The sequence below is a fragment of the Aeromonas sp. 600282 genome, assembly GCF_049175755.1.
GTDB classification, from domain to species: Bacteria; Pseudomonadota; Gammaproteobacteria; order Enterobacterales; family Aeromonadaceae; genus Aeromonas; species Aeromonas veronii_A.
Map to the genome: position 1 here is coordinate 1 of NZ_JAAKVR010000007.1, position 173461 is coordinate 173461.

162 protein-coding genes, 8 tRNA genes, 1 pseudogene and 1 riboswitch are annotated in these 173461 nt (G+C 59.1%); of the genes and pseudogenes, 76 read left to right on the plus strand and 95 right to left on the minus strand.

Features of this window, described 5'->3' with window-relative positions; all coding sequences use genetic code 11:
* Positions 1-86 precede the first annotated feature (86 nt).
* The 15 genes from G5137_RS08490 to ruvA all read right to left on the minus strand — a co-directional run bounded on the left by G5137_RS08490 (position 87) and on the right by ruvA (position 11875).
* Positions 87-162 (minus strand) — tRNA-Val (locus tag G5137_RS08490).
* 31 nt (positions 163-193) lie between these two features.
* Positions 194-269: transfer RNA gene (locus tag G5137_RS08495), tRNA-Lys, on the minus strand.
* A gap of 174 nt (positions 270-443) precedes the next feature.
* A complete protein-coding gene (ybgF, locus tag G5137_RS08500) occupies positions 444-1244 on the minus strand; it encodes a tol-pal system protein YbgF (protein ID WP_421255228.1) in 801 nt (266 codons plus the stop codon).
* A gap of 158 nt (positions 1245-1402) precedes the next feature.
* Positions 1403-1927 carry a peptidoglycan-associated lipoprotein Pal gene (gene pal, locus G5137_RS08505; RefSeq protein WP_005304908.1) on the minus strand — a complete coding sequence of 175 codons (525 nt, stop codon included), beginning with the start codon at positions 1925-1927 and terminating at the stop codon, positions 1403-1405.
* A gap of 49 nt (positions 1928-1976) precedes the next feature.
* Positions 1977-3302, minus strand: coding sequence for a Tol-Pal system beta propeller repeat protein TolB (gene tolB / locus G5137_RS08510; RefSeq protein ID WP_005335728.1), 1326 nt, complete (start codon positions 3300-3302; stop codon positions 1977-1979).
* A gap of 95 nt (positions 3303-3397) precedes the next feature.
* On the minus strand, positions 3398-4528 hold the full coding sequence (gene tolA / locus G5137_RS08515; RefSeq protein ID WP_216979490.1) for a cell envelope integrity protein TolA: 1131 nt from the start codon (positions 4526-4528) through the stop codon (positions 3398-3400).
* A 5-nt stretch (positions 4529-4533) separates the two neighbouring features.
* The gene (tolR, locus tag G5137_RS08520; RefSeq protein ID WP_005335733.1) at positions 4534-4980 is read right to left on the minus strand and encodes a protein TolR; all 447 of its coding nucleotides are present in this window, start codon (positions 4978-4980) and stop codon (positions 4534-4536) included.
* Positions 4980-5657 carry a protein TolQ gene (gene tolQ / locus G5137_RS08525; RefSeq protein WP_216954450.1) on the minus strand — a complete coding sequence of 226 codons (678 nt, stop codon included), beginning with the start codon at positions 5655-5657 and terminating at the stop codon, positions 4980-4982. The genes tolR and tolQ overlap by 1 nt, the downstream gene beginning before the upstream one ends.
* 1 nt (position 5658) lies before the next feature.
* Complete coding sequence (ybgC, locus tag G5137_RS08530; protein ID WP_005343212.1) at positions 5659-6066, minus strand: tol-pal system-associated acyl-CoA thioesterase; 408 nt, start codon at positions 6064-6066, stop codon at positions 5659-5661.
* Positions 6067-6171: 105 nt separating this feature from the next.
* Positions 6172-6483, minus strand: a complete 312-nt coding sequence (locus G5137_RS08535) for a cyd operon YbgE family protein (RefSeq protein WP_041202810.1) — start codon at positions 6481-6483, stop codon at positions 6172-6174.
* Entirely contained in the window at positions 6470-6586 is a 117-nt protein-coding gene (gene cydX / locus G5137_RS08540; protein ID WP_005304933.1) for a cytochrome bd-I oxidase subunit CydX, read from the minus strand. The genes G5137_RS08535 and cydX overlap by 14 nt, the downstream gene beginning before the upstream one ends.
* A gap of 14 nt (positions 6587-6600) precedes the next feature.
* Positions 6601-7737: a cytochrome d ubiquinol oxidase subunit II gene (cydB, locus tag G5137_RS08545; RefSeq protein ID WP_005335741.1), complete on the minus strand. Its 1137-nt coding sequence runs from the start codon at positions 7735-7737 to the stop codon at positions 6601-6603.
* An 11-nt stretch (positions 7738-7748) separates the two neighbouring features.
* Positions 7749-9305 (minus strand): cytochrome ubiquinol oxidase subunit I, encoded by a 1557-nt coding sequence (locus G5137_RS08550; RefSeq protein WP_005335743.1) that lies wholly within the window; start codon positions 9303-9305, stop codon positions 7749-7751.
* A gap of 936 nt (positions 9306-10241) precedes the next feature.
* The gene (gene ruvB / locus G5137_RS08555) at positions 10242-11252 is read right to left on the minus strand and encodes a Holliday junction branch migration DNA helicase RuvB (RefSeq protein ID WP_005335744.1); all 1011 of its coding nucleotides are present in this window, start codon (positions 11250-11252) and stop codon (positions 10242-10244) included.
* 8 nt (positions 11253-11260) lie between these two features.
* Entirely contained in the window at positions 11261-11875 is a 615-nt protein-coding gene (ruvA, locus tag G5137_RS08560) for a Holliday junction branch migration protein RuvA (RefSeq protein ID WP_216952061.1), read from the minus strand.
* 261 nt (positions 11876-12136) lie between these two features.
* Between ruvA and G5137_RS08565 the strand changes: the two genes are divergently transcribed.
* Positions 12137-14146, plus strand: a complete 2010-nt coding sequence (locus G5137_RS08565; protein ID WP_421255229.1) for a methyl-accepting chemotaxis protein — start codon at positions 12137-12139, stop codon at positions 14144-14146.
* A gap of 82 nt (positions 14147-14228) precedes the next feature.
* On the opposite strand, the gene lysE is transcribed toward G5137_RS08565, so the two are convergent.
* Together lysE and G5137_RS08575 are read right to left on the minus strand one after the other, a co-directional pair.
* The gene (gene lysE / locus G5137_RS08570; RefSeq protein ID WP_421255230.1) at positions 14229-14840 is read right to left on the minus strand and encodes an L-lysine exporter; all 612 of its coding nucleotides are present in this window, start codon (positions 14838-14840) and stop codon (positions 14229-14231) included.
* A 194-nt stretch (positions 14841-15034) separates the two neighbouring features.
* Positions 15035-15817, minus strand: coding sequence for a LuxR family transcriptional regulator (locus G5137_RS08575; RefSeq protein ID WP_216952064.1), 783 nt, complete (start codon positions 15815-15817; stop codon positions 15035-15037).
* A 62-nt stretch (positions 15818-15879) separates the two neighbouring features.
* On the opposite strand from G5137_RS08575, the gene G5137_RS08580 reads away from it, so the two are divergent.
* From G5137_RS08580 to G5137_RS08605, 6 genes are all read left to right on the plus strand, one after another.
* The gene (locus G5137_RS08580) at positions 15880-16530 is read left to right on the plus strand and encodes an acyl-homoserine-lactone synthase (protein WP_266135413.1); all 651 of its coding nucleotides are present in this window, start codon (positions 15880-15882) and stop codon (positions 16528-16530) included.
* 199 nt (positions 16531-16729) lie between these two features.
* Positions 16730-17629 (plus strand): LysR family transcriptional regulator ArgP, encoded by a 900-nt coding sequence (locus G5137_RS08585; RefSeq protein ID WP_421255231.1) that lies wholly within the window; start codon positions 16730-16732, stop codon positions 17627-17629.
* 86 nt (positions 17630-17715) lie between these two features.
* Entirely contained in the window at positions 17716-19731 is a 2016-nt protein-coding gene (locus G5137_RS08590; RefSeq protein WP_421255232.1) for an exoribonuclease II, read from the plus strand.
* 253 nt (positions 19732-19984) lie between these two features.
* Entirely contained in the window at positions 19985-21625 is a 1641-nt protein-coding gene (locus tag G5137_RS08595; protein ID WP_421255233.1) for a diguanylate cyclase domain-containing protein, read from the plus strand.
* A gap of 4 nt (positions 21626-21629) precedes the next feature.
* Entirely contained in the window at positions 21630-22733 is a 1104-nt protein-coding gene (locus G5137_RS08600) for an EAL and HDOD domain-containing protein (RefSeq protein WP_216952069.1), read from the plus strand.
* Positions 22734-22799: 66 nt separating this feature from the next.
* On the plus strand, positions 22800-23390 hold the full coding sequence (locus G5137_RS08605) for an HAD family hydrolase (protein ID WP_201998107.1): 591 nt from the start codon (positions 22800-22802) through the stop codon (positions 23388-23390).
* Positions 23391-23522: 132 nt separating this feature from the next.
* Here the strand turns inward: G5137_RS08605 and hfq are convergent, their stop codons facing one another.
* Positions 23523-23882: an RNA chaperone Hfq gene (gene hfq, locus G5137_RS08610; RefSeq protein ID WP_005335772.1), complete on the minus strand. Its 360-nt coding sequence runs from the start codon at positions 23880-23882 to the stop codon at positions 23523-23525.
* Positions 23883-24058: 176 nt separating this feature from the next.
* Between hfq and G5137_RS08615 the strand changes: the two genes are divergently transcribed.
* Genes G5137_RS08615 through G5137_RS08625 form a run of 3 tightly spaced genes read left to right on the plus strand, consistent with a single transcriptional unit; the run spans position 24059 to position 27538 of the window.
* Complete coding sequence (locus G5137_RS08615; protein ID WP_042081548.1) at positions 24059-25330, plus strand: paraquat-inducible protein A; 1272 nt, start codon at positions 24059-24061, stop codon at positions 25328-25330.
* A complete protein-coding gene (pqiB, locus tag G5137_RS08620; RefSeq protein WP_005335774.1) occupies positions 25323-26972 on the plus strand; it encodes an intermembrane transport protein PqiB in 1650 nt (549 codons plus the stop codon). The genes G5137_RS08615 and pqiB overlap by 8 nt, the downstream gene beginning before the upstream one ends.
* Positions 26969-27538: a PqiC family protein gene (locus G5137_RS08625; RefSeq protein ID WP_213389298.1), complete on the plus strand. Its 570-nt coding sequence runs from the start codon at positions 26969-26971 to the stop codon at positions 27536-27538. The genes pqiB and G5137_RS08625 overlap by 4 nt, the downstream gene beginning before the upstream one ends.
* 79 nt (positions 27539-27617) lie before the next feature.
* Here the strand turns inward: G5137_RS08625 and rlmD are convergent, their stop codons facing one another.
* Entirely contained in the window at positions 27618-28970 is a 1353-nt protein-coding gene (gene rlmD, locus G5137_RS08630; RefSeq protein WP_021231744.1) for a 23S rRNA (uracil(1939)-C(5))-methyltransferase RlmD, read from the minus strand.
* 276 nt (positions 28971-29246) lie between these two features.
* On the opposite strand from rlmD, the gene G5137_RS08635 reads away from it, so the two are divergent.
* Complete coding sequence (locus tag G5137_RS08635) at positions 29247-30971, plus strand: proline--tRNA ligase (RefSeq protein WP_216960816.1); 1725 nt, start codon at positions 29247-29249, stop codon at positions 30969-30971.
* A gap of 92 nt (positions 30972-31063) precedes the next feature.
* Here G5137_RS08635 and G5137_RS08640 read toward each other — a convergent pair whose 3' ends face one another.
* The 3 genes from G5137_RS08640 to G5137_RS08650 all read right to left on the minus strand — a co-directional run bounded on the left by G5137_RS08640 (position 31064) and on the right by G5137_RS08650 (position 32953).
* Positions 31064-31744: an SDR family oxidoreductase gene (locus G5137_RS08640; protein ID WP_216960813.1), complete on the minus strand. Its 681-nt coding sequence runs from the start codon at positions 31742-31744 to the stop codon at positions 31064-31066.
* Between the two features lie 31 nt (positions 31745-31775).
* Positions 31776-32408, minus strand: a complete 633-nt coding sequence (locus tag G5137_RS08645) for a TIGR04219 family outer membrane beta-barrel protein (RefSeq protein WP_421255234.1) — start codon at positions 32406-32408, stop codon at positions 31776-31778.
* Positions 32409-32503: 95 nt separating this feature from the next.
* A complete protein-coding gene (locus tag G5137_RS08650) occupies positions 32504-32953 on the minus strand; it encodes a copper chaperone PCu(A)C (RefSeq protein ID WP_216960811.1) in 450 nt (149 codons plus the stop codon).
* Between the two features lie 90 nt (positions 32954-33043).
* On the opposite strand from G5137_RS08650, the gene G5137_RS08655 reads away from it, so the two are divergent.
* Positions 33044-33793 (plus strand): enoyl-CoA hydratase-related protein, encoded by a 750-nt coding sequence (locus tag G5137_RS08655; protein WP_216960808.1) that lies wholly within the window; start codon positions 33044-33046, stop codon positions 33791-33793.
* 18 nt (positions 33794-33811) lie between these two features.
* Here the strand turns inward: G5137_RS08655 and G5137_RS08660 are convergent, their stop codons facing one another.
* Together G5137_RS08660 and G5137_RS08665 are read right to left on the minus strand one after the other, a co-directional pair.
* Positions 33812-34240 (minus strand): DUF2753 family protein, encoded by a 429-nt coding sequence (locus tag G5137_RS08660; protein ID WP_005335785.1) that lies wholly within the window; start codon positions 34238-34240, stop codon positions 33812-33814.
* 210 nt (positions 34241-34450) lie between these two features.
* Entirely contained in the window at positions 34451-35158 is a 708-nt protein-coding gene (locus G5137_RS08665; RefSeq protein WP_421172380.1) for a ParB-like protein, read from the minus strand.
* A gap of 184 nt (positions 35159-35342) precedes the next feature.
* Here G5137_RS08665 and G5137_RS08670 point away from each other — a divergent pair, with 184 nt between their 5' ends.
* Together G5137_RS08670 and G5137_RS08675 are read left to right on the plus strand one after the other, a co-directional pair.
* Positions 35343-36947, plus strand: coding sequence for a peptide ABC transporter substrate-binding protein (locus G5137_RS08670; protein WP_266135401.1), 1605 nt, complete (start codon positions 35343-35345; stop codon positions 36945-36947).
* A 118-nt stretch (positions 36948-37065) separates the two neighbouring features.
* Positions 37066-37380, plus strand: a complete 315-nt coding sequence (locus G5137_RS08675) for a hypothetical protein (RefSeq protein WP_227341416.1) — start codon at positions 37066-37068, stop codon at positions 37378-37380.
* 69 nt (positions 37381-37449) lie between these two features.
* On the opposite strand, the gene dusA is transcribed toward G5137_RS08675, so the two are convergent.
* Positions 37450-38436 (minus strand): tRNA dihydrouridine(20/20a) synthase DusA, encoded by a 987-nt coding sequence (dusA, locus tag G5137_RS08680; RefSeq protein WP_042062963.1) that lies wholly within the window; start codon positions 38434-38436, stop codon positions 37450-37452.
* 137 nt (positions 38437-38573) lie between these two features.
* On the opposite strand from dusA, the gene zur reads away from it, so the two are divergent.
* The 3 genes from zur to G5137_RS08695 are packed head-to-tail and all read left to right on the plus strand — an operon-like array spanning position 38574 to position 39718.
* Entirely contained in the window at positions 38574-39032 is a 459-nt protein-coding gene (gene zur, locus G5137_RS08685; protein ID WP_160882369.1) for a zinc uptake transcriptional repressor Zur, read from the plus strand.
* Positions 39022-39483 carry a chemotaxis protein CheX gene (locus G5137_RS08690; RefSeq protein ID WP_005343179.1) on the plus strand — a complete coding sequence of 154 codons (462 nt, stop codon included), beginning with the start codon at positions 39022-39024 and terminating at the stop codon, positions 39481-39483. Before zur ends, G5137_RS08690 begins: the two co-directional genes overlap by 11 nt.
* A 4-nt stretch (positions 39484-39487) precedes the next feature.
* A complete protein-coding gene (locus G5137_RS08695) occupies positions 39488-39718 on the plus strand; it encodes a hypothetical protein (RefSeq protein WP_160882368.1) in 231 nt (76 codons plus the stop codon).
* 73 nt (positions 39719-39791) lie between these two features.
* Here the strand turns inward: G5137_RS08695 and brnQ (G5137_RS08700) are convergent, their stop codons facing one another.
* The 3 genes from brnQ (G5137_RS08700) to G5137_RS08710 all read right to left on the minus strand — a co-directional run bounded on the left by brnQ (G5137_RS08700) (position 39792) and on the right by G5137_RS08710 (position 43699).
* Positions 39792-41069, minus strand: coding sequence for a branched-chain amino acid transport system II carrier protein (gene brnQ / locus G5137_RS08700; RefSeq protein ID WP_421236121.1), 1278 nt, complete (start codon positions 41067-41069; stop codon positions 39792-39794).
* Between the two features lie 423 nt (positions 41070-41492).
* Positions 41493-42797, minus strand: a complete 1305-nt coding sequence (gene brnQ, locus G5137_RS08705; RefSeq protein WP_421255235.1) for a branched-chain amino acid transport system II carrier protein — start codon at positions 42795-42797, stop codon at positions 41493-41495.
* Positions 42798-42988: 191 nt separating this feature from the next.
* Positions 42989-43699 (minus strand): tRNA1(Val) (adenine(37)-N6)-methyltransferase, encoded by a 711-nt coding sequence (locus G5137_RS08710; protein WP_421255236.1) that lies wholly within the window; start codon positions 43697-43699, stop codon positions 42989-42991.
* A gap of 119 nt (positions 43700-43818) precedes the next feature.
* Between G5137_RS08710 and srmB the strand changes: the two genes are divergently transcribed.
* On the plus strand, positions 43819-45042 hold the full coding sequence (srmB, locus tag G5137_RS08715) for an ATP-dependent RNA helicase SrmB (protein WP_005343175.1): 1224 nt from the start codon (positions 43819-43821) through the stop codon (positions 45040-45042).
* Positions 45043-45114: 72 nt separating this feature from the next.
* Here srmB and G5137_RS08720 read toward each other — a convergent pair whose 3' ends face one another.
* The 5 genes and pseudogenes from G5137_RS08720 to rnr form a co-directional block, all read right to left on the minus strand.
* Positions 45115-45570, minus strand: a complete 456-nt coding sequence (locus G5137_RS08720) for a GNAT family N-acetyltransferase (RefSeq protein ID WP_421255237.1) — start codon at positions 45568-45570, stop codon at positions 45115-45117.
* Between the two features lie 56 nt (positions 45571-45626).
* A complete protein-coding gene (locus G5137_RS08725; RefSeq protein ID WP_421255238.1) occupies positions 45627-46199 on the minus strand; it encodes a Crp/Fnr family transcriptional regulator in 573 nt (190 codons plus the stop codon).
* A gap of 2 nt (positions 46200-46201) precedes the next feature.
* Positions 46202-46951, minus strand: a complete 750-nt coding sequence (rlmB, locus tag G5137_RS08730; RefSeq protein WP_421255239.1) for a 23S rRNA (guanosine(2251)-2'-O)-methyltransferase RlmB — start codon at positions 46949-46951, stop codon at positions 46202-46204.
* Between the two features lie 611 nt (positions 46952-47562).
* A pseudogene (locus G5137_RS08735) lies at positions 47563-47724 on the minus strand (alpha-amylase family glycosyl hydrolase); the annotation flags it as partial.
* Positions 47725-50120: 2396 nt separating this feature from the next.
* A complete protein-coding gene (gene rnr, locus G5137_RS08740) occupies positions 50121-52514 on the minus strand; it encodes a ribonuclease R (RefSeq protein ID WP_021231727.1) in 2394 nt (797 codons plus the stop codon).
* A gap of 134 nt (positions 52515-52648) precedes the next feature.
* On the opposite strand from rnr, the gene G5137_RS08745 reads away from it, so the two are divergent.
* A complete protein-coding gene (locus G5137_RS08745; protein WP_019445736.1) occupies positions 52649-53671 on the plus strand; it encodes a GGDEF domain-containing protein in 1023 nt (340 codons plus the stop codon).
* Between the two features lie 131 nt (positions 53672-53802).
* On the opposite strand, the gene ompA is transcribed toward G5137_RS08745, so the two are convergent.
* Positions 53803-54840, minus strand: coding sequence for a porin OmpA (gene ompA, locus G5137_RS08750; protein ID WP_227341426.1), 1038 nt, complete (start codon positions 54838-54840; stop codon positions 53803-53805).
* Between the two features lie 266 nt (positions 54841-55106).
* Entirely contained in the window at positions 55107-56144 is a 1038-nt protein-coding gene (locus G5137_RS08755; protein ID WP_042081581.1) for an SGNH/GDSL hydrolase family protein, read from the minus strand.
* A 254-nt stretch (positions 56145-56398) separates the two neighbouring features.
* Between G5137_RS08755 and G5137_RS08760 the strand changes: the two genes are divergently transcribed.
* Entirely contained in the window at positions 56399-56785 is a 387-nt protein-coding gene (locus G5137_RS08760; RefSeq protein WP_005335826.1) for a YgiW/YdeI family stress tolerance OB fold protein, read from the plus strand.
* An 85-nt stretch (positions 56786-56870) separates the two neighbouring features.
* Here G5137_RS08760 and mltC read toward each other — a convergent pair whose 3' ends face one another.
* The 3 genes from mltC to mutY form a co-directional block, all read right to left on the minus strand.
* Positions 56871-57974, minus strand: a complete 1104-nt coding sequence (gene mltC / locus G5137_RS08765; protein ID WP_005354839.1) for a membrane-bound lytic murein transglycosylase MltC — start codon at positions 57972-57974, stop codon at positions 56871-56873.
* A gap of 117 nt (positions 57975-58091) precedes the next feature.
* Positions 58092-58364, minus strand: coding sequence for an oxidative damage protection protein (locus G5137_RS08770; RefSeq protein ID WP_005335828.1), 273 nt, complete (start codon positions 58362-58364; stop codon positions 58092-58094).
* Positions 58365-58372: 8 nt separating this feature from the next.
* The gene (gene mutY / locus G5137_RS08775) at positions 58373-59425 is read right to left on the minus strand and encodes an A/G-specific adenine glycosylase (protein WP_421255240.1); all 1053 of its coding nucleotides are present in this window, start codon (positions 59423-59425) and stop codon (positions 58373-58375) included.
* Positions 59426-59662: 237 nt separating this feature from the next.
* On the opposite strand from mutY, the gene G5137_RS08780 reads away from it, so the two are divergent.
* A complete protein-coding gene (locus G5137_RS08780; protein WP_323892901.1) occupies positions 59663-60901 on the plus strand; it encodes a multifunctional CCA addition/repair protein in 1239 nt (412 codons plus the stop codon).
* Positions 60902-61019: 118 nt separating this feature from the next.
* Here G5137_RS08780 and G5137_RS08785 read toward each other — a convergent pair whose 3' ends face one another.
* Complete coding sequence (locus tag G5137_RS08785; protein ID WP_421255241.1) at positions 61020-62618, minus strand: BCCT family transporter; 1599 nt, start codon at positions 62616-62618, stop codon at positions 61020-61022.
* Positions 62619-62627: 9 nt separating this feature from the next.
* Positions 62628-63155, minus strand: a complete 528-nt coding sequence (locus tag G5137_RS08790) for a hypothetical protein (RefSeq protein ID WP_069526903.1) — start codon at positions 63153-63155, stop codon at positions 62628-62630.
* A gap of 163 nt (positions 63156-63318) precedes the next feature.
* Between G5137_RS08790 and G5137_RS08795 the strand changes: the two genes are divergently transcribed.
* Positions 63319-63798 carry a MarR family winged helix-turn-helix transcriptional regulator gene (locus G5137_RS08795; protein WP_042081587.1) on the plus strand — a complete coding sequence of 160 codons (480 nt, stop codon included), beginning with the start codon at positions 63319-63321 and terminating at the stop codon, positions 63796-63798.
* A 71-nt stretch (positions 63799-63869) separates the two neighbouring features.
* Here G5137_RS08795 and G5137_RS08800 read toward each other — a convergent pair whose 3' ends face one another.
* Entirely contained in the window at positions 63870-64451 is a 582-nt protein-coding gene (locus tag G5137_RS08800) for a YjaG family protein (RefSeq protein WP_103251888.1), read from the minus strand.
* 162 nt (positions 64452-64613) lie between these two features.
* Between G5137_RS08800 and G5137_RS08805 the strand changes: the two genes are divergently transcribed.
* A complete protein-coding gene (locus tag G5137_RS08805) occupies positions 64614-65558 on the plus strand; it encodes a D-2-hydroxyacid dehydrogenase (protein WP_266135387.1) in 945 nt (314 codons plus the stop codon).
* Positions 65559-65630: 72 nt separating this feature from the next.
* Here G5137_RS08805 and mepM read toward each other — a convergent pair whose 3' ends face one another.
* On the minus strand, positions 65631-66968 hold the full coding sequence (gene mepM / locus G5137_RS08810; RefSeq protein WP_421206173.1) for a murein DD-endopeptidase MepM: 1338 nt from the start codon (positions 66966-66968) through the stop codon (positions 65631-65633).
* A 260-nt stretch (positions 66969-67228) separates the two neighbouring features.
* On the opposite strand from mepM, the gene G5137_RS08815 reads away from it, so the two are divergent.
* Positions 67229-68527, plus strand: coding sequence for a LapD/MoxY N-terminal periplasmic domain-containing protein (locus G5137_RS08815; RefSeq protein ID WP_421236111.1), 1299 nt, complete (start codon positions 67229-67231; stop codon positions 68525-68527).
* Positions 68524-69465 carry a TAXI family TRAP transporter solute-binding subunit gene (locus tag G5137_RS08820; protein WP_421206171.1) on the plus strand — a complete coding sequence of 314 codons (942 nt, stop codon included), beginning with the start codon at positions 68524-68526 and terminating at the stop codon, positions 69463-69465. The genes G5137_RS08815 and G5137_RS08820 overlap by 4 nt, the downstream gene beginning before the upstream one ends.
* Here G5137_RS08820 and G5137_RS08825 read toward each other — a convergent pair.
* Together G5137_RS08825 and znuA are read right to left on the minus strand one after the other, a co-directional pair.
* Positions 69460-70134, minus strand: a complete 675-nt coding sequence (locus G5137_RS08825; protein WP_042052461.1) for a transglutaminase-like cysteine peptidase — start codon at positions 70132-70134, stop codon at positions 69460-69462. The genes G5137_RS08820 and G5137_RS08825 overlap by 6 nt on opposite strands.
* A gap of 67 nt (positions 70135-70201) precedes the next feature.
* Complete coding sequence (gene znuA / locus G5137_RS08830) at positions 70202-71140, minus strand: zinc ABC transporter substrate-binding protein ZnuA (protein WP_167557648.1); 939 nt, start codon at positions 71138-71140, stop codon at positions 70202-70204.
* Between the two features lie 93 nt (positions 71141-71233).
* On the opposite strand from znuA, the gene znuC reads away from it, so the two are divergent.
* Positions 71234-72010: a zinc ABC transporter ATP-binding protein ZnuC gene (znuC, locus tag G5137_RS08835; RefSeq protein WP_216952093.1), complete on the plus strand. Its 777-nt coding sequence runs from the start codon at positions 71234-71236 to the stop codon at positions 72008-72010.
* Between the two features lie 21 nt (positions 72011-72031).
* Positions 72032-72811 carry a zinc ABC transporter permease subunit ZnuB gene (gene znuB / locus G5137_RS08840; RefSeq protein WP_005354863.1) on the plus strand — a complete coding sequence of 260 codons (780 nt, stop codon included), beginning with the start codon at positions 72032-72034 and terminating at the stop codon, positions 72809-72811.
* Between the two features lie 9 nt (positions 72812-72820).
* Here the strand turns inward: znuB and G5137_RS08845 are convergent, their stop codons facing one another.
* The gene (locus G5137_RS08845) at positions 72821-73711 is read right to left on the minus strand and encodes a LysR substrate-binding domain-containing protein (RefSeq protein WP_040067029.1); all 891 of its coding nucleotides are present in this window, start codon (positions 73709-73711) and stop codon (positions 72821-72823) included.
* Between the two features lie 91 nt (positions 73712-73802).
* On the opposite strand from G5137_RS08845, the gene G5137_RS08850 reads away from it, so the two are divergent.
* Positions 73803-74660 carry a DMT family transporter gene (locus tag G5137_RS08850; RefSeq protein ID WP_005335858.1) on the plus strand — a complete coding sequence of 286 codons (858 nt, stop codon included), beginning with the start codon at positions 73803-73805 and terminating at the stop codon, positions 74658-74660.
* A gap of 3 nt (positions 74661-74663) precedes the next feature.
* Here the strand turns inward: G5137_RS08850 and G5137_RS08855 are convergent, their stop codons facing one another.
* Positions 74664-75251 (minus strand): uracil-DNA glycosylase family protein, encoded by a 588-nt coding sequence (locus G5137_RS08855; RefSeq protein ID WP_421255242.1) that lies wholly within the window; start codon positions 75249-75251, stop codon positions 74664-74666.
* Between the two features lie 99 nt (positions 75252-75350).
* Between G5137_RS08855 and rarD the strand changes: the two genes are divergently transcribed.
* Positions 75351-76241 carry an EamA family transporter RarD gene (rarD, locus tag G5137_RS08860; protein ID WP_421255243.1) on the plus strand — a complete coding sequence of 297 codons (891 nt, stop codon included), beginning with the start codon at positions 75351-75353 and terminating at the stop codon, positions 76239-76241.
* Here rarD and G5137_RS08865 read toward each other — a convergent pair.
* The gene (locus G5137_RS08865; RefSeq protein WP_216952096.1) at positions 76223-76957 is read right to left on the minus strand and encodes a substrate-binding periplasmic protein; all 735 of its coding nucleotides are present in this window, start codon (positions 76955-76957) and stop codon (positions 76223-76225) included. The two genes, rarD and G5137_RS08865, sit on opposite strands and share 19 nt — an antisense overlap.
* Before the next feature lie 45 nt (positions 76958-77002).
* Between G5137_RS08865 and G5137_RS08870 the strand changes: the two genes are divergently transcribed.
* Positions 77003-77347: a GIY-YIG nuclease family protein gene (locus G5137_RS08870; protein WP_216952097.1), complete on the plus strand. Its 345-nt coding sequence runs from the start codon at positions 77003-77005 to the stop codon at positions 77345-77347.
* A 79-nt stretch (positions 77348-77426) separates the two neighbouring features.
* Here the strand turns inward: G5137_RS08870 and pspG are convergent, their stop codons facing one another.
* The 4 genes from pspG to G5137_RS08890 all read right to left on the minus strand — a co-directional run bounded on the left by pspG (position 77427) and on the right by G5137_RS08890 (position 79502).
* On the minus strand, positions 77427-77645 hold the full coding sequence (gene pspG / locus G5137_RS08875) for an envelope stress response protein PspG (protein ID WP_216952098.1): 219 nt from the start codon (positions 77643-77645) through the stop codon (positions 77427-77429).
* A 45-nt stretch (positions 77646-77690) separates the two neighbouring features.
* Positions 77691-77897, minus strand: a complete 207-nt coding sequence (locus G5137_RS08880) for a PspC domain-containing protein (protein ID WP_421255244.1) — start codon at positions 77895-77897, stop codon at positions 77691-77693.
* A 2-nt stretch (positions 77898-77899) separates the two neighbouring features.
* Positions 77900-78562 (minus strand): phage shock protein PspA, encoded by a 663-nt coding sequence (gene pspA / locus G5137_RS08885; protein WP_421255245.1) that lies wholly within the window; start codon positions 78560-78562, stop codon positions 77900-77902.
* Positions 78563-78773: 211 nt separating this feature from the next.
* Positions 78774-79502: a 1-acylglycerol-3-phosphate O-acyltransferase gene (locus G5137_RS08890; RefSeq protein WP_421172394.1), complete on the minus strand. Its 729-nt coding sequence runs from the start codon at positions 79500-79502 to the stop codon at positions 78774-78776.
* Positions 79503-79687: 185 nt separating this feature from the next.
* Between G5137_RS08890 and G5137_RS08895 the strand changes: the two genes are divergently transcribed.
* Both G5137_RS08895 and G5137_RS08900 read left to right on the plus strand, forming a co-directional pair.
* Positions 79688-80065, plus strand: a complete 378-nt coding sequence (locus G5137_RS08895; RefSeq protein WP_421255246.1) for a hypothetical protein — start codon at positions 79688-79690, stop codon at positions 80063-80065.
* Between the two features lie 218 nt (positions 80066-80283).
* Positions 80284-81027, plus strand: a complete 744-nt coding sequence (locus G5137_RS08900) for a DsbA family protein (protein ID WP_216952101.1) — start codon at positions 80284-80286, stop codon at positions 81025-81027.
* Positions 81028-81164: 137 nt separating this feature from the next.
* Here the strand turns inward: G5137_RS08900 and G5137_RS08905 are convergent, their stop codons facing one another.
* The gene (locus G5137_RS08905) at positions 81165-81593 is read right to left on the minus strand and encodes an EF-hand domain-containing protein (protein WP_216952102.1); all 429 of its coding nucleotides are present in this window, start codon (positions 81591-81593) and stop codon (positions 81165-81167) included.
* Positions 81594-81879: 286 nt separating this feature from the next.
* Between G5137_RS08905 and G5137_RS08910 the strand changes: the two genes are divergently transcribed.
* The 5 genes from G5137_RS08910 (at position 81880) to G5137_RS08930 (ending at position 86437) form a co-directional block, all read left to right on the plus strand.
* A complete protein-coding gene (locus G5137_RS08910; protein WP_005343121.1) occupies positions 81880-82164 on the plus strand; it encodes a DnaJ domain-containing protein in 285 nt (94 codons plus the stop codon).
* 23 nt (positions 82165-82187) lie between these two features.
* Positions 82188-82730, plus strand: coding sequence for a cold adaptation protein AtcA (gene atcA / locus G5137_RS08915; protein WP_279488427.1), 543 nt, complete (start codon positions 82188-82190; stop codon positions 82728-82730).
* A gap of 12 nt (positions 82731-82742) precedes the next feature.
* Positions 82743-83510, plus strand: a complete 768-nt coding sequence (gene atcB / locus G5137_RS08920; RefSeq protein WP_279488428.1) for a cold adaptation protein AtcB — start codon at positions 82743-82745, stop codon at positions 83508-83510.
* A gap of 11 nt (positions 83511-83521) precedes the next feature.
* The gene (gene atcC / locus G5137_RS08925; RefSeq protein WP_123172315.1) at positions 83522-84424 is read left to right on the plus strand and encodes a cold adaptation protein AtcC; all 903 of its coding nucleotides are present in this window, start codon (positions 83522-83524) and stop codon (positions 84422-84424) included.
* Between the two features lie 525 nt (positions 84425-84949).
* Positions 84950-86437 (plus strand): peptide MFS transporter, encoded by a 1488-nt coding sequence (locus tag G5137_RS08930; RefSeq protein ID WP_421255247.1) that lies wholly within the window; start codon positions 84950-84952, stop codon positions 86435-86437.
* Positions 86438-86634: 197 nt separating this feature from the next.
* On the opposite strand, the gene G5137_RS08935 is transcribed toward G5137_RS08930, so the two are convergent.
* Positions 86635-87876 carry an MFS transporter gene (locus G5137_RS08935; protein ID WP_421255248.1) on the minus strand — a complete coding sequence of 414 codons (1242 nt, stop codon included), beginning with the start codon at positions 87874-87876 and terminating at the stop codon, positions 86635-86637.
* A gap of 102 nt (positions 87877-87978) precedes the next feature.
* On the opposite strand from G5137_RS08935, the gene G5137_RS08940 reads away from it, so the two are divergent.
* Positions 87979-88887, plus strand: coding sequence for a LysR family transcriptional regulator (locus G5137_RS08940; protein WP_421255249.1), 909 nt, complete (start codon positions 87979-87981; stop codon positions 88885-88887).
* Between the two features lie 231 nt (positions 88888-89118).
* On the opposite strand, the gene G5137_RS08945 is transcribed toward G5137_RS08940, so the two are convergent.
* The 7 genes from G5137_RS08945 to nudF all read right to left on the minus strand — a co-directional run bounded on the left by G5137_RS08945 (position 89119) and on the right by nudF (position 96882).
* Entirely contained in the window at positions 89119-89907 is a 789-nt protein-coding gene (locus G5137_RS08945; protein ID WP_421255250.1) for a hypothetical protein, read from the minus strand.
* Positions 89908-89957: 50 nt separating this feature from the next.
* Complete coding sequence (gene parC / locus G5137_RS08950; RefSeq protein WP_421252208.1) at positions 89958-92234, minus strand: DNA topoisomerase IV subunit A; 2277 nt, start codon at positions 92232-92234, stop codon at positions 89958-89960.
* A gap of 71 nt (positions 92235-92305) precedes the next feature.
* A complete protein-coding gene (parE, locus tag G5137_RS08955; RefSeq protein WP_005343111.1) occupies positions 92306-94216 on the minus strand; it encodes a DNA topoisomerase IV subunit B in 1911 nt (636 codons plus the stop codon).
* Positions 94217-94348: 132 nt separating this feature from the next.
* Positions 94349-94936: a YqiA/YcfP family alpha/beta fold hydrolase gene (locus G5137_RS08960; protein WP_338456095.1), complete on the minus strand. Its 588-nt coding sequence runs from the start codon at positions 94934-94936 to the stop codon at positions 94349-94351.
* A 12-nt stretch (positions 94937-94948) separates the two neighbouring features.
* Positions 94949-95767 carry a 3',5'-cyclic-AMP phosphodiesterase gene (gene cpdA, locus G5137_RS08965; protein ID WP_005335897.1) on the minus strand — a complete coding sequence of 273 codons (819 nt, stop codon included), beginning with the start codon at positions 95765-95767 and terminating at the stop codon, positions 94949-94951.
* A 22-nt stretch (positions 95768-95789) separates the two neighbouring features.
* Positions 95790-96278, minus strand: coding sequence for a DUF1249 domain-containing protein (locus G5137_RS08970; RefSeq protein ID WP_196783449.1), 489 nt, complete (start codon positions 96276-96278; stop codon positions 95790-95792).
* Complete coding sequence (gene nudF / locus G5137_RS08975) at positions 96241-96882, minus strand: ADP-ribose diphosphatase (protein ID WP_005335901.1); 642 nt, start codon at positions 96880-96882, stop codon at positions 96241-96243. The genes G5137_RS08970 and nudF overlap by 38 nt, the downstream gene beginning before the upstream one ends.
* A gap of 304 nt (positions 96883-97186) precedes the next feature.
* Here nudF and tolC point away from each other — a divergent pair, with 304 nt between their 5' ends.
* Positions 97187-98509, plus strand: coding sequence for an outer membrane channel protein TolC (gene tolC, locus G5137_RS08980; RefSeq protein WP_227341446.1), 1323 nt, complete (start codon positions 97187-97189; stop codon positions 98507-98509).
* A gap of 116 nt (positions 98510-98625) precedes the next feature.
* Here the strand turns inward: tolC and hldE are convergent, their stop codons facing one another.
* On the minus strand, positions 98626-100053 hold the full coding sequence (gene hldE / locus G5137_RS08985) for a bifunctional D-glycero-beta-D-manno-heptose-7-phosphate kinase/D-glycero-beta-D-manno-heptose 1-phosphate adenylyltransferase HldE (RefSeq protein ID WP_005335903.1): 1428 nt from the start codon (positions 100051-100053) through the stop codon (positions 98626-98628).
* A 204-nt stretch (positions 100054-100257) separates the two neighbouring features.
* Between hldE and lpxL the strand changes: the two genes are divergently transcribed.
* From lpxL to G5137_RS09020, 7 genes are all read left to right on the plus strand, one after another.
* Positions 100258-101181, plus strand: a complete 924-nt coding sequence (gene lpxL, locus G5137_RS08990; RefSeq protein WP_139411008.1) for an LpxL/LpxP family Kdo(2)-lipid IV(A) lauroyl/palmitoleoyl acyltransferase — start codon at positions 100258-100260, stop codon at positions 101179-101181.
* 630 nt (positions 101182-101811) lie between these two features.
* On the plus strand, positions 101812-103734 hold the full coding sequence (locus G5137_RS08995; protein ID WP_421255251.1) for a PTS mannitol transporter subunit IICBA: 1923 nt from the start codon (positions 101812-101814) through the stop codon (positions 103732-103734).
* A 37-nt stretch (positions 103735-103771) separates the two neighbouring features.
* Entirely contained in the window at positions 103772-104917 is a 1146-nt protein-coding gene (locus tag G5137_RS09000; protein ID WP_005335906.1) for a mannitol-1-phosphate 5-dehydrogenase, read from the plus strand.
* A gap of 133 nt (positions 104918-105050) precedes the next feature.
* Positions 105051-105572 carry an MltR family transcriptional regulator gene (locus G5137_RS09005; protein WP_005335907.1) on the plus strand — a complete coding sequence of 174 codons (522 nt, stop codon included), beginning with the start codon at positions 105051-105053 and terminating at the stop codon, positions 105570-105572.
* A gap of 190 nt (positions 105573-105762) precedes the next feature.
* Positions 105763-107550, plus strand: a complete 1788-nt coding sequence (locus G5137_RS09010) for a cation:proton antiporter (protein ID WP_421255252.1) — start codon at positions 105763-105765, stop codon at positions 107548-107550.
* Positions 107547-108119: a DNA-J related domain-containing protein gene (locus G5137_RS09015; protein ID WP_204420230.1), complete on the plus strand. Its 573-nt coding sequence runs from the start codon at positions 107547-107549 to the stop codon at positions 108117-108119. Before G5137_RS09010 ends, G5137_RS09015 begins: the two co-directional genes overlap by 4 nt.
* Before the next feature lie 66 nt (positions 108120-108185).
* Positions 108186-108434: a hypothetical protein gene (locus G5137_RS09020; RefSeq protein WP_005343091.1), complete on the plus strand. Its 249-nt coding sequence runs from the start codon at positions 108186-108188 to the stop codon at positions 108432-108434.
* A 160-nt stretch (positions 108435-108594) separates the two neighbouring features.
* Here G5137_RS09020 and dmeF read toward each other — a convergent pair whose 3' ends face one another.
* Complete coding sequence (gene dmeF / locus G5137_RS09025; RefSeq protein WP_227341451.1) at positions 108595-109554, minus strand: CDF family Co(II)/Ni(II) efflux transporter DmeF; 960 nt, start codon at positions 109552-109554, stop codon at positions 108595-108597.
* Positions 109555-109625: 71 nt separating this feature from the next.
* Here dmeF and G5137_RS09030 point away from each other — a divergent pair, with 71 nt between their 5' ends.
* From G5137_RS09030 to G5137_RS09040, 3 genes are all read left to right on the plus strand, one after another.
* Positions 109626-109901 (plus strand): metal/formaldehyde-sensitive transcriptional repressor, encoded by a 276-nt coding sequence (locus G5137_RS09030; protein ID WP_005343089.1) that lies wholly within the window; start codon positions 109626-109628, stop codon positions 109899-109901.
* Positions 109902-110071: 170 nt separating this feature from the next.
* The gene (locus G5137_RS09035) at positions 110072-111268 is read left to right on the plus strand and encodes an aromatic amino acid transaminase (RefSeq protein WP_033114017.1); all 1197 of its coding nucleotides are present in this window, start codon (positions 110072-110074) and stop codon (positions 111266-111268) included.
* Positions 111269-111334: 66 nt separating this feature from the next.
* The gene (locus G5137_RS09040) at positions 111335-112267 is read left to right on the plus strand and encodes a LysR family transcriptional regulator (protein ID WP_216952117.1); all 933 of its coding nucleotides are present in this window, start codon (positions 111335-111337) and stop codon (positions 112265-112267) included.
* Positions 112268-112330: 63 nt separating this feature from the next.
* Here G5137_RS09040 and G5137_RS09045 read toward each other — a convergent pair whose 3' ends face one another.
* From G5137_RS09045 to G5137_RS09060, 4 genes are all read right to left on the minus strand, one after another.
* On the minus strand, positions 112331-112654 hold the full coding sequence (locus tag G5137_RS09045) for a DUF1820 family protein (RefSeq protein ID WP_376889282.1): 324 nt from the start codon (positions 112652-112654) through the stop codon (positions 112331-112333).
* Positions 112655-112778: 124 nt separating this feature from the next.
* A complete protein-coding gene (locus G5137_RS09050; RefSeq protein ID WP_376889284.1) occupies positions 112779-113678 on the minus strand; it encodes a YjjW family glycine radical enzyme activase in 900 nt (299 codons plus the stop codon).
* A 10-nt stretch (positions 113679-113688) separates the two neighbouring features.
* Positions 113689-115215, minus strand: a complete 1527-nt coding sequence (locus G5137_RS09055; RefSeq protein WP_421255253.1) for a YjjI family glycine radical enzyme — start codon at positions 115213-115215, stop codon at positions 113689-113691.
* A gap of 164 nt (positions 115216-115379) precedes the next feature.
* Positions 115380-115859, minus strand: a complete 480-nt coding sequence (locus G5137_RS09060) for a L,D-transpeptidase family protein (protein ID WP_227341454.1) — start codon at positions 115857-115859, stop codon at positions 115380-115382.
* A 281-nt stretch (positions 115860-116140) separates the two neighbouring features.
* Here G5137_RS09060 and G5137_RS09065 point away from each other — a divergent pair, with 281 nt between their 5' ends.
* Positions 116141-119320, plus strand: coding sequence for a S41 family peptidase (locus G5137_RS09065; RefSeq protein ID WP_421255254.1), 3180 nt, complete (start codon positions 116141-116143; stop codon positions 119318-119320).
* Between the two features lie 6 nt (positions 119321-119326).
* On the opposite strand, the gene G5137_RS09070 is transcribed toward G5137_RS09065, so the two are convergent.
* Positions 119327-120616, minus strand: coding sequence for a ferric reductase-like transmembrane domain-containing protein (locus G5137_RS09070; RefSeq protein ID WP_421255255.1), 1290 nt, complete (start codon positions 120614-120616; stop codon positions 119327-119329).
* 181 nt (positions 120617-120797) lie between these two features.
* Here G5137_RS09070 and G5137_RS09075 point away from each other — a divergent pair, with 181 nt between their 5' ends.
* On the plus strand, positions 120798-121157 hold the full coding sequence (locus G5137_RS09075) for a hypothetical protein (protein ID WP_421255256.1): 360 nt from the start codon (positions 120798-120800) through the stop codon (positions 121155-121157).
* Positions 121158-121256: 99 nt separating this feature from the next.
* Here the strand turns inward: G5137_RS09075 and G5137_RS09080 are convergent, their stop codons facing one another.
* From G5137_RS09080 to G5137_RS09095, 4 genes are all read right to left on the minus strand, one after another.
* Positions 121257-122306, minus strand: coding sequence for an HlyD family secretion protein (locus G5137_RS09080; RefSeq protein WP_216952122.1), 1050 nt, complete (start codon positions 122304-122306; stop codon positions 121257-121259).
* On the minus strand, positions 122306-123646 hold the full coding sequence (locus G5137_RS09085) for a glycosyltransferase family 2 protein (RefSeq protein ID WP_421255257.1): 1341 nt from the start codon (positions 123644-123646) through the stop codon (positions 122306-122308). Before G5137_RS09085 ends, G5137_RS09080 begins: the two co-directional genes overlap by 1 nt.
* Positions 123639-124982 (minus strand): diguanylate cyclase domain-containing protein, encoded by a 1344-nt coding sequence (locus G5137_RS09090; RefSeq protein ID WP_227341458.1) that lies wholly within the window; start codon positions 124980-124982, stop codon positions 123639-123641. Before G5137_RS09090 ends, G5137_RS09085 begins: the two co-directional genes overlap by 8 nt.
* Positions 124983-125603: 621 nt before the next feature.
* Positions 125604-127448 (minus strand): M3 family metallopeptidase, encoded by a 1845-nt coding sequence (locus tag G5137_RS09095; RefSeq protein ID WP_421255258.1) that lies wholly within the window; start codon positions 127446-127448, stop codon positions 125604-125606.
* Between the two features lie 273 nt (positions 127449-127721).
* On the opposite strand from G5137_RS09095, the gene G5137_RS09100 reads away from it, so the two are divergent.
* Both G5137_RS09100 and gbpA read left to right on the plus strand, forming a co-directional pair.
* On the plus strand, positions 127722-129404 hold the full coding sequence (locus G5137_RS09100) for a methyl-accepting chemotaxis protein (protein WP_421255259.1): 1683 nt from the start codon (positions 127722-127724) through the stop codon (positions 129402-129404).
* Positions 129405-129669: 265 nt separating this feature from the next.
* Positions 129670-129755: riboswitch (cyclic di-GMP riboswitch) on the plus strand.
* A gap of 65 nt (positions 129756-129820) precedes the next feature.
* Complete coding sequence (gene gbpA / locus G5137_RS09105) at positions 129821-131242, plus strand: N-acetylglucosamine-binding protein GbpA (protein WP_421255260.1); 1422 nt, start codon at positions 129821-129823, stop codon at positions 131240-131242.
* Positions 131243-131400: 158 nt separating this feature from the next.
* On the opposite strand, the gene G5137_RS09110 is transcribed toward gbpA, so the two are convergent.
* The 11 genes from G5137_RS09110 to G5137_RS09160 all read right to left on the minus strand — a co-directional run bounded on the left by G5137_RS09110 (position 131401) and on the right by G5137_RS09160 (position 141607).
* Positions 131401-132237, minus strand: coding sequence for a transporter substrate-binding domain-containing protein (locus tag G5137_RS09110; RefSeq protein WP_040067363.1), 837 nt, complete (start codon positions 132235-132237; stop codon positions 131401-131403).
* The gene (locus tag G5137_RS09115) at positions 132234-132995 is read right to left on the minus strand and encodes an amino acid ABC transporter ATP-binding protein (RefSeq protein ID WP_421255261.1); all 762 of its coding nucleotides are present in this window, start codon (positions 132993-132995) and stop codon (positions 132234-132236) included. The genes G5137_RS09110 and G5137_RS09115 overlap by 4 nt, the downstream gene beginning before the upstream one ends.
* Positions 132992-133654 (minus strand): amino acid ABC transporter permease, encoded by a 663-nt coding sequence (locus G5137_RS09120; protein WP_421255262.1) that lies wholly within the window; start codon positions 133652-133654, stop codon positions 132992-132994. The genes G5137_RS09115 and G5137_RS09120 overlap by 4 nt, the downstream gene beginning before the upstream one ends.
* A gap of 92 nt (positions 133655-133746) precedes the next feature.
* Positions 133747-134412, minus strand: a complete 666-nt coding sequence (locus G5137_RS09125) for an amino acid ABC transporter permease (protein ID WP_421255263.1) — start codon at positions 134410-134412, stop codon at positions 133747-133749.
* A complete protein-coding gene (locus G5137_RS09130) occupies positions 134409-135620 on the minus strand; it encodes a threonine synthase (protein WP_216952130.1) in 1212 nt (403 codons plus the stop codon). The genes G5137_RS09125 and G5137_RS09130 overlap by 4 nt, the downstream gene beginning before the upstream one ends.
* Before the next feature lie 194 nt (positions 135621-135814).
* Positions 135815-136762 (minus strand): HTH-type transcriptional regulator Cbl, encoded by a 948-nt coding sequence (gene cbl / locus G5137_RS09135; RefSeq protein WP_120414722.1) that lies wholly within the window; start codon positions 136760-136762, stop codon positions 135815-135817.
* Positions 136763-136885: 123 nt separating this feature from the next.
* Positions 136886-137953 (minus strand): sulfate/molybdate ABC transporter ATP-binding protein, encoded by a 1068-nt coding sequence (locus G5137_RS09140; protein ID WP_421255264.1) that lies wholly within the window; start codon positions 137951-137953, stop codon positions 136886-136888.
* A 22-nt stretch (positions 137954-137975) separates the two neighbouring features.
* On the minus strand, positions 137976-138866 hold the full coding sequence (gene cysW, locus G5137_RS09145) for a sulfate ABC transporter permease subunit CysW (RefSeq protein WP_005343065.1): 891 nt from the start codon (positions 138864-138866) through the stop codon (positions 137976-137978).
* Entirely contained in the window at positions 138863-139702 is an 840-nt protein-coding gene (cysT, locus tag G5137_RS09150) for a sulfate ABC transporter permease subunit CysT (protein ID WP_040067348.1), read from the minus strand. The genes cysW and cysT overlap by 4 nt, the downstream gene beginning before the upstream one ends.
* Positions 139703-139973: 271 nt before the next feature.
* Positions 139974-140549, minus strand: coding sequence for an RBBP9/YdeN family alpha/beta hydrolase (locus tag G5137_RS09155; protein WP_245148106.1), 576 nt, complete (start codon positions 140547-140549; stop codon positions 139974-139976).
* Between the two features lie 56 nt (positions 140550-140605).
* Complete coding sequence (locus tag G5137_RS09160; protein WP_058056498.1) at positions 140606-141607, minus strand: sulfate ABC transporter substrate-binding protein; 1002 nt, start codon at positions 141605-141607, stop codon at positions 140606-140608.
* 217 nt (positions 141608-141824) lie between these two features.
* On the opposite strand from G5137_RS09160, the gene G5137_RS09165 reads away from it, so the two are divergent.
* From G5137_RS09165 to G5137_RS09180, 4 genes are all read left to right on the plus strand, one after another.
* Complete coding sequence (locus tag G5137_RS09165; RefSeq protein WP_421255265.1) at positions 141825-143087, plus strand: MgtC/SapB family protein; 1263 nt, start codon at positions 141825-141827, stop codon at positions 143085-143087.
* Between the two features lie 86 nt (positions 143088-143173).
* The gene (locus tag G5137_RS09170; RefSeq protein ID WP_255938775.1) at positions 143174-143764 is read left to right on the plus strand and encodes a sugar O-acetyltransferase; all 591 of its coding nucleotides are present in this window, start codon (positions 143174-143176) and stop codon (positions 143762-143764) included.
* Positions 143761-144099: a DUF1294 domain-containing protein gene (locus G5137_RS09175; RefSeq protein WP_421255266.1), complete on the plus strand. Its 339-nt coding sequence runs from the start codon at positions 143761-143763 to the stop codon at positions 144097-144099. The genes G5137_RS09170 and G5137_RS09175 overlap by 4 nt, the downstream gene beginning before the upstream one ends.
* 164 nt (positions 144100-144263) lie before the next feature.
* On the plus strand, positions 144264-144476 hold the full coding sequence (locus G5137_RS09180) for a hypothetical protein (protein WP_245148109.1): 213 nt from the start codon (positions 144264-144266) through the stop codon (positions 144474-144476).
* 85 nt (positions 144477-144561) lie between these two features.
* Here the strand turns inward: G5137_RS09180 and yrfG are convergent, their stop codons facing one another.
* Positions 144562-145242 carry a GMP/IMP nucleotidase gene (gene yrfG, locus G5137_RS09185; RefSeq protein ID WP_421255267.1) on the minus strand — a complete coding sequence of 227 codons (681 nt, stop codon included), beginning with the start codon at positions 145240-145242 and terminating at the stop codon, positions 144562-144564.
* Positions 145243-145386: 144 nt separating this feature from the next.
* Here yrfG and nudE point away from each other — a divergent pair, with 144 nt between their 5' ends.
* From nudE to G5137_RS09200, 3 genes are all read left to right on the plus strand, one after another.
* On the plus strand, positions 145387-145995 hold the full coding sequence (nudE, locus tag G5137_RS09190) for an ADP compounds hydrolase NudE (RefSeq protein ID WP_168769989.1): 609 nt from the start codon (positions 145387-145389) through the stop codon (positions 145993-145995).
* Between the two features lie 37 nt (positions 145996-146032).
* Positions 146033-146845 (plus strand): 3'(2'),5'-bisphosphate nucleotidase CysQ, encoded by an 813-nt coding sequence (cysQ, locus tag G5137_RS09195; protein ID WP_421255268.1) that lies wholly within the window; start codon positions 146033-146035, stop codon positions 146843-146845.
* A 437-nt stretch (positions 146846-147282) separates the two neighbouring features.
* Positions 147283-148554 (plus strand): aromatic amino acid transport family protein, encoded by a 1272-nt coding sequence (locus tag G5137_RS09200; RefSeq protein ID WP_421255269.1) that lies wholly within the window; start codon positions 147283-147285, stop codon positions 148552-148554.
* A 72-nt stretch (positions 148555-148626) separates the two neighbouring features.
* On the opposite strand, the gene G5137_RS09205 is transcribed toward G5137_RS09200, so the two are convergent.
* From G5137_RS09205 to metJ, 3 genes are all read right to left on the minus strand, one after another.
* The gene (locus G5137_RS09205; protein ID WP_040067328.1) at positions 148627-148965 is read right to left on the minus strand and encodes a tRNA-binding protein; all 339 of its coding nucleotides are present in this window, start codon (positions 148963-148965) and stop codon (positions 148627-148629) included.
* Positions 148966-149049: 84 nt separating this feature from the next.
* A complete protein-coding gene (locus G5137_RS09210) occupies positions 149050-149772 on the minus strand; it encodes a helix-turn-helix domain-containing protein (protein ID WP_421255270.1) in 723 nt (240 codons plus the stop codon).
* Between the two features lie 41 nt (positions 149773-149813).
* Positions 149814-150137 (minus strand): met regulon transcriptional regulator MetJ, encoded by a 324-nt coding sequence (gene metJ / locus G5137_RS09215; protein ID WP_005340251.1) that lies wholly within the window; start codon positions 150135-150137, stop codon positions 149814-149816.
* Between the two features lie 220 nt (positions 150138-150357).
* On the opposite strand from metJ, the gene metB reads away from it, so the two are divergent.
* Both metB and G5137_RS09225 read left to right on the plus strand, forming a co-directional pair.
* Entirely contained in the window at positions 150358-151530 is a 1173-nt protein-coding gene (gene metB / locus G5137_RS09220) for a cystathionine gamma-synthase (RefSeq protein WP_216952142.1), read from the plus strand.
* Positions 151530-153986, plus strand: a complete 2457-nt coding sequence (locus tag G5137_RS09225; RefSeq protein ID WP_421255271.1) for a bifunctional aspartate kinase/homoserine dehydrogenase II — start codon at positions 151530-151532, stop codon at positions 153984-153986. Before metB ends, G5137_RS09225 begins: the two co-directional genes overlap by 1 nt.
* Positions 153987-154079: 93 nt before the next feature.
* Here G5137_RS09225 and G5137_RS09230 read toward each other — a convergent pair whose 3' ends face one another.
* Both G5137_RS09230 and G5137_RS09235 read right to left on the minus strand, forming a co-directional pair.
* Positions 154080-155345 carry an inorganic phosphate transporter gene (locus G5137_RS09230; protein ID WP_005343043.1) on the minus strand — a complete coding sequence of 422 codons (1266 nt, stop codon included), beginning with the start codon at positions 155343-155345 and terminating at the stop codon, positions 154080-154082.
* A 25-nt stretch (positions 155346-155370) separates the two neighbouring features.
* Positions 155371-156051 (minus strand): TIGR00153 family protein, encoded by a 681-nt coding sequence (locus tag G5137_RS09235; protein ID WP_005340244.1) that lies wholly within the window; start codon positions 156049-156051, stop codon positions 155371-155373.
* A 169-nt stretch (positions 156052-156220) separates the two neighbouring features.
* Here G5137_RS09235 and G5137_RS09240 point away from each other — a divergent pair, with 169 nt between their 5' ends.
* Positions 156221-157189, plus strand: a complete 969-nt coding sequence (locus G5137_RS09240; protein ID WP_421255272.1) for an inorganic triphosphatase — start codon at positions 156221-156223, stop codon at positions 157187-157189.
* 78 nt (positions 157190-157267) lie between these two features.
* Here G5137_RS09240 and dapA read toward each other — a convergent pair whose 3' ends face one another.
* The gene (dapA, locus tag G5137_RS09245; RefSeq protein WP_005357833.1) at positions 157268-158140 is read right to left on the minus strand and encodes a 4-hydroxy-tetrahydrodipicolinate synthase; all 873 of its coding nucleotides are present in this window, start codon (positions 158138-158140) and stop codon (positions 157268-157270) included.
* 280 nt (positions 158141-158420) lie between these two features.
* On the opposite strand from dapA, the gene rsmC reads away from it, so the two are divergent.
* The 9 genes from rsmC to G5137_RS09290 all read left to right on the plus strand — a co-directional run bounded on the left by rsmC (position 158421) and on the right by G5137_RS09290 (position 163422).
* Positions 158421-159449: a 16S rRNA (guanine(1207)-N(2))-methyltransferase RsmC gene (gene rsmC, locus G5137_RS09250; RefSeq protein WP_421209293.1), complete on the plus strand. Its 1029-nt coding sequence runs from the start codon at positions 158421-158423 to the stop codon at positions 159447-159449.
* Between the two features lie 151 nt (positions 159450-159600).
* Complete coding sequence (gene glgC / locus G5137_RS09255; protein ID WP_005340236.1) at positions 159601-160818, plus strand: glucose-1-phosphate adenylyltransferase; 1218 nt, start codon at positions 159601-159603, stop codon at positions 160816-160818.
* Positions 160808-162268, plus strand: a complete 1461-nt coding sequence (gene glgA / locus G5137_RS09260) for a glycogen synthase GlgA (RefSeq protein ID WP_421255273.1) — start codon at positions 160808-160810, stop codon at positions 162266-162268. The genes glgC and glgA overlap by 11 nt, the downstream gene beginning before the upstream one ends.
* Positions 162269-162396: 128 nt before the next feature.
* Positions 162397-162482, plus strand: a tRNA-Leu gene (locus G5137_RS09265).
* A gap of 53 nt (positions 162483-162535) precedes the next feature.
* Positions 162536-162621 (plus strand) — tRNA-Leu (locus G5137_RS09270).
* Positions 162622-162665: 44 nt separating this feature from the next.
* Positions 162666-162751: transfer RNA gene (locus G5137_RS09275), tRNA-Leu, on the plus strand.
* 46 nt (positions 162752-162797) lie between these two features.
* A tRNA-Leu gene (locus G5137_RS09280) sits at positions 162798-162883 on the plus strand.
* 71 nt (positions 162884-162954) lie between these two features.
* A tRNA-Leu gene (locus tag G5137_RS09285) sits at positions 162955-163040 on the plus strand.
* Positions 163041-163149: 109 nt separating this feature from the next.
* Positions 163150-163422: a late competence development ComFB family protein gene (locus G5137_RS09290; RefSeq protein WP_005343036.1), complete on the plus strand. Its 273-nt coding sequence runs from the start codon at positions 163150-163152 to the stop codon at positions 163420-163422.
* On the opposite strand, the gene G5137_RS09295 is transcribed toward G5137_RS09290, so the two are convergent.
* Positions 163417-163626 (minus strand): hypothetical protein, encoded by a 210-nt coding sequence (locus G5137_RS09295; protein WP_005357820.1) that lies wholly within the window; start codon positions 163624-163626, stop codon positions 163417-163419. The two genes, G5137_RS09290 and G5137_RS09295, sit on opposite strands and share 6 nt — an antisense overlap.
* A gap of 301 nt (positions 163627-163927) precedes the next feature.
* Here G5137_RS09295 and nhaC point away from each other — a divergent pair, with 301 nt between their 5' ends.
* Positions 163928-165337: a Na+/H+ antiporter NhaC gene (gene nhaC / locus G5137_RS09300; RefSeq protein WP_005357819.1), complete on the plus strand. Its 1410-nt coding sequence runs from the start codon at positions 163928-163930 to the stop codon at positions 165335-165337.
* Between the two features lie 138 nt (positions 165338-165475).
* Here nhaC and erpA read toward each other — a convergent pair whose 3' ends face one another.
* From erpA to clcA, 3 genes are all read right to left on the minus strand, one after another.
* Positions 165476-165826, minus strand: a complete 351-nt coding sequence (gene erpA / locus G5137_RS09305) for an iron-sulfur cluster insertion protein ErpA (RefSeq protein WP_005340225.1) — start codon at positions 165824-165826, stop codon at positions 165476-165478.
* 87 nt (positions 165827-165913) lie between these two features.
* On the minus strand, positions 165914-166609 hold the full coding sequence (locus tag G5137_RS09310) for a DUF6776 family protein (protein WP_201946964.1): 696 nt from the start codon (positions 166607-166609) through the stop codon (positions 165914-165916).
* A 91-nt stretch (positions 166610-166700) separates the two neighbouring features.
* Positions 166701-168089 (minus strand): H(+)/Cl(-) exchange transporter ClcA, encoded by a 1389-nt coding sequence (gene clcA / locus G5137_RS09315; RefSeq protein WP_421255274.1) that lies wholly within the window; start codon positions 168087-168089, stop codon positions 166701-166703.
* 244 nt (positions 168090-168333) lie between these two features.
* Between clcA and hemL the strand changes: the two genes are divergently transcribed.
* Positions 168334-169620, plus strand: coding sequence for a glutamate-1-semialdehyde 2,1-aminomutase (hemL, locus tag G5137_RS09320; protein WP_421255275.1), 1287 nt, complete (start codon positions 168334-168336; stop codon positions 169618-169620).
* Between the two features lie 217 nt (positions 169621-169837).
* Positions 169838-170653, plus strand: a complete 816-nt coding sequence (locus G5137_RS09325) for a hypothetical protein (RefSeq protein ID WP_421255276.1) — start codon at positions 169838-169840, stop codon at positions 170651-170653.
* Here the strand turns inward: G5137_RS09325 and G5137_RS09330 are convergent.
* Entirely contained in the window at positions 170568-171470 is a 903-nt protein-coding gene (locus G5137_RS09330; RefSeq protein ID WP_064338862.1) for a sulfite exporter TauE/SafE family protein, read from the minus strand. The two genes, G5137_RS09325 and G5137_RS09330, sit on opposite strands and share 86 nt — an antisense overlap.
* A 296-nt stretch (positions 171471-171766) precedes the next feature.
* Entirely contained in the window at positions 171767-172516 is a 750-nt protein-coding gene (locus tag G5137_RS09335; protein WP_421255277.1) for a DsbA family protein, read from the minus strand.
* A 197-nt stretch (positions 172517-172713) separates the two neighbouring features.
* On the opposite strand from G5137_RS09335, the gene G5137_RS09340 reads away from it, so the two are divergent.
* Positions 172714-172801: transfer RNA gene (locus G5137_RS09340), tRNA-Ser, on the plus strand.
* Positions 172802-173461 lie beyond the last annotated feature (660 nt).

The window sequence follows — 173461 nt, forward strand, 5'->3', positions numbered from 1 at the left end:
ATTCGAACCAGCGACCAATTGATTAAAAGTCAACTGCTCTACCGACTGAGCTAACGACCCATCTAAATCATTTTTTTTCTACAAACTGGTGGTCGTTACTGGGATCGAACCAGTGACCCCCTCCTTGTAAGGGAGGTGCTCTCCCAGCTGAGCTAAACGACCTGGGAATTCTGTCTCCACCGAGTGGAGAAAATGGTGGGTCGTGCTGGATTCGAACCAGCGACCAATTGATTAAAAGTCAACTGCTCTACCGACTGAGCTAACGACCCTCACCACGACCAGTTCCGACTGCATTACTGCTTCGGCTCTGACGGCGGCCTATATTACGGATTTAAATTTCCGGTGCAACAGAAAATTCGTAATTTAAATCCGTTTGCTCACTGTGCGTACAAATGCAGGCTGTTTTTACAGTAGCGTTACGAAAACAGTGACATACAGCAATGTTACAGCTTGGCCAGACTCTGTTTGGCCAACTGGGCCGGCGAGGTGTTGGGATAGCCCTTGATCACCTGCTCATAGAAGGATCTGGCTTCCGCCTTCTTGCCATCCAGCTGCGCCAGCATACCCAGCTTCAGCAACGCATCGGCTCGCTTGGGGGATTTGCTGTATTTGTTGGCCACGGTCGAAAACTGGGCCGAGGCACCGGCTCTGTCACCCTTGTTGAACAGCAACTGGCCGAGCCAGTAGTGTGCATTGGGAACATAGCCTGAATTGGGGTACTGCTTGATAAAGCCCTGGAAAGCCGGAATGGCTTTGTCGTAGTTCTTCTCTTTGAGCACCATGTTGACCGCTGCGTCGTAGGCCTGGTTCTCATCCTGATTGGTTGAGTAATTGGCGGCAGCAGCCGGTGTGGCAGCAGCAGGGGCCGGGGCGGCTGGAGCAGCTTGCTGGCTGCTGGCAACCTTGTCGAGCTCTTGGTAGAGCTGGCGCTGGCGCTCTTGCGACTGTTCCATCTGGTAGGTCTGCTGCTCCAGCTGACCACGCAGCTCGGAGACCTCCCCTTGCAGGGAGTCGACCTGTTGCTGCAATTCAGCTTGCAGTCGCAGACGGGCATTGAGGGTGCGCTCCAGCAGGGCAACCCGATCTTCCAGGCTACCGGTGGGCACGATGGCGCCGTTGTTGCCACTAAGGACAACGCCACCACCCGAGTCACCGCCCAGATCGCTGACCGGTGCTGCAGCTTGCGCATTCAGAGCAACCATTACGGCCAGCGCAACGACAGCTTGCTTGTACACAGATTTCATTCGGATCAAACCTTAGCGTTTAGTACAGATAAAACGGCCAGCGCCATCGTCGCTCGCATATGCAGATTTCATTCGGATCAAACCTTGGCGTTTAGTGCAAATAAAACGGCCATCGAAATGGCCGCTTGCATATAAACGAACTTCGTTCGGTTTAAACCTTAGTAAACCAGAACCGCGCGGCGGTTTTTGGCAAAGGCATCCTCGGTGTGAGACATGTCCAGCGGCTTCTCTTCGCCATAGCTGACGATGGAGAGCTGCTCGGCCTGCACACCCAGGGTTTGCAGATACTTGGCAACAGCCTTGGCACGACGCTCGCCCAGAGCGATGTTGTACTCGGGAGTACCGCGCTCATCGGCGTGACCTTCGATCAGGACTTTCACGCTCGGGCGCTCGCGCAGGTAGCTGGCGTGGGCATCCAGCAGATCAGCGTACTGACCCTGGATATCGTAACCGTCGAACGGGAAGTAGATCACGTTGTCACGCTGCAGTGCTTCGAACTTCTGACGCATCTGCTCTTCCGGGGACAACATGCCGTTGGCGCCGCCGGTTTGTACACCGCCCATGCCGTCGGTCATACCTGATTCAGCGCCAGCGGCGTCGGAATCAGAAGAAGAACTACAAGCGGCCAGGGTGAACAGTGGCAGTGCGATGGCCAAACCCTTGAGCAGTTTATTGAGTTGCATGCTATTTCCTTAAACCTTTATAACAAAACAAAAAACAATTGGATTTTTATCAATTCAAGAAGGGCGACCAAGCTGGTGCACGAATTTCACCGCTACTGGTCGGAAGCACAGCCTTGAAGCGACCATCAGTCGACACCAACGCGAGACTCTTACGACCCTGATAGATGGTGGCATAAATGATCATGCTGCCATTGGGAGCCACACTTGGCGACTCATCCAGAGCACTCTGGGTCAGGACCAACAGGGCATTGTTTTCCATGTCCTGACGGGCAATACGATACTGTCCCTGAACACGGGTCACCATCACCATGATTTTGCCATCAGGAGTGATGGATGCACCCTGGTTGGATTCACCTTCCCAAGTCATCCGGCGAGTCATACCAGTCGCCAAATTTACGCTATAAATCTGGGGTTTGCCACCACGTTCAGAGGTGAACAACAAATTTTGCCCATCCGGCATCCAGGAGGGTTCGGTGTCGATCACACGGCTGGTTGTGACGCGGGTCAGCTGCTTGCTAGCGACATCAACCACATAGAGGTTCGGTGAACCATCTTTGGAGAGAACGATAGCCAGACGACGACCATCCGGAGACCACTCCGGCGCCCCGTTAATACCGCGGAAACTGGTGATCAGGCTGCGCTGCTGGGTGTAGATATCCTGCACGTAGATTTCGGACTTCTGGTTCTCGAAGCTCACGTAAGCCAGCTTGCTGCCATCCGGCGACCAGGCCGGAGACATCAACGGTTCGCGGGAGCGCAGCAGGGTCTTCTCGTTGTAACCGTCGTAGTCAGAAATGCGCAGCTGGTACGGGAACTGGGTACCCTGCTGTACGGAGACGTAAGCCAGACGGGTCAGGAAGGCACCGCGCTCGCCAGTCAAACGCTCATAGACGATGTCGGAGATACGGTGGGCAAACTGGCGCATCTGGGCACCCGGGATGGTCGCCATACGGCTATCCAGAATGTAACCGTTGCTCTCGCCACCTTGTGCCTTGGCCAGCTGACCCTTCAGCACATCGACCAGCTCGAAGTTCACCTTGTAGGTGCCGTCACCGACTGCCGAAATGGAACCCACCACCACGGCTTCAACCCCTTGGGAGGCCCAGGGAGCGAAGTTGATCTCGCTGCTGCTGCTCGGGGTCTGCGGCATCTGGCCACGGGCCAGCGGCTTGAATTTGCCGCTGCGCATCAGGTCGTTGGAGACCACTTCCGCGATGTCCTGCGGCAACTGCCCGTTGCCTTCCCACTTGAAGGGGGCGACAGCGATGGGGCGTGCGCTATCAATACCGCCGGTGATGACGATGTCCAGGGCCGCCTGGGCACTCTGGCCCAGCAACAAACAGCCAACCAAAGCAAAAAATACTTTTCTGATCATGGCTTAAATACTCGGTTCCAATAAAGATGAGAGGTTAAATTCCTTTCTCGGCGAGAGGTTGCCAACCGGAGGCAAGCAACCTCGTTTTATCACGCTTAGATACTCGGTTCTAACTTCAGGTTAAATTCCTTCAACATCTCGAATGCCGCAGGATCCTTGGGCACTGGCAGTTGATTGGCTTTCAAGACAGCCGCCTTACCCGAACGACAGACCGCCGGGTCACCCTGGCCGTTATCTACCGATATGACAAAGCCACTGCTCGCAAGACGTACGCCGATAGTACATGTTTTGCCCCGCATGGTGGGATCTAAAATCATATACCGCTCAACAGTGGCCTTGATGAGCGCCGCATACTTGTCGACCTCACCTTGTGCCGCTGCAGAGGCAGCCTGGCTGCGGGCATTGGCTTCAGCCGCCAGCTGCTGCTGCATCATGGCTTCCATCTCTTTTTGCAGTCTGGCCTCCTCGGCCGCTTTGCGTTTGCGTTCTGCCGCGATCTTGGCCTGCTTCTCGGCTTCAGCCTTGGCTTTCTTCTCTGCGTCAGCTTTTGCCTTTTTGGCTGCCTCTTCCTTGGCCTTCTTCTCAGCCTCGGCTTTGGCTTTTTTCTCAGCCTCTGCCTTGGCTTTCTTCTCTGCCTCAGCCTTGGCCTTCTTGTCAGCTTCCGCTTTCTTGGCTTTGGCCTCCTCGGCTTTAGCCTTCTCTTCCGCCTGTTTTTTCTCGAGCTCTTTCTTTTTCTTCAGCGCCAGTGCCTTGGCCTCTTCAGCAGCCTTGCGCTCGGCTTCCGCCTTCTTGGCCTTCTGCTCTTCCAGCTTGCGGGCCTCCTCGGCTTTCTGCGCCTTCTCTTCCGCCCGCTTCTGCTCGGCAACTTTTTTCTGCTTCTCAGCCTCGGCCTTGCGGGTCGCCTCTTCTGCTTCTTTCCGCTTGGCCTCGGCAATACGCAGCCGTTCCTGCTGCTGGGCTAGTTCGCGTTTGGCAAGATCCGTATCTTCCTTATCCTTCTCTTTCTCTACCTTCTGCGGCTTGGGCTGAGCTTTCTGCTGCTGGATCTGCTTGGCCTGCTCGTTGAGGAAGTTCTCATCAAGCATGACGGCATTGACGATCTGCCCCTTCGATTCGGGTCGTTTCGGTTTGCTGAAATCGAGCCCGACAAACAGGATGATGCCGATGATCAGGTGCAGCAGAAACGACGCGATGAGATAACCGGAAATACCACGCTTCACATCCATCTCCGTTAGTTCACCGGATCTGTCATCAGGCCAACCTGAGGCACACCCGCATTCTTGAGGGCCACCATCAACAGGATCACCTCTTCGTAGCGCACGGCCTTGTCACCCGCGACCACCACGGGGGCATTCTGGTTGATCGCCAGATAGCCCATGGCTTTTTCGGTGATGTATTGCTGCATCGCCTCTGGCGTGCCACTTGGCACCGGCTCGTCATCGGCTTCGCCAGCCTTGATGACATACTCGCCTTCGGTATTGACGCTTACGATGAAGGGCGGCTTGGCATCTTCCGGCAACTGCTCGGACTCAGCCTGCGGCAGATCCACCTTGACCCCTTGCGTGATCACCGGCGTGACCGCCATAAAGATGATAAGCAGCACCAGCATGACGTCGATATAGGGAACCACGTTGATCTCGGCCACCTTCTTGCGCCGGATCCGCTGATAGGTTTGCATTACTGATCACCCTGCTGCTGAGCAATTTGACGGTTCAGAATGGTGGTGAACTCGTCCATGAAGTTGGCGTAGGCGTTCTCCAGCCGCTCGACCTTGTTGGAGAAGCGGTTGTAGAAGATTACCGCCGGGATAGCGGCAAACAGACCCATGGCGGTCGCAATCAGCGCTTCCGCGATACCCGGTGCCACCATCTGCAGGGTGGCCTGCTGCACCTGACCCAGGGCGATAAAGGCGTTCATGATCCCCCATACGGTACCGAACAGACCGATGTAGGGGCTGATGGAGCCGATGGTCGCCAGCACCGGCAGGTTGGATTCCAGATCATCCACCGCACGGGAGAGGGAGACGCGCATGGCACGGTAGGTACCATCCATCACCGCATCCTGACCACGGGCCCCGGCCTTGAGCAGGCGGGCATACTCCTTGAAGCCGGAGTAGAAGATATCTTCCATGCCTTCGATATCATCGCGGCGGGAAGAGGACTCCTGATAGAGGCGATTGAGATCGACCCCTGACCAGAAGCGATCTTCAAACTGTTCCGATGCGAGATTGGCCGCCTTGATCGCCTTGGAACGCTGGATAATCAGCGCCCAGGAGACAATAGACATGCTCATCAGGGTGATCATGACCAGTTTTACCAACAGGCTGGCTTGCCAAAACAGGCCAATAAACGAAATTTCAGCGTGCACTTAACAGCACTCCCTTGATTTTTTCAGGTATAGCTACAGGTTTCATTTGCGGATGACTTACACAGGCTATCTGTACCAAAGCCTGGGTGACGAGTCGTCCATCAGCCGCCAGGATCTGCTGCGAAAAACGCAGGGATGCGCGTTTCACTTCAATCACTTGCGTTAATACATTCAATAGTTCATTAAAACGGGCCGCCGAGCGGAAATCGATCTCAGTTCGGCTCACCACGAAGGCATATCCCTCCTGCAGCCAGACGTCCTGTTCGACCCCTTTGGCACGAAGAAACTCGGTGCGAGCACGTTCCATAAACTTGAGATAATTGGCGTTGTAGACGATGCCCCCGGCATCGGTGTCTTCGTAGTAGACACGTACCGGAAACTCAAAGACTTCCCCCATAACAATCTGTGATCCATTCGACAGTCAGATGGGGGGCTATCATAGCGCAGGGCTGAATAGGAAAGAAGCAGGGGGAGACAGGGAAATCCTGCCTCCCCCCGTTTTTTATGAAAGGAAATATGAATGTGTCAGCCAGAGGCCATACAACAAACTGGGCCAGGCGAGCCAGGGGTTGAACAGCACACGTCCGGGCAGGCTTTTCAGATGAAAGCCAAGCCCGTTAAGTACGCCACAACAGACGGCCCACATCAGCCAGGGAGCAAGCCAGAGACCATGCTCGCTGGTGTTGGCCGCGATCAGATTGGGGGCCTGTAAAATAGCGACGGCCAACAAGGCCGCCGCGAGTAACATCAACCCCTGCCACGGCTGCCGCTCCAGTGGAGCGGCCAGCCTGGCGAGTCGATCACTTGTTTTCATCGATCTGACGATCCATGTTCTCGGTGTGTTCCAGCCACAGCGCATTGATGATGCCAAATGCACAGGCCAGCAACAGCCCCAGGATCCAGGTGAAATACCACATTGTCAGCGCACCTCTTAATAGAGAGATTGTTGGTTATCTTCGATGTGCTTGTTGGTTACCCGGCCAAACATCTTGATGTAAGTCCAGATGGTGTAACCCAGCACAATCGGTACGAAGATCGCTGCAGCCACAGTCATCACCTGCAAGGTGTTGAAAGAGGCGGTAGCATCCCACATGGTCAGGCTCAGTGACGGCTCAAGGCTTGAGGGCATCACGAACGGGAACATGGAGAAACCGGCAGTGAGGATGACCCCGGCAATCGCCAGCGAGGAGCTGGTAAACGCCAGCCAGCCGATGTTCATGCGGGCAAACAGCGCAGTCAGCAGGCTCATGGCCAGACCCAGTACAGGGGCAGCCACCATCCACGGATAGAGGGTGTAGTTGTTCATCCAGGCACCAGCCTGCAGGACAACTTCCTTGTTCATCGGGTTGGATACTGCGTCAGTCGCGGCAGCCTTGACGATGACATACCCTTCCATACCGCTTACCCACCAACCCGCGGCAGCAAACAGCACCAGGGTCAGCAGTGAGCAGATCATGGCGGCAGTACGGGAACGTGCCAGCACTTCCCCGTCGGTCTTCATCATCAACCAGGTTGCGCCCTGGGTGAGCAGCATGAACAGGCTCACCAGACCAGCCAGAATGCCGAACGGGTTAAGCAGGCCGAAGAAGTTGCCGTGATAGGTCAACATCATGAACTGGTTAAACTCGAACGGAACGCCTTGCAGCAGGTTGCCAAAGGCCACACCAAAGACGATGGGCGGTACGGCGCTACCGGCGAACAAGGCCCAGTCCCAGTTGCTGCGCCATTTTGCATCAGCACGCAGGGAGCGGTACTTGAAACCGACCGGACGCAGGAACAGCGCCATCAAGGTCAGGATCATGGCGATGTAGAAGCCGGAGAAGGTCGCGGCATACACCATCGGCCAGGCGGCGAACAAGGCGCCACCGGCAGTGACCAGCCAAACCTGGTTACCTTCCCAGTGCGGCCCCATGGTGTTGAGCATCACGCGGCGCTCGACATCTTTCTTGCCGACGAACGGGAGCAGTGCGCCTACCCCCATGTCGAAGCCGTCAGTGATGGCAAAACCGATCAGCAGTACGCCGACCAGAGCCCACCAGATGACACGCAGAGTTTCGTAATCAAACATGGTCGCTCTCCTTATGCCTTGATCTGTTCAAAGTGATACTTGCCAGTCTTCAGGCTGCTGGGGCCAAGACGGGCATACTTGAACATCAGGTACATCTCGATAACCAGAAGTACGGTATAGAACAGGCAGATACCGATCAGAGAGAACCAGATCTCGGCTGCAGGCAAATTGGATGCAGAGAGGGAAGTCGGCAACACCTCTGCAATGGTCCACGGTTGGCGACCATATTCAGCCACAAACCAGCCTGCTTCGATGGCGATCCACGGCAGCGGGATACCCCACAGCAGACCCTTGAGCAGCCACTTGCGCTTGCCGATCTGGTGGCGGGCACTGTCATAGAAGGCCATACCAATCAGCACCAGCATCAGCATGCCGACGGCAACCATGATACGGAAGGCGAAGAACAGCGGCAGAACCTGCGGGATGGAGTCATCCACTGCGGCCTTGATCTGCTCGTCGGTAGCATCGGTCACGTTGCTGGTGTAGCGCTTGAGCAGCAGACCGTAGCCCAGATCCTGCTTCACTTCGTCGAAGCGAGCGCGGGTCTCGTCAGACTTGTCACCGGATTGCAGCTTGGTCAGCAGGTCGTAAGCGGTCATACCGTTACGAACGCGCAGTTCGTGCTCGCTCTTCAGATCCTTCAGACCGGTTACCTGACCGTCCAGAGAACGGGTCGCGATAATGCCCAGCGCATAGGGGATCTTGATGGCGTAGTCGGTGCGCATCTCTTCCTGATTCGGAATACCGAACAGGGTAAAGGCGGCCGGAGCAGGTTCAGTTTCCCACTCAGCTTCGATAGCGGCCAGTTTCACCTTCTGCACTTCACCGGTCTCGTAACCGGATTCGTCACCGAGGATCAGCACGGACACGATGGAAGCCATACCGAACGCGGCGGCAATGGCGAAGGAGCGACGGGCGAACGCCACATCACGATTCTTCAGCAGGTAGTAGGAGGAGATACCCAGCACAAACATGGCGCCACAGGTATAACCAGCCGCCACAGTGTGGACGAACTTGACCTGAGCAACCGGGTTGAGCACCACGTCAGCGAAGCTCATCATCTCCATCCGCATGGATTCGAAGTTGAACTCGGCACCGACCGGGTTCTGCATCCAGCCGTTGGCGACCAGGATCCAGAGGGCGGAGAGATTGGTACCCAGCGCCATCAACCAGGTGGCTGCAAGATGCTGATGCTTGCTCAGACGATCCCAACCAAAGAAGAACATACCGACGAAGGTGGACTCCAGGAAGAAGGCCATCAGCCCTTCGATAGCCAGCGGGGCCCCGAAGATATCGCCGACATAATGGGAGTAGTAAGCCCAGTTCGTCCCGAACTGGAACTCCATGGCCAGACCTGTGGTGACCCCCAAGGCAAAGTTGATACCAAACAACTTACCCCAGAATTTGGTCATGTCCCGGTAGATGGTGTTGTTGGTCATCACATAGACGGATTCCATGATCGCCAGGAGAAAGGCCATTCCCAGCGTCAGGGGTACAAACAAAAAGTGATAAAGGGCCGTCGCAGCGAACTGGAACCGCGATAGGTCTACCACATGCTCAGCAATCATGATGTTTCCTCACCGATTATTGGCACGGCTATTTTAAGTTTTAAGCACAAAGCTTCCGTTGGGGGTTATCGAATGGGCCCCGTTGAGACGCATCACAACAAAACACTTTCAGTAACCACCAATATTAACAACAAGGCAACGCGAAAACACAAACAAAGCTAATGTTTAACAATTAAAAAACAATAAGCTTCAATTTATTCTCGCTCATTATGACCGGGTTTTTATATCACCTTTATTTGATTGAAATCAATGTAAAAGGACCCGCCATACATGGCTTTCAAAGCCATGTTTAATCTATTTCACGATTATTGAAGCGAGCCAGATCACAAAAGATGACAATGCGTAAAATATTGATTTAAATCAATTTAAGAATTTAACATCCGGCCACCCCATTTAATTTGAAAAATGTCGATGACGCGCCTTTTTCCATGTTATCCAGGTCAGGCGAACTGATTCGAAAACTCAATTTAAAACTACAAACAATGCATACTCATGCGAACCAATTTCATCAATCACTACATTAGATAAACTAATTTGAAGGTTGCAATTTTTCTTGTTTGCCCGGGCCGATACGAGCTCCTACAATGCGCCTCGCAGTGAGGGCATACCCTTGGATACAGGCCGGTTAATCAGGGTTCACGGTACGTATTCGACCATCAATTTGAACCTGTCTATTGGAATCGAAGATGAAAAAGTTTGTTGCTAAAACCATCCGTTACTACAAGCTTTCCTTTGTTCAGCTCTATCAACTGAACCGACTCTGAGAGCTCGCGACGGCTCACCTGTTTATTTTCCGGTCTGTGTCCAGACGCACTCACTGTCTGTGAACATCCATCCTGAATTGTCTTTGCCCACCGCATCAGCCGTGGGCTTTTTTTTTTGCCCGAATAACAAAAAACCGCCTTTGACGGCGGTTTTTTGTTCAAACGACTGTTTTTACTTCTCATCTGGTCGCTGAAGACCGAAATGAGCATATGCTCGTGTGGTCGCAATCCGTCCTCTGGGTGTACGTTGCAGATACCCTTGCTGGATCAGATAAGGCTCAAGCACATCTTCGATAGTATCTTTCTCTTCCCCGATCGCGGCGGCCAGATTATCGAGACCCACCGGCCCCCCCATAAACTTGTCTATGACAGCCAACAATAACTTGCGGTCCATGAAGTCAAAACCTTCGTTATCGACATCCAGCATGTCCATGGCGCGGGCCGCGATGGGGCCATCGATCCGGCCATCGGATTTGACCTGGGCGAAGTCACGCACTCGTCTTAACAAACGGTTAGCAATCCGCGGCGTACCGCGAGAGCGACGGGCGACCTCAATGGCACCATCTTCCGTCATGTCGAGCCCCAGACAACGGGCACTGCGGGAGACGATATCGGTCAGGTCCTTGACGTTGTAAAACTCCAGCCGCTGGACGATGCCGAAGCGATCCCGCAGCGGGCTGGTGAGTGAACCGGCCCGGGTGGTAGCGCCAATCAGGGTAAAGGGAGGCAGATCCAGCTTGATGGAGCGAGCCGCTGGTCCCTCCCCGATCATGATGTCGAGCTGGTAATCCTCCATCGCCGGATAGAGCACCTCTTCCACCACCGGGCTGAGACGGTGGATCTCGTCGATGAACAACACATCGTTCGGTTCAAGGTTGGTGAGCAGCGCCGCCAGATCCCCCGCTTTCTCCAGCACCGGGCCGGAGGTGGTCTTGATATTGACACCCATCTCGTTGGCGACGATGTTGGCGAGGGTGGTCTTACCCAAGCCCGGCGGACCGAAGATCAGCAGGTGATCGAGCGCTTCACCCCGCTGACGGGCCGCTTCGATAAAGATCTCCATCTGCTCGCAGACGGTATCCTGACCGGTGTAATCAGCCAGCTTCTTGGGGCGGATAGCCCGGTCAATAATGTCATCCTCACGGGCGGCACTGGCCGAAATGAGGCGGTCTGCTTCAATCATCAACTACCTCATACCAGGCTACGCAGGGATTCACGGATGATATCTTCCACCGACATCCCCTCTTTGGCGATCTTGCTGACAATCTGGCTCGCCTGCTGCGGCTTGTAACCGAGGGCCACCAGCGCACTGGCCGCCTCTTCGGTCACATCCGGTGCCCGCAATTCTGGCTCACTGGCTGGCAGGGTGACCATGGCCGGGGAGAAGAGGTCGTGACTGACCCAGCCCTTGAGGCGATCCTTCATCTCCACCACCAGACGCTCGGCGGTCTTCTTGCCGACTCCCGGCAGTTTGACCAAAGAGCTTATCTCTTCACGTTCGACACTCAGCACGAATTGGGTAGCTGTCATGCCGGAGAGAATAGCCAGCGCCAGCTTGGGGCCGACTCCGTTGGTCTTGATCAGCTCGCGGAACAGCGCCCGCTCCTGTTTGTGGTTAAAACCATAGAGCAATTGGGCATCTTCCCGCACCACGAAGTGAGTGTGGATGGTCGCCTCCTTGCCGATCTCCGGCAAATCATAGAAGCAGCTCATCGGCATATGAACCTCGTAACCAACCCCGCCTACTTCCAGCAAGACCTCGGGGGGCTGCTTCTCAATGACAATGCCTCTCAAGCGACCAATCACGGCTCTCTCCTCACCAATACAGCTATTCGCAAATTGGCTCATAGCATAAAGAATAACTGGATAAGTATCCAGCATAGGGCAGCAACCCTCTGGTATCCGGAGAAGCTTTTTCGCAAATTGGCCACCATGCTTGATCTGGTTCAGCCTGCGTGTACGGGATGTTTCTGCACCGTACCGGACTCCGACTGGGCATGAGCCACTACACTAAATCCGTTCGGAACCGAAATTGATGCCAATACAGATACCAAGGAAGGCCATCATATGAAAATTGTTACCACCGCCAATCTGGGTCTTGCCATCTTGCTCGGCTGCACGCTGGGGATGGGGGTCGTGGGCTGGTATGGCAGCCAGCGGCTGGCCGGCCTGCTCACCTATGTGTTGGGAAGCGCCTGGCAGACCGCCGATGGCGCCATGGAAGGCTCCATCGAACTGGGCAATCAACAGTTACAGATTCAGAAGATGCAAAACGGCACCCCGCTCAATCGCACCGAGCTTGATGCCGCCAAGGCGGCGACCGATGATGCGCTGGCCCGGGTCAGCCAGGGTCAGCTCATTGATGGCGCAGTCCTGGCCACTATGGAGCAGCAGAAGCTGGCCTATCAACAACAACAAGAGAAGCTGTTGACGCTCTATCACGCCTATACCGAGGTGGATCAGGCCCTGCATCACAACGCCGAGCTGATGGCACGACTCTCGACCCAGCTGGAGGTGATTGGCGATGGGGCGGTAGAGGTGCTGACCCAGGCCCCCGACCAGACCATCAGCTGGAACAGTGGCCTCTCCACCCGCTGGGAAGCGGCCGACGGGGGAATGGAGTCCAATATCGGCTTTTTACGCCAGCTCTATGCGCTGGAGAAGATGCGCAGACAAGGGGTAACGGAGGCGATCAAGGTCGAGCTGAAAGAGGCGACCGATTTCTATCACGAAGCGATCGACAGCATGCTCGGTACCGGGCTGTTCGATATCGAGGGAACCGGCGAATTTGCCGGCAAGCCGCTGGCGATACAGTATCGCGCCCTGTTGGCCCGACATCAGCAGCTGATGGGGCAGTGGATCGAGGCGCTCGGCAGCTATCAGGCCCAGCAGGCTCTCTATGAGGCCAGTGCCGACCAGCTACAGCAACAACTGGTTGCCATCGAGGCGAGCGGTGATGCCACCGTCGAGGATCAGGTAGTCCAGCTCAACGGCATCATCAGCCAAACCCGCACCCTGCTGCTGGGCGGCCTGTTGCTTAGCCTGCTCATGGTCACCCTCTGTGGCTTCTGGCTGACCCGCAAGCTGGTCACCCCGCTGCTGCAAGTGGACAAACGGATGCAGGATATCGCCGCCGGCGAGGGGGATCTCAACGCCCGCATCAACCTGCAGCGGGATGACGAGATAGGCTCGCTGGCCAACAGCGTGGATCGCTTCATCGAGAAATTGCAGAAGATGATCAGCTCCACCATGGACAACACCCGGCACATCAGCGAACACGTTCACACCTCGGTCAACCGGGTGGAGGCGATCAGCCAGAGCAGCCGCCAGACCGCCGAACATGCGCTGGCCCTGCATCAGGACAGTGAACAAATGGTACAGGTCGCTACCGGTATTTCTGACAACTGCAGCATGGCGGCCCACAATGCCAACGAGGTGCGCCAGCTAACCACCGAAAGTAGCCAATATGTCGCCTCTGCCAGTGCGGGCATGCAGCGGGTGGTGCAGGAGGTGGGCGAGTGCGCCATCGCCATCAACGCCCTCAAGGAGCAGGCGGGCCAGATCGGCCAGATCATCTCCACCATCAGCGGCATCTCGGAGCAGACCAACCTGCTGGCCCTCAATGCGGCTATCGAAGCAGCCCGCGCGGGGGAGATGGGACGTGGCTTTGCTGTGGTCGCGGACGAGGTGCGCACCCTGGCCAATCGCACGGCGACATCAAGCGCCGAGATCAGCCAGGTGATCAGCAGCATCCAGCAGCAGACCGAGAGCGCCTACCTGATGATGCAGCGCAACCTCAAGACGGTGGAGTCCGGCATGCAGGACTCCGAGAACACCAAGCAGATCCTGTTCAAGGTAGAAGGCGCCATCGACCAGCTGGCCGACATGGTGCAGCAGGTGGCCGTAGCCACAGGTCAACTGTCACACACCCTGAGCCACTCCTCTGACAAGGTCTCCGGCATCAGTCTGCAAGCCAGAACCGGCGAACAGGAGGCGCAGGAGTGCCTGCAGCTCGCCTCCTCGCTCCATCAAGCCAGCCTGCTGCAACAGCGCCTGCTCTCCCAGTTCCGAGTCTGACCCCCTCCAATAGCGAAGATGCCACTCCCTGCGAGTGGCATCTTTTTGTTACCGGTCGCTCATTCCTGCAGCCTTAACTTCCTCAACGTCCTATGGCCAGTTGAATAGCCAGACTCAGCATGATGATGCCGACCAGCAGATCGATCCCCCGCTGCACCCCTCCTCGCGCTAGCCAGGGCGCCAATGCGGCCGCTCCCAGCGCAAGCGAGTAAAACCACACCAGCGAGGCCAGCATGGCCCCCGCAGCAAAGGCCGGACGCAGGGACTCGCTCACCTGACTGCCAAGGGAGCCGAGCAGCATCAAAGTATCGAGATAGACGTGGGGATTAAGCAGCGTAACTCCCAGCGTCATCGCCAGCACGCTTTTGGCCCCCATCTGCTGAGCAGACTCGGCAAGTCCCTCCCCCTTACCGCGCCAGGCACTGAGCAGGGAACGGCCACCAAACCAGCCGAGAAACAGCACGCCGCCCCAGGTAAGCAGCATCATGCCAATCGGGCTGGCAGCCAGCAGATTGGCTCCGCCAAATACCCCTATAGCGATCAGAATGAGGTCGCAGAAACTGCAGAGTGTGGCGCTCAGCAGATGGTGATTGCGATGGATGCCTCTGCTCAGCACAAAGGCATTCTGGGCGCCGATGGGGATGATCATGGCAAGACCTATGGTGAAGCCTTGCAGGGTCGTGGTCAGCAGCATGGAAAGTTCCGTTCGAAGTGATGAATGAACGGCACTATAGCGAGCCCTGTTCCCTCTTAGAAATTCATTGATTTACTGGTTCATTCATTTTGCTAATGATGAAGCTTTTCTATTCAATCCCTTGTCAATTACCGGATCTGACAATTGTGACCCTCATACAGCAGCAGGAGAATCTGTGGCATGTGAGACTCGGACTACTGCAACACTCGGGGAAAATTGGTGACCACCACCTGCTCCAGATTGGGCAACAGCAAGCCGGTCCCCACCCCCTTAGCAATGGCCTGGTAGCGGTTCATGGAGCCGGTTTTGCGGGTGACCTGATTGAGGTGGTAATTGACCGTGCGCTCCGTGATGCCGAGGATGCAGGCTATCTCGCAGGAGGTCTTTCCTTCGCTGGCCCAAAACAGACACTCGGTTTCGCGCTCGGTCAGGGGCTCTTTGCCCGCACTGTCCATCATGCTGAAACGCACCACCCGGATTGCGGCATCGAAGATGTAGTTCGACATCCATGAGAGGATCGGCGACGACTCCAGCAGCAGATCGCTCGAGGCCCGCTCGGACGTGATAAAGGAGAGGATCCCGTTCTCCCCGGCTGCACCGTGCAGGGGGAAGGAGATGCCATTGCGTAGCCCGAACTCGGCTGCCAGCCCCATCACATCCATGCTTCCCTCTTGCAGAAAACTGGCTCGCTCATCGAGGCGATTCCAGTAGATGGGCAGAGTCTGCTTGCGCGCCAGCTGGATCACCGGATCACATGCCAGCATGTTGTTTTCGGTGTAGGCCTGCACCCAGGAGTCAGGGCAGTGATTGAACAGCACCACCTTGGGTCTTTGCATCGACATCGGCAGAATCAGCGCGAAGCGGTAGTAGTCGTAGCCCATCCCGAGCGTGAAGTGACCGATCAGCTCGGCCAGACGGTTGCCATCCGTCACCGAAGTGAAATGTTCGAGATACTCAAGCAGTTGGTCTCTTTTCATATGAAAGCCCCCTTGGCCAGACATGTGATTATAACGGCGAATAGCAAGACAGAGGGCCCATAATGTTGGTTTTCAAAGGAAAATTGAGAGAGCATCCACGAAATGAGGTAGAGGAGGAACTCTATCGCTTTCGAAATCGCGTCTTTTCCGACCGGCTCGGCTGGGATGTAGAGTCCCATCGGGGACTCGAGCGTGACAGCTTTGATACGCCAGACACCCATTGGGTGCTGATCGAGGATAAACAAGGGCTGTGCGGCTGTATTCGCCTGCTCAACTGTGCCGATGCCTATATGCTGCCCACCATCTTCCCCACCGCCCTTGCCGGTGAAAGTGCACCACGCACCCCCGATGTCTGGGAACTGACCCGTCTAGCCATCGATGCCAGCCGTGCTCCGCGGATGGTCAATGGCGTCAGCGAGCTCACCTGCGTTATCTTTCGCGAAGTCTATGCCTTCGCCCATGCTCACGGGATCCGGGAGCTGGTCGCTGTCGTCAGCCTGCCGGTAGAGCGCATCTTTCGTCGTCTCGGACTGCCCATCGAGCGGCTCGGTCACCGCCAGACGGTGGATCTGGGGGCCGTGCGCGGGGTGGGGATCCGCTTCCATCTGGATGAACGTTTCGCCCGTGCCGTTGGCCAACCTCTGCTGGGCCACTATCAAACCAGCCACATTCTACTGCAGCAACCATCAAGGGCGCTGACAGCGCAGTCATAAAAAATCCCGGGAAAACAGACCCGGGATAAACAGATCGCTATGAGCCCGCAGGCTAACCCACGGATCAGCGGGCAGTATCCTCCCTCAACAACCTGATCACTACTGTCAGAAATCACAGCATAACGTCCCTGTCACCACTCATTGTTGTCCCCTGCCGAGTGACGTAGAGTCAGCCCAGAAGCAACGCAAGGGAGGGAAGATGAAAGAGCTGGACTACAAACTGCTGCGGGCGTTGGATGCGGTACAGCAGGAACAGAACTTCGAGCGGGCGGCCAAGTCGCTCCATATCACCCAGTCGGCCATCTCCCAGCGGATCAAGCAGCTGGAGCAGCAGTTTGCCGAGCCGCTGCTCATCCGCAGCCAGCCGCTGCAAGCGACCCCGCTCGGCCAGAAGCTGCTGGCACACTATCGTCAGGTCCACCAGCTAGAGCTGGAACTGGCTGGTGAGCTGGCTCCCGCCACACCACAAGCACCCATCCGGATCAGTATCGCCGTCAATGCCGACAGCCTGGCCACCTGGTTTCTGCCCTCGATTACTCCCTTGCTTGAGCAGCATCCCATCGAACTCAACCTGCTGGTGGATGACGAGTGCCGCACCCTCGACAAGGTGCGCGAGGGACAGGCCTTCGGCGCGGTCAGCCTGAGCCCCCAACCGCTGGCTGGTTGCTGTGTCGACGAGCTGGGTGAGATGAACTATCTGCTCACCGCCAGCCCGGCCTTTGTGGCTCGCCATTTTCCTCGCGGTCTGACCCGGGAAGCACTGGCCAAGGCACCGGCAGTAGCGTTCGATCAGCGAGATGACATGCATGTAAGCTTTATGAGGGAGCAGTTCGGGCTGGAGCCTGGCGGCTACCCCTGCCATACGGTTCATTCGTCGGAGGCCTTTGTCGCCATGGCCGAACAGGGAGTGGCCTACTGTCTTATCCCGGAATTACAGATCAGGAGACAACTGGAGAGTGGCTCACTGGTCAACCTCAGCCCAGAGCGCATCCTGACGGAGCGACTCTACTGGCACCGTTGGGTACTGGAAAAAGGGGTACACAAACAGCTCTCTTTACGGCTCATCGACTATGCCCGCAGCTCTCTGAAACCACGCTGATCAGGCCATTCACCTTGGCTTTGCAGGGCTAAAAACGTATAGTGCTGGGCGTTTCTTCATCAGGTCTCCACTCAGGTTCCCCATTTATGTTCCAAGACAATCCGCTGCTGGCCCAGCTCAAGCAACAAATCCGCGAAAACATCCCGAAGAAAGAGGGTGTGATCCGCGCCTCGGACCGGGGCTTCGGCTTTCTGGAAGTCGATGAGAAGACCAGCTATTTCGTGCCGCCTCCCTACATGAAGAAGGTGATGCACGGTGACCGGGTGACCGCCCTGATCCGCACCGAAAAAGAGAAGGAAGTGGCCGAGCCGGATACCCTGCTGGAGCAGTCCGTCACCCGCTTCGTGGCCCGGGTCAAGATGTTCCGTGACCGCCTCAACGTGGTTGCCGACCATCCGCTGATCAAGGATGCCATCAAGGCCCGCGTCAAGAAGGGTCTGGATGAGAAAGAGTTCAAGGAAGGTGACTGGGTGGTGGCGACCCTCAAGCGCCATGCGCTGGTCGACGGCAACTTCTCTGCCGAGATTATCCAGAAGATCGCCGCCCAAGAAGATCACAATGTGCCCTGGTGGGTGGTGCTGGCGCGCCACAATCTGGCCCAGGTCGAGCCGGCTGACTTGCCGGAGTGGAAGGTGATCGAAGAGGAAGAGCTGCCCCGTCGCGATCTGACCGCAGTCCCCTTCTTCACCATCGACGGTGCCAAGACCAAGGATATGGACGATGCGCTGGCCATCACCAAGCTGGACAACGGCTGGGAGCTGCTGGTCGCCATCGCTGACCCGACCGCCTATGTGGCCGAAGGGAGCGAGCTGGACAAAGAGGCCGCCCAGCGCGCCTTTACCGTCTACATGCCGGGCCGCAACGTGCCGATGATCCCACGCACCCTCTCCGACGAGCTCTGCTCCCTGAAAGAGGGCGAGGAGCGCAACACCCTGTGCGCCCGTCTGCTGATCGCCGAAGATGGTCTGCTGCTGGAGGAAACCGAGTTCTTCGCCGCCCGCATCAGCTCCCACGCCCGTCTCAACTATGACGACGTCTCCGACTGGGCTGAGCATGGCAAAGAGCTGGCTATCGACGCAGGTGTGCTGGCCCAGCTGCCGCTGATGAAGGCGATGACCGAAGCACGCATCGCGTGGCGCACCGAGCATGCGCTGGTATTCCCGGATCGTCCCGACTACGACTTCGAGCTGGGCGAGAATGGCGAAGTGCTGGCTATCCACGTCGAGCCGCGCCGCATCGCCAACCGCATGGTGGAAGAGTCGATGATCGCCGCCAACATCTGCGCCGGTCGCGTGCTGGGCAAGAGCGTCGGTTACGGCATCTTCAACGTTCACACCGGCTTTGACGAAGAGTCCCTCGACGGCGCCATCGACCTGCTGAAAAGCGCCGAAGCCCCGTTCGAGCGCGACGAGATCGCCAGCCTCTCCGGCTTCTGCGCCCTGCGCCGCTGGATCGACAACCTCGACACCCGCTGGCTGGATGGCAAGATCCGCCGCTTCCAGAGCTATGCGCTGATGTCCTCCGAACCGGGCGCCCATTACGGTCTGGGTCTGGATGCTTACGCCACTTGGACCTCCCCGATCCGCAAATACGGCGATATGGTCAACCATCGTCTGCTCAAAGCCGTCATCGCCGGCAAGACCCCGGGTGAGCGCCCGAGCACCGAGCTCACCGAGCACCTGACCGCCTGCCGCCGCCTGCACCGCATGGTGGAGCGTGACATCGGCGACTGGCTCTATGTTCGCTACCTGAAAGCCGCCGCTGGCACCGACAAGGTGTTCAACGCCGAGATCATCGACGTGATGCGTGCTGGCCTCAAGCTGCGTCTGCAGGAGAATGGCGCCGTGGTCTTCATGCCTGCCCGTCATATCCTCGACAACAAGGATCGCCTGGAGTGCAACTGGGACAATGGTCGCGTCTATCTGGACAAGACTGAGGTGGTCTACGAGCTCGGCCAGATCATCGAGGTCAAGCTGACCGAAGCGGTGGAAGAGACCCGCTCCCTTATCGCCAAACCGGCTGTGGATCTGGTACCGGGTCCGGCACCGGAAGCCCCGGTCGCCGAGAGCACACCTGCGGACGTAGCCCCCAAGGCTGAGTAAGCCGCACAGAGTCATCTCATCTGCCCGAGAGCCCGCCATTGCGCGGGCTCTTTTTTGCCCCGCATCTGCCATACACGCTGCCACAAGTGGCGCCACTACGCACAGTTTTCGCCACAGTTGGCAGTAAAAGCAGTGAATGTTTCCACGCATAACGTGGAATGCAACCAATATGTGCGACACCTCTCCTTTCTGACATATTAATCAAAGAGAAATATGTTTATACTCGCTTGGGTACAATCCAAGGGATGCTGGTATGCAGGAATGGGACCCGGAACACTTCACCAACTTCGCTCAGTTATGCGAAGTGAGCCTCGCCACCATCCGTGAAAAAACCGATGCCGAACGCCTCTACCTCTGGCTAAAAGCCCCCGAACCGCAGCTCTACAGCTTTCAGCTCGATAAGGGGCTGACTACGCTTGATCTCGCCCATCTCGGTCAACTGACCCTGCCCCACCATCTGCTCGACAAGGCGATGGACAAGGGGCAACTGGTGATCGAGCAGATCTACCAGCCGCCGGACTCTTGTGAGAATGTCGAACCAGCCCAGCAACGACTACGCGCCTGCTTCCCCCTCAAACGCCATATGAATCTGGAAGGGGTCATCTATCTGGAGACCCACCGCCGTATCGACCGCCTCTCTGCACGCCAGCGTCAGGGGATCCAGCTGCAGATCCACTATCTGACCGCCGAATTGAGCAACCACCTGCTATCCAGCCAGGTCAATCAGGAGCGGGATCAGCGGCTCCATACCCAGACCGATCTGGTGCAGAGTCAGGCGCTGCAGGGCTCTTTTCTCACCATGTTGCAGGCGCTGCACATGGTCAGCGTCACCCTCTCCCGCAGCCGCAGCGAGAACGATCTGCTGCGGGACGCCGTGCTTCTGGCCCGCAAGGAGCTGCAGTTCGATCGGGTCGCCATCTTCCTGATCGAACCCGATGGCAAGACCATGCGCGGCACCTGGGGCACCAGCGAAGAGGGAGAGCTGGTAGACGAACATGACTTTGTCAGTCCCATTCCGGAGCACCCCACGGTGCAAGAGGCGCTCAGGCGCAAGGACTACGTGCTGGTGCTGGAAGATACCCCCCTCTACTACGAGAAACAGCAGGTAGGTCGTGGCTGGAACGCCATGGTCTCGCTGTGGGATGGCACCACTCCCATCGGCTGGATCGCCGCCGACAACCTGCTCTGTCACCGACCACTCAAGGCTTATCAGAGCGAGATTTTCAAACAGTACGCCGCCATCCTGTCACAGTTACTGATCCGCCAGCGCACCCAGGAGCAGCTGGAGCGGCTCAATCGCGAGCTGGAGGAGCGGGTTGCCGAACGCACCATGCAACTGGCCGAAACCAATCGGGCGCTGGAGGAGGCCAATCACCGCCTCTCCCTGCTCTCGCTGGAAGATCCTCTGACTGGTATCGCCAATCGGCGCCAGTGGGACATCACCATGCAACGGGAATGGGAGTGGGCACGGCGCACCCAAAATCCGCTGGCGGTATTGATGATCGATGTCGACGACTTCAAGGCCTATAACGATCACTTCGGTCATACCAAGGGGGATGAGTGCCTGCAGCAGGTAGCCCGAGTACTGCGGGAGGCCGAGCGACGCTCTACCAATCTGGTGGCTCGTTATGGCGGAGAAGAGTTCGTCATCCTGCTCTGCGCCCCCCAACCCGGTGAGGCCGAACAACTGGCCGAGAGGATCCATGATGGCCTAACCCGATTAAAACTGCCCCATCCCGCCTCGCGGGTTGCTGATTTCATTACGGTTAGCATAGGCTTTAGCTATCTGGTTCCCTCCCTGAACGAGGCATGGCAGAGTCTGACCGAACAGGCCGATCAGGCGCTCTACCACGCCAAGTCTCAAGGACGGGCGCGCACTCTGGCCTATCGGTGATCCCATGCTGTTGCGTCGTTATCCCATCTTCAATCGCCGCCTGGCCCTGGTGGCCTACGGCATCGATTATCTGCTCGGCTCACCGGACGAGTGGCCCTCGCTGGCACAACATTGCCGCCTGCTGGCACAAGGGCGCCAATATCTGGTGCCCTTCACCCACGAACAGCTCGATGAACAGCGCCCCCTGCTGTTTGATCAGGATGCGATCCCGCTGGTCGAAGCCTCCAGCGAACGGCTACCAGCTTCCTTTCCGGTGCTGGAACAGTGGCGAGACAGTCGACGCCGGCTTGCCGTACACGGGGTCAGCCGTGAGCCACGCTGGCTCGGTGCCAGCCGTCTGCTGGTATTCTGGATGGGCGAAGAGGGGATCTGCCAGCCCACCGAACACAAGCGGATGGCCCTCGATATCGAAACCTGGGAAGACTTTCTCCCGCTGCGAGAGGCCGGAGTCGACTTCTTTGCCGGTGGTTTTCTCGCCCGCCCCGAGCTGGTCAATCAGCGTGCCACCCAGCCCGACATGGCACTTGTGCAGCAGATCCTCCAGCTCATCTGCCACGAGGAGTTCTCCTTTGCCCAGGTGGCCCGCCTGCTGGAGCAGGATGCCTTGCTCCCGGGCCAGCTACTCACCTATGTCAACGCCCCCGGCTTCGATCATGCCGCCCCCATCACCTCGGTTTCCCGCGCCCTCTCCTATCTGGGAGAGCAGGAGATCCGCAAGTTTGTGCTGATCAACGGCCTAGCCAGGGTAAGCCAGCATATGCCGGAGGCCTCTACCCGGATGGCCATCGCTCGCGGTCGCTTCTGTGAACTTATCGCCCTCACCGCCCTAGACAAACGCGAAGCAAGCTGGGCTTTTCTGGTAGGGCTGGTACTCGATGGTTCCCTGCTATCGGAGTCGCTGAAGGCCCACCTGCCCAACAACGTAAAACGAGCCATCGAGCGGCACGAAGGGCCGTTGTTCCACCTGTTCCAGCTGGTCAGGACCTACGAACAGGGCAACTGGGCCCTGCTGGAGCAGCTGGCACCGAAATACCAGCTCGACCCGACCAGACTCACCCCCGTCTATTTTCAGGCGCAAATGTGGGGGCAAGCGTTTCTCACCTGCTAGGTGATGGCGAGGCGGGGAGCCACTGGCTAGAATGGGCTCCCTTTTTTCAGAGACAGACCCCGCACCATGACTCTTTCCGGATTCCAAGGCCTGGTCTTTGACCTTGATGGCACCCTGGTCGACTCCATGCCGCTGCACCTCGCCGCCTGGGAGCACACCGCCCGCGAGTTTGGCTTTCACTTCGATGCCGACTGGTTCTATGAGCTGGGTGGCATGCCGAGCCGCAAGATCGCCCTGCTGGTCGCACAGGAGCAGCAGATCCCCCTCGATCCGCTCGAAGTCACCCGCTGCAAGACCGCCCACTATGTGGCCAACCTGCACAAGGCGACCGTGTTTCCGGCCATGCAGGCGCTGGTCGAGCGCTATCATGGCGTCATCCCGATGGGGATCGGCACCGGCTCGCCTCGTGTCAACGCCGAAGCGGTGCTGCGCAACACCGGGCTGGATCGCTACTTCTCAGTGGTAGTCACCGCAGACGATGTGGAGCTGCACAAGCCCAATCCGGACACCTTCCTGCTGGTCGCCAGCAAGTTGGGGGTCGCGCCATCAGGCTGTCTGGTGTTTGAAGATACCGGTATCGGGGTACAGGCCGGAGAGGCGGCGGGTATGCAGACCTGCATGGTCAAAGAGGGTCAACCGGTCGGCATAACCGCGTAGTGCGTAAAAAAATATCGCCCTGCAAGGGGCGATAACCGGAACCGGCTCTCATACGGGACATGAATGAAAATGAGAGCAGGTTCCGTCAGCCGCTGACGCAGGGCGCGTCAACGGGGAGTGCGGGGCAGACGATTACTCGTTGTTGCCGCCGCCCTGATTGTCGTCATAACGACCCGGCGCACCATGGGGGCGCGGCGCCATGGAGACACGCGGCTTGCGAGCACGCTGGATGTTCACCTGCGGACGGCCGGTGTGCATGGCGATGGTGGAGATCTTGGCCTTGTAGACCAGCTGCTGGTTGCCGTGTGCATCGGTCAGCAGCACGCTGTACTGGTCAAACCCGCTGATGGTGCCTTCGAGCTTGATGCCGCTCACCAGAAAGATAGCGACCTGACTGCGGTTCTTGCGCAACCAGTTGAGGGCAGAATCTTGCCCGTTCCCGAGGGAGAAGGCTTGCTCAATCGTGGAGTAGCTTGGGGATTCAGTTGTCATAAATTATTGTCCCGCGGAAAAAAAGTGGCGTTTGATTGTGCTAAATGGGCACTGGCTTGTCAAAGTCATTCTCACTCCCGCCAGCAATAGCGGCCTCCGGGGGCTGGTCGCTGACCAGCACAACTGCGATAATCGCCAGCTCTGGCTCCACCATGGGCCTTATCTGGGGTTTTATCTTGCATCCGGTTTCACACCAACACCACACCACCTATGTCCATGATGCCACTGCCTGCGAAGAGTGTGACCTGCTGATACCGGCCACACCGCTCGAGGTGGGACAGGCCAGCTGCTGCCCCCGTTGCGGACACACCCTGAGTCGCCACCTGCCACAGCAGGAGTTGCGGCCGATCTCCTACGGGTTCGCGGCACTCATCATGTTCGTGCTCGCCAATGCCTTTACCTTTATGTCCTTCTCGGCCAAAGGGGTGGGCCAGGAGATGACCTTTTTGCAGAGCATCACCACCCTGGTGGATGAGGGCTATCTGTTTCTCGGCGCGGTACTGAGCCTGACCCTGATCGGCCTGCCGCTGGTTTATATGGGGTCCATCATGCTGGTGCTGTGGCGGGTCGATAAAGATCTGCACAGCAATGCCCTGCGCTCCCTCGGCCGTCTGCTCTGCCGGATCAAACCCTGGCTGATGGTGGATGTCTTTCTGGTGGGGGTGCTCATCTCGCTGGTCAAGCTGATGGGAATGGCCGACATCAAGATGGGGCTGTCATTCTGGGCTTTCGTCGGCTACACCGTGCTGCTCATCAAGATGATCTCCTCACTGGATCAGATGTGGCTGTGGCAGCGGCTGTTCGGCCCTACCGAGTCGCGGGAGATCGACCCGGAAGCGGGGGCGCTGGAATCAGGTCTGGTGGGCTGCCATATCTGTGGCGCTCTGAGCGAGGTGGGTAGCCACAGCTGCTCCCGCTGCGGGGGCAAGCTGCATGCGCGCAAGCCGGGCGGCCTGAACCGCACCTGGGCGCTGCTGTTTACCTCCGCCATTCTCTACATTCCGGCCAACGTCTATCCCATCATGGATACAGTGTTTCTCGGTGATGACAGCCCCTCCACCATCCTCGGCGGTGTGGTGCTGCTCTGGGCCATGGGCTCCTACCCCATAGCTGCGGTGATCTTTTTCGCCAGCGTGGTGGTGCCGCTGGTGAAAATACTGGCGCTATTCTGGCTTTGCTATATGGTGCAGCGCGGCAATGTCACCTCCCCCCTCGGCAAGCTCAAACTCTATCGCATGACCGAATTTGTCGGACGCTGGTCGATGATCGACGTCTTCGTGGTGGCCATTCTGGCGGGCCTGATCCGGCTCGACAATCTGATGACTATCTACCCCGGCCCTGCGGCCGTCGCATTTGCTGGTGTGGTGCTGATCACCATGGTCGCCGCCATGAGTTTCGACTCCCGCCTGATCTGGGATTTACAACAAGGAGAACGCGAACGTGAGTGAGCGTAAAAAAAGGTGGAAACCGGGCTCTGACTTTCTGAGCTCTGCCGCCGCAATCTGGATGGTGCCCCTGCTGGCGCTGTTCATCGGTCTCTGGATGCTGTTCCAGCACTGGTACTCCCAGGGCCCCAGTTTCACCCTGACAGTCGCCACTGCCGAGGGCATAGTCGCCGGCAAGACGGTGATCCGCTCCCGCGAAGTGGATGTCGGCCGCATCGAGGCCGTCGAGCTGAGCGATGACTACAGCCATGCGGTGCTGAAAGGACGGCTGACCAATGCCGCCTCCGGCATGCTGCGCGGTGACAGCCAGTTCTGGGTGGTCAAGCCCAGAGTGGGCCGTGAAGGGGTATCGGGTCTAAGCACCCTGCTCTCCGGCGCCTATATCGAGCTCGCCCCCGGCAAGAAAGGTCGGGCGCGGGACGAATACGCCATGCTCGACAAACCGCCGCTCGCCTCCCTCGATGCCAAGGGGCTGCGCCTCACCCTCAGCAGTCGCGACACCCGCGCGCTGGGGGAAGGCTCACCCATCAACTATCAGGGCTTCACCATAGGTCAGGTGGAAGAGGCGAAGTTCCTGCCGGAAAAGAGCGAGATGCAGTATCAAATCTTCATCCACGCTCCTTATGACATTCTGGTGAGCAGCAACTCCCGCTTCTGGATGACCCCGGGCTTCGAGGTCTCCATGAGCAGCGAGGGGATGAAGGTGAAGATGGATTCGCTGGAGAGCCTGATCGATGGCGGCATCACCATGGGTCTGCCACCCGGCTGGGCGCCTGGCGAACCGGTCAAACAGATGGAAGGGTTCACCCTGTTCCAGGATGAGGCGAGCGTGCTGGCCGGTAGTCTGGATCAGTTCATCGACTACGTCTTCCTGTTCGATGACAACGTGGGTGGCCTGCACCCGGGCGCGGCAGTGCAGTATCGCGGCATTCGGGTCGGTACCGTCATCTCCGCCCCCTACCTCATCGAGGACAAGGGCGTGCAGATCTTCAAGAGCCGCCAGATCCCGGTGCTGGCCCGCATCGAGGTGCAGCGCCTCTCCCACCGCTATGCCAAGGCGGAGAAGGATCAGTGGCGTGCCCTGTTCGGCAAACAGTTCAAGGAGGGGTTGCGTGCCAGCCTCAAGACCTCGAGCCTGCTGACCGGCGGCAAGATCATCGACCTCAACTTCTATCCGGACGCGCCACGTTTCGAACAGGCCAAGCTGGCCGGTTATCAGGTCTTCCCCACCGTGCAGGGCGGGCTGGATCAGATCGAGCGCAAGGTGAACCTCATCCTCGACAAGTTTGTCGACATGGACATGGCGACCACCCTGACCAAGGTCAACGGGTCACTCACCACCCTGGATGGCACCCTGAAGAACATCAGTGCAGTCAGCGCCAACCTGAACAAGCTCACTGCCAAGGATTCCACCCAGCAGCTGCCGGCCTCGCTCAACGAGAGCCTCAAGCAGTTGCAGGAGACCTTGCAGGCCTATGATGCCCAGTCGCAGACCAATCAGGACCTGCGCCAGTCGGTGCAGACCCTCAATCAGTTGATGCGCGAACTGCAGCCGCTGGTGCACTCCCTCAACGAGCAGCCCAGCTCGCTGATCTTCGATCGCGCGCATCCATCGGACCCTGAGCCCAAGCGAGGCAAACAATGAAAAAAGAGATCCTGACGCTGGCCCTGCTGGGCCTGCTGGCGGGTTGCAGCAGCCAGCCAAGCCTGCACTACTACTCGCTCGATGCCGACAACCAGCAACCCGTAACGGCCCCGGCCCAACCGCAGCACCAACTGGTGCTGCGCCCGGTGGCGCTGGCCAGCCAGCTCGACCGGATCAGTCTGGTCTATCAGCTGGAAGGGCAAGAGCTCCACTTCACCGAGTACCATCGCTGGGCCGGTGCGCTGGACGATCAGCTCAACCAGCTCACCCTCAATGGCCTCTCCACCCGCCTGCCGGGCTGGGTGGTACGGCAGGATGGCGCCCGCAAGGGGCCTGTGCTGACCATTCTGGTGGAGCGCTTTCAGGGCCGTCATGACGGCAGCGCCGTGCTGAGCGGCCGCTGGCGCCTGCTGGCGGAAGATGGCACCGTGCTGCGCGATGCCCCCTTCCGTCAGGAGCGGGTACTGCCAGCCGATGGCTACAACGCACTGGTGAACGAACTGGGTCAGGGCTGGCAACTGCTGCTCGACCAGATCGCCGCCGAGGTGCGCCAGAGCGCCAGCTAATCGCCCATCCGCCGATTGCAGAGATAAAAAAACGACGCCAGCTGGCGTCGTTTTTTTATGGGCAAGAGTCGGGGGCGACTTATGCCTTGGCAGGCAGGCTCAGGCGGGCAACCGCTTCCACATGCATGGAGTGCGGGAACATATCGACCGGTTGCACTTCGTCCAGCACGAAGCCCTGCTTGACCAGCCAGGCAAGGTCGCGGGCCAGGGTCTGCGGGTTGCAGGAGACATAGACCAGACGACGGGGCGCCATGGCGACCAGGGTCTGCAGCACCGCTTTGTCACAGCCTTTGCGGGGCGGATCCATCACCACCACATCAGCGGTCACGCCCTGGGCGTGCAGCTCGGGCATCAGCTGCTCCGCCTTGCCAACGTGGAATTCGGTGTGCTCGATGCCGTTGAGGGCAGCGTTGCGGCGGGCATCGCTGATGGCGCTCTCCACCGACTCGATCCCGACGACCTTGGCGGCCTTGCCAGCCAGGAACAGGGAGATGGTACCGATACCGCAATAGATGTCGAACACCGTCTCGTTGCCGGTCAGCTCGGCATACTCGAGGGCGCTGGAGTAGAGCACATCGGTCTGGGTCGGGTTGTTCTGGAAGAAGGAGAGCGGCGAGATCTCGAACTCGAGCTCATGGATCTTGTCGCGGATCACCCCTTCGCCGAGCAGCACCCGGTTGGTGGCGCCCAGAATGCGGTTGGTGCGCTCATCGTTGATGTTCTGCACCAAGGTTGTGACCGGCAGATCGCTCAGGGCTGCCAACAGTTCGGCTTCGAACGGTAGCTCCTCACCCAAAGTGACCAGCACCACCATCAGCTCGCCGCTCTTGAAGCCCTTGCGGGTCATCAGGTTGCGCACGCAGCCGCTGTGGTTCACTTCGTCATAGGCAGCGATGTCATGCGCGCGCATCCAGTTGCGTACCCGGGCGTTCAGCTCCACGTGCAGCGGATCCTGCACCGCACAGTCATCGGCGGTGATGAGATCGTGGGAGTGCTTGCGATAAAAACCGATCTCGGCACCGGCGTCACAGCCACGCACCGCATATTGCGCCTTGTTGCGATAGGCGAACGGGCTCTCCATGCCAAGGATATCCTTGACCGGCGTGTCACCCAGCCCGACCTGCTCCAGTGCGCTTTGCACCAGTGCCTGCTTGAGCTTGAGCTGGGCCGGATAGGCCAGCGGACGTACCTGACAGCCACCACACTCGGTGTTGGGGCAGAAATCGGCAACCCGATCTGCAGAGGGCTGGAGCAGCTCGGCAACCTTGCCGTGCAGATAGTTCGGCTTGACCTCGGTCAGCTCCACCAGCGCCTGCTCACCGGGCAGCAGACCTTCGACAAACAGGGGGCGATCGAACAGGCGTCCTTTGCCATCTCCTTTGTCGGTCAGTTCCAGGATCTCGATCTGGTGTTGATGTCCCACTAACGGCATGAGCGGCTCCAAAAGTACTAAAAATGGGGGGGGGGATGAACGCGGCAGAGCCATGCCCATCGAGAAAAGGTGGCAGAGTTTAGCGGAGATCCGGCCAAATTGCAGGCATAAAAAGCCTGCTTGTTGCAATGGTCATTGCCCCTGGTCATCTGCCGGGCGTGGCCACCTTTCGGGTTGCGGCAAATTTAGCCCTTGGGCCATAACGCCCAGCCTGTTAAAATTCCGCCCTTGAAATTATCCTGGGCCCCGCGCCCGTTCTAGCTAAGGTCTACCGCGATGCGTACCAGCCAATATCTGCTTTCCACTCTCAAGGAAACCCCCTCCGACGCTGAAGTTGTCAGCCACCAGCTGATGCTGCGCGCCGGGATGATCCGTAAACTGGCCTCCGGCATGTATGCCTGGTTGCCAACCGGTCTGCGGGTACTGAAGAAAATCGAGAACATTGTTCGCGAAGAGATGAACAATGCTGGTGCCGTCGAAGTCTCCATGCCGGTGGTACAACCCGCCGAGCTGTGGCAGGAGTCAGGCCGCTGGGATGACTACGGTCCCGAGCTGTGCCGTCTGACCGACCGTCACAACCGTCCCTTCGTGCTGGGCCCGACCCACGAAGAGGTGATCACTGCGCTGGTACGTTACGAAGTGAACAGCTACAAGCAGCTACCACTCAACCTCTACCAGATCCAGACCAAGTTCCGCGACGAAGTGCGCCCCCGTTTCGGCGTGATGCGTGGCCGCGAATTCCTGATGAAGGATGCCTACTCCTTCCACATCGACAAAGAGTCTCTGGTCGATACCTACGAGAAGATGCACGCCGCCTACTGCAAGGCGTTCACCCGCATGGGTCTGAACTTCCGTCCGGTGCAGGCCGATACCGGCTCCATCGGTGGTACCGGTTCCCACGAATTCCAGGTGCTGGCCGAGAGCGGTGAAGACTTGATCGCCTTCTCCGACAGCTCCGATTACGCCGCCAACATCGAGATGGCCGAAGCACTGGCACCGGCTGGTGAGCGCCCTGCCGCCACCGCAGCCCTGACCAAGGTTGCCACCCCGAATGTTCACACCATCGACGAAGTGGCTGCCTTCCTGAACGTGGCACCGACCGCCATCGCCAAAACCCTGCTGGTACTGGCAGAGGAAGATGAGCACGGCAAGCAGGCCGTTATTGCGCTGGTACTGCGTGGCGACCACGAGCTGAACGAAATCAAGGCAGAGAAACTGGCTGGCGTGGCTAACCCGCTGACCTTCGCCAACGACGAGCAGATCAAAGCTGCCGCCGGTTGCGACGCAGGCTCCATCGGCCCGGTCGGCTTTGCCGGTCGCATCATCGTCGATCGCAGCGCTGCCCATCTGGCGGACTTCGTCTGCGGCGCCAACGAAACCGGCTTCCACCTGACCGGTGCCAACTGGGATCGCGACATCACCGCTTACGAAGTTGCCGACCTGCGCAACGTGGTGGAAGGCGACCCGAGCCCGTGCGGCCAGGGCAAGCTGCTGCTCAAGCGCGGTATCGAAGTGGGCCACATCTTCCAGCTGGGTACCAAGTACTCCGAAGCAATGAAGGCAAGCGTGCTGAACGAAGCTGGCAAGTCCGTCACCATGGAGATGGGTTGCTACGGTATCGGGGTTTCCCGTCTGGTGGCCGCCGCCATCGAGCAGAACAACGACCAGTACGGCATCATCTGGCCGGACGCCATCGCTCCGTTCGAAGTGGCCATCGTGCCGATGAACATGCACAAATCCGAGCGCGTAGCCGAGCAGGCACAGCAGTTCTACGCCGAGCTGAAAGCGGCCGGTGTGGACGTGCTGTTCGACGACCGTAAAGAGCGCCCGGGCGTGATGTTCGCCGACATGGAGCTGCTGGGCATCCCGCACGCCATCGTCATCGGCGATCGCGGCATGGATAACGGCGTGGTCGAGTACAAGTGCCGCCGCACCGGCGAGAAGCAGGAAGTGGCCATCAGCGATATCGTCGCCATGATCAAGGCCAAGCTGGGCCGCTAAGCCCACCCTCTTCCCGATATAAAAAAGCGCGCCCAATGGCGCGCTTTTTGTTTGTCTTCTCTTCTAAAGCAAAGAGGATTGCCGCAAGGAGCCTACTCGTTGCGACCGATAAAGAGATCGGTCACGTGGCAGCTGCTTCTGGCTTCCAGTGCGTCGAGCATATAGGCCGCCGCATCTTCCGGAGTCATGAAGCCACTCGGGTCCACGTGATCCGAGTTGTCCCAGAATTCGCTGCGGATCCCGCTCGGGTAGAGGTTGACCAGCCGCAGTGGCGAGCCTTTCAGCTCGGCGCGCAAGGATTCGAGAAAGCCGCGCATCCCCCATTTGGAGGCGCAGTAGAGGCTCTCGTTGGCCTTGCCCACCTGCGCGGCGGAGGAGAGCACATTGGCCAGCACTCCGCCCTTGTCGCCGATAAGCCGCACCGTCTGCTGGGCCACCAGAATGGTGGAGATAAGGTTGCTCTCCACCACCCGGCGGATCTGCTCGGCAGTATAGACACCGACCGGGCCAAACTCACCCACCCCGGCGCAGTGGATCACCATGTCGGGCAGCCCGCCCCACTCCACCGCAGCGGCGAAGGCGACATCGACCTCTTCATGGTGCGCCAGATCGGCGGCGATGCCGATCACCGCGCTGCCGAGCAGTTGCTCCTGCTCCTGCAGTCGCTGATAACGGCGCCCCATCATGGAGACCTGGTGGCCCCGCTCAACCAGACCTATGGTCAGCGCCCGACCCAGACCAGAACCGGCACCTGTCACTATGATGTGGCCCATTATCGCTCCTCTTCGTCAGTTGACGGTCAGATTAGAAAGTGAATTCGCCGCCCATGAACCAGCCATCGATACGCTGGTCAACGTTGTCGAAGTCGACCTTGGCTTCACGCCAGCCGGCACGCAGCTTGATCGGCATGGAGGAGAACTTGTAGGAACCGCCCAGACGGTAGTCATAGTTGTCCGCATCGTGAGTGCGCAGATCACCGAAGAAGGCGATGCCGGTGCCCGGGATCTTCACTTCGCTGACGGCATAAGCCATCAGGGTATCTTCGTTATAGCCCTTGCGACCGACATAGACCTGCTCGCCATCGTAGTGACGACCGGTCATACCCAGATCGATCTTGAACAGATCGTTGTTGAACAGACGGTAGTAGAGGCTCAGATCGTAGGCGGTCAGGTCGTTCTTGAAGTTGCCGCCGGAGGTGCTGAAATCGGAGACTTCAAACTTGGCGTTCGGCAGGAGGATGATGCCGTGCTCCAGTTGCAGATAGCCGTTCCAGTTGTAGCTGTCGTCATAGCTGCCATCGGCACTGGTGCCATAAGCCTGACCACTGCCCTTGGCTGCCCATACGTCGGCACCGGCGGCAAAACGCCAGTCGTCAGCGGCCATGGCACTCTGGCTGCACAGAGCCAGCACAAAACCGGCAATCAGCGTCTTTTTCATTACGTCACTTCCTCTTGCATACATGGAAAAGAGCACTATTTTACTCGGTGCAGCCAAAATACCCAGCGTCAATCCTGAACAAACGACGACAAATGTCAGTGCTTCATATGCTTCATCTCTGCCATCGGCTCAATCGGCTTCACCGGCAGTGACAGCTCCAGCTTCTGACCATCGTCCATGGTGAGGGTGAGCGGGAAAGGAGTCTGCTCGGAGAGCGTACCCACCTCGAACAGCATGATGTGCAGGCTGCCCGGTTTCAGCACCGCCTCGCCCTTGGCCGGGATCTCGATATTCTCGACCTGACGCATCTTCATCACACCATTTTCGTGCAGATGAGTGTGCAGCTCGGCACGCCCGGCCGCAGCAGAAGCCGCTGCCACCAGCTTGACCGGCTGGTCGGCGTCATTCTTGAGCACCATAAAGGCGGCAGTGTTGGGGGTGCCCGGCGGCAGCAGGCGCACATAGCCGTCGACGGCCTCGACCTTGGCCAGCGCGGGAGCCGTCATACCGAGCACCAGCAGAGAATAAAACGCACGTTTAAACATGGTTGAAATCCTTTTATGATGTTGTTAAACGGCAGCAAGGTTACCCCAGCAGAAACCTTTTGTGCACCTTTCAATAACAAGGATTTAGACATGGCCCCCATTCTCATTGCCGAGCGGCAGGATGGCTTGCTCACCCTGACCCTCCATCGCCCCGACAAGCGCAACGCCCTCAATACCGAACTGTACCGGCAACTGGTGGCAGCGCTGCGAGAGGCGGCGGTCGATGAGGAGGTGCATGTCCTGCTGTTGCAGGGGCAGCACGACTGCTTTACCGCGGGCAATGATCTGGCCGACTTTATGGGCAAGAGCTCGCTGGAGCCCGATGACCCCATCTTGCAGTTCCTCCACACCCTGGCCGATTTCCCCAAACCTGTGATCGCCGCTGTTGCGGGCCCGGCAGTGGGGATTGGCACCACCATCCTGCTGCACTGCGATCTGGTCTATCTGGGGGATAACGCCCGCTTGCAGCTTCCTTTCGTCGAGCTGGGGCTGGTGCCGGAGTTTGCCTCCAGCCTGCTGCTGCCACGTCTGGTGGGGCATCTCAAGGCAGCCGAGCTGTTGTTGCTGGCCGAGGCAATCGATGCCGAGGAGTCGCTGCGGCTCGGGCTTGCCAACAAGGTGGTGGCGGCCGATGGATTGCTTTCCTTTGCCCGCGAGCAGGGGCTGAAGCTGGCGGCCAAACCGCCCAGGGCGCTGCAAAAGAGCAAGGCGCTGCTCAAGCAGGAGCTTAAACAGGCGGTGCACTTTGTCATCGATCTGGAGGCGCGCGCCTTCGCGCAGGCACTGCAAGGGGAAGAGGCACAGCAACGCATTGCCCAGAAGCTCAAGCGACGGAGTTAAGTTATCGCTCAACCCCGGTCAGTTGAGGCGAAAGCGGCCGATCAGCTCGCAGCCCTGTACCTTGTCCTGTAGCTGGATCAGCCGGGCAATCTCGGGATTGGGGTGACGCTTGAGAAAGGCGAGCAGGGCGCCGCGACAGCAACCCAGTTCGCTGATCAGCGCTTCGCACTCCCGGTTGGGGCACTGTGGTACCAGTGCAGTCACCAGCTCGGAGGCGAGCTTCAGGTAGCGCAGCTCGTAAGTCGGCTCATCCATCGCCCGCCAGAAATCGGCCAGCCGGTGACAGGTGGCGACCCGCATGGTGGCCAACTCCGTCAACTCGACCTGGGTCATCTCGTAAACATCCCCCAGCGCCTGCTGATAAAAGCAGATAGCCGCCCCCAGCGAACCGGCCTGCCAGGCACGCTCCGCCTCCAGCATGTATCGTTGCCAACTTTGCGGTGTCATCTCGCTCTCCCGAGTCCGTCATGGTGGGAGTGTTATCATGGCTAATTGAGAATAAATATCAACCAGAGGGTTAGTGCAGGATCTCTCCCGCCCTTGGCAACCTTGCCATGACCGCCATGAGTGACGCTCGATCACCACCAGACAGCAGAAGGGCGACCCCGGGGTCGCCCTTCTGCTGCATTCCTTATTATGCCGCCATCACTTATCCGCTCACTGTGCGGTTTTGGACTGATTGAGACTGCACTGCTTGCCGGGATAACCGGGCAAGTCACTGGCATCGCTGCCGCAGGCGAGCCGTTTGGCCTGTTGCAGCCGGGCCGCCAGATTGGTGCTGTCTACCGGCATCCACTGCATCTGCTTGCCGAGCCAGCTGGCCCAGGCAAACTCGACGAAATAGACCCGTTTGTCCTTGCGAAAGTAGCCCGCATTCTGCAGCAGTCCGGCGAGGGTGCGATAGGGGTAATCAGGCAGCTTGTCGATGCTGGTCGGCAACTGCTCCGGGGTCAGCGGCTGTCCCTTCTCATCCTTGAGCCAGGCCCAATGATTGTTCTGCATCTGGCTCCAGAAGTTGGCTTTGTCCTGCAGACGGCCAATCACCTTGACCCGGGCATCCTTGACGCCCTGCTGCCACAACGCCTTGGTGAGATGGTGCCTGTCCACCAGCCAGTAGCTGCCATCCGGCGCAATCACCACGGGGATCTCTTTCTTTTTCATCAACTTGTCGAGCTGCTTTGCGCTCATGTCCGCCAATGTGGCCTGGGTCTCATCGACCTGGATCTGGCCGACGCCCCCCTGAGTCGGGTGCAAGGCATCGATGCCGATCTCGCACCAGTTGCCCACCGCCGTGTCGCTCTGGCACGGGGCCAACGCCCAGGCACCCTGGCTCAACACACAGGCCAGCACTAACCATGCTTTCATCGTTTGACACTCCTCACCACATTGAACTGCACAGACGCCGGGAACGCTCTTCTACCCCGATTGGGAGTGAGAGTCGAATGCTGGCGGTCAGACCAGCAAACGGGATATCATGATTTCCCATCTGTCGGCGATATTTTCTCGCCGAGTTTTCTCCCCGCTTCACACTATTTGAAGGATCCGACCCATGAAAGGATGGAGCCCCTTGCTGGCCCTGCTGGGCTGTGCTGCTGTCCAGGCTGCCGATATTCCCGCCGGAACACAACTCGCCGCCGAGCAGATTGTCGTTCGCCACCTCAAGGATGAACCTGCGAGCCTGAGCCCGCTCAAGCTGGTCGGCCTGCCGGAGTTGCAGGTACTACGGGATCTGTTCGAGGGGCTGCTGACCCAGGGGCCGGATGGCAAACCGGTTGCCGGAGTGGCGGCCAGCTGGGAGAACAAGGGCAACCAGTTCTTTACCTTCCATCTGCGCCCGGATGCGCGCTGGTCCAACGGCGATCCGGTCAAGGCCGGCGACTTCGTCTACGGCTGGCGCAAACTGGTCGATCCGAAAGAGGCGGCCACCTTCGCCTGGTTTGCCCAACTGGCCCGTTTCGACAAGGTGGACGAGATAGTAGCTAGCAAATTGCCTGCCAGCGAGCTGGGGGTCAAGGCCCTCGATGATCACACCCTGCAGGTGACCCTCTCCCAGCCGGTGCCCTACTTCCTGAACCTGCTGAGCCACCCCAGCCTGTCGCCGCTCCATCAGGCCAGCATCGAGCAGTACGGCAACCAGTGGACTCAGCCCGGTAAACTGGTGGGCAACGGTGCCTTTGCGCTGAACCATCGGGTGGTCAACGAGAAGCTGGAGCTGACCCCCAACCCTTATTACTGGGATCGGGCACATACCGTATTGACCAAGGTGATCTTCATGCCGATCAATCAGGAGAGCGCGGCCACCAACCGCTACCTGGCTGGCGATCTGCATATCACCGAATCCTTCCCCAAGGAGCAGTACGACAAGCTGAAGCAGCAGATCCCGAATGAGGTCTATACCCCGGATCAGCTCGGCACCTACTACTACGCCTTCAATACCAAACAGGCGCCACTGAACGATGTGCGGGTGCGCAAAGCGCTCTCCTACACCATCGACCGCGCCCTGATCGCAGACAAGGTGCTCGGCACTGGCGAGAAACCGGCTTATCACTTCACTCCGGATGTAACCGCCAGCTTCACCCCAGCCGCCAACCTGCTCTCCACCAGCAGCCAGCCGGAGCTGGACAGCAAGGCCAAGGCCCTGCTCAAGGAGGCCGGTTACGGCCCGGGCAAGCCACTCAAGCTGACCCTGCTCTACAACACCGCGGAAATTCACAAGAAGATGGCGCTGGCCATCGCCAGCATGTGGAAACAGAAGCTGGGCGCCGAGGTCGAGCTGACCAATCAGGAGTGGAAAACCTATCTCGACAGCCGCCAGAGCGGTCAGTTCGAGGTGATCCGCTCCTCCTGGGTCGCTGACTACAACGACCCGTCAGCGTTCCTCGGCCTGTGGGGCTCCCGTCACAGCGGCAATATGGCAGGCTTTGCCAATGCCCGTTATGACCAGCTGCTGGCAGAGGCGGCCAGCACTCAGGATGCCGCCAGCCGCAGCAAGCTGTTTGGCGAGGCGGAAGCGATCCTGCTGGATCAGGCCCCTATAGCCCCCATCTACCAGTACACCAATGCCCGCCTCATCAAGCCATGGCTCAAGGGCTACCCCATCAACAACCCGGAGGATGTGGCCTACAGCCGCCAGCTGTACCTGATCAAACACTGACACCGGCCACAACGATGCGAGGCCCCGCAGGGCCTCGCTATTGATACTGTTAACACCCCGATTTCCAGCCTAAAATGCCGCCCCTTCTGTTCAATTAATCTTCAATACCCAGTCAGACATGCGTTATTTGATACTGCTCTCGTTGTTGTGGACCCTGCCTGCACAGGCCAACAGCGAATCCCAATGCCAGCAAGAGTTTGTCGGCTGGATGCTGCATCAGCAGCAACAGTTCAGTGATCGCAAGTCTGACAAGATGGAGCGACGCCGGGCCGAGCGGGCCATCGATCTTGCCCGGCAGGAGTACGACAAGCAGGCCAGCTTCTGCAAGACCATGCAGCTTGTTCGTGAATACAAAGATGGCGATCCACGTTTTACTCCGCGCCCCGGAGAGATACACGACTACAGTACGACTTCTGACAACACATCAGGGTGACCCTGACCAGAAAAACCAAAAGCGCGTCGATTGACGCGCTTTTTGTGGTTCTTGCCCTGACAAAGCGGCTTATTCGGCCGTCTCGCTGCTGGCAAACTCCGGCACCTTGGCCATGGCATCCAGCACCACCTGAATACCGGCGCCCGGTTTGCAGGCGTTCTCGCTCAGGTGGCGGCGCCAGGCGCGAGCCCCCTGCATGTTCTGGAACAGCCCCAGCATGTGGCGGGTCATATGGGAGAGGTAGTTGCCCTTGGCCAGCTCCTGCTCGATATAGGGCAGCATCATCCGCACAACCTCGTGGCGGCTCGGCACGGCGTTGTTCTGGCCGAACACCAGATTGTCCACCTGCGCCAGAATGTAGGGGTTCTGATATGCTTCACGCCCCATCATGACGCCATCGACGTGTTGCAGGTGCTCCAGAGTCTGCTCCATGGAGGTGACGCCGCCGTTGAGGGCGATGGTCAGCTCCGGGTAATCCTGCTTGACCCGATAGACGCGGGGATAATCGAGGGGCGGGATCTCGCGGTTCTCCTTGGGGCTCAGGCCGCTCAGCCACGCCTTGCGGGCATGGACGATAAAGGTATCGCAACCGGCATCGCGCACCTGTTCGATAAAGGTCTGCAGAAATTCGTAGGAGTCCTGATCGTCGATGCCGATACGGGTCTTCACCGTCACCGGAATATCGACCACATCGCGCATTGCCTTGACGCAGTCCGCCACCAGCGCTGGTTCGCCCATCAGGCAGGCGCCAAAGCGACCGTTTTGCACCCGATCGGAGGGGCAGCCGACGTTGATGTTCACCTCGTCATAGCCGCGCTCCTCGGCCAGCTTGGCACAGCGCGCCAGATCGGCCGGATTGCTGCCCCCCAGCTGCAGGGAGATGGGGTGCTCCTGCTCGCTGTAACCCAGATAATCCCCCTTGCCGTGGATGATGGCGCCGGTGGTCACCATTTCGGTATAGAGCAAGGTCTGGCGGCTCATCAGTCGATGAAAGTAACGGCAATGCCGATCAGTCCAGTCCAGCATGGGGGCGATGGAAAAACGCTGCGCCTGCATAAAAATCATCCGGGTTGGCTAAAGAAAGGGGCGGATTTTATCACAACGTGAAGCAGCCCCAGAAAATGAATTTTGTCGCCGCGCCATGCGAGGCCCTGTGATAGTATCCGGCTAATAGAAAGGGTATCTGCGCGATCATGAATCAAGACCAACTTTTACAACGAGCCGAGCGACTCTGTATACAGCGAGGGATCCGCTTCACCCCGACCCGACGTCAGGTATTTCGCCTGCTGGCGGCACACGGCAACGCCATCAGCGCCTATGATTTGTTGGCCCAGCTGCAACAAACCGAAGCCAATGCCAAGCCGCCAACCGTCTATCGGGCACTCGATTTTTTGCTCGAACAGGGCTTTGCTCACAAAGTGGAATCGCTCAACGCGTTTATCTTCTGCTGCCACTTCGATCACGCTCACCCGATGCAGCTGCTGATCTGCGACGAGTGCGGGGATGTGGTCGAACTTCACGATAGTGCAATAGATAGCGCGTTTTCCGAGCAGGCCCACTTGCATGGCTTTACGATTACCAATAAGACAATAGAGGCACATGGCCAATGTGCTCGCTGTACGCCCACTGTAGGAAGTCATCATGAAGGCTGATTTTGTAAATCCGTTCCTGCTATCTCTGCTCAATGTGCTCTCGACCATGGCACAGCTGGAACTAAAACCGGGCAAACCGAAACGCAAGATGGATGAGCTGGCACGCGGCGACGTCTCCGGTCTGATCGGCATGGTCGGCCCGCAGACCCGCGGCTCCCTCTCCATCAGCTTCGAGAAGGGGCTGGCGCTGGAGATCATGCGTCGCATGCTGGGGGAAGCTCCCGCCTCCATCAATGAAGAGGTGACCGACATGGTCGGTGAAATCACCAACATGGTGACCGGCGGTGCCAAGCGGATGCTGGGCGAGAAGGGCTACGAGTTTGACATGGCGACCCCCATCATCGTCTCCGGCCCCAACCACACCATCACCCACAGGGCCGATGGCACCAAGATAATGATGCCGTTCGAATCCGATTTCGGTCGCGCCACTATCGAAATTTGCTTCGAGTAATCCTATGTGGAAAGCATTGAAATGGATTTTCATCTGCTGGGCACTACTGTTGATCCTGTCGGACATTCAGATCAGCACCTCCCTCTACAAGTACGAAGATAACCGGGTTCTCATCAACTTCCCGCGCTGGGAAACCAAACAGCCCTGGGGCACCTTCGAGTGGCATGCCGGACGGGTAGAAACCCACTGGTATGGTCTGGATGGCAAACCCAAGCCAGCAGGCCCGCAAATCTGATCCGGTAACGGATCCGGCAGAAACAGAAGAGGCCAGCAGATGCTGGCCTCTTTGCTATCTCGTTGATCCTGAATCAAGCCGCTTCGGCAGCCAGCTTTCCGTTTGGTCGCATCAAGATGCCAACGATGCAGGCCAGCAGAGTTGGCAGCAGCCAGGCAAGTCCCTTGTCGAACAGCGGCAGGAAGGCAAAGCCGTCCATCGCCATCCCGGCAGCGCCCAGTCCGTCCAGACAGCCAAACAGGAAGGCGACCAGCAGCACGCCACGAAACGCCAGCCGTGGCTGGGCAAACCACCCTTTGAGGAAGGTCACCAGCACCAGTGCAATGGCAACCGGGTAGATGGCTACCAGCACCGGGATGGAGAGACTGATAAGCTCACTCAGCCCCACATTGGCCACCAGCGCGCAGAGTGCCCCCAGCAGCATCACCCACTTGTGGTAAGCCCAGCCAGTCAAACCTTGGAAATAATCGGCTCCGGCACAGAGTAGGCCTACTGCACTGGTAAAACAGGCCAGAGTGATGATGGCCGCCAAAATAAGCTGCCCAGGCTGACCAAACAGGCTCAGGACGTAGGCATTGACGATGGCACCGCCGTTGCTGATGTCGCTCGCTACTCCGCCGGCACTGTTGCCAAGCTGGAAAAGAGAGAGATAGACCGCCGACAACCCGACCGCCGAGATCAGGCCCGCAATGGTGAGGTATTTGAACTGGCTGCGATAGTCCTCGATCCCCTTCTGGCGCAGCAACCCGATGATCAGTGCGCCAAACATCAGGGATGCCAGGGTATCCATGGTGTTATACCCCTCCAGCATCCCCTTGGTGAGCGGAGCGCTGATGTAGTCACCGCTGGCATCGGGCATGGTACCCTGTGGCGCGATAAAGACCCCGACCGCCAGAATGAGCAGCATCGCCATCAGGGCGGGAGTCAGGTACTTGCCAACCGCATCGAGCAGTTTGCCCCGATCGAGCGCCACCATGATCACCAGCGCAAAGAAACTCAGGGTGTAGATCAGCAGCCCCTCATGACCGGCATCGCCGAGCCAGGGCTTGAGCCCCATCTCGTACGCGACCAGACCGGTGCGGGGAATGGCAAAGGCGGGCCCCATGATGATATAGATGGCGATGGCCAGCGCCGTCGCCGCCCCGGCGGGCAGATAGCGGGTCATTCCGGTCCAGCCACTCGCGCGGCCCCCCGAACTCCCCTTGGCAACCGCAATCAGGGTGATTAACGGCAGCCCCACCGCCGTCAGTAGAAAACCGCACATGGCGGCCAGCAGATGCTCACCAGCCATAAAACCCGCAAGCGGCGGAAAAATGATATTGCCAGCCCCCAGATAGAAGGCAAACGTCATAAACCCCAGTCCGAATACGTCGGACAACTTCAATGATTTCGTCAAACCCAACCTCATCTGCCTTATCAGCTTGTTATTGATTGCACCCACTGCCTGGCAGATAACCGGATAACAATACTGCTCGCTCCCCTGCGGTCAGCAGACCGGATGAGGAGCACCACCTTTAGCATAAAGAAGAGATGCGGGATCTCAATCACACATTAATATCTTGAAACAATTTATCCGCTCAAAATTAATCACCGAATGACCGAATTACCCAGACTGGGTGTAAACGCGCAGATAAACAGGGGATAGGGCCGCAAGGGAGCTGAAATTAGCCTGTGAGGATGGCCGGATACCATCCACCGGGCAAACCGCCAGCAGAACAGAAAAACAAAAGAGCCTGCACGGGGCAGGCTCTTGGCAATATCACATCGGGCGTGATCAGGCAGCTTCGGCAGCCATCTGTGTCGGACGCACCATCACGCCAACTACGCAGGCCAGCAGGGTCGGCATCAGCCAGGCGAGGCCCTTGTCGAACAGCGGCAGGAAGGCAAACGCATCCATCTTCATGCCGGCAGCACCCAGACCATCCAGGCAACCAAACAGGAAGGCAACCATCAACACCCCACGGAACACCAGACGGGGACGGCCGAAGTAACCCTTCAGGAAGGTGACCAGCACCAGCGCCACGGCAACCGGATAGATGGCAACCAGCACCGGAATGGAGAGGCTGATCAGCTGGCTCAGGCCTACGTTGGCCACCACGGCACAGATAACGCCCAGCAACACCACCAGCTTCTTGTAAGCCATACCGGTCAGATTGTGGAAGAAATCGGAACAGGCGGAGATCAGACCGACTGCAGTGGTAAAGCACGCCAGAGTGATGATGGCCGCCAGAATGAACTGACCCGGCTGACCAAACAGGCTCAGTACGTAGGCGTTGACGATGGCGCCACCATTGCTGACATCGGTCGCCACACCGGCTGCAGTGTTACCCAGCTGGAACAGGGAGACGTACACCACGCTCAGACCAACGGCAGAGATAAGGCCGGCAATGGCCAGATACTTGAACTGGCTCTTGTAATCGTTGATGCCTTTCTGGCGCAGCAGATCGACGATCAGGGCGCCAAACATCAGGGACGCCAGGGTGTCCATGGTGTTGTAGCCTTCCAGGATCCCTTTGACGAAGGGGCTGTTCTGATAGTCACCGGACGCATCAGGCATGGAGCCTTGCGGCGCAACAAATACCCCGATCGCCAGAGTCAGCAGCAGCAGCATCAGTACCGGAGTCAGGTATTTGCCGATGGCGTCCATCAGCTTGCCCTGGTTCATGGAGACCAGAATGGCCACACCAAAGAAGATCACGGTATAGGCAGCCAGACCCGCTTGCCCCATGTCACCGATGAACGGCTTGAGGCCCATCTCGTAGGCAACCAGACCGGTACGGGGCGCGGCAAAGGCCGGGCCTATGATGATATAGATGGCAACGGCCAGCGCAGTCGCGACACCGGCAGGCAGCAGCTTGGTCATGCCAGCCCAACCGTTACCGGCTTTCGCCACGGCCAGAATGGTTACCAGAGGCAGGCCCACGGCAGTGACCAGGAAGCCAAACATCGCCAGGGAGAGGTGCTCACCAGCCATGTAACCGGCCAACGGCGGGAAAATGATGTTACCGGCGCCCAGATAGAAGGCGAAGGTCATAAACCCTAATCCGAGTACATCGGACAATGTGAGTGATTTCGTCAAGTTCAACCTCGTCTGTCTTGTAAATTATTGCTTGTTATAGTTTTTATCGGTCGCTGACCGGGTGTGTTCAGGGGGTATAAAAAAAGAGCCCCGCATGTTTTTTCATCGCAACCAGTGGTTTTAGCTGGTCTGGAGCGGGCGCTCGATCTGGAACCAGCATAATGGCGTGAAAAAATAGTTCAAGACGAAATTTACATCTTCAAATAGAAGGGGTTGGTCAGTTGGATATATCTGTCGGAATAGTCCCCATCAGCAGAATGGATCACAATTTCACCCCTCTCACACCTGTTTAATCCTCTGCCAAGTAGCAATAAAACACGATTTGCCTCTTTACCCTCTCTGGTGATAACAGCTGTATAACAAATGCCATGCAGATCATAATTCGCCGAAATGCATAAAATTTCATCGGCCATCGCCGTCGGCAGCACCAGCGCCACCTGCCCGTTCGGGCTCAGCAAACGATTGCAGGCCGCCAGTAATGCGTGGCTGTCGAGGGCGCCGGTATGGCGGGCCAACGCCCGCGCCGGATCGCTAAATGATTGGCCTGCCACGAAATAGGGAGGGTTGGAGACGACAAGATCGTAAGGGGCGGCCTGATAATCCTGAATGGCACTCTCTATGACGGTCACCCGATCGGCCCAGGGAGAGGCAGCCGCATTCTCCCGCGCCTGACTGGCCGCATTAATATCCAGCTCGACCGCATCAAGACGGCAGTCAGATCTGCTGCGCTGGGCCAGCATCAGGGCAATCAGGCCGCTGCCGGTGCCGATATCGAGCACTCGACGCGCCTGTTCGACCGGCGCCCAGGCACCGAGCAAAATGCCATCGGTGCCTACCTTCATGGCGCAGCGATCGTGATTAATATGGAACTGTTTGAAGGTAAATCCGCGACTACGTCCCATCTGGCCCCCGTCATCTGCAAAAATGGTGGGCGATTATAGCGGCTAAGACACACTCACCAATAGGAGCCGACGAGATAATCGCCTATAATCTGCCGTTTCCTTAATGACCGAGTATTGCCATGAGCCAGTCCTTTGATGATTTCGACCTGCACCCAGCCCTCAACCGGGCCTTGGCCGAGATGGGATTCACCCGCCCCACCACCATCCAGCAGATGGTGCTGGAGCCAGCCCTGGACGGCCGCGATATTCTGGCATCCGCACCGACCGGTACCGGCAAGACTGCCTCTTTCCTGCTGCCGGCACTCCAGCACCTGCTGGACTTCCCGCGCCGCAAGCCGGGCCCCTGCCGCATGCTGATCCTGACCCCGACCCGCGAGTTGGCGCTGCAGGTTACCGCCCACGCCAAGGCGCTGGCGGCTCACACCAACCTCAGCATCGAGACCATCATCGGCGGCGTCAGCCATGAAGAGCAGCTGCCTGCCCTGACCAAGACCACCGACATCGTGGTGGCCACCCCGGGCCGTCTGCTCGAATACATCGAGAAAGAGGAGTTCGAGAGCCACGACATCGAAGTGCTGGTGCTGGATGAAGCGGACCGCATGCTGGACATGGGCTTTATCAAGGATGTGAACCGCATCGTGGCCGAAGCGCGCTACCGCAAGCACACCATGCTCTTCTCCGCCACCCTGGAAGGGGCTGGCCTCGAGAAGTTCGCCAACGAGATCCTCAAGGATCCGGTGGAGCTGCACGCCGAACCGCCCCGCAGCGAACGTCGACCCATTACCCAGTGGATCCATCTGGCTGATGATGCCGCCCACAAGCTGGCGCTGCTGACCCATATTCTGAAAGATCCGGAAACCCAGAAAGCCATTATCTTCGTCAAGACGCGCGAGCGTCTGGCGGAGCTCTCCGGCCAGCTGCAGGCTGCGGGTATCTCCTGCGCCTGGATCCGTGGCGAGATGGAGCAGAGCAAGCGTATCGAGTCGATCCGCAAGTTCCACGAAGGGGAAGTACCCTTCCTGATCGCCACCGACGTCGCCGCCCGCGGCATCGACCTGCCGAACGTCAGCCATGTCATCAACTACGACATGCCCTACGGCGCCGATGTCTACGTCCACCGGATCGGCCGTACCGGCCGCGCTGGCAACCGTGGCTGTGCCATCAGCCTGGTGGAAGCCCACGACATGGCGATGGTCGCCAAGATCGAGCGCTACACCGAAGAGCGCCTCAAGCGCCGGGTGATCGACGAGCTGCGCCCGAAACACAAGGAAGCGCGGGTACCGGTGAAGAAGAAAAAGCCGGTCGACAAGAAGAAGTCAGCCAAGAAGAAAAAGAAGAAGTGATCGCCTAACGATAAAGAGAAGGGCCACCCCGCGGGATGGCCCTTCTGCATTCTGAATCACTCTGACGAGTGGTTATGCCACCACTCTGCGCATCCCCATATGGGGGATATCATCTTCGAGATAGCCTTCCCCTTCCGCCACAAAACCGTGTTGGCCATAGAAGCCTTGCAGATGGGCCTGCGCCCCCAGCCAGATGCTGTGGGTCGGCCAGTGTGCCTCGCACGCTTTGACCGCCTCGCCGATCAGCTTATGACCAAGACCACCGCCACGCGCCTTGGGTGAGGTCACCACCCGACCGATGGCGGCACCGCTCTCATCGCCGATGCCGGGCGCCATAATCCGCGCATAGGCGGCCAGCAGCTCGCCCTGATAACCGAGCAGGTGCCAGACCCCGTCGCGGCGATCGAGCCCATCCAGATCCTGAAAGGGGCAGGTCTGCTCCACCACGAACACCTCCGCCCGCAGCGCCAGCAACTCATACAACTCGTCTGTGGTCAGTTCAGACCAGGGTTTCAGGATCCAGTTCATCGGCAACTCCTTATCAGTTCGGCCTGCCAGCATAATCGTGGCGCCAGCGCCCTGCATTAACCTTTGTTAAGTTCTTTCAGCCGTTTGCGAATGCGGCTCAGACTGATGGGAGTGATACCGAGATAGGCGGCGATCTGGTGATCCGGCACTCTGGCATCAAGCGCGGGAAAGCTGTCGAGAAAGTGCTGATAGCGCGCCTGCGGGCTGCCGGTCAGCAGCAACTGCTCCTTCTCCTCCTTGATGCGCAGCTGCACCTCCAGCAGGTGCTGGTACCAGCGCGGCCAGCCGGGCAGCTGGCGCAGGTCGGCCAGACTGAACAGCTGCAGATGGCAGAGTTCCAGCGCCTCCACGCTGTAGCGGGCTGGCTCGCCACTAAGCAGGTGGTGGAAGTCGAGAAACTCGTCCCCCTCCCAGTAGAACTCCTTGATGTACTCGCGGCCATCCTCCAGCACCAGCTTGGCCCGCAGCAGCCCCTGCTCCACCCTGACCAGCAGATCCGGGCTGTCACCGGCGTGCCAGAGGCAGCTTTTCGGGCTGAGGGTCAGCGGGCGGGCAAAAGAGAGGAGGCGCGCGGCCTCCTCTTTATCTGCGACCTGCGCCCAATCGAAGGGGGGTCTGTCAGTCAACATGATTAACCGCGACGCTGACGCACAGCTTCAAACAGGCAGACGCCGGTTGCCACCGAGACGTTGAGGCTGGATACCGCCCCCGCCATCGGGATGCTCACCAGCTCGTCGCAGTGCTCGCGAGTCAGACGGCGCATGCCTTTACCTTCAGCACCCATCACCAGCGCCATCGGGCCGGTCAGTTTGGCCTGATAGAGGTCGTGATCGGCCTCGCCAGCGGTGCCGACGATCCAGACGCCGCGCTCCTGCAGCTCGCGCAGGGTGCGGGCCAGGTTGGTGACCTGAATGAGCGGCACCACTTCGGCGGCGCCACAGGCAACCTTGCGCACGATCGGGGTGAGCCCCGTGGCCTTGTCCCGCGGCACGATCACCGCATGCACCCCGGCGGCATCGGCGCTGCGCAGGCAGGCGCCGAGATTGTGCGGATCGGTCACGCCATCCAGCACCAGCATGAAGGGCTGGCTCTGTTGTGCCGCCAACTCATCCAGCAGGCTGGCCAGATCGTGCTCGGCCAGCTTCGGCGCCTCTTTCACCCGGGCCATGATGCCCTGGTGATTGTTGCCTTCCGCTTTGTCATCAAGGGTCTTGCGATTCACGCTCTGCACCTTGAGGCCAAGGGACTCCAGCTCGGTCAGCAGGGGTTGCAGCCGGTCGTCATCCCGCCCCTTGAGGGCCCACACTTCGATGAAGCGCTCGGGAGTGCGCTCCAGCAGCGCGGTGACAGCGTGAATGCCGTAGATCAGTTCAGTACTCATGTTCAAGATCCGTAGGTCGGGTCGCATGAATGCACCCCGAAGAAAAATGGCCGTACCGGCAGCCTGACCACAATGATGCTGGTCTCGTCACCGGTCGCTAAATGATGACGCATCATACCAGAGAGACCGGCATCTAGGGAGGAGGAAGCTGCTAGGCCAAGCGCCGAAACTATGACAGGCCTCTTGATCCGGCGGTGCCATCATCCTTGATGGTACACCTGACCCTACTCTCGGCTGATTGCAGGAGGACAATACCCTGCCCGGCAGTGACGAAGTGGGCTAGCTACGCGGCGCTCAAAACGGTCGCAGTCCCATTTTCAGCCCTTGGAGATCAGCCCTTTCGTTGTGGATGTTCGACTTCAACACGGCTCAAGATGATTAATTTATTGAGCTTGCTCAAAAAATCACCACCCCCTACGATCCTCTCCTGCATCGCACGCTAATATACTCGTTTAGCAACAGCCTCGTAGGAGTCACCCATGAGCCAAGCCAGTGCAACATCGCCGGTAAAAAGCAGCAGACTGGGGGCTGACACTCAGGGGCGGTAGCCTTGCCGGATAGCATGGATAAGCGAGTGAAGCAAAACGGTGGCTGTCCCAATTTCAGAACCACAGCTGACCAAGCCTGTCGACAACCCACTGGCGCCGGTGCTCATAGCTATTGCCAGAATGCGTATCTTGTCCACACAAGAAAGCCCGCCGCACACAACGGCTGACCACATGGTAATAGGGTGTATCTTGCAAGCTGATCTGGCGTGAACGAGCGATGGTCATGGCACACTCCTCGACTGGCGACCCATCAAGCGAAGCAGCATGCTACGCTACTGTCAAATTGGTGGGTGTCCCAGATTTTCACGGGCTGCTAGTAGCGTTGGCAGCCCCTTAAGCAGGCGTTAGGCAAGGAGAATGAAGATGGGTGACTGGGATCGAATGTTCGGTTGTGACGTCAGCGCAGAGTCTGTCATTGATGGCATCAACAGGGACTACTTCGCGGAGCAGAGGCGCGGAGAACGAGAAGCCCGTACATCCCGAAAGAAGGTATTCAGCACCTTTCAGGAAGCTTCAAACTGGGCAAGGAGCAACCCCGGGAAGTCCTTCAAGAGATCTCCAGACGGAAATGGATTTACCGAAACATGAAACAGTGGATTCATAACAAGGCATCCGTGATTTTCTGGGTCACGCTTGCCATATACATACTCATATGGATAACAGTCTCTTATGTTGGCGTCTATGTTACGTATGTTGCAGGCCCAGTCTTGGTATTCTCTGGCGCTATTGCCTGGCTGACATATCCCAATGAAGATGTTTAACAATTCATTCAAGCCGACGCCGCTTCGCGGCGCGGCTTAATTCAGATGGTTAGCTACTCATCAACGAACTATTGGGACACCCACCTTTCTGGCCTGACCACCATGATGCTGGCGTCGTCACCGGTCGCTAAATGATGACGCATCATACCAGAGAGACCGGCATCTAGGGAGGAGGAAGCTGCTCGGCCAAGCGCCTGCAGCTATATCGAGCCCTTCGGCGGCACATGGCGACAAGCCAATCATGGCCTGTTAGCCGCTGCGCGGTGCTCAAAGCGGTGAGTGTCCCAATTTCAGTCCCAATTTCACTGGGGTGATGAGTGTCTGAAGTGTCACGATACCGGGCGAGTGGTTCCGGATGCTGAGCTCGTGTCACGGCGCTTTGGAATGGCAATGAGCGAAGCTACAGAGCGACTGGTTGACGAGGTGATCCACCAGGCGTCAGACTTGGTGCGGATCATGGGCTGACAGGTGAGGGAGATGCTCGGGGCATAGGGAATCATCATACACTATGCAAAATAACACGTTGTTAAACGCTAATTTTCAGAATAACGGTGTATGATATAAGTATCTGAATATAATGAATATATGTGTTTTTTGGCACATTGAAATAGCACAAATTGTGATATTTTTTTATTGACGGAACAGCCATCATTGGCCATGATTCCGCTACACCTTTCAGTAACGAATCGTTAGTGAAAAGTGTAAAAAAGGGCCCGAAGGCCCTTGGATTTAAGTGAATATCTCCCCTATTTGCTCTATGGCATCTAAAGCAAGCCTGACAAGTCTGCAAAACGCGTTGGCTAGCTTGAGGAGTGATTCAACTGATTCAACTGTCGCAACCAGTTTCTCAGTTAGTTTCGAAGGCCCTACAGTCGCAACCTGTGGGGTCTTTGTCTTTTCGGCAGTTGCCGAGCCTTTTCGCCCTTTCGGACGTCTCGATGGCGCCATATAGTTCCTCCCTATTCGGCGGTTGATAAAGTCGTGTGTGTAAAAGCATGTTCACCTCGCTCGCTGTTTGGTGTTGTTGGGCCTTGTGGCCAATCCCTGTATTTTCCGATCATTCGTCAGCAGGGACAAGGCATGATTATCAATGTCTGTGTTGCGATTTATGACCTTACTGAATCCATTGCCAGAAGCTACCAGCAACCATCATGGTTCGCCAAACCGATCTGCGCATTTTTCATCACATCAGAATTCATTCGCACAAAATCCGATCACTTAGACATTGCCAAGCTGCTGCCATCACACAGCTACTCGACTATTGTACCACCGACACTGTATGTGATTTTTTTACTGTCGAGCTACAAGATATGGAGTCGGCACAGTTAATGCTACGTGTGGATAACTGGCTTGCTGTGGATAAGTTGTGCGTGTTGTTGTCCCTATTAGTAGTTGCTCACAGTGAGCGGGTTTTCATTCTTCTGTTTCGTCAAATGCAAGCATCCCGTGTGCAGATGGAAAATTTAAATAACTTTTTTTGCTTGCGAACCACAGGCCTTTTTAATAACAAACTCAATTTGGATGTAAATCGCACAGTGTTGAGCAAGTTCTGTTCTTCGACCACAAGAGAAAAATAGGAAAGAGAAAAAAGAAAAATAGGACACCCACCTTTCTGAGCGCCGCGTAGCGACCAATAAAGTGACCATCGCGCAGGGAGTGTACTCATCGCCATATGCACCGCGCATGGCCGATCTCCGCCTAAGGGCTGAGCCCCCCCCCACTTCGCTGACCATAAAAAATCCGAACCCCGGTAACAAGGTTCGGATTTTTTTCGTCGACATGCTGGCGGAGATAACCATAGGCCACCAGCCCTTTACGACTTCAGCCCGGGTCGTCGGACCCAAGCCATAGGCCGAGGGCTTACCCCTTGGCCTTCACCTTATCGCGAGCCTTTTTGCTCGGTCGCCTGTTGCTCGGTTTGGCGCGGCCACCCTTGTCGGATTTGCCGTGATCCTTGCCCTCTTTACGTTTTTCGTGGCGCTGGGCGCTCTTGGCCTTCTCTTTCTTGATCTCGGCCTGCTTGCGCGCCATCTCTTTGGCGTTCTTGCCGGTGGCCTTGAGCGGCTCTTCCACCATCACGAAGTCGATCTTGCGATCGTCCAGGTTCACGCCCATCACCTTGACCCGCACCTTGTCACCCAGACGGTAGCGACGGCGGAAGTTCTCGCCAATCAGCTGCATGTGCAGGGGATCAAACTGGTAGTAGTCGTTGGTGAGGGTGCTGACGTGCACCAGACCGTCGATGTGGATCTCCGCCAGACGTACGAAGAAGCCAAAGCCGGTGACGCTGGCGATAACGCCGTCAAACTCGTCACCCACGTGATCCAGCATGTACTCGCACTTGAGCCAGTCGGCCACATCGCGGGTCGCATCGTCGGCACGGCGCTCGGTCATGGAGCAGTGCTCGCCCATCGGGTCCACTTCTTCCAGCTGGTAGTGATAACCACCGCTCGGGGTCCACTTGTGGCGCAGGTTGCCCTGTTGCTCCTTGGCAGTCTGATACTTGATCGCCCGGTGTAGGATGAGATCTGGGTAGCGACGGATTGGCGAGGTGAAGTGCGCATAGGACTTCAACGCCAGACCGAAGTGACCGATGTTGTCGGCCTGATAGATGGCCTGACGCATGGAGCGCAGCAGCATGGTGGAGAGCAGCTCCGCATCGGGGCGCCCTTCAAACTTGGCGGCCAGCTCGGCAAAGTCTTTCGGCTCGGGCTCGAGTCCGCCCTTGAGCTCCAGACCCAGTTCGGCCAGAAAATCGCGGAAACCGGTCAGACGCTCTTCGCCCGGACGGTCGTGCACCCGGAACAGGGCGGCGGCTTCGTTCTTCTCGATATAACGGGCAGCAGCCACGTTCGCCTGGATCATGCACTCTTCGATGATCTTGTGGGCATCGTTGCGCACCAGCGGCACGATGCGGTCGATCTTGCGCTGGGCGTTGAAGATGAAGCGGGTCTCCTCGCTCTCGAACTCCACCGCGCCACGCTGATGGCGGGCATGCTTGAGCGCCTTGTAGAGGTTGTTGAGCTCCTCGATATGGCCCACCAGCGGATCATACTGCTGGCGCAGCTTGGGATCCCCGTCGAGGATCGCCGCAACCTTGGTGTAGGTCAGACGGGCGTGAGAGTTCATTACCGCTTCGTAGAACTTGTAGCCGGACATGCGACCAGCGGCGGAGATGGTCATCTCGCACACCATGCAGAGACGGTCAACTTGCGGGTTGAGCGAGCAGAGGCCATTGGAGAGCACCTCCGGCAGCATGGGCACCACGAACTCGGGGAAGTAGACGGAGTTGCCGCGCTGATACGCTTCGGCATCCAGCGCCGTGCCGGGCTTCACGTAAGCGGAGACATCCGCAATGGCAACCCACAGACGCCAGCCGCCACCACGCTTGGCTTCACAGAAGACGGCGTCATCAAAGTCACGGGCATCTTCCCCGTCGATGGTCACCAGCGGCAGGGCGCGCAGGTCGATGCGGCCCTCTTTGGCTTTCTCAGGCACCTGCTCGCCGAGACCGGCAACCTCTTTGGTCACCTCTTCCGGCCAGGTGTGCGGGATGCCGTGGGTACGCAGGGCAATTTCGATCTCCATGCCCGGCGCCATGTTCTCGCCCAGCACTTCCAGTACGGTGCCGACGGCATTGATGCGGGAGGTGGCGCGCTGATTGATCCGCACAACCACGACCTGGCTCTGACGAGCCCCTTTGTTCTCCCCTTCCGGGATGATGATGTCCTGGCCGATACGGCTGTCATCCGGCACCACGAAACCAACGCCATTCTCGACGAAGTAACGGCCGACAATGTCTGCCTCACGGGACTTGAGGAGGCGCACCAGACGCGCTTCCTGACGACCCTTGCGGTCAATCTCGGTCGGCTGCACCAGCACGTAATCGCCATGCATCAGGCGTTGCATCTCTCGGTTGTTCAGATACAGATCCGGACCACCACCTTCCGGACGCAGAAAACCGAAGCCATCCTTGTGGCCGATTACATAACCTTTGACCAGATTCAGGCGATCCGGCAGGGCATAACATTGGTTGCGAGTGAATACCAGTTGTCCATCACGCTCCATGGCGCGCAGACGACGACGCAAGGCTTCCAACGGCTCTTCATCTTTCAGCTTGAGGACCTTGGCCAACTCTTCACGGGACATGGGCTTTTCATGGCCCTTGATGAGTTCCAGGATCAACTCGCGACTGGCGATGGGGTTATCGTATTTTTCGGCCTCGCGTTCGAGGAAAGGATCTTTTTGAGACATAAGCAGGCCTTAGGGTAGGTGGTAACGGTGCCATTATATCGGAGGGGGGGGCGAATGGCATCCATCGGCTGCCTTTTGGCCAATCTCTCTGTCATACTATCTTCAGTTCGCTGGCATAATGAGACACAGAACTCATGAGTAAGGACACATTTGCCCAATCCGCCGCCTATCTCAAACAGGCGGTCCCTTTGATGATCAAGTACCAGATCCCCACGACGCCGGACAATTACCACCTGTGGTACAACTATGTCTCGGCCAGCATGCCCGAGCTCAACCAGGCGATTGATCAGGCTGTCAAAATGCAGGGAACCTGCTCGCTCACCACCTGCGAGCGACTCTATCACCAGTATCTGGCCGCTCAGGACGAAAAGCAGATGGAGGCGATGAAACTGAGCCTCGCCGCCATGGCCAACGAGCTAGGCCACTCCATGCAGGACGCCATCTCCGATACCGGCATGTTTCAGGAGATGCTCGACAAGAGTTTTGACAAGCTCAGCCGCATCGATGACGAGGGCTTCAGCCTGGAAGATACCATGGGGATCCTGCGAGAGCTGGTGCGCGAATCGCGGGATGTGCGCATGTCCACCATGCACTTTCGCAACCAGCTCAGCAATGCGGAGAAAGAGATCAAGGAACTGCGGGCGGCGCTCAACGAGACACGCAAACTGGCCAACGAGGATGCCCTCACCAACCTGCTCAACCGCCGCGCCTTCGATCTGGAGCTGGAGGGGTTGATCCGCAGCCAGCACCCCTTCTCGCTGATCCTCGCCGATATCGATCGCTTCAAGAACTTCAACGACGAGTACGGTCACCTGCTCGGCGATCAGGTGCTGCGCGCCTTCAGCAAACGGCTGCGCGATGCATGCAAGGAGGGGGTCACCGCCTATCGACTGGGTGGGGAGGAGTTCGCCATGCTGGTCCCCCATCGCTCGCTGGCGCTGGCCAGACAGATGGCGGAGAGCATGCGCCGCGCCATCGAGCGGATGTCCATTCTGGATCGCAAATCGGGCCGCCGCATTGACCACATCACAGCCTCGTTTGGCGTGGGTGAGTTCAACGGTCAGGAGAGCGCAGACTGTCTGGTCGAACGTACCGACAAGCTGCTCTACAAGGCCAAGGAGCTGGGGCGCAACCGGGTGATGCCGCTCCCTTCCTGATTTAGCCCCCTGCCCGACCGCAATGCCAATGTAAAAAGCCAGTCAGATCAACTGACTGGCTTTTTGGTCTCTCTTGCTCCGACAAGGGCTGTTCATTCCAGCCCCAGTGGAACTCTGCTCAGTGTGAAGGATTACTCCTGCACCTCGCTGACACCTTCGACTTTCACATCAACACGGCGATCCGGAGCCAGACAGACGATCAGCTCACGCTTGGACTTGCTGACGCAGCTGTCGCCGGTAACCGGCGAGGATTTACCACGCCCTTCCACATTGATCTTGGCGGCCGGGATCCCTTTACCAACCAGATAGTTGGCAACGGTCTGGGCACGCTGTTCGGAGAGCTTCTGGTTGTAGGCATCGGAACCGATACGGTCGGTGTGACCAATTACGGTTGCCACGCCATCTTTGGGTCGCGCCTCTTCAATCTGGCTGTAGAGGCTATCCAGAGCCTGACTGGCCTCTGGCTTGAGGGTCGCCTTGTTGAAGTCAAACAGCACATCAGAGCTCAGGGTGAACTGCTTCTCGACCATCACAGGCTCGGGAGCCGGGGCTGGTGCCGGAGCGGGTGCCACGGGGGCAACCTGACCAAAGCGATAAACCGCTGCCAACGACAGCAAGCCGTTATCCATTCTCAGGCCGGTATCATCACGGCTGCCATACGGGGTGGTGTACTGGTACTCTAGGCGAGCAGCCCAGTCGAGGTTAAACGCATACTCGGCACCCAGAGCACCGACCATGACAAAGCGGCTGTCATCCTTGTAGAGATCGCTCTTGGTATCAGCCCAGCCATAACCGCCACCGACACGACCATACAGATCCAGATTATCGGTAACCGGGAAACCCAGTTTCAGGGTCAGTTGGGCCAGCTGTGCTTTCACTTCATCACTGAAAGCGCCTGCCGCCGTAGTCGCATCGTATTTGTAATTGCCCAGGTAGTCGTAACCCAGCTCCAGCCCCAGATTTTTGTTGATCTGATAGCCGCCGAACACACCCGCACCCAGGGCATCGTTGGTCTCATTGCCAAGCGTCAGGGCATTGCTTTCATCAATGCCGTAGAAGTTGGACCAACCCAGTTTGGCACCACCATACCAGGTGTTGTCCTGACCGGCCGCCTGGGCATTGGCCGCCAGCAAGCCGGTAACCAGCAAGGTAATCAATGATTTTTTCATGTTTGAGCCTCTGCAACTTTATGTAGGAGGAGGTTGATTGATATCACCTCGTCTTATAGGTGCAACCACCCAAAAGCGATCGCAACATATCAACGTTAGCCTATTTTCAAGTCACTGATATCAATTAACAAAAAACACTCTAACGCAACCACGTTACAAAAACAGCAACAAACGTTTGTTATTTGAACTGAATGTGACGCAAAAATACGCACAGATGAGGATAGATAGCAGAAAAAGGGCCAGCAACATGCTGGCCCGAAGCGATATCAGTGACGAACAAACTCGTAGTGCTGATCGATAAAATCAGCGACTCGCTGGCTCAATACCTTGTGCACCGTCCTGGTCGGATGCACCTGATCCCAGAACATATGCTCATCGCAGTTGAGAGTCGCAGCTCGCCCTTTTGCCTGCCCGCTCACCACCGCCTGCGCCAGGATCGGGTTACCGGCAATAGCCACTCTTTCGGAGACACTTAAAGCCGGGGTCGCAGCCACCTCGGCGGCGCTGCCGGAGAATGGCTTCCAGGTATAGCCGCCACCGTAGCAGGCGTGTTCTGTGTCACTCAGCCCGAACTGCTGAGGATCGCGCATCATCTCATCAAACTGCTTGTCCACTTCGAACAGCTTCACGATGCCAAGGGGAGCCAGCTCGCGAGTGAGGTTCTGCAACTTCTGGTTGTGGTAGCTGGCCACATGGCGCACCTTCTCCACCACCTTCATGCTGCGGGCTGACGGGGTCTGCCCCAGATCAGGAATGTTGAACAGCAGGATCTGCTGCGCGCCGTTGAGCACCAACCGGTTGGATGCCAGCCGGATGGTATCGATCACCCGATCCGCATCCCGCTCGGTGTTCCAGCCATAGGCCAGATAGTCGTTGGCACCGACCCAGATCACCACCAGATCATCGGGGCGGAACTTGTCCTTTTTCAGGAACTGATCGATCTCGTAATCGAGATTGTTGATCACCTGATATTTGGGATCCCAGGACCAGAAACCGAGCCAGCCGTTCAGGGCACCCAGATGGTTATAGGCCACCGCCGTTGCACCGCCTTCCGCCTCGTTGGCCACGACCAGACCGGGGAAGCGCTCGTCACCCAACTGCTCCAGCCACACCGGGCCGTTGCTGAAACGCCCGTTGAAGTAAGGTGGGCTGGAGGGGAGATATCCCCGCATCTTCTTGTACATCTTGCCGGTGTCGGAGAGGCTGTCACCAAACATCACGACCCGGGAAAAAGGCTGGCGTCCCTCTGCCGCTTGCGCGGTCAATGCCATTAACCCCAATAAACAAACAAGCCATTTTTTCATATTGTTATGCTCTTCGATTAAGCAGGTTAGACCTGCGGACTTCCCCTCGAATGGCGGCAAGCACGGGAAGAGTCTGCTGCCACTGACTTCTGGTGAAGGCGACAGATTACAGTTCCAGATGAAATCACACATGTTCCGCCACCGATGAAATCGCTTGCGCTCACAAAACAGACAATCACACCAGCCTATTTCTTTCACGCTTGTTTCACATCCCCCCCGGCACAATGCCCCCATACCAACGACAGGAGTATGAAATGAACAAGGCAAGCGCAAGCGTAATCGGACTGTTGACCCTGATGTCTGTCTCCTCTTTTGCCATGGCGGCCTATACCGGCCCGCAGGAGCAGAACAAGGTTTCCGTTGCTCAACTGAAAGATCTGGCCGATGACAGCTGGGCCACCCTGGAAGGGAAACTGGTCAAGCACCTGGGCGGCGAGAACTATCTGTTCCGAGATGCCAGCGGTGAAGTGGAGGTCGAAGTGGATCAGGATGTGTGGCGTGGCACCGAAGTGGGCCCGGATGATCAGATCCGCATCCGTGGTGAAGTGGACCACAGCTGGAACAAGACCGAAGTGGAAGTGAAAACCCTGGAGAAAGTGGGCGCGGCCCCGCAGACCAAGGGCGGCTTTATCGCCAAATAAGGCCACTTCAACGACGAACTGGCCAGACGTTAAAAGGGCGCTTGATATCAAGCGCCCTTTTGCATGGTTAACCCAGCGTCACCGCTTAACCGGCCCGACTGGCAAAGGCTCTCTTGAACCCCTTCTCGGCCTGATTGACCTTGTAGAGGTAACGGCGCGCCTCCTCTTTGGGATGTTGCTCGGTCAACACCTGATAGACCGCCTCGGGGGAGAGCCGGTTGATCCGGCCCGGCGCCGCCTTGCGATCGCTGGAGAAGGTATTGAGCACCCCGCCAGCGCCACCGTTATAGGCGGAGATCACCGCATAGCGACGGGAGCGCGGATCCTGAATATCCGCCAGATAGACGGTCTGCAACAGGTGCAGATAGGCGGTACCGACATCGATGTTGTAGGCCGGGTTGAACAGCTCCTCCCGGGTCGGCTGGCCGTTCTTGCCCTTGACCCGCACATAGACGTCACGACCGGCAGTGGCCGGGATCACCTGCATCAGGCCATAAGCGTTGGCATGGCTCACCGCATAGGGGTTGAAGCTGCTCTCGGTCTTGATCACCGCATAGATCAGGCTCTCCGGCACGCCGTATTTGCGCGACGCTTCCCGGATGATCCCCGCATACTTGTAGCCCCGTCGATCTTCATGGTTGGCCACCATGGGAATATCGACGAAGAAGATGGTGCGAATCCCCAAAGTGCGCTTCTTCATCGCCGTGTTGAGCAGGTAATCGGCATAACGCTCGGCGCGCCAGGAGGCGCGGATTGGCTGGCGCTGGTTGTCCAGCACCTGACCGTAGAGGAAGGGCTCGCCGCCGGTCAGAATTTCCCGGTCGGAGTAAAGATCCACTTCGGCCGGATCGTCCGGCGTCAGCAGGGTCTCGATGATGGCGCGACGCAGGTGAGCGCGGGGATCGATGCCCGAGACCGTCTCCACCATGATGTGGCCGCTGGAGAAGTCGATGTGGGCCCGGCTCTTGTACTGATCCGTATATTTTACGTAGTCAAACTTGCCCGCAAACAGCGCCTCCCGCCCCCATATCTCGTTCACGTTATGGGAGAGCGCGCTGATCATGTGTTCAAAACCGCGGATGTCCTTGCCGTTGACCAGATCGTCATCCTCACTCCCGCTGGGCTTGGGGGAAGATGAGCAGGCAGAGAGAAACAGCAGGGTGCACAGCAGCCAAAAAATTCGGCCCATAGGATCCTCAAACCGGGCAGCAGAGCTGCCCATCATTCATTTGCTGCGACTTCAGGAGCGGTCACGCCAGTGTGGCGCCATTCCCGCACCTGTTCACACGTACAACAGCCGGAGAGCTTACTGGGCAGGCGGGGTGTAACCTTCGATCTGCACTTCACCTGCATCAAACAGGTAGCTGACCATCTCTTTTTCCAGCAGTTGGCGATGCTCAAGATTCATCATGTTGAGCTTTTTCTCGTTGATCAGCATCACCTGCTTCTTCTGCCACTCGGCCCAGGCTTCCTTGCTGATGTTGTCAAAAATCCGCTTGCCGAGCTCACCGGGATAGAGTTGGAAATCCAGACCCGGGCCCTCTTTTTTCAGGCGTTGGCAAAATACAGTACGGCTCATGTTGACCTCTATGGTTGTAACTCTGGATAGGCGAGCAGACGGGCCGTGGCGGCCGCCAGCCCCACCTCGGCAGGATGGCGTAAGTTATACCAGAGTCGGTTATCTGCTTCCATGAGCCGCAGCGGCTGCGCCTCATCAATGTCAATCAGCAACGGCTGAATATCGAGATGGAAGTGGCTGAAGGTATGGCGAAAACCGGCCAGTTCACGATAACTGTGATGGCTCAGGCCGAGGGACGCCAGCAGACCCTCCACCTCCGCCAGCGAAGCCGCCTGCGGGAAGCAGTAGAGCCCGCCCCAGATCCCCTGTGGCGGCCGCTTCTCCAGCAGCAACTCATCGCCGTGACGGATCAGCAGCATGATGCCATCGCGGGCCGGAATGCTCTTCTTGGGCTTGCTGTTGGGATAAGCGGTAGGCTTGCCTTGCGACAGCCCCTGGCAATCGGCCCGCACCGGACAGCGATCACAGGCTGGCTTGCTGCGGGTGCAGATAGTGGCCCCGATATCCATCATTGCCTGATTGTATTGCGCCACCCCCAGTTTGGGGGTGAGCCGGATGGCGATCTCCCACAGCTCGTTCTCCACCTGTTTTTGGCCGGGCCAGCCCTGCAGCGCCAGCCAGCGGGTGAGTACCCGCTTCACATTGCCATCAAGGATGGCGTGGGGCTGACCGAGAGAGAGCGACAACACGGCCCCGGCGGTAGAACGACCAATCCCTGGCAGCGCCATCACCTCGTCAAAGCGCTCGGGAAAGAGGCCGTGGTGATGATCGCGGATCTGCTGGGCCGCCTTGTGCAGATTGCGGGCCCGGGCGTAGTAGCCCAATCCGGTCCAGTGATGCAGCACCTCGTCCACGGGGGCATCAGCCAGCGCCACCACATCGGGGAAGCGCGCCATAAAACGCTGGTAATAGGGGATCACGGTAGCGACCTGAGTCTGCTGCAGCATGATCTCCGAGACCCAGACCCGGTAAGGGGTCTTCTCCTGCTGCCAGGGCAGGCTCTTGCGGCCATGAAGCTCGTACCACTCCAGAACCCGGCTTGCGAAGGTTGATTGATTCACGTTGTTCTCATGTCGTTGATATATAGGGAACTCTGCGGTTCCTTCGGCTCATCTGGCCTGCGCGGGCATAAAGTCATCCCGCAGCACAGCGCCAGCTGTCTGGTGCGGCAGCGTAAGGCCTCGTCACGCCCAAGTCAAAGCCGCGCTGACTGGCGCTGCGGGCAGGTGGTGCTCAGGCAGCAAAGCGGTAACAAAGGCGATATACTCGGCCCCACGATTGATGACGGGAGAGACGGTTTGCAGACTTATCTGGTTGGGGGCGCAGTGCGGGATCGCCTGCTGGGATTGCCGCAGGGCGACAGAGATCATCTGGTGGTCGGCGCCACCGTGGAGCAGATGCTGGCGCTGGGTTTTACCCAGGTCGGTCGCGACTTCCCGGTCTTCCTCCACCCCAAAACCCAGCAGGAGTATGCCCTCGCCCGCACCGAACGCAAACAGGGTCAGGGCTACACCGGTTTTGTCTGCCACGCAGCCCCCGATGTGACCCTCGAGCAAGATCTGCTGCGCCGGGACCTCACCATCAACGCCATCGCCGAGGATGATCAGGGAGAGCTCCACGATCCCTACGGTGGCATTGACGATTTGGAAAAACGGCTGCTGCGCCACGTATCCCCCGCCTTTGCCGAAGATCCGCTGCGCATCTTGCGGGTCGCCCGCTTCGCCGCCCGCTTCCACGCTCAGGGCTTTACCATAGCGCCGGAAACTCTCTCCCTGATGAGCGAGATGACGGCCGCTGGCGAGCTGGCCCACCTCACGCCGGAGCGGGTCTGGAAGGAGCTGGAAAAAGTGCTGCTGGGGCCAACCCCGCAGATCTTTATCGAGGTGCTGCGCCAGTGCGGCGCCCTCAAGGCGCTGTTCCCAGAGATTGATGCGCTGTTTGGCGTCCCCGCCCCGGCCAAGTGGCACCCGGAGATCGACACCGGCATCCACACCCTGATGGTGCTGGAGCAGGCGTGCCGGATCTCCCCCGAGCTGACCGTCCGCTTTGCTGCCCTCTGCCACGACCTTGGCAAGGGAGTAACTCCCAAGGAGTTCTGGCCCAGCCATCACGGTCACGGCCAGAAGGGGCTGCCGCTTATTCGCGCCCTGTGCGAGCGGTTCCGGGTTCCCAACGAGTGCCGGGATCTGGCGCTGCTGGTGAGCGATCTGCACACCCACATCCACATCGCCTTTGAGCTCAAGCCCGCCACCCTGCTCAAGGTGTTCGACAAGGCAGATGCCTGGCGCCGGCCCGAGCGCTTTGCCCAGTTGCTGGACGCCTGCCGCGCCGACTTCCATGGCCGCACCGGTTTCGAGGAGCGGGTCTACGCCGAGCCGGACTATGTGGCCGAAGCGCTGGCTGCAGCCCAGGCGGTGCCGGTGAAAGAGATAGTGGCGGCCGGTTTCAAAGGAGAAGAGATCAAGGAGCAGCTGGCCAAAAAGCGGACCGATGCCATCAGCCGCATCAAGGATGAGTGGACCTTTATCGAAGAGTAACCTCGGCCCCATAACAGACGGCCGCCCTGATGATGAACTCCGCAAGGAGAGCATCGCCAGGGCGGCCGTTTTGCATCCAGATTGATATGTGAGGGGTCGCTAACCCCTGCTGATGCCGTTATGCCGGACCAATTCGCTCCATCAGGCTCATATGGGATGAGCCATCGTGGCGCTTGAGGTTCTGACGATACTCGAACTGGCGCTGGCTCTCCTGCTTGAGCCCCAGCATCAGCGAATAGCACATCGCCAGCATGATCACCGAGAAGGGCAGCGCCGCTATGATGCTGGCCGCCTGCAAGGCTGCCAGGCCGCCGGAAAGCAGCAGGATAGCGGCAACCAGCCCCTGCCCCAGACCCCATACGGCGCGGTGCAGAACCGGCGGCTCCTGATCACCGATGGAGAGCAGAGTCGTGATGACCAGCGTACCCGAGTCACTGGAGGTGATGAAGTAGGTGCAGATGAGCAGGGTCAGCACAGCTTTGGCAATCCAGCCGAAGGTATCCCAGTGCAGCAGCTCGACCGTCTTGTAGAGCGCCAGCGTCACATCCTGATTGACCGCAGCAACCACGCCGCCACCGCCAAACAGCTCCAGATTCATCGCCGTGCCGCCAAACACGGTGAGCCAGAACATGCCGAGCAGCGAGGGCACCAGCAGCACACCGAGCACAAACTCGCGGATGGTACGCCCCTTGGAAATGCGGGCGATAAACATGCCGACAAACGGCGCCCAAGCAATCCACCAACCCCAGTAAAACGCTGTCCAGCTCGACTGCCAAGCCGAGGTGCCGTTGGCCTCGGTGTTGGTCCAGAAGCTCAGTTTGACGATGTTCTGCAGGTAATCACCGATGTTCTGTACATAGGCGTTGAGGATATAGGTGGTCGGCCCCAGCACCAGAAAGAGTGCGAGTACGAAGACACTCAGCCAGATATTGAGCTCGGAGAGGATCTTCACCCCGCGCCCGACCCCGGAGACCGCAGACAGAGTGGCGATCAGACTGATACCGCCAATCAACCAGAGCTGGTTGGACTGCGACACCGCCATACCAAACATCTGGTTGAGGCCGGTATTCATCTGGGAGACCCCCAGACCAAGGGAGGTTGCCACCCCGAACACGGTGCCGAACACCGCCAGCACATCGGCCGCATGGCCCCAGAAGCCGTAGATGCGCTCACCGAGAATGGGGTAAAGCACGGAGCGAATAGCCAGCGGCAACTTGCGACGATAACTGAAAAAGGCCAGCGATAGGCCAACGATCACATAGATGGCCCAGGGGTGCAGGCCCCAATGGAAAAAGGTGAGGCGCATGGCGATCTGGGCCGCTTCTGGGGTCATCCCTTCGGTAATGAACGGATTGCCCTGCAGATGGTTCATCGGCTCGGCGATGCTCCAGAACACCAGACCGATCCCCATGCCCGCGCTAAAGAGCATGGAGAACCAGGCGAAGTAGCCGAACTCCGGTACCTGGTCGTCGTCACCCAGCCGGATGCTGCCAAAACGGCTGAACATCAAGTAGACAGCGAAGAACAGGAACAGGGCGACCACCAGAATGTAGTACCACTTGAACCCGGCAATAATCTGATCCTTGGCACCGACAAACCAGGCGGCCGCGGTATCGGGAACAAATACGCCAAACAGCAAAAACAGGGTGATCACGGTGAGGGCCGTCATGGCCATGGTCGGGTTGAGGCCTTTCAATAGCCCTTTGCTTGCTCGCATCCAGCCTCCTTAGTCGTTGTTGAAAAAGTCTTCGCCCACATGATCACCGGCACCGCCGATGGCGCGATAGACCAGTTTGCCAGCCGCCTGTTCGCGGTGATCTACCAGCGAAACCGAGGGCTGGCCGTTCACGGCGTGACGCTTGCCGAGGAAGATGGCCATGGGGACACCCAGATTGGAGACACCGCTGGTGATCCAAAGGCGGTTGAAGTCGTAAGAGCCACCGATGAACTCCAGCTGGGCCAGGCCGGTATCGAGGCCGGTCAGATAGAAGTTCATGGCACTTTCGTCAGGAAAGAGGTGCACCAGCACATAGGCGTAGCGCAATTCATTCACCAACTCCTTTAGGTTGAAAGTACCTGTCTCACTGCAAGAGAGGGGTAACTCACCATCATAGTGGTGTACTTTGAGGTTGTTTGGGTCTTCATCATAGGCAGGCTGATAGCGCACAAAAGCCGAGGTATCCGGCAGTTCATAGCGCACTCTGACCACACGTAACTCGGCCACCAGAGACTTGATATCCAGCTCGTCATTCATCATTTAGCTCCTCAAATGTCAGGGTGAATTCCGTGAAATGTCCGTCAACCTAACACAAAATTGATTAGAGCAGAAATTATTACAACAAAAACAATATTGACCTTGTGACGAATTAGGCGGAAAATTTTGCCCCTCTCCATAGCCCTCCAATGACGCACACCCCATGGAAAAACATGATGAAGTGCTGGTCGCCCTGCGCCAGATTATTCGTGCCATCGACATGCACTCCAGGCGCTTGATCAAAGAAGCCGGGCTAACCTCCCCGCAACTCTTGCTGCTCAAAGGGATCGATGAGCTGGGGCAGATCTCCATGCGCCAGCTGGCCGATCACACCAACATGAGCCAGGCCACCGCCACCACCATCATGGACCGATTGGAGAGCCGCCAACTGGTGCAGCGCGTTCGCAGCAATACCGACAAGCGCAAGGTTCATGCGACACTGACTGATGCAGGCCGTGCCCTGCTGGCTCAGGCCCCGACCCCGCTGCAAGAGCGCTTTATCCAACGCTTTCAATCCCTTGAAACCTGGGAGCAGACCCTGCTGCTCTCTTCCCTGCAACGCATCTCCTCCATGATGAATGCAGACGAAATCGACGCGGCCCCGGTGCTGAGCGTCAGACCCCTCACCGAAGAGCAGGCATAAGCTGCTGAACAATTTCAGGCATAAAAAAAGCTCCCGAAAGGGAGCTTTGTTCTATCAGGGGTCGTAGAGGATTACTCTTCCAGGCTGATCCCGATATTGGAGACGCCATCCTGAGAGGCGAATGTTCTGATGGCCAGGATACGATCGCTGTCGCGCTCATGGGCAACCCGCTTGAGCAGTTCAACCTGGAACTCCAGCTCGGCTTCCATGTACTCGTGCTCGTAGAGCTCATCTTCGGTCAGATCCCGTTCTTCCAGCAGCTCGATAAAACCGGCCACGGTACCGACTGACGCATGGCTGGCATCGTTGGCCTCTTCGCCGACCCGGCAGATCACCGAGTTGTAGGCGCAGCCCAGCGCAACACAGGCATCCAGCGCGGGATAGGCACCGTAGGATTCAAACTTGCGGGGATCCGGAATGTGAGACTCGAACTCTTCGAGAATGGCCCCCAGATTGACCCGGGATCCCTTGACGGTGAGGTAGACCCACATCTGATCCAGCGCATGCCGGAAAGCGCCAGCATTGCCAAAGCCGGAGGCCTGACAGAACAGGGCATAGTTGGGATACATGCGCTCTGCCAGCGCCAGGGTGTAGACGGTCTGTTGCCAAGGCTGTAGCTCGGCCAGTCGCTTATAAAACTTGTCACCAAACACTGGAGTCGGATCCTTTGCAAAATGTGGGGCAGATTGTAGCCCACGAGGCGCGCGGCGAAAACGAAAAAGCGCCCTGGTCGGCTATGTTGCGATATGAAGTCAGGTAAGATGGGTCGAGAGCGGCATCTTGTTGCGCCGCAAATTCTGATAAGGAACAAGAGTATGAGCCAACGTACCCTTCTTTTGCTCAGCCAGGATAATGCTCACTACGAACGTCTGCTCAAGGCGGCCAACCTCCCTCATCTGCGCATTCTGCGGGCCGACAACCCGAGCGATGCCGAACAACTTATCGGCGAGGCCCATATTCTGCTGGCAGAGCCAGCCCGCGCCAAGCCACTGCTGCCCAAAGCCAACAAGCTGAGCTGGTTCCAGTCCACCTATGCCGGGGTCGACGTGCTGCTCGATCCGGACAGTCGTCGCAACTATCAGCTCACCAACGTGCGCGGCATCTTCGGCCCGCTGATGAGCGAGTATGTCTTTGGTCATCTGCTCAGTCTGACACGCCAACTTCCTCTCTATCGGGAACAACAAAGACAACGACTCTGGCAGAGTCACCCCTATCAGGGGCTCAAAGGGAAAACCATGCTGATCCTGGGTACCGGCAGCATTGGCCAGCATATCGCCCACACCGGCAAACATTTTGGTATGAAGGTGCTGGGCATCAGCCGCAGTGGTCGGGAGCGTGCCGGGTTTGACCAGGTTTATCAGCTGCCTGCGCTCAACAAGATGCTGGCGCAGGCCGATGTGATCGTCAGCGTGCTGCCTGCCACCCGCGATACCCGTCATCTCTTCAATGCCGCCCGCTTCGAACACTGCAAACCGGGCGCCATCCTGTTCAACGTCGGTCGTGGCAGCGCTGTACACTCGGGCGATTTGCTCACCGCACTGCGTACCGGCAAGCTGGCAATGGCGGTGCTGGATGTATTCGAGCAGGAGCCGCTGCCCGCCGACAGCCCACTGTGGGGACAACCCAACCTCATCGTCACCCCCCACAACAGCGCCTACAGCTTTCCAGAGGATGTGGCCCAGATATTTGTACGCAACTACATTCGCTTTATCGATGGCCAGCCACTGGATGGCAAGATTGACTTCGACAAGGGTTACTGACCAACACTGCGCATGCAAAAAAGCCCCGCCAGTCTGGCGGGGCTTTTTCATTTCAGCTAGTGGCTACAGCGATTAACCGGCGGCCAGCTCCTTGCGGTAGCTCTTCACCTTGGCCAGGAACTGGCGACGCTCCTTGCCACTGAGCGGTTCAGCCATCGGCAGCTTGGCGGTCATGGCATTAACCGGACGGTTGTTGATCCGCAGCTCGTAATGCAAGTGAGCACCAGTCGAGCGACCGGTATTGCCGGAGAGGCCGATCTTGTCGCCCATCTTCACCCGCTGACCGGTTTTGACCAGCAACTTGCTCAGGTGCAGATAACGGGTAGAGAGGGTTCGACCGTGCTTGATGACGATATAGGTACCCGCCAGCGGGTGGCTGGTCGCCTTCTGGACCACACCGTCACCCGTGGCCAGTACCGGGGTACCCACCGGAACGGCAAAGTCGGTCCCCTCGTGGGGACGGATAGCACCAGTCACAGGATGCTTGCGCGCGGGGTTGAAGTTTGAGCTGATCCGGTAACGACTGTGGGTCGGATAACGGCGGAAACCACGCTCCAGGCTGTTGCCCTGACCATCGTAATAGTTGCCATCATCGGAGAGCCAGGCCGACACCGTCTTGCCCTGACTGATCATTTCCACACCCAGCAGCTGGCTGTTACCGGTGCTCTTGCCCTCGACTGTCTCCTGGCGTACCAACACCTTGAATTTATCGCCCTTTTTCAGATCCTGGGCAAAGTTCATCCGCCACTGGAACAGGTTGGCAATCTTCTGGATATGATTGGCCGGAATCCCCGCATTGCGGGCACTGACATAGAAGCTGCCGTTGATCACGCCGTTGTAACGCTGAGGTTGCCACTCGACCTTCTCATTGATCATGGAGGCGGTATAGGCATCATCGCTGCGTGCCATCACCAGAGTCTGCTTGATGTTCAGGCGGATTTTGAGTTGCTGCAGGATGTTGTCCTGATCGATCAGCAGCTCGATATTCTGGCCCGGCTTGAGGCGCGCCAGATAGTTCTTGTTGTCCGCGTCCAGCACCTTGTAGAGGGTGGTGGTGGAGAGACCGAGATTGTTAAAAATGGCGGTCAGGTTTTCGCCGTTGCGGACCCGGTAATCCTGCCACTGGGGGGTGGTGTCGACCGGGATGTCGTCATCCGGCGCACTCTGATCAACCAGTTCGTGATCGGGGATTTCGTTAAAGTCGGTGTTGTTTTCGTTGGTTGCCGTACCGGCGGTATCAATGGGCAACTCAAGACGCAGCGGCCGCTCGAGGATGTCACCCGGAGCTGGCAATAATGCCACTGCTGACAGGGTCATGGCCGTCAGCATCAGCATGGCGTAAAAGTGTTTGCGGGGAACCGGTGGTTCCCAATTGGCAGCCTGTACTACCAAGGGACGGAGACGTTTCATCCGCTATCCTGTATTTAGATCTAAAGAGTGTGAGTTGCGATGTCAGTTGTGACAAAACCGTATAAAACTGTTTGTTGGACACAAATAGTTACAAATAGTTCATCACAATCTGCATGAACCTCACATTTTATGCATAACACGCCCTGATGGGCAGAAATGATCGCCTTTTTTAACTATTTTTTCCTATTTTTAAGAGCCGGGTCGGACTCGATTCGGCATTAAAAATTCAAATGTTGCGATAATTTTTCCATGGAGTGGATATGTCGTTAGCAAAACTGTTAATCAGAATAATTGTCGTCCTGTTCCTGATCGGTGCAGCGCTGCTGTTTGCACTGGAAGTCACGACAGTCCGCCAGTCAATCCTTGATCAGATGTCGGCCAATCTGGAGACCGCCATCACAGCCCTTGGACTGGTACTGCAAGGCACCCTGCTCAATGATGATCAGGTGCTGGCCGAAACCATCGTCAATGCCATGTTCGATGGCGGTTTCGTCAGCTCGGTCATGCTGGTGGATCCGGATGGTCAGGTGCTGTTTCAGAAGGTATTCCACTCTACCCAGCAGAATGTTCCCGGCTGGCTTCCCTCGGTTATCGGCATGCCCCCTGTCAAGATTGAGCAAGAGTTGACCGATGGCTGGCGCATGCTGGGCACTCTGACCCTTGAGGGACATAGCGGCTACGCCTATCAGCATCTGTGGAATGCCATCAGTCGCACCGGTCTGGCTCTGCTGGCGGGCCTCGTCGTATTTACCCTGATCATCTCTCTGGTGTGCAAACGCCTGCTGCATCCCCTGGAGCAGATCAACCTGCAGCTGATCCGTATCCGCAAACACCAGTTCAACAGCACCCTGCCCACCCCCTGGTTGCAAGACCTCAAAGAAGTGGCACTTTCCATCAACCAATTGGTTTCCGAACGCAAACGGGATCTGCTGCAACAACGACTCAAAATCACCCAGCTGGGAAAACAGCTGCCACTGACGCCCCCACAGCCGCTGCAAGGAGTGAGTCCACTGCCGGAAGGCGGGCAACTGCAAAAATTTGTCTCCACACAAGGGGAAATCGCCCTCTATCAGCGTTTCTTGCCCAGTCAGCCCCTCGGAGCCGACAGCGATCTCGCGACCATCCATAGCACCCTGGAGTTATGGCAGCGCTCCCATATAGAGGGGATCTTGCTACCCCTCTCCCTGCTCAATCATCCGCAATGGTCAGAAATCGCCCCTCTGCTAAGCCAGGGCCGCGGCAAAACACTGGATTGGCGCTGGGATGTGGCCACATTCCCTGCCCATGGCCAAGTCACATTGGCTGCGTTGCAGGAAAAGGGGTGTGAGCTCGCCTTCAGCGCCATTCCCCTCAATGCGGATACCTTCAATCAACTTGACCCGCTCAATCCCATCTTTATCAGCTGTCAGCTGACCGATGAACCGCTCTACTGGAATCTGCTCTCCCAGACCATGCATGCCGCCGGTTATACCCTGCTGGCAGAATCGGGAGAGTGTCGCGACATCGACAAACTGCGGACCTGGGGTATCGATGGTTATGCCAAGGAGACGCAATCATGAAGAAGCTCGCCATGCTGTTGCCCCTGCTGTGGCAACCCTGCCTGATGGCTGAAACCGTCACTATAACCACCGGGGGTGAGCAGGGGATTTATCACCAGATAACCAAAGAATTTTGCCGTCTGGCTCATGAGGTCGACGAGCAACTTGCGTGCAAGCTGCAGAGCTCATCGGGTTCAATAGAAAACCTGAAGCGACTGAAGAGTGGCGAGTCCTCCTACGCCATGGTGCAGTCAGACTGGCTGTATCAGGCAAGCAAGGGCTTGGGCCCTTTTGCCACGCAGCCGCAACCTGAGCTGCGCGCACTATTTGCCACCCATGCAGAGCCCTTCACCATAGTGATACGTGCCGATGGAGATATCACGTCACTGGAACAGCTCAAGCTCGCCCCCATCGATATGGGGTTGAAGAACTCGGGTACCCGCCAGACGGCGCTGGCCCTGTTCAACATCTTGGGAGCGAAAGAACAGGATCTCGATCTGAAGAGCATGGCCAACCTGCCGGATGCGCTCTGTAGCAAGCAGATCGATGCATTTGCACTGGTGATGGGACACCCTAACCGGATTGTGCTCGACACCGCCAAACGTTGCGCGGTCACTTTCCTCCCCATCGATGGGGCCACCCGGGATCAGCTACTCAAGGGTGTCAAATATTACCAACGCAGTCAGGTGCCTGCCCGCATCTACCCCGGCAATCTGAAGGCGACGCCCACCTTTGCTATTGCCGCCACCCTGGTTACCAATGCCACCATGCCGGAAGAGTCTGTCTATCGCCTGACCAAGGCCATGCTGACCCAGCAAACCAAATTCAATGAGCAAACTTATGGCTACGCCAATATGTTTCACCGGGCACGCAATAAAACCGGCCCTGTGCTGAGCATTGAACAGCATCCGGGCGCGGCGAAATATTTCGATGAGTTGAAGGCGGCGGGCAAGCTATAGCTGACGACGAGGAGAGCGCAGTTGCTCGCTGGAGAAACGGGTCTTCATCGATGTCCACTGCGCCAGCCGATCGGCACTCCCCGCCAGCGTCCCTTCCCGCCGTGACTTCATGATCCAGATGCTTTTGGCATCGAAACTGTAAACGGGAATGAGATCGGTACGCTTGCTACCCGGCAGGATCCGGCTGTTGATGTTGTCGAGCACCAGTGGATCAGCCTTGGGTGTCGGGAAGTAGAGCGTCACCATGTGGAACTGGTTGTAACGCACCGCCTTGACGTAGGCCAACCGCAGCTTCTTCTCATCCACCCCCAGCTCCATCAGGGTGTAGTACTTGGAGATGCTGTAATCCTCGCAATCCCCACCCCGGGCACCGATGAACTCCAGCGGATTGGCCCAGTAATCCTCATCTCCCCACAGCTTGGGGTCTTCACTGTAGGTGAGATTGTTGAAGTAGTTGTTCACCAGCTCGATCTTCTGCTGGTCGGTTGTACCCGCTCTGGGGGTGAGCAAGCGAGAAAATGCCTCGGCCCGCTGGATGGCCCGGCCACCATACACTTCCTGCAGCTTGGCCCGCAGGTCCGGACTGGCAATATATTCGGAAAGACGCGAAGCCTGCACGCTGGCGCAACATAGCGCCAGTGTGCAGGCCGGGATCAACAACCATTTCATACCGGACACTCCATGTCAGATGCTGGAGGTCAGTATAGTCCGTCCGGATGAGAGACTCAGCCGCTAATCAGCGACATTGGGCAAATGCGTCTGCCAGTTGTTGCATGAATTGGGGATAACCATCCGGGCCGAGCGGCACCTGTTCACCCACCTCATCAAGCAACAGCACCTTGGCGCCAGTATTGCGAGCCACCGATTCGATCACTGCCGGTGAAAATTGCGGCTCGGCATAAATGCAGCTCGCCTGCTTCTCTTCCAGTGCCTTGCGGATATCCACCAGGGTCTTGGCGCCCGGGCGACGCTCAGGGCTCACGGTAAAGTGACCTTTTGAACTCATGCCGTAATGGCGCTCCCAGTAGCCATACGCCTCGTGGAAGACAAAGTACCCCTTCTCATTCACTGCCTTCATCTGGCCGGCAATCACCTTGTCCTTGGCATCCACCTTGGCATCAAATGCCGCGAGGTTGGCGTCATAGCGAGCCTGATTGGCCGGATCCAGCTTGCCCAATTCACTTGCGATCGCCTTGGCAATCACCTTGGCCTGCGTCGGGCCAAGCCAGATATGGGGATCGACCCCTTCGTGATGATGTCCCTCATGCCCTTCATCATGATCATGGTTACCGTGCTCGTGGGCGGCATGATCGTGATCATCATGGTCATGGGAGTCATGACTATCCTGAGTCGCGTAGTTGAACAGCGGCATTCCCTCAACCTGAGTCAGGGCCAAAGCATGGGGATGATTGGCCAGCGGCTTGGCCATAAACCCTTCCAGCTCGGGGCCAACCCACACCACCAGCCCAGCACTGTTGATGCTGCGAATATCGGAGGGACGCAGGGAGAAATCGTGGGGAGAGGCGCCGGTCGGCAACAATACCTTGGGCTCACTCACGCCGTCAGTGATCGCCGCAGCGATGAAGCCAAGGGGCTTGATGGTGGTCAGTACCTCAATGGCACGAACAGGCAAACTCACCGCCAGCAGGACAGTGAAAAGCGCAATAATTCTCATTGGTGAATCTCGTCAGGGGGTGAGTATGTGATAATATAACAGCCGCTTTTTGTTATATTATAACTCTCACTGGCTGTAAACCCCGGAGTTGTCATGAGCCAACTGGTAGAGCTGAAAGAGGTCTCTCTCTCGTTTGATGGACGCTCTGTGCTCGACAAGGTCTCCTTTACCCTCAATAAAGGCAAAATCACCACGCTAGTCGGCCCCAACGGGGCAGGCAAGAGCACCCTGAGCAAGCTGGTGCTGGGCCTGCTCACCCCGGATTCGGGCAAGATCTCCCGCAGCCGCGACCTGAGAGTCGGCTATGTACCGCAGCGCCTCTATCTGGATCCAACCTTGCCGCTGACGGTGCGTCGCTTCCTGCAACTGGGCAAAAATAGCCGCCTCTCCATCGAGGAAGCTCTGGCCCGGGTGGGCGCAGAGGGATTGCTGGAAAACCGGATGCAAAAACTCTCCGGCGGTGAGATGCAGCGGGTGCTGCTGGCCCGCGCCCTGCTGGTCAAGCCCGAGCTGCTGGTACTGGACGAGCCGGTGCAAGGGGTCGATATCACCGGCCAGATAGAGCTCTACGCCCTCATCGGCCAGCTCGCCGCCGAGTTCAATTGCGCCGTGCTGATGGTCTCCCACGACCTGCATCTGGTGATGGCCAGCACCCACGAGGTGATCTGCCTCAATCGCCACGTCTGCTGTCATGGCGAGCCGGAAAGCGTGGCCCGCCACCCCGAATTTGCCCGTCTGTTCGGGCGACCGGAGCAGGAGGTGCTGGCTGTCTATACCCACCATCACCACTGCGACGGCGAACACCATCATCATGAACCGCAGGCCCCCGTCATCCGCCTGCCTTCTCGCAACAACGCTCACAGCAAATAGCGCAAGCAACAGGACATTCAAGTGGACAGCTTTCTGTTATACGCCCTCGCGGCCGGTCTCGGCATCGCCCTGCTGGCCGGCCCCCTCGGCAGCTTCGTGGTATGGCGAAAAATGGCCTATTTTGGCGACACCCTCTCCCATGCCTGTCTGTTCGGCATCGCGCTGGGCATCCTGCTGCAGGTCGATCTCACCCTGGCGGTGGTGGTCTGCTGCCTCGCCATGGCGATGCTGCTGGTGATCATGAGTCGCAACCAGCAGGTGGCGACCGATACCCTGCTCGGCATTCTGGCCCACAGCGCCCTGTCGCTCGGTCTGGTTACCTTGAGTTTTATGGATAACGTGCGGGTGGATCTGATGGCCTACCTGTTTGGCGACCTGCTCTCGGTACAACCGATGGACCTGCTCTGGATCTACGGCGGTGGCGCACTGGTGCTGCTCACCCTGTGGCGACTGTGGGATCCCCTGCTCTCCATGACCATCTCGGAAGAGTTGGCACGGGTAGAGGGGATCCGGGTCGATGTGCTGCGCTGCGTATTGATGCTGCTGATCGGGCTGGTGATTGCCGTGGCGATGAAGTTTGTCGGGGCGCTGATCATCACCTCCCTGCTGATCATCCCTGCCGCCACCGCCCGCCGCTTTAGCCAGACACCGGAGCAGATGGCCGGCTTTGCCGCGCTGATTGGCTGTCTCGCCGTGCTGGGGGGGCTGACCCTCTCCTGGTATCAGGACACCCCGGCTGGGCCTTCGGTCGTCGTCTGTGCCACCAGCCTGTTTGTGCTGAGCCAGTTCAAGAGAGCGTAACGGTGCAGGCTAGAGCGGCATGCTCTGGCGTGTCTCCATCATCAGCCACTGGCGCAATCGGCTGATGGCGGGCTCATGGGCCCGCGAGCGCTTGCAGGTAAAGTAGAAGGCATCCCCCGTCTCCAGCTGGTGTACCGGCAAGGCCACCAGCTGGGGATCATCGGGCCGCAGCATGTAATCATTCACGAACGCAACTCCCTGATCCCAGGCCGCCGCCTCCATCGCCAACAGCACATGGCTGAAGTGGTGCATCCGTGCCTCGTCCGGAATAACCAGCCCGCCGGCCTTGGCCCAGCGCTGCCAATCTTCCCCCCGCGCCTTGTAGATGGACTGCACCGACAGCAGCGGCAACTGCCAGATGGCCTCAGGCCACTCCCCGCTGATCTGCTGCAACAGGCGGCGACTACAGACCGGAAAGAGCCGCTCCTGATAGATAAGATCGTGGCAGTAGCCCCGTCCGTGGGGTGAGACTGTGATAAAGCAGTCCGCCACCCGATCGGAAAGTTCGGGATCTTCCGCCACCATCTCCAGACTCAAATCCAGCTCGGGGTAGAGCTGGCGCAATCCAGCCAACCGCGGGATCAGCCACTTAACCGCAAACGAGCTGTAGACCGCGAGGCGCAACCGCATCTCGCCGCCACCGCGCAGCTGTTCGCTGCTCTGGGCAATCTGGCTAAGCCCGGCAGCAATCCCTTCGAAGTAGCTCTCCCCCTGGGTTGTCAGCGAGAGCAACCGCCCCTGACGCAGCAGCAAGCGCTCACCCAGAAAATCCTCCAGCAGACGGATCTGGTGGCTGACCGCACTCTGGCTGACGTTCAGTTCCAGAGCGGCGCGGGAGAAGCTGAGCAGCCGGGCCACCACCTCGAAATATTGCACCGCACGCAGGGGAGGAAGCTTCATTATCTAAATATCTCATGAATGGTCATTTTTTATCATTTTACTGGATATCAACCGGCACGCTACCCTCCCCTCATCTGAAGTGGGAGGTGGTATGAATGCAGTAGGGATCGGCATCCTATATCTGGTGCTGGGCAATATGGTGGCGGTTTTTTCCGATGCGCTGGTCAAGGTGCTGGAGCCGGATCAGCCCATCTTCCAGTTTGTCTTTTTCCGCCAGCTCTCGGCCGCCATTCTGCTGATGCCCTGGCTGCTCTGGTCATGGCGCCGCAACCCGCCGGTGGCCATCAAGTGGCACCTGCTGCGGGCCCATATCTGGGCGGTCGGCGTCTGCCTGATGGTGGTGGCCCTCACCCGCTTGCCGCTCGCTACCGCCAATGCCCTCTTCTATGCCGCCCCCCTGATGATGGTGCCGCTGGCGGTGTGGATGGCGGGGGAAGCGATCTCGCGCCAGAAGGTGCTGACCGCAGTCATCGGATTTATCGGGGTTTTGATCGTGCTGCGCCCGACCGAGGTGAACTGGGCCGCTCTGGCGGCGCTTGGGGTGGCGCTGTCGATGGCGCTCAACAACCTGCTGATCAAGCGGATCCCGCTCAAGCAGCCCATCGCCCAGACCCTGTTTTTCACCAACGTGCTGAGCATGCCCTTCATTCTGGCGCTGGCACTGTGGGAAGGGGGCGACTGGCAGTGGCAGATGTGGTGGCCCGCTTTCGGCTCCTCGGCGCTGATCATGGTCTATGCGGGATTGTGCGTGGTGGCCTATCGCAAGGCGGAGGCTAGCAAGATCGCCTCGGCGGAGTACACCGGTCTGCTGATGGCAGTGGCCATCGGGGTATGGTTGTTTGACGAGCAGCCGGGCCTGCCGCTGCTGCTGGGCTGTATCTGCATCGTCCTGCCACTTATCGCCATGGCGCGCAGCAAGCCAAAACCGCTGGCCGAGCCAGCGCTCTAATACTCAGGGTCTCCCCAGAAGCGGGGCGACCCTTTGCTGCAGATGGGGGACGATCTCCTCCTCGAACCAGGGATTCCTCCTGAGCCAGAGGGTATTGCGCGGGGAGGGATGCGGCAACGGCAGCCAGCCGGGGCTATAGTCGGCCCAGCTGCGCACCGTGTCGGTGAGTGACCCTTTGGCTGCCCCCCGCAGATAGTAGGCTTGTGAATATTGGCCGATCAGCAGGGTCAGTTCGATATTGGGCAACAGCATCAATACCTTGCCGTGCCAGGTGGGCGCACATTCGGGGCGCGGCGGCAGATCGCCGGATTTTCCCCTGCCGGGATAACAGAGCCCCATCGGCATGATGGCGATGCGGGATTGGTCGTAAAAGGTGGCCTTATCGACCCCGAGCCACTGGCGCAGCCTGTCACCGGAGGGGTCATCCCACGGGATACCGCTGGCATGCACCCGGGTGCCGGGCGCCTGACCGATGATCAGCAGGCGGGCACTCTCGGCCCCGCGGATCACCGGACGAGGCCCCAGCGGCAGGTGAGCCTCGCACAGACGGCAAGCCCTGATTTGCTCAAACAACTTATCGATTCGCTGCATGACGTTGATAGTACCAGCATTTCCCTGTTTTCCCTCTTGTGGAAACAGGGCGCGCCCCCTACTATCGCCATGAGTGTTTAATTTAATAAACGGATAATAATGAAAAACTGGCTAGGTACCGGCACCGCGACCCTCTCCTTCATCCTGTGGGGGATGCTGCCGCTCTATTATCAATTCATGCCCGAGGTCAACATGTGGGAGCTGATCTCCCACCGGGTGCTCTGGTCTGTGGTGCTGCTGGGTGCCCTGTTTTTGCTGCTTGGCCACAAGGTGCCCTGGGCACAACTGCGCAGCGAGCCGCGCCAGCTCGGCCTCATTCTGCTGGCGGGCCCCGTGATGTCCATCAGCTGGTGCATGTTCACCTGGTGCCTCACTACCGGGCAAGTGCTGACCACCAGCCTCGCCTTCTTTATGACCCCGCTGTTCAATATCGTATTCGCCGTCATCTTCCTCAAAGAGCGACTCACCCCGCAAAAGCATCTGGCGGTCGCCCTGGCGCTGGCGGGGCTCGCCTACATGCTCTTCTGCTACGGCCAACTCCCCTGGTTCTCCCTCATCATGGGGGCCAACTTCGCCTGCTACGGCCTTATCAAGAAGAAGATCCACTACGACACCTGCACCAGCCTCTATCTGGAAGCCATGGTGCAACTGCCCGTCGCGCTGATCATCATCGGCACACTGGCGTGGCACGGGGAAGGGGCATTCGTGAACGGGGATTTGGCCGACAAGCTGCTGCTGATGGGCAGTGCGCCCGCTACTCTGCTGCCGGTGGGGCTGTTCTGCTACGCGGTGGCGAGAACCCGGATGAGCACGGTGGGGCTGCTGCAATATATCGAGCCCAGCCTCGCCTTCCTGCTCGCCATCTACTGGTTTGGTGAGGCGCCGGACCCCATCAAGGCGGTCGGTTTCGCCTTTGTCTGGGCAGGTCTGCTGGTGAGCCTGTTGCCGCTGCACCGACTCAAGCGCCGCCCTCAGGGCTTACCGCGATAGGACTCCAGCACCTTGTGCCAGCGGGGATCCTTGTCCATCTGCTCGGCGATGTCGTTGAGGGTGGCATGCAGCTCTGGGCGAGATTTGGGCAGCAGGATATGGCGGGTATAGCTGGATTGGGGGAATGGCGAGATAAACAGCTTGCCCTGATAGTGGTTTGAGTCGATGAAAAAGCCCAGCGCGGAGCCAGGCACCATGGTCACATCGATGCGGCCGCGCACCAGCAGCTCAAGATTGGTCTTCACCTTCTTGGCATCGTGACGCTCCAGCTCTCCCCTTGCTGCCGCATCGTCGATCCCCTGATAGCGGTAGCCCTCCACCCCGCCGAACACCAATCCCTTGAGGGAGTCGGGTCCGCGATAGGTGATCGGCTTGTCGATGTTCGAGATTAGCTCGTTGGTGTCGCGCATCACCGGAAAGGTCCAGAGATAGCGTTCGCGATGGGGATCCCCTACCCAGGCGGGATTGACCCAGACCACCAGGCCATCAAAGTCGGGATCCGCCATCTCCAGCGCCAGCCGGGCGCGATTAACCAGCCAGAGCTCGATTCTGGGTTCCCCCCCCAACTTTTCATTGAGATACTTGACCAGCTCGCGGCTCAGTCCGGCATCCACTCCGGTATTGAAGGGCGGATGCTGATGGTAATCGTAGAGACGGATCGTCTCCCCCAGAGCCGGAACCGACAACAGTAACCACAACCAGAACCAGACTCTCATCGCACCTCCTTGCACTGCTTTTGAGTTTGGCACAGAGAAGTACAAATGATAAAACCTCCTGACGGGATATCCCCGCACGCCTCTCCCCCCTCTTCTCGCTGGTTTATCTATATGGTGCGCACCGCCACCGGCCTGCTCTATACCGGGGTCAGCACGGATCCTCAACGTCGTCTGCGTCAGCACCAGAGCGGCAAGGGGGCTCGCGCCCTGCGCGGCAAGGGCCCCTTGACGCTGGCTTGGCAGCAGGAGGTCGGCGAGAAGGGGGCTGCCCTGCGCCTCGAATATCGCCTCAAGCAGCAGCCAAAATCCTTCAAGGAGCAGCTGATCCACAGCCCGGCACTCTGGCAGAGCTGGAGCCCGCAGTGGTTACCCGAAACGACCCGACCTTAAGGGTTACAGCTAAAAAAAGGCCACTCGATGAGTGGCCGAAAAGGGGAAATCAGGGAGCATTTCATAACTTGTTGCACAACTACAGATAGGTATTGTTGCGCTGACGACGGTGGCTGATGAGCCAACAGACTGCCAGCGCGACCAGCAGCCAGGGGGCCAACTTGACGATCAGGGCAAGCATGCCGCTCAGCAGCCCCAGTAGTACAAACACGCCGCTGACCAGCAGCATGGCCACCAGGGTAAAGCCGGTCAGCGCCATGACCAGCAACACTCCCAGCAAGATGAAAAATTCCAGCATAACTTGCTCCTTACGGGCTCTCTGTGCCGCCGGGCTGCCTTGCGGTCAATCCAGCCAGCGTTTCAATTCATAACGGGGCGGCATCACCAGCACCGCCAGCAGATAGGCAGCCAGTGCCAGCGGTGGCACCAGGATCAGGGCGAGCAGGGCTATCACTCGCACCGTCACTCTGGAGATCCCCAGCCGTTGGGCAATGCCGGCGCAAACGCCAGTCAGCTTGCGATGGACAAGATCCTTGGGCCAGGGAGTCATGGTTATACCTCCACCTTCTGCCCCTTGAGACGGGCCAGCTCGCGCTCTATCTCGTCATTGAGCTCCAGCTCGCGGAACTGGGCCTCCAGCGAGGGATTCTGCCCCAAAATGGCCGCCTCCAGCTGGGCTTCCAGCTGATCGACCCGGCCTTGAAAACCGTCAAAGCGCGCCATCAGCTCATGCATGCGCTGGTTGTCCACCTGAGCGCGAGCACGAATGCGGCTGTGGGCCGTCTGCTCGCGCAGGGTCAGCAGTTTCTGCTTCTCCCGCGTCTCGGTCAGCTTGGCTGCCAGTCGCTCGCTGTCGGCGGTAAGCTGGGCCAGCACCTCGGCCACCCGGGCCTTGTCCTGTTCCAGCTGTTCACATTTCCTGGCCTCCGCCAGCTTCTCGGTGAGGGCGGCACGGGCCAGATCCTCACGGCCTTTCTGGATGGCGAGCTCGGCCTTGGCCGACCACTCCAGGATCTGCGCCTGCAACCCCTGCTGGTGACGCTCCAGCTGTTTCTGTTCAGCAATCACGCGGGCGGCCTGGGTACGCATCTCGACCTGCACCTGCTCCATCTCTTCGATCATCAGGCGCAGCATCTTCTCCGGCTCTTCACTCTTGTCGAGCAGGCTGTGCAGGTTGGCATTTATCACGTCGGTCAGGCGGCTGAATACGCTCATGGTCTGGCTCCTTGTTGATGGGATTGCTATCTCTTCCCATTGCATTACAAGAGCCGTGCCAAGAAAAATTATTGTTGTTTTACATATAGATGGGAATTTACCGAGGAAATTCAAGAAGGGCTTGTTGGTGAGAATAGCCAACCTGGTGGTGATTTTTACCAACAAAAAAGGGAGCCTGAGGCTCCCCTGTCGATTCATCTGCGATATCTAGTCAAGCTGCGTGGCTGTGGCCCAGCTTGCTGTCCAATTCGGCCAGCTTGGCCTCCATCCTGGCACGGCACACTTCGGAGAGCTCGCGAATGCCAGCGGCACCGTGCTCCTTGCTGCAGACCGGTGCCATCACTTCCACCAGCACTTCGCCGTTGTCCCAACGATTGAGGTCGATCTGACCGAAGTAGCTGGAGCAGACGATGGGCACCACGGGCACTTCAGCCTGTACCGCAGTGTGGAAAGCGCCCGCCTTGAATGGCAGCAGGCCACGCCCCTTGGAGCGGGTCCCTTCCGGGAACATCCAGATGGAGGTGCCGCGATTCTTGATGCGATCCACCACCTGACCTATGGTGCCGATGGCACGGGAGCGGTTGGAGCGGTCGATCAGCACGTTGCCGGATAGCCAGAAGATAAGGCCGAAGAAGGGGAGCCACAGCAGGCTCTTCTTGCCCACCGCCACCACACCGGGCTGCACCGCACCGGTCACGGTGAAGATGTCGAAGTTGCTCTGGTGGTTGCAGACGTAGACCGCCGGGCCGACCGATTTCACCTCGTCGGCCACCGTCACCTTGACTCGCAACCCGATCAGCGGGCAGACCGCGTGATACATGCGAGCGAAGACATAGACGTTGTTGGGATGGCGCGGACGAACCAGACAGAGCAGCAGGCCGAACAGGAACCAGAAAATGAGCAGCAGACCAAGCAGCAGCACACGGGCAATTTTGAGCATCGAACACCTCGAGTTTTAACTCGGCGCAGTATACTGATCCCCCTTTTAGCGAACAAGCGTTCGCCAAACAGAACCGACCACCCTCCCCGTCGCGCCACCCACAGTACTGCTCATCAATACGCCGCCGACTTGCCCCACCCGCCATTGGTCGTTAGGATGGCCCCATCTTGATGGACGGGGCGAACATGATTTTGCAACAACGGGTAGCGAAACATCTCCTGCTGCTGGTCTGCCTGCTGGTGCTCAATTGTGCGGCCCAGCCGCTGGCCCGGCTTGCCCTGCTCGATCACGCTCTCAGCTGTCAGGCACTGCCCGTTCCAGGCTCGGCAACGGATCAAGAGGATGCCAAACCGGCCAGCCCGCAGCTAGGCAGTTGCCAGCTCAACGGCAAGTGGCTGAGCGCTGCCCCCCTGCTCTGCATCGAACAGCTCTTCTTTGCCGTGGCGGTGCTGATCGCCCTGCTGGCCCCCCTTTGGCGCTACACACCGCCACTGCCCCCACCCATAGTCATCTCGCCACCCGAACGGCGTCTGCACCTCACCCTCTGCATCTGGCGGGAATGATTCCGGCTCTTTGCCATTGGTCATGACTCATGTTTGCGAGACCATCGCCGCCTTCTTGCACCAACGGGGCACGACTGCGGAGTACTGAAAACAGATTTACGGCATGGCGTTGTTGCAGGGGAATACCTTGCTGCCCCGACGCAACCACGACGACTGCCGACTAGCTTGCACAAGGCTGGCCACTTCAGGCTGGCACTACCCGATTTTAAGGAGTATCCATGAAACCGACTCTGAGCGCCCTGCCCCTGCTGGCCTCTCTCTGCGCAACCCTGCTGGCTCCGACCCTGCACGCGGCCCCCTTCACCCCTGAACAGGAAGCACGCATCAAGGAGCTGATCCGCGAGACTCTGATCGCCAACCCCAAGATCCTCGACGAGGCGGCCGAGTCCTGGGAGAAGCAGAATGCCGCAGCCCAGGAGGCCCAGCTTGGCAACTTCATCAAGGGCAACAAGGATGTGCTGTTCAACAGCGCAACCAGCCCGCGCCTGGGTGCCAAAAACCCCAAGCTGACGCTGGTGCTGTTTACCGACTACAACTGCCCCTACTGCAAGCAGTTCGATCCCCAGCTGACCAGGCTGCTCAAGGCCTATCCGAATGATCTGGGGCTGGTGATCAAATTGCTGCCGTTCAAGGGGCAGAGCTCCGCCAAGGCAGCCCAGTACAGCCTGACCCTGTGGCAACAGGATCCCGCCCGCTTCTTCGCCCTGCACGACAAGCTGATGAGCAAGCAGGGGATGCTGACCGAGGCGGACATCAACAAGGCGCTGGCGGCCACCGGCAATGTGGCACTCAAACCGGAGGGTAAAGCCACCGAGGAGCTGCGCAACAGCCTGCGCATTGGTACCCTGCTGGGTGTACAGGGCACACCGGCGACCCTGATCGGCAACCAGCTGGTGTCGGGCGCCATCCCCTATGAGGAGCTGGAGCAGCTGGTGAAGGCAGAGCTGGCCAGGCAGAGCTAAGGTCGGGGTCGCCCGCAGGGGCAGGAAGCGCTCGCACTGCGGCAATGGTGAGCCCTCAGGTCACCCCGTCTCCATGCAAAGAGCCCGGTATCACTACCGGGCTCTTTATTTCAGGAAAGAAAGGTGACAAACCAGCTCTATTGGGCGGGCGCCATCATCCCCTGCCCGAGCCGCCCTCTGGCACTGGTACGCTCGGCTTCGTCAAGCACACCATCTCCGTTCTTGTCCATTTGGGTAAAGAGAGCCTCATGATGCGCCATGAACTGTTCCCTGGTCGTGTCCTGCATCGGCCTCATGTTGCCCATGTTCCCCATCTTGCCAGGCATGGCCTTGCCTGACTGCTGCATTGCCTCGTGCATCTTGGCCATGGCTGCCTCTCTCTCGGCAATCGAGAGGGTGCCATCCTTGTCACTGTCCTGCCGGGTGAAACGCTGCTCGGCTCTTTCCATAAACTGTGCCTTGGTAATGTCCCCCTTGATGAACATCAAGGGCTCATCGATGCTCTCATCGGCAGCGATGGCGAAACCGCCAAGCAGCACCATAGGCAGAAGATAAAATTTGAGCATGGCTGTCCATTCCTTAGTAAGGGTCTCGGTACGGCCGAGGCCAACTGACGATCGCCAGGGTAATCCCCGACGCCTCCTGTAGTGTAGTCCCAGGGTCATTCCAGACAGAGAGGCAGATCCCAAGGTGCACAGTCACGCTTTTCTGCCGGTGACTTTGCGTCCTATTCATGGCGATGAGGGGAGGTTTCCGTTAAAATGACGGGTTTTTGCCGTGCCTGGTTTGCCAATCCCCACCATCAGGCACTCGCAGCGTGAATCCTATGATGCCAGTGATGCAGGATCTGCCATGAACAACTACTTTCGGGTGCTGGGCGTCAAGTCCAACGCCAGCGAAAACGACATCAAGAAAGCCTATCGTCGGCTGTCGAACCAGTACCACCCCGACAAGCTGCACGGGGCCAGTGAAGAAGAGAAAGAGCAGGCAGCCATCAAGCTGCACCAGGTAAAGCAGGCCTATGAAGTGCTGTCCGATCCGAAACAGCGGGCCGCCTTTATCAAGGATTTCAACAACGTCATCGTGACCGACCCCGCCTCCGCCATGCAGGAGATGTGGGATCAGTTCTACCCCTGAAACAGCAGGCAGAAAGAGCAACTATGCAAAAGAGATGGGACCAGGCGCGGCTCAAGTCGCTGCAAAGCGATGCCAGCGAAAACATCGAATCCTACCGGGATCAGGACGACCCCAAGGGGCTGGAACAGTTCACCGACCAGATGAAGAGCCTGCTGCTGGCCGATATGAGCATGCTGGAGTTTATGCCCGAGTATCTGCCGCTGGCCCTCTATGGCCGGGTGCAGTTCCCGGCCAAGGCCAAGTCGCAGTGGAACAAGTGGCTCGCCAGTGGCGAGCAGCCAAGCTGGGACGAGTTCAAGGTGAGCGTCGGCTTCAACAACGCCGCCCTGCCGCTGGTCAAGGCGGTGCGGACCCAGAGCGAAGATCAGCTGATGGAAGCCTGCGCCGTGCTGTTCCTGCTCGACAACCCGCTGCCGCGCGGCAGCCACCGCGGCGATGACGACTATGAGCTGCGCGATGAAGAAGATGAAGACGGGGAAGATGCCGACGCCGACTACCACGGCGGCAGTGACCGCTATGGTGATGACGACGGCGATCAGGATATGTACGACGAAGTCCGTTTCTAATTGGGGCAAGGCATGAGCAACAGTCTGATAGAAATTACCGCCATCGAGATCAAAGAGCTGGCCGTTATCGAGCCGAAGCAGGCCAGCGAGAAGTTCGAGCTGATCGCCAAGACCATGTCTGACGACCAGCTGGCAGAAGTGATTGAAAACATTGATATCGTTACCCTGACCCAGATTAACGGCCAGCACGATATCTCCTTCCCCTCCATCATCTCCGAGCTGATGACCCCGGAGCGGATCCGCGACATCGTCTGCCAGCAGCCGCTCTACTGGGAAGAGGCGATCAAGAACAACGCCGACGAGCTGCAACAGCACACCTTCGACTTCCTCAACTACCTGATCCGCACCCAGGATAGCGAAGCCAAGCAGCGCGAGATCCTCGAATGCGTAGCCGAAGATCCGGCCGGCCTCTTCTACCTCGCCATCCCCTTTATCGAGTTCTATCGCGGCGATCGCTATGAAGAGGACGAAGGCTATCGCGACGTGCTGCACGCCGAAGAGGAAGATCTCGAAGAGTCCCTGCGCTACAGCGAGCGCCAGCAGAGCGAAGATGCCCACGACTATGCGCTGGATGACCCGCGCAGCCTCCTGATGCTTATTCGCGAGCTGGCCCCCGAGGTGGAGAAAGCCATCAAGGCGCTGCTGCGCAACGAGCACTCCAGCTGGGACGGCATCATCAACAAGTTTGCCGCCGAACTGGTGATGCAGGCCAAAGAGAAGAACAAGGTCGAGGAAGACGAGTACGGCGACGTCGACGACATGTTCAGCTTTCTGGATTAAGGAGCCCATTCATGCAGTTAGTCATTCGCGATGCCAACCAGGGTCCCTTTCTGACCCAGGTGCTGCGCTTTGGCCGCGACAACGAACTCTTGAGTCAGCAGCAGCTCGCCGCCATCAAGGGCAAGGCGGTGCTGATGAGCCTCAAATTCGCCGACAAGTATTACAACAAGTACAAGATGCACCTGCTGGAGCAGGCGGCCCACGACGTCATCGGCGTGGTGAGCCTCGGTCTGCAGGAGCTCTCGGCGCGGGATCCGGCCAAGGCGCTGGCGCTGCTGCAGGCGCCGGAAGGCCCCATCAAGCCGTTCCAGAAGGGCTGGTCGATGCTCATTACCGTCAGCCCCAAGCAGGCTGGCAACAGCCTCTACGGTGACGTGGATGCGCGGCTCTTGGACAAGATCTCGAGCCCGCCCGATGTGGAGGAGTGGCAAGGGTGGCAGGAGTACGAGAAGGCGCTGACCGAGCACAACAAAAGCCGCCTGATGGAGCTCATCGACCAGCACTTCTTCGCCTGCGAGAGCGACCACCCCACCATGGAGGACAAGCTGGCCGAAGCGCTGCTCTACCGCATCCTCTGCGGCAAGGGCAGTGGCGCCGCCCCGCTCAAGGTGAAGCAGGATCTCAAGCGCAAACTGGCGCGGGAGATTGAGCTCGACGAGAACTGGTACGACACCGACTACCTCGCCGCCCAGCTCGCCCTGATGCTGAGCGCGCTACCCGCCGACATGGCCGCCGCCCTGCGGCAGGAGCTGAGCCCGGGCTTTGTGCCCAACCTGCTCCACACCCTCGGCTTTGTGCGCCAGTACCAGCTGCTGCAAAAAGAGAACGCCTCGCCGGAGAAGCTCGACAACGTCGAGATGCGCGCCGGTCTCAAGCACCCGCTGCTCGGCTGGCCGCTCTACCACGACTTCTAAGGCCGCTTTCACCGCCCATCAGTCGCACCACAACGCCCGGCCCGCCGGGCGTTGTTCTATCCTCCCCTCACCCTCTCGACAGCAAAGAGAGAACACACGCAAGTCACCCCGGGGCTGTCCCTTCTCTTACCGATATTTATTCACTCAATGCCCGAAGATGAATAAACAACCTGCGATACAACGGCTTGGCGCCAGCTGCGTTTCGGGACAACAAAGTGGGACGTAGATCCCGCCACTGCGCCATAATCGGCACCAAATAGCCGACTGGATCACATCAACCGTGCCGCAACCGCGTGGTAAGCCGAGCTAAAATCACGACTCAATCACGCATAAAAAGGCGGAATAGATCAATAAAAAGCAATTAATCGCGCCGGATTAAATTTCAGGTATGGCTATTTGCACCGCTTGGCCGCTAAATGACAGACCGGCCTTCAGACCAGCATGGAAGCGCACAAGGCTAGCCGGCAGCAGACCGGCACGCTCTCAGGACGAGTAATGACTTTCTTCTCTCACAGGAGACAGACCGTGAGCGCTTCGAATCAACACCCCACCATTCCCCCCGGCTCCGGGGCGCTGTTCTTTATCCAGACCTTCTCGACCCTGGGGTTTGCCGTGCTCTACTCCACCCTGGTGCTCTACGCCACCAAGCGGCTCGGCTTTAGCGAATCCCAAGCCAATGCCATGATGGGGGTCTTCGGGGCCTTCAACTATGGCCTGCACCTGTTTGGCGGTTATCTCGGCGGGCGCTATCTCAGCAACCGCAACCTGTTCGTGATGGGGATGGTGCTGCAGGTGATCGGCTGCTACTTCATCGCCGAGATGGGGATCACCGGCCTCTACTGGGGGCTCGCCATGTTCCTTACCGGCAGCGGCCTCAACGTCACCTGCCTCAACATGATGCTGACCCAGCGCTTCGCCCCGGATGATCACCGCCGCGAGAGCGCCTTCCTGTGGAACTACGCCGGGATGAATCTGGGCTTCTTTATCGGCTTCACGGTGGCGGGCTACTTCCAGCTCACCGAGGATTACCGCACCCTGTTCCTGTTTGCGACGCTGGGCAACATCATTGCCATCATTGCCACCTTCGCCTGCTGGCCGATTCTGGCAGATATCAGCACCCCGCTGCGCCATGTCAAAGGGAGCGGCTTCTACCGCCGCATGCTGGCGGGGATCGCCATTCTGGCCATGCTGGTGCCGGCGTTGCGCCTGCTGCTGACCCACGCCAGCTTCAGCGGCAGCTTTGTGCTGATCCTGGGGGCCGTGGTGCTGGTGCTGCTCTGCGTGATGACCGCCCGTCACCCGGACGCCGCCGAGCGCAGCCGCATGGTGGCTTACCTGATCCTCGCCCTTGGCTCCCTTATCTTCTGGTCGCTCTACCAGCTGGCGCCCATGGGGCTGATGCTCTTCTCCGAGCACAACATCAACCTCAACGTGTTCGGGCTGCGGGTCGCCCCCCAGTGGATCCAGAACATCAACACCCTCGTCATCGTCATCGGTGGCCCCCTGATGGCGCTGCTGTTCAAGCGGCTGCGCGAACAGGGCTGGAATATCGATATCCCCTCCCAGTTTGCCGCCTCCCTGTTTTGCATGGGGCTCGGCATGCTGGTGCTGCCGATCGGCATCCATCTGGCGGGGGCCGACGGGCTGGTCGCCTTCAAGTGGATCGCCATCAGCTATGTGCTGCAGAGTTTTGGCGAGCTGCTGATCTCCCCCATCGGCTACGCCATGATTGGCAAGCTGGCCCCCGCCAGCCTGCAAGGCTTGATGATGGGTTGCTGGATGATGGTGACTGGCATCGCCTCGGTGCTGGCGGGCTATGTCTCCAGCGCCATGCCGCAGAATATCGGCAGCTCTCCGGTGGCCACCAACCCGGGCTACAGCTCGGTGTTCAATATGCTCGGCTGGGGCTCGATGGCGGGCGGGATCGTCCTGCTGTTGCTGATGCCCCGCCTGCGCCTGCTGATCGCCTCGAAAATCACCCCGCCACCGGCGGCGACAGCCATTCCTGTCTAATTGGATTCGGGCCAACCATTTCAGTAGCCCCTGCCAGCGCGAACGGTTGAATCGGCAATGCAGCTGATAATGCGAAGGGCCCCGCCATCATGGATGGCGGGGCCCTCTTTTTTGGCGGGATGGATGACCCTAATCTGGCTGGCGAGCCCCCGTTTAGGCTTCGTCAATCAAGCCTATGTCCCCACAGGTCTCGTTTCTCAAACATCCGATTTTGGGGTTCCCAAACGCAGCAGCTTGAGCAATCGATATAGAAAAAGTGGCTGAATAATCGTCAACACTATGGTTAGCCAAGCCAATAGAGTTATGTTGCCAAGGTGACCATCGACATTTGTTAAAATCATCGAAGAGACGACGGCAGCCGAGCCACTGAATATATGTTGAAAAACATTTTGCAATGACATGAATCCCGCCCTTTCCCAAGGCGCTGCCACTTGACTATTAACAGCAGCAACGGTGATCGTTCGGGTCGATGTAACCACCATGAATAACGTGAAAATCACTATGGTCGGCAACCAAGGCTCATGCAAAAAACCATCCCAAACAACCGCTATCGTCAATGCCCCTATCAAAATCGTCACTTTCATTGCGCCAAAACGGTCAATAAACAATCCGCCAAGCTGCATTGAAAACAGGCTAAATATACCGCCCATGACATAGTAATAACTCATATCACCACGAGGTACATCAAGGTTAAATTGAAAATAAGCAGCAATATTTGGAACCATAAGGAAGGTGCTAAAAATTGCCAACCCAATTGCCATAAACGCATTCCATACCACAGGTCGCTTCAGCATTTCCATTGATGAAAATGCTTTCTGATTCAATCCCAAGTGGGCCGTCATCTCGGGCAGCCTTGTATATACCACCACGCAGACTCCCAATCCCAAGCCACCGACAACATAGAAAGGTGCACTCCATCCTTTCAACATTGCCAGCTCCAATCCCAACGGCACACCGGCAATCGCTGACAACGAAAATGCCCCCATCACGATGGCCATCGCTCGACCACGTTGATCTATTGGTGTGGCATCCACAACGATCGCCAGAGCAATGGATGTTGCAGGGCCAGCAAACACACCGGCCAGCAAGCGGGTAAAGAATAAACTTTCCATATTCCATGCCAATGCACAGGCCCAAGTGGATAGCGAGATTCCCAACAATGTGATCAGTGCGACATGCTTTCTATCAAATCTGTCGAGATATCTGGCACATAACAACGATGATAGTGCGGCGGCCAGTGCATACCCACCACCTAAATATCCTATATAGGTTGGACTTATATTTAGTGCGCGAGATAAATCAGGCCCAAGCGGCATAATCATCATAAAATCAAGAGCACTGACCAATTGAATCAATGCGGCCAACCAAACAACGTTAAAATCCATAACCGAACTATTGTTGTGAGTTTTTTTACCCACATTATTTTTATCTAGCATCATAGTGTTTACTCTCAATCTTTAGAGATAAAAAGTATACCCACTATCACATTTTAATTTTATTCGTTAAAATGGCATGGATTATTATCAGATTAGGGATAATCAATGCGTACCGGCATGGAATTGAATGCGCTGAAGATTTTCATTGCAGTGGTTGAAAACAGCAGTTTTGTCGGGGCATCTAAAACCCTTCAAATCCCCACCTCAAATGTGAGCCGCAGTATTTCTCAATTGGAAGAAGCCTTGAACCTTCAACTGATTGAACGCTCAACCCGCCATATGAAGCTCACACAATCAGGGCAACTGCTCTATACCCGAGTAAAACCACTGCTGGAATCACTGGAGCAAACCGAGGCTGAATTGACATCACAGCAGATTCAGCTGAAAGGACCATTACGCATCTGCATCCCCAATGAGGCTGGGCCAAAACTGCTCGGTACAACCATTGCCGACTTTGCCTGCCAGCATCCTGAAATAACGATCAGCTGCATTACCAATCTCTCCGGACTTGAATCATTAAGAGAGGATTTGGACATGGCAATCATCATTCACAGAGGCAAGATGGATGACTGCGATTACATAGCCAGCCATTTGACCACCATTCCCTGTACTGTTGTTGGCTCCCCGTCATTGATCCAGAAGTGGGGACTTCCCAACCACACATCACAACTCAAAACTCTCCCCTGCATAACAACGGTGAGCGCTCTGAAAGGGATGCCTTGGCAATTTACTCGCACGAACAGTGAATTTTCCACCATTCAGGTGAATGAACACTACCGGGTCAATAGTGGCGAACTGGCGTTAAAAGCAGCAATAGCCGGTGTAGGTTTTGCCATTCTTGCCAAAGTGTCTTGTCAAGAGTTTATTGATGATGGCAGCTTGGTCGAAATTGAACTTGAGTTACCCGCCGCCCCATTGCAGTTGTTTGCTATTTATGCGAACCGCCAATATCTTCCTGCTAAAACACGTGTATTTATTGAGTTCATAAGGCAAAATATCATGAGTTATCACTAGCTAAAATCGGTAAGGCCTCTACAAGTCAAACTGACCTTTCAATATATCAAGAAGGTGATCTTACCAAACTTTATTTTTCGAGAGAATTCTACTAATAAAAATATTCCCCTCGCCATACCCCTCTCCCAAAGGAGAGGGGAAAACTCAGCAGAAACCTACTATCGAAAATGTCTGATCACGCTTCACAAATCAGATGTAAAAGGCTAAAAACACCCCTGATTTTAATCAAGTTTATTTTCCATAAAGAGAAATGGAAATACCTGTTTGTTTAAATGAATTAGGATTGCATATCCCGCTTCCATATACATACTCATTCCTATGGGATAACAATTCATCTGATTCTTTTTCAAATATGGTAAATGATACCTTTTCTTTATGAAGAACGCCTTGTTCACCAAGGACCGATATTTCCACTTGATATTCACCGCTTTGCCATTTAAAGTTTTTATCGAAGAAATCATTTACCTTTTTTAAATTATCATCACTAACACAAGGCATTGATAAAGAATTAGCATGGGGAAAACCCAAAATGTTATTCACTGGAGGTGATGGTAGTTGTGGCGACACGGGTTTTTGAAGATCCTCTCTGAGATTAGATATCAACCCCCTCAAATCCATTTGTTCTCTCCTAGACATAACTGTTTGGAAGCTAATATTCTTTCCCCAGCTCTCCCCAGGCAAAATATCAAATGGTGTAAACATTAACAATTGAGTGTCAGTCTGAGAGTTCCAAAAACCGAGAGATGTTAACTGGAATTGGTCAGAACCATTACACTTCAGCTCTAGATCAATTCTTTTTACTGATACAGGTTGGCCACCTGTATTTTTCAAGATAAGATACCAATTTAAGTTAGGATAACCAATGAAATGATTTAAAAAAACCTGATTCATTTTATTTAAAGATAACTTACCTTTAAATACCTTAGATTTAATTTTAGGCCAGACATTCATTAAAAATGATATCCACGCCACGACTGCAGACCAAAAGCGCCAATCTGAATACCATATTATTTCTTCCATTAATCCTCCATATTAATAAGTAAGCAAGAGGAAAAACCTCTTGCTTATATTCACATAATTTCATCCGTTGATGTAGGAACGTCAATCTCGATACGATCGACCCGCTGCAAACCGCGGGGCAACTTGGCGCCTCGGCGACCGCGCTCGCCGCGGTAGTAGTCGAGATCGGACGGTTTGAGGGTGAGCTTGCGCTTGCCGGCAAACAGGGTGACCGACTGGCCCTGCGGGATGACGGCAGCCATCACCACAAACTCCTCCCGCGCCTTCACGCGAGCCGACGGAATGCTGATCAGCTTGTTGCCCTTGCCCTTGCCAAGCACCGGCAGGGTGTTCATCGGGAACAGCAGCATCCGCCCCTCGTTGGAGATGGCCATGCAGAGATCGGTCTCCGGTGAGCCAATCTTCTGGGGTGCCATCACCAGACCCCCTTCCGGCACGGTGAGCAGCGCCTTGCCGTTCTTGTTCTTGCCGATCAGGTCGTCATAGGTGCAGACAAAGCCGTAACCGGCGTCGCTGGCGATCAGATACGGCTCGCCTTCGTTGCCCATCACCAGATGACGCACCTCTTCACCGGCACCCAGCGCAAAGCGGCCGGTGAGCGGCTCGCCCTGACTGCGGGCGGAGGGCAGAGTGTGCGCCTCCAGCGAGTAGGTGCGGCCAAAGCTCGACAGGAACACCGCCTGCTGGTTGCTGCGGCCAAAGGCGTGGGTGAGGTAGTTGTCTCCCGCCTTGTAGGAGAGCCCCTCAACATCCACGTCGTGGCCCTTGGCGGCGCGCACCCACCCCTTGTCGGAGAGGATGACGGTGACCGGCTCGCTCGGCACCAACTCTTTCTCGGTCAGCGCCACGGCGGTGGCCCGCTCCACCAGCGGGGTGCGGCGATCGTCGCCGTACTTCTCGGCATCGGCCAGCAGCTCTTTCTTGAGCAGGGTGTTGAGGCGACGCTCGGAGCCCAGAATAAGCTCCAGCTTGTCACGTTCTTCGGCCAGTTCGTTCTGTTCGGCGCGCAGCTTGAACTCTTCGAGCTTGGCCAGATGGCGCAGTTTCAGCTCGAGGATCGCTTCGGCCTGGGTCTCGGTAATGTTGAAGCGCTCCACCATCACCTTGCCCGGCTCATCCTCGGTGCGGATGATCTCGATCACCTCGTCGATGTTGAGGTAGGCGATCAGCAAGCCTTCGAGGATATGCAGGCGAGCCAGCACCTTGTCGAGGCGGAATTGCAGGCGGCGACGCACCGTCTCGCGGCGGAACTGGATCCACTCGCTGAGGATGGTCTTGAGGCACTTCACCTGCGGCCGGTTGTCGAGGCCGAGGATGTTGAGGTTGACCCGGTAGTTCTTCTCCAGATCCGTGGTGGCGAACAGGTGGGCCATCAGCCCCTCTACATCCACCCGGTTGGAGCGCGGCACGATCACCAGACGGGTCGGGTTCTCGTGGTCAGATTCATCCCGCAGATCGGTGACCATCGGCAGCTTTTTCGCCACCATCTGGGCGGCGATCTGCTCCATGATCTTGGCGCCGGAGGCCTGATGGGGCAGCGCTGTGATGACGATGTCGCCATCCTCCTCGCTCCAGACCGCCCGCTGCTTGATGGAGCCCTTGCCGGTCTCGTAGATTTTGCGGATATCGTCGCGCGGGGTGATGATCTCGGCGTTGGTCGGGTAGTCCGGCCCCTGAATGTGCTGCATCAACACATCGAGCCCCGCATTGGGATTGTCGAGCAGCTCGGCACAGGCGTAGGCCACTTCCCGCGCGTTGTGGGGCGGGATGTCGGTCGCCATGCCCACCGCGATACCGGTCACCCCGTTGAGCAGGATGTGCGGCAGACGGGCGGGCAGCACCACCGGCTCCTTCATGGTGCCGTCGAAGTTCGGCGTCCACTCCACCGTGCCTTGCCCCAGCTCGGAGAGCAGCAGCTCGGAGAAGCGCGACAGCCGCGCCTCGGTATAACGCATGGCAGCGAAGGATTTGGGATCATCCGGCGCACCCCAGTTACCCTGACCATCCACCAGCGGGTAGCGGTAGGAGAAGGGCTGGGCCATCAGCACCATGGCTTCATAACAGGCGCTGTCGCCGTGGGGGTGGTACTTACCCAGCACATCACCCACGGTACGGGCGGATTTCTTGTGCTTGGACAGCGCCGACAGACCCAGCTCGCTCATGGCGTAGATGATGCGCCGCTGCACCGGTTTGAGGCCATCGCCAATATGCGGCAAGGCCCGATCCATGATGACGTACATGGAGTAGTTCAAGTAAGCCTGTTCGGTAAAGGTGCGCATTGGCTGGCGCTCTACCCCGTCCAGACTGAGCTCGATAGCATCACTCATATGTTTTTCTCTTGCTATGGCGCGCCCCAGGAGGGCACGCCTGAAATGCGGGTCGGCAGGTGACCGACGGCTTAGATGATGGCGAGGTTGCCCTTCTCTTCCAGCCATTCGCGGCGATCGCTCGCCCGCTTCTTGGCCAGCAGCATGTCCATCAGCTGCAGAGTCTCGTCAGCCGCATCCCCTTCACTCTCTCCTGCCGGATCCATGGTGAGCTGCACCAGACGGCGGGTGTTGGGATCCATGGTGGTTTCCCGCAGCTGTTTCGGGTTCATCTCACCCAGGCCCTTGAATCGGGTCACCATCACCTTGCCCTTCTTCTTCTCGGCTTCGACCCGCTGCAGCACGCCGTTCTTCTCGTCCTCGTCGAGGGCGTAGTAGACCTCTTTACCGATATCGATCCGGTAGAGGGGCGGCATGGCGACATACACATGGCCCTTCTCCACCAGCGCGCGGAAGTGCTTCACAAACAGGGCACAGAGCAGAGTGGCGATGTGCAGACCGTCCGAGTCCGCATCCGCGAGGATGCACACCTTGCCGTAGCGCAGGCCACTGAGGTCGTTGGAGTCGGGATCAAGACCGATGGCGACCGAGATGTCGTGCACTTCTTGCGAGGCGAGCACCTGACCGGCCTCCACCTCCCAGGTGTTCAGGATCTTGCCGCGCAGCGGCATGATGGCCTGAAACTCGCGATCCCGCGCCTGCTTGGCACTGCCACCCGCGGAGTCACCCTCCACCAGGAACAGCTCGCCCTGCATGGGGTCGGCGCAGCCACAGTCGGTCAGCTTGCCGGGCAGCGCCGGGCCTTGGGTAATCTTCTTGCGCACCACCGTCTTGGCGGCACGCATCCGGCGCTGGGCGCTGGAGATGCAGAGCTCGGCGATCTGCTCCGCCAGCTCGGTGTTGCTGTTCAGGTAGAGGCTGAAGGCATCCTTCACCACGCCGGAGACGAACGCCGAGCTCTGGCGGGAGGAGAGGCGCTCCTTGGTCTGACCGGCGAACTGCGGATCCTGCATCTTGATGGAGAGGATGTAGGCGCAGCGATCCCAGATATCTTCCGGGGTCAGCTTGACCCCGCGCGGCAGCAGGTTGCGGAACTCGCAGAACTCGCGCATGGCGTCGAGCAGGCCCTGACGCAGACCGTTGACGTGAGTACCGCCCTGCGCGGTGGGAATGAGGTTCACATAGGATTCGGCGAGGCATTCGCCCCCTTCCGGCAACCAGCAGAGCGCCCAGTCCACCGCCGACTGTTCGGAGCTGAAGGAGCCGATAAAGGGCTGCTCCGGCAGGCAGGTGAACTGCTTGACCGCGTCGATCAGGTAATCCTTGAGGCCATCTTCGTAGCACCACTCCAGCTTGATGCCGGTGTTCTTGTCGAGGAACTTGATGGTGAGGCCGGGGCAGAGTACGGCCTTGGCTTTGAGCAGGTGCTCCAGCTTGGTGACCGAGAATTTGGGCGAATCGAAGTAGCTCGCCTGCGGCCAGAAGCGCACCCGGGTGCCGGTATTGCGACGACCGCAGGTACCGGTGATGGTCAGCTCCTGCACCTTCTCGCCACGCTCGAAGGCGATGTCGTAGACCTGACCGTCGCGACGTACCGTCACCTCGACCCGATCGGAGAGGGCGTTTACCACCGAAATACCCACCCCGTGCAGACCGCCGGAGAACTGGTAGTTCTTGTTGGAGAACTTGCCGCCCGCGTGCAGCTTGCAGAGGATCAACTCCACCCCGCTGACACCCTCTTCCGGGTGGATATCGACCGGCATGCCGCGGCCGTCGTCGATCACCTCGAGGGACTGGTCTTCATGCAGGATCACCTCCAGATTGCGGGCGTGACCTGCCAGCGCTTCATCGACGCTGTTGTCGATGACCTCCTGGCCGAGGTGGTTGGGCCGGGTGGTGTCGGTATACATGCCGGGGCGGCGACGCACCGGTTCAAGGCCATTGAGGACCTCAATGGCATCCGCATTGTATTGAGTAGACATGGAGGGCCTTGCGAATTGACGTTTGGAGGGAATCTTAACTGCTAGGCGGGGGTAGAACAAACTCCCCGCACCGAAAGCTTGATCTGGAGAAGAACAAGCAGGGCGAGACCGCCCTTATTGACTCAAACCTGACTATAACCCGAGGAAACGGATGATCTGGGCGGGGTAGCGCTCGAACGCAACAAAGGCATGGTTGCCACCGCACTCCAGCGAGAGGCGGGCAAAGCGGTATTCATCCAGCGCCTTGCGATAGTCGAGCACCTCATCCCCCTGCTGTTGCAGGATCCAGAGCCGCTCCGGCGCCGTCACCGGTACCGCCAGTGCCCGCAGCTCATCCATATGTTCAGGCCGCAGTTCGTACTGCTCACCCGTATAGGGATTGGTCTGGGGGCCAAGGTAGTCGCAAAGCAGCTCGTGCGGGCGCACCGCCGGATTGATCAGCGCCGCGCGGCAGCCGTACTGCTCGCTGACCCGGGTCGCCATAAAGCCACCGAGGGAGCTACCCACTGCGCCGAGCTTGAATTCGCTACCATAGCAGCTCTGCAAATTGGCAATAGTCTGTTCGATAGCTGCCCAAGCCGCCGCTGGCGTATTGGGCTGAGCCGGAATGATCACCTCGATATCCGGCCGATTGGCGGCCACCCAGGCAGCCATCTGCTGGGCCTTGGCGGAGCCCGGTGAGGAGTTGAAACCGTGCAGATAAAGGAGAACCGACTTCATGGAATGCGCTCCTCAATAACCGGTAGCGTTGGGGTCGGGCACAAACTGCCCCACCGGCAGGCGCCACACCTCGCTGGCCACCCGCCCATCCGGATAGAGGGTCAGATAGCGCCAGCCCGGGCCGGATTCATCCAGCGCGAAGCCATCAGAGAGCGGTTTGAACTGAATGCAAGTCGATGGGCTGGCAATCAGCCGCACCCCGCGGTGCACCTCGTCAAACTCCTGATGAACGTGGCCGAACAGGATGGTCTTCTGCTGCGGATGACGGGCCAGTACGGCAAACAGGTCATCGGCATTCTTGAGATTGTGCTGATCCAGCCAGGCGCAGCCCACCGGCACCGCCTGATGGTGCAGGGTGATAAGGGCGTGGCGATCAGGATATTGGCGCAGGGCGCGGTCGAGGGCGGCCAGCTGGTGATCGCCAATCATGCCGTGGGGTTTGCCGCGCACCTGAGTGTCGAGCAGGATCACCTGCCAGTGGTCGCCCACCAGCAGCTTGGATTCACTGATCCCGGCGGCATGGAGATATTCGGTCATCAGCGGGCTGTCATCGTGATTGCCCGGCAGCCAGTAGATGGGGCGGCCAAGAGGCGCCATCATGGAGGCGAAACGCTGATAGGATTCCGGGCTGTGATCCTGCGACAGATCGCCGGTCGCCAGAATCACCTCGTAGGGGTGTTCATTGGCCTGCACCTGTTCCAGCACGGCGGCCAGACTCTCTGCGGTGCGCACAGCCAACAGCCGCCCTTCGGCACTCGCGAAGAGGTGGGTGTCGGTAATTTGCAACAGGCGCACACTGCCGTCCTGCGCCTGGGGGAGCTCTGTTTCCAAAATCACGCTTCTTTTTATTTGTTCAACTGGAGATATTGATCGGGCTGGTACCATGTCTGAGACAAAATTTTAGCCATTCGGCCAGAAACAGATTTACCTGCTCCTTTTCGTCCCGCTGGTGCATCTTTTTATTGGGATAATCATAACGTGGTTGCAAACGGGAAATCTGTTGCGCTGCACACACTTCCGCCATCCGCACATCATGATACAAACGAATCTCTATCTGAGCTTGTAAATATTCGGGCAATTCGGGGTTGTGCTGGCTCAGGATCACCTGATTGGTGAAGCGACTCTCGCCAATGATGGTGAGCTGGAACTGCAGATCGTTGCCGACCCGATAGCGGCGCTCGGCGCCGACTTCCCCATCTGGCGGCAGCAGTTTCATCAACGCCATGTAATTGACCTCGCAGGTACGCTGCAAGGACATCAGATCAGGAACATAGCGCCTGCTCTGTTGCAGGGTCAGCGCCACCTCAGCGATCCGCCAGCCAGCGGGCGCGCAGCTCGCCATGGTTGAGGGCCAACCACTGCAGGGCAATGACCGAGGCCGCATTGTCGATACGTCCCTCTTTGAGCCAGGCGTAGGCCTGTTCGCGGCTCACCACGTGCACCCGGATATCCTCGCCCTCATCCGCCAGCCCGTGCAGTCCCTCGGCCTTGCTGGCATCCACCTCGCCCACAAAGACCTCGATCCGCTCGGTGCTGCCGCCCGGGCTCACCAGATAGCTGATGGCATGCTCGCAGCGGGCCACCTCGATACCGGCCTCTTCCACCGCTTCGCGACGCACCACCGCCTCGGCGGTCTCACCTTCGTCGATGATGCCGGCTACCAGCTCCAGCAGCCAGGGGGTCGGGCTGGTCTCCATGGCGCCGATACGGAACTGCTCCACCAGCACGATCTGGTCGCGCACTGGATCATAGGGCAGCAGTGCGGCAGCATGGCCCCGCTCGAACAGCTCGCGCACGATGGGCTGATTCCAGCCGCCAGCAAATAACCGATGCTGCAAACGATAGACATTCACCTTGAAGAAGCCGTTATATCCAGCTGATTTTTCAATGATTTTCACATCATCGGCGGCGTAATGCCGATCTTGCGGCAAGGGTTGCTGCGACATCCGGGGCTCCCGTCAGCTTGACTTGTATCAGTTTGACCATAAAATCCGAGGAACATGAATGAACGTTCATTCACTCGGCGTGCCATGGTAATGAGGGGTGGATTTTAGCAGCCACAGACCATTTGGCTAGGCGCGCGGGGAGAAAACTGCGTCCGGTTCTTGACGTTCCCGTCACCGGACCTGAGACTCTTAGCATTAAATTTTGCTTATAGTAGAGTGATTAAGCTGCAATCAAGCTTGGTCGGTGACAATATTTGCCTCTCCAGCAACCAGTTTGGGTTACTACATAAGGTTAAAACGATCTATGAAAAGAACACTTTTGTCAGTCATGGTGTTGCTGGGCGTCAGTGCCGGTGCCCATGCCGAAAACCTGCTCGACATCTACCAGCAAGCCCAGATCAAAGACCCGCAGTTGCTGCAGTCCAAAGCCGTTCGCGACCAGGCCTTCGAGAAGATCAACGAATCCCGTGCCCCTCTGCTGCCCCAGATCGATCTGGGTGCCGGGCTCAATTATCTGCAAAACAAGAACGATACCCAGAGCAATACCAACGCCAAGGGTGAGGTGACGCTGTCGCAATCCCTCTATCGTCGCAGTAACTGGGTCAATCTGGATATCAGCGAGAAGCAGGCCACTCAGTCAGATGTCGCCTACAACCTCGAAATCCAGAACCTGATGGTGCGCACCGCCAAAGCCTACTTTGATGTGCTCAAGGCGATGGATACCCTGGAGTTCGTCCGTGCCAACAAGGTTGCGGTAGAGCGTCAGCTGGAGCAAACCCAGCAGCGTTTCGAAGTGGGCCTGACCGCCATCACCGACGTCCATGAAGCAGAAGCCTCTCGCGACCAGGCGCTGGCTGACGAGATCAATGCAGAAAACTCGCTGGACAACAGCTACGAGACCCTGCGCGAGCTGACCGGTGTTGATCACCGCAATCTGGACGTGCTGAACACCGATCGTTTCAGCCCGCAGAAGACCGCCTTCGGCTCCGACAAGTGGCTGGAGCTGGCGCTGGACAAAAACCTGCAACTGCACAGTGCCCGCATCAGCAAGGACATTGCCAAGGAGCAGATCGATCTGGCCAAAACCGGCCATGAGCCGACGCTGGATCTGGGTGCCGGACTGCAAACCAGCAATACCGATTACAAGCTGGATAGTATTCAGAGCGGCGGCAATGACAATCAGGCCAATATCGGTCTGACCTTCAAGCTGCCCATCTACAGCGGTGGCGCCACCAGCTCTAAGGTGAAACAGGCTCAATACAACTACGTGGCGGCCAGCGAACTGCTGGAGAAGAACTTCCGCTCGGTGCAGAGCACAGTGCGCTCCTCCTACAACAACGTGAACGCCAGCATCGGCTCGGTGCGCGCCTACAGCCAGTCTGTGGTCTCCGCCGACAGCGCCCTGAAGGCGACCGAAGCCGGTTACGAAGTGGGTACCCGTACCATCGTCGACGTGCTGGACTCCACTCGCAAGCTGTACGAGGCCAAGCAGAAGCTCTCCGAAGCCCGTTACAACTACATTCTCAATATCCTGAGCCTGAAACAGGCTGCCGGTATTCTGGAAGCGCAGGATCTGGTGGAAGTAAACCAGGGTCTAATGCCTGCCACGGCAAAAGCCAAAGGCTAATAGCCGCTATCGGACATGAAAAAGGCGACCGCAAGGTCGCCTTTTTGTTATCCGTATTTCTGTCGGCTTGCTACCGCCGATAGCGAGCCCCGCCAGATTGCGGGGCCAGCTGAACGTTAGCCGCGCTCGCGGATCGTCTTGATGATGTCGGTGGTGGAGCAGCCATCCTCGAAGTTGAGAACGCGCACCTCACCGCCGTTGGCGGTCACTTCGGCGTAACCGGCGATATCTTCCGGCTTGTAGTCACCCCCCTTGACCAGCAGATCCGGCAGGATCTCGGCGATCAGACGCTGCGGGGTATCTTCACCAAACGGCACTACCCAATCCACCGCGCCCAGCGCAGCCAGCACCGCCATGCGACGCTCGGTCGGGTTGACCGGACGACCCGGCCCTTTCAGACGGCGAACCGACTCGTCGGTATTGACCGCCACGATCAGGCGATCCCCCAACTTGCCGGCGTTGGCCAGATAGGAGACATGGCCGGCGTGCAGGATGTCGAAGCAACCGTTGGTCATCACCACCTTCTCGCCACGCAGACGGGCGGCACGAACCGCCACTTTCAGCTGGGCTTCGGACATGACGCCGAAGCCTGTCTCCTGCTCGGTGTAGAGGGCGTTGGCCAGCTCGACCGGGCTAACGGTAGAGGTACCCAGCTTGCCGACCACGATACCGGCGGCGGTATTGGCCAGCGCACAGGCTTCATCCAGGCTCTTGCCTGCCGCCAGCGAGGTGGCGAGGGTCGAGATGACGGTATCACCGGCACCGGTCACATCATAAACCTCGTGGGCCTGAGCCGGCAGATGCAGCTCCGGCTGACCTTCGCGGATCAGGGTCATGCCGTTCTCGGAACGGGTGACCAGCAGGGCATCCAGCTCGAAACGCTTGACCAGATCCAACCCCTTGGCGACCAGCTCCTCTTCGCTCTTCACCTTGCCTACCACAGCCTCGAACTCGGACATGTTGGGGGTCAGCAGGGTGGCACCGCGATACTTCTCGAAGTCGGTCCCCTTGGGGTCGACCAGCACCGGAATACCGGCGGCTCGGGCGCGCTGGATCATGCCGGGCACGTCGTTGAGAGCACCCTTGCCGTAGTCGGAGAGGATCATCACGTCGCTATTCGGCAGCGCCTGCTCCACCTTGCTCATCAGCAGGGTGGCATCGACGGAGTGGAAGGGCTCTTCAAAGTCCAGACGCAGCAGCTGCTGGTTGCGGGACAGCACCCGCAGCTTGGTGATGGTCGGGAAGTCGGCCAGACGAACGAAATCACAGGCCACCTTGACGCCAGCCATCTGGCCAGCCAAGGCATCGGCAGCCTCGTCCTGACCGGTCAGGCCAAGCAGCACGGCGTGGGCGCCCAGCGCAGCGGAGTTGAGGGCCACGTTGGCCGCGCCACCGGGACGCTCCTCAATGTGTTCAACCTTGACCACGGGCACCGGCGCCTCGGGGGAGATCCGACCGGTAGGGCCATGCCAGTAACGGTCCAACATGACATCGCCAACGACCAGAACGCGGGCTTTTTCAAAATCGGGCAGGGTGATCTTCATCTGTATCGACTCTCAAAACCTGAAAAATCAGCGGGCGATTTTATCACACTCTTTTATCCGGTGTAGAAAAAGCCGACCGCAGTTGCCGCCGCTGTCACGCTAACCGGACGCAGGCTACCCCTCTGACCAGCACACAGCCATTCGCCCCCGCCCCCCCTTTTCGGCTAGAATCCCCCGATTGTGTTTGCGAACAAGAGATTAGCCATGGCCCATGACAACGCTCCCCGCCTCGAGCCCCGCCTGTTTCATCCCCGTTACTGGGCCAGCTGGTTCGGCCTCGGCCTGCTCTGGCTGCTGACCCTGCTGCCGTGGCGCAGCCAGATGTGGCTGGGCCGTCAGCTCGGTCGCCTCGCCGCCAGGATATTGAAGTCCCGGGTCAAGATTGCCCGTCGCAATCTGGAGCTGGCCATGCCCGAGCTGACCCGGGATGAGCGGGAGAAACTGCTTAAGGCAAACTTTGAGAGCGTGGGCTGCGCCGTGTTCGAGGTGGGGATCGCCTGGTTCTGGCCAGACTGGCGGATGCGCAACCTGATGAAGGTGGAAGGGGAAGAGCACGTCATCGCCGCCATGGAAAAAGGTCAGGGCATGCTGCTGCTCTCCTGCCACTTCCTGACGCTGGAACTCAACGCCCGCTGTTTCGGGCTGGTACGGCCAGGGGTCGGCGTCTATCGCCCCAACACCAACCCGGTGCTGGAGTATGCCCAGTATCACGGTCGCTGCGCCTCCAACAAATATCTGGTAGACCGGATGGACGTGAAGGGGATGATCAAGGCGCTACGCAACGGTGACGCCCTCTGGTACGCGCCGGATCACGACTATGGCTCCCACGCCAGCGTGTTCGTGCCCTACTTCGCGGTGGAGCAGGCGGCCACCATCACTGGCACCGCCACTCTGGCGCGGGTGAAGAACACCGTCACCCTGCCTTGCTACAACATCCGCACCAGCGAGGGTTACACCCTGCATATCGGGGCGCCCCTCGCCGACTACCCCAGCGGTGATGACATGGTCGATGCGGCTCGCGCCAACCGCGAGATTGAAGCCGCGGTGCGCAAGGCGCCGGAGCAGTACATGTGGCTCCATCGCCGCTTCAAGACCCGCCCCTCCCCCGAGGATGCAAGCTTCTACTAAGCGGTAACACTCCCGACTAGGGCCAGATCGCCAAAACCGACAAACCGCCTGCTGGCGGTTTGTTTTTATCTGCTGTCTGACCTGCGCGGCAAAGAAGCGCTCCGAACATCTGCCGCTCGATAACATCCTGCATGTTGGCGCCCATTCCCATCGGCCAGCAGCAAAAGAGACCTCATCACCAACCGTAAAAACTGAAAGCGGGTTACAAATTTATTGATTCATTGGTAAGCAATGGAGTATTTCGATAGATCCATCGCCACTACCCACTGATGAGTAATTGAGTGATTTGTCCCATTCGAATACAAAAATTGAATTTGTGACGAGAATCACTATTGAACAAGAGAGCCATAAAGTAACTTTAGTGATTTGAGTCACAAAAAATGACCATGCAAAACAGAAAAGATCGAAATGTAGCCGAATTACAGCATGGGAATGTGATGCAGGTCACTGGTTATGGAGGGGGTATCGCTGGGTATCTGAGAGCTGGATCACAAGACACCCCGTTTTCAGCCTAATTTGATCGCGAGCTGGTAGATTGAAGTTGCTTAGACGACCGGGATGGAGGTTCGGCAAAACCGGCCATCCCGAACTACCACTTTTAATCAAACAGGCTTAAAACGGGGTCCCGACATGTTATCACCGGATACCAAAGTCAAGATACAGAATTTTGGACGCTTCCTGTCCAATATGGTCATGCCCAACATAGGCGCCTTCATCGCCTGGGGCTTTATTACCGCCCTCTTTATCCCCACCGGCTGGCTGCCCAATGAAACCTTGGCCAAGCTGGTCGGCCCCATGATCACCTACCTGCTGCCGCTGCTGATTGGCTACACCGGCGGCAAGCTGATGGGCGGTGATCGTGGCGGCGTGGTCGGTGCCATCACCACCATGGGCGTCATCGTGGGTACCGACATCCCCATGTTTATGGGAGCCATGATGGTCGGCCCGCTCGGTGGCTGGGCCATCAAGCGCTTCGACAAGGCGATGGACGGTCGCGTCAAGAGCGGCTTCGAGATGCTGGTCAACAACTTCTCCGCCGGCCTTATCGGCATGCTGCTGGCGATCCTCGCCTTCTTCGTGATTGGCCCCTTCGTCAAGGTGCTCTCCGGCCTGCTGGCCGGTGGCGTCGGCTTCTTGGTGGAAAACCACATGCTGCCGCTCACCTCCATCTTCGTCGAACCGGCCAAGATCCTGTTCCTCAACAACGCCATCAACCACGGCATCTTCTCGCCGCTGGGGATCCAGCAGGCGACCGAGCACGGTAGCTCCATCTTCTTCCTCATTGAAGCGAACCCGGGCCCGGGCATGGGTGTGCTGCTGGCCTACATGGTGTTCGGCCGTGGTGCCGCCAAGCAGTCCGCGGCTGGCGCCTCCATCATTCACTTCTTCGGCGGCATCCACGAGATCTACTTCCCGTACGTGCTGATGAACCCGCGCCTCATTCTGGCGGTGATCGCCGGTGGCATGACTGGGGTCTTTACCCTGACCCTGTTCAATGCAGGTCTGGTCTCACCCGCCTCACCGGGCTCCATCTTCGCCGTGTTGTTGATGACGCCGAAAGCCTCCCTGATCGGGGTCGCCCTCTCCATCATCAGCGCGACTCTGGTCTCCTTCCTGGTCGCCGCCGTGTTCGTCCGCGCCCAGCAGCCGGAAGCTGACGAGGCCGATGCCCTCGGTGAAGCCACTCGCAAGATGAAAGCCATGAAGGGCGGCAAACCCGAAACCGCAGCGGCCAAGAAGCCGGGCGGCGAACTGATGGCGGTACGCAATATCGTGGTCGCCTGCGATGCGGGCATGGGCTCCAGCGCCATGGGCGCAGGCATGCTGCGCAAACGGGTGCAGGCCGCCGGGCTCGATATCAGCGTCACCAACCGCGCCATCGATCAGCTCGACGATCAGGTGGATTGGGTCATTACCCACAAGGATTTGACCGAACGGGCCCGTCGCCATGCGCCGAACGCTCACCATATTTCCCTGACCAACTTCCTCGACAACGGCCTCTATCAGGAGCTGGTACAGAGCCTGACTCAGGCCGCCAACGATGATGTCGCCAACCCGCAACTGCTGGTGGCCGCCAACGATGACAGCTACGAGCCGCAAGCGGCCGAAGTCTTTACCCTGAGCCGTCATGACGTGCATCTGGGACTGAAAGCCGACAGCAAGGAGGCCGCCATCCTGACCGCAGGCCGACTGCTGGCGGAGCGCGGCTACGTGGCCCCCGACTACGTCAACGCCATGCTGGAGCGCGAACAGCTGGTCTCCACCTACCTCGGCGAATCCATCGCCGTGCCCCACGGCACCATCGCCGCCAAGGAGTTTGTGAAGCGTACCGGCATCGTCATCTGCCAGTACCCGGCCGGGGTCGCCTTTGGCGAAGCCGCCGATGAAGTAGCGCGGCTGGTGATCGGCATCGCCGCCCGCAACGACGAACACATGCAGGTAATAACCCGCCTGACCAATGCACTGGATGAACCCGGTCTCATCGACCGACTGGCCAGCACCACGGATCCCCAGGCCTTCCTGGATCTGCTGGGTGCCGAACAGGCTGCGTAATCATCTTTCATCGTCTTTGGTTCAAGAGGTTAATATCATGAAAACATTGCATTTTGGTGCTGGTAACATCGGTCGCGGCTTTATCGGCAAAGTGCTGGCGGATGCCAGCCATCAGGTCACCTTCGCCGACGTCAACGACACTCTGATCGATCAGCTCAACCACCGCCAGGAGTATAAGGTCCACGTGGTGGGTGCGGATCAGAAGCTGGATGTGGTGCGCAACGTGGCGGCGGTGAGCTCCGCCGGTCACGAGGTGATCGCCCGTATCATCACCGCCGATCTGGTCACCACGGCAGTGGGCCCCAACATTCTGGACAAGATTGCCAGTACCCTGGCCAAGGGGCTGCAGGCCCGCTTCGATGCCGGCAACCTGACACCGCTGAACGTCATCGCCTGTGAAAACATGGTGCGCGGTACCAGCCACCTCAAGCGGGAGGTACTCAAGTACCTGCCGGTCGCGTATCATGCCACGCTCGAATCCTGTATCGGCTTCGTCGACTCGGCGGTGGATCGCATCGTACCGCCCGCCGCGGCTGCCAACGATGATCCGCTGGAAGTGACGGTCGAGAGCTTCAGCGAGTGGATCGTCGACCAGACCCAGTTCAAGGGGGAGCTGCCACAGGTGGCGGGCATGGAGCCCACCGACAACCTGATGGCCTTCGTCGAGCGCAAGCTGTTCACCCTCAACACCGGCCACATCGTCACCGCCTACCTCGGCAAGCTGCGGGGCTACCACACAGTGCGCGAGGCGATCGAAGATCCGGTGATCCGCAGCAAGGTACGCCGCGCCATGGAGGAGAGCGGTGCCGTGCTGGTGAAACGCTACGGCTTCGACCCGCGTCTGCACGCCGCCTACATCGAGAAGATCCTGGCCCGCTTCGCCAACCCCTATCTGGTGGACGAGATTGACCGGGTCGGTCGTCAGCCACTGCGCAAGCTGGCGGCGGGGGATCGACTGGTGAAGCCGCTGCTGGGCACCCTGGAGTACGGCCTGCCGAGCGATCAGTTGCAGGAAGGGATCGCCGCGGCGCTCCACTATCGCAATGCCGATGACCCGCAGGCAGTGGAGTTGCAAGCCCTGCTGGCGGAGCTTGGCCCGGCCAAAGCGCTGGCCCGCGTTACCGGACTGGATGAAGAGAGCGAGGTGGTTCGCGCCATCGTCGCCCGTTACGAAACCCTGTAATGAACCTGCTTGCGGCGCATTCAGCCACCACTGATAGCGCGCCAAGCGCTTGAATGGCAAGGGAATGTGCCCCATATGATAAAAACCGGGAGAGAGGCCCACTCTCTCCCTGTCAGCTGGACCCAATGCACCTATGACCACACACCAGGAAGATGAAGTACTGGAACGACTGAATGAGCAGGATGGCCCCCGCGGCTTCTTTCTCGAAGCCGTGACCATCCTGGAAGAGGCGGTCGACTCCCTGATGCGACGCGCGTTCCGTCAGGAGGAGTATGCCGTCAAATACGCCATCGAACCCCTGCTCAACCAGAGCGGACCCCTCGGCCAGCTGGAGGTGCGCCTCAAGCTCATCTTCGCCCTCGGCCTCATCTCCCTCGAGCGCTATCAGGATATCGAAGCCTATATCAAGATCCGCGACTTTCTGGTGCGCGACCCCAAGGATTACCGCTTCAGCGACAAGCCGATCCGCGATCTGCTCGACCGCCTGCACGGGGTCAATCAGGGCGGCATGATGAAGCTGGAGCCCCCCGCCAGCGAAGAGGATTGGGCCTTCTACCAGATGCAGCTCAACCGGCTCGATCAGATGGTGCGCTCCGCACTGGTACTGGCGCTGGCCGACTGTGTCGGCGAGCTCCACAAGGAGAGCCCCATCTAATCCAGCCCCAAGGCCACCCCATCACCACGGTTGGCGTCTGGCTGGCGCCCTGCACACCACCGCCAGCCACCATGACGCCGACTGTCGCACATCTCCCCATCCCGGCCATGATGCACGCTCCTTCAGGTGTCAATCTGACCAACTTAGCCACTACACTAGCTCCATACTCACTGCCTGAATCGAGGTCTGCATGATTGCCCTCTCTCTGGCCGGGATCGCCCTGGTCTCCGTGCTGGCCCAATGGCTTGCCTGGTCGCTGCGGGTACCCGCCATCCTGTTTCTGCTGCTCACCGGCCTGACTCTGGGCCCGGTCAGCGGCCTGCTCGACCCCGATGCCCTGCTCGGGGATCTGCTGTTTCCGCTGGTCTCCCTGTCGGTGGCCATCATCCTGTTCGAGGGGGCACTGACCCTCCATCTGGCCGAGCTCAAGGGGATCGGCAAGGTGGTGCGCAATCTCTGCTCCACCGGCATGCTGGTCAGTTTCGCCGTCATCGGCAGCGCCGGTTACTTCCTGCTGGGGCTGGACTGGCGGGTTGCCACCATGCTCGGCGCGGTACTGGTGGTAACGGGCCCGACGGTGATCGCCCCCATGCTCAACGTGATCCGCCCCACCCGGGAGGTGGACCGCATCCTGCGCTGGGAGGGGATCGTCATCGACCCCATCGGCGCCCTGTTTGCGGTGCTGGTGTTCGAGGCGGTGCGCCTCGGCAGTCAGGGGGATCTCATCAGCCATACCCTGCTGGCGCTGGGCAAGACAGTGCTGGTCGGTTCCCTGATCGGGGTGGCGGCGGGCTGGCTCACCACCCTGCTCATTCGCAAGGACTGGCTACCGGTCAGCCTGCACAAGTTCGGCGTGCTGGCGCTGGTGCTGGTCACCTTCAGCCTCTCCAACTGGCTGAGCCACGAGTCCGGCCTGCTGGCGGTGACCGTGTTCGGTATCTGGCTCGCCAATCAGGAGGGGCTGGACCTAGAGGAGGTGCTGGCGTTCAAGGAGGATCTCGCGGTCATCCTTATCTCCAGCCTGTTTATCCTGCTGGCAGCGCGCCTCGATCTGGCCCAGCTCTGGCAACTCGGCCCCATGGTGCTGGCGCTGCTCTGCGTGGTGCAATTCGTGGCGCGTCCGCTCTGTATTCTGGTCTCGACCTGGGGCTCGGATCTCTCCTGGCGAGCTCGCGCCCTGCTGAGCTGGATCGCCCCGCGTGGCATAGTCGCGGCGGCAGTCAGTGCCTCGTTTGCCATCAGCCTGCATCAGGCCGAGATCCCCGATGCCGACAAGCTGGTACCGCTGGTATTTGCGGTGATCATCTCCACCGTGGTGTTGCAGAGCCTCACCTCGGCACCGCTGGCCAGCCTGCTCAAGATGCGCCAGAGCGCCCCCAACACCTGGCTCATCATAGGGGCCAACTCGGTGGCGCGGGCCATTGGCAAGGCGCTGGCGGATCAGGGGGTGCCGGTACAGCTCTGCGATCCCGCCTGGGAGTTCTGCAAACAGGCGCGGATGAGCAACCTCCCCTGCTACTTCGGCAACCCCCAGTCGGAACATGCCGAGCTGCACCTGCCGCTTACCAGCATCAGTACCGTGCTGGCACTCTCCCCCAACCGCCACAACAACGCCCTCGGGGTGCTGCACTTTGCCCACCTCTACGGCGAGGAGCAGGTCTACTCCCTGCGATCCAGCGAGCAGCACGGCAAGGCCAACCGGGAGAGCGCCACCTTTCGCGCTCGCCAGAACCTGTTCGGCCCCGACATCAACTATGCCAGGCTGAGCAGCCTGCTGAGCCGGGGCGGCCAGATCAAGGCGACCCGCCTGAGCGAGACGTTCGACTGGGCCCAGTATCAGACCGCCAATCCCGGCGCCATCCCGCTGTTCATCATGGATGGCAAGGGCAAGCCCCAGATCGTTACCGGCCCTGTCACCCCGCAGGCGGGTGAGCTGCTGATCGCCCTGCAGCCACCCAGAGAGCAGGGTGCCGAATGAGCGAAGCCAACCACAATCCGCTGATCGCCCCTCTGCTGGTGCTATTGCAACAGGCGGCGGGAAGCTACAAGGTGCATGAACTGATGGCCGCTCTGCGCCAGCAGGGGGAGATCCCCCGGCTGGCCGACGATGAGCAACTACAGCTGTTTCGGGTCAACTTCCTGATCATGAACGCCCTCTACCAGTTGCAGGCCGAGCTCTGGCAAGAGGGATGGTGGCTGGTAATCAGCACCCTGGATATCCGGCTCGAACCGCTGGCCGGGAATCAGGAGGCCAACCACGGCTTTGCCCTTGGCGAAAATCTGCGTAGCTACTATCTCGACTGGCAGGTGTTCTGGCAGACCGACCGTGCCGAAGTTGAAGCCCTGCTCAACCGCTTCTGGCGCGCTTATGACGGTGAGGGGCACAAAGCCGAGGCGCTGGCCCTGTTCGGGTTGAATGAGGGGGCGAGTCAGGAGGCGATCCGCCGCCGCTGGCGGGAGCTGGCATTGCAGCACCATCCAGATCGGGGTGGCAATGCCGAGACCTTTATCCGCATCCGCTGGGCCTGGGAGGTCCTGCGGGGATGATCCGGTTGCCGTCCGCACAAAGAGAGGCATAGACTGGAGCTGAATCCCCCTTCAAAGGAGAGCATCATGACAGTCAGTGAACTTCGCAAGCTCTATCAACAACAGATCCTGCAAGAGGCCGAAATACTCCACGACGTGGCCATCCCCGGCTGGATCATCGAATTCAGAGGCAATGATGGCGCCCTCTACGAGCTGACCGATACCCTCGGCTGCCCGGTCAGTTTCGATACGGTCGAACAGGCCCGCGATCATGTGCATCTGGTAGCTGACTGCCCGATGCAGGTAGAACACCTCTATCGCTTCTTCGAACGTTAACTCAAACCGTCACATCTCACCCCTAGCCCCGGTGAGGCTTGTACTAGGCACATAGTCAGCACGTGCCTGCCACAGGCCTCCCCAGAAAAAACTGCTTCGATTTACTCGTGTTGCAGAGTACAAGTTGCACGCTATCTGGCATAGACAGCCATAAATCTGGCTATGGAGTGGCTATCTCTATGGTCACATGGACCAGCTCTTCATGTATCGCCAACCGCGCGCGGATCTCGCTGGCGGAGACAGGCGCAGTCATCAGCAGGGAGAGCACGCAGGCATACTGCTGCTGGCCCACCCGCCAGACGTGCAGATCGCGGATCTCGGCATCCGGCAGGTCGGCAATCACCTCACGGATCTCACCCACCAACGGGGTATCCATCTCGGCATCCAGCAGCACCCGACCGGAGTCGCGCAGCAGACCCCAGGCCCACACCGCCACCAGTACGGCCCCCACTATGCCCATCAGGGGATCCAGCCAGTCGGCCCCCCACAGCATGCCCCCCACCAGTGCCAGGATCGCCAGCACGGAAGTGGCCGCATCCGCCAGCACGTGGATATAGGCGGCACGCAGGTTGAGATCCTGATGGCCGTGGTGATCGTCATGGTCATGATGATCGTGGTCGTGATGCCCATGATGGTGGTCATGCCCATGGCCGTGGTGATGATGGCCGTGATCATCCTTGAGCAGCCAGGCACAGGCCAGATTCACCAGCAGCCCCACCAGCGCGATGGCGATCGCCTGTTGATAGTGGATCGGGCTGGGATCGAGCAGCCTGAACACCGACTCGAACAGCATCAGCCCGGCCACCCCCACCAGCAGGAGAGCGCTGGTGAAGCCACCCAGCACCTCGATCTTCCAGGTGCCGAAGCTGAATCTGTGGTCGCGGGCAAAGTGGCGGGCGGCGCGGTAGGCCAGCACCGAGAGGCCGAGCGCCAGCGCGTGGGAACTCATGTGCCAGCCATCGGCCAGCAGCGCCATGGAGTTGTAGAACCAGCCGCCGCCGATCTCCGCCACCATCATGATGACGGTCAGCAGCACGGCCCAGCGAGTCTTCTGTTCGGCCAGCGGATTCCCTTCGTGGACGACGGGTTGGTGGCAGTGGGATGAGGCAAGGGATGACATGGATTTCTCCTGAGGACGACAATGCAATATACTATACCCCAGTATAGTTTTATTGATCGAGAGGATCCTGCATGTCACACACCATTCACGGTAAAAAGAAGCTGCTGGCACGGGTACGTCGCATCAAGGGACAGGCCGGTGCGCTGGAGCACGCGCTGGAGCAGGAGAGCGACTGCGCCGCCATTTTGCAGCAGATCGCGGCCATTCGCGGTGCCGTCAACGGCCTGATGCTGGAGGTGCTGGAAGGGCACATGCGTGAGCATCTGGGTGCCGAAGAGGCGACCCCGGCCGAGCGGCTGGAAGATCTGGATCAAGTAGTGCGGGTATTGCGATCCTATCTGAAGTAGGACCGGTGAATGAGGCTGCGGGCGACCCCGCATCATTCCGTTTACGGCTGTGTGGCGTCTGCCCGCCAGCCCCCGTCCCTTTCGGGCTTGAGCCACCGCCAGCTTTGCGCCATGATGTCCAGCCCGGCTGACCGCCGGTTTTACTGGACAGTCAATTTCAAGGATCCCCCATGTTTGAACACGTCGATGCCTATGCTGGCGACCCCATCCTGACGCTAGTCGAGACCTTCCACAAAGACACCCGCGAGCAGAAGGTGAACCTGGGGATCGGCCTCTATTACGACGAGCAGGGGCGCATTCCGCTGCTGCCGTCGGTGCAGCAGGCCGAAGCCCAGCGCGCGGCCGCCCCTGCCCCGCGCCCCTACCAGCCGATGGAAGGCGCCGCCAACTACCGCACCGCAGTGCAACACCTGCTGTTTGGTGCCGACCATGAAGCGGTCAAGGCGGGACGTATCGCCACCATCCAGACCATCGGCGGCTCCGGCGCGCTGAAGATCGGCGCCGATCTGCTCAAGCGCTACTTCCCGACCTCCGAGGTGTGGGTCAGCAATCCCACCTGGGATAACCACAAGGCGATGTTCGAAGGCGCCGGCATCAAGGTGCACGACTACCCCTACTACGATGCGGCCACTGGCGGCGTGCAGTTTGATGCGATGATCGACTGCCTGAGTACCCTGCCGGCCAAGAGCATCGTGCTGCTGCACCCCTGCTGCCACAACCCGACCGGGGTGGATCTCTCCCGTGCCCAGTGGGATCGGGTGATCGCGCTGGTGGTCGAGAAGAACCTGATCCCCTTTATGGATATCGCCTATCAGGGCTTCGGCGACGGGCTGGAAGAGGATGCCTACGCCATTCGCGCCATGGTGGCCGCCGGCGTAAGCTTCTTCGTCAGCAACTCCTTTTCCAAGAACCTCTCCTTCTACGGCGAGCGGTGCGGCGGCCTGTCGGTCATCTGCAAGGATGCCGAAGAAGCCAGCCGCGTACTGGGTCAGATGAAGGCCACCGTGCGTCGCAACTACTCCAGCCCGCCCACCCACGGTGGCCAGATCACCGCGGCTGTGATGAGCCAGCCCGAGCTGCACGCCATGTGGGTCGACGAGGTGACCGAGATGCGCACCCGCATCAAGGCCATGCGCCAGAAGCTGTTCGAGGTGCTGAGCGCCAAGGTGCCGGGCCGCGACTTCAGCTACTTCATCAACCAGCGCGGCATGTTCAGCTACACCGGCTTCACCCCGGAGCAGGTGGACAGGCTGCGCGAGGAGTTCGCCGTCTATCTGGTGCGATCCGGTCGCATGTGCGTGGCGGGCCTCAACAGCCGCAACGTCGACTATGTGGCTGACGCCATGGCGGCGGTGCTCAAGGGCTAATCCGCATCAGCCCCGCTTTGGCGGGGCTTTCTTGTCTTGTCTCTTCCCTTCGCTTGTGGAGTACTTATGGATCTGATCGCACTCTCTCGGCTGGGAGGTCGCCATCTGGTCACCCTGCATCTGCTGCTCGACAACCAGAGCGTCACCCGCACCGCCGAGCGGCTCTGCACCACGCCTTCCACCGTTAGCAAGACCCTCAACCAGCTGCGGGGTCTGCTGGGGGATCAACTGCTCTACCGCCAGGGCAACCAGCTGCTGCTCACCCCCATGGCCGAGCGACTGGCTCCCACCCTGCACCGGTTGTTGGGGGAGCTGAACGGCCTCACTCGCCAGAATGCCTTCAACCCCCAGCAGTGGCAGGGCTGCTTGCGGCTGGGATTGCGCGAGAGCGTGATGACCTGGCCGGTGGGCCCCATTCTGGGTCAGCTGATGAAAGAAGTGCCGGGCATGGTGCCGGAGATCTGGAACAAGGATGAGCAGGGGCTGGAGGCGCTGGCAGCGGGCAAACTCGACTTCGTGATCCTGCCCCATGACCAGAGCCAGCCGTTACCGCGCCAGCCCGGGCTGGTGTGGGAGACCCTGCGGGAAGAGAAACTGGTCTGTCTGCTGCGCAAAGACCACCCGGCGCTGGCCAAGCCCTGGGATCTCGATGCCTACCTGAGCTGGCGCCATATCGCCATCCGGGATCAGGAGCTGGCCAACCCCTTCTTCGAGCAGAGCCTTGCCCAGCAACAGGTGCGTCGCCAGATTGGCGCCACCCTGCCCGATTTTGCCAGCGCGGCGGCCCTGCTGCCCCAGACCGATCTGATCCTCACCGCCATCGGTGGCTGGGCGGCATGCATCGCCAGCCAGCCGGATCTGGAGCTGCGTCCGGCACCGTTCGATTACGGCAAGGTGAGTCACAGTCTGGTCTGGTATGGCCCGGCCGGTGATGGCTCGGCCCGCCACTGGTTCCGCCAGCGGATCCTGCAACTGGGTCGCGAGCTGGTCGAGCCCTGAGCCAGGTGACAGCGAGAAGAGATGGATGTTTCGCCACGGCGAAACATCCATGGCAATGAGGGATCAGGGACGTTTGGTATAAATGGGACTGGGGAAAGAGGCGACATTGCTACCCAGATCCGTGATGCGGGCAGCCCCCTGCTTTTTCACCTGATCGATGCGCAACACCTGATGCATGGGGATAAGGGTGTGACGCACATCGGCAAATTCGCTCTTGAGCTTTTCATGGCTGGGATCGACGATAAGCGCCGTGTGGTTGTCCCAGACAAAATCGGCGATCTCGATAAATCCAAACAGTTGGCCCTGATTCACCTCGCGCACATAAACCTCATAGCGCTCGTTGTGGCAAATAAACTGAACCCGATATAACGCATTGCTTTCACTCATGATTTATCTGTGATGGAGGAGGGACGGATGGGCAATATCATAACGAGCCCCAAGGCCCCCTCCAATAGACAGAAGTCACAGTTGTGTGCTTTTACTACACAGCAAGGGAATCGATCAGACCTCTTTAGATCAGCGGTGGCAAGGTCACCGCCCCCACTCCCGCAGCACGCAACCGACTCGCCAGCCACTCCAGCTCGCTGCGGGTCGCCTCTGGCCAAAACCTCGCCTCCCCCCGTACCCCGTGGTGGCGAAAGCCATTGAGGCGAATGGGCACAGGCCCCAGCTGCTGCAAGAAGGCGGCGAGATCCGCGTCCAGCTCACCATTCGCATCCAGAAAATCGCTCTTGCCCGGCACGTGGAGCAGCCGCAGTTCGGTCAGCTTGCTGTGACTTGCCAGCAGTTGCAGCGATGCCAGCACCCGTTCGCGGCTGTAACCGGTCAGCGAGAGGTGTACCGAGTCACGCCACCCCTTGAGATCGAGCATGGCACCATCGAGCACCGGCAATAGCCGCAGCCAACCGCTCTCGGCCAGCGAGCCGTTGCTGTCTAGCAGGCAAGTGAGATGGGCCAGATCCGGCGCGGCCTTGATGGCGGTAAAGAGCGCAACCACGAAGGGGAGCTGAGTAGTCGCCTCACCGCCTGAGACGGTAATCCCGCTCAGCAATGGGCCGTAGCGGCGCAGCAGGGCCAGCACCTCGGCCACCGTCATGCTGGCGGTCTTGGGATTGGCACTGCGCGGGCAGACATCCAGACAGGCGTCGCAGTCGGTACAGAGCGCCGCCTGCCAGCGCACTCTGTGCTCGCCAGAGTGACCCTCATCCAGAGAGAGGGCACCGCTCGGGCAGACCGCAAGGCAGTCGCCGCAATCGTCGCACAGCCCTATGGTGTGCGGGTTATGGCAGCCGGGGCAGCGAAAGTTGCACCCCTGCAGAAACAACACCAGCCGGTTGCCCGGCCCGTCGACACAGGAGAACGACAGCACCCTGCTCACCAGAGCGCTGCGTGTTGGCAAGACATCAGCCATCGGTGCGAACTCAATACTCGCCGATGGTCGATTCGTGGGCGACTACCCGCGGAGCCCGCTGACGAATGGCGGTCACTTCACTCGCCTCGGCACCGAGACAGGTGGTCTGCAAGCGCGATCCCTCCTCTGCGAAGCGAGCCACGTCGCTCTTGCGGATCATGTAGCCGGTCACCCGCACCAGATCGCTGTCGGCCACGTTGGCGGTGAACTCGCGCATGCCGATGGCAAGCGCTCCCTTGCAGAGCTGCAGCAGTGCCTGCGGGTTCTGGCGGATGGTGGGATCCAGCGTGAGGATCTCGCTGATCCCCGAATGGTAATAAGTGTGGTGCGGCGCCAGCGCCAGCACATGGCTGGCCGGATCCGGCTCCTGCCCGTAGGGGATGCGCACCCCGGGGGTGACTGCCACATCGATGCTGAGGCCACCTTGCGAGTGCAGCAGGGCGCGACCACCCCAGGCATGGGTTTGCGGCGTCGCAGTGACATATTCCGAGAGCTGGGCCGAGATGCGATAGCCAAGCTGGTTCGCCTCCTCGCCGTGACCATAGCGATCCGGCAGATTCTCTTTATCCATCAGGATATTGACCGCTTCCGCCATGCCGTAGATGCCGAACATGGGGACGAAGCGATCCTCATCCAGCAGCCCCTCTTTCACCAGGAAGCTGTTGAAGAAGCCGGACTCCTGATGCAAGAAAGCGGCCCGCGTTTCGATCAACTGGGAGGCCAGACGGCAGTAGTGGGGCAGCAGGCAGCCGAGGAAGTCATCGATCCCCTGGCACTGCTCGGCGACCCGCTTGAGGGAGATGCGCACCAGGGTATTGGCGCCACCGGCCTGCGGCAAGGCGTTGTAACAGCTGACGATGCCAAAACCACGCTGGTCAAAGGTATCGCGATGGATCGGGTAGTTGGCGATGTGCGGCTTGCTGCACTCGGCGATGTTCTTCACCGCCTGCAGCAGCAGGCTGTCCGGGGTCTGCTCCGGATCGTGGAAGAAGGTGAGGTTCGGCGCCACCTGCTTGAGCTCGTTGTCGATACGCAGGATCAGGCGGCAGATGCGGTTGTCATCAGGCCCGATGTTGACGTGCATGAAGGCGTCCGGCAGCACCCGATCCAGATAGACCCAGAACCCCTTCAGCTTGCGATAGAGGCTCTCGTCATCCAGTTCGCCGACAAACGGCAACAGCAGATGGTCGAGCCGTCCCAGCCAGACCGGCATGCCGGTGACGGAGGGGACATGGTGATAGAGGATGCGCAGGGCGTTGAGCGCCTCGTCGAAATCCTGCGGCGCCGTCAGCTCCAGCCAGGCAGAGCCCTGAGTCAGGAATTTTTCATAGTCCGGCAGCACATAACGCGGCTTGTAGGGGGCATGCCCTTCGAACATGTCGCAGATAAATCCCTGCTCCATCGCCTCGGCGACTGCGGCAGGCAGGTCGGGGTAGGGCAACGCATTCTCGGCGGCCAGCGCCAGTGCGTGGCTCTTCTGAGCAGCGGAGAGATGGGGATCGCGCACGATGCGCTGACAGGTTTCGGTCAAAGACATGGGACACTCCTTCACGGACAGAGCACATATCCTCACCATTTGCAGGCTTTTTTTGAAGTGACATTCACAACAATGCGAATGTCTCAAAAAGACATCCGTTAAAGGGGATCACAACCAGAACAGAACGGGGGCCTTGTCTGCCGACAAGGCCCCCGTTGTGCGGATCAGGGCTCGATGATGATGGGCGTACCCGGGTCAATGGCATTCCAGAGCTCATCCATCTCGTGGTTAAGTACCGCAATACAACCGTTGGTCCAGTTGGAGGGCTGTACCCGACGGTTACCCATACGGTTAAGCTGACCATGGATCATGATCATGCCACCCGGGTTCACCCCCAACTCATTGGCGCGCTTGATATCGTCCAGATTCGGGTAGTTGATATGTATCGCTTTATAAAAGCCGGAGTTGCTCTTCTTGTAATCCAGGGTGTAGCGCCCCTCCGGGGTACGTTGATCCCCTTCCCGCTGCTTGTGCCCCTTGGGCGCCGGGCCCAGTGCAACCCAGTAGCGCTTCAGTTCCTTGCCATCCTTCATCAGGGTGAGGCTGTAGGTAGACTTCTTGACCACCACCAAATCGGCTTTTTCGGTAAAGGCAAAACTCAGCGCGGGCCACAGCCCCAGCACACACAACAATACGGCTCTCATTCCATCCCTCGACAAGCCTCTGGCAGGGCTTTTTATGGTTGTCACATCATCTGAATAGGCTCGCCCGTTGGCGAGCGAGCGCCATGATATTGGATCGCCATCAATACTCAATAGACCCAATAAAACATATCTTGGCTGCGAACGGTGAATGGTCCATGAACGACCTGCACAAACATGACTAATTGACAATAAAAACAAAAACATAGCTTACATTTTCTGGCTAGCCATGATGCCGCAGATCGGTAAATATGTAACAATTGAACCTGATTCAGGATGACATCATGCCTCTGCACTTCTTGCCGAACTCTTCGCTGACCCGCCTGCTGCTGGTCAGCGCACTGCTCTGGCTACCCGCCAGTGTCGCCGCCGATGCGCTCTGGCTGCGCGAGCCCGCCCTCTCCCCCGATGGCAAGCAGCTTGCCTTCACCTGGCAGGGGCGCATTTTTGTCGCCAGTGCCGAGGGTGGCCCCGCCACGGCGCTCACCGGCAGCGACTACCTGAGCCAGCGGCCAATCTGGTCACCGGATGGCAAACAGCTCGCCTTAGCCGCCAATCTCTACGGCAACGAAGATGTGTTCGTGGTACCCGCCAACGGCGGCGAGATGGTGCGCCTCACCCGCGATTCGCGCACCGATCTGCCGCAAGCCTTCAGCGCCGATGGCAAACGGCTGCTGCTGAGTAGTCAGCGCCTGGGTGCGCCCGATGCCGACCATTTTGTCGCGGAAGGCTACCAATGGGGCGAGCTCTACTGGACCCCGATCACCGGCGGCACCTTGCAGGCCGATCTGCCGCTGCCTGCAACTCTCGCCCGCCCCCACGGGGAGCGGCTCGCCTATCAGATGCCCGCGGCGGATCAACCCTTTCGCAAGCATCAGCACTCGTTCGCGGTGCCCCGTCTCTGGCTGTTTGATGGCAAGCAGCACAAGCAGCTGACCGAAGATCGGGTGGCGGCCACCGATCCGGTCTGGAGCGACAAGGGGGACACCCTCTTTTACCTGAGCGAGCGCAGCGGCGATTTCAACGTCTGGCGCCGGGATCTCGCCAGCGGCAAGGAGCAACAGCTGACCCACTATCAGGGCCATCCGGTGCGGGGGCTCAGCGCCTCTCGCAATGGCGATCTGGTCTGGTCATGGCTGGGTGAACTCTATCGCCTCGACGCCGGTAGCAGCGAGCCACGCAAGCTGACCCTCACCCCGCAAGTGGCGAGCGCGCCGGATGAGGCGAGCGAGGCCCTGACCCTGGCAGACGAAGCGCTGGTCAGCGAAGAGGCGGATGAGCTGATCCTGGTGAGCGAGGGCAACCTGTTTGCCGTCGACCCCGAGCGGGAGCGGGTGCGCCAGCTGACCCGCGATCCGAGCGAGCAGTCCAACCCCCTCTTCGCCGAGCAGGGCCGCGCCCTCATCTATCTGTCGGAGCAGCAGGGGCACGCCGCCCTCTATCGCCTGCGCAAGGGTGATCCGGAGCTGCTGTTCAGCGATCCCGGCACTCTGACCGAGAGTCTGCTGCTGGCCATTCCCGACAAGGGGATCAGCCGTCCGGTGCTCTCCCCCGACGGCAAGCAGCTCGCCTTCGTGGTGGATGGCCAGGCCATCCACCAGCTCGATCTGGCGAACAACAAGCAGCGGGAGCTGGTGCCTGCCAGCTTCAACCCATCGCGCCACGAGGTACATCTCGCCTTTGCCCCCGACTCACGCCATCTGGCGCTCACTTTCCGCCCCGATGCGGCAGAGCAGGAGATCGCGGTGATCGATACGGCCAATCCCAAGGCCAAACCGGTCAATGTCAGCCTCAACGGCTATCAGGATGGGCAACCGGGCTGGAGCCAGGATGGCGCCATCCTCTACTGGCAATCGACCCGATTTGGCGCACTGGGGCCCGATGGCGAGCCCCTCGTCACCAACCTGCTCGGCATTTACAGCAGCCGCGCCGCCAGAGCCGATGCGATTGCCGAACTGGAGCCGCCGAAAGGGGGATACGGATTTGAAAGCGATCGTCTCAACCATCGAGAAGCGCTGCTGCTGCAACCCACCGGCACCCTGCTCGCCAGCCGCATCATCGGCGACCAAGTGATCTATCTGGTGGAAGAGATGGGGGTCAACAGCGAGAGCGAGATCAAGGGCTACAGCCAGGATCTGCGCAAGGGCAAAACCAGCGAACTGTTTGGTGAGCAGCCCGGCCCAGCGCTGGCAAGCCTCAACCAGCAGGGCACCCTGGCGACCCTGGTGCGGGATGGGGAGATAACCCGGATCCATCTCGACTCCGGCGAGGCCACCAGCGCCCCCTTCGCCTTGCAACCCACCAGCCGCTGGCAGGAACGCATGACCGCCGCCTTCGATCAGATCGCCCGCCTAACCCGGGACGAGTTCTATCTGGACGATATGAACGGGGTGAACTGGGATAGCTATGTCGCCGCTTACCGCCGCCTGCTGCCGGGCATCGGCAACCCGCGGGACTTTGGCAACCTGCTGGCGGAGCTGGCTGGCGAGCTCAATGTCTCCCACACCTGGGGCAGCGGCCCCGCCCCCTTCCCGCGCATGGCGGACGAGACCGCCAGCCTTGGCGGCTACTGGCAGGATGGCGAGCCGGGGGTGATGCTCACCGCTCTGCTCTCTGGCGGCCCGCTGGATCAGGAGAGCGATATCGCCTCGGGCGCCCGCCTGCTCGCCATCAACGGCATCCCGATTGCCAATCTGACCGAGCTGGATCGGGCCCTCAACCATCAGGCTGGCGCCCGGCTAGCCCTCACCTTCCAGCAGGAGGGCAATAAGCAAACTGACGAGGTGGTGCTCACCGCCATCGACAAGCAGCAGGAGTACCAGTTGCAACAGGATCGCTGGATTGAGAAACGGCGGGAGCTGGTGGCCAGGCTGAGCGGAGGACGGGTCGGCTACGTCTATCTGCCGGCAATGAATAGCGAGGTCTACGATGCGGTGGTGGCGGATGCCCTCGGCAGACAGCGCAATCGCGATGCGCTGATCGTCGATGTCCGCTTCAACAGCGGTGGCTATCTCGCCAATACCCTGGTGGAGTTTCTGACCGGCAGCGGCAGCACCAAGGGAATGGCCAGCAGTTGGCCCCGTCAGGGCAAGGGTGAAACCGACGCCGCCACTCGCCAGTGGACCAAGCCCTCAGTGGTGCTGGTGAACGCCGCCAGCTACTCGGAAGGCTCCGCCTTCCCCGAGTACTACCGCGCCCTCAAGGTCGGCCCCATCGTCGGCGATCCGGTGCCCGGCACCGGCACCATGGTCTACAGCCACGACTCTAGGCTGATTCCGGGGCTCTCCTACGGCATTCCGACCCTGGGGCTGCGCAAACCGGACGGCACCTTCTACGAGAATCAGGAGCTGCTCCCGGACCTGCAGGTGCCCCTCACCCCCGCCGACATGGTGGCCGGGCGCGACCCGCAACTGGAGGCGGCAGTACAGGCCGCCCTCAAGCAGTTGCCAGCCAGCACCAAATAACTGCGCTCAACGAAAGCGAAACAGCTCGCGATGCAGATGCCCGTCCGGCAACAGCCGGGTCAGGGCATCTGCCATCCCCTCCGGCCCGCAAAACCACACCTGCTCGGGGGCATCCTGCGCAATGCGGGCAAGATCCAGTCGCCCGGCCGCCTTGTCCAGATGCAGCTGATAGCGCACGCCGGTGCGATGACAGAGCTCGGCCAACCGCCGGTGGTAGACGGCGCCTGCCAGATCCGGGGCACACTGGAGCAGGGTGATCCCCTCGCCACGGCCACCCCGTGCTGCCAACGACTCCAACCAGGCGACAAAGGGTGTGATACCGATACCGGCCCCCAGCCAGAGGGCGCTACCCTGCCCCTGCGGTGCGCTAAAGGCGCCATAGGGACCGGTCACCACCACACCATCCCCGGTGCGGGCCTGTGCGACCAACTGACGGGTATGATCCCCGAGCGCCCGTACCGCGATCACCAGCTGGCGCCGATCCGCCGACACCCGCACCAGAGTAAAAGGGTGCGGCCCCTCCTTGGCGTCAAATTCGAAAAAGGCAAACTGACCCGGGCGGTAATGGGCGAGCGGCCGCTCCAGCTGCATGGTCAGCTCGCAGGTCTGATCCGCCAGCACTCGCACCGCAATGACCCGGCCGGGATGGCGCTTCCGCGCCCCCACTTGCCCCAGCAGGGAGTAGAGGGCCCCGATAGCGCCGATCCCGCCGATCAACCAGATCGATACCCCAACCGGCGTCATGGCTCCCACCTGAGGCAGCAGGCAGAGCCCGTGCCCCCAACCCGCCAGATAGATGAGCGGCGCCAGCCGGTGGATCAGCCGAAAACGGCCATAGCTCACCAGCGCCAGCAAGCTCACCACCACCAGCGCGATCAGCAGATAGAAACTCCACTCACCCAGGGTATTGCCAAAGGCATGGAGCGAGACGCCATTACCTGCTCCCGCCCCGACTTCAGCCCCACGCCGGGCGGGACGACTCAGTAAACCTGCCGAGACCGCCCACTTGGGCGCCTCCACCACCAGCCAATGCGCAGTGAGCGCCAATGTACCGCCGATGGCCGTCTGGCGGTGCAATCGCAACATCCGGTCCAGACCGCCACACCATACTTCCAACTGCGGCAGACGCAACGCCAGCAACAGCGAAATGGCCATATAGGTCATCCCCAGCAGACCCGTCAGCAGCAACATCTCATGGCGCCAGGGCCACACCCCGTTAGCATCCCCCGCATAACCGAGCCACCAGACCCCGACCGCCAGCAGCGGCAACAGCCACCACACCCATTTGTTCGTCATAACATGCTCCCTGGTTCCATCTCGGCAGGGCCTAATCTCCCTGCTCATGGCACCATTGCACACCTGTCTGGTCACAAGACTTTGCCAGAGGGGGAAGCTTGCGTGGCAATGTGTGACAAACGGCAACAGCAGAGGGGCCCGCCGGCCCCTCTGGTCACCCTTGCTGACTGGCCCTCTCTTCATGGGGAATAGCGCAAAATCCACCTCTGCCGTGATTGACGACCCGCCTGCAAAAGGAATCAAATGGGGACGACACATATCTGCGGCGGAAAACCTGCTGCCCACTCTTCCGGACAAGGAGTCCCCCTTGCTTTCATCCACCGAACAACGCGTCTGCCCGAGTTGTCAGCGCGAAACCAACCATGTCGTGGTACTGGTCGACAAATCCTTTGGCCAGCAGCTGACACCGGCGCAAAAGCGCAAAGCCTTTATCAAGGACTTCATTACCGGCTGGGCCGCCGGCCCCTTTCTGGCCAACATGGAGCGCTTTGAACGACATGCCATCTGCGAGCATTGCGGAAATAAAGTCATTGATGAATGAAAAAGGGAGAGGCAATCGCGGGCTTCCATACACCAGCCACCTTTTATGGCCGAAACCCAAAAGAAGGCGTTGCGATTCAGGATCACAACGCCATAGACGTCAATCAAACAACACGGTCACCGGCAACCCTTCCACTTGCAGGTTCGGGGGTAATTTTTCATCCAGCGAGAGTGCGACCTTGAGGGTTGCTTTCTCCCCTTCAAACGGAGCGGCTAACTGAGCCGGCAACTTGTCCGCCAGCTCGACCTGTCTGGCGACCCTGGCAGCCAGACGCTCCCCGCTGGGCAGCTTGACGACAGCCTTGTGTCCAGGAGCCATTGAAGAGAGATATTTGGGCTGCACATAGGCTATCACCAGCGGGTCTTCTCGCTTCGAGATAAGTGCCAGAGGAGCCCCCGAGAATACCCAGTCCCCCTCCTGTACCAGCACATCTGAAACCTTGCCAGTCGCCGGAGCTCTTGGCTGTTGATGGTACGCCATCGCTTCCATCTCGGTCAGTTCCTGATCGAGCAAGTGACGAGCACTGGCTAGCGGTCCGGTCAGTTGGTCCTCACTGATTTGCAGTTCCTGCGCTATCTTCTCTGCCCTTGCCTTCTGCAGAGCTATGCGTGACTGAGTCCAATTCAGCAGGGCCGTTGCGTACTCTGCACTGGATACCAGCTTCTCTTTTTTATAACCGGCATACTCCTGATAGATGACCTCCTGCTCCCGGCTCCCCCGTTCGGCAATACCAATCTGTTCGTCCAGATTGCGCAAGATAGCCTGTTCAGCCTCAGCCTTGCTCAATTCGATGGCCGCTCTGCGCGCTTTTCGTTCCGCCATGTTGGCCTTGAGGGTTGGAGATTCGAACTGCATCAGGGCATCGCCTTGTGACACCCCCTGGCCGGGAGCCGTGTAGATGTGTCGAATAAAGCCATCCCCATTGGCAACAACCAGTTGCGGCTCGGTGGTAATGATTGCTGGCGCCTGGGTCAGCCACCACTCGCGCCCCAGATACCACAGCAGAATAATAACGGGACTGAATGCCAGTAACAGGATGAGATACCAGCGAGCCTTGAAGGCGACACGCTTGGCGGGGGCATACAATACCCGGATCCCTTCATCCGACGTGGCATCCTGCTTCTTGGGGGGATTGAATGTGACTTTCATCAGAATTTATTTCCTCGTTTTAATACCCACCAGGGGGCCATGCTGCTCTCTTCATGACCGCGCCGGAACATCTCATTCAACAGTGCGATGGCGCACCACAAGCGCATCAGCAAGGTGTACACCGGGTAAAGACACAACCATGGCAGCAGACGTAGATCTGCCTTCGGGCGTTCAGATATAGCCAGCAAAAACACGGCGAAATTAACCAGGGTAAGAAACAGGTAAACCAGATAGAGACAGATCATCAACGCAGCGACAAACTGCCCCGGATAGCTAAGCACCAACCACCAGCTATAACCCATGACCAGCAGGGGCAGCACCACGTTTTGCGCCACCCCGTAGATCAAGGTAAACAAAAAGGTCTTCCAGCCCAGAATACGCGGCGTCAGGGAGAGCTTGTGCTTGCGCAGATAGAGAAACAGCAGATCTCCATCCCAGCGTAAACGCTGCTTGGCAAGCGTGATCACGTCTGCGGGCGCATCGGTGTGACCGATGGCACGAGGGGCGAACCCTATCTTTAAAGCCGGATGGCGTTTGAGGTAATGCTTAATACGGACTGTCAGATCCAGATCTTCTGCGGTATGGGTATCCCACCCACCAATCTGGCGCAAAAAATCACGACGAAACGCACCGAAGGCTCCCGAGATACTGTTGATGAGGTTCCACTCGCTCAGTCCCGTCTTGCCCCCCTGCATGGAGATCATGTACTCAATGCTCTGCATCCGGGTCAGTACGCCATCGTTCAGATTTCGCACCCTTAATGCCCCTCCCACAGCAGGCACATCAGGATCATCGAAACAAGCCACGATCTCATCGATCATGTTGTTGTCAAAGGAGGTATCTCCGTCCGCGTTCATCACTATCTCGCCAGTCGCAGCGGAGAGACCGGCATTGAGAGTGGAGACCCGGCCTCCCCTCTGCCATTTCGGTAGCAGGACCAAACTTCTGTTCTCGCACCCCTCGAATTCACGAACACAATTGAGCGCAGCCTGATAGGTATGCGCGTTGGCCTTGGCGCCATCAATCACAGCAATGATTTCCATTTGACCGCGATAAAGCTGTTCCTTGAGCGTCAATATGGTGGAGCGGATCGCCTCACCTTCCCCATAACAGGTGATGATGCAAGACACTTTGGGACAGCGCCGAGATCGCGGCAGTTCAGATGCCATGGGAAGCTGGCGCGCATACCATTTCAGGATCCCGGTCAACGTCAGCGCCATCAGTGGCACCTCCATCAACAGCAACATGGGCAACAGCAACAGAATCATCCGGGGAGAAAACTGGAGGCTACCCAGTATCTCTATCAGGATGTAGTGCACCGTATTCATCCACTCATGCATCCGGGCTATCTCCATCCAGCCACTGGCCGAGCCATACCGCTGTATCGTCGCCCAACAGGGCGGGCAAAGGTTGTACTTTCACCGCCAGCGTCAGAGCATCCAGTCCTTCGATGAGATTCAATGCCTGAATGCGCTCCTGCAGAATGCGCCAGTCGTCGGCATCAGTATGCGGCAACAGCAATAACAATCGGTCATCGGCATACTGGCAAACGACATCGGTATCACGGAATAGAGCTTGCAAACGGCTGAGCAGAGCGGCCAGTCGCTGCTGAGTCTTTAGCATGCCCAACTCGGCCCGCAACTCAGCCAGATGCTCAACCCGAATAGCCAGCAAGGTATGGCAGCCACCATGGCGTTGCAGCAAGCTATTGTTCCATTGCAGCAACCAGGGGAAGTGCTCCATGGCCATAGGGGTACCCCAGGTCAACGGCAGATGCAGTTGTTGAGTTCCTTCCCGTGCGATGTGGCGGGCCAGCTTGCCGATGCGATATTCATAGATGGGCGCAACCACCAGATCATCGGGTTTGTGCGCCTGGCCACATTCATGGCAACGCGCCTGGACGGCAGCCTCCATAAAACGGGCATGGCATGACAAACAACGGAATTTCTCAAGGGGCCTGTCATAGTCAACACCGATGTGACGCAGAGTCGTGACGCACTTGGGACAACGCAGCACACCCTGTCGCATGAATGCATCCTGATCATCCACGTGCCCGCAGGTGAAGCAGTGCACAGCTGGCTTGGCCTGGATGGCGATATGAGCGCATTCGGGACACACATCGACAAAATTGAGATGTGCCGAGTTGCAACTGTGACAAAGACGTACCCGGTCCACCAGCTGCTCACTCTGCAATAAACGCTCTGCAACCAGCTGCGGGAGGGCATCCCCTGCTTCGCTGCCCAGCAGGCAATCCAGCAGGGGATAGCTGTACCCCTGACGGCAACCAGCCTGCCAACGTGGCAACAAGCGAAAATGGGAGCGAGGCCAGCTGTACCAAGCCAGCTTTTCCATGTCATCCGGATGCTCTCGAGGGGTCAACAACGCCAACCGTTCAAGCATGTCAGAGGCCCGTTCATCCAGCTGTGTCAGGAGACCGTCGGCCAACATGGGAGAGAGCGGGCTCTTCACAACACAAAATACCGGCTGCAAATAACGTATCGGGTCACGCCGCACAGCCTGCAATACCCTGTCCTGCTCATCTGCAGGCAGGTTGAGCAGTAATACCGGCTGCTGCAATGGATCCCAGCAGGACAGATCGAGAAGTGGCAAGGCAACACGATCCACCGAGCCTCCCAGCAGCGCAATCTGACCGGGGTGTTCACTCGTGCTCATCATGGGGAAATAACCTCTTTCCATTCACTGACAAATAGATACCAAGCCAATAAAACGGACCCGCCTGTTGCCATGCATCGGCAGACTCAGGCAATGTCGCGAGATGCGCATTGCCCTGCACGGACAGCACAACAGCAGTGTCAACGTTATCGACGGATAGCATGAAGCAGGCGAACGCGCAGAAAGAGTTGAGAGCTGACGCCATTTTCATGTGCGGCTCAGCCATCTCGGGGGGAAGAGATCTGAAGCTTTCCGAGCCCGACTCACATCGGGGGTGGCAAGGTGGGCGATTTTGCAGTTGTGGACAATTTAGTCAACCCGGAAAGATGAGAATAACTAGCAGATAGTTGAATGGATCAATCTTTATGCACAAAGATGACTACAAAAAGCACTATTAACAGAAAAGACAAAAGAGCGTAACTCAGTGAATCTACTATCTTGCAGCCTGCAATTCCTATTCATGTTCATATGAATACATATCTGATGGCAAAATGCGGACCCAATCGGCAAGGCGACAAACTATGTCGCGCACCTGCCAATAATATGGCAGCGTCTGCCACGGTTACGACAACGAATAACCATGAAAAGCACAGCTCCCGGCCTGATCACCGGGAGATGTGCGGATTATTCGGCTGAAACCGGTTGGTAATGGTTGACGATCCACGCCTCGAAGTCGGCCAGCATGCGGGTTTCCGACTCGTTGTTGTCGGCGATAAGCTCGGCGCCGTGGACCACCCGGATATGGGCATCGAGCGGGCTTCCCTCGCCAGCCGCGGGGCGCTGCTGGGCGGCGGCCATGCAGGCTTGCGCCTGTTGCCACGCTTCGGCGGCGCTCAGGTTGCATGCCTCGGCCAGCGGCACTGCGCTAAATCCCTCGCCAGTCAGGCTGCGCAAAGTCTCATCGTGAGTCATGCCGTTGCCCGGCCCCCAGTAGTGGGCGGCCAGATCCGGCCCGATACGCGGGTTGTCGGTAAGGTAGCCATCACGTTTGAGGAAAAAGGCGCGGGTCTGCTCCACCGCCATCAGCGCCAGCAGGTAGCCGTGATAGGCGCAGGCCGACTCCTGATTAAGGAGGTGCGGAATGGCCAGCAACGGGCGCGGGCTCTCGACCCCGAGGATCTTGCGCTCCCACTTGCGGGCCAGTGCCAGCACAGCCTCGGGAGTGCGCTCGCTCTCATCCATGGCATAGAGATCCCGCTCGAAGTAGGCCACCAGCGCGATCTGGCGTTCGTTGAAGGCTCGAAACGGCTGACGCGCTTCGATCATCTCCTGGATAAGCGCATCGGGGATCGCCTCTCCTGCTGCGTTTCTGGCGTAGCGTTTGAGCCAGTCGGCATCGTCCAGCAGGCTGTCGCAGAACATCGACTGGGTCTCGGCATAAGCCATAGAGGTGGGCGGAAACTCCTGTGAGAAGCAGGGGGCATTGCCGGTGACATTGGCAAAATGCGCGGCGTGGCCCCCCTCGTGGAACAGGGTGTTGAGCCCGCTCCAGCCGCTGCCCACCTGCGCCGGATCGGCCAGGCTGGTGAAATTGACCACCGCAGGTATCCACTCCCCCTGCTGGAAGAAGCTCGGCACCGGGCCGTGGCAGAAGCCGTTCTCGTATTTCCCCTCCCGGGTCAGCAAGTCCAGGGTGAGGGTCGCCCCGCGATACTGGATGCCGAGACGACGGAAGCTCTCGACCCAATCCTTCAGCGCCCGCGAGAAGGGCACATAAGGATCGAGCTGGCGGGTTACATCACCACTGATGGCGTAGCGCAGGTTATGGGGCAGCAGGGCCGCCTCCCCCTTGGCCGCTTTCAGCTCGGCAAGGCTTTGCTGCAGCCGGGCGTCGGTGCGGGAAATGAAGTCGTCGAGGATGGCGAACAACTGCTCCGGGCTCATCTGCTCGTTCTTGCGCACCTTGTAGGCGAAGTAGTCGCGATAGCCCATGGCGCTGGCAAAGCGGTTGCGCAGCGCCACCACCTCGAGAAAACCATTGCCGACCACCCACTGCTCCAGGGTGTGGAACATGGCGAGCGCGCTCTGGCGCACCGCCTCGCTCGGGCTGGCGGCAAGGGAGGTACTGGCGGCGGGTAGGCTACCAGCCACCTGCTGGCCCTGCTCATCCAGCAGGGTCAGTTTCAGCCCCTTGCGGCGGGCGAACAGCGCCGCCTCGGCAGCCACCAGCTCATCCATCAGGGCGGCAGCGGCGGGATCTTCAATCACATTGCACTCGAAGAAGGCGATCCAGCCTTGCAGACCGCGCTTGATATCATCCTCGTCGGCCTGCGCCAGCATCTCCCGCAATTCGGGCAGACGGGCCGGATTGGCGCAAAAAGCCTTGTAGGCCTGCTCGGCCGCGGTAAAACCGGCCTGATCGTCGCTGGTACCCATATAGGTGGACCAGAAGAGATCCTCCTTGCGCCTGTGTACCTGCAGATAGTCGGCGTTGAGCTGGTTGAAGTAATTCCTGGCAATGGAACTCATAAATTCCCTCTTGTTATGGGGTCACCCGCAGCGGGGCCCACTCCATTTTTAGTGAAATGCCAAATGATTCACACTCTTTGGCAAAAATTGCGCAGGGATGCGCCTGAACACGCTACCAAAAAATGGGGAGTGCTGTCTGCTGGCTATACTGTTGTCAAAACGCTCATTTAAGGGCGCGCGACCACTGGTTAATAGTAAATAAGTTGTTACATCAAGCAATTGGCTGCCGCAGTAACGAGCCATAGAAAATCAACAGGGAATGAGGGTTTCGTCATGTTCAAGCTCGGTGATATCACCGTGAGCCGCAAATTGTTTTTGCTGCTCACGTTGGCGTTTGTCGGTTTTGTCTCGCTGCTGTTCATCTCGGCCAACGCGCTCCAGCGCAATCTGATGAGTGAGCGAGAGGCGCGGCTCAATGCGGTATTAAGCCAGGCCATGAGCCAGATCCAGTTTCTGGCCAGCACCCTGCCTATGGAGCAGGCGCAGCAAGAGGCACGCAAGCTGCTGACCAATATGCGCTTTGACGACAACAACTATCTGTTCGTGATCAATGAGAACCGCCAGATGCTGGTGCACCCCATCCGGCCGGAGCTGGTCGGCCAGACCATGGGGGAAGGAACAGGTGCCACCGCCGGGCAGTTCTGGCTGCAGATGGTCGATATTGCCAAGGGAGGCAAACAGGGCACCCTGCAATATGTCTGGAGCGGCCCATCGGGCGAAACTGCTGACAAGCTCTCCATGGTGTCAGGCTATCAACCCTGGGGCTGGATCCTCGGTTCCGGCATGCTGCTGCAGGATATCCAGCAGACCATCTGGGCCCAGTACATGAAGATGGGTAGCGCCACCGCCATTGTGACCCTGCTGATGGGGCTGCTGGGCTGGCGCATCACCCGCTCCATCGTCTCCCCCCTCAACCAGATCAACAACGCCATGCAACGGGTCGCCCAGGGGGATCTGGTGGTGAGCATCCCGGTACATGGCAAGGATGAGCTGGGAGTGGTCGCCCGCTGCACCAACCAGAGTCTCGATGCCATTCGTCACGCCCTGCTGGAGGCCAGTCTGGGTGCCCGCAACGTGGCCGATGCAGCCCTGCGCATCGCCGCCTCCGCCGAGCAAACCAATCAGGCGGTGAGCAGCCAGCGGGATCAGCTGGCCCAGCTCGCCACAGCCATGAACGAGATGAGCGCCACCATCTCCGATGTGGCCGGGCATGCCGAAAATACCGCGCGGGATACCCAGGAAGCGACCGGAGAAGCTGGCCTCGGCAACCGTGACGTTCACGCCAGTGTGCACGGCATCAAGGCGCTGGCTACCGAGGTGGAGCAGGCCACCCTGCAGGTCAACCAGCTCAAAGAGGGGGTCATGCAGATCGGTGAAGTGACCGCCGTCATCAGCTCCATCTCGGATCAGACCAATCTGCTGGCTCTCAACGCCGCCATAGAGGCCGCCCGTGCTGGCGAGCAGGGGCGTGGCTTTGCCGTAGTCGCCGATGAAGTGCGCCAGCTGGCCAGTCGTACCCGCCAGTCCACCGAAGAGATCCAGAGCACCATCGCCCAGTTGCAGCAACGGGCCGTCACTGCTGCCAATGCCATGGATGCCAGCCGAAAACTGGCCGAAAGCAGCGTCAACCAGTCACAACAGGCTGGGCAGGATCTCACTCTGATCGTCAACCATATCCAGCATGTGAGCGACATGGCGACCCAGATCGCTACCGCCGCCGAGCAGCAGAGCATGGTGGCCGAGGATATGAACCGCAACGTCAGCGGCATCAACGACTCGGCGCTGGAGATGTCCCAGTCCGCCTCGCAACTGGCGCAGGAGAGCGAACTGCTGGCCGGTCTTTCTCGCAGCCTGGATGAGCGGCTTGCGGTGTTCAAACTGGGCAAGGAGTCCACCAAGACCCCGATGGCACCAACTCTACATCACACCAATAGCGAGCAGCGCGCCCGTCATTGATGGCGTCAATCCTTGTCGCCTTGTCACCCGACCTGCCAGCCAAGCTGGCAGGTTTTTTTTACGTCAGCAACACGCAATCAACATGCACCTTATCGGCATATTCAACGTTAATCGGTGCCATTCACAGATAAGAGAACAATTTAAAAACAGCCAGTTAGAACGTTTTTTGTGCCACCGGATTATGCATTTAAACATTTAACTTCAAATAATTAATCAATGCGGTGCACAATGCTGATGGCCGAACATTTGGCCCATCACTAACCATCTAGTCATTTGGCAAACTGACCGAAATGTCGGGACGCAAAGCCTCCGGTCTACAGACGTTTTGTCCAGGATAGCGGGGTTGCCACACGCAAGTGTGCATCGGGGAACTCCCCGGCCAACTGACTGCCCACATCTATCGAACAGAGGAATGTATGGCAGCAAAAATCCAACTCAATCACATCGCGGCGGTGCTGGCCCTGCTGACCAGCGGCAGCGCCCTGGCTCATGGCTACATCAGCCAGCCCGAGAGCCGCAACTACCTGTGCAAAACCGGCGGCAACAGCCAGTGTGGAGGCGTACAGTGGGAACCCCAGAGCGTGGAGGGGCCATCAGGCTTCCCGCAAACCGGCCCGCAGGATGGTCAAATCGCCTCGGCGGGCAGCCCGCGCTGGAGCGAGCTGAACATCCAGACCAGCGACCGCTGGACCAAGCGTGAAGTACAGCCCGGCCCCTTCGCCATCAGCTGGACCTTCACCGCCAACCACGTCACCCGCAACTGGCGCTACTACCTCACCAAGCAGGACTGGAACCCCAATCAACCGCTCACTCGCGACTCGTTCGACCTGACCCCCTTCTGCGTCATCGACGGCAACATGGTGCAGCCGCCCAAGCAGGTGACCCATAACTGTGTCCTGCCGGAGCGAACCGGTTATCAGGTGATCCTTGGCGTGTGGGAAGTGGGCGACACCAGCAACAGCTTCTACAACATCATCGATGCCAAGTTCAAAGATGGTAGCCAGCCGCCGCTGGAGTGGAGCCAGGCAGGCACCATCTACCCCTCCATTGACCTTGCCGTGGGTGACAAGGCGATGACCCGGGTATTCGATGCCAACGGCGAGCGTCCCGAGCTGCAGACAGTACTGACCATCACCACCGCCGAGCAGGGCCAGAAGAACAGCTGGGCTCATGCCCTCGCCAGCAAGATCAACGCCGAGCAAAGCCTGATCCGCGCCGGTCAGCAAGGAGCCGATGGCCAGTTCAATCCGGTCTACGGTATGAACCCCGTCTATCTGCATCGAGACAGCAAACTGGATCGAGTCGAGATTGACCTGCAACAGCTGCAGCCACCGGTAGTGGACAGCATCAGCGTCAGCGGTCTGGCCAGCGACTATGTGCTGGACAACGGCAAGGCAGCCCTCGATTTCACCGTCACCGCACAGGGCGATCTGGCCGTCACCAACACCCTCTATGACCACGGCGGCGTCGCCAAGGGTGAAAGCAGTGCCGACATCAAGGACAGCAGCCACACCTTTACCATGGCGCTGGAAGGGCTCAAGGCAGGTCACCACCAGCTGGTGATCAAGGCCACCTCGAAAGCGGGCGGCGAGACCATCCAGCAGACCATGGATCTGATGTTCAAGGAACAGAGCAGCGGCGAATACGACTTCGTCTTCCCAAACTCGCTCAAATCCTATGCAGCCGGCACCAAGGTGCAGCAGCCGAAAAATGGCAAGGTCTATCAGTGCAAGCCCTTCCCCTACAGCGGCTACTGCCAGCAGTGGACTACCACCGCCACCCAGTACGAGCCGGGCATCGGCTCCCACTGGCAGATGGCGTGGGATGAAGTGCACTAACCCACGCTTGGCCACATAAAAAAGGGCGTCCTCTCTAGCAGGGGACGCCCGGAAAAATCAAACCTTGCGGTTTGCATACCAACGGAACCAAGACCTCACTCTTCACTTACTTCACACACTCAACACACTCAACACACTCTTCAAACAGGGTTTGTCCATTAACCCTGCCATTTTCCTCCTTCGACAATCACATCATTCGGATCGGTATCAGGGCTCAGCTTGTCACGCACATACTGGTCATAGAGTTTCAGCAGGTACTTCTCCTCCCCCAGCTTGGCGAGACGGTCGTTGACCCAGTCACGCAGCTCGATATTGCCCTTCTTCACCGCCGGGGCAATGGGATCTTCCGAGCCCAGTTTTTCGGGCAATACCCGATAGCCCGGGTTCTCCTTGGCCCAGCTGAACAGCACCAGGTTGTCCTGGGCGTAGGCATCGCCGCGCCCCTGGGCCAGCGCCTGCAGGGATTCGGTGTTCTTCTCGAACTTGAGTACCTTCCACTCCGGGTGGTTGCGGGTCAGCCAGATGTCGGCCGTGGTGCCGGTGGTCACGATCAGGGTCTTGCTAGCCAGATCATCGAGCTTCTTGGCCGGGCTCCCTTCCGGCACCAGCACCTGTACCGCCACTCGCAGGTTCGGGTTGGTGAAATCCACCACCTCGCGCCGCTCCGGCGTCACCGTCATATTGGCGAGGATCAGATCCACCTTGTCGCTCTGCAGGAAGGGGATGCGGCTGGCTGGCTCCACCGCCACGAACTCGATCTTGTTCTCGTCCCCCAGCAGATCCTTGGCGAAGCGGCGACCGAGATCGGTGTCAAAACCGACGTAGTTGCCCTTCTCGTCCACGTAGCCAAACGGCGGCTTGTCGGTGAATACGCCGACGATGAGCTTGTCCCGCGCCTTGATCTTGTCGAGGGAACCGTCCGCCGCATGGGCAGCGCCGCTGGCGATACCCAGTCCCAATAAGGCACTAAGCAGAACCGAGGTGATTTTTTTCATGCTGACTCCTTTCGTTTGATGACATTTGTATAAGAAAACTTGGCGAGGAACTGGCGCGCACGCTGGCTCCTGGGATTGTCGAAAAATTGGTGGGGGACGGCCTGCTCCAGAATGTGGCCGCCATCCATGAAGACGATGCGATCCGCCACCGCCCGGGCGAAGGCCAGCTCGTGGGTGACGATAAGCAGGGTCATGCCGCTGCCGGCGAGATCGCGGATCACCTCCAGCACCTCCTGCACCATCTCGGGGTCGAGGGCGGCGGTTACCTCGTCAAACAGCATCACCTGCGGGTTCATGCACAGCGCCCGCACGATGGCGATGCGCTGCTGCTGACCGCCGGAGAGCTGGCGCGGATAGTCATGGCGCCGCTCCCACAGGCCGATGCGGGTCAGCAGCTGCTCGGCTTGCAGCAGCGCCTCTGCCCGCTCCCGCTTTTGCACCTGCAGGGGGCCAAGCAGCACGTTTTCCAGCACCGTCAGGTTGGGGAAGAGGTGATAGTTCTGGAACACCATGCCGATCCGCTGGCGCACTCGTTGCCAGTCGGTGGCACCATCCAGCAGCACACCATCGAAGCGGATCTCGCCCCCCTGAATGGGTTCGAGCCCGTTGAGAGTGCGCAGCAAGGTGCTCTTGCCACAACCACTTGGCCCCAGGATGACGATCACCTCCCCGGCGCGCACGCTGAGGCTGATCCGATCCAGCACCAGATTCGGGCCGAACTGTTTACTGACAGAACCGAGTTCAAGCAGAGGTGTCATACCGCATTACCCCATTGTTGCTCCAGCCTGCGCGAGGCGAGCGAGAGCGGATAGCAGACCAGAAAAAAGAACAGAAACAGCAGACCGTAAATAAGCAGGGAACCATAGGTGCGCTCGATGATCTGCTGGCCCACCTTGATCACCTCCACCACCCCGATCAGCACCGCCAGCGAACTGGTCTTGATGATGCGGGTGTAGATGTTGATGGTCGGCGGCGTCAGCCGCTGCAACGCCTGTGGCAGCAACACATGGCGATAGAGTTGCCAGGTCGAGAGCCCGAGCGCCAAGCCGGCCTCCTGCTGACCACGGGCGAGGGAGTTGAGGCCACCGCGCACCACCTCTCCCACCTCGCTGGCGCCCCAGAGGGCGAGTACCAGCACGGCGCACCAGAAGGCCGGAATATCGAGGCCGAAAAAGATCGGCAACCCGAAGAAAAAGAGATAGAGCCACACCAGCACCGGTACCACCCGAAACAGCTCGAGATAAAGCCGCAGCAGCCCCCGCACCAACCAACCGCCCTGCTGTGCCAGCACGCCGTAAGCGACACCGCCGAGAGTGGCAAACAGGATGGCCAGCAGCGAGATAGCGAGGGTCTGACCCGCACCCACTGCCAGCAGTGGCAACGCCTGCGTCAGCTGCTCAGTAACGGAATTGACCATATTGAGCCCTCCTTTCCTGCGCCTCGGTGACGAGAGACGGTGGCAGCTGGAAGATAAGTGCCCACATCGGGATCCTCGCCTGCATCAGCGATTCAGTGACCGAACTGACCATGTTGCAGCCTCCTTTCAACGACTCGCAGAGCGAGAGAGAGCGGCAGGAAGATCAGCACGCACATCAATGTCAGCACCGCCAGCATCTCGTAGGTCTTGTAGTAGAGGGCGATGTAATTCTTGGTGGTGTAGAGCAGCTCTGGCACCGCCACCGCCGAAGCCACGGTCGTCTCCTTGAGCAGGAAGATGAAGTTGGCAAACAGCGCCGGCAGGCTGGCGAGCCAGGCCTGGGGCAGCTGCACGTGGCGCAGCAGTTGCCAGCGAGAAAGCCCGATAGCCCTGCCTGCCTCCAGCTGACTGGCGGGCACCGCCTGAATGCCTGCCCGCAGCGCCTCGGTCAGATAACCACCGCCGAGAAAGGTCATGGCAATCACCGCAGTGGTAAAGCCCGACAGCGACAAGCCGAGCGCAGGCAGCCCGAAATAGAGGAAGAAGAGCTGGATCAGCAGCGGCGTGTTGCGGGCCAGCTCGACATATCCGCGGATCAGTGCGGTTAGCTGCCGCTTGTGCAGGCTCAGCAGGGCGACGTTGAGCAAGGCGACCGCCAGCGAAGTGAGGATCACTATGGTTCCCAGCTGCAAGGTGACCCAGACCGCCTTGCCGAAGGCGGGCAGCGTTGTGACGATAAAGGGCAGATCCAGATTCATGCCGGGATCCTCCCGTCACGCTGCAGACGCTGGGGCAGCACAGTGATCGCATCCGGGTACTTGATGCCGGCACCGGTATTGAGCACCACGACCTGCTCTCCCCCACGGATCCAGCCAGCCTCGCGTAGTTGACGAGCAGCAGCAAACGCGGCGGCCCCCTCAGGGCAGACAAAACTGCCTTCGCGAGAGGCAAGCTGGCGGATCTCGCTCTGGATGGCCTTGTCATCCACCGCGATGGCGCAACCCTCGGTGCGATAGAGGGCGTCCAGCACCAGAAAATCTCCCAGTGCCTTGGGTACATTGATGCCGAAAGCCAGCGTTTGGGAGTCGGGCCAGAAGCTCGATTCGGTGGCTCTCTGTTGCCACGCCTGCACAATGGGCGCGCAGCCACTCGCCTGTACCGCGACCAGTCTGGGCAACGCGCCCTTGACCCAGCCCAGCTCCTGCAGCTCGCGCAGCGCCTTGTAGATACCGATGAGGCCGACCCCGCCACCGGTCGGATAGATGATCACATCCGGCAGGGTCCAGCCCAGCTGTTCGGCAATCTCCAGCCCCATGGTCTTCTTGCCCTCAATCCGGTAGGGCTCCTTCAGGGTTGAGGCGTCAAACAGGGATTGCTCCGCCACCGCCTGCGCCACCTGACGACCGGCATCGCTGATCAGGCCATCCACCAGATATAGACGGGAACCGGCGAGAGAGGTCTCCAGTCGAGTGATGGCGGGGGCTGCCTGCGGCATAACGATGGTGCTGCGCAGTCCGGCACGGGCACCGTAGAGCGCCCATGCAGCGCCTGCGTTGCCGTTGGTCGGCATGGCGAAGTGAGTGACGCCGAGTTCACGCGCGCGGGAGATGCCCACCGCTGCACCACGAGCCTTGAAGGAGCCGGTGGGGATGACGCTCTCATCCTTCATCCAGAGATCCGGAATACCGATCTGCTTGCCCAGCGTAGGCAGCCGTAGCAGTGGGGTGAATCCCTCCCCCAGCGTCACAACGTGGGCGGGATCCCGTACCGGCAGCAACTCGTGATAACGCCACAGGCTGGCCGGGCGCCCCAGCAATGCCGCCGGGTGCCATGCTCGCTTCAGCGCATCGAGATCGTAGCTGGCCAGCAGTGGCGCACCTGCCCGGCTCAGTTGCCAGGGCTGGTCAGCCTCATGGATCTCGCCACTCTTGCTGCAACGCAGATGTGATAGGTAGCTATACGGCATGCTTTATCCTGAATGGATCGACTTTGGTCAGTCACTTATTCCATCCTGCAACCCAAGTGCCGGATAACAAACAAAATTAACTGGAAATCCTAAGTGAAAAAATTCATATGAAGCCGTCTGTTTTCGCTGGCAATCTCATCTGCCAGCAACAAAGAAGGGGAGCCATTGGCTCCCCTTCTGTCGTCTATTCCGATTCAAATCTGGAAGTCGAGGGCAGGCTCGCTGCCCATGGCGCGGGCCTGAATATCCGCCAGTGCCAGTTCGGGGTTGCAGAGCTGGATAAACTGCCAGGCAAAGTTGTGCTGGAACTGCCCCTGCTTGAGGCCAATCCAGGCTGTATGGGGGGCAAACAGATGGCTGCCATCAAGCTGTACCAGCCCCTGATCGCGCTGTGCGTCGAACGCCATGTCGGCCAGTATGCCGACCCCCATCTCCAGCTCGACATAGGTCTTGATGACATCGGAGTCCTGCGCCGTCAGCAGGATCTGCGGCTCGATGCCAGCCGCAGCAAACGCCTCATCCACCCGCACCCGCCCGGTCAACCCGGCTTGATAGGTGACGATGGGCCAGTTGGCCAGCGCCGCCAGCGTCAGATCCCGCTCGCCAGTAAGCGGATGTTGCTCGGGCACCACGATATTGTGGTGCCAGCGGTAGTAGGGAAATGCCACCACCCCTTCGCTCTTGTCGAGCTGCTCGCTGCTGATGCCGATATCCACCTCGCCGGTCTGCACCAGTCGCACTATCTCCTCCGGGCTGCCCTGACGCAGCTCCAGCTGCACCAGCGGAAACTGCTCGCGAAACGCCTTCACCACCCGCGGCAGGGCATAGCGGGCCTGGGTATGGGTGGTCGCCACCAGCAAACGGCCCGAGTCGCGGTTGGCAAAGGTGCTGGCCAGTTTGCGGATGTTGTTGGCGTCATTGAGAATGCGCTCGGCAATCACCAGCAACTCCTTGCCCGGCTCGGTCATACCGAGCAGCCGCTTGCCGTAGCGGATGAACAACTCGATCCCCAGCTCCTCTTCCAGCTCGCGGATATGGCGACTCACCCCGGATTGCGAGGTAAAAAGGGCGTTGGCCACCTCGGTCAGGTTGTAATCCCGCCGCGCTGCCTCCCGGATAATTCGTAACTGCTGAAAATTCACCTTGTCGCCTCCTGCGAAGAGTGGGCGACACAATCTGCTCGCCCCTCTCATTTTTGTTATTTGGCCGGATCATGCCCCGGCAGAGCGCCTGAACCGGGCGGCCACACCGCCCGCAACACAGCATCAAATCTGATAATCGGGATAGAACTGCGCCTGTCTGGCCACCAGCTTGACCCCCTGACCCGGAACAAACTGCTTGGCCGCCTCCTTGGTCAGCTCCGCCTCGTAGTGGGCCCCTTTGGTTTCGCCATCGCCACGCAGCTCCACCCTAATGCGTGGTCCCATGGGCAGCAGACGGGTAATGGTGGCGCGGATCCCGCCCGGCGCATCGGCTGGCAAGATCTCCAGTTCATGGGGGCGGACATAGGCGATGGCGGCACTGCCGTGAGCCAGATGGGAAGCCGACGGCCCGCCGAGCAGCTGCTCGCCGACACCGAATCCCTGCTCCGCCACCCGACCGCGGAACTGGTTCACACTGCCGAGGAAGCTGTGGACGAAGGAGCTGGCGGGCTGGTCGTAGACCTCGGCCGGGGTGCCGATCTGCTCGACCCGTCCGGCATTCATCAGCACCACCCGATCCGCTACCTCCAGCGCCTCCTCCTGATCGTGGGTGACGAACAGGCTGGTGACGTGCAGCTCGTCGTGCAGCTCGCGCAGCCAGCGGCGCAGCTCCTTGCGCACCTGCGCATCGAGGGCGCCGAAGGGCTCGTCCAAGAGCAGTACCTTGGGCTGCACCGCCAGCGCGCGGGCCAACGCAACCCGCTGGCGCTGACCGCCTGAGAGCTGGGTCGGATAGCGCTCGGCCACGTGGCTGAGCTGCACCAGATCCAGCAGCTCTTTGACCCGGGCACGAATGGCCGCCTCGGCCGGGCGCTCGCTGCGCGGTTTGACCCGCAGGCCAAACGCCACGTTTTCGAATACCGTCATGTGGCGAAACAGGGCGTAGTGCTGGAACACGAAGCCGACGTTGCGCTCACGCACATGGAGATCCGAGGCATCCTCGCCACGGATGATGACGTGGCCAGAGTCGGCCTGCTCCAGCCCGGCGATGATCCGCAGCAGGGTAGTCTTGCCACAGCCGGAGGGGCCAAGCAGGGCCACCAGCTCACCGTCGTGAAAGTCGAGGTTGATGTCTGCCAGCGCCGCGTACTGATTGAAATGCTTGTTGAGTTGTTGAACCTGAATGCTCATGGCTGCCTCTTTAAAACGGTGATCAGTGAGATTTGGTGGGCTGGGCACGCAGCCGGGCCAACAGGGTTTCACCCAGCAGGGTGAAGATCCCGAACAGAGCCAAGAGGCTTGCCACCGCGAAGGCGGCGCCGGTCTGGTACTCGTTGTAGAGGATCTCGATATGCAGCGGCAGGGTATTGGTCTGGCCGCGAATATGGCCGGAGACCACCGACACCGCGCCAAACTCCCCGACCGCGCGGGCGGTACAGAGCAGCAGGCCATACATCAGGCTCCAGCGAATGCCGGGCAGGGTGACGCGCCAGAACATCTGCAGACCGCTCGCCCCCAGCATGATGGCGGCTTCTTCCTCTTCCGGGCCGCGCGCCTCCATCTGGGGCAACAGCTCGCGCACCACGAAGGGCACGGTAATGAAGGTGGTGGCCAGGATGATCCCCGGGGTGGCGAAGATGATCTTGATGTCGTGCTCGCTCAGCCAGTCACCAAACCAGCCGCGGCTGCCGAACATCAACACCAGCATCAGACCGGCGATCACCGGCGACACCGAGAAGGGCAGATCGATGATGGTGATGAGCAGCTGCCGACCGGGGAAGCGGAAACGGGCGATGGCCCAAGCCGCAGCAATCCCGAACAGCAGATTGAGTGGAACCGCACAGAGGGTCACCAACGCGGTGAGACCGAGGGCGCTCAAGGCATCCGGCTCGCTGATGGCGTGCCAGAAGAAGGCGAGCCCCGGCGTCAGCGCCTGAATAAAGACGGTGGCCAACGGCAGCAGCAACAGGGCGGCAAACCAGCCCAAACCGACCGTGATGAGCAGCCACTTGACCCACTGGGGTTCACGGATCACGACCGGTGCCTTGCGAGCGGGGGTCGCCTCCACAGAGGCCGCCTCAATGGCGATAGCAGATGAACTCATATCCGGCTCCCTCCGATGCGAGACCAGCTCCAGGCCTGCAACTTGTTGATTAGCAGTAACAAAATGAATGAGATCAGCAGCATCACCACTGCGATGGCGGAGGCACCGGCGTAGTCATACTCCTCCAGGTGGCTCATGATCATCAGCGGCGCGATTTCCGAGACCATCGGCAGGTTGCCGGCGATGAAGATGACGGAGCCGTACTCCCCCACCCCGCGGGCAAACGCCAGCGCAAAACCGGTGAGCAGGGCAGGCACCAGGGTCGGCCAGAGCACCCGCAGAAAGGTCTGCCAGCGATCGGCGCCGAGGCTGGCGGCCGCCTCCTCTTGCTCGGTTTCAGCCTCCCGCAGCACCGGCTGCAGGGTACGCACCACAAACGGCAATCCGATAAAGGTGAGTGCGATGACCACCCCGATAGGGTTGTAGGCGAGCTGGATGCCGAGCGGCGCCAGCAACTGGCCGATCCAGCCGTTGGGGGCGAAAATGGCGCACAGGGCGATGCCGGAAACGGCGGTCGGCATGGCGAATGGCAGGTCGATCAACGCATCCACCAGTCGACGACCGGGGAAGGTGTAGCGCACCAGGATCCAGGCCAGGATCAGGCCGAACAGGCTGTTGAGCAGCGCCGCGACAAAGGCCGCACCGAAGCTCAGGCGAAAGGAGGCGAGCACCCGGGGTGAACCGATCACCTGCCAGAACTCGGCGGCGGTCAGGTTGTTGATCGCAAACAGCACCAGGGCCGAGAGCGGCAACAGCACCAGCAGGCCCAGATAGAGCAGGCTGAACCCCAGGGTGGGGCCAAAACCGGGCAGGACAGAATAAGAACCAAATCGCATAACACATCCATCTGTTATGAAGAATTTTCGATATGGTGATTCTGCTCACTCCCCTCATCGGCAACAAACATCAATTGCGACTTTGCTAATCACTTTTTTGTCTAACCGCAGAGTCACAAGGCTCTTGGCGCACTCCAAATAAAAAAAGGTCTTTTATATAAATAAAAGACCTAAGAAATGGAGCAATACGGAGCGGAGCATTCAAAGAACGGGGGCATGGAGTAGCCAGCGAACAGCGCGCCCGACAACCCTCCAACCACTTCACAGATACCTAGCGAAAGCCCAATACGACCGGCCGGGGCGATGTGGCCTTGACCGGTGCCACTACCAGCTCACCACGGCGGTAGAGAGCCCCCAGCAAATGCAGCCCCTGATGCCAATCCCCATGACCTGACTGGGCATTGATATGGCCCGCCTCACCGGCATCGAACAGCGGCACCTGCCACTGACGGCTCCAGTATTCGGCCCGTTCAAAGCTCATCCAGGGATCATTGCGGCTGGCCACCAGCTGGGCCGATACCTGCAGCGGCCCGGCCAAGGCCTCATCCGCAATGCCAAAACGGGCAGGATCGGCGGGCGCCACCAGAAAGATCGAGGCCACCTTCTCCGGCTGCAAGCGGGCCGCCGCGATGGCGGTCAGGGCGCCGAAGGAGTGAGCCACCAGATGGACCCGGCTGCGGCGACGTTTCAGCTTGCTCGCCAGCTTGGCACTCCAGACCCTGAGGTCCGGCTTGTCCCACGGTAGCCCGGTCATCCGCTGCCATTGGGGAAAATGATCGTGCCAGCGGCTCTGCCAGTGATCCGGCCCACTGTTGTGCAGACCGGGAACCAGGAGGATCTTGTTCATCTTGGTGCTCCTATCGGCTGGCACAGGGGCCAGTTCAGTGATGGATAACGAAGCTATCAACGACCCGGCTGATAGATCTGGTCAAACAGACCGCCCTGGGCGAAGTGTTTCTTCTGGGCTTTCTCCCAATCCCCTTCCAGATCCTTGACGGTAAAGAAGGCAAGCTGCGGGAACTGGGCTGCCGTCTCCTTCAGGATCGCCGGGTTGCTGGGGCGATAGTGATGTTTGGCGACGATATGCTGCCCCTCGTCAGAGTAGAGATAATCGAGATAGGCCTTGGCCACAGCTTCGGTACCGTGCTTCTTGGCCACCTTGTCCACCACCGCGACCGGCGGCTCCGCCAGAATGGAGACCGAAGGCACCACCAGCTCGAACTTGTCGCTGGCACCCGCCTGACCAAGCACCAGCAGGGCTTCGTTCTCCCACGCCAGCAGCACGTCACCGAGACCGCGCTCGGTAAAGCTGGTGGTGGCACCGCGGGCGCCTGAGTCCAGCACCTTCACGTTCTTGAATAGATCGCCAACAAACTGCTTGGCCCCCTCTTCACTGCCGCTCTTCTTCAGGGCATAGCCCCAGGCGGCCAGATAGTTCCAGCGTGCCCCGCCGGAGGTCTTGGGGTTGGGAGTCACGATGGCGACATCCTTGCGCACCAGATCATCCCAATCCTTGATCTGCTTGGGATTGCCCTTGCGCACCAGGAAGACAATGGTGGAGGTATAGGGCGAGGCGTTGTTGCCGAGGCGACTCTGCCAGTCGGCAGCGGTCAGCCCCTCCTTGGCGATGGCGTTGACATCGTAGGCCAGCGCCAGCGATACCACGTCGGCCTCCAGTCCATCCACCACAGCGCGGGCCTGCTTGCCGGAGCCACCGTGAGACTGGCTCACCACCACGTCGTCGCCGGTTTTGGCCTTCCACTCCTTGGCAAAGGCGGCGTTGTACTCCTGAAACAGCTCGCGGGTCGGATCGTAAGAGACGTTGAGCAGGCGGATCTCGGCGGCATTGGCCTGACCAAATGCCAGCAGAGAGAGCAGGGTCAGGGCGGTCATTCGCAGTTTCATGGTGATTCTCCATATCTTGTTGGGTTGAGAACAGCATGCCGTGGAGTTGTTATGCCCAGAAGAAAGAAATAACTCTTTGCTTATCTCTTTTGCTCATATCAGGCAGCCACACGCCACAAGGAGCCAGACGCAGACTCTGTGAGCCACGCCCCTCTGTGACCTCAAGCGCTGTGCCATCATGGGAACAAGGCAGGCAGATGACGAAAAGGAAGTCGTTATGTGGATCAATGCAGAACCCGTCAACGGTGCCCTGGTCTCGCTGGCCATCGGCCTCATCATCGGGCTGGAGCGGGGCTGGCAGGTGCGCCAGCTGGGGGATAACCAGCGCATCGCCGGGATGCGTACCTACGGCCTTATCGGCCTGCTTGGCGGGGTGTGCGGTTTACTGCTGCCGACTCTGGGCCCCTGGCTACCGTTGCTCGGCCTGCTGGCGGTGGTGATCGGTTGCGGCCTCTCGGTCTGGCTGGCCCAGCGCTGGCAAGGGGAGTTTGGTCTCACCAGCTCGGTAGCCATGCTGCTCACCTATTTGCTGGGGCTGATGTCGGTACTGCTGAGCCCGAGCGAGGCGGTGGCCTGCGCCGTGCTGGCCGCCCTGTTGATGGGTTTGAAGGGACAGATCCAGCAGGGGATGCTGTTTCTCAGCGAGACCGAATTCCACGCTACCCTGCGCTTTCTGCTTATCTCGCTGGTGCTGCTGCCGGTGCTGCCCAACGAGGAGATGGGCCCCCTCGACGCCTTCAACCCCTTCAAGATCTGGCTGATGGTGGTGGTGATCGCCGGCATCTCGTTTTGTGGCCACTTCGCGGTACGCCTGCTCGGCACCCGCGCCGGACTGGTGCTCACCAGCATACTGGCGGGATTGGCCTCCTCCACCGCCCTTACCCTGCAGTTCGCCCGTCTCAACAAGGAGCAGGGGGGGCTGGAGCGACTGCTGGCCACCGGCATCCTGCTGGCGGGGGCCACCATGTGGCTGCGGCTGCTGGTACTGGTGCTGCTGATTCACGGCGAACTGGCGATGCGCCTCGCCGCCCCGCTCGTGTTGCTGGCGACCACGGTGTACGGCTTTGCCTTCTGGTTCTGGCGCCAGCGCGAGGAGGTGACTGACGGCCCGGTACAGCCGGAAACCAGCAACCCGCTCGATCTGACCACCGCCATCAAGTTCGGCCTGCTGTTGGCGCTGATCGGCTTTATGGCAACTCTGCTGCAAGACAAGGTGGGCAACTCCGGGGTCTATCTGCTGTCGCTGGTGTCGGGGATCACCGACGTGGATGCCATCACCTTGTCGCTCTCCCAGCTCTCCCACAAGGAGCTGGCGCTGGAGGTGGCGGCCCGCGGCATCCTGCTCGCCGGTTTGATCAACTCGCTGGTGAAGGGGTTGCTGGCCCTCGGCATCGGCGGTCGCAGTCTGGGGCTGCGGGTGCTGCTCCCCTACTTCGTCTCGGCCCTGCTGATCCTCCCCCTCGTCTGGCCAGCAGGATGACGGGGATCACCTGCCAGAAGTGACAGACTGACGCCTCTCGCGCTTGTCACGTATACTGCCCCCTCTTGCAGCATGAGGAGGTAGCAATGGCGAGCGACTGGGACAAGGTACTGGCTGGCGGGGCACTGGACAGCCAGAGCGAGGAGATTGCGAACGACCGGATCCGCGGTCAGGCGCTGCTGGCCCGGCTCAATGGTTCACCTGCAGGCGATGGCCCTCTGCGCCAGCAAATTTGCCGCGAGCTGTTCGGCCACTGCCCCGACTCCTGCTGGATCAGCACGCCCTTCACCTGCGAATTCGGCCGCAACATTCATATCGGCGAGAAGACCTTCTTCAACTTCAACGTCACTATTCTCGACGTGGGCGAGGTACACATCGGCAGCCATGTGCTGCTGGCCCCCAACGTGCAGATCTACACCGCCACCCACACCATGAACTATCTGGAACGACGCAACTGGACTGCCTACAACAAGCCGGTACGGATCGGCGATGACTGCTGGATCGGCGGCGGCGCCATCATCTGCCCCGGCGTCACCATAGGGCCGCGATCCATCATTGGCGCTGGCGCCGTGGTCACCCGCGACATCCCCGCCGACTCGGTGGCAGTGGGCAATCCGGCCAGGGTGATCCGCACTCTCAAGCAGGATGAGGAGCGCTGCTGGGAGCTGGCCCAATGATGGCGCTGGCACTGCTGCCACTGGGCTGGACCCTCTGGCTCGGCCTCGACAGCCAGCAGTGGTGGCCACTGGCCGCACTGCTGACCATGAGTCTGCTGACGCTGGCGGCCTACGCCTGGGACAAGCGGCAGGCGGTGCGGGGCGAGTGGCGCATTCCCGAATCGAGGCTCCATCTGCTGGAGCTGTGCGGCGGCTGGCCGGGGGCACTGGTGGCCCGCCAGTGGCTACGTCACAAGACCCAGAAGCGCAGCTACCGGCTGGTCTTCTGGTTTATCGTGCTGCTGCACCTCACCCTGTGGGCCCTCTGGCTTGGCCGCCCCCTCTGGCAGCAATAGCCACCCGGGTAAGCAAGGTGGTGGCTTGGCCGCCCTCTCTGGCAGCAATAGCCAACTGCATCACAAAGGCGAAACGGGGCCCATTGCGGCCAATTGGCGGCTATGAGAAAACAGAACGGATCCATCAGCGTTTTCGCCGTTTATAGACGACAAGGAGTCGTGACATGACCATGTGGACAGGCATAGTCCTGATCGTATTTATCAGCATATTGTTCGGATATCTCGGCAAACGGGCTCGCTACCAGATGGGGGATGCCCGCATCACCGATCGCCTCGGCAAGCAGGATATGATCATAAGAGAGCTACAGGAGCGGATCGCCAATCTGGAGGCGATCGTCATCGAGGAAGAGAAACGGCGCCCGTTTCGGGAGCTGTGATTTTTCGCCATCAGGCGTCAGATAACCAAAATTCAAATCAAAGAAAGAGGGCTGCATGATGCAGCCCTCTCTCGTTTCAGCAAATTCAGATTGCCAGCGGCAGCAACTCCGCATAATCGCGGATCGCCGGAAAAGCGGTGATGTTCTGCTCCGGCTTGCAGCTGTCCGGATTCTGGATCGCCAGCTGATAGCCGATACCGTAGTCGGCGGCAGCCCGCAGGATCCGCTCGCTATCATCCACAAACAGGGTACGGGCCGGATCGAACGCCAGCCGCTGTGCCAGCGCCTGCCAGCAGTACTGGCTCTCCTTCGACCAGCCCAGCTCGTGGGTACTCACCATCAAATCCAGATGATCGCTTAGTCCCAACTGCGCATCCTTCACCGACAGGCTGGCAGGGTGGGCATTGGTAAAGAGCACCAACTGCTTGCCCGCGGCGCGCAGCTCGGCCAGAAAGGGGATGGCGTGAGGACGCCACTGGATCTTCGCCAGCAGCTCCTGCTTGAGGGCACGAATATCGAGCCCCAGGGTCTCGCTCCAGTAATCCACGCAGTACCAGTTGAGGGTGCCGTTGACGGCGTGATAGTGGACGTCGATCTGCGCTTTGGCTTCATCCAGCGGCAGACCGAGCCGCTCGGCGTAACGCTCCGGCACCAGCTGCTGCCAGAGGTGGTTGTCAAAATGCAGATCGATCAGGGTGCCATCCATATCGAGCAAGACGGTATCTATCTGGTGCCAGGGCAAGGTGGTAGCGCGGGAGTGTGGCATCGGGCCTCTTGATCGCTGATCTCGGAAAACGGGGCGGCAGTATAACGGATTTTTCCTCCCCCTTTGCCATCCCTGGCCCGTGGTGTTCGGTGTGAGAGTCGTTTACTCTTGAAGCACGATTTTTTAACGAGCAGCCAGCGTCCGATGAGCGACCCTCACAAGAGCAAACCCGAGCACATCTCAGCCGACCAACTGGATCATCCCAAGAGCAAACCGGAGATCCTCAAGGCCGATATCGTGGCCGAGAGTCGGCTGTTCAGAGTGGAGTCCCTCCACCTCAAATTCTCCAACGGCGAAGAGCGGGTCTACGAGCGGATGCGCGGCGGCAACCGGGGCGCCGTCATGGTGGTGCCGCTGTTCGATGCCCACACCCTGCTGCTGGTGCGCGAATATGCCGCCGGCACCCACTCCTACGAGCTGGGCTTTCCCAAGGGGCTGATCGACCCGGGCGAAGATGCCTTCGAGGCGGGCAACCGGGAGCTGATGGAGGAGGCGGGGTTTGGCGCCAACAGCCTGACCCTACTCAAACAGGTGTCGCTGGCCCCCGGTTACTTCTCCAGCCGGATGGACATTTTACTGGCGCGGGATCTCTTCCCCGAACAGCGGATCGGCGATGAACCCGAACCGCTGGAGGTGATCCCCTGGCCCCTCAACCGGATCGATGAATTGCTGGCGCGACCCGACTTCACCGAGTCGCGCAGCATCAGTGCCCTGCTACTGGCCCAGAAGTGGCTGGCCGAGCAGGCAGAGTAGCCCGCAGACGGGCAGTTAACAGACAGAGGATAACGAGATGCAGGAGTTGTTGGCCTGGGTGCCGGGGGTCAAGGAGATTGCCCGCGAAGCCGGAAGGATCCTTCACGACATCTATCATGGCGGTCAGTTCGAGCGTCAGCTGAAGGAGGATACGACCCCGGTCACCAGTGCCGATCTTGCTGCCGATGCCTACCTCAAACAGGCACTGTCGGCGCTCACTCCCCACGTTCCCGTGCTGACCGAAGAGGCGGCCGACATCCCCTTCAGCCAGCGATCCAACTGGCGGCAGTACTGGCTGGTGGATCCTCTCGACGGTACAGGTGAGTTCATCGCGGGTAGCGGCGACTTCGCCACCCTGATCGCCCTGGTGCGGGACAATGTGCCGGTGCTCGGGGTCATCTACGCCCCCGAGTCCAACGTGCTCTACTGGGCGGTGCGCGGCTACGGCGCCTTCAAGGAGGTGAATGGCGAGGTACTGCCCATCAGCGCCATGCATCACGAGCATGACCAGCCCGACTCACTGGTGGTGGCCATCAGCCGCCGCCAGAAGCTGGAAAACCTCACCCGCCGTCTCAACCCGGCCATCAACTACGAGCTGATCCCGCTCGGCTCCAGCTCCCTCAAATCCTGTCTGGTGGCGGAAGGGGCGGCCGATTGCTACGTGCGGCTCGGCCCCACCGGCGAGTGGGACACCGCCGCCGCCCAGTGCATCGTCGAGGCAGCCGGTGGCCGTATCCTCAGCCTGGCGTTGCAGCCACTCAGTTACAACGAAACCGAATCGCTGGAGAACCCTGACTTTATCGTGATGGGGGATCCGGATCTCGCCTGGGGCAACATTCTTGCCCACTAGACGAGTAGCGATATCATCACTCCAGACATGCAGGCGGCCCGATGGCCGCCTGCTTTTTCAGAGTCGTTGTCCGGTGTGATGGCCGGTGTGATCCGCTGGTCAAAGCGCGCTTGCACAGCGTGATACGCTGGCAAAGAAGCGAAATGATAGTGAAACATCACAATCGGTCGGCGAGAAATGGTACGATTTTTCACGTAATTCTGAAAACACCTGATTAGCCAAAATAAAAAAATGATAGTAGATTAAATTTTGGTTTTATATTTCACATAAATCACAAATATCAGTTTTGTTCCATTCTGTGAACCAGATTCCATTCCCAATCTCGCTGGCTAAACCCCGCAATGGCAGTGATATGTTTCAGTCTCGCTTTTTGAGAATTAAATCCCGATAAACCACAATAAGCTCAGATTAAAACACTAGCAAAAAGTGAATTAGTAATGAGTTTATCTGTAGAGGCTACAAAGGAGCTATCCGGTTCCTGCTCCACCACTGCCAGCACCACCCGCTGGCGCCGTCACGACACCCACTGGGTCATCAGCCTGTTTGGCACCGCGGTTGGCGCCGGCATCCTGTTCCTGCCTATCAATCTGGGTCTGGGCGGCATCTGGCCTCTCGTCATCGTCGCGGTACTGGCAGGCCCCATGACCTTCCTCGCCCACCGCGGGCTGGCGCGCTTCGTGCTCTCATCGTCACGCCCCCACGCCGACTTCACTGAAGTGGCAGAGGAGCATTTCGGCAAGATGGCCGGTCGTCTCATCTCGGCGCTCTACTTCCTCTCCATCTTCCCGATCCTGCTCATCTACGGGGTCGGGCTGACCAACACGGTGGAGAGCTTTATGGTCAACCAGCTCGGCATGGCGACCCCGGCTCGGGTGATGCTCTCCGGCGTGCTGGTGTTTGCCATGATCGCCGTGATGCTGGCGGGTGAGAAAGCAATGCTGCGTGCCTTCGCCTTTATGGTCTATCCGCTGGCGGCCATTCTGGCGGCCCTCTCCTGCTACCTCATTCCCCAGTGGCAGTGGCCGGAAGTAACCGCGTTTGAGGGGGTCAGCTTCCTCAACACCGTCTGGCTGGCGCTGCCGGTCACCGTGTTCGCCTTCAGCCACGCCGCCGCCATCTCCGGCTTTGCCAACGTGCAGCGCCGTGAATATGACGAGCAGGCGGAAGCCAAGAGCGGCCTGATCCTGCGCAACACCACAGTGATGCTGGTGGGCTTCGTGCTGTTCTTCGTCTTCTCCTGCGTGCTGAGCCTCTCGCCAGCCCAGCTGGCTGAAGCCAAGGCCCAGAACGTCTCTGTGCTCTCCTATCTCGCCAACATCACCGACAACCCGGTGATCGTGACTCTGGGACCGCTCATTGCCTTTATCGCCATCAGCTCCTCCTTCCTTGGCCACTTCCTCGGTGCCCGTGAAAGCCTGAAAAGCCTGATCGCCAAGCCTACCGGCCTGCCGCTGGCCAAGGCGGACAAGCTGGGCATTGCCCTGATGTTCTTCTCTATCTGGGGTGCCGCCGTCATCAACCCGGGCATTCTGGGGCTGATGGAAACCCTCTCCGGCCCGGTCATCGCCATGATCCTGTTTATCATGCCGGTGATTGCAATCTACAAGGTGGAGGCGCTGGCCCGCTTCCGTCACGGCTGGACCAACGGCTTTATCCTGCTGACCGGCTCGCTGGCAGTATCGGCGCTGATCTTCAGCCTGTTGAAGTAACGACTCGCAGCAGAAAACAAAAAAGAGAGGCGACCCCGGGGTCGCCTCTCTTGTCTCTGTTCGGGTATGAATTCAGCCCAGCTTGGCACCGTTCTCCACCGCCCGCTCGGGGATGGCCATCACCACGGCGCCATCCGGCCGGTAGAAACCGGTCAGCAGAAATTCAGACTGAAACGGCCCTATCTGTTTGGTCGGGAAGTTGACTACGGCGATGATCTGGCGGCCCACCAGCTGCTCTGGCTGGTAGAGGGCGGTGATCTGGGCACTGCTCTTGCGAATCCCCAGTTCGGGACCAAAATCCGCCCACACCTTGTAGGCTGGTTTGCGCGCTTCGGGGAACGGCTCGACCCGCACCAGGGTGCCCACCCTCAGCTCCACCATCTCGAAATCCTGCCAGCTAATCGTCTCCATTTCGGCTCCTGTTTATCGTGCACCTTGCATGACCCGCAGCATGGCCCAAAGAGAGCATCCCGTCTTCGGCAATCAGCCGTTTCGTTACGGCAGGTGGCCGTTTTGCTGGCGCCAGAGGGACGGAGTGAGCCCGGTCTCGGTCAGGAAGCGCTCGCTGAACGCCCCCTGATTCTGGTAACCGCAGCGGCTGGCAATCTCGCCAACGGGCAGTTGCGTACCGGCAAGCAGGGTACGCGCCAGCGCCATGCGCCGACTGCGAATGTAGTGGGAGACGCTCACCCCCAACTGCTGGCGAAAAGCGAGCTTGAACTGGCTCTGGCCAAGGCAGGCGATGGTGGCGAGTTGCTGATTGGTCAGCGGGGCGGCGAGGTTGGCATCGATATGGCGTTGCACCTTGAGGATGCGGGCGGCAAGACGCGGGGTGGCAGTGCTCTGCATCCCCTGCCCTTCAGCCAGCAGGGAGAGCCACACCTGCTCCATGCCCGCCACCTGCCGCCCTTCGGCCACCATGCGGTGCAGAAAAGCGAGGTAGTGACGCTGGGGCTCATCCAGCTCGATAAAGGGGTGAGCTGCCAGATCTCCGGGCAGCCAGTCGCTCTCCTGCACCAAAAACGAAAGCGCAGGATCGGCGGCGTAGTCGTGTCGCTCGCCGGGGGCGATGACGCAGGCAGAACCGGGGGCAAGCCTGCGCCCCCGGCCCTGCACCTCGATCTCGAGGGGGCCATCGAGGGGGATCACCAGTTGGGCAAAGTCGTGGCTATGGCTGCAGACGTGGTGATGATAGTGGCGCAGGCTGAAGCGGGACATGGCAGATAGCAATGACGCGGCCAGGGCCGCGTCATTGGGGGTTATTCCTTGTCGAAATCTTCGATCTCTTTGCCCAGCGCTTCCATGATGGCGCGCGCTTCGGCCGGGACACTGTCCGGTTGATCCTTGCGCAAGTCTTCGTCGCAAGGGAGCGGCTGGCCGGTGAAAGCGTGCAGGAAGGCCTCACAGAGCAGCTCGCTGTTGGTCGCATGACGCAGGTTGTTCACCTGACGGCGGGTGCGCTCATCGGTCAACACTTTCAACACCTTGAGCGGGATCGAGACGGTAATCTTCTTGACCTGTTCGCTCTTCTTACCGTGTTCCGCGTAGGGGCTGACGTAGTCGCCGTTCCACTCTGTTCCCATGACTCACCTGTTCTCATTTAGCCGTGAGCGCGGATTTTAACCCTTAAGGAAATTAATGGCAATCCAACAGCAAAGCCATTTAGACGTCTGGAAGTGTTGACGGCTTTTTTCAGCTGGCGTAGTGTGGTTCATCATGATGCCAGCATTGGCACGATTGCGTGTGGCAAAAGCAGCGTGGCAGGAAGAGCGGCCACCGTCCAGAGAGATCAAGGAGAGAAACATGACCCACAAGGCCACCCTAGCGGTTCGCACCGGGATTGAGACAGACCAGCAACACGGTGCCGTGGTGCCCCCCATCTACCTCTCCAGCAACTACACCTTTGCCGACTTTGGCGAGCCCCGTCAATACGATTATGCCCGCTCCGGCAATCCGACCCGCACCAATCTGGCGAACGCGCTGGCGGCGCTGGAAGGGGGCGCTGGCGCCGTGGTCACCGGCACCGGCATGGGCGCCGTCCATCTGGTCACCACAGCACTGCTCAAGGCTGGGGATCTGCTTATTGCCCCTCACGACTGTTACGGCGGCACCTGGCGCCTGTTCGAGTATCTGGCGGCCAAGGGCCACTACCGGGTGCAGTTTGTCGATCAGGGGGATGAGGCCGCACTGGCCGCCGCGCTGGCGCAAAAACCTGCGCTGGTATGGGTCGAAACCCCCTCCAACCCGCTGCTGCGGGTGGTGGATATCAGCGCCATCGCCAGCGCCGCCCACGAGGTGGGTGCACAGGTAGTGGTGGACAACACCTTCCTCTCCCCCCTGCTGCAACAGCCGCTCGCACTTGGTGCCGATGTGGTGGTGCACTCCACCACCAAGTACATCAACGGTCACTCAGACGTGGTGGGCGGGGTGGCGATTGCCAAGGAGGCCGCACTGGCCGAGTCGCTGGTGTGGTGGGCCAACTGTCTGGGGCTCACCTCCGGGGCATTCGATTCCTACCTCACCCTGCGCGGCCTGCGCACTCTGGCCCCCAGATTGCGCACCCATCAGGAGAACACCGATCGCATCCTCGCCTTCCTGCAACAGCAGCCGCTGGTGAAACGCATCTATCACCCCAGCCTGCCGAGCCATCCGGGCCACGATATTGCGCGCCGTCAACAGTCCGGCTTCGGCGCCATGCTAAGTTTTGAACTCGATTGCAGCGAGGCAGGCATTCGCGCCTTCCTCGCGGCCCTCGCCCTCTTCTCGGTGGCCGAGTCTCTCGGCGGAGTGGAGAGTCTGGTGGCCCATCCGGCCAGCATGACTCACAGGGCCATGACCCCGGTCGCGCAGCAGGCAGCAGGTATCAGCGCCCAGCTGCTGCGGTTGTCGGTCGGTATTGAACACGGTGAAGATCTGGTGGCCGATCTGGCACAGGCTTTTGCACAGGCGCAGCAGGCAGAACAGGTAGCGAAGTAATGGAACAGCAGCAACAAGGAGAGATCGCGGTGGCAACAGAAGCAGGCTTGAAGCGACGTCACGTCCACAAATTCGGTGGCAGCAGTCTGGCGGATCCGGTCTGTTATCGCCGGGTCGCCAGCATCGTTGAACAACAGGTGGGTGGGGATGAACTGATCGTAGTCTCCGCCGCCGGCAAGACCACCAACCGCCTGATCCAGCTGGTGGAGCTGGCCGAAGCAGGTGATGAAGCCGCTGGTGAAGCTATCTCCGCCCTTCACGCCTATCAGCAGGGGCTGATCGACGGCCTGCTGGAAGGTGAACTGCAGCTCGATCTGAGCAAGCAGCTGGCCGACGACATGCAGCTGATCGCCAAGACGCTTGAGGGGCAGTTTGACCGCTTCGCCCGCAACGGCCTGCTCGCCTTTGGCGAGGTGTGGTCGGCGCGCCTGCTGGCTGCCCTGCTCACCAGCCGCGGCGACAAGGCTATCTGGCTCGATGCCCGCAGCTTCCTGCGTGCCGAGGATGGTGCTCTGGTCAAGGTGGATACCGCCCTCTCCAGTGAACTGCTCAAGGCGCGGCTGGCGGAGCATGCCGGTCGCATCGTGGTAACCGGCTTTATCGCCGCCGACATGGAGGGGCGCTCCCTGCTGCTCGGTCGCAATGGATCCGACTACAGCGCCAGCCTGTTGGCACTGCTGGCGGACGGCGAATCCACCACCATCTGGAGCGACGTGGCCGGGGTCTACAGCGCCGACCCGCGTCGGGTGAAAGAAGCGCGTCTGCTGGAACGCCTGAGCCTCGCGGAAGCCAACGAGCTGGCCCGTCTTGGCTCCTCGGTGCTGCACTCGCGCACCCTGCAACCTGTGGCCGACAGCCGCCAGCGCCTCACTTTGCGCTGCAGCTACAACCCGGATGAGGGCTGCACCCATATCCTGCGCCGCGCCCCCCGCTCCGGCGGCGCCCGCATCGTCTCCTCGGTGGATCAGATCGCCCTCATCGAGCTGAAGGTGCTGCCGCAGACCAACTATGAGCAGACGGTGGCCACCATCGAGGCCCATCTGGCCCGTCACCGCCTCAACCCGCTCACCCTGCAGCGCCAGCCGGATCGCCGGATCCTGCGCCTCGCCTACACCCTCGAGGTGGCACAAGGCGCCTTCGAGCTGCTGCGCGACTTCCAACTGCAAGGGAACTTCACCGGCCTCATCCAGAAAGAGGGGTACAGTCTGGTGGCGCTGGTCGGCGCCGGTGTCACCGACAACGCGGAGCAGTGTCACCGCTTCTATCAGCTGCTGGCAGATCAACCGCTGGAGTTCGTACAGGTGGCCCGAGATGGCCTGAGTCTGGTGGCGGTGCTGCGCCAAGTGGTGCTGGAACCGCTGCTCATCGCCCTGCACAGCGCCCTCTTCAGCCGCCCGACCCGGGTTGGACTGGTGGTGTTCGGCAAGGGCAATATCGGCGGCCACTGGCTCAGCCTCTATGCCCGCGAAAAGGCACGGCTGGAACATGAACTCAATCTGGCGCTCACCCTCTACGGGGTGTTCAGCTCGGAAGGGGGCCTGCTGGATGAAGAGGGACTCAACCCCCTCAAGGTACAGGACAACTTCAATCCCAAACCGCTGATCTGGCCGGAGTTGCTCTCCCAGCTTGAGCAGCACGGCTTCGATGCGCTGATTGCGCTGGACATGACCGCCAGCGAAACGGTGAGCCGCTACTATCCGGATTTTGCCCAGCTCGGCATTCACATCATCGCCGCCAACAAGTTTGCCGGTGCCGCCGACAGCGAGTTCTACCAGCGCATCAAGCAGACCTGTCGCGACCATCAGGTACAGTGGCGCTACAACGCCACCGTGGGTGCCGGGTTGCCAATCCAGTCCAGCATCCAGATGCTGCGCCAGAGCGGCGACCGCATTCAGGGGGTCTCCGGCATCTTCTCCGGCACCCTCTCCTGGCTGTTCCAGCAGTATGACGGCACTCGCCCCTTCTCCGAGCTGGTGGACGAGGCGTGGCAGCACGGTCTGACCGAGCCGGATCCCCGCGAAGATCTCTCCGGTCAGGATGTGCGGCGCAAGCTGCTTATTCTGGCGCGGGAAGCGGGCTTCGAGCTCGACTCCGCCGATATCGAGCTGGAGAATCTGGTGCCCGTTACGCTGCGCAAGGTGACCACCGATCAGTTTATGGACAGACTGAAAGAGCTGGATGGCCCGATCCAGACCGCCTTCGAAGGGGCCAAGCGCCTCGGCAAGGTACTGCGCTACGTGGCCCGCTTCGAGCATGACGGCAAGGCGCGGGTCGGACTGGAGGCGCTGGAGCCCCACCACCCGTTCGCCAACCTCTTGCCGTGCGACAACATCTTCGCCATCGAGAGCGACAGCTACCGCACCAACCCGCTGGTGATCCAGGGGCCGGGGGCGGGTCGGGAAGTGACCGCCGCCGCTATCCAGTACGATCTGTGGCAGATCTGCGCCAGCCTCTAAGGCAGATTGCAAAGGGAGCAGCACCTCAGCTCCCGCGCACAATAAAAAAAGCCCGAGTCGATGACTCGGGCTTTTTGCTGAATGCCGCTTCGATTAGGAGAAGCAGGCCTGCAGCACGTAGAAGATGGCGATAGCCAGAATGGCACCTGCAGGCAGGGTGATGATCCAGGAGACCACGATGTTGCGCAGTACCCCCAGATTCAGCGCCGCAATACCGCGCGCCAGACCGACACCCATCACAGCACCGACCAGGGTCTGGGTGGTGGAGATGGGCAGACCGGTACCGGAGGCAATCACCACGGTCGCGGCAGTCGCCAGCTGGGCAGCAAAACCACGGCTCGGGGTCAGGTGAGTGATGCCGGTACCGACCGTCGCCATCACCTTCTCGCCCATAGTCGCCAGACCGATCACGATACCGATACCGCCGAGGGGTAGGATCCACCAGGCAATGGCTGCCTGACTGGAAATCTCGCCACCGGAAGCCACGATCGAGGCCACCGCAGAGAGCGGGCCAATGGCGTTGGCCACATCGTTGGAGCCGTGGGCAAAGGCCATGGCACAGGCAGTGATCACCATCAGGATGCCGAACACCTTCTCCACGTTGGCGAAGTGCATCTTGCTGTCATCCTGCGGGTTGTACTTCTGGCCGCGAATGTAGATCCAGCCGGCAAACGCCACTGCGATGGAGATGGCAATCGAAAGCAGAATGCCCTCGCCATCGCTCAGGTGCAGACCGACGTGGGTCAGCCCCTTCTTGATGGTCACCAGACAGATCACCAGCGCAGTCAGGAACATGTAGAACGGCACATAGCGCTTGGCGTTGTTCAGGGGATCATCGGTGTTGAAGATAAGCTTCTGCACGCTGATGAACATGAAGTAGGCGATGACACCGGAGATGGCCGGGGTGATGACCCAGGAGCCGACGATGCCGCCAAACTTGCTCCACTGCACCGCTTCCGGGCCAATGCTCACCACAGCGAAACCGACGATGGCGCCGATGATGGAGTGAGTGGTCGAGACAGGCCAGCCGAAGTAGGAGGCGAGGATCAACCAGGCGCCTGCCGCCAGCAGGGAGGCGATCATGCCGAGCACCAGCAGATCCGGGCTATCGACAAACGCATTGCTGTCGATGATGCCGTTACGGATGGTGGCCGTCACTTCGCCACCGGCCAGATAGGCACCGGCAAATTCGAAGATCATGGCAATGATGATCGCCTGACGAATGGTCAGGGATTTGGTGCCGACCGATGTGCCCATGGCATTGGCCACGTCATTCGCGCCAATGCCCCAAGCCATCAAAAAGCCGAACAAGGCCGCCACGAGCACCAGAGTGGTGCCGTAATTCGCGATAATGTCCATTAGTAGTGTTTACCCAGTCAGTCGATTACGAACGAGCCAGCATCAGTTCCAGACGGGCGCCTACGCGCTCAGCCTGATCTGCCAGGTCACCTACCCATTCGAGGATCTTGTAAAGGAACATCACATCGATCGGATTGTAATTGTGCTCAACCGCTTGCAGCTGTTGGCGCAGTCCGATCTGCATGGTGTCTGTATCGTCCTCGATCAGATCCAGCTGGTGGATCATCTCGGCAACCATTTCCACTTCCCGTCCTTTGAAGCCGGTCTCGAGCAGCTCGTCGAGCTCCCCGATCGCTTTCTCGGCCTGAGCGGTCGCATCAATACAACGTTTGAGGTAAGCCATGAAATCCGTCCGCATTTCAGCGGGGAACTCCATGCGACGGCCAAGCATGCGGCCGGAGATATCCTTGGCACGGTTGGCAATCTTGTCTTGCTGGGTCAACAGCTCCAGCAGGTCGGTACGTGCAACCGGCAGGAACAGGCCGCGAGGCAGTTTCAGACGGATTTCACGCTTGAGGGTATCTGCCTCTTTTTCCAGCTGGGCGATCTGCTGCCGGATCTTCTCGGCATCTTCCCAACGGTCTTCGGCAACGGCGTCAAAGAAAGGAACCAACTGCTGGGAGCACTGGTGAACCTTGACGATATGCTTCTGCAGCGGCTTGATGGGGGACTTGGCAAAAAGCCCCAAAATAGTATTTACTGGCATGGCCAAACCTGTGTCGGTGAAAAAACACTCGATACGATTTTATGAGGCGCGCATGGTAACCGAACTGCGCCCTCAATTAAACCGCGAATTAATCTAGTCGTCTCGCGGGCATTATATCCCCGCGACCCGAATCCTGCCCCCCAAAGTTGTCTGCCAGCCCGGAATGACTATGCAAACTGAGATCGAGATAAAGTTTTTTGTCGCCCGCGACATTCAAGCCGAGTTATCCAACCTGCTGAATTCTCTTGAGATTAAAGAATCGTCACAACAGCAGCTAGGCAACGTCTATTTCGATACGCCGACCCAGGCTCTACGCCAACTGGATATGGGGTTGCGCATTCGCCGCTGCGACGCCTTCGCCGAACAGACCATCAAATGCCGCGGCCAGGTGGTGGGCGGCCTGCACGCCAGACCCGAGTACAACGCTCCCGTGAGCGGCGATCTGCCGACCCTCTCGGCCTTTCCCGATGAGATTTGGCCAACCCTGAGCGAGCGCGACCACATTCAGCAGCAGCTGGTCGCCCAGTTTCGCACCGACTTCCTGCGCCGCCACTGGCTGATCGCCTTCGAGGGGGCCGAGATTGAGCTGGCCTGGGATCAGGGAGAGATCGTCGGCAGTCAAGGCAGCACCACCATCAACGAGCTGGAACTGGAGCTCAAATCAGGCGCTACCGCGGCGCTGTTTGCACTGGCCCAACGCCTCGCCGGGATCGGCGGGCTGCGCCTTGGCGCCCAATCCAAGGCCCAGCGCGGCTATCGACTGGCTGGTCTTGGCAAACCGCTGGCCCTGCAGGCGCTGGTCGAACATGAAGGTATGGATGGCACAACGGGGGTAAGCGAGGGGCTGGGTCACTGGCAGCACCACGAGCAGCTCTGGCTGGAGCATCCTCAGGATAAAGGCATTCAACAGCAGGCACTCGCGGCCCTGTGCCAGGGGATCGATCTGGTCGCCCGCACTGCGGCCGCGCTGCCACAACCCGCACCTTGGCTGCCAGCTCTGACCAGCCTGCACGCCCATCTGCAAGCCCAATCGGACGAGCAAAACGAGTGGCCTGCCGAACTGGCCGATCTCTTCCTCTATCCGGCGTATGTCGAGTTGCAGCTGGCCATCGCCGCCTGGCTGCATCACGCAGCCTGAGTGGTGCGATGTCGTAAATAAAGGCCAGAAACAAAAGCCAAAAACAAAACGGGTGAGCCTTGGCTCACCCGTTTTGCATTACAGCAGGTTGAGCTGCTGCATGGCGCTGCGAATGCGCTCGCGAGTCGCCTCCGACAGCGGCATCACCGGCAGGCGACACTCCTCGCTGCAGAAACCGAGCAGGGAAGCGGCATATTTGGCACCGGCCGGGCTCGGCTCGGCAAACATCGCCTGATGAAGCGGAATCAGCTGGTCTTGCAGTTCACGCGCTTCTTGCCACTTGCCGGCCAGCGTGAGGTTCTGCACCTCGGCCACCAGCTTGGGGGCCACGTTGGCGGTCACAGAGATACAGCCCTGACCACCGCCGATGTTGTAGGCCACAGCCGTGGCATCTTCACCGGATAGCCAGGCGAAAGGCTTTTTGATCAGCTGGCGTTCGGTCCAGGGGCGCGCCAGATCGCCAGTGGCGTCTTTCACCCCGGCAATACGCGGCAGTTCCGCCAGACGGGCCAGGGTCGCGGGTTGCACGTCAACGATGGCGCGCGGCGGGATGTTGTAGACGATGATCGGCTTGGCGGTGGCATCGTGTACCGCCTTGAAGTGGTGGTAGAGCCCCTCCTGATTGGGACGGTTGTAGTAACCGGCTACATGCAGAGTGGCATCAGCCCCCACCCGCTCGGCATGGAGGGTGTACTCGATGGCTTCGACCGGATTGTTGGAGCCCGCTCCGGCAATCACCGGAATGCGACCAGCGACCTGTTTGACCACCAGCTCCACCACCCGGCAGTGCTCGTCATGGGTCAGGGTCGGGCTTTCACCCGTGGTGCCCACCGGCACAATGCCGTGAGTACCCTGCTCGATATGCCACTCAACCAGACGCAGCAGCGCCTCTTCATCCAGCTTTCCCTGTCGAAACGGGGTGATCAACGCAACGATTGAACCTTGAAACATGGGATCTCCTTCTCCTAAATGACGCGCATATGGCAATAAAAAACCCCGGTACGATGTGCGCAACCGGGGTTTGAAGCTTCTCAGGGATGAGAGGTTACGCGCGAACGTCGGCAGGCCCGAATTTCAGGCTTTTTTTGTGCTTTCGTTTCAACCCGTTGAACCGCATTTCGTCATCTCTGGTCAAAAAATGGTGTCTGGGCATATTTCGGGAACACGGCATAAATGTCAAGGCGAAAGGGGCTATGTATAATGGCCGCCCAAAATTGCGTGGAGAGACCCGATGAGCAGCCCAATCAGTGCCGTCAGCCAGATGCTGGAACGAAACCAAGCCCTCTTTGTCGGCAAGCGGCTACTTGTCTGTGGCGCGCTGGAGGATGACTACCCCCGCCAGCTGGTGAGCCTGGCCCGGACCCTGACCGTCTTTACCACCGATTACTGCTACTACCGCAGCCAGCAGGCCGCCCTCGGCGAGGCTATCCTGTTCGACCACCAGCTCGGCGGCGCCCCGCGCTTCGATGCCCTGTTACTGCTGATGCCCAAGGCCAAGGCCGAGGCACAATATCTGCTGGCCATGATGACCCCCTTGCTGGAAGCGGGTGCCGACCTGTTCCTCGCCGGTGAAAACCGCGGCGGCATCAATGGCGCCGACAAGCTACTGGTCCCCTATGGCGAAAAGCCGATCAAGCGCGATTCGGCCCGCCGCTGCTCCCTCTATCATGGTGAGCTCTGCAAACCGGTCGCCCCGTTCGATCTGGATAGCTGGTTTGGCCGCTATCAGTGCAAGGCCGGTGATACCGAACTGACCGTGCTGGCGCTGCCCGGCGTCTTCAGCGCCGCCGAGCTGGATCTCGGCACCCAGATGCTGCTGGCCGCCGTACCGCCGATGAAGGGCGAACTGCTCGATTTTGGCTGCGGCGCCGGGGTGATTGGGTCCGTGCTGGCCAAGCGCAATCCGGATCTGCAGGTCAACATGGTGGATATCAGCGCGCTGGCGCTCGAATCGAGCCGCCGCACCCTGGCGATCAACGGTCTGAAGGGCAAGGTCACCGCTTCCGATGTCTATTCGGATGTCTCCACCCGTTTCCAGCACATCGTCTCCAACCCGCCATTCCATGCGGGTCTCAAAACCTTCTATGCGGCGACCGAGCAGTTCCTGGCCAAGGCGCCGGAATTTTTGCTGCCAAATGGTTCGCTGACCATTGTTGCCAACGCCTTCTTGCGCTACCAGCCTATACTGGAGACACACTTCAAACGGACTGAAGTGATCAGCAGTGATGCCAAATTCAAGGTCTATCTGAGCAAAATGTAAATAAGTGTAAGCAGCACAATAAAACAGCTAGAGAGCGCCATCCGGCATCTGATAAGGTATTAAGCACACGATAAAAACCACCCCTTTAGGGGTGTTTTTATACCGAACATTGAAAACCTTTTCATGTTGTTAATTCAGGGAGAGAAATACGATGGCAGGCATTTTGACCATGATCCTGGCTGGTGGCGAAGGTACTCGCCTGCAGCCTCTGACCACCACCCGCAGCAAGCCTTCCGTCCCCTTCGGTGGCAGCTACCGGCTAATCGACTTTGTCCTCAACAACTTCGTCAACGCCGACTTTCTGCGCATCTATGTACTGACCCAATTCAAATCCCAGTCCCTTTACCTGCACATGAAGAAGGGGTGGAATATCGTCGGCATCACCGACCGCTTTATCGATCCCATCCCGGCCCAGATGCGGATGGGCAAACGCTGGTATGACGGCACCGCTGACGCCATTTATCAGAACCTCGGCTTTATCGAGCGGGCCGAACCGGATCACGTCTGCATCTTCGGCTCCGACCACATCTACAAGATGGATGTGAGCCAGATGGTCACCTTCCACAAGCAGAAGAACGCCGCCATGACGGTCGCGGCCCTGCGCATGCCCATCGAAGAGGCGAGCGCCTTCGGGGTGATCGAGGTGGATACCGAAGGGCGGATGATCGGCTTTCAGGAAAAGCCGAAGCAGCCCAAGCACATTCCCGGCGATCCGACCCAGGCGCTGGTCTCCATGGGCAACTACATCTTCGAGACCGATGCCCTCTGCCGCGAGTTGAAGCGGGATGCCGCCGAGGAGAACTCCAGCCACGACTTTGGCAAGGATGTGATCCCGAGCCTCTACCCGCGTGCCCCCGTCTATGTCTATGACTACAGCACCAACGTCATCCCCGGCGAGAAACCGCACGTCTACTGGCGGGATGTGGGCACCCTCGACTCGTATTGGCAAGCGCACATGGACCTGGTGGCCGACAATCCTCCCTTCTCCCTCTATAACCGCAAGTGGCCCCTACACACCCACTATCCAGCGCTGCCACCGGCCACCTTCATCGACAGCGACGAGTGCAAGGTGAAGATCGCCAACTCGCTGATCTCCGCCGGTTGCTTCATTCAGGGCAGCCAGATCCAGCGATCCATCCTCGGTTTCCGCTGCAATATCGGCGCGTGCAGCCATATCAGTGAGTCCGTGCTGCTGGGGGATGTGAAGATTGGTGAAGGCTGCTCCATCCGGCGCGCGATCATTGATAAAAATGTTGAAATTGCACCCGGCACCGTTATCGGTGAAAATCTCGACCACGATAGAGAGCGATTTACCGTATCCGAAGGCGGTATCGTGGTGGTACCTAAGGGAGCAAGAGTTGGCTATTAACCCACTGAAAATCCTGTTTGTTGCCTCGGAGGTTGAGGGGCTGGTCAAGACCGGGGGCCTGGCCGATGTCGCCAGAGCCCTGCCGATGTACCTGGCCCAGAAGGGGCATGATGTCAGGATCATGCTCCCCTTCTACAAGACGATAAAGCGACGGGATGAGGCCAGACTGGTCGCTTCTCGCTGGTTGCCAACCCATCCGGGACTGCCGGATATCGGTTATCGCATCTACCAGATGGAGCTGGATGGCGTCTGCGTCTATCTGCTCGATTGCCCGCAATATTTCGATCGTCCCCAGCTCTACGCCGAGAACAATCAGGCCTATCCGGATAATGGCGAGCGCTTTGCCTTCTTCTCTGCCGCGGCCCTCCATGCCTGCGAGCAGCTTGGCTTTGCCCCGGATATCGCCCACTGCAATGACTGGCACACCGGCCTGCTGCCACTGCTGCTAAAAACCCGCCACGCCCACAACCCCTTCTTCCAGCAGACCCGCAGCGTGATCAGCATTCACAATGCGGCGTTTCAGGGGGTGTTTGGCCGCGAGCAGTTCTGGGCCATGCCCGAGATCGCCGACTACGAACGCCGCATCAACTACGACTACGGCCACGTCAATCTGCTCAAATGCGGGGTGCTCTACGCCGACAAGATCAATGCGGTCAGCCCCAACTATGCCCAGGAGCTGCTGACTCACCTCGGCGCCCACGGCATGGCGCATATCTTCCAGCAACGGGCCGCGGATCTCTGTGGCATCCTCAACGGCTGCGATTACAAGGACTGGGATCCGGAGTTCGACGAATTCCTGCCTGCGACCTACAGCATCGACAACATGGCTGGCAAACAGATCTGCAAAGAGAGCCTGCAACAGGAGGCGGGGCTGGCCGTGGCGGACTTGCCCATCTACGGCATGGTTTGCCGCCTGACCGAGCAGAAGGGCGTTCCCCTGCTGCTCCCTGCGCTGGAGAAATTCCTCCACCATCAGGTACAAGTGGTGATCGTCGGCTCTGGCGATCCTGCGCTCGCCACGCAACTGCAAACCATGGCCCGGGATTATCCGGGCAAGCTCGCCTTCATCAACACCTATGACGATCGACTGGCTCATCTGGTCGAAGCCGGTGCCGACTTCTTCCTGATGCCCTCGCTGTTCGAGCCTTGCGGCCTCAACCAGATGTACAGTCTCGCCTATGGCACCCTGCCACTGGTGCGCGCCGTGGGTGGTCTGAAAGATACCGTGGTGGATTGGGATGCCGATACCGAGCATGCCACCGGCTTCTGCTTTAACGATCCGACTGCCGCCATCCTGCTCGATACCATGCGCCGCAGCCTGCTCTATTTCCTGCAGGACAAAGAGCGTTTTGCCAAGGTACAGCGCAATGCCATGAGCACCCGCTTCAACTGGCCTGACTCGGTCACCCAGTATGAACGGATGTATCAGAGCGCATTGGGCCGTTACTGAATGCCAAACGTCAGCTGATTGCTGAAGTTTTGTACCCTTGGCGCCACTTTGGGCGTCAACAGCGAAAAAAGTCCCCTTTGGCTGTTGACGCTCCCCCAAAACTCTATAGAATCCCCCTCCGCAGTGATGCGAAGGTGGCGGAATTGGTAGACGCGCTAGCTTCAGGTGTTAGTGTCCCACGGATGTGAGGGTTCGAGTCCCTCTCTTCGCACCAATACTGCCATGCTGATTCAGCAGCATGTAAATCCAACTAGAAAACCCGAATGTGCGAAGGTGGCGGAATTGGTAGACGCGCTAGCTTCAGGTGTTAGTGCCCCCCGGGTGTGAGGGTTCGAGTCCCTCTCTTCGCACCATGCTTCTCCAGACAGCATGCAAATCAAAACTGGTAAGACAATGTGCGAAGGTGGCGGAATTGGTAGACGCGCTAGCTTCAGGTGTTAGTGTCCCACGGATGTGAGGGTTCGAGTCCCTCTCTTCGCACCATGCTTTATCCAGACAGCATGTAAATCCAGACTGGAAACCCGAATGTGCGAAGGTGGCGGAATTGGTAGACGCGCTAGCTTCAGGTGTTAGTGCCCCCCGGGTGTGAGGGTTCGAGTCCCTCTCTTCGCACCATGATTCTGACATGTAAACACAGAGCAATGCGCTCCAACCGCATTTAAAAACCAGCTGGAGAAAATCAGTGTGCGAAGGTGGCGGAATTGGTAGACGCGCTAGCTTCAGGTGTTAGTGTCCCACGGATGTGAGGGTTCGAGTCCCTCTCTTCGCACCATTCATTACGCAAAAGGCCCATCACGAAAGTGATGGGCCTTTTGTTTTTACTCCTTGTTATGGCTATGCTTTTGACGACTGCCCGCTCATCGTCATGCCAAGGAACGCATATGATACTGGATACCGACATTCACAACTTTTACGAACATCTGGTGCTCAAGGAGATTGAGAAACAGGGGCTGCAGCAAAAACTCAACAGCGATCAGATGGCCGACCTCTGCTGCCTCACCCTCAACCAGCTTCCGGCCCACTATATTCGACACAATGTCGACATGATCTACTTCCTGACCGACGCCAAGCGCACCGAAATGGAAAAGCTGGTGGTCGAATCGCTCAAGGTGGCACAGCAGAAGATCAAGCAGGCTCCCGTCAAAAGCTCATAACCAGGGCTGCTGCCAGAGCAGGGTAACGATACCGGTCAACCCGGCCACTGGCAGCAAGATCAAGGCGGGCCGCAATCCGGGCTCCAGCATCACCCAGGCAGCCAGCAGAAAACCGGCACTCCAGGTGCCGTACTCTTTATCCTGACCCCATGCGAGTACGGCCACCGCCACCAGCAACATCATCCCCCGCAATATCCAGCGCATTGTTTTCTCCCCAATCAACAATTGATAATAATTATCATTTTCATCTGATGGGGATGCAAGTGGCGTCACAGGCAAGCTTCGTATGTGCCCCTTTGTGTCAACAGGCCGCTCAAAAACGGGTTATGAGATCAACTAATTTGTGATTTTTTCAATCAAATGTGCATTTTTGCCAATTTGATGGGGCTTTAACCCGCCGGGTTTGTGGTAGATTGCGGCCTCTTTTTGGGTTGCCTCCTCGGGATCGATGTATCCACAGGACGAGAGGGAGTGACCTTGGCGAGCAAGAGTTTAGGAAGTATCTATGCAAAACCAACAAAACCACATCCGACTACCGGGCATGGCACAGGTGTTTGCCTGTCTGGCCATTTTCCTGGCCCTGGCATTCTCGTTCACCAGCGTGCTCGATCTGCCGATCCAGCTGGCGTTGTTCATCGCCTGGTTCGTCATTATGGGGCTTGGCATCAAACTCGGCCACGATTACAAATCCCTGGAACAGGCAGCCGTTGACGGCGTTGCCAAGGGAATGGGGGCCATCCTGATCTTGGTCTCCGTCGGTGCTCTGGTCGGCACCTGGATTGCCGGTGGCATAGTCCCCAGCATCATCTACTTCGGCCTCAAGGTGATTCACCCGTCCATCTTCCTGCTGGCGACCCTGATCATCTGCTCCCTGACCTCGCTGGCCACCGGCACCTCCTGGGGCTCTGCCGCCACCGCCGGTATCGCCATGATGGGGATCGGCCACAGCCTCGGCGTGCCTGCGCCGCTGGTAGCCGGTGCCGTGCTCTCCGGCGTCTATTTTGGTGACAAGCTCTCTCCGCTCTCCGACTCAGTAGTGCTGGCTTCGACCATGTCCAACGTCGACGTGGTGGAGCATATCAAGGGGATGCTGCCTATCAGCCTGCTCTCCTATGTCATCACCGCCGTGCTGTTCACCGTGGTGGGCATGCAGTATTCGGGTAATGTCAGCCTGGAGCAGGTCAATCTGGTGATGGAGGCTCTCGACAACCAGTTCAACATCACCCCGCTGGCCATAGTCCCCGTGGTGCTGGTGCTGGGTCTGCTGGCCAACCGCAAGCCCGCCTTCCCGGTGATCAGCTTCGGCGCCCTGCTGGGCCTGATCTGGGCCATCGCCTTCCAGGGCATGGATCCGGTCAAAGCGATGCACTCAGCTTATAGTCCGTTTGCCATCACCTCCGGCATCGATTTTATCGACAACATTCTCGGTCGCGGCGGCATGGAGTCCATGCTGGGCTCGGTCGCGGTCATCATCTTCGGTCTCGGGTTTGGCGGCCTGCTGGAGAAGGTTGGCATTCTGGAAGTGATCGCCAGCGCCTTCGAGAAGCGCATCAATAGCGTCGGCAGCCTGACCAGCCACACCATCGGCACCGCGTTTCTGGCCAACGTGTTCGGCTCAGCCATGTATGTGTCGCTGATCCTGACCCCCAAGATCATGGCCAAGAACTACGACCGACTGGGACTGGCGCGCAAGAACCTCTCTCGCAACGCCGAGTTTGGCGGCACCCTCACCTGCGGCATGGTGCCCTGGAGCGACAATGGCATCTTCATGGCCGGGGTACTGGGAGTGGCCACCCTCGACTACCTCCCCTACATGTGGCTGAGCTTCACCTGCATCATTGTGACCATCACCCTCGCCTACATGGGCAAGGCGGTGAACCGGATCCCGCTGGTCGCGGCGGCAAGCTCCCGCTAAGCCATCCTGCAAACAACAAAGGCGCCATCAAGGCGCCTTTGTTGTTTCAGAGAAATGCTGTTTGATGGAGCACACTGATCACCACAAACAAAAACAGCCCTCGTTGCCGAGAGCCGTTTCATCAGACCGATACGCCGATCAGATGGAGAAGCTGGAGCCACAGCCACAGGTCGTGGTGGCATTGGGGTTGGTCACGGTAAAGCGTGAACCTTCCAGACCCTCGGTGTAATCCACACTGCCGCCTACCAGATATTGCAGGCTCATGGGATCGATCACCATGGTGACGCCATTCTTCTCGACTACGGTGTCCCCGTCGTTGATCTTCTCATCAAAGGTAAAGCCATACTGGAAACCGGAGCAGCCCCCACCCGTGATGTATACCCGCAGCTTCAGCTCGGGATTCTCTTCCTCGGTGATCAGGTTCTTCACCTTGTTGGCCGCCGCATCCGTCATCTGGATGGGCAGCGGGGCTTCTGCTACTGCACTCATTACTGACCTCACAACCATTAGATCCACAAACATGGAAACCGCGAAATTATCCAATACCCGACCATTCAGTTCAAGTATTCACCACGTTTAACCGGCCGCGGGAACCGGAGCAGGCGGTGTGGCGACCAGCGGCTTGATCACCTCGCCCCACTCAACCAGCAGCTCTTGCGCTGGTTGCCTGCCATCCTTGTTGATGGTGACACGGATCCGATCCGGCACAAAGCCTTCCGGCAACTGCCAATTCCCTTCCAGCAGCTGGAAATAACGCAGGGCATAACGCCACTCGCTCACCTTCATTCCGAGATCGCGACCGGTCAGCGTCTTCGGCTTATCAGCCAGGCTCCCCTCAACCCGGATCTGCACCTGACCACGAAACAGCTCCCGCTTTTTGGCGGGCTGGGTCAGGGCGAGACGATAGTGGTAGCGACCGGGAATGCTGGTCTCCTGCAAGGTCAGGTTATCGATCACCACCCCCACCTGTTCGCCGGTGGGGCGCATGATCCGCTCGAAAAAGGCCAGCTGGCGCTTGAGCTCCTGCACCTGCGCCTCCTGACTCTTCAAGGTGGTCTGCAACTGCTCGAAGGCCGCTTTTTGGGTCGCCAGCCGGGTATCTTTCACCCCCAATTCGGTCTTGAGCTGGCCGATGGCCTTGCCCTGACGATCCAGCGTCTCCTGCTGCACCACCAACAGGCTGCTCTGGGCCAGCTCCTGGCGGTTACCGACAAAGTAACCGATGAGCCCGCCAACGGCTAACACGACCAATAACTTCAATAGATTGGACATAGCCCCTCATCCCGTTATCACGCCATTTACGGCAGCGCCTCTCCCTTCACTATACCGCCCGGACCGGGGTCACTGGCGATAAAGGGAAAAATTAACTGGCCGTGGCGCTGCCATCACCCCGCTTTTGACGCGCGGCGAGCCGTAAAGTTCGCTCTAGGATCTGGGAATAGATCGGTCGGCCACCCAGCCACTGGGCAACCAGAGTCGCACCGACTGTGGTGATCATCATCGGCAGGATCAGCTGATAGTTGTCGGTCATCTCGGTGACCAGCACGATGCCCGTGATGGGAGCACGCACTGTGGCAGCAAACAGCGCCCCCATTCCGGCGATGGCAAAGGCGCCGGGCTCGATGCCAAGCTCCGGAAACGCCGCATGAAACAGATGGCCGAACACCACGCCAAACAGAGTGCCCAACGCCAGGGTCGGCGCAAACACCCCGCCCGGGGCACCGGAACAGAAGCAGATGAGGGTCGCGACCAGCCGCACCGAGAAGATGAGGAACAGGCTCGCCATCGCATACTCATCCCCCATCAGATGGGGAATAAGCTCGGTGCCGCCCCCCGTCACCGAGGGGGCAAACAGCGACAGCACCCCAAAGGTCCCGGCGACCAGCATGCCGATGGCCACGAAACGGTGGCGCTTGTTCTGATGCAACGCCAGATAGCCATCCTGACAGGCCAGCACCAACTTGTTGAAGACAAAACCGAGCACCCCGAAAGTGGCCCCCATAAAGAGGAACAGCCAGAGCGCCTTGAGGGCTGGCGCATCGTAGTGGGGCAAGGTGATCACCGCTCCCTGCCCTTTCATGTTCTGCAACATCAAGGTCGCCATGATGGCGGAGATCCCCACCGCCTTGATGGCCAGAAAGGAGTAGCGGAATTGCGGTCGCATCTCCTCCATCACGAACAGGATGCCCGCCAGCGGCGCATTGAAGGCAGCAGCCAGACCGCCCGCCGCACCGGCGGCCAACAGGGCATGGCCATGTTCCTTGGGCAGCCGGAAGATATCCGCCACCATCTTGCCGAGGTTGCCGCCGATCTGTACCGAAGGTCCCTCCCGCCCCAGCACCATACCGGAGCTCAGGGTGCAGATGCCACCGAAGAACTTGACCGGCAACACCCGCCACCACCGCACCGGGCGCAGATCATCCATCGCCCCCTCGATCTCGGGAATGCCGGAACCGCCCGCTTCCGGGGCAAAGGTATGAGTGAGGAAGTAGCCGACAAATCCCAGCAAGGCGCTGAAGCCAAAGCCGAGCAGACCGAGCTGCCACCAGGGACGGTCGGCCAGCAAGGCAATGCGTTGCTCTGCCAGCCAGTGGACTCCCGATTCGAACAGGCCGCACACCAGTCCGGCCAGGGTGCCGACCAGCGCCGCCAGCAACAGAACCAGCAAGGGCATCTTGTCTTGCCGGATAATGCGGGAAAGCGGCCCCCGCGCAGAGGTATCGGCTTCAGAGGAGAGAGCTTGTTGCGCCATCTTGTTACACCAACTTGGAAAAACCATATCGTCAGCTAGCTGAGATCAGGATCACCCGGCGCGTTGCTCGGCTGCCCAGGGCTGGGGCTTTCTGCTATAGTCGGCCCGTTAAATTTTTGTCACGGGAGCAGACCGAGAGTCCGGGTGGCGAGAGCGCAAAGCATACTCCTGATGCTCCGACCTGCCGAGTCTCAATCGGCTGCAATCCCTTGTGTGACGACCAAAATCCCATTAAGGATGATCCATGTCAAAATCAGATCAGCTGTTTGAACAGGCCCGCCAGACCATTCCGGGTGGCGTCAACTCACCGGTACGCGCCTTCAATGGGGTCGGCGGCACGCCCCGCTTCATCGATCACGCCGATGGCGCCTACCTCTATGATGTGGATGGTCAGGCCTATGTGGATTACATCGGCTCCTGGGGCCCCATGCTGCTGGGTCACAACCACCCCGCCATCAAAGCCGCCGTCATCAAGGCCGTTGAGAAGGGGCTGAGCTACGGTGCGCCGACCGAGATCGAAGTGCTGATGGCCGAGAAAGTCCGCCAGATCGTCCCCTCCATGGAGCAGGTTCGGATGGTCAACTCCGGCACCGAAGCCACCATGAGCGCCATCCGTCTGGCCCGCGGCTACACCGGCCGCGACAAGATCGTCAAATTCGAGGGCTGCTACCACGGCCACGCCGACTCCCTGCTGGTCAAGGCCGGTTCCGGCGCCCTGACCCTGGGTCAACCGAACAGCCCGGGCGTTCCGGCCGATTTCGCCAAGCACACCCTGACCTGCGTCTTCAACGATCTGGATTCGGTGCGTGAAGCCTTCACCCAGTACGGCAGCGAAATTGCCTGTATCATCGTCGAGCCGGTCGCAGGCAACATGAACTGCATCCCGCCGGTCCCCGGCTTCCTGGAAGGGCTGCGCGCCATCTGTGACGAGTTCGGTGCCCTGCTGATCCTGGACGAGGTGATGACCGGCTTCCGCGTCTCCCTGCGCGGTGCCCAGGGCCACTACAACATCGAGCCCGACCTCACCACCCTCGGCAAGATCATCGGTGCCGGCATGCCTGTGGGCGCCTTCGGCGGCAAGAAGAAGGTGATGCAATACATTTCACCGACCGGCCCTGTCTATCAGGCGGGTACTCTCTCCGGCAACCCGGTGGCCATGGCGGCCGGTCTGACCATGCTGGATCTGCTGCTGGAGCCGGGTCTCTATGAGCAACTGAGCGCCAAGACGGCTCGTGTTGCCGAGGGACTGAAAGCGGCCGCAGCCAAGCACGGCATCCCGCTCGCCATCAACTATGTGGGCGGCATGTTCGGCTTCTTCTTCACCGACGAGCCCGAAATCACCCGCTACGAGCAGGTCACCCGCTGCGACATGGAACGCTTCAAGCGCTTCTACCATCTCATGCTGGAAGAGGGTGTCTATCTGGCGCCGAGCGCCTACGAGGCGGGCTTCCTGTCTCTGGCTCACGGCGACAAGGAGATCGAACATACCCTGGCTGCCGCCGAGCGCAGCTTCGCCAAGCTGGCTGGCTAAATCGCCGCAGGTTGTCGCAGAAGGGCCCGTCATGGGCCCTTATCTATTGCTGTGCAGCGATCACCAGACAGGGCATCGATACGCCCAGTTCTGGTGCATTCCCCCTCGTCATCCGTCGTTTTGTCATCCTCTGGTGCAACTTGCCCTGCCATCCCTGTCATAAAGTAGGCCCACTATTTGCACATTCACCACAAGAGCCCACGTCACCGAGGTCCATATGGCAGAGATGAGCCCCATCGATGTGCTGCGGCGCTATCAGGAGTATCAGGAGGAGTTGACCCCGCTACTGCAGGGGCTGCTCAGCGCCCCCCTTGTCTCGCTCAAGGGGTATTCCTTTGTCGTCAGCATTGACCATTATCAGGGGCCGATGTGCATCCAGCCTGCGGCACCGGCCGCCCATAACCGGTTGCACCTTATCGTGCAGGGGCAAGGACGGGAGATCACCGTCTGTCTGAATCAGCTGATTGGCTGGTTGATGGGAGACAGGGAGCGCCGCCGCGCCATGCCCTGGTTCAAGGCGGTCTATGTGGTGCTCAGCATGGCGCTGTTTCTCATCGTCGCGACGCTCATCTGGCACGGGCTGGAGCAGCTCTACCAGCTATTGTGCGGCGAGCAGCAGAACCAGCTCGGCGCCTTTAGCGCCATCATCTTCCTGACGCTGGCACTGGCGGTGTTCGATCTGGGCAAGACCATTCTGGAAGAGGAGGTACTGCTGCATAAGGATATCTTCCGCCACAGCGCCATTCGCCGCACCATCACCCGCTTTATCGCCGCCATTCTGATCGCGGTCTCCATCGAGGGGCTGTTGCTGCTGTTCAAAGGCTCGCTCGGCCAGAACGAGCTGCTCTGGCCAGCGGTCGGAGTGATGGGGTGTGCGGTGGGTTTGCTGCTGGCGCTTGGCCTCTATGTCTATCTGGGGGCCAAGGCCGAAGCGGCACTGGTACAGGCTAGCCTGCGCTCTCCACCGTCAGCTGCACAGGGGAGCGACGCGCCGCCCGCCAGGAGGCGTACATGGTCCAGGAGGTATAGATGACGATAAAGGCAACCAGCCACTTCAGCATCTCCATATCCATGGATTTGACCAGCATGGCGGCCAGCACCACACCGATGGGGCCGAAGATGGCCACTGCCAGCACCGCCTTGGCATCGAACGCCCCTTTGCGGATAAAGGTGCCTGCGGAGAAAACGCTAAGCACGGCGGTGGAGCCCATCATGATGGGAAACGCCGCCAGCGGATTCATCCCCAGCAGATAAACCAGCGTCATGCAGGGGGCAAACAGGCCGATACCGACATTCATCAGCACCCCGAAGATGAAATTGCCAAGCAGGGCAATCGCCAACTTGTAGCCGCTGAGCCCCATCGCATCGCCGCCTACAGGGAAAAGACCCAGCAGACCGGCAAAGATAAGCCCTGCGACGACCAGCAAGGAGATGGCCATCACCAGCCGGATGGTCTGCCGATCAAACGAAGCCACATGGCGAGCGCCCCAGGCTGCGCCCGCTGCGGCGGCCATCATCATGCTGATCAGCGTCAGCGGCTCCACTGCGACTGCACCGACGAAGATCAGCGACTGAGTCACAGTCGGCAGCACGCACTGACCATTGAGGGTACCCGGCAGCACTCGATCATCGATCAGCTTGAACTGCTTGTAGCAGGCGGTCTTTACCGCAAAGCTGCCCACCCCCAGGGTATCGAGGAAGTTGGCAACCCCACCGATCAACGCCACCGGCCAGAAGGGGGTCGCCTCAAAGGATCCACTCTGCTTCTTCCGCCAGCAGGCTTGCACCAGCATAAAGATGAATACGAGGCCTCCGGCTATAAAAACCAGCCGTAAAATATCAACTAACATAGGGGTTTCTCCTGCAACGGGCGGCGATTCTAAGGCAAGCAGCAGAAAAAATCTTGACCGGAATTAAGCAATGCTCACGACACACCTCTGCGAGGCGAAATATTTATCAATAGACTCCGAACGACTCTGCTAATACTTGTTACTGAGGCCAACAGGCCGGGTCCTGAGCACGTTGTTATGGTCCTTTCGCGACGACCACTTGTGCCAAAGGACATAATAAAAAAGAGGGCCGGTAGTGATACCGACCCTCTTTCTGTATCTGGCCGGGGCGCTGGGCCCTCGACCATGACAACTGCTTATTGAATGCTCTTGCCGGCACGCACGTCCTTGATAAACCCCATCAGGCTGGCCAGATCACGGGGGGCACCGCGCAGGATCTGATCACCGATGATGAAGGCCGGGGTACCGGAGATACCGAGCGCTTCAGCCAGCGCACGGTTGGTACCGAGGTTCTGGTCAATACTACCATCCTTGATCTTGGCTTCCACCTTGCTCCAGTCAACACCAGCCGCCACAGCCAACTGCTTGACCTGCGCTTCATCTGCGAGCGGGCCCTGATGGGTATAGAGCTTCTCGTGGAACGCCTGGTATTTGTCAGGCTGACCCAGCTGGACCGCCAGCGCAGCACGAGCTGCGAAGTAGGAGGACTCGCTCAGAATGGGGAACTGCTTGTAGATGTAACGGATATCTTTATCTTCCGCCATCAGCTGCTTGACCAGCGGATGGGCCCGTTTGCAGTAACCGCAGTTGTAATCGAAAAACTCCACAATGGTCAGCGACGCCTTCGGATTCCCCATCTCGGGATCCTGATTGGCATAAAGCTGCTTGGAGTGAGCCTTGATCAGCACCTTGTCACTCTCGGCCTGCTGGCTCTCCTGCTTGGCACGCAGGGCATTGGACATCTCGACCAGGATCTCGGGATTCTTGACCAGATAGTCGCGAACGATTTGCTCGACATCGCTTTTGGTCAGCTCGCTTGCATGTACCGGCGTCGCCAGCAGGGTCACGCCAGCCAGCGCGCAAAACAGGGCATTTTTAATAGTCATAACGTTATCTTGCAGAGGATATGATAGAGGCCACTATAGTGGTTGAGTCTGTTTTCAAGTCAAGCTATCTGGCCAAAAAAGCGCTTGATGAGCCATGATTGCCACTTTTTCATGTCATTTAGCGCAATTAACCAGCAATCAAACCGGACAGGGATTTACAAGCCGGATCAGCATGGTAATATTCGCCGCACTGTTGCGGAGGGGTGGCAGAGCGGCTGAATGCACCGGTCTTGAAAACCGGCGATGGGCGACCATCCGTGGGTTCAAATCCCACCTCCTCCGCCATTCATACCGAGCCCATGCAACCATGTTGCGTGGGCTTTTTATTTGCCTCCGATTTGTCATTCCTCATAGATCTCAACACATTAGCCTTCTTCAGCGCCCCCATTAATTTTCCCACCTGCAGGCTCAATAGCCACCACAAGATCCCCTACCAACATCTAACCTCTGCGTTCCTGCGGGTATCCCTTCCCAATTCCTTATTATCCCAAACAACAAGGACCCAAAGCAGCAACCACTGCGCCTGCGTGTTAGCACAGCCAACACACTCTCTGGCATAACGTCAGTGGGCGACTAACAAAATCATGGACAAACAGAGGGCTCAAAAAGAAAGACTTCAGCTAACACAGGACGCAGATGCCCAGGAAAGATCGCAAGCAAGAGATCGTAGCGTACGGGCGAGCATAGGATTCGTGGATCATGACTACGCCAGAGCCGCCATACAGAGCGACAGCGGTTCAGTGAAGAAAGAGTACCAAGCGGAACATCAGGCTATTTGTGGAACCAGAAAGCAGCTCCGAGTAACAATAAGAACAGAGGAAAGGAGATAGGGCCGGTAAAAAATCAGGCTACCTTCTGAGTTTCAGGTAATAAAAAACCCCGCTCATTGAGCGGGGTTCTTAAATTGGGTGCCTGGCAGTGTCCTACTCTCGCATGGCGAATGCC

Coding starts and splice junctions, on each gene's coding strand:
- ybgF (WP_421255228.1), bottom strand. CDS start 1,244: ATGAAATCTGTGTACAAGCAAGCTGTCGTTGCGCTGGCCGTAATGGTT.
- pal (WP_005304908.1), bottom strand. CDS start 1,927: ATGCAACTCAATAAACTGCTCAAGGGTTTGGCCATCGCACTGCCACTG.
- tolB (WP_005335728.1), bottom strand. CDS start 3,302: ATGATCAGAAAAGTATTTTTTGCTTTGGTTGGCTGTTTGTTGCTGGGC.
- tolA (WP_216979490.1), bottom strand. CDS start 4,528: ATGGATGTGAAGCGTGGTATTTCCGGTTATCTCATCGCGTCGTTTCTG.
- tolR (WP_005335733.1), bottom strand. CDS start 4,980: ATGCAAACCTATCAGCGGATCCGGCGCAAGAAGGTGGCCGAGATCAAC.
- ybgC (WP_005343212.1), bottom strand. CDS start 6,066: ATGGGGGAAGTCTTTGAGTTTCCGGTACGTGTCTACTACGAAGACACC.
- G5137_RS08535 (WP_041202810.1), bottom strand. CDS start 6,483: ATGAAAACAAGTGATCGACTCGCCAGGCTGGCCGCTCCACTGGAGCGG.
- cydX (WP_005304933.1), bottom strand. CDS start 6,586: ATGTGGTATTTCACCTGGATCCTGGGGCTGTTGCTGGCCTGTGCATTT.
- cydB (WP_005335741.1), bottom strand. CDS start 7,737: ATGTTTGATTACGAAACTCTGCGTGTCATCTGGTGGGCTCTGGTCGGC.
- G5137_RS08550 (WP_005335743.1), bottom strand. CDS start 9,305: ATGATTGCTGAGCATGTGGTAGACCTATCGCGGTTCCAGTTCGCTGCG.
- ruvB (WP_005335744.1), bottom strand. CDS start 11,252: ATGATTGAAGCAGACCGCCTCATTTCGGCCAGTGCCGCCCGTGAGGAT.
- G5137_RS08565 (WP_421255229.1), top strand. CDS start 12,137: ATGAAAATTGTTACCACCGCCAATCTGGGTCTTGCCATCTTGCTCGGC.
- lysE (WP_421255230.1), bottom strand. CDS start 14,840: ATGCTGCTGACCACGACCCTGCAAGGCTTCACCATAGGTCTTGCCATG.
- G5137_RS08575 (WP_216952064.1), bottom strand. CDS start 15,817: ATGAAAAGAGACCAACTGCTTGAGTATCTCGAACATTTCACTTCGGTG.
- G5137_RS08580 (WP_266135413.1), top strand. CDS start 15,880: ATGTTGGTTTTCAAAGGAAAATTGAGAGAGCATCCACGAAATGAGGTA.
- G5137_RS08585 (WP_421255231.1), top strand. CDS start 16,730: ATGAAAGAGCTGGACTACAAACTGCTGCGGGCGTTGGATGCGGTACAG.
- G5137_RS08590 (WP_421255232.1), top strand. CDS start 17,716: ATGTTCCAAGACAATCCGCTGCTGGCCCAGCTCAAGCAACAAATCCGC.
- G5137_RS08595 (WP_421255233.1), top strand. CDS start 19,985: ATGCAGGAATGGGACCCGGAACACTTCACCAACTTCGCTCAGTTATGC.
- G5137_RS08600 (WP_216952069.1), top strand. CDS start 21,630: ATGCTGTTGCGTCGTTATCCCATCTTCAATCGCCGCCTGGCCCTGGTG.
- G5137_RS08605 (WP_201998107.1), top strand. CDS start 22,800: ATGACTCTTTCCGGATTCCAAGGCCTGGTCTTTGACCTTGATGGCACC.
- hfq (WP_005335772.1), bottom strand. CDS start 23,882: ATGACAACTGAATCCCCAAGCTACTCCACGATTGAGCAAGCCTTCTCC.
- G5137_RS08625 (WP_213389298.1), top strand. CDS start 26,969: ATGAAAAAAGAGATCCTGACGCTGGCCCTGCTGGGCCTGCTGGCGGGT.
- rlmD (WP_021231744.1), bottom strand. CDS start 28,970: ATGCCGTTAGTGGGACATCAACACCAGATCGAGATCCTGGAACTGACC.
- G5137_RS08635 (WP_216960816.1), top strand. CDS start 29,247: ATGCGTACCAGCCAATATCTGCTTTCCACTCTCAAGGAAACCCCCTCC.
- G5137_RS08640 (WP_216960813.1), bottom strand. CDS start 31,744: ATGGGCCACATCATAGTGACAGGTGCCGGTTCTGGTCTGGGTCGGGCG.
- G5137_RS08645 (WP_421255234.1), bottom strand. CDS start 32,408: ATGAAAAAGACGCTGATTGCCGGTTTTGTGCTGGCTCTGTGCAGCCAG.
- G5137_RS08650 (WP_216960811.1), bottom strand. CDS start 32,953: ATGTTTAAACGTGCGTTTTATTCTCTGCTGGTGCTCGGTATGACGGCT.
- G5137_RS08655 (WP_216960808.1), top strand. CDS start 33,044: ATGGCCCCCATTCTCATTGCCGAGCGGCAGGATGGCTTGCTCACCCTG.
- G5137_RS08660 (WP_005335785.1), bottom strand. CDS start 34,240: ATGACACCGCAAAGTTGGCAACGATACATGCTGGAGGCGGAGCGTGCC.
- G5137_RS08665 (WP_421172380.1), bottom strand. CDS start 35,158: ATGAAAGCATGGTTAGTGCTGGCCTGTGTGTTGAGCCAGGGTGCCTGG.
- G5137_RS08670 (WP_266135401.1), top strand. CDS start 35,343: ATGAAAGGATGGAGCCCCTTGCTGGCCCTGCTGGGCTGTGCTGCTGTC.
- G5137_RS08675 (WP_227341416.1), top strand. CDS start 37,066: ATGCGTTATTTGATACTGCTCTCGTTGTTGTGGACCCTGCCTGCACAG.
- dusA (WP_042062963.1), bottom strand. CDS start 38,436: ATGCAGGCGCAGCGTTTTTCCATCGCCCCCATGCTGGACTGGACTGAT.
- zur (WP_160882369.1), top strand. CDS start 38,574: ATGAATCAAGACCAACTTTTACAACGAGCCGAGCGACTCTGTATACAG.
- G5137_RS08690 (WP_005343179.1), top strand. CDS start 39,022: ATGAAGGCTGATTTTGTAAATCCGTTCCTGCTATCTCTGCTCAATGTG.
- G5137_RS08695 (WP_160882368.1), top strand. CDS start 39,488: ATGTGGAAAGCATTGAAATGGATTTTCATCTGCTGGGCACTACTGTTG.
- brnQ (WP_421236121.1), bottom strand. CDS start 41,069: ATGACGTTTGCCTTCTATCTGGGGGCTGGCAATATCATTTTTCCGCCG.
- G5137_RS08710 (WP_421255236.1), bottom strand. CDS start 43,699: ATGGGACGTAGTCGCGGATTTACCTTCAAACAGTTCCATATTAATCAC.
- srmB (WP_005343175.1), top strand. CDS start 43,819: ATGAGCCAGTCCTTTGATGATTTCGACCTGCACCCAGCCCTCAACCGG.
- G5137_RS08720 (WP_421255237.1), bottom strand. CDS start 45,570: ATGAACTGGATCCTGAAACCCTGGTCTGAACTGACCACAGACGAGTTG.
- G5137_RS08725 (WP_421255238.1), bottom strand. CDS start 46,199: ATGTTGACTGACAGACCCCCCTTCGATTGGGCGCAGGTCGCAGATAAA.
- rlmB (WP_421255239.1), bottom strand. CDS start 46,951: ATGAGTACTGAACTGATCTACGGCATTCACGCTGTCACCGCGCTGCTG.
- rnr (WP_021231727.1), bottom strand. CDS start 52,514: ATGTCTCAAAAAGATCCTTTCCTCGAACGCGAGGCCGAAAAATACGAT.
- G5137_RS08745 (WP_019445736.1), top strand. CDS start 52,649: ATGAGTAAGGACACATTTGCCCAATCCGCCGCCTATCTCAAACAGGCG.
- ompA (WP_227341426.1), bottom strand. CDS start 54,840: ATGAAAAAATCATTGATTACCTTGCTGGTTACCGGCTTGCTGGCGGCC.
- G5137_RS08755 (WP_042081581.1), bottom strand. CDS start 56,144: ATGAAAAAATGGCTTGTTTGTTTATTGGGGTTAATGGCATTGACCGCG.
- G5137_RS08760 (WP_005335826.1), top strand. CDS start 56,399: ATGAACAAGGCAAGCGCAAGCGTAATCGGACTGTTGACCCTGATGTCT.
- mltC (WP_005354839.1), bottom strand. CDS start 57,974: ATGGGCCGAATTTTTTGGCTGCTGTGCACCCTGCTGTTTCTCTCTGCC.
- G5137_RS08770 (WP_005335828.1), bottom strand. CDS start 58,364: ATGAGCCGTACTGTATTTTGCCAACGCCTGAAAAAAGAGGGCCCGGGT.
- G5137_RS08785 (WP_421255241.1), bottom strand. CDS start 62,618: ATGCGAGCAAGCAAAGGGCTATTGAAAGGCCTCAACCCGACCATGGCC.
- G5137_RS08790 (WP_069526903.1), bottom strand. CDS start 63,155: ATGAATGACGAGCTGGATATCAAGTCTCTGGTGGCCGAGTTACGTGTG.
- G5137_RS08795 (WP_042081587.1), top strand. CDS start 63,319: ATGGAAAAACATGATGAAGTGCTGGTCGCCCTGCGCCAGATTATTCGT.
- G5137_RS08805 (WP_266135387.1), top strand. CDS start 64,614: ATGAGCCAACGTACCCTTCTTTTGCTCAGCCAGGATAATGCTCACTAC.
- mepM (WP_421206173.1), bottom strand. CDS start 66,968: ATGAAACGTCTCCGTCCCTTGGTAGTACAGGCTGCCAATTGGGAACCA.
- G5137_RS08815 (WP_421236111.1), top strand. CDS start 67,229: ATGTCGTTAGCAAAACTGTTAATCAGAATAATTGTCGTCCTGTTCCTG.
- G5137_RS08820 (WP_421206171.1), top strand. CDS start 68,524: ATGAAGAAGCTCGCCATGCTGTTGCCCCTGCTGTGGCAACCCTGCCTG.
- G5137_RS08825 (WP_042052461.1), bottom strand. CDS start 70,134: ATGAAATGGTTGTTGATCCCGGCCTGCACACTGGCGCTATGTTGCGCC.
- znuA (WP_167557648.1), bottom strand. CDS start 71,140: ATGAGAATTATTGCGCTTTTCACTGTCCTGCTGGCGGTGAGTTTGCCT.
- znuC (WP_216952093.1), top strand. CDS start 71,234: ATGAGCCAACTGGTAGAGCTGAAAGAGGTCTCTCTCTCGTTTGATGGA.
- G5137_RS08845 (WP_040067029.1), bottom strand. CDS start 73,711: ATGAAGCTTCCTCCCCTGCGTGCGGTGCAATATTTCGAGGTGGTGGCC.
- G5137_RS08850 (WP_005335858.1), top strand. CDS start 73,803: ATGAATGCAGTAGGGATCGGCATCCTATATCTGGTGCTGGGCAATATG.
- G5137_RS08855 (WP_421255242.1), bottom strand. CDS start 75,251: ATGCAGCGAATCGATAAGTTGTTTGAGCAAATCAGGGCTTGCCGTCTG.
- rarD (WP_421255243.1), top strand. CDS start 75,351: ATGAAAAACTGGCTAGGTACCGGCACCGCGACCCTCTCCTTCATCCTG.
- G5137_RS08865 (WP_216952096.1), bottom strand. CDS start 76,957: ATGAGAGTCTGGTTCTGGTTGTGGTTACTGTTGTCGGTTCCGGCTCTG.
- G5137_RS08870 (WP_216952097.1), top strand. CDS start 77,003: ATGATAAAACCTCCTGACGGGATATCCCCGCACGCCTCTCCCCCCTCT.
- pspG (WP_216952098.1), bottom strand. CDS start 77,645: ATGCTGGAATTTTTCATCTTGCTGGGAGTGTTGCTGGTCATGGCGCTG.
- G5137_RS08880 (WP_421255244.1), bottom strand. CDS start 77,897: ATGACTCCCTGGCCCAAGGATCTTGTCCATCGCAAGCTGACTGGCGTT.
- pspA (WP_421255245.1), bottom strand. CDS start 78,562: ATGAGCGTATTCAGCCGCCTGACCGACGTGATAAATGCCAACCTGCAC.
- G5137_RS08890 (WP_421172394.1), bottom strand. CDS start 79,502: ATGCTCAAAATTGCCCGTGTGCTGCTGCTTGGTCTGCTGCTCATTTTC.
- G5137_RS08895 (WP_421255246.1), top strand. CDS start 79,688: ATGATTTTGCAACAACGGGTAGCGAAACATCTCCTGCTGCTGGTCTGC.
- G5137_RS08900 (WP_216952101.1), top strand. CDS start 80,284: ATGAAACCGACTCTGAGCGCCCTGCCCCTGCTGGCCTCTCTCTGCGCA.
- G5137_RS08905 (WP_216952102.1), bottom strand. CDS start 81,593: ATGCTCAAATTTTATCTTCTGCCTATGGTGCTGCTTGGCGGTTTCGCC.
- G5137_RS08910 (WP_005343121.1), top strand. CDS start 81,880: ATGAACAACTACTTTCGGGTGCTGGGCGTCAAGTCCAACGCCAGCGAA.
- atcA (WP_279488427.1), top strand. CDS start 82,188: ATGCAAAAGAGATGGGACCAGGCGCGGCTCAAGTCGCTGCAAAGCGAT.
- atcB (WP_279488428.1), top strand. CDS start 82,743: ATGAGCAACAGTCTGATAGAAATTACCGCCATCGAGATCAAAGAGCTG.
- atcC (WP_123172315.1), top strand. CDS start 83,522: ATGCAGTTAGTCATTCGCGATGCCAACCAGGGTCCCTTTCTGACCCAG.
- G5137_RS08935 (WP_421255248.1), bottom strand. CDS start 87,876: ATGATGCTAGATAAAAATAATGTGGGTAAAAAAACTCACAACAATAGT.
- G5137_RS08940 (WP_421255249.1), top strand. CDS start 87,979: ATGCGTACCGGCATGGAATTGAATGCGCTGAAGATTTTCATTGCAGTG.
- G5137_RS08945 (WP_421255250.1), bottom strand. CDS start 89,907: ATGGAAGAAATAATATGGTATTCAGATTGGCGCTTTTGGTCTGCAGTC.
- parC (WP_421252208.1), bottom strand. CDS start 92,234: ATGAGTGATGCTATCGAGCTCAGTCTGGACGGGGTAGAGCGCCAGCCA.
- parE (WP_005343111.1), bottom strand. CDS start 94,216: ATGTCTACTCAATACAATGCGGATGCCATTGAGGTCCTCAATGGCCTT.
- G5137_RS08960 (WP_338456095.1), bottom strand. CDS start 94,936: ATGAAGTCGGTTCTCCTTTATCTGCACGGTTTCAACTCCTCACCGGGC.
- G5137_RS08970 (WP_196783449.1), bottom strand. CDS start 96,278: ATGGCGAGCTGCGCGCCCGCTGGCTGGCGGATCGCTGAGGTGGCGCTG.
- nudF (WP_005335901.1), bottom strand. CDS start 96,882: ATGTCGCAGCAACCCTTGCCGCAAGATCGGCATTACGCCGCCGATGAT.
- tolC (WP_227341446.1), top strand. CDS start 97,187: ATGAAAAGAACACTTTTGTCAGTCATGGTGTTGCTGGGCGTCAGTGCC.
- hldE (WP_005335903.1), bottom strand. CDS start 100,053: ATGAAGATCACCCTGCCCGATTTTGAAAAAGCCCGCGTTCTGGTCGTT.
- lpxL (WP_139411008.1), top strand. CDS start 100,258: ATGGCCCATGACAACGCTCCCCGCCTCGAGCCCCGCCTGTTTCATCCC.
- G5137_RS08995 (WP_421255251.1), top strand. CDS start 101,812: ATGTTATCACCGGATACCAAAGTCAAGATACAGAATTTTGGACGCTTC.
- G5137_RS09000 (WP_005335906.1), top strand. CDS start 103,772: ATGAAAACATTGCATTTTGGTGCTGGTAACATCGGTCGCGGCTTTATC.
- G5137_RS09005 (WP_005335907.1), top strand. CDS start 105,051: ATGACCACACACCAGGAAGATGAAGTACTGGAACGACTGAATGAGCAG.
- G5137_RS09010 (WP_421255252.1), top strand. CDS start 105,763: ATGATTGCCCTCTCTCTGGCCGGGATCGCCCTGGTCTCCGTGCTGGCC.
- G5137_RS09015 (WP_204420230.1), top strand. CDS start 107,547: ATGAGCGAAGCCAACCACAATCCGCTGATCGCCCCTCTGCTGGTGCTA.
- G5137_RS09020 (WP_005343091.1), top strand. CDS start 108,186: ATGACAGTCAGTGAACTTCGCAAGCTCTATCAACAACAGATCCTGCAA.
- dmeF (WP_227341451.1), bottom strand. CDS start 109,554: ATGTCATCCCTTGCCTCATCCCACTGCCACCAACCCGTCGTCCACGAA.
- G5137_RS09030 (WP_005343089.1), top strand. CDS start 109,626: ATGTCACACACCATTCACGGTAAAAAGAAGCTGCTGGCACGGGTACGT.
- G5137_RS09035 (WP_033114017.1), top strand. CDS start 110,072: ATGTTTGAACACGTCGATGCCTATGCTGGCGACCCCATCCTGACGCTA.
- G5137_RS09040 (WP_216952117.1), top strand. CDS start 111,335: ATGGATCTGATCGCACTCTCTCGGCTGGGAGGTCGCCATCTGGTCACC.
- G5137_RS09045 (WP_376889282.1), bottom strand. CDS start 112,654: ATGAGTGAAAGCAATGCGTTATATCGGGTTCAGTTTATTTGCCACAAC.
- G5137_RS09050 (WP_376889284.1), bottom strand. CDS start 113,678: ATGGCTGATGTCTTGCCAACACGCAGCGCTCTGGTGAGCAGGGTGCTG.
- G5137_RS09055 (WP_421255253.1), bottom strand. CDS start 115,215: ATGTCTTTGACCGAAACCTGTCAGCGCATCGTGCGCGATCCCCATCTC.
- G5137_RS09060 (WP_227341454.1), bottom strand. CDS start 115,859: ATGAGAGCCGTATTGTTGTGTGTGCTGGGGCTGTGGCCCGCGCTGAGT.
- G5137_RS09065 (WP_421255254.1), top strand. CDS start 116,141: ATGCCTCTGCACTTCTTGCCGAACTCTTCGCTGACCCGCCTGCTGCTG.
- G5137_RS09070 (WP_421255255.1), bottom strand. CDS start 120,616: ATGACGAACAAATGGGTGTGGTGGCTGTTGCCGCTGCTGGCGGTCGGG.
- G5137_RS09075 (WP_421255256.1), top strand. CDS start 120,798: ATGGGGAATAGCGCAAAATCCACCTCTGCCGTGATTGACGACCCGCCT.
- G5137_RS09080 (WP_216952122.1), bottom strand. CDS start 122,306: ATGAAAGTCACATTCAATCCCCCCAAGAAGCAGGATGCCACGTCGGAT.
- G5137_RS09085 (WP_421255257.1), bottom strand. CDS start 123,646: ATGCATGAGTGGATGAATACGGTGCACTACATCCTGATAGAGATACTG.
- G5137_RS09090 (WP_227341458.1), bottom strand. CDS start 124,982: ATGATGAGCACGAGTGAACACCCCGGTCAGATTGCGCTGCTGGGAGGC.
- G5137_RS09095 (WP_421255258.1), bottom strand. CDS start 127,448: ATGAGTTCCATTGCCAGGAATTACTTCAACCAGCTCAACGCCGACTAT.
- G5137_RS09100 (WP_421255259.1), top strand. CDS start 127,722: ATGTTCAAGCTCGGTGATATCACCGTGAGCCGCAAATTGTTTTTGCTG.
- gbpA (WP_421255260.1), top strand. CDS start 129,821: ATGGCAGCAAAAATCCAACTCAATCACATCGCGGCGGTGCTGGCCCTG.
- G5137_RS09110 (WP_040067363.1), bottom strand. CDS start 132,237: ATGAAAAAAATCACCTCGGTTCTGCTTAGTGCCTTATTGGGACTGGGT.
- G5137_RS09115 (WP_421255261.1), bottom strand. CDS start 132,995: ATGACACCTCTGCTTGAACTCGGTTCTGTCAGTAAACAGTTCGGCCCG.
- G5137_RS09120 (WP_421255262.1), bottom strand. CDS start 133,654: ATGGTCAATTCCGTTACTGAGCAGCTGACGCAGGCGTTGCCACTGCTG.
- G5137_RS09125 (WP_421255263.1), bottom strand. CDS start 134,412: ATGAATCTGGATCTGCCCTTTATCGTCACAACGCTGCCCGCCTTCGGC.
- G5137_RS09130 (WP_216952130.1), bottom strand. CDS start 135,620: ATGCCGTATAGCTACCTATCACATCTGCGTTGCAGCAAGAGTGGCGAG.
- G5137_RS09140 (WP_421255264.1), bottom strand. CDS start 137,953: ATGAGCATTCAGGTTCAACAACTCAACAAGCATTTCAATCAGTACGCG.
- cysW (WP_005343065.1), bottom strand. CDS start 138,866: ATGAGTTCATCTGCTATCGCCATTGAGGCGGCCTCTGTGGAGGCGACC.
- cysT (WP_040067348.1), bottom strand. CDS start 139,702: ATGCGATTTGGTTCTTATTCTGTCCTGCCCGGTTTTGGCCCCACCCTG.
- G5137_RS09155 (WP_245148106.1), bottom strand. CDS start 140,549: ATGAACAAGATCCTCCTGGTTCCCGGTCTGCACAACAGTGGGCCGGAT.
- G5137_RS09160 (WP_058056498.1), bottom strand. CDS start 141,607: ATGAAACTGCGAATGACCGCCCTGACCCTGCTCTCTCTGCTGGCATTT.
- G5137_RS09165 (WP_421255265.1), top strand. CDS start 141,825: ATGTGGATCAATGCAGAACCCGTCAACGGTGCCCTGGTCTCGCTGGCC.
- G5137_RS09170 (WP_255938775.1), top strand. CDS start 143,174: ATGGCGAGCGACTGGGACAAGGTACTGGCTGGCGGGGCACTGGACAGC.
- G5137_RS09175 (WP_421255266.1), top strand. CDS start 143,761: ATGATGGCGCTGGCACTGCTGCCACTGGGCTGGACCCTCTGGCTCGGC.
- G5137_RS09180 (WP_245148109.1), top strand. CDS start 144,264: ATGACCATGTGGACAGGCATAGTCCTGATCGTATTTATCAGCATATTG.
- yrfG (WP_421255267.1), bottom strand. CDS start 145,242: ATGCCACACTCCCGCGCTACCACCTTGCCCTGGCACCAGATAGATACC.
- nudE (WP_168769989.1), top strand. CDS start 145,387: ATGAGCGACCCTCACAAGAGCAAACCCGAGCACATCTCAGCCGACCAA.
- cysQ (WP_421255268.1), top strand. CDS start 146,033: ATGCAGGAGTTGTTGGCCTGGGTGCCGGGGGTCAAGGAGATTGCCCGC.
- G5137_RS09200 (WP_421255269.1), top strand. CDS start 147,283: ATGAGTTTATCTGTAGAGGCTACAAAGGAGCTATCCGGTTCCTGCTCC.
- G5137_RS09205 (WP_040067328.1), bottom strand. CDS start 148,965: ATGGAGACGATTAGCTGGCAGGATTTCGAGATGGTGGAGCTGAGGGTG.
- G5137_RS09210 (WP_421255270.1), bottom strand. CDS start 149,772: ATGTCCCGCTTCAGCCTGCGCCACTATCATCACCACGTCTGCAGCCAT.
- metJ (WP_005340251.1), bottom strand. CDS start 150,137: ATGGGAACAGAGTGGAACGGCGACTACGTCAGCCCCTACGCGGAACAC.
- metB (WP_216952142.1), top strand. CDS start 150,358: ATGACCCACAAGGCCACCCTAGCGGTTCGCACCGGGATTGAGACAGAC.
- G5137_RS09225 (WP_421255271.1), top strand. CDS start 151,530: ATGGAACAGCAGCAACAAGGAGAGATCGCGGTGGCAACAGAAGCAGGC.
- G5137_RS09230 (WP_005343043.1), bottom strand. CDS start 155,345: ATGGACATTATCGCGAATTACGGCACCACTCTGGTGCTCGTGGCGGCC.
- G5137_RS09235 (WP_005340244.1), bottom strand. CDS start 156,051: ATGCCAGTAAATACTATTTTGGGGCTTTTTGCCAAGTCCCCCATCAAG.
- G5137_RS09240 (WP_421255272.1), top strand. CDS start 156,221: ATGCAAACTGAGATCGAGATAAAGTTTTTTGTCGCCCGCGACATTCAA.
- dapA (WP_005357833.1), bottom strand. CDS start 158,140: ATGTTTCAAGGTTCAATCGTTGCGTTGATCACCCCGTTTCGACAGGGA.
- rsmC (WP_421209293.1), top strand. CDS start 158,421: ATGAGCAGCCCAATCAGTGCCGTCAGCCAGATGCTGGAACGAAACCAA.
- glgC (WP_005340236.1), top strand. CDS start 159,601: ATGGCAGGCATTTTGACCATGATCCTGGCTGGTGGCGAAGGTACTCGC.
- G5137_RS09290 (WP_005343036.1), top strand. CDS start 163,150: ATGATACTGGATACCGACATTCACAACTTTTACGAACATCTGGTGCTC.
- G5137_RS09295 (WP_005357820.1), bottom strand. CDS start 163,626: ATGCGCTGGATATTGCGGGGGATGATGTTGCTGGTGGCGGTGGCCGTA.
- nhaC (WP_005357819.1), top strand. CDS start 163,928: ATGCAAAACCAACAAAACCACATCCGACTACCGGGCATGGCACAGGTG.
- erpA (WP_005340225.1), bottom strand. CDS start 165,826: ATGAGTGCAGTAGCAGAAGCCCCGCTGCCCATCCAGATGACGGATGCG.
- G5137_RS09310 (WP_201946964.1), bottom strand. CDS start 166,609: ATGTCCAATCTATTGAAGTTATTGGTCGTGTTAGCCGTTGGCGGGCTC.
- clcA (WP_421255274.1), bottom strand. CDS start 168,089: ATGGCGCAACAAGCTCTCTCCTCTGAAGCCGATACCTCTGCGCGGGGG.
- hemL (WP_421255275.1), top strand. CDS start 168,334: ATGTCAAAATCAGATCAGCTGTTTGAACAGGCCCGCCAGACCATTCCG.
- G5137_RS09325 (WP_421255276.1), top strand. CDS start 169,838: ATGGCAGAGATGAGCCCCATCGATGTGCTGCGGCGCTATCAGGAGTAT.
- G5137_RS09330 (WP_064338862.1), bottom strand. CDS start 171,470: ATGTTAGTTGATATTTTACGGCTGGTTTTTATAGCCGGAGGCCTCGTA.
- G5137_RS09335 (WP_421255277.1), bottom strand. CDS start 172,516: ATGACTATTAAAAATGCCCTGTTTTGCGCGCTGGCTGGCGTGACCCTG.